A 229,792-nucleotide genomic window follows, 5' to 3' on the forward strand; every position below is an offset into this window, starting at 1 on the left:
CGCGAGGAGAAGGCGGACTTCATCGCTCTCTTCAACCGGCTCATCGACAGCGGAATGCTGGAGCGTCACGACGTCGGCGAGCAGACCTACGAAGTGCTCCAGTATCTGCGCGACAGCACCAACAAGGTGCTCCCGGACAACGCGCGCCGCCCGCTGACCGCGCCCGAGGGGCGCCGGCCACGGCGACAGATCGAGGAGCGCGGACGGGAACCGGAGCCCGATGTGCCGCCGTGGGAGACAGATGAGGACGCCGTCGGCTCCTGGGGTGAGGACGAATCCTGGGACCCGGACGAGGAGTCCAAGCCGAAGGTGCACGAGCCGACCCGGGTCGATCCCGGTTCCGAACGTGCCCACGCCCGCACCAAGTCACGCAACGCCAAACCGAGTTCGGCCTTCGACGACTGGGGGGACGAGTGAACTGCCCGACTCCGGCGATGGGTTCGGCGACTGCCGCCGAACCCGAGCCGGCCGATGCGCGCTTCATGGCGGAACGGCTGCTGACCTCGGTGCGCGAGGACATAGGCAGGGCCGACGCCAAGGCGGCCATGGTGCTGTCCGGCAGCGTCGCCGTCCTCGCGGTCGTGCTTGCCCGGGGCATCCCGGCGACCGGCACTCAGGGGGTCGCGGCGGGGGCCGTCCCGCTGGGCGGGCTGGTGTGCGTGGCCGGGATGCTGATGCTGGTCGGTGTCATCCTGCCCCGCACCCGGATCGGCGCCGACCGTACTTTCCTGCGCGACTTCGCCCTCGGTACGCCCGTGGAGGAGCTGCACGCCCGGCTGTCGGCGACGGCCGGGGACGTCGTCGCCTGGCTGCTGAGCCAGGCCAGCGTGCACGGCGCGGTCCTGGCCGCCAAGTACCGGTGGCTTCGCCGCGGCGTGTGCTGCCTCTTGGCGGGCGGCGCGCTGCTCGCCGTCGGCATGTGGTGGTGAGGGAGCGATGACGTTGAGCAGAACACAGCGGCGTACGGCGGCTCGTACGCCGTTACGTGGCTCATGGGCCTGCGCGGTGACAGGTGCCGTGTGCGCGCTGCTGGCGCTGCCCGGCCCGCCCGTCGCGGCGGCCTCGGGCCCGTACGGCGTGATCGCCCCGCGACAGCATTCCGCGACGGCCGCCCCGGCGCACACCGCGCCGGGCGCCGCGCTCGCGGCGCCCGCTGCCGACGACGGGCCCGACCCGATCGACTTCGCCGTTGTCGTCGACCAGTCCAAGAGCCTCGCCGACAAGGATCTGGCCCGTGAGGTGGAGGCGGCGTCACTGCTCACCCAGGGAGAGATCTCCGAGCGCTCACGGGCCGCCGTCATCGGCTTCGGCAGCTCGGAGAAATCCGGCCAGACGCCCGTGCGCGAAGTGTGCGGCCTGACCACATCGGACGCGTCGGGGCGGCAGAAACTCTCCGACTGCGCCCAGGAGTTGTCCGACCGCGACCCCCGGCGCATGGGCCCTGGTACCGATCACCCGGCCGCGCTGCGCCAGGCGGTGGACCGGCTTGCCGAGGACGGGCGGGCCGATACGCCCAAGGTGGTGTTCCTGCTCACCGACGGCAAGCTCGACGTGCGCGACAGCCCGGAGTACGGCGCCGATCCCAGCAGCCGCCAGGCCAACGCGGCCAAGCAGCTCGACGAGGAACTCCGGCGCGCTCGCCGCGAGAAGATCCAGGTGTGGCCGCTCGGCTTCGGCAGCCACATCGACAGGAAGGCGCTCGCGCGGATGGCCTCGGCCGGCCACCGCAACGGCTGTGCGGACCTGCCCGGCGCCGCCCCGCGGATGCGCGTGGTCAAGAGCGCGGCCGAGATCGACAAGGCCCTGCAAGAGACCTTCGCTGCGGCCCGCTGTGCCCGCGTCGCCCAGGGGACCGTCGGCAAGCCGCCCGCCGATCTGCGGGTGAGCATCCCGCCCATCGCCACCGACGGAGCGATCACGGTCACCAAGCACGACCGCAAGGTGGCCGTCACCTACTACGACCCGCGCGGCCGCAAAGCGCCCACGCGGGGCTCGGCCGACGGTTCCAGCTTTGAACTCAGCGGTCAGGACGGGCCGGTGGAGGCGCTGCGGGTGAAGAACCCGCTGCCAGGCCGCTGGCGGGTGCACCTGGAGGCGCCCGAAGGCCACCGCGACCGCGAGGTGGCCGTTCGTGCCATCTGGCAGGGACGGCTGCGGTCAGCCGTCACCCTGGACCCGGCCTCTCCACGCCCCGGCGAGCGGGCCGTCGTCGAAGTGCGGATGCAGACCCGGCGCGGCGTCGTCATCACCGATCGTTCCGAGGTCGAAGGCCTCAAGGCGTCCGCCCGGATGTCCGGCAACGGTTTCGCCCCGCTGGTCGTCCCGCTCTCCGACGACGGGCGCAAGCCGGACGCAGAGGCAGGGGACGTGCGCTATACGGGCGAGTTCACGCTGCCCTCCGACGCATCCGGCACCCTGGCCCTCACCACACAGTTGGCGGCGCCAGGTGTGACCAGTGACCGGCGTCCGCTGTACGCCCGGGTCGCCTCGGGCACACCGCAGCTCACCGCCGGGATCTCCGTCGACCGCGCCACCGCCCGCCCCGGAGACACCGTTCGCGGCAGCCTGGACCTCACCAACAACGACTCCGCACCGCACACGCTGCGCCTGGGCCTTGCCGACCAGCCGCCGGGCAGCGCGCTGCGGATCAGCCCCGCCACCGTCGAGGCGCAGCCGGGCCGGAGCCGGAGCGTGGAGTTCCGAGTCGAGGTCGGCAAGGACACCCCACTGGGCGAACTCGGCGGCCGTATCACCGTCGTGGACACCGACGACGACGGTGCCGTGCTCGACACGGCCTTCGTCGGCATCCGGGTCGAGGCCGCCCCCACCTGGTGGGACCGCTTCTGGGGCGCCATCCTCGGAGCCGGGCTGCTGGTGCTGCTGCTCGCCGCCTTCGCGCTCGTGCGCCTGAAAGCCCGCCGGGAACGCAAGGACCTGCGCGGGGTGCGGATCGAGCTGCGCGGCGACGGGCTGCGGCCCGACGAGCTGACCGTGCGCTCCGGCCAGAGCACGAAGGGGGAGTTCCACTTCACCGTGGACCGCTCGCGCGGCGGGGCGCCGGCACTGCGCCGAGCGGGCCCGGGCACGGGCGGCGCGCACCGGCTGCGACGCACCGCGGCGGGTGAGTTCATGTTCCGGCCCGACCGGGGGCGCGAGCGCCGACTGCCGTCCGGAGAGGTCTTCGCACTCGGCGAAGGGCTCGAACTCCTCGTGCACGACCGGAAATCGGCCACAGGAGCCCGGCGTCGTCCCGGCAGCGCCGGAGGACGAAGCGGGAGAGAGCGGGGAGACCAGGACGGCACCGGCCGTCGACCGGGGGCCTGGAGGAGCACGCCACGCCGGCGGCCCGGACCCGCATCGCCCCCGGGTGGCGAGCAGCCGGCCGGCAGCAGCCGCCGCTTCGATCCCAACTTCTGACATACGACAGGGCGTTGGCGGTACCACGGTCGCCAGGAGGCGGCCGCACCCGGGTCACATACGGGCGTCGCCGAGACGCCCGGCCCAGCCAGGACACGGCGTCGAGCCGGCGCCCAACGGGAGAGACAGATGAAGATCTACCAGCCCATGCTCTTCGTAGGCCTGGGCGGCACCGGTGGACGCATCGGCGCCGAACTCGAACGGGGTCTGCGCCGGGAGCTGTGCGGCCCCGACGGCACCAAACTGGTCGCCGAGGGGCGGCGCGCACCATTCCAGCTGCCGGACTGCCTGCAGTTCGTGTACGCGGACTTCAGTGAGTCCGAGCTGGACCGGCTGCCGCACCTGAGCGCCAAAGGGGCGGAGGCGGCGGCCTACGCGCGCACCTCGCGGGTCATCCACGACCTGCTGCCGACCAACTACGACAGCTCGCCCGAGGTCACCCGCATGCTGCGGGTCGCCCTGCACGAGGAGACGCACAGCTGGCTGCCGCCCAAGGAACGCCAGCCCCGGGTCGCGCCCCTGCACAACGGCGCCGGCCAGCTGCCGACCGTGGGCAGGGCGGCGCTGTTCGCCACGCTGCGCAGCGGCCTGGAGCCGGTCCTTCGCCAGCTGCGTGCCGCCATCGGCGCCATCAGCAACTCCGCGGGAGATCTGCGGGAGATGGGCGGGCGGCAGATCAGGGGCTGCGATGTGTTCGTGGCGTTCTCCGTGGCCGGCGGCACCGGTGCCGGCATCTACTACGACTTCATCCACCTGATCGCGCACGAGTTCCGCAAGTCCCGGGTGCCGGGCGTGAAGATCTACCCGCTGGTCGTGATGCCCTCGGCGTTCCCGCCGCAGGCCGGCGGCGGCCGTGAGGCCGAACTCAACTCGGCCCGCGCCCTGGTCGACCTGTCCCGCCTCGTGGACAGCCAGAACGTGCCCGACGCCGAGTCGGACTTCGGTGATGTGGAGCAGCGTGACCCGCGCAGTGTGCGGTACCCGGAGGACGGCGTGGTCACCATGCGGCCCTCCACCGTGCAGACGGCGCTGCTGCTCAGTCTGACCGCGGGGATCAGGCCCGAGGACCTGCGCCGCTCCATCACGGCGATGGTGATGTCGCTGATCGCCACGGAGCTCGGCGACGAGAACAAACAGGGCCGGACCGAGGGCGACTACCAGTCGTTCGCGGCGAGCTTTGTCAACAAGAGCGTGGAGCGCTCGAAGCCGGCCCGCTCGGGCATTGGTTTCCGCGGTATGTCCACCTGCCTGGCCGCCTCCCTGACCGTGCCCGTCGACGACCTCGCCGAACTGGTCGCAGGACGGCTTCTGTCACAGGCGGTGGAGGCCATGGAGGAGGACGCGTTACGGGCTGCCGAGAGCGGCACGGAGCAGATCGTGGACATGTTCGAGCGCTCCGGAATCGCCCGCCTCTGGTACCGGGAGGCCCCCGAGGTCCCCGGGCCCGACCCGCTGCCGAAGGGCAGCAAGGCCATCGGCCAGGCCCTGCGCGACCGGATCGGAGACATGGACGACCGGCTCGGCCGCCTCGACCGGGAGCTCGACCGCGAAATACCCTCCCTCGCCGAGGACTTCAAACCCGGTCAGGGCGTTCGTGAACTCCTGGGCCTGATAGGCCCGTTCAAGCTGGAGAAGGTGCTCACGGGACACCCCGGGCATCCCCAGCGTCCCGCCGAGGCCGGCTTCGCCGGAATGCTGGAGAACCGCAAGAACGACCCCGAGCGACCCGAGGGCGTCGACATGTCGGCCCCGCAGGTCCCGCGCATCAAGGGCGGCGTGGGCGGTCTGGTGCCCGCACGCTGGGGTGATCCCGACGTCCAGGAGGCCCTGGGCGTCCAGGACGTCTGGTACCACTGGCGCGCGAACCGGCACTGGCACCACGGCTGGAAGGAGTACGAGAACCGCTGGCGTCCCGCGTTCCTGCGGGCGACCAAGGAGCTGGGCGAGCTCGTCGGCGCCCTGCGCGCCCACCGCAAGGACGAACCCAAGCTGTTCGCGGACCGCCGCAAGGAGCTGTATCGCGAGGACCGCAAGGGCGTGAAGTACCTGCTGCCCCCGCAGAACAATCTGCGCACCTTCTACGACGAGGTGTACCGGCGCCTGGTGCAGCACGAGGGCCTGCCCGAGAACGCGGACGCCGCCGCGCTGATCGCCAAACTGGTACGGCCCGAACACTGGCAGCTGGCGCTCGAGGCCGTCCGCCGTTCGCCCCGAGCCGCGGTCAAAGAGGTCAAGCAGGTCGTCGAGCAGCGGGTGAAAGGGCTGTTCGGCGAGGCGAGCCTGTTCAACGACCGGCCGCTGCTGCCGCCGCTCGGGGTGCTCCTGCGTGCCGTTTCGGGCGACGAGGAGGCCGAGTCCACGGTGGATGCCCGGCTGCTCGACCAATTCAGGTCCCAGCTCGCCGCGCTCCTTCCGGTCGGTTTCGTTCCGGACGGCAGCGGCCCGCTGAAGGTCCTGATCGTCCACCCGCAGAGCGAGGCGGACGGCAGCGCCGCCACTTATCTGAGTCAGCAGCTCAATCTGCCCCGCGAGCCCGAGGCGGTCACCGAATTCCAGGCCGTGGACACGGAGTCCATCACGGTCGTGCTGTTCCGCAGCGGTATGAGCCTCACCGATGTCTCCGAGGTCCGGCATGTGCTGCGGCTCTGGGCACAGGCGCGGGACGCGGACGGCGAGGACGACTTCCTGCACTGGCGTCAGCGCCTCGGCTACCGGGACGACTGGCTCGCCAGCACCGAGGACGACCGGCGGCGAATCCTGCACCGCATCCTGTGCGCGATGTGGAACGGCGCGGTCGAGGTCCTGGGCGACCCCGCCTCGCCCGACATGATCCGGATCAGACTGCAGGAGAGCGACGCGGCGACCATGACGCTGCGCCTGGAACCCTTCGACAAGAGTGTGTCCAGCTGGGCCGGTCTCCTGCGGGCCTACGAGCAGTGGGCGCTGCTCGACGAGGGCGAGATCATCGAGGATGTGTGCGCCCGGCTGATGCGCACCCAGCCCGCGGGCCTCACCACCACCTCCGTACCGCCGTCGGAGCTGTTCCGGACCCTCGTCCACGAGGTCGCCCCGCGTCAGCTCGCCCAACTCCAGGAACTGTCGGGCCGGTTCGACGCCGAGGACGAGGAGTGGCTCGTGCCGCTGCGGCACTTCTGGACGGAGACCTTCCCCGGTGCCCTCGACCTTCGCTTCCCGGGCGCGGCCCGTCCCACCCGCCCCAACCTCCGTGCCCTGGACGCCCGCAGCGCCGAGGCATCCTCCGGTTCCCCGGCGCCTTCGCGCGCCAACGGCCGCACCCCTGAACGCGAAGGGGAGACGGGCGGCCGGGACGCGCGGCGACGGTCCGCGGAGCGCGAGGATCCCTGGGAGCCAGGGGTTTCCCGGGCGGACGGCGACGCCCGGCGGGGCAAGGACTCCGACGCGTCGTGGGAGCCCGGTGCCGCACGGGCGGGTGACGGTGCGCGGCGGCGCGGCGCCGAGGGGCCCTCAGGAGCGGAGACGCCCGGCGGCGCGGGTGACGCCGACCCCTGGGACGAGGACGACTGGGGCGACTGGGGCGACGCCCGGCACGATCACGGTGAGCGAGGGGGCGGCAAGTGAACCAGGAGCACCCTCGTGCCGGGGCCGGCGTCGTCCTCGTCGACCTGCGCCACGCCGATGCCGCCGCCCGGCACGGCGCGGTCCGCGAAGCCCGCGAGCAGACCCAGCTGTCCGGATCGCCGCGGTTCCTCGTCGTCGATGACGCGGTGGAACTGGTGCACCACCAACTCCTTTACGAGCAGCTCTTCGCGTACGGCCCGGCCCGCGTCCTGTGCCTGGCCGTGGGCGCACCGGACGAGCCCTGGCTGCGCCGCCCGCCCGCGCTGCGGCCCCCCAACACGGGAGTGCTGTGGATTCCCGATCCCTGCGCGGGCAGTCGCGACGCCGAGGACGGGCGGCGCGCTGCGGCACTGCGGCCGCTGACCGAACTTCTCGCGGAATCAGCTGTGTTCGACGCCGTACTCACAGCACTCGGCGACGTCGTCCACGGCACCGCCGTACCCGCCGTACGCGTGGTCGAGCACGATCTGACCGAGGAGGCTGCGACCCGCGCCTGGCGGCAGGCCATCGAGGGCCTGGTCGGCCAGGACGTACCGCCGCCGGCGCTGGTCGCCGACGGGGCCGCGGTCGCGGGGGGCGACGCGGTGCCCGCCGAACTGGCGCCGCTTCTCGGTCAGTCGGTGCCGCGCAGTGTGTCGGGCCGCGCCTGGCTCCTGCCGGACGGGCCGGCCGCCCTGCAGCACCAGCGGTGCGACGAGGCACTGCGCGACGCGGTGGACGGGATGGAGCGCATCCGCGGCGCGGCGGGACTGTACACGCCCGCCGTCCGCGAAGTGGACCTGCCGGCCCGTCTGGAGGTGCTCTCGCACACGCTCGCCGAGTACCGCGACACCATTGCCGGAGCGCTGACCGACGGCGGTGGTGACCGCCTGCGCCCCGACCAGCGCAGCCGCCTCCTCAAACGCGGTATCGAACTCCCCGAGACCACGGAAGTCTCCCGGGCCGGCGTCGGACCCGGCCTGCGCCACTACGCCGAACGGCTGCTCGGCCGCAAGCTGCCGCTGCGCTCGGTGGCCGCACGCTTCGCCGCCCTCGCCGACCGCTCGGCCCCGGCGGGCAGCGCCGCCCGGCTCGCCAGGCTGGACGAGATCTGCCCCGCGCGCGCCGTCGCCGAACTGGCGGTGCCCGTGCCGTTCATGGTGTGGGGCGCGCAGTACGCGGAGGCCGCCCTCGCCTTCGTGGTGGCGGCGGTTGCCGGGCTGTGGCCGGGTGTCGGCTGGGTGTCGGGTCCGCTGACCGGCCTGGCAGGAGCGGGACTCGTCCTGCTCATGCTGCGGCACCGGCCCAACCGTTCCTACGACGGCCGCATCGACGGCGGCGGCAGCGCCCGCACCGGACTGCGGGTGCTCGCCGGGCTCCTGGGCGGAGTGGCGGGTGCCGCCGTGGGGCAGCTCGTCGGACTCCCGCTGGTGGCGGGCATCGCGGCTCTGGTGCTCGCCCTCACCGCTCTGGCCGTGTTCTCCGTACACGAGTGGACCGTGTCGGTGGACCGCTGGTGGGCCGAGACGGACGCTCAGTTCGCGGTGGGTGCGCTGTCCGGCCTGGACGAGCTGCTCGCCGAGACGGTGGTGCACGACTGGCTGTTCGCCGACGCCCGCTACCACTGCTCGGACGGCGCCCGAGGCGTCGCCCAACTGGTCCGCTCACTCGCCGACACCGCAGACGAGCGGCTCATCGCGTCTGCGGGCGCGAACGCCGCGCCCCAGGACCTGCCGGCCGCCCAGGCCGTCGCGGACTCCTGGAGCTGGGACAACTGGGGTGACAGCGCTGCCGATGACGACTGGCTGGGCGGCCACGGCCCGCGGGGCGCGCCGGAGCCGGAGCCGGACCTCGAACCGGACGCGGCGAAGGCCGCCACCGTGCCCGACGAGGCGCCACGGGCCCCGGAACCCGGTACCTACTCCGATCCGCCCTGGCTGGAACGGGAACGCGGCGACGGCGGCAGCCGCCTGGTCGACACCCTCGTCGCGGACTTGGCCCACGGTGTCCTCATGATCCTGGGCGGCCGCTGGGCCGCCATCGAACGAGACCCGGCGACCGTGCCGGCCGGGTCGCTGTGCGAATCCATGGACGAGCTTCTGGACGAGGAACACCAGCGGCTTCTTCGCGACGGCGCCGCCGCGCCCCCGCCGTTCGTCCCCGAACCCGAAATGCGCCCGGGCGCAGCCGAGTTGCTGGGAGTCTCGGCCGACCACGCAGGCCGGCTGCTCGGCGCCGACCAGCCGGACCGGGCCATCGCGCTGTGCCGGCCCGAGCACCGGCGGCTGCTGTCCAAGGACCCGCTCGCCGAACGCACCCTGCGCTTCGCGCCGCTGGCGATGCGCCGGGGCGCCGAGCCCGACGCGGCCCGGGACGGCTGGCACAGTCCCGCCGAGGACGTGCTGTGGACACCGGGCGGTCGGCACGCGGGCGTGCTGCGCCTGGTGCCGCTGCGCGCGGACACCGTCAGGAACGTCAGGACGGAGGAGGGGGAGGCGCCATGACCTCGGGAGCGGAGAGGGCGGCCATGGACGGCACCGCCGTGCCGGGCGGCACCGACGAGCTGGAGTTCCGCACGCACAAGGAGGAGCCCGTACGGTTCGCGGCCCGCTTCGGTGCCGACCGCCCGGTACCCGGCCGCGAACCGCTGCTCGCCCGCAAGGTGGTGCTCGCCTCCGGCTGGTCGGTGCTCCAGTACCGGCTGCCGCTGTCGGCCCAGGGGAACGCGTCGGCGTACGCGGCACTGGAACGTGAGGTGAGCGCCGCCGTCGCCGTCGAGCGACGTTTTGAATCCGATCGCTACGTCGAGCTGTTCACCCGTGTCATCGGCTTCGATCTGGAAGCGGCGGAGCCCTTCGTGCTCTACCGCGTCCCCGACGGCGCCCCCGTCGCGGGCCGGCAGGGCGCCCTCACTGTTGAGGAACAGCACCAGGTCCTCACTCAACTCACCCTCGCGGTCCGTCTCCTGGAGGATCTGGGACTCGTCCACCGGGCCATCACCCCGCACAGCGTGCGCTGGGACGGGACGCACATCCGCCTGGCCGAGCCGGGGCACGCGCTGCGCACCGGTGAGCCGAGGGAGGCATTCGGTGCCGCTCCCTGGTCCGCTCCCGAACAGCGCTCGGGCACCGGCGTCGCCGACCCGCGCGACGACCTGTGGAGCGTCGCCCAGCTGATGTACTTCCTGCTCGCCGGGCGGCCGGGCCCCGCCGACGGCCCGCCCCCCGACCTGCCCGAGTTCCGCCGCCTGGCGGCGCTCGAAGGCAGCGGCGCCTTCGCCCCGCTCGCCGCCGCGCGGCCCGCACCGGCCGAACTGATGCGGCTGCTCAACGCCCCCGACCCGCTGCTCTCCGCCCCGCCGGGCGCCGATCCGCTGGCCAGGTCACGCGGCGAGTACGACAGCCAAATCGCGGTGAAGCGCGGCCGGTTGGGACTGGACGGGGTGCGGCAGGGCGAGCCGGAGGAGCCCGTCCGGTCGCGGCGCGGGCTGCGCTCCCTGTTCGGATCGGGAACCGCGGTCGACTCCGCGGGCGCGCCTGCCGACACCACGGCCCGCCCGGCCCCCCGGCCCACGCTCTGCCCGCACTGCCTGCTGCCGATCGCGTACGACGAGTCCCGGCTGTTCACGCCCAACGCAAAGAATGAGCTCAAGCCCCTCGACCTGAGCGGCGAGCGCCGCCCGATGCACCGTCAGGACGCCCTGCGCAAGGCCGTCCAGCAGTGCCCGTACGGGCAGGGCGTGGACGAGCACTATCTGCCGGTGCCCTATCTGACCAACGGAGAGCCGCTCACCATCGCGATGGTGGGCAGCTCCACGGTCGGCAAGACCCATCTGCTCGCCGCGATCCTCGGCGAGATCGAGCAGGGTGGCCTCGAGCCCTACGGCCTCAAGTGCCTGCCGCTCAGCCCGGGTGACCACCGCAGGTTCCTGCGCGACCAGGTGCAGCCGCTGCGCCAGGGGCAGGTCCTCAAACCCACCGTGGAGACCCAGTTCGCCCGCTTCGCCGACGGGCTGCTCGTCAGCGGGCACGGCAGGACCCGCCCGGTGCTCTTCTTCGACCTTGCGGGCGAGGACCTGACCCGCCATGACGACGTCACCACGTTCCTGATGGGCATGGGCGCCTTCATCTTCGTCCTCGACCCGCTGCGCTCGCTCCAACTACCGCGCCTGGCACCGCTGCGCGAGCGCTGGGACGTGACACTGCGTGACCTGGGTGACGAGGCGTTCAACACCGTGCTCGGCCGGATACCGCGCACCGGCCGGTATGTCGATGCCGCCGCCGCCATCGCACTCAACAAGAGCGACCTCGTCCGCTTCGATCCGTCGGTGGACCGCTGGCTCGGCCGGGCCCTGCCGCCCCGGATCGACGCCGGGGCGCTGCGTGCCGAGAGCCGTGACGCCTATGCCTTCGTGCGCCACTACGGCAGCCAGGCGTGGCTGCGCCCCTTCGACGACTGCAGCCGTTGCACCCTGCACTTCGTCGCGGCCACCGGCGGTCAGGCCAAGGGAGATGTCTACCCGCACGGCGTCCGGCCCCGCAGGGTTCTCGCGCCACTGCTGTCGATCTTCGCCATGGCCGGACTGCTGCCCGGCGTGGACCTGGGGGAGGTGGGTCTGTGATGGCCCGGCATGAAGAGGTGGACCAGATCGTCTTCCGCTGGGAGGGCGACAACGACCTCGGCACCACGGGGTTCGGCCCGGTGGCCTGGTCGTGCGGCAAGGAACAGGCCGAGGAACTGTTCCACGGTGTCGCCCCGCTGCTGCGGGCCCGGGGCACCAGCACGGCCCCCGCTCTGGTACGCCTGGCCCGGAAGAACCGTAGTGTGCTCATCCGGCGCATCCCCTGGCGCGGGCCCGGAGGCCGCGCGGGGACCGTGTGCCACGCGCTGCTCGCCCACCGCGGCCTCCTCGACGAGGAGACCTGCCTCGGCTTGCACACCTGGTCCTGGGAGGGCAACGACCTGCCGCTCGGCGAGGTACGCGGCGCCATCCCCCCGGTCCGCGCCGCCGCGCTGCTCGCCGCTGCCGAGGACGGCCAGCGTTTGCTCGCGGACTCTCTCGCCGCTGCCGAACCCGGGCTGACCGGAGTCGCCGCCGAACTTCTGCGCCGTCCCCGGGGAGTGTTCACTGTGCTGGATCAGCCGGGCGGGGTCGGTCCGTGCCCGGTGCTGTGGGGCCTGTACGGGATGTTCGGCGGTGTGCTGCCGGGGGCGTGGACCTTCGCCACCCACGACACGGCCGAGACCCCCGCGATCCGCTTCGCCTTCGTCCACGACTGGTCGGCGCCCGCCGCTCCCGGCGGAGCCCGTGTGCGTATCGACCCCCTGGAGACGCATGGCGACCGCGCATCGGACGTGGCGGCCCGCCTGGCCGAGCACTATCTGCACGGTGTGGGACGCGGTGAGGAACAGGAGTACACGGTCTCCCGTACCCTCGGCGCGGCGGCCCGCGCACGCCCCTGGGAGGACCGGTCCACGGCGCTCGCCTCGGCGGAACACGCCCTGCGCAGTCTTGACGACCGGGCTCGCAACAGCGGCCCCCAGTACGCCGGTTGGAACCCCGATGAGCAGCACGCGCTCGGCGGGCGGTACGACGGGCAGCCGTTGCCGGAGGCCTCGTACGACGGCCGTCCGTTACGCGAAGCGCGGCATGCCTCCGCCACCGACCCCCTCGGCCCGGGCCCGGACGACGAACAGCACGACGAACAGCACGACGAACAGCACGACGAACGGCAGGGCAAGCGGTACGCGCAGCGTCGGGCACCCGATGCACCAGCCGCACCAGCCGCCCCCCATGCTCCAGCCGGCTCTGGCGCACCCCCCGCGCCGGCCGCCCCCGCCGACCGGTCCCTGGCCGCGGAACTCCTGGATCCGGCCACCGCGCCCGCTCCTCACGAACCGGACGCCGGACTCCCGCCGCTGCCGCCCCGCTGGCGGGCGGCACAGGGCCCCCGCCACGGAAGGCGCTTCGCCGGGCGCCGCCGCACCGGGCGCCGCGGGCCCACGACCGGCTACCAGGAACTGAGCGAGCGACTCCACGCCGTGTACGCCCGCGACGACGGCATGGCCGCCGCCGGGGCCGCCGTCCGCGCGGCCCAGGACCGGGCGCTCATCGAAGCGCTGGCCGACGACCTGTCGTACGACGCGGTGACCCTGCTGGTCGATGAGATCGCCCGGCGCCGCCCGGGGTGGCAGGCCTCGCTCCGCCACGACCTGTGCGACACAGTCCTGCGCCTCGACCTCTTCGTGACCCACCACTGCGGCCCGGGGACCGTCGGCTACCCGGGCGACGACCGCTTGCAGGCGGCCAACGCGGCCGAGCTGTACCGCTGGGCGGTCCGTCCGCTGGCCACCGACCCCCGGCACGCCCGCCGTATCGCCGAGGTGCTGCCCCGCCTGGCCCAGGGCGCCCAGCCGATCACCCGTCGGGCCGTGCGGCAGATCCTGGAGGGTGAGGGCGGGCCGGGGTTCGACAGCGTTGTGTGGCTGGCCCTGCTCGACGCCGCCACCCCGGCGGGGCCCACGTCCGCACGGAAGGCCGAGTCGCCGAGGCAGCCACCGGCAGGTCGGCTGCGTGAGGAACCCGGGACCGCCGCACTGTCACCGCCGGTGCCGGTGCCGGTGCCGGTGCCGGTCGCGGAGGCGCAGGCCGAGGGCGGGGACGGCCGGCTGATTGTGGCAGTGCTCCTCGGGCTCGGCGTCCTCTGCGTCATCCTCCTGATCGCCATGTTTGCGCTATGACGGGTGGTGGGCGGCGCGGGCGGAGAGTATGGGGGCATGGGATTCCACGTCGACTCCGAGACCGGCCGACTGCGCCGCGTCATCCTGCACCGGCCGGATCTGGAGCTGAAGCGCCTCACCCCCAGCAACAAGGACGCCCTGCTCTTCGACGACGTGCTGTGGGTGCGCCGGGCGCGGCAGGAGCACGACGGGTTCGCGGATGTGCTGCGGGACCGCGGCGTGCAGGTGCATCTCTTCGGTGATCTGCTGCGCGAGGCCCTGGACGTGCCGGCCGCGAAGTCGCTCGTACTCGGCCGGGTCTTCGACGAGAAGGAGTACGGGCCGCTGGCCACGGACCCGCTGCGGGCCGCCTTCGAGACGATGACCTCCGCCGAACTGGTGGAGGCGCTGGTCGGCGGGATGACCAAGCGGGAGTTCCTGGAGCGCAACCCCGAGCCGACGTCCGTGCGCTTCCACGCCATGGACCTGGACGACTTCCTGCTCGGGCCGCTGCCCAACCATCTGTTCACCCGGGACACCTCGGCGTGGATCTACGACGGAGTGTCGATCAACGCGATGCGCTGGCCCGCGCGGCAGCGCGAGACCGTGCACTTCGAGGCCATCTACAAACACCACCCGCTCTTCACGGGCCCCACGGCCGGCAGCTTCCACCACTGGTCGGAAGGGCAGAGCGACTATCCGTCGACCATCGAGGGCGGCGACGTCCTGGTGATCGGCAAGGGCGCCGTACTGATCGGCATGAGCGAACGCACCACCCCGCAGGCCGTGGAGATGCTGGCGCACAAGCTGTTCGCGGCGGGCAGCGCCACCACGATCGTGGCCCTCGACATGCCCAAGCGCCGTGCCTTCATGCACTTGGACACGGTGATGACGATGGTCGACGGCGATACGTTCACGCAGTACGCCGGGCTCGGCATGCTCCGCTCGTACACCATTGAACGGGGCGACGGCGAGCGGGAGTTGAAGGTCACCGACCATCCGCCGGAGCATATGCACCGGGCCATCGCGGCCGCCCTCGGCCTGAGTGAGATCCGGGTCCTGACCGCCACCCAGGACGTGCACGCGGCGGAGCGCGAGCAGTGGGACGACGGCTGCAACGTGCTGGCGGTCGAGCCCGGCGTCGTGGTGGCGTACGAGCGGAACTCGACCACCAACACCCATCTGCGCAAGCGCGGGATCGAGGTCATAGAGATCCGCGGCAGCGAGCTGGGGCGCGGCCGTGGCGGGCCGCGGTGCATGAGCTGCCCGGTGGAGCGGGAGGCGGTGTGAGGGCGCCGCGGTCCCGCGGTGAGGCGCGGTCCCCGGAACCAAAGGCTGTATAAAAATGCTGGCTATCGTATAGACTTCCAGAGTTCTCGTTCATCGCCGTACGTACGCCCCCTGGAGCGCCCATGGCCACCGACCTCACCGGCCGCCCCTTCCTCAAGGAGCTGGACTTCACCGCCGAGGAGTTCCGCGGCCTGATCGACCTCGCGGCCGAGCTGAAGGCGGCCAAGAAGTCCGGCTCCGAGGTGCCCCGCCTCAAGGGCAGGAACATCGCGCTGATCTTCGAGAAGACCTCCACCCGCACCCGCTGCGCCTTCGAGGTGGCGGCCGCGGACCAGGGCGCCTCGACCACCTATCTCGACCCCTCCGGCTCCCAGATCGGACACAAGGAGTCGGTGAAGGACACCGCGCGGGTGCTCGGCCGGATGTTCGACGGGATCGAGTACCGGGGGGACAGCCAGGCGGCGGTCGAGGACCTGGCGGCGTACTCGGGCGTGCCGGTGTGGAACGGCCTCACCGACGACTGGCACCCCACGCAGATGCTCGCCGACGTGCTGACGATGACCGAGCACAGCGACAAGCCCCTGACGGAGATCTCCTTCGCCTACCTCGGCGACGCCCGCTTCAACATGGGCAACAGCTACCTGGTGACCGGGGCGCTGCTCGGCATGGACGTACGGATCGTCGCGCCGAAGGCCTACTGGCCCGCCGACGCCGTCGTGGCCGAGGCCCGCAAGCTCGCCGAGACCAGCGGTGCCCGGATCACGCTCACCGAGGACGTCACCGAGGGCGTGGCCGGCGCGGACTTCGTCGCCACCGACGTCTGGGTCTCCATGGGCGAGCCCAAGGAGGTCTGGGGCGAGCGGATAGCGGCACTCGGCCCGTACTCCGTGACCATGGACGTGCTGCGCGCCACCGGAAACCCGCAGGTCAAGTTTCTGCACTGCCTGCCCGCCTTCCACGACCTGGGCACGAAGGTGGGGCGTGAGATCTACGAGAGCCACGGCCTGAGCGCCCTGGAGGTGACCGACGAGGTCTTCGAGTCGGAGCACTCGGTCGTCTTCGACGAGGCCGAGAACCGGCTGCACACCATCAAGGCGGTACTCGTCGCGACCCTCGCCTGAGTCGGGTGAGCCGGGTGAGCCGGGTCCCGGCGCCCGGATCGCTTTGGCGCCCGCCCCGCTACGGCGGTGCGCTGCGGCCGTGCGCTACGGACGCGTCGGCAGCGTGAACCAGACCGCCTTGCCCGACTCGGTCGCGCGGTGGCCGCAGGCCTGGCTGAGGGTGCGGATCAGGAGCAGGCCGCGGCCGTGCTCCTGCCATGGGTCGGGCACCTCGGCGGGAGAGGGGCGGGACAGATCGCCGGGAGGCGCCGGGTCGGGGTCGTGCACCTCGACCTGACAGCCGGTCGGAAGCAGCTCGACGACCAGCTCGATGGGGGCGTGCCCCGTGGTGTGCTCCACGGCGTTCGCGACGAGCTCGGCGGTGAGCAGCTCCGCGGTGTCGCAGTCGGGGGACTCCTCGATCTCCTGCAGCGCGGTACGGATCAAGGCGCGGGCCACCGGCACGGCCGCCGCGGTGTGCGGAAGCGCTATGCGCCACGAGGTGGGGGCGGCGGCGTGTTCGTGCAAGGCGGATCCGTTCAGGCTGCAGGCAGGCTGTCCTGCTTTCAACATTACGAATGGTATGTCGCCGCGTGTAGGGGCTGTGTACGGGGCTCCATGGGACCTGCGCCACATCGGCGCGGGACCTTCGGCGGGCATGAACTCCGCTCTGCCGGGGCCCGCATGGCTTATTGCGTACCCGTGACGGTGGTCACGTACGGGTGATAACTTCGGTGCAGGCTCCCGACCGCCGACGGCCGAAGGAGGCCGCAGACGATGAGTCCCTTCACCGGCTCCGCACCCCGCACCCCCGAGTGGCAGCACATCCGGCTGACCACGGACGACAGTGGCGTCGCCACGGTCACTCTGGCCCGCCCCGACAAGCTCAACGCGCTCACCTTCGGCGCCTACGCCGATCTGCGCGACCTGCTCGCCGAGCTGGCCCGCGAGAAATCCGTGCGCGCCCTGGTGCTCGCCGGAGAAGGCCGCGGCTTCTGCTCCGGCGGTGACGTGGACGAGATCATCGGCGCCACGCTCGCCATGGACACCTCCCAGCTCCTCGACTTCAACCGCATGACGGGCCAGGTCGTCCGCGCCATCAGGGAGTGCCCGTTCCCGGTGATCGCCGCTGTGCACGGGGTCGCCGCGGGCGCCGGCGCCGTCCTCGCCCTCGCCGCCGACTTCCGGATCGCCGACCCCTCGGCCCGCTTCGCCTTCCTGTTCACCAGGGTCGGCCTGTCCGGGGGCGACATGGGCGCCGCCTATCTGCTGCCGCGCGTCGTCGGCCTCGGGCATGCCACCCGGCTGCTCATGCTCGGCGATCCGGTGCGCGCCACCGAGGCCGAACGCATCGGCCTGATCAGCGAGTTGACGGACGAAGGCGATGCCGGCCGGCGCGCCCAGGAGCTCGCACGACGGCTCGCCGAAGGCCCCTCGCTCGCCCACGCCCAGACCAAGGCGCTGCTCACCGCGGAGCTCGATATGCCGCTTGCCGCCTCTGTGGAGCTGGACGCGGCCACCCAGGCGCTCCTGATGAACGGCGAGGACTACGCCGAGTTCCACGCCGCCTTCACCGAGAAGCGCCCGCCGAAGTGGCAGGGGCGCTAGCGATGGCCGCGCTGCGGGTGGCCGTCATCGGCGGCGGACCCGGCGGGCTCTACGCCGCCGCTCTGCTCAAGCGCCTCGACCCGGACCGCGAGATCACCGTCTGGGAGCGCAACGCCCCGGACGACACCTTCGGCTTCGGTGTCGTCCTCTCCGACGAGACCCTCGGCGGCATCGAGCACGCCGACCCGGTCGTCTACGCCGCGCTGCAGGCCGAGTTCGTGCGCTGGGACGACATCGACATCGTGCACCGGGGAAACAGACACACCTCGGGCGGCCACGGCTTCGCCGCGCTCGGCCGCCGCAGGCTGCTGCAGATCCTGCACGAGCGCTGCCGCCAGCTGGGAGTCGAGCTGCGCTTTCGTGCCGAGGCTCCGCCGGCGGCGGAGCTCTCGCAGGCGTACGACCTCGTCATCGCCGCCGACGGTGTGCACAGCGGCACCCGGGCCGCGCACGCCGACGCCTTCCGGCCCCGGATCGAGGAACACCACTGCCGCTACATCTGGCTCGCCGCCGACTTCGCCTTCGACGCGTTCCGCTTCGAGATCGCCGAGACCGAGCACGGCGTGATGCAGCTGCACGGCTACCCCTATGCGGCGGGTGCCTCGACAGTCATCGTCGAGATGCACGAACAGGTCTGGCGCGCGGCCGGGTTCGACGAGCTCGACGAGGCCGAGTCCACCGAGCGCTGCGCCAAGATCTTCGCCGATGCGCTCGGCGGCCGCCCCCTGCGCTCCAACAAATCCACCTGGACCACCTTCCGTACGGTCGTCAACGACCGCTGGTCGCACGGCAATTGCGTACTCATCGGCGATGCCGCGCACACCGCGCACTTCTCCATCGGCTCCGGCACCAAGCTCGCCGTCGAGGACGCCCTCGCCCTCGCCGCCTGCGTCGGGGAACAGCCGACCCTGCCCGAGGCCCTGGCCGCGTACGAGAGCGAGCGCCGCCCCGTCGTCGCCTCCACGCAGCGGGCGGCCCGCGCCAGCCTGCAGTGGTTCGAGGAGCTGGCCCGCTATGCCGGCCAGCCGCCACGGCAGTTCGCCTTCAATCTGCTCACCCGCAGCCGCCGCGTCACGCACGACAATCTGCGCCTTCGCGACGGCCGGTTCACCGAGGCGGTGGAGCGGGAGTTCGGCTGCACGCCGGGCACGCCCCCGATGTTCACGCCCTTCCGCCTGCGGGATCTGGAGCTGCGCAACCGCGTCGTCGTCTCGCCCATGGACATGTACTCGGCCGTGGACGGCGTCCCCGGTGACTTCCACCTCGTGCACCTGGGCGCACGGGCCCTCGGCGGCGCCGGTCTCGTCATGACCGAGATGGTGTGCGTGAGCCCGGAAGGCCGGATCACCCCCGGCTGCGCGGGCCTGTGGAACGCCGAACAGGCCGCCGCCTGGGGCCGGATCACCTCGTTCGTACGCGACCAGGCGCCCGGCGCCGCGATCGGCCTGCAACTCGGCCACTCCGGCCGCAAAGGCTCCACGAAACTGATGTGGGAAGGCATCGACGAGCCCCTGCCGGACGGCAACTGGCCGCTGTCCGCCGCATCGCCGCTGCCGTACAAACCCGGCAGCCAGATTCCGCAGGAGCTGTCACGGGCCGGACTCACCGAGATCCGCGAGCAGTTCGCCGCCGCGGCCTGGCGGGCGGCGCGCTGTGGCTTCGATCTGCTCGAACTGCACTGCGCGCACGGCTACTTGCTGTCCGGATTCCTGTCCCCGCTGACCAACCGCCGCACCGACGGCTACGGCGGATCGCTGCAGCGCAGGCTTCGCTTCCCGATCGAGGTCTTCGACGCGGTCCGCGCGATCTGGCCGGCGGAGCGGCCCATGACGGTACGGATCTCGGCCACCGACTGGGCCGAGGGCGGCACCACCGCCGAGGACGCCGTGGAGATCGCCCGCGCGTTCGCCGCGCACGGCGCGGACGCCATCGATGTGTCCACGGGCCAGGTCGTCGCCGACGAGGCACCCGAGTACGGCCGCTCGTACCAGACCCCGTTCGCCGACCGGATCCGCAACGAGACCGGCATCCCGGTGATCTCGGTGGGCGCCATCTCCTCCTGGGACGACGTCAACTCCCTGATCCTGGCGGGCCGTACGGACCTGTGCGCCCTGGCACGGCCGCACCTCTACAACCCGCACTGGACGCTGCACGCGGCCGCCGAGCAGGGCTACGCGGGACCTGGCGCCGGCTGGCCGTTGCCCTACCAGGCGGGCAGCCGCCGCCCGCAGACAGGCCGCACGGACGCCCCGAAACCCCGCCTCACCCTCGGCGACCGTCAGGCGCGGAACCCTCAGGCGGGGATCCAGTGTGGCCACCACGGCGGCACATTGCTCGCCGGGCACAGGCCCGAGTCGCCCGGGTAGCCGTCGAGGGTGCCGAGCCAGGCGAAGATCCACCAGGTGAGGGCGGTCAGGACGAGGGCCACGGCGAGCAGTTGCGCCGTGGCCCTCGCGCCGCGTGATCCCTGCGCGGTGGCGCGGCGCGCACCCATCGCGCCGAGCAGCGCAGCACCCGCGAAGGCGGCCATCACGGGCACCAGCAGCACGTTCAACTCGAGCTTCCCGCCCGCCTCCCAGCCCGCGTCACAGTAGGCACGCGCGCGTGCCGCGAGCAGGATCGCCCCGTAACCGACGGTCGCGCCGGCACCGGCGCCCGCGGTCCAGGCGGTGAGTTGGAGGCGGGATGCGCGAGCCGTCATGACCTTGTACGACGCGACGGGGTGCACGGCGGTTGCGGCGCCGGAGCCCCGGCCCGCGGACGGCGGGCGACGGGGCGCGGGCGGCGGGCGACGGGGCGCGGGCGGCGGTGCGCGTCGCGTTTGCGTGTGCCTCGGGGGAGCTGCGACGGTCTTGGTCCGGGGGCCGGCGCCATGGCTCGGCCCCGGAGGCCAGGAGACCGAGACCGACCAGGGAGGCACCCGCTCTATGGGACCGCGGCAGCAGCTCGTACGCGCCATCAACGAAGGTCAGCGGGCCGGCCGCGAGCGACAGCCCGTCAGAGTGTGCCCCTACGCCGAAGGCGACTTGCGCCGTGCGGCCTGGGTGCGCGGATACACGAGCGCACGCCACTGGAGCACCTACTAGGAGCCGGCCTCGCAGAAGGCCGCTCCCGCCGCCCGCAGTCGTGCGTCCAGTGCCGCGAACACCTCGGCCGAGCGGGTTCCCGGCCAGTCGGCGGGCAGCAGCTCGGCGGGCAGGCCCGGGTCGATGTACGGCAGCCGGCGCCAGGAGTCGAGGGCGAGGAGATAGTCGCGGTAGGCGTCCTCGGGCGGGGTGTCGTCGCGGGTCTCCCAGGCGCGCAGCACCGGCTCGTGCCGGTCGCGGAACTGCTCGTGCCGTGCGGCGACGGCCGCCAGATCCCACCAGCGCGCGACCGCGTCGGCCGTCGCCGCGAACCCCAGGTGCTCGCCGCGGAACAGGTCGACGTACGGGGAGAGCTGGAGGCGGTCGAGGGTGTGGCGGGTCTCCTCGTGAAGGTGGGCCGGCGCGATCCACACCCCGGGGGCCGCCGTGCCGAAGCCGAGGCCGGCAAGCCGGGAGCGCAGCACATGCCGCTTGTGCCGCTCGGACTCCGGGACCGAGAAGACGGCGAGGACCCAGCCCTCACCGGTCTTCGGCTCCTCGTGCGCGTAGATACGCCGGTCGCCGTCGTCCAGGAGCTGGCGGGCGTCGTCCGAAAGGGCGTACCCGGCGGCGCCGTCCCGGGTGCGCTCCGGCACGAGCAGGCCGCGCCGTTTGAGGCGCGAGACCGAGGAGCGCACCGAGGGCGCGTCGACACCGACCGCCGCGAGCAGCCGGATCAGCTCGGCGACCGGCACGGGGCCCGGCGTACGGCGGCCGTACGCGCCGTAGTAGGTGACGATCAGGGACCGCGGAGTGTGCTGCTCTGCCACGTGATCACTCTAGAACGACAGAACAGGTGCGCTAGCGGGGGTCACGCGTGCCCCCGGAGGCCGGGCCCTCCGTGCCCTCGGACGCGTGCTCGCGCGGGCTCCCGGAAGCGCGCAGGCGGAAGCGCTGCAACTTGCCCGTGGGAGTGCGCGGCAGCGCGTCCGGGAAGGCGATCTCGCGCGGGCACTTGTACGGCACCAGCTCGCCCTTGACGAAGTCCCGCAGCACGGCGACCGTCGCCTCGCTGCGCGGCACCCCCTCGCGGAGCACCACGTGGGCGACGACGATCTGGCCGCGCAGCTCGTCCGGCTGCCCGACGACCGCCGCCTCCAGCACGTCCGGGTGGCGCAGCAGAGCGTCCTCGACTTCGGGGCCCGCGATGTTGTAGCCCGCCGAAATGATCATGTCGTCCGCGCGGGCGACATAGCGGAAGTAGCCGTCCGGTTCGCGGACATAGGTGTCACCGGTGATGTTCCAGCCGTCGCGTACGTACGCACGCTGGCGCGGGTCGGCGAGATAGCGGCAGCCGACGGGACCGCGCACGGCCAGCAGACCGGGTTCACCGTCCGGCACCGGGTGGCCCGAGTCGTCCACCACGCGCGCGTGCCACCCGGGCACGGGCAGTCCCGTGGTGCCGGGGCGGATCGCCTCGTCGGCAGCGGAGATGAAGATGTGCAGGAGTTCCGTGGCGCCGATGCCGTTGATGAGGCGCAGGCCGGTGCGCTCGTGCCAGGACTCCCAGGTGGCCGCGGGCAGGTTCTCGCCCGCCGACACACAGCGCCGCAGCGACGAGACGTCGTACGCGTCGAGCTCGTCGAGGATCGCGCGGTACGCGGTCGGAGCGGTGAACAGGACCGACACCCGATGCTCGGCGATGGCGGGCAGCAGCTGCTTGGGACCCGCCTGTTCGAGGAGCAGCGACGAGGCGCCCACGCGCAGCGGGAAGATCACCAGGCCGCCGAGGCCGAAGGTGAAGCCGAGCGGCGGGCTGCCCGCGAACACATCGTCGGCGGTGGGCTTGAGGATGTGCCGCGAGAAGGTGTCGGCGATGGCGAGCACATCGCGGTGGAAGTGCATACAGCCTTTGGGGCGGCCCGTCGTGCCGCTGGTGAAGGCGATCAGCGCCACGTCGTCGGCCGCCGTGGCCACCGGCGGATACCGCTCCGGCTTCTCCTCGGCCCGCCGCAGCAGATCGTCCGGTCCTTCCCCGCCGAAGACGGTGATCCGCAGCCCCGGCACCTCGGCCTTGGCCAGGTCGTCGACGCTGCGCACATCGCACAGCGCGTGCCCGACCCGGGCGATCTCGCACATCGTGGCCAGCTCGGCGGCCCGCTGCTGGGCGAGCACCGTGACCGCGACCGCGCCTGCTTTGAGCACGGCGAGCCAACAGGCCGCGAGCCAGGGCGTGGTGGGCCCGCGCAGCAGCACGCGGTTGCCGGGACGCACTCCCAGATCACTGGTGAGCACGTGCGCGATCCGGTCCACCTGGCTCTGGAGCCGGGCGTACGACCACACCTCGCCGGACGGCGAACGGAACGCGGGACGGCCGGCGCCGAACTGCTCCACGGTGCGGTCGAGGAGTTCCGCGGCGCAGTTGAGCCGGTCCGGGTAGCGCAGTTCGGGCCGGTCGAAGACGAGCTCGGGCCACTGGTCGGCGGGTGGCAGATGGTCGCGGGGGAAGGTGTCGGCGTGGGCCGAGTTCGTCAGCTCCATGGGTCGCCCCTAAGAAGTGCCGTGGACGTGGTGGCGTCGCGCATCGAGCGTATCGTGATGGTGACGGCAGTCAACGGTCCGCGATAACTCCCCGAGAAGGAGGCGTGTCGGTGTCGGCATTCGCGCTCGAACCGAAGGAGCTGCGGTGGTGCGAGGAGCTGCGGTCGCTGGCCGCCGAGCGCCTGCGCCCCCTCGCGGAACGGTCCCTGCCGGGCCGGCTCAACCGCCCGCTGGTGCAGGAACTAGGTGAACTCGGTCTGCTGTCAAGGCTGTTCACCTCCGGCTCCCTGGAGCTCTGCCTGATGCGGGAGTCCCTCGCGTACGGCTGCACGGAGGCCGAGACGGCCCTCGCGCTGCAGGGCCTCGGCGCCCATCCGGTGCACGCGCACGGCACCCCCGCCCAGCGCACGCTGTGGCTGCCGAGGGTCAGCGAGGGGCGGGCCGTCGCCGCGTTCGCGCTGAGCGAGCCGGACGCCGGCTCCGACGCGGCGGCGCTCTCCCTGGCCGCCGAACCGGCGGCCGGCGGCTGGCGTCTCACCGGCGGGAAATGCTGGATCTCCAACGCGCCCGAGGCCGACTTCTACACCGTCTTCGCCCGTACGACACCGGGCGCGGGGGCCCGCGGCGTCTCCGCCTTCCTCGTCCCCGCCGACCGTCCGGGCCTCACCGGCACCCCGCTCGACATGCTCTCGCCCCACCCCATCGGCGCCCTCGCCTTCGACGGTGTGCCGGTGGGCCGCGAGGACCTCATCGGCGAGGAGGACCGCGGCTTCCGGGTCGCGATGGGCACGCTCAACCTGTTCCGGCCCAGCGTCGGCGCGTTCGCCGTCGGCATGGCGCAGGCCGCGCTCGACGCCACCCTGGCCCACACCGCCCGACGCCGGGCGTTCGGCGGGGTGTTGAAGGACCAGCAGTCCGTCGCCCACCGGGTCGCCGAGCTAGCCACCCGCACGGAGGCCGCGCGCCTGCTCGTGTACGCGGCCGCGGCGGCCTACGACCGCGGCGAGGACGACGTGCCCAAACGCGCGGCCATGGCGAAACTGCTCGCCACCGAGACCGCGCAGGAGGTCGTCGACGCCGCGGTACAGCTGCACGGCGCCCGGGCCCTGCAGCGCGGCCATCTCCTGGAGCACCTCTACCGCGAGGTGCGGGCCCCGCGGATCTACGAGGGCGCCACCGAGGTGCAGCGTACGATCATCGCCAAGGAGCTGTACGGGAAGGGGACTTCGGCATGAGCGGCGAGGACTCCGGTGCGAGCGGCGAGAACTCCGGCGCGAGCGCGGCACCGGAACCTGCACGGCAGGCACACCTGGAGCGCATCAACCCCGCCTCGCTCTCGCCCCCGACCGGCTTCTCGCACGCCGTCACCGCCACCGGCTCCCGCCTCGTCTTCCTCGCCGGGCAGACCGCCCTCGACGCCGAGGGCAAGGTCGCCCCCGGCGCCCTGCCCGAGCAGTTCGAGCAGGCCCTGACCAATCTGCTCGCGGCGCTGCGGGCGGCCGGCGGCGGGCCCGAGGACCTGGCACGGGTCACGGTCTACGCCACCGATGTCGCCGACTACCGCGCGCACGCCCGCGAACTCGGCCGGATCTGGCGGGAGTTGGCGGGACGGAACTATCCGGCGATGGCGGTGATCGGCGCCGTACGGCTCTGGGACGATCAGTGCCTGGTGGAGCTGGACGGAGTGGCGGTGCTCGACTGAGCCCCGCCCGCCACTGAGACGGACTGAGACAGACTGAGGCAGGGGGAGCAGCCATGGCGCAGATCGACCTCGGCGTGGGCCCGGTCGAGTACCAGGACACAGGAGGCGGCGGCGTCCCCGTCGTGCTCCTGCACGGACCCGCGCAGGACGGCAGCGTCTGGCGCCATGTCGTCGACGAACTCGGCGCCGGATTCCGCTGCCTCGTACCGACGCTGCCGTACGGGAGCCACCGGGTGCCGCTGCGCCCTGGTGCCGAACTCGCCCCGCACAGCCTGGCGTTGCTCATCGGGGAGTTCGCGGACGCGCTGAAGCTCGGGGACGACACGGTGTTCGTGGAGAACGACGCCGGGCGGCTGCAGCAGCTCGCCGCCGCACGGCCCGAGCGCGTGGGCCGGATGGTGATCGCCGGCTGCGAGGCCTTCGACAACTACCCGCCGCGCGCCGGGGGAAAGATGCTGGACGCCGCCGCCCGTGTCCCCGGCGGTATCGCGCTCCTCGTCAACGGTCTGGCGCTGCGCCCGCTGCGCCGTGTCCCCGGCACCGGCTACGCGGTCATGGCGCACAAGCCCGTCGCCGACGATCTGATCGACCGCTGGATCGGTCCGCTGCGCTCAAGCCCCACCAACCGCGAGCTGTTCGTCCGCTATCTGCGCTCGGTGCGCAGAACGGAAATGCTGGAGGCGGCCGAGGCGCTGCGCGCCTACGACCGCCCCGCCCTGGTCGTCTGGGGCAGGCAGGACCGGATGATGCCGCCCGAACACGGCCGCAGACTCGCCGAGTTGCTGCCCCGGGGGCGGCTCGTGGAGCTGGACGACTGCCGCACCCTCATCCCACTGGACCGCCCCGACGGGCTTGCCGGGGCGGTCCGTGACTTCGTACGGGAGACTTCCTGAGGGATCCGTCAGGAAGTGACCGTCACACCCGCTGCCACAGTGCAGGTGTGTTCGGGGGCTCCCAGCCGGGCTGCGCCTGGTGCCCTTGCAGGCAGCGGTAGGTGGCGCCGCCGTAGGTGACCGTGTCGCCCGCCGAGTAGACCTTGCCCGCGGCCCAGGTGCCGCCCGGGTCCCCGGGGTCGCCCGGGTCGCCGCCGCCCGTGGTCGTCTTCAGGGTGAGGGCGTACTGCTGCAGGATCGGGTTGATCGGCTGGTGGAAGGTCGTGCCGCCGGTGCGGCAGTTGCCCGAACCGCCCGAGGTGACGCCCTGCGCCTGGCTGCCCGATATGTAGGAGCCGCCGGAGTCGCCGGGCTCGGCGCACACCGTGGTGCGGGTGACGCCGTTGATGGTGCCCTCGGGGTAGGTGACGCTGGTGTTGTGCTGCTGGATGGTGCCGCAGTGCCAGCCCGTGGTGGAGCCCGAGCGGCAGATGGAAGCGCCCACCGGCTGCTGGGTCGAGCCGGTCACTCCCACGTTCGCGCCGCCCTGGCCCTTCACGTAGGGCGTCGCGGTCCACTGGGAGTTGGTGCCCACCCAGGCCATGTCGTTGCCGGGGAAGATGGAGGCCTGGAAGCTGCCCTGGGCGACCTGGTTGTAGCCGGTGGTGGTGGTGCCGGGGCGGCCGCAGTGGCCCGCGGTGGCGAAGCCCTGCTGGGCGCCCTTGGTGATGGGGAAGCCCACGGAGCAGCGGCCGCTGCCGCCCATGTAGTACGCGTCGCCGCCCCGCAGGTCGTACAGCGCACGCGGCTGCTGCGAGGTGGTGTCGATCCGGACGAGGGACCGGTCGAGGCCCGCCCCGGTGATGAGCTTCTCCGCCGCCGTGCGCTTGAGGGCCTGCACCACAAGGGAGTTGGCGCGGACGTCCACGTACCAGACCGGTGCGTCCCGGGTGTCCGTGGTGCGCGCCGCCCGGTCGAGGCGGGCCTTCGCCGCGTCGAGGCGGGACAGCGTGTGCCGTACGACCTCGGCGCGTGCGCCCTTCTCCTCGATGGCGCTGACATCGGCCGGGTCGGTGGTGGCCACGGTGAGGCGCCCGGAGTCGGCGCCGTGCACCCAGGCACCGGCGAAGTCGCGGCCGATGGCGAGGCGGAGGCGGCCGGCGACGGCACCCGCCGCGGCCTCGTTGACGAGCCGGTCCTCGGCCTGGGCGCGGGTCAGGCCGAGGTCGCGCCGCATCGCGTCGAGTACTGCGGGGGAGGTGTGTGCGACGCCGAGGGTGTCGGCGGCCGTCGGCGCGGGCGGGGGAGCGGTCTGCGCCGTGGCGGGTCCTGCCAGTGCGAGGGCGCCGACCGCGGCGAGGGCCGCGCACACGGCGGTCGAGCGTCTGTGGAAGAGGGGGATGTGAAGCAGGGGGAGGTGGAGCTTGGGGAGCATGGGGGCTGTCTCCTCGGATTCGGTGCCTCGGTTGCTGTGCCTCGATTTCGATGACCCCGGTGTCTCGATGTCGATGTCTCGATGTCGGTGTCTCGAATTCGTGGGGGAGGTGCCGTCACCGTAGAAGTGGCCGAATGCCGTGCGGGAGCTGTCAGTTGACCCCTTCCCCGACGTTATGGAACGCGGGCGCCGCGGTGGCGCGGGAGGTCAGCCAGGAGGTGTAGCTGTCGCTGCGGGCGGCGGCCGCGGCGTGCGCGGCACAGGTCTGCGTGAAGACGGTGGCGGCGGTGGCCTGGTCCTGCGCGGCCGGATGCCAGCCGAGCAGATGCCGCCAGGTCAGCGGGGTGCCGGTGAGCGGCCGCGTCACCAGGCCCGGCGTCGTGGGGAAGGTCGCCCGGCACAGGCCGACCGCCCGGCCGACCTGCACCAGATGCACACAGGACGCGGTGTCCGTCTCGTACACACCGGCCGGGGTGAAGCCGGCCCGCGCGCACGCCGCCGTGAAGCAGTCGGCGAAGCAGCCGTCACCCGGCACGTCCGTCCAGGCCTCGGCGGCCAGTTCGGCGAGGGCCACCTGCGGGCGTCCGGCCAGCGGATGGTCCGTGGCCAGCATCGCGAAGACCGGGTCGACGCCGACCTCCCGCCACATCAGGTGTCCGGCCCCCGGCGGCGGAGCGCTGCCGCACGCGCCGATCAGCGCGAAGTCGAGCCGCCCTTCCACCACCGACTCGGCGATCTCCCGTTCCGACCAGGACGTCCGGGTGGTGACCCGCAGTCCGGGGGCGGCGTCCGCGATCCGGTCCACCAGGCCGCCGAGCAGCGGCCCGTGGGTACCGCCGAGCCGGAGCACGCCCTGCTGCCGCCAGGCGTGCGCGAACCGCACCGCCTCCTGCTGCAGTTCGCTCACCGCGGGAAGCACGATCCGGGCCCGGGCCAGGACCAGTTCACCGAGCGGAGTGGTCCGCACCCCGTGCCTGCCGCGCTCGAACAGCGGGCCGCCCAGGGCGCGTTCGATGCGCTTCAGCTGGGTGCTGAGTGCCGGCTGTGCGAGGCCGAGCGCGGTGGCGGCCCGGGTGAGGCTGCCCGCGTCGGCGATCGCTCGTACCGTCTTGAGATGCCGCAACTCGAGCTCCATGGGGGGAGCTTCACCGCAGAGCGGCACCGGGGGCAAGAGTCAGGTCCAGACCAAAAGGAGCGGGCGGGTGCGTGTCGCACCCGCCCGCCCCAGGGGACCGTCAGGACTCAGATGTCGCGGAACGTCTCGATCTGCGCGCCCACCGAGTTGAGGCGCTCGGCGAGGTCTTCGTAGCCACGGTTGATGACATACACATTGCGCAGGACCGAGGTGCCCTCGGCCGCCATCATCCCGAGCAGCACGACCACGGCCGGACGCAGCGCCGGCGGGCACATCATCTCGGAGGCCCGCCAGCGGGTCGGGCCCTCGACCAGGACGCGGTGCGGGTCGAGGAGCTGCAGACGCCCGCCGAGGCGGTTGAGGTCGGTCAGATAGATCGCGCGGTTGTCGTAGACCCAGTCATGGATCAGCGTCTTGCCCTGGGCGACGGCCGCGATGGCCGCGAAGAACGGGACGTTGTCGATGTTCAGACCGGGGAACGGCATCGGGTGGATCTTGTCGATCGGCGCCTCCAGCTTGGAGGGGCGCACGGTCAGGTCCACAAGCCGCGTCCGGCCGTTGTCGGCGGCGTACTCCGCGGAGCGGTCCTGGTCGAGGCCCATCTCCTCCAGGACGGCCAGCTCGATCTCCATGAACTCGATCGGCACGCGCCGGATGGTGAGTTCGGACTCGGTGACCACGGCGGCGGCGAGCAGGCTCATCGCCTCCACCGGGTCCTCGGACGGTGAGTAGTCCACGTCCACGTCGATGGTCGGTACGCCGTGCACGGTCAGCGTGGTGGTGCCGATGCCGTCGACCTTGACGCCGAGCGCCTCAAGGAAGAAGCAGAGGTCCTGGACCATGTAGTTGGACGAGGCGTTGCGGATGACCGTGACGCCGTCGTGGCGGGCGGCGGCGAGCAACGCGTTCTCGGTCACCGTGTCGCCGCGCTCGGTCAGGACGATCGGGCGGTCCGGCGAGCTGCGCTCCACCTCCGCGTGGTAGATGCCCTCGGTCGCGGTGATGTCGAGGCCGAAGCGGCGCAGCGCGATCATGTGCGGCTCGATGGTGCGGGTGCCGAGGTCGCAGCCGCCGGCGTAGGGCAGCTTGAAGCGGTCCATGCGGTGCAGCAGCGGACCCAGGAACATGATGATCGAACGGGTGCGGCGCGCGGCCTCCTCGTCGATCGCGTCCATGTCGAGCTCGGCCGGGGGCACGATCTCCAGGTCGACGCCGTCATTGATCCACCGGCTGCGCACCCCGATGGAGTTCAGGACTTCCAGGATCCGGAAGACCTCTTCGATCCGGGCGACCCGGCGAAGGACGGTGCGGCCCTTGTTGAGCAGGGAGCCGCACAGCAGCGCCACGCAGGCGTTCTTGCTCGTCTTTACGTCGATGGACCCGGAGAGCCGGCGCCCGCCGACCACCCGCAGATGCATGGGTCCTGCGTAGCCCAGAGAGACGATCTCGCTGTCGAGAGCTTCACCGATTCGGGCGATCATCTCAAGGCTGATGTTTTGATTCCCGCGTTCAATGCGGTTGACGGCGCTCTGGCTGGTACCGAGCGCCTCGGCGAGCTGTGACTGGGTCCAGCCCCGGTGCTGACGGGCGTCACGGATGAGCTTGCCGATGCGTTCGAGGTAGTCGTCTGCCATGGCGTGACCGTATATCGGATGTGAGATAAAGAAAAACGGAGGGGTCCTTTCGAGTTACCTGGCCCTCAGAGGCTGTGCGCGACCGGATGCAGCGGTTGGTACAGCGGCAGTTCGGAGCCGCTGGGCAGCCGCACCGCGGTGAGCCGCCCCCACCGCGCCTCGGTCACCGGCCGGGTCACCTCGACCCCGCGTTCGGCCATCGTGGCGAGTACGGCGTCGAGGTCGTCGCACATCAGATAGAACTCGTGCTTCGGCTCGTCGTCGGTCGGGTGGACCGCGACCTCGGCGGGCGGCAGCTTGAAGATCAGCCAGCCGTGGCCCGCGTCGACATGGTCGAAGCCGAGGACGTCCTTGATGAACGCCCGGTCGGCGTCGGCGTCCTGTGAGTAGAGGATCATGTGCGCACCGGAGAACATGCCCCGATGGTCACATGCGGATCGGCCTCCCGCCTTCTGCCGCGGATCAGCCCTCCGCCTTCAGCGATCGGGCCTTCGCCTTCTGCGACCGGGCCTTCGCCTTCTGCGACCGGGCCGCTTGGGTCAGGCGCCAGTACTGACGGTCACGCGCCAGTACTGACGGCTCTTCGAGTCCCGTACGTAGACGCCGAGCCTGGCCAGTTCCTCGTGCAGCTCACGGGCGTCGGAGGTGCCGTCGGAGCGTTCGAGCGCCTTTTCGCGGGCCTTGAACAGGGCGTCCGCACCCGCAGGAAGGCCCGGAGTGTCCGGCACCCAGCGCCTGAAGTCGCCGGCGTGCGGATCGGCGGCCGCCCATGCGTAGCCGTGTGTGGTGAAGGCGGCGGCCAGGCGGCGTGCCGTGAAGTCGCACTCCTCGCGGGCCAGCTGCTCGCCGCCGGTTCCGATGAGCACCAGATCCTTGCCGTCGCGAGCGGCCATTGCGACCTGACCGCGTGCGAACTCCCTCGGGCTGTCCGCGCGGGAGAGCACCACGCGGTCGGCGGCGACCCGCACGGCCAGCTCCTCGTGCAGGATGATGAATCCCGCCAGCAGACCCACGACGGCGCCCGCGACGAGCAGGCCGACCGTGAGCCACGGCTCGGGCACCGCGGTGAGGGTCTCGGCCGGGCCCTTGAACGGGGCGCGGGGCAGGGTCACGAGCCACTGCGCCAGGTGCTTCACCGCGAACCCCGCGCCGGTGCCGATCACGGCCAGGGCGAAGGGCACCCACTGTGGCTGCTTGACTTCGGTGACCTTGGCCGGCCGTGCCCCGGCCGGGACGTTCGCCTGTGCTTCGACGCTCATGCGGCCAGGCTAGGAAGACCGGGTCAACCCCCGTATCGGCCAAGGGGATCGAGGTGCGGCGACCAAAGTAGGGGGTGGGTGATCCGAAGGTCGCGGGCGGCATCGTGGCTCAGTGGCGGCGCAGCAGCCCGTGCCGGAAGCCGTGCCGCGATCCGTGCCTGCGCGCGGTGCGGGTGCGGCGCCAGCCGAAGGGGCCCGGCAGATCCATCGACGTGGTGCGCCGCCCCGTGCTGCTGCGGGTGCGGCGGGGGCCGTGCCGTCCCCCGGTGGTGATCGACCAGGAGCGCCGGTTGATGTTGAGCCGGACGCCCGGCAGTATCCGGAAGCTCTTGCGGAACGTGAGGGCCATGCCGAGGTCTCCTTCCGTCTCGTCCGGGTACCCGGGAGGTGCCCGGCGATCGCCGGCCGGGTACCCCGAACCGGCCCGGCCTACCGCGGGCCGGGCCGGTACCCGCGCGGCGCCCGGCGCCGTACCTGCTGAAGGTGACGTACCTAAGGTGACGTACCTGCTGAAGGCGCCGTACCTACTGAAGTCCCGCGAGCCTGCGCACCGCGGCGAGTCCCGTAGGGGTGCCCGGCCAGTGCTCCTCGATGGCCCGGGGTCCGGCGGCCCGTACGACCGAGCGCAGCACGACCGCGGCCACGATCGCGTCGTCGGCGTACCCGAGGACCGGAATGAAGTCGGGTACGAGGTCGACGGGCAGCGCCAGATAGCCGAGCAGCAGCCAGAGCCGGACGCGCACCCCGCGCGGCAGGGTCCGGTCACGGGCCAGGCGCCGGATCAGCCGGAGCAGATCGGGCAGGAGCCGGACGGCCTCGGCGAGCAGCCCGCCGCGGGGCCGGACGAGAACGAGCGCGGCCAGGGCGAGCAGCCACAACAGCACGAGCCCGCCCGCGGCGGAGAGGAGCGCGACGAGCCAGGAGTTCATGGCCGGTTCTCCGGTTGTTGGGCAGGTTCGGCCGGGGCAGGGCATGACCAAGCACCCGGCATGTACTAGAGTTATCTCGACATCGAGATATCTGCCGAGGCACACCGCAGCCGCCCAAGCCGGTAAGGGTTACCTAACTTAGCCCTACCTTAGCGGATCGGCCGGAGAGTGTGGCGGCAGGATTGCGGTGGTACGCGCACATATATGAAGGAGACTGTCGTGTCGGCGAACAGCTTCGACGCCCGCAGCACGCTGCGCGTGGGCGACGAGTCGTACGAGATCTTCAGGCTGGACAAGGTCGAGGGCTCTGCTCGCCTTCCCTACAGCCTCAAGGTCCTGCTGGAGAACCTGCTCCGCACGGAGGACGGCGCCAACATCACCGCCGACCACATCCGTGCCCTGGGCGGCTGGGACTCGCAGGCCCAGCCCAGCCAGGAGATCCAGTTCACGCCGGCCCGCGTGATCATGCAGGACTTCACCGGTGTGCCCTGTGTCGTGGACCTCGCCACCATGCGTGAGGCCGTCAAGGAGCTCGGCGGTGACCCGGCGAAGATCAACCCGCTGGCCCCGGCCGAGCTGGTCATCGACCACTCCGTGATCGCCGACAAGTTCGGCACGGCCGAAGCCTTCGGCCAGAACGTGGAGCTGGAGTACGGCCGCAACAAGGAGCGCTACCAGTTCCTGCGCTGGGGCCAGACCGCCTTCGACGAGTTCAAGGTCGTCCCGCCCGGCACCGGCATCGTGCACCAGGTCAACATCGAGCACCTCGCGCGCACGGTCATGGTCCGTAACGGCCAGGCGTACCCCGACACCCTCGTCGGCACCGACTCGCACACCACGATGGTCAACGGCCTGGGCGTCCTGGGCTGGGGTGTCGGCGGTATCGAGGCCGAGGCCGCGATGCTGGGCCAGCCGGTCTCGATGCTCATCCCGCGCGTCGTCGGCTTCAAGCTGACCGGTGAGCTCAAGCCCGGCACCACCGCCACCGACCTGGTGCTCACGATCACCGAGATGCTGCGCAAGCACGGTGTCGTCGGCAAGTTCGTGGAGTTCTACGGCGAGGGTGTGGCGGCCACGAGCCTCGCCAACCGCGCCACCATCGGCAACATGTCGCCGGAGTTCGGCTCCACCGCCGCGATCTTCCCGATCGACGACGAGACCATCAAGTACCTGAAGCTGACCGGCCGCGACGAGCAGCAGCTCGCGCTCGTCGAGGCGTACGCCAAGGAGCAGGGCCTCTGGCTCGACCCGGCCGCCGAGCCGGACTTCTCCGAGAAGCTGGAACTCGACCTCTCCACGGTCGTCCCCTCCATCGCCGGCCCGAAGCGCCCGCAGGACCGCATCGTCCTCGCGAACGCCGCGCAGCAGTTCGCCGTCGACGTACGCAACTACGTCACCGATGACGAGGAGGCCGGCAAGGAGTCCTTCCCGGCGTCCGACGCCCCGGCGCACACCAACGGCGTGCCGTCGAACCCGACGACCGTCACGGCCCCCGACGGCTCGACGTACGAGATCGACCACGGTGCCGTCACCGTCGCGGCGATCACGTCCTGCACCAACACCTCGAACCCGTACGTGATGGTCGCCGCCGCGCTCGTCGCGAAGAAGGCCGTCGAGAAGGGCCTGACCCGCAAGCCGTGGGTCAAGACCACCCTCGCCCCGGGCTCCAAGGTCGTCACCGACTACTTCGACAAGGCGGGGCTCACCCCCTACCTCGACAAGGTCGGCTTCAACCTCGTCGGCTACGGCTGCACCACCTGCATCGGCAACTCGGGCCCGCTGCCCGAGGAGGTCTCCAAGGCGGTCAACGAGCACGACCTGGCCGTGACTTCGGTGCTCTCCGGCAACCGTAACTTCGAGGGCCGGATCAACCCCGACGTCAAGATGAACTACCTGGCGTCCCCGCCGCTGGTCGTCGCGTACGCCCTCGCCGGCTCGATGAAGGTGAACATCACCAAGGACGCCCTGGGCACCGACCAGGACGGCAAGCCGGTCTACCTCGAGGACATCTGGCCGTCCGAGGCCGAGGTCAACGACGTCGTGGCGAACGCCATCGGCGAGGACATGTTCAACAAGTCCTACTCCGACGTGTTCGCGGGCGACGCCCAGTGGCAGGCGCTCTCCATCCCCACCGGCAACACCTTCGAGTGGGACGCCGAGTCGACCTACGTCCGCAAGCCCCCGTACTTCGAGGGCATGGAGATGGAGCCGGCTCCGGTCGCGGACATCTCGGGTGCCCGCGTCCTGGCCAAGCTGGGCGACTCGGTCACCACCGACCACATCTCGCCCGCCGGTGCCATCAAGGCCGACACCCCGGCCGGCAAGTACCTCACCGAGCACGGTGTGGAGCGTCGTGACTTCAACTCCTACGGCTCGCGCCGTGGTAACCACGAGGTCATGATCCGCGGCACGTTCGCCAACATCCGCCTGCGCAACCAGATCGCGCCGGGCACCGAGGGCGGCTTCACCCGCGACTTCACGAAGGACGACGCCCCGGTGTCGTTCATCTACGACGCCTCGCGCAACTACATCGAGCAGGGCACCCCGCTGGTCGTCCTGGCCGGCAAGGAGTACGGCTCCGGCTCGTCCCGCGACTGGGCCGCCAAGGGCACCGCGCTCCTCGGTGTGAAGGCCGTCATCGCCGAGTCGTACGAGCGCATCCACCGCTCGAACCTCATCGGCATGGGCGTACTGCCGCTGCAGTTCCCGGAGGGCGCCACGGCCGAGTCCCTCGGTCTGACCGGCGAGGAGACCTTCTCCTTCGAGGGCGTCACCGAGCTGAACAACGGCACCACGCCGCGCACGGTCAAGGTCACCACCGACTCCGGTGTGGAGTTCGACGCGGTCGTCCGCATCGACACCCCCGGTGAGGCGGACTACTACCGCAACGGCGGCATCATGCAGTACGTGCTGCGGAGCCTGATCCGCAAGTAGGCACTGCCGCAGGCCTGAGTCGGGCCGTACCCCGGGATGATCCCGGGGTACGGCCCGACTGTCGATTCCGCCCTTTGTGCCCTTTGTGTCCTTTCCTTTGTTTCGTCGTTCCAGCTTCGAGGAGTTGTCGTGGTCCGTGAGCTCTACAACGTGCGCGAAGTGCCGGACGCGGAAGGCGAGTTGGTGCCCTCGCCGATGAGGCCGGACGAGGAGCTGCGCTTCCGTGCCGAGATCGTGCGGTACGTCGGCGACGGGCTCGCCCGCCGTGGCGTGGCGAACTGGCCCGCGTACACCCCCGAGGACCGGATCCGCCTGTACGAGCTCGTGCCCGCGCTGAGCGAGCGCCTCGGCCTCGCGGTGCACGCCGAGGCCGAGGACGTCTGCTCCGTGCGGTTCAGCGCGGGCCCGGGTGTGCTCAGCCGGTCCTGACTTCGCGCTCGCGGGCCAGGGCCCACATGCCCGCGCCCGCGATCACCACCCCGAGCAGCGCCCAGGCGAACGCCGCCCGGAATCCGCTCACTTGGGCCGCGCCCCCGGCGGCCAGGCCCACCAGGACCGCGAGGCCGAGAGAGCCGCCGAGCTGGTCCACCGAGCGCTGCACTCCGGCGGCGGTGCCCGCGTCGTGTTCGGTGACGCCTTGCAGGGCCGCGTTCTGCAGGGCGACCAGACCGATGCCCATGCCGGCCGCGACGCCGATCATGCCGGGCAGTACGTCGGCGGCGTACGAGCCGTGCTCGGGCAGCCGGGCGAGCCAGGCGAGCCCGGCGCCGGTGAGCGCGAGGCCGAGCAGCGCGGTGCGGCGTGTGCCGAGGGTGCCGATCAGCCGGGACACCTGCGAGATCGCCGCGAGCAGCGCCGCGCAGAACGGCAGATACGCCAACCCCGCCTGCAGCGGCTCCAGTCGCATGGCCTGCTGGAGATAGAGCGTGAGCAGGTAGAACGTCGCCGAGAGCGCGGCGCTCAGGAGTACGGTCGCCCCGTTCGCCACCGCGCGGGTGCGGTGCGCGAAGAACGAGAGCGGCACGAGCGGGGACTTGGCGCGCGCCTCGACCGCCACGAAGGCGCCGAGCAGCGCCACGCCCACGACCACCGCCGGTACGTCCCGCTCCAGGACGCCGTAGACCACGGCGAGCGGGCCCGCCGTCAGGAGCGCCGCGCCCGGCAGATCGAGCCTCCCGGTACGGGTGCGCCTGCTGTCGGGCCGTACGAGCACCGGGGTGAGCAGCAGCACGGCGGCCGCGAGCGGCACGTTGATCCCGAAGATCCAGCGCCAGTGCAGGAGTTGGGTGAGGACGCCGGAGAGCAGGACGCCGACGACGAGACCGCCCGCCGAGATCGTGCCCCAGACGCCGAGCGCCTTGGCGCGTTCCTCGGGGCCCGGGTAGAGCAGGGCGATCAGGGAGAGGGCGGCGGGGGAGGCGAGTGCCTCGCCCGCGCCCTGTGCGAACCGGGCGGCGACCAGCGCCTCCAGGCTCGGCGCGAGCCCCGCGACGAGCGAGGCCGCCGCGAACAGGGCGGCGCCGAGCAGGAACATCCGGCGCCGCCCGAGCAGATCGGTGAGCCGCCCGCCGAGCAGCAGCAGGCCACCGCCGACCAGGGTGTAACCGGTGACGACCCAGGACAGGGCGGCCGCGTCGGCACCGAACTGCGCGCCGATGGACGGCAGGGCGACATTCACGACCGTGACGTCGATCGCGATCAGGAACTGCAGGAGGGAGAGGAGGGCGAGGGCTGCCGTGCGGTGCTTGTGCACAGGCCGCGGGGCAGGGCTCGCCTGCGGAAAGGTGTTCATGAAGTGGGTACTCCAAGTGACCCCGCGCCAGGGGGCGGGGTGGACGGAAGTCAGGACGCTTCCGTGCCGTCGCCGGACGGCACACCAGGAGTCACTTGGTTACAGAAATACCCATGCGAGCACCGTAACAAGGCCGGGGCCCGCCCCGCGAACCGTTTTCCGGACCGCGAGGCCGCGAGGCCGCGAGGCCGTCAGGGCGTCGGGCGTTCCAGGAACTCCTCCACGATGCCCGGTGCCGCCTGGGCCGCGAAGGCCGGGGCCGTGGCCGCGCACAGGTCCGCGACGCGGTAGCCGTCCTCGCCAGCCGCGACCGCCGCGGTGAGCGTCACGAGCCCCGCCCGCCGGGTGAACGGCGAGCTGGAGAACGTCCACGCGGCGACCGCCTCGCGCCGCAGCACCACCGTGTCCCGGCTGAACGTGCCCGAGCGGACCACCAGATGGGGGCCGTGCAGCGCGTGCCCCAGACTCCGGTACGCGTCCCTGGCGAGCCACAGCACGACCGGCGTCGCGACCAGCGCGTAGATCCAGGCGCAGTGCAGGAGTGCGGGGGTGAGCAGGGCGCCGAGCACGGTGAGGGCGAGGGTGCCGGGGACCACCACGAACAGCAGGCCCCGCATCCGGCGACGGCGCAGCGCGGCCTTCGGGTGGGGTGCCAGCTCCGGTTCGGGGAAAGGGGACCGGAGCGTGCCGGAGGCCACGCGGACGGCCTCCGCGCGGGGTGCGGGGGGCAGCAGGGCGCTTCGGCGGCGGTTGTCCTCGCGGTTGCCGAGGCCGCCCGCGACCGCTTTGACGAGCGCGCCGCCGCCGGCCCTCAGGAGCAGCGGCTCGCGCAGCGCCGCACCGCGCAGGCGGGCCCGTTCGATGGTCACCGAGCGGGTGGTCAGGAGGCCTCGGCGTACGCTCAGGGTGCGGCTTTCGGTCCACTCCAGGCGGTAGTTCCACCAGTTCTCGACGTACAGGACGAGGGCGCCGAGCGAGCCGAGGGCGAGGATGCCGAGCAGTGCGGCCGGGACGGTGAGCCACAGCATGCTCGCGCCGAACTCACGGAACGCCCGCTGGACGAACGGCAGTTGCCAGACCTCGATGCCGATGCCGTCGAGGACGCGGTAGGCGGCGCCCGCCGCGGTGAGGACACCACCGGCCACCCAGAACGTGAGCGGGGCGTAGCGCAGCCAGCGCCAGTTGAACCGCGAGACCAGCGGGCCGTCCGCCGGCGCCCGGGTGTCGGCGTGTGCGAGCAGCTCCGCGCGCAGCCGCCGCGCTTCGCGCACGGAGAGCGCTTCGAGGGTCAACTCGCTGCGGCCGCCGCCCGATCCGGCCGTTCCGGCCCGCAGCACGGTCACGCCGAGCAGCCGGTGCAGGGGTGTCGCGGTGAGGTCGACGGTGCGGATACGGCGCAGCGGAACGGAGCGCAGGCGCCGCGTGATCAGGCCCGTGTGCACGTCGAGGGAGTCGGCGGTGACGCGGTAGTCGGTGCGCGCCCAGTGCGCGAGGCCGATCACGGTGACCGCCGCGAACGCGACCGCGACACAGGCCAGGGTGATCCAGGCGCCGGTGCCGATCCGGCCGCCGGTGGCGAGCGCGGTCAGGGCGAGGGAGCCGACCGGTGCGCCGAGCCAGCCGCAGTGCACGAGCAGGGCGCGCCGGTCGAGCCGCCGCCAGGGGATGTCCGGGCCCCCGGAGGCGTCCGGGTGCGGGGCGGTGTCCGGGTGCCTGAGGGCGCCGGGGTGCGCGGCGGTCGCCGGGGGCTCGGGGGTGGCCGGATGCGAGGAGGCGCCGGGGCGCGAGGGGGAGTCCGGGTGCCCGGGAGCGTCCGGGTGCGGGGCGGGGGTGTTCATGCGGCATCACCCGGTACGGCCTGGGCGGCGTGCCCGATCAGCCGCGACAGCTCTTCCGCGTCGGCGTCGGACAGGCCCGCGATCCTGATGTCGCCCGCCGTGGACGCGGTGGTGACGGTCACCGTCGCCAGGCCGTATCGCCGCTGCACGGGGCCGCGCACCGTGTCCACGGTCTGCACCCGGGAGAGGGGCGCGATCCGGCGCCGCTGCCAGTACCAGCCGCTCGCCGCGTACACCGCTTCGCTGCCCAACTCCCAGGCGTGCACGGCATGGCGCCGGCGCGGCATCACGAGCAGATAGCCGAGCGCGGGCAGCACGAGCACGACGAGCACCAGTGGGCCGAGCCAGGGCAGCGCACCGGCGAAGAACAGCAGCGCGCACACGAGCAGCGCGACGGCCGTGAGCAGCAGCGGTCCGCTGAAGGAGAGCAGCGCCTGCACGGTCCACCAGCGCCGGGCGCGCGGGTCGACGCGATGGCGCGGCGGGCGGAGCCCGGGCGGCAGGGCGTGGGCGGGCATGGAGGGTCCCCCGTTCTCGTATCTCGTACGTGGCCTCGTACGCGTCCATGTACGTGTGCTCGTACGCGTCCATGTACGTGTGCCCGTACGTGTCCTCGTACGTTCCAAGTCAGTCGTATTGGATAAGTCCAGGTTATACAATACGGGTGACTTGTCAAAGGGGGATCCAGGGAGAGGGAGCGACCGGTGCCCAAGCAGGTGGATCACGAGGCCCGACGCCAGGCCATCGCGGAGGCGCTCTTCCGGATCGCCAGCACCAAGGGCCTGGAGGGCGCGAGTCTGCGCGATGTCGCCGCCGGGGCCGATATCTCCCTCGGCCAGCTGCAGCACTACTTCCGCACCAAGGACGAGATGCTGCTCTTCGCCCTGCAGCGCATCAACGGCCTCGCCGACCAGCGCATCCGGGAGCGGATCGAGGCCCTGGGCGGGACGGCCACGCCCCGGGACATCCTGCGCGAGTGCCTGCGCGGCATGATGCCGCTCGACGACAAGAGCCGTACCGGCTATCTCGTGGGCGTCGCCTACTTCATGCGTGCCGTGCACGACGAGGCGCTGCGCGGCCTGGCCCAGGAAGGCATTCCGCAGCTGCGCGCCTTCTTCGCGGACCAGCTGAGCCGGGCCCGCGCCGACGGCGAGCTGGCCGAGGGTCGTGACCCCGAGGACGAGGCGATGCGGCTCATCTGTCTGGTCGAGGGGCTCAGCACGTACATCGTGCTCGACGTCCACACGAAGCGGCAGGCGCTGCGGATGCTCGACCGGCACCTCGACGAACTCTTCTCCGGACGGCCCCCCGGCTAGTGCGTTCGTGTCGTCCGCTGGGCCTTTCGGGGGCAACACCGGCGCATTGATCATCTTTTCGGCCCGGAACCGGCTTTGATGCTCGGGACCAGGCGGGAACGGTGTGAACGACGGTGGAGGGTGTGCGGTGCGGCCACGGGTGAAGGCGTGCGGGCTCGGGTCCGCGGTGCTGGGAGTGCTCCTGATCACGGCGGCAGCGCCCGGCGCCCACAAGGGAGTTGGGCCCGAGGAGGACGCGGCGCTCGATGTCGTGGTCGGGCGCAGTCTGCTCGGCCGGGGCGCCGCCGGTGTGTGCCCGGTGATCGTGGGCCGTGGTGCGGCCTGCGCGGACTCGGCGGGCGTCCGGCGCGAGGAACGGCTGCGGGCTGCCCGGCCGGCAGCGGCCGGGCAGGGAGTGGCCGGGCAGGGAGCGGCCGGGCCGGGAGTGGCCGGGCCGGGAGCCGCCGTCCAGGAGGCCGCCCCTCAGGGGGCCGCCCGGGGAGCGACGTACGCGACGTCCCGGCAGGGGTCCCCCAAGGCGTCCAGACAGCTCCTTTCGGATCCGACCGGTGCGCTCGACGTCGCCCTGAACTCACCGGGGCTGCTGATCGATGTGTCCGTGACGGACGCGCGGGGCCGCCGGGTCGCGGGGCGGCTGAGCCCCGACGGCCGCCGCTGGGAGCGCACGGGTCCGCTGCGCGCCGACGACCGCTACACCGTCCTCGTCGACGCCGAACTCCCGGACGGCAGCCCCGTGCGCGGCGCCATGGGCTTCGCCACCGCGCCCCCGCGCGCCGCGCACACCCTCACCGCCCACTTCGGTCCCGAGTCCGGTACGTACGGGGTGGGGCAGCCGCTCACCGCTGACCTCAGCCATCCCGTGCCGAAGCGGGACCGGGCGGCGCGGGCCCTCGTCGAGCGCTCGCTGCACGTGACGTCCACACCGCGCGTCGACGGCACCTGGCACTGGGTGGACAGCTCCACGCTGCACTACCGGCCCCGTACGTACTGGCCCGCGCGCGCCCGGATCACCCTGCGCAGCGGGCTCGACGGCGTCAAGGTCAACGACCGTCTGGTGGGCGGCCGTTCGGCGCCGCTGCGGATCAGGACGGGCGACCGGATCGAGGCGGTCACCGACGTGGCGGAGCACGAGATGACCGTCAAGCGCAACGGACGCGTCATCCGCACCATCCCGGTCACCACCGGAAAGCCCGGCTACCGCACCCGCGGCGGCATCAAGGTGGTCCTCGGCAAGGAGCGCTTCGTGCGGATGCGCGGCGAGTCCATCGGCATCGCCCGGGGCAGCGGCGACTACTTCAACCTGCCCGTCCACTACGCGACGCGCGTCACCTGGAGCGGCGAGTACGTGCATGCCGCGCCCTGGTCCGTGGCGTCCCAGGGCTCCGCCGACGTCAGCCACGGCTGCACCGGGATGTCGACCGATGACGCGGCCTGGTTCTACGACACGGTGCGCCCGGGGGACCTCGTCCAGGTCGTGAACGGCTACGGCGAGGACATGACGCCCTTCGACAACGGCTACGGCGACTGGAACGTGGGCTGGAAGCACTGGCGCAAGGGCAGTGTGGCGGTCAACGACCCGGCGGGCGACGGGCAACAGCCGGACTCGGGACGGCTGCTGCCCACCGTGTAGCCCCCGGGGCGGTGTCAGTCGGCCGGTCCCCGGGACGGAGGTAGCCGACCAGCCCGCCGGGGCGGTGTCAGTCGGCCGGTCCCCGGGACGGAGGTAGCCGACCAGTCCGCCGGGGCAGAGTCAGCGGGCCAGTCCCCGGGGCAGAGCAGCGGGCCAGCCCCCCGGGGCGGTGTCAGTCGGTCCGGCCACCGGGATGGGGGTGGCCGACCAGTCCGCCGGGGGAGAGTCAGCTGGCCGGTCCCCGGGACGGAGGTAGCCGACCAGTCCGCCGGGGCAGAGTCAGCGGGCCAGTCCCCGGGGCAGAGCAGCAGGCCAGCCCCCGGGGACGAGTCAGCGGGACGAGCCCCCCGGGTCGAGTCAGTCCGCGAGGCGGCGGGCCGCGAGTTCCGCGTAGAGCGCCGCGCCGTCGGCCAGTACGCTCTCGTCGAACGCGGCCAGCGGGGAGTGGTTGTTCGGGGCGGTCGCCGGGTCGGCGCCCCGTGGGGTGGCGCCGAGCACCAGCATCGCGCCGGGCACCTCGGCGACCACCCGGGAGAAGTCCTCCGCACCGGCCAGCGGCTTGTCCATCGGCGCGTAACGCTCCTCGCCGTGCAGCTCGGCCACGGTGTGCGCGGCGAACTCGGCCTCGGCGGCGTCGTTCACCGTCACCGGGTACAACTCGTCGAACCGCGCGTCGACTTCGAGACCGTGCGCGGCGGCGATGCCCCGGCACACCTGCACCGTGCCGTCCTTGACCAGGGCCTGCGCGGTGGGCGAGAAGGAGCGCACGGTGGCCTTGAAGGTCGCCGTGTCGGGGATGACATTCGTCTGGGTGCCCGCCTGGAAGAGGCCCACGGTCAGGATCACCGGGTCGAACACGTCGAAGGAGCGCGAGATCCAGGCCTGCAGCGCGGTGACCATCTCGCAGGCCGCCGGCACCGGATCCTTGGCGCGGTGCGGCATCGAGCCGTGGCCGCCGGCGCCGCGCACGGTGACCGTCAGGATGTTGGAGGCGGCGAGGGCCGTGCCGCCGCGGGTGGAGAAGCGGCCGGTCTCGAAACCGGCCGACATGACGTGGATGGCGTACGCGTGCGAGGCGCGGGTGCCGGAGGCGTCGAGGACGCCCTCGTCGACCATGTGCCGGGCGCCGTCGTAGCCCTCCTCGCCCGGCTGGAACATGAACACCACGTCCCCGGCGAGCTGTTCACGGTGCGACGCCAGCAGCCGGGCGGCGCCCGTGAGCATCGTGGTGTGCAGATCGTGGCCGCAGGCGTGCATCTTGCCGTTGTCCGCGGCGAAGTCCAGGCCGGTGCGCTCGGCGACGTGCAGCGCGTCCATGTCGCCGCGGAGCAGGACGGTGGGTCCCGGGCGCGCGCCGCGCAGCACGCCCGTGACCGAGGAGACGGACTTCCCGGTGCTCAACTCAAGGCCCAGGCCGTCGAGTTCGGAGAGCACCGTCTCCTGTGTGCGGGGCAGTTCGAGGCCGGTCTCGGGTGCGCTGTGCAGGGTGCGGCGCAGCCGGACCAGATCGCTCTGGAGGGCGCGGGCGTCGTCGAGGAGGTTCATGACCGTCACTTCCTTGTTCGGGGACGTGGTGCGGGGGTCGGCCGACGGTGGCTTCGGCGGCCGCCCCGTCCATGCCGAGGATGATGCCGCCGTAGGAGATCCGGCTGTAGAGGGAGCGGGCCCCGGGCAGCCCCGCAGGGCCGGATGTGAGCGGCCTGAGCAGGACCTTTGGCCCTTTGGTGAGAGTCGTATCCCGGGCAGGGTGTGACCGAAACGGCTCGTACTCTTGATCGAGGTGTGCGCGGGGGAAGGAGCGCGCCCCGGCCCCCATAGTTCTGAGAGATCACCACTGTGAAGAAGACCAAGGCCGCCCTCTGGGAGTTCCTTCAGGGCCTCGGCAAGACCTTCATGCTGCCCGTGGCGCTGCTCGCCTTCTGCGGGATCATGCTCGGTATCGGCTCCTCGCTCTCCAGCGACGCCGTCACCGGCAATCTCACCTTCCTCAAGGGCGAGGGCTTCCATCTGGTCTTCACCTGGATGGCCAACACCGGCCTGGTGGCCTTCAAGTTCCTGCCGGTCCTCTTCGCGATGGCCATCCCGCTCGGCCTCGCCCGCGAGGACAAGGGCGTCGCCGCGTTCTCCGGCTTCGTCGGCTTCGCCGCCATGAACCTCGCGGTGAATTTTCTCCTCACCGCCAAGGGCGTCGACTTCAAGGACGAGAAGGCGATAGCCCACTACGGCATCGCCGATGTCCTGGGCGTCGAGTCCATCGACACCGGGCTTCTCGGCGCCGTCGCCGTCGGCGTCATCGTGGCCGTACTGCACCGCCGCTTCCGCACCCAGAAGATGCCGGACGCGCTCGCCTTCTTCGGCGGTCTGCGCTTCGTGCCGATCATCTCCGCGCTCGTCCTGAGCGCCGTCGGCCTGCTCATCCCGCTGCTCTGGCCGACCTTCAACTCCTGGATCACCGCCGTCGGCCGCGGCATCGGGCACGCCGGGGTCTTCGGCCCGTTCTTCTTCGGCATGGGCGAAGTGCTCCTTCGCCCCATCGGCCTGCACCACATCCTGGTCGCCATGTTCCGCTTCACCGACGTGGGCGGCGCGGGCGCGGTCTGCGGCGAGCAGGTCAGCGGCGCGCTCAACCTCTTCTACGCCCAGCTCAACTGCAAGGCCGCACCCACCGGCGATGTCACCACCGCCACGCACTTCCTCTCCCAGGGCAAGATGGCCGTCTACCTCGGCGGACTGCCGGGCGCAGCGCTCGCCATGTACCACTGCGCCCACAGGAAGATGCGGCCCGAGATCAAGGCGCTGCTCATCTCCGGCGTCGTGGCCTGTGTCGTCGGCGGTATCACCGAGCCGCTCGAGTTCCTGTTCCTCTTCATCGCCCCCTGGCTGTATCTGATCCACGCGGTCCTCGTCGGCCTCGGCTTCCTCACCGCCGCCGTGCTCGGCGTCTTCATCGGCAACACCGACGGCAATGTCATCGACTGGCTGGTCTTCGGCGTTCTGCAGGGCACCACCACCAAGTGGTATCTGGTGCCGGTGATCGCCGCGATCTGGTTCGCGGCGTACTACTTCCTGTTCCGCTGGGCGATCGTGAAGTTCAATCTGAAGACGCCGGGCCGTGATGAGCCGGAGCCGGACGCGCAGGAGCCCGAGGACGAGCCCGCGGACGGGGCAGGGGAAGCCGCCCCGCAGCGTGAGCTGATCGCCGGCAAGTACGACGCCGTCGCGATCCTCGAAGCCATCGGCGGCCCCGGCAACATCACGTCCCTGGACAACTGCATCACCCGCCTGCGGATGACCGTCGAGGACGCCGAGCGGGTCGACGAGGCCCGCCTGAAGAAGCTCGGCGCCGTCGGCGTGGTCAAGCTCGACGCCCACAACGTGCAGGTGATCATCGGCCCGCAGGTGCAGTCCGTGAAGGACGCCCTGGCCACGATGGTCCCGGCGGGCTGAGCCATGACCGCCGCGAACGAGAGCGCCTACGACTTCGACCGCGTCGTCGACCGGCACGGCACCTGGTGCACCCAGTGGGACTACGTCGAGGACCGTTTCGGCGTCCCGGACCTGCTGCCGTTCACCATCTCCGACATGGACTTCGAGACCGCGCCCGAGGTGCTCGACGCCCTGCGCGCCCGCCTCGGCCACGGTGTCCTCGGCTACTCGCGCTGGCGCCACGACGACTTCCTGTCGGCGGTCACCCACTGGTTCGCGACCCGCTACGACACCGTGGTCGACCCCGGATCGATTGTGTACGGGCCCTCGGTGATCTACCAGGTCGCCCAGCTTCTGCGCCTGTGGTCGGCGCCGGGGGACGGCGTGGTCGTGCACACCCCCGCGTACGACGCCTTCCCCAAGACCATCGCCGCCCAGGGCCGCGAGCTGCGCCCCTGCCCCGTCGGGGACTTCACGGAACTGGAGCGGCTGCTCGCGCTGCCCGACACCTCGGTGCTGCTGCTCTGCTCCCCGCACAACCCGACCGGGCATGTGTGGACGGCGGCGGAGCTCGAGCGGACGGCCGAGCTGTGCGCACGCCACGGCGTCGCGGTGATCAGCGACGAGATCCACGCCGATCTCGCCCACCGGCCGCACCTGCCGTGGGCCCGCTTCGGCAGCGGCCGCTGGGCGGTGGTCACCTCGGCCTCCAAGTCCTTCAACATCCCTGCCCTGACCGGGAGTTACGGGATCGTCGGGGACGCGCGGTCACGGGACGCGTATCTGCGGCAGCTGAAGGAGGCCGACGGGCTCTCCTCGCCCGCTGTCCTGTCGGTCGTCGGCCACATCGCCGCGTACCGCGCGGGCGGCGCATGGCTGGACGCGCTGCGTTCGTACGTCGCAGGCAATCTGCGGATGGTCGAGGGCCGCCTCGCCGCCGCCTTCCCCGAGCTGGACTGGCAGCCCCCGCAGGCCGGCTATCTGGCCTGGATCGATCTGCGTCCGCTCGGTGTGGACGATGACGCGCTGCAGCGCGAGCTGATCGAACGCGAGCGGGTCGCGATCATGCCGGGAACGTCGTACGGAGCGCCCGGACATGTGCGGCTGAATGTCGGCTGCCCCCGCTCGAAGGCGGTGGCGGGGACGGAGGCGCTGATCCGGGCCGTGCGGCGTACGGCGAAGGCGCGCTCCTAGGACGCCGCGGTCTGGGTCACCGTGCTCTGCACGAGCACGTACTCCGCCGTCAGCGCGAGCGAACAGGCGAGGAAGGCCCGGCCCCAGGGGATCTCCTGGGTGCGCAGGACATGTCGGGTGAGCTGGACCGCGAGCAGGGCGAGAAAGCCCCAGCGAAGGGTGTGCGCCACCGTGCTGTCCGGCGTCACGAGGAACCCGCCGAGCAGCACGGGGGCCGAGGCGAGCGGGCCGAGGACACCGAGTATCCCGGGGGTGCGGTGCAGCCCGCCGCGGCCGCCGAGCGCGCGGGCAAGCACGACCGTGGTCACGCCGAGCACCAGATGACCCACGATGAGCAGGACCGTCAGCAGGACCAGCCACAGGGCGACAAGGCGGGGGTCGGGCGATGACGAGGTCACAAGGGGGAGTTCCCGGGTGAGCAGCAGCATCAGGGCAAGCTGCCCGCACCCGGCGAGCAGGACGGCGCCCGCCATGGGCCGGCGCCGCAGTGCGCGAAGCCGCTGACCGGCGTCGAGCGTCGCGCGTATGCCACGGCCGAGACGGCCGGGGCCGGGGGCCGCCTCCCTCTCCGCGGGCCGCGGAGAGGGAGGGGCAGGGGCTATGAGCGTGGGCGGGGGAGCGTCGCTCGGTGGGGACTCGGTCCTGCGGTTCATACGTACGGTCCCTTCCGCCCCACGGTCATTCGGAGATCAACTCCACCTCCGCAAGTGTCGCAGCTCCGCTCGGAACGAGCCGATAGTGGCGGTACGCACCGGGATCGGACACCGAGAACACCCGGGTCTGGTGGTCCCAGGCGAAGGACTGGCCGTCCCGTTCGTCCAGAACAGTCCACTTGTCGCCGTCCGCGGAGCCCTCAAGGACCCATCCCTCGGGGGCCTTTGAGCGGTCGGAAGCGGTGAGCGTGTACTGCACTGCCCGGGTGCCGCCCGCCACAGGCAGATTCACCGAGGCGACCTCCGCGTCCGTCTTGGAGGAGTTGTCGAAGAGCGGCCCTTCGCCCTTGACGGCGTCCTCGCGCGGCGCCGGCACCTTGTCGTCCCGGGTGATGGAGACGGGCGCCGCGTCCTTGCCCGTGCCCCAGCGCGACGGCTTCGGGCCCATGTCGAACTCCAGGGTCCCGCCGCGGGCGATCTCCTTGTGCGGAAGGGCCGTTGACGTCCACCGCTTGCCGTTGACCTTCAGGCCCTGGACGTAGATGTTCCCGGCGCTGTTCTTCGGCGCCTTGACCACCAGTTTCCGTCCGCCGTCCAGGTGTACGGTCGCCTTGGTGAACTGCGGCGAGCCGATCGCGTACTCCCCGCTGCCCATCACCAGCGGATAGAAGCCGAGCGCGGAGAAGAGATACCAGGCGCTCTGCTCGCCGTTGTCCTCGTCGCCGTGGTAGCCCTGGCCGATCTCGCTGCCGGTGTAGAGCCGCGAGAGGACCTCGCGCACCTTCTCCTGTGTCTTCCAGGGCTGCGACGCCGCGTTGTACATGTACGTGGCGTGGTGCGCGACCTGGTTGCTGTGCCCGTACATGCCCATGCGAACGTCACGGGCCTCCGTCATCTCGTGGATGACGCCGCCGTAGGAACCGGCGAACTCGGGCGACGCGGTCTCGGGCGTCGAGAAGTACGTGTCGAGCTTCTTGCCCAGACCGTCCCGGCCGCCGTACAGATTCGCCAGGCCCCTGGAGTCCTGGGGGGCGGTGAAGGCGTAGCCCCAGCCATTGGTCTCGGTGTAGTCGTGGCCCCAGATGCGCGGGTCGTACTTCGACGACTCCACGCGCCAGTCGCCCTTCAGATCACGCCCCTGGAAGAAGCCCGGACTGCCCTGTCCCGCACCGGCCTTGGAGTCGAAGAGCTTGACGTAGTTGCGGGCGCGGTCGAGGAAGTACTCCGACTCCTCCTTGTACCGCTTCTCGCCGGTCTTCTCGTAAAGGGCCCGGCCCATCTGCGCGATGCCGTAGTCGTTGAGACAGCCCTCGAGGGACCAGGACAGACCCTCGTGCGTCTCGGTGCTCGCATAGCCGAGGAACGGCGAGGTCTCCATGCCCTTGCGGCCCACGCCCGAACTCGGCGGCACCACCGTGGCGTTCTTCAGGGCCGCGTCGTACGCCGACTTCGCGTCGAAGTCCACGCCCTTCACATACGCGTCGGCGAACGCGACATCCGACGACGTGCCCGTCATCAGGTCCGCGTAGCCGGGCGACGACCAGCGCGAGATCCAGCCGCCGTCCTTGTACTGCTGCACGAACCCGTCGACCAGCTCGCCCGCCTTCTTCGGGGTGAGGAAGGAGTACGCGGGCCAGGTGGTGCGATAGGTGTCCCAGAAGCCGTTGTTGACGTACACCTTCCCGTCGACGATCTTCGCGCCGGTGTGGGTCGGGGTGTCGGGTCCGGTCTGCGGCGAGAACGGGCTGGCGTAGCGGTTCACGAGCCCCTTGTCCGTACGCACCTGCTCGAAGCCGGAGTTGGGGTAGAGATAGAGCCGGTAGAGGCTGGAGTAGAGGGTCGTCAGCTGGTCGGGGGTCGCGCCCTCGACCTCCACCTTGCCCAGCAGCGCGTCCCACTGCTTCTGGGCCGCGCTCCTGACCCGCTCGAAGGACGTCCCCTCGGGGATCTCCCGGTCCAGATTGGCCTTCGCCTGGTCGATGGAGAGCAGCGATGTGGCCAGGCGCAGGGTGACCTGACGGTCCTTGCCGGCATCGAACCGCAGATGTCCCTTCACGCCCTGCGAACCGCCGCCGGAGACGGGCTTGTCGAAGGTGCCGTACACGAAGAGCCGGGTCGCCCCGGTGGACAGACCGCTCTTGACGTCCGAGTAGCCGGTGACGACGCCCTTGTCCTTGTCGAGGGTCAGCCCCGCCTTGTCGGAGACGTTGTCGAACAGGACGCTCGTGTCGTCGCCCGGATAGCTGAAGCGCATCATCGCCGCGTGATCGGTCGGTGTCATCTCGGCCTTGATGCCGTTCTCGAACTCCACGCCGTAGTAGTGCGGGCGCGCCACCTCGTTGTCGTGCTCGAACGGCAGGGCGCGCTTCTTGCGGTCCAGGTCAGGAGTGCCGGACGCGGCCGAAGGGAGCACCTGGAACGTCTGCCGCTCGCCCATCCACGGGCTCGGCTCATGGCTGGCGCTGAACGCCTGGACCGTGGGCAGATTGTCCGCGTTGTTGCCGCGCGCGTAGTCGTAGAGCCAGCTCAGGGAGCCCGCGTTGGTCACCGGCGTCCAGAAGTTGAAGCCGTGCGGCACGGCCGTCGCGGGGAAGGTGTTGCCGCGCGAGAAGCCGCCGCTGGAGTTGGTGCCGCGCGTGGTGGAGGCGTAGTCGGACGGATGCGCCTTGGGCCGCTCCGGCTTCACCTGCTTCAGGGCCACGTCGTCGACCCAGCCGCGGAACTTCGCCGGGCCCTTGGGGGAGTCGTACGCCACCAGGATCCGGTCGACGGTCTTGCCCGCCGCGACCCGGCCGATCCCGGAGGCGACATGGTTCCACTGGTTGGCGTAGAGCCGTTTGGCGGCGGCCTGGCCCTGCGGGGTGAGCGGACCGCCGTGCCGGTCGGTGGCCCCCAGGTCGCTCAGATAGGTGCCGTCCGTGAAGGCCAGATCGACCGAGACATGGGTGGCCGCGTACCCCAGATCGGGCGCCGGCTCCGGCATGGACGGGAAGACGCGGTAGGAGAGTTCGGTGTCACGCGCTATCGCCACATCGACATCGAAGACCTTGTTGTACGAGTAGGCGCGGCCGTCCGGCTTGTGCGTGCCGGCGTAGCGCAGGGCGCGCTTGCCGGTGAACCCGGCGCCCGCCTTCGCGGTCGGCGAGCCGCTCGGGCCGCGGTCGACGAGGGCGAGCATGTCCTCGGGTGCGGGCTGGTCGCTGCGACCGTCGGAGATCTGCAGGTCGGAGAGCTGGGTGGCGTCGTCCGCGCCGTTGTTGGCGGTGATCTCCAGGCGGTAGTGCGCGTACGCGGTGTCGTTCGTGAAGTCGTAGACCTTGGTCTGGAACCGCTTGTCGAAGCTCTCGGCAGGGCGGGAGTCAAGGGTCTTCCACTCCTTGCCGTCGGTGGAGCCCTTCAGGGTCCAGTCCTTGGGGTCGCGCTCGGGGTGGTCATTGGCCGAAGTCAGCGCGTATTTGGTGACTTTGACCGGTTCGGCCAGGTCGTATTCGATCCAGGCGGTCGGCGCGAAGGCCAGCCATTTGCTGGTGGCCTCGCCGTCGGTGAGATTCTCCTTGATCTCCCCGGACCCGGTGTTCTCGTCGCTGGCCCGGACCTCGCTCACCCGGTCGGTCACATTGCCGGGGATTCCGCTGCTGTAGGCGCCGTCGACCCCGGAGGCCTTCTTCTTGCCGTCCGGGGTGGTTTCGGCGGTGCTGTTCCAGTCCGGTGCGGTCTGTCCCGCTTCGAAGGAGGAGGTGAACTCCCGGTCCGCCCGTGGTGCTTGGGGCTCCGCCGTCGCGGCGCCCTGAGCGGCGGCGACGAGGACGAGGGCCGCCACCGGAACGGCGGCCAGAGGTCTTTGCCGGGATCTGCGCCGGGCTTGACTCTTCATGCGGGGGCCTCCAGGAGAGCTGGACAACGTTGTCATCTCGCTGCGCAAGGTCCAGTAAAGGCGTCAAGTGGGGTGTGCGGCAAGGGTGTTGAAGAGTGGTGTCGCGGGCGGGGGGTACGGCGCTCGCCCATGGCCTCGTCCGGGCCGCCCGCGCGCGCCGCACCGTGGACGGAGCGGGCGCCGGGCGAGGGGAAAGCCGCCCCCGCGGCCCGCCCGCACCGCGGGCCGGGCGGAGTGCCGTGCGGGCCGGAACGCCGCCCGGCCGGGACCGGAATTGCCCCTTCACTCCGCCCCGGAATCCCCTCGCGCCGCCGCGGAAAAGTCCAGGTGGTCGCGTACGAAAGTCCACTGATGGCAGGCGGGTTGCCGGGGGAGGCTGCGTGCGGGGTCCGCGCGAGGTCTCAACTCGGGAAAGATGCCCGACCAAACCTGCATTCGATCTTGCTCAGTTGAAGGGGAGTGGACTATACCTGTCGGCGTCTGCGTAGCCGTTCGAACGGCCGCGTGACCCGGGGGCGGGGAAGGGCGGGGGAGCAGTAAAAAGGCTTCAACTGCCATCTATCCGGCCGGTCCCGGAGACATATCGCACGACCCCAGCTTCACCACACCGCGGTGCCGGGGAGGATCCGGTTCACCGCCTGAGTCCTGGAGAAGGCGAGGACTTGAGCATGGGATCCACTTCAGAGCAGCACGGTCAAGAGGGCCTCGGGCGACGCGACTTGATCAAGCGGTCGGCGGCCATCGGCCTGATTTCCGTTCCGACCATGGGCTTTCTCTCCGCCTGTGCCACCGGTGGCGGCGGCGACGAGAAGGACAACAAGAACGGCGGCGGAAAGACCACCGAGAAGAACCCCCTGGGTGTGAAGAAGGGCGCTCCTCTTGAGGCGTTCATCTTCAAGGGCGGCCTCGGCGACCAGTACGCCAAGGACGCGGAGGCGGACTACAAGAAGACCTATGGCGCCGCGGTCAAGCACACCGGCACCCAGCAGGTCGGGCCCAAGCTGACCCCGCGCTTCGCGGGCGGCAACCCGCCGGACGTCATCGACAACTCCGGCGCCGACCACCTGGACATGAACAAGCTGTCCTCGCAGGGCCAGCTGCAGGACCTCAACGTCCTGCTCGACGCCGGCTCGCTCGACGACCCGAAGAAGAAGGTCCGGGAACTGATTCACCCCGCGACCCTCGAAAAGGGCAAGCACGACGACGCCTTCGACGTCCTGTACTACGCCTTCACCATCTACGGCACCTGGTACTCGAAGAAGCTCCTCGACGACAAGGGCTGGGAGTACCCGAAGACCCTCGACGAGATGGTCAAGCTCTGCGGCGACATCAAGAAGGCCGGCATCGCGCCCTGGACGTACCCGGGCAAGTATCCGTACTACGTCCACTTCAACCTCTTCGCCCAGATCGCCAAGATCGGCGGCATGGACAAGTGGATCGCCATCGACAACCTCGAGGACGGCGCCTGGACCGACAACGACGCGGTCAAGCAGGTCGTCGAGTTCTACGAGGAGCTGGCGGCCAAGAAGTACTTCCTCGAGGGCAGCCAGGGCCTGACCCACATCCAGTCGCAGACCAAGTGGAACCAGAACAAGGCGGTGTTCCTGCCGAACGGTTCCTGGGTCGAGAACGAGTCGGCGCCCACCACGCCCGAGGGCTACCAGATGTCCGTCGGCGAGCTCTTCGACGGCGGCTCCGGTGACGCGATGCCGCACGGCTCGCTGCGCGCCGAGCCGAGCGAGCCGTTCATCGTGCCCAAGGGCGGCAAGAACCCGGTCGGCGGCATGGAACTGCTTCGCATCATGCTCTCCAAGAAGCACGCGCAGAACTTCGCCAAGAAGGTGAAGTCGCTGACCTGTGTGCAGGGCGCCACCGAGGGAATGACCCTCTCGCCGGGACTCGACTCCGCCAGCAAGGTCTTCGAGGCCGCGGGCGAGAACCTGATCAGCATCCAGCTGCAGGAGTGGTACCCGGCGCTCACCGACGAGAAGCTCGGCGGTCTCACGGGACAGCTGCTCACCGGTGACATCAAGGCCGCCGAGTGGATCAAAAAGGCACAGGCCGAGTGCGACAAGGTCAAGAAGGACGACTCGATCAAGAAGTTCAAGCGCTCTTCCTGACACAGCTGTACTCACCCCGCGGAAAATGAGGGAAGGGCCGGGAAGCACCATGCAACACGGCAAATACCGATTCATAGTGGGCTTCCTGGCCCTGCCTCTGATCGTCTACGGCATCTTCGTCATCTCGCCGTTCGTCCAGGCCTTCCAGATCTCCATGACCGACTGGTCGGGTCTGGTGGGAACGGCGAGGTTCATCGGCCTGGAGAACTTCGAACGGCTGTGGAACAGCGACGAGTTCTGGAATGCCCTGCGGCACAACGTCTACATGCTGGTCGGCGTCCCGATCGTCACGCTCGGCCTCGGCCTGTTCTTCGCCTTCATGCTCAATGTCGGCGGAAAGCGCCGTAAGAACGAGGTCATCACCGGCGTCACGGGCTCCAAGCTCTACAAGTTCGTCTTCTTCTTCCCGCAGGTCATCTCCGTCACGATCATCGCGGTGATCTGGTTCAACATCTACAACCCCGACCCGCAGGACGGCATGCTCAACAGCCTCCTCGGCACCGTGGGACTCGACGGTCTGCAGAACTCCTGGCTGGGCGAGAAGAGCATCGCCCTGCTGTGCATCAGCGCGGTCATGGTCTGGGGCCATGTGGGCTTCTACGTGGTGCTGTTCTCCGCCGCGATGGCCTCGATCCCACGGGACATCTACGAGGCCGCGCTGCTCGACGGCGCCAGCCGCTTCGACACCTTCTTCAAGATCACCCTCCCGCTGTTGTGGGACACCGTCCAGACCGGCTGGGTGTACATGGGCATCATCGCCCTCGACGCCTTCGCCCTGGTCCAGATCATGTCCGTGAACATGGGCGGTCCGGACGGCGCGACCGACGTCATGCCGCTGCGGCTCTTCCAGACGGCGTTCCGGGACAGCCAGTTCGGCTACGCATCCGCGATGGGCGTCGCGATGCTCATTGTCACGATGACCTTCGCAGTGCTCACCATGCGCTTCGCGCGGCGTGAGCGGATCGAGTTCTAGGGGTACGCGCGGATGACCACCGACATAGACACCGTGGAGAAGCACGACTCCCCTTCTCCGAAGAAAACCAGCGAGAAGCCGGGCCCCAAGGACGCCCGCTCCCGCGAAGGCGGCGTGCTCAACGTCTTCTCGCACGGCTTCCTGGTCCTGTGGGCCCTGATGGTGGGCGTGCCCCTGCTCTGGGTCCTTTGGAGCTCCTTCAAGAACAGCAACGGCATCCTCACCGACCCGTGGGGCCTGCCCACCGTCTTCCACTGGGAGAACTGGGCCAACGCCTGGAACAAGGCGAACATGGGCCAGTACTTCATCAACACCGCTATCGTGGTGGGCGGTTCGGTGATCGGCACCATGGTGCTCGGCTCCATGGCGGCGTACGTCCTGGCCCGCTTCCAGTTCCCCGGCAACCGGCTCATCTACTACCTGTTCGTGGCCGGTATGTCCTTCCCGGTCTTCATGCTGGTGATCCCGCTCTTCTTCGTCCTGCGGGACTTCCCGGGAACCTCGCTCCTCGCGACGTACCAGGGCCTGATCCTGGTCTATATCGCCTACTCGCTGCCGTTCACGGTCTTCTTCATGACGGCCTTCTTCCGAACGCTGCCGCACTCGATCGCGGAAGCGGCGATGATCGACGGCGCCTCGCACACCCGGACGTTCTTCCAGGTGATGCTGCCGATGGCGAAGCCCGGACTGATCAGCATCGGGATCTTCAACTTCCTGGGCCAGTGGAACCAGTATCTGCTGCCGATGGTGCTCAACCAGCAGGAGGACAAGTACGTCCTCACCCAGGGCCTGGCGATGATCGCGCTGCAACAGGGCTACGAGAACGACTGGGGCGCCCTCATGGCGGGCATGATGATCGCCATGCTCCCGGTCCTGATCGTCTACTTCATCTTCCAGCGACAGGTCCAGTCGGGTCTGACGGCGGGTGCGCTGAAGTAGCGCGCCCCGGCCGCGTGGCCCGCGGTCCGTTACTTTGGGACGGGTGAGCATCCGTACGACACCCGCATCCCTCCTGGTCACCGGCGGTGCCGGCTTTATCGGCTCGCACTATGTGCGGGCCCTGGCCGGCGCCGCCGACGCTCCCCGCGTCACGGTCCTCGACGCCCTGACCTACGCGGGCAGCACGGCCGATCTGCCCCTGGACACCGTCGAGTTCGTCCACGGCGACGTCTGTGACGCGCCCCTGGTGGACCGGCTCGTGGCCGCCCACGACCAGGTCGTCCATCTCGCCGCCGAGTCCCATGTCGACCGCTCCATCGAGGACGCGGCCACCTTCGTGCGGACGAACGTCCTCGGCGCGCAGACCGTCCTGGACGCCGCCCTGCGCCACGGCCGCGCTGTCGTCCTGGTCTCCACCGACGAGGTGTACGGATCGATCGCGCACGGCTCCTGGAGCGAGGACGCACCTCTCGCCCCCAACTCCCCCTACAGCGCGAGCAAAGCGTCCGCCGATCTGCTCGCCCTGGCCATGCACCGCACCCACGGCCTGGACGTGCGGATCACCCGCTCCACGAACACCTACGGCGGCCGCCAGTACCCCGAGAAGATCATCCCGCTGTTCGTGACCCGCATCCTGAACGGGCAGGACGTCCCCCTCTACGGTGACGGCCGCCACGTCCGCGACTGGCTGCACGTCGACGACCATGTGCGCGGCATCGAGCTGGTCAGAACCCGTGGCCGGGCCGGCGGGATCTACCACATCGCGGGCGGCACCGAGCGCACCAACCTCGAACTGACCCATGCCCTGCTCGAACTCCTAGGCGCCGATCGCAGCCGTATCACCCACGCTCCCGACCGCCCGGGGCATGATCTTCGCTACTCCCTCGATGACTCCAAGATCCGCACCGAGCTCGGGTATCGCCCGGAAAGGGATTTTTCCGGCGGTCTGAAGGAGGCGGTGGACTGGTATGTACGGAATCAGGGCTGGTGGAGCCCGTTCTCTTCAAGGCCTTGACGGGGAGTAACCCGGGAGGCTCTGCTTAGAGTTCATTAGTTGTATAGGGCGTCGGGGCCCCAGCGAAGCGGCCCCGGCAAGGGAGGTCGTCGTGGAGACTCCGGGGTCGCAGTCGTCGCTGCACCGGGCCAATCTCGAACGGGTCGTGCGGGCCGTGCGGATGGCGGGATCGCTCACTCAGGCGGAGATTGCCAGGACGACGGGCCTGTCAGCGGCCACGGTCTCCAATATCGTCCGGGAGCTGAAGGACAGCGGCACCGTCGAGGTGACGCCGACCTCCGCGGGGGGCCGGCGGGCCCGCAGCGTCTCGCTCAGCGGGGACGCGGGCCTGGTCGTCGGGGTCGACTTCGGGCATACGCATCTGCGCGTCGCCATCGGCAACCTCGCCCACCAGGTCCTCGCCGAAGAGGCCGAGCCGCTCGATGTGGACGCCTCGGCGGCGCAGGGCTTCGACCGGGCCGAGGAGCTGGTCAGCCGGCTGATCGACGCCAGCGGCGTGGACCGGTCCAAGGTCGCCGGGGTCGGGCTCGGCGTACCGGGCCCGATCGATGTGGAGACCGGCACGCTCGGGTCCACCGCCATCCTGCCGGGCTGGCAGGGCACCAACCCGGGCGAGGAGCTCTCCGCCCGGCTCGGAGTGCCGGTGTACGTCGACAACGACGCCAACCTCGGCGCGCTCGGCGAGCTCGTCTGGGGCAGCGGCCGCGGGGTCAAGGACCTGGCGTACATCAAGGTCGCCAGCGGTGTCGGCGCGGGCCTCGTCATCAACGGGCAGATCTACCGCGGGCCCGGCGGCACCGCGGGCGAGATCGGGCACATCACGCTCGACGAGTCCGGGCCCGTGTGCCGCTGCGGCAACCGCGGCTGCCTGGAGACCTTCACCGCCGCGCGCTATGTGCTGCCGCTCCTGGAGTCCAGCCACGGCGCCGGTCTGAGCATGGAGAAGGTGGTCGGGCTCGCCCGCGACGGCGACCCCGGGTGCCGGCGTGTGATCGCCGACGTGGGCCGGCACATCGGCAGCGGTGTCGCCAATCTGTGCAATCTGCTCAACCCCTCGCGGGTGGTGCTCGGCGGGGATCTCGCCGAGTCCGGTGAGCTGGTGCTCGGGCCCATCAGGGAGTCCGTGGGGCGCTACGCCATCCCCAGTGCGGCACGAAAGCTGTCGGTGCTTCCCGGCGCGCTCGGCGGGCGGGCCGAGGTCCTGGGCGCCCTGGCCCTCGCGCTCAGCGAGATGGGCGACTCGACACTTCTTGACGGCACGCTCTCCGCACAGGCACCTGCCTTCACTTAGATAACGAATGGCACCGTTGTCATCTCGTTAAGGATTTACTCCTTGACGCTGCTCGTGCGGCCGAGTTGACTTCCAGCCACCTCGGCCGCAACGACGCGGCCTCGTCAGGGAGGCACCCCGAATGAACGCATTGACGCGCCGCGTCGTCATAGGCACCGCGACGGTTTCCATGGCACTGGCGATGACCGCCTGCGGCAAGGCCGGTGACGGCGAAAAGGGAGGCGGCGGCGACAACAAGACCATCGGTCTGCTGCTGCCGGAGAACAAGACCACGCGTTACGAGACCTTCGACCGCCCGATCATCGAGGGCAAGATCAAGGAGCTGTGCTCCGACTGCAAGGTCAAGTACAACAACGCCGCGCAGGACACCGAGACCCAGAAGAAGCAGTTCGAGGCGCTGCTGACCGAGGGCGTCAAGGTGATCATCCTGGACTCCGTCGACTACAAGGCCACCAAGTCCTGGGTGCAGAAGGCAAAGGACCAGGGTGTCAAGGTCGTCGCGTACGACCGTCTGGCCGAGGGCCCGCTCGACGCGTATGTGTCCTACGACAACGAGAAGATCGGCCGCCTGCAGGGCGAGGGCCTGGTCAAGGCGCTCGGTGACGGCGCCAAGGACAGCAATGTCGTCATGATCAACGGCTCGCCGACCGACCCGAACGCCCCGCTGTTCAAGAAGGGCGCCCACAGCGTCCTCGACAAGCAGGTCAAGAAGGTCGTCTACGAGCAGGACATCCCGGACTGGTCGCCGGACGAGGCCAACAAGAAGATGGCCGCCGCGATCGACTCCCTCGGCAAGGACGGCTTCGACGGCGTCTACTCCGCCAACGACGGCATGGCCGGCGGCATCATCACCGCCCTCGACAAGCGCGGTGTGAAGGTCCCGGTCGGCGGCCAGGACGCCGAACTCGCCGGTCTGCAGCGCATCCTGAGCGGCAAGCAGTCCTTCACGATCTACAAGCAGATCAAGCCGGAGGCCGAGACCACCGCCGAGATCGCCGTCCGCCTGCTGCAGGGCAAGGACTTCAAGGACCTCACGCCCACCAAGGTCGACTCGATCAGCGGTGAGTTCAAGGGCACCCCGGCGCAGCTGTACGACGCCCAGGTCGTGACCAAGGACGACATCGCCGGCACGATCCTCAAGGACAAGGTCTACAAGGCGAGCGAGATCTGCACGGCCGAGTTCAAGAAGGCCTGCGACGCGGCGGGAATCAAGTAGTCCCGGTTCCGGGCAACTCCCGCCTGCGGCAAGGTGGTTGGGCACAGCCCGCCACGGCATCCGTTGCCGCGTCTCCTACCGGTCCGGTGCCCGCGCGCCGCATTCCACCCCGCCAGTGACGGGCGGGCGCCGGACTCCCCTCACAGCTCCCACGGTTCCGGCTGCCTCTCGGGGCCGCCGCAGCCCCCGCACCTCTCGCAAGCCCTCGCGTGTACGCGGGCCTCGCTCGACGAGGCACCCGTACCCGCGCACCATCCCCGCCGGATCAGGCGGCGAAGGAGATGATTCACGTGTCCGCTACGCCCGTGCTGGCGTTGCGCGGAGTCTCCAAGCGGTTCGGCGCCGTCCAGGCGCTCACGGACGTAGACCTGGAGATCCACGCCGGTGAAGTGGTCGCCCTCGTGGGCGACAACGGCGCCGGCAAGTCGACCCTCGTCAAGACCATTTCGGGGGTCCACCCGATCGACGACGGCGACATCGAGTGGGAGGGCAAGCCGGTCCGCATCAACCGGCCGCACGACGCCCAGGACCTCGGAGTGGCCACCGTCTACCAGGACTTGGCGCTCTGCGACAACCTCGACGTCGTCGCCAATCTCTTCCTCGGCAGCGAGGTGCGGCGCGCCTCCGTCCTGGACGAGATCGCCATGGAGAAGCGCGCCAAGGAACTCCTGGACACGCTCTCCATCCGCATCCCGAGCGTCCGGATCCCGGTCGCCGCGCTCTCCGGCGGCCAGCGCCAGGTCGTCGCCATCGCCCGCGCCCTGGTCGGCGACCCCAAGGTCGTCATCCTGGACGAGCCGACCGCGGCCCTCGGCGTCGAGCAGACCGCGCAGGTGCTCGACCTCGTGGAGCGGCTGCGCGAGCGCGGCCACGCCGTCATCCTCATCAGCCACAACATGGCCGACGTCCAGGCCGTCGCGGACCGTGTCGCGGTCCTGCGCCTCGGCCGCAACAACGGGGTCTTCCCGGTCGCGGACACCAGCCACGAAGAGATCATCGCCGCGATCACCGGCGCCACGGACAACGCCGTGACCCGCCGCAAGGCGCGCACCGACGCGAACGGCGCGGGCGCCACGGACGACAGCACGGTCACGAAGGAGGACGCGAAGTGAGCGACCTCAAGAAGAACACCCCCGAGGCGCCGGAAGCCCCCGCGGCACCGGAGGAGCTCTCCGCCTCGAAGGAAGCCGTCGACACCGGCGCCGCCCCCGTGCCCGCCGTCGACCCCCGCCTCCTCGTCCGTGAGGAAGGCCTCAAGGGCTACTGGACCGAGTTCAAGCGGAAGATACGCGGCGGTGAGCTCGGCTCCCTGCCCGTCGTCATCGGCCTGATCATCATCGCGGTCGTCTTCCAGGCGCAGAACGACAGCTTCCTGTCGGCCAGCAGCCTCACCAACATCGCGGTCTTCACCTCCGGCCTCGGCATCATGGCCGTCGGCATCGTCTTCGTCCTGCTGCTCGGCGAGATCGATCTGTCGGTCGGCTCGGTGGCGGGCATGGGCGCCGCGGTGTGGGCGGTCCTGAATGTCACCAACGGCTGGGGCGACTGGCCCTCGGTCCTGGTCGCGGTCCTGTGCGGCACGGTCATCGGCGCCCTGCACGGCTTCTTCTTCGCCAAGATCGGCGTGCCGGCGTTCGTCGTCACCCTCGCCGGCTTCCTCGGCTGGAGCGGTCTGCAGATCTGGCTGATGGGCAAGGAGGGCAGCATCAACGCGCCCACCGGCGGCGTCGTGGAGAACCTCACCGGCTACTTCTTCGAGGACAAGGCCGCGGCCTACGGCCTCGCGGTCGTCGCGATCCTCGCCTACGCGGCCTCGCTGCTCCTCGACAGCAAGCGCCGCAAGGCGGCCGACCTGCCGGCCCGCCCGATGAGCGAGATCGTGCTGCGCACCGGTGTCGTCGCGGTCCTGGTCCTCGCCGCCGCGTACGTCCTGAACGAGCTGGAGGGCTCCCGCGGTCTGCCGCTCGCCCTGGTGCTCTTCCTGGCCGTCCTGCTCGTCGCGGACTTCGTGGCCCGGCGCACCACCTTCGGCCGCCAGGTCTTCGCGGTCGGCGGCAACTCGGAGGCGGCCCGCCGCGCCGGTATCAATGTCGACCGGATCCGGATCACGGTCTTCGCGATCTCCGGCATGCTCGCGGCCTTCGGCGGCCTGTTCATCGCCTCGCTGTCCGGCGGTGCGACCAAGAACCTGGGCTCGGGCAACACCCTGATGCTGGTCATCGCCGCCGCGGTGATCGGCGGCACCAGCCTCTTCGGCGGCCGCGGCAAGGTGTGGTCGGCGCTGCTCGGCATGCTGGTGCTGCAGTCCATTCAGCAGGGGCTGAACCTGCTTGGTATGGCGAGCGAGATCCAGTTCATGATCACCGGCGCGGTGCTGCTCGCCGCGGTGGTCATCGACTCGGTGTCCCGGCGTACGCAGAAGACCGCGGGTCGCGCGTAGCGTCACCCGTCTGTGCCCGGCACCGGGGTTCGTCCCCGGCTGCCGGGCACGGCCGTGTTCTTCCCCACGGGCCGCACGGGATCCCACGGGCCCCACGGGCTGTATTCCCGGCCCGTCCGGCGATCGCCCCCGGCAAGCGCCCCACACGCGGCACCGAGCCGCGGCCGGCGAGCCGTACGGCCCAATGGGTGACCCACCCGACGGCGGTCATCCCGGGCGGAACATTAGACTCGACAGATCCGGCAAAGCTCGAACAGCTCTACCGAACCAAAGCTTGGAGGCACGGGTGGGACTGCTGACCCGTATCAGGGGACCGCGTGATCTGGACCGGCTCAGCCATGAGCAGCTGGACCAGCTCGCGGCCGAGATCAGGACCTTCCTCGTCGACGCCGTCTCCAAGACCGGCGGTCACCTGGGACCGAACCTCGGAGTGGTCGAGCTCACCATCGCCCTGCACCGCGTCTTCGAGTCCCCGCGGGACAAGGTGCTGCTCGACACCGGCCACCAGTCGTACGTCCACAAGCTGCTCACCGGCCGCCAGGACTTCGCGAAGCTGCGGACCAAGGGCGGCCTGTCCGGCTACCCGTCGCGGGCCGAGTCCGAGCACGACGTGATCGAGAACAGCCACGCCTCCACGGTGCTCGGCTGGGCCGACGGTCTCGCCAAGGCCAATGAGGTCCTCAAGAAGGACGACCACGTCGTCGCGGTGATCGGTGACGGCGCGCTCACCGGCGGTATGGCCTGGGAGGCGCTGAACAACATCGCCGCCGCCAAGGACCGCCCCCTGGTGATCGTGGTCAACGACAACGAGCGTTCGTACGCCCCCACCATCGGCGGACTCGCCAACCACCTGGCGACTCTGCGTACCACCGACGGCTACGAGCGGTTCCTGGCCCGTGGGAAGGATCTCCTGGAGCGCACCCCCGTCGTCGGGAAGCCGCTCTACGAGACCCTGCACGGCGCCAAGAAGGGCCTGAAGGACTTCATCGCCCCGCAGGGCATGTTCGAGGACCTCGGCCTGAAGTACGTCGGCCCGATCGACGGGCATGACATCGAGGCCCTGGAGTCCGCGCTGCAGCGCGCCAAGCGCTTCGGCGGCCCGGTCATCGTGCACTGCCTCACCGAGAAGGGCCGCGGCTACCAGCCCGCCGTCCAGGACGAGGCGGACCGCTTCCACGCGGTCGGCGTCATCCACCCCGACACCGGTCTGCCGGTGGCCGCGTCCGGCGCCGACTGGACCTCCGTCTTCGGCGACGAGATGGTCGCGCTCGGCAAGGAGCGCGAGGACATCGTCGCGATCACGGCGGCCATGCTGCAGCCGGTGGGCCTGAAGCGGTTCGCCGAGGAGTTCCCCGACCGCGTCTACGACGTGGGCATCGCCGAGCAGCACGGTGCCGTGAGCGCCGCCGGTCTCGCCACGGGCGGTCTGCACCCGGTCTTCGCGGTGTACGCCACGTTCCTCAACCGCGCCTTCGACCAGCTGCTCATGGATGTCGCCCTGCACAAGTGCGGGGTCACCTTCGTGCTCGACCGCGCGGGTGTCACGGGCACCGACGGCGCCTCGCACAACGGCATGTGGGACATGTCGATCCTGCAGTGCGTGCCGGGGCTCAGGCTCGCCGCGCCGCGCGACTCACAGCAGCTGCGCGCCCAGCTGCGCGAGGCCGTCGAGGTCGACGACGCCCCGACCGTGGTCCGCTACTCCAAGGGCCTGGTCGGCCCGGCCGTGCCCGAGGTCGCCAAGGTCGGCGGCATGGACGTACTGCGCAAGGCCGGCGCGGACCGTCCCGATGTGCTCCTGGTCTCGGTGGGCGCCCTCGCGCCGATGTGCCTGGAGATCGCCAAGCTCCTCGACCAGCAGGGCATCTCCACCACCGTGGTCGACCCGCGCTGGGTCAAGCCGGTCGACGAGGCACTCGCGCCGCTGGCCGAGCAGCACCGTGTCGTCGTCACCGTCGAGGACAACGGCCGTGCGGGCGGCGTCGGTTCGGCCATCGCACAGGCCCTGCGCGACGCCGGTGTGGACGTACCGCTGCGGGACTTCGGTATCCCGCCGCGCTTCCTCGACCATGCCTCGCGCAAGGAGGTCATGGCCGAGATCGGGCTCACCGCGCCGGACATCGCACGCCAGGTCACCGGTCTCGTGGCCAAGCTCGACGGGCGCTACGAGAGCGACGCGGCCGGCGCCGTGGAGCCCGCCCGCGACTGACCCCGCGCCCGCGCCCGCGACTGACCCCGCACGTGCGCACAGGTCCGAATGACCGTGCCCGGCCCCGCGCCGGGGCCCCGGTGTCAGCGAAGGCCCGGTCCGAGCACCCCCTACGGGTGGTCGGGCCGGGCCTTTCGTGTGAAACCCCTTGCTCAGCGGGCATACCGGCTCCGGCACGCCCCCCTACCTCCCGATCATGGCGAGGACCACCATCAAGGGAGTACGTCCGTGAGCAGAAGTCCGAACGGCAGCGGCATGTTCCGCACCAAGACCGTCGAGCAGTCGATCCGGGACACGGAGGAGCCGGAACACGCACTGCGGAAATCGCTCTCCGCCCTGGACCTCACCGTCTTCGGCGTCGGCGTGATCATCGGCACCGGAATCTTCGTCCTCACCGGCAAGATCGCCAAGGAGACGGCGGGCCCGGCCGTCGCCCTGGCCTTTGTCGTGGCTGGCCTGGTCTGTGCGCTCGCGGCGCTCTGCTACGCCGAGTTCGCCTCCACGGTGCCGGTCGCGGGCTCCGCGTACACCTTCTCGTACGCCTCGCTCGGTGAGCTCCCGGCCTGGATCATCGGCTGGGACCTGATCCTCGAACTCGCCCTGGGCTGTGCGGTGGTGGCGGTCGGCTGGTCCGGCTATCTGCGCTCGCTGATGGACTCCGCGGGACTCCATCTGCCGGACGCCCTGAGCGGTACGCACGAGGGCGACTTCGGGTTCGACCTGCTCGCCTGTCTGCTCGTGCTGCTGCTGACCGCGATCCTGGTCGCCGGCATGAAGCTGTCGTCGCGGGTGACGGCCGTCGTCGTCGCCGTCAAGATCACGGTGGTGCTGCTCGTGATCATCGTGGGCGCGTTCTTCATCACCGGCTCCAACTACAAGCCCTTCATCCCGCCGTCGCAGTCCACCGACGCGGCGAGCGGTATCACCGCCCCGCTGATCCAGCTGATGTTCGGCTGGGCGCCGACGAACTTCGGCGTGATGGGCATCTTCACCGCCGCGGCCGTGGTGTTCTTCGCGTTCATCGGCTTCGACATCGTCGCCACGGCGGCGGAGGAGACCCGCAATCCGCAGCGTGACGTGCCCCGTGGCATCCTCGGCTCGCTGTTCATCTGCACGCTCCTGTACGTCGCCGTATCGGTGGTCGTCACCGGTATGCAGCACTACACCGAGCTGTCCACGGACGCCCCGCTCGCCGATGCCTTCAAGGCGGTCGGGCATCCCTTCTGGGCCGGCCTGATCAGCTTCGGCGCCGCGGTCGGCCTGACCACGGTCTGCCTGATCCTGCTGATGGGCCAGACCCGGGTCTTCTTCGCGATGAGCCGCGACGGGCTGCTGCCGCAGACCTTCTCCAAGGTGCACCCGAAGTTCGGCACCCCGTACCGTTCCACGATTCTGCTCGGCGTCGTGGTCGCGGTCGTGGCGGGCTTCACGTCCATCGACGAACTGGCCGAACTGGTCAACATCGGCACGCTGTTCGCCTTCGTCGTCGTCGCCATCGGTGTGGTGATCCTGCGCAAGCAGCGCCCCGACCTGCCCCGCTCCTTCCGTACACCGCTGGTCCCGCTCGTGCCGGCCCTCTCCGTCCTCGCCTCGCTGTGGCTGATGCTCAATCTGCCCGCCGAGACGTGGCTGCGGTTCGGCGTCTGGATGGTCCTCGGCGTGGTGATCTACTTCGTGTACGGACGCGGCCACAGCCGTCTCGGCAAGCAGCTGCCGCCGCGCCCGGCGGAGGAGGACTAGGCGCCCGCGGGACTTCCCGTACGTCAGCTGCGGCTGCGGCTGCGCCTGTGGCGGCGGCTGCGCCTGCGACTGCGATTGCGGCTGTGACTGCGGCTGCGGGTCGTCCGCTGACGGGCGAGAACCGCTCGCGACCGGACGGCAGTTCCTGACCGGCCGAGGGTAACTCACCGTTACTGAGAGGCAGTTTCCGCCCGACGACACGGCCCCGTATGTCCTGCTCCGTCAGGGCTTGCGGGGCCGGATACCTTGACGCTCATGCTCGCCGAGCCCTCCGCCTCACCACGCTCCGTGCCCACGCTGCCGCTGCCGCGCCCCCGCACGGAGCGTTCTGGCACCGCCGCCCCGGGCCGCCGGCGCTACTGGATCCGTCTCACCGCCGCCCTCGCCCTGCTCGCCTGTGTCACCCGGCTGCCCTCCTTCCGGTGGCCGCTGTGGAACCCCGACGAGGGCTATCTCGCCGTCCAGGCACGGATATTGGCCTCCGGCGGCGAGCTGTACGACACGGTCGTCGACCGCAAGCCACCGCTGGTGCCCTGGCTGTACCAGGGGGCTTTCGCGCTGTTCGGCGACGAGTCCCTGATGCCGCTCAAGGTGTGCGCGGTGCTCGCCCAGCTCCTGACGGCCCTGCTGCTCGCCTCCCTCGCCCGCCGCCGCTGGGGCGACCCGGCCGGCCGCACCGCGGGCGCCCTCCATCTCCTCCTCTCCATCGGCCTCAATCCCGAGGACACGCAGGCCGCCACCTTTGAGGTCTTTATGCTCCCGGCGACGGCGGCCGCCATGTGGCTCGCCGACCGGGGCCGCTGGGCGTGGTGCGGCGCGGCGGTCGCGGCGGCCTTCCTGGCCAAGCAGACGGGCGGGGCCGTGCTCGTCCCGGTGCTGTGGCTCCTGTGGCGGTGCGGGGCACCACGGGCGGCCGGATGGCGCCTCGCGGCCGGTGGGGCGCTGCCGGTGATCGCCGTGGCCCTGGCCACCGGCCCCTCCGGCTTCCTCTTCTGGACGGCGACGGGCTCGGGCGCGTACGCCTCCTTCACCGGCTCCGAACTCCACGTACTGTCACGGGCGTTGACCAACTCCCTGCTGCTCAGTGCGGCCTGCGCGGGCATCCTGCCGCCGGTGGCCCGCGTCCTGCGGATCGCCCGCACCGGCGCGGTGGAGCTCTGGCTGTGGCTCGGTTCCGCCGCGCTCGCGGTGACCCTGGGCTTCCACTTCTTCGGCCACTACTACCTGCAACTGGTGCCGGCCCTCGCCCTGTTGGGCACGGCCGCCCTGCAGATCCTGCCGCGCGACCGGCTCCCGACGGCCCTGCTGACCACCGCGTGCGCCGGTGTCCTCTTCCTCGCCTGGGGCCTGCTGGCCCCCCGCCCCGAACTGGCACATGCACAGAAGGTGGCGGCCACGGTCAAGTCCCGCACCGAGCCAGGCGAGCGGGTCCTGGTGTGGGGCATGCACCCGGAGACGTACTGGCTCGCCGACCGCGCCCCCGCCTCCCGCTATCTGACGGCCGGCTTCCTCACGAACTACAGCGGCGGCCGCAACGGCCCGCAGGTGGGGGAGAAGTACGCGGTGGAGGGCGCCTGGCCGGTCTTCCGCGAGGAACTGACCTCCGACCCGCCCGCCCTCATCGTCGACGACTCCCGCGGCAAGCCCTTCGCGCCGGACGAGACGCCGTCGCTGAGGAGGATTCTGGCGGCGGGGTACGAGCGGGCGGGGGTGGTGGACGGGGCGGTCCTGTACGCGCGGATGCGCTGAACGCCCGGCAGCCGCCCCGACTCCCGCTCCCTCCACCGCGGTTCGCCGCCGCCCGGACACTCCAGTCGTGCTCCGGCGAGGCTGTGAGCCCCGCTCCGAGACTGATCCGGCTCCTGAACACCCCTCAGGAGCCGCATCCCGTATCGCTCTCGGAGGAACCCATGAACCGTAGTGTCGTCAGAGGTCTCGGTATCCCGGCCGCCGCCCTGACCGCCACCGTGGCGTTCACCTCGCCCGCCGCCGCGGCCCCCGCGGACAAGCCGCAGGTGCTCGCGTCCTGGACGCAGACCAGCTCCTCCAGCTACAACACCTTCATATCCGCCCGCAACAACCAGGGCGCCTGGTCCGCGTACGGCTTCGACTGGTCCACCGATTACTGCTCGTCCTCGCCCGACAACCCCCTGGGCTTCAAGTTCAACCTCTCCTGCGCCCGCCACGACTTCGGCTACCGCAACTACAAGGCCATGGGCACCTTCGACGCCAACAAGGCGCGCCTCGACAGCGCCTTCTACGAGGACCTGAAGCGGGTCTGCGCTCCCCTCGGCAGCGTGCAGAAGGCCGCCTGCAACTCCCTGGCGTGGACGTACTACCAGGCGGTCAAGGCACTGGGCTGAGTCACGCCCCGTAAACGGTGCGCGGCCCCACACACCGCGCCCCCAACTCCTGGACCCGGCGCCGCAGTTCACGGTCGGACGTGACGACCACACACGGCGCACCGGCGGCCGCGACCAGTTCCACGATCCGGTCGTCCCCACTCCCGCCCGCCGCCTCCACCCGCACCCCGGGCACCCCCTCGACCCCACGGGCCGCCCCCTCCACGACGAGGACGAGGTCCAGGGGCCCGGGGTGCCCGGGAATGCCGTCGGCGGCATACGGAACGAGAAGATCCCGCAGCCGCTCGACCGCCCCGCGCCGGTCACGCCACCAGCCGTCGGGGACGGAGCCGATGGTGTTGGCGGCGTCTACTACGAGGGTGGTGGTCTCCATGGCGCCATTGTCGCCTTCGCCACAGTCGTCGGTGCCGCACCCGTCTGCGCCCTCCCCGTCTGCGCCGTCCTCCCGGGCCATCGTGACCTGCCGTTCCTCGATCAGGCGTGGCCCGTCGTCCACGGTGCGGCCGGGCTCGGATCGAGGCGTCGAAAGCGGCAGGGAACAACAGCATATGATGCGGTAAGCCTGATGTTTTCAGGACATAGACGCTCAGCGAGGAAGGGCCGCGCCAGACCATGCGGACGAGGTCGATGCGCTCCCGGGGAGCCCCCCGACCGGCGGCCGGTGGCGCCGCGGTCATGGAGAAACCGCGCACCGGGACCGGAACGGCCCACGGCACGTGGCTGACGCTCGGCAGGGACGGCAGGCTCAGTCTGTACGCGCCGACCCGGGGCGGAGTGCTGTGCTGGCACGAGTCCGCGGTGGGCGGGCCCCGCTGGGAAGGGCCGCGTTTCGTGGCCGCGCCCGACCTCACCGACCTGACCGTGGCACAGGGCTCCGACGGCTATGTCCACCTCCTCGGCCGCAGGGAGCGGCGTACCCCCGACGGCGCCGCGGCCGTCGACATCGTGCATGCCATCCAGTACCAGACGAACCGAGCCGTCACCGAGTGGCGTTCACTCGGCCGTCCCGACGAGGACCCGGCGCCGGGAGCGTCCGGCGGCGCATCCGTCGGTGTGCCGGTGGGCGTGATCGCCGCCGATGGAACGGTGCATGTCTTCGTGCGCGGCGCCGCCGGCGGGCTGATGCTGCGGCGTGAGTCGCCGAGCGGCAAGTGGCGGGCATGGGAAGACCTGCTGGGCGCCGGCATCGAGGGGATGCCCGCCCCCGCCGCCCTCGCCGACGGCCGCGTCGAGGTCTGCGCCGCGACGTGGACCGGTCTGCTGGTGTGGCAGCAGGCAGAGGCGGGCGGCCGCTTCGCCGCCCCCCGTGGCTTCGACCTGCGGCCGCTGTCCGGTACGGCCGTGGCTCTGCCGGGCGGCTCCGGCCGCGCCACCTACTTCTGGACCGACGCCGCCAACGGCGGGGCCACGGCCTGGCAGTTCGGCTGCAGGCCCAGCGCGCTCGGAGGGTCGCCCGCGGGCCACCCCTATGCGGCGCTGCGCACCCGGCTGGACGGCTACGACTGCGTCGTCCTCGCCTATCGCGGCCAGGACGGCACCGCCGTCGTGGGCGCGGGAGCCGTGGACGCGGCCTCCGGCGGCTTCTGGTGGTACGCCCTGGCCGAGCGATGCGAGGGGGCGCCGGCTCTTGCCCGTGACGGCCACGGCCGGACGGTCATGGCGTTCATCGACCCGGAGGGCGTCGCGCACATCGGCCGCCAGGACGACAGCGCGGGCCTCAGCCTGACCCGCTGGCAACGGCTCTGACCGAGGGGCCGCGCGCCCCGGAGAGGGCCCTCCGGCCGGGGCCGCGCGCCCCGGAGGCGGCCGTGTGCTCCAGCGGGGCCCGCGCGCCCGCGAGTTCTCCCGGCCGGGTCAATTCCCCGTCGCGGGAGACTTCTTGGCCGAGTCGGGCACGGGACGGTCGGCCTTGAGCGCCGCCCACAGTTCCCCGGCCTGAGGCTCCGCGGCGATCACGCGGTTCGGGTCCTGCTTGTCGTATGCGACGGGCAGCATCAACGTGTCCATCCGCTGCGCGTCGAGGCCCTTGAGGCTCTTGGCGAAGTCGGCGAGGTCCGTCAGCGAGGAAAGCCCGGAGTCGGTCGTCAGGGCCTTGGTGGCCGCGTCGGCGATGCCGTACAGCTTGGTGGGGCTGCTCAGCACACCCTGCGTCTTGATCTCGGAGAGCACGGCGAGCAGGAACTTCTGCTGCAGCCCGATACGGCCCAGGTCGCTGCCGTCGCCGATGCCGTGGCGGGTGCGGACGAAGGCGAGGGACTGCGTACCGTCCAGCTTGTGAGTACCGGCCGTGAGGTTCAGGCCGCTCTCCTTGTCGTGGATGGCCTGGTCGACGGTGACGCTCACACCGCCGAGCGCGTCGACGAGTTCCTTGAACCCGGCGAAGTCGACCTCGACGTAGTGATCCATGCGGATGCCCGTCATGCTCTCGACCGTCTTCACCACGCACGACGGACCGCCCGCGGTGTACACCGAGTTGAACATCACGCGCTGCGACTCGGGCAACGACGATCCGCCGGACGTCTTGCACGCGGGCCGGGTCACCAGGGTGTCGCGGGGGATGCTCACCGCGGTCGCCTTGCTGCGCCCGGCGGGTATGTGCACGATCATCGTGGTGTCGGATCGCGCCGTGCCGCCGGTGTCCCCGCCTGCCAGGTCCTTGTTCGCGCCCGCCCTGGAGTCGGAACCGAGGACCAAAATGTCCTTCGATCCGTTGTCGACGTTCTCGGGGCGCTCCTTGCCGAGTGCCGCGTCGATGTCCACGCTCTTCAGGTTGCCGCTCAGGCTGAAGTAGGCCCAGGCGCCGAGTCCCGCGGCACAGACCAGCACCACAGCAAGGACGAGTCCGACCATGCGGAGGGGACGTCTCCGCCGCGTACGCCCGCCACGGTCAGTTGCTGATTCCTGTGCCATCGACTCTCTTCTTCCAGGACTGCTGCTTTCGGCTGCCTGCCGAACTGCGGGCACTGAAAAGACCCCACCGTAGAAATGTACTGGGGAGATAAGAGGGCCGACGCGGCGCCTGAACAGCTTGTTGAGCCGAAAGTCCCGGATCTCGGAGGACTTTGGTCCCCGCGGGCGGCGAGCGCAACTTTCCTCACGGGGCACGCGACTTGACGCCGGTGCGGTTTCAAAGCCGTGCCGTCCGGAGGCTTTTACGGCCGCCTTAAGGGCCTAAGGTCCCCACTTTCGCCGGCCGTGTCCGGATAGCTTGTCAGCCCCGCATAAGTAACGGGTTCGTTGGATGACTGATGTCATCGAACTATGACCGAAAGGAACCTGAACGCCCATGCCGCCGCGCCTCAGTGTCGTCGTCCCGTTCCAGGACGTGGAGGAGTATCTCGAGGAGTGTCTGGAGTCGATCGCGCGGCAGACGTTCACGGACTTCGAGGTCCTCATGGTCGACGACGGCTCGACCGACAGAACGCCGGCCATCGCGATGGAGTACTGCCGCCGTGACCCGCGGTTCAAGCTGATCCGGCAGTCCTCCCACGGCCCCGGCCACGCCCGCAACGTCGGAATCCGGGCAGCCCATCCGCAGGCGGAGTTCCTCGCCTTCGTCGACGGCGACGACGTCATACCCGAGTACTCCTACGAACTCCTGATCCGCACGCTCGAGGAGTCCGGATCGGATTTCGTCTCGGGCAATGTGCAGATGATGAACTCCACGAAGAAGTGGCAGTCGCCCCTGCACAAGAGCCCGATGCAGCGCAACCGGCGCGGCACGCACATCACCAGGTTCGAAGCGCTCATCTACGACAGGACCGTGTGGAACAAGGTGTTCCGCCGTTCCTTCTGGGATTACCACTACATCGAGTTTCCCGAGGGCGTCCTCTATGAGGATTCCTGGGTCAACATGTACGCCCACTTCCGCGCGGCCAAGGTCGATGTCATCACCGACATCGTCTACTTCTGGCGCCGCCGGGAAGGCGGTGCGGCCCCCTCCATCACCCAGCGTCACACCGAGATCGACAACCTCAGGGACCGTGTGGCCGCCGTGCAGTCGGTGAGCCGCTTCCTGGCGGAGCGCCGCTCCCGCAAGTACCTGGAGAGCAAGCGCAAGTACGACCTCGCCTGCCTGAAGTCGGACCTCCTGCTGCATCTGAAGGTGCTGCCGGACGCCGATGAGGAGTACCGGGCCGCCTTCATGGACTGGGCCAACGAGTTCCTCGACGAGGCGGACCCGGACATCATCGACGAGCTCCCGGCCGACGCACGGGTCAAGTGGCTCCTTGTGCGCAACGGCCGTCTCGACGAGCTGCTCGAGGTGATCGAGTTCGAGCGCCGCGGCGGCCCGCTGCCGGTGCGCCGCCGCTTCCGGCGCTATCTGCAGTATCCGTACCTCGGTGACCGCCGTGTCGGCCTGGACAAGAAGGCCTACCGGCTCGACAAGGAGTTCTCGCTGCGCGGCTCCCTCAGCGGCGCGCGCTGGAACTCGGAGTGGCTGACGCTGACCGGAACCGCCTATGTGCCGCTGCTCAACGTGCACAAGAAGCGCATGTCGGTGAAGGCGGTCGCGCTGCGCAACAAGAAGCAGGGCCGGCTCCTGGTGTCGCGCGCCAGGACCACGTACGCACCGCAGGCCACGGAGCACTCCAAGCAGAGCCGCTACTGCTACGACTGGGCCGGCTTCGAGACCCGTATCGACACCACCCGGCTCAAGCGGAAGGGCGAGTGGGTGGAGGGCACGTGGGACGTCGCGGCCGGTGTGCACAGCCGCGGTCTCTTCCGCTACCGGGGCATCGACCGCGGCAGCTCCGGCACGGCCGCCAATCCGCCCAGCCGCTATGTGGACAAGAACACCCGTATCCTCCCGGTCTTCGTGCAGGGGCGGCTCAAACTCCGTGTGGAGGTGGTGCGTTGCCGTATCACCCGCCACCGGGTGGTGGGCGACGACCTGGAGATACGCGGTGTCTACCTCGGCCCGCGGATGCCGGAATGGGGCAAGCTCCGGGTCAGCAGCATGAGCGGCGCCGGGCGGCACGACGCCCGGGTCCGCTTCAAGGAGGGCGGCGAGGGCTGGTACACCTTCGTCACGCGTATCCCGCTGCGCGCTCTCGTGCCCGGCCACCGGGCGGACGCCCAGGACGACGCGGACATCCCGAAGTCCTGGGGCATGGGCAGCAACGGCTGGAAGACCACCTTCCATGTCGAGGGCCGCAAGATGACGATGTACCCCGTCATGGCGGAGGACACCGAGGACGGGCACTACCGCCTGCCCCAGGAGCTGCAGACGCGTGAGGGCGACCGGGAAGTCGTCGTCCACCGCAACGGCTCCGGCTATCTGGTGCTCTTCGAGCGCGCGACCCTGCCCACCGTGACGCACTTCGCGTGGTGGGAGGACGGCTCACTCGAGATCCTCGGCCGCTACGGTGCGACGGACCGGCTCTCCGACGACGACTACCGGGCCGCCCACCTGGTCGTGCGCTCACGGGCGCACGGAGCCGAACGCGTGATCCCGCTGATCTGGGAACGGAACGAGTTCCAGTGCGTGCTGACCCCCGCCGCCATGCAGACGCTCGCCGGTGACATCCCGCTCGCCTCCGGCCGCTGGGACTTCTATCTGCGCCGCCAGGACCTCTCCGTGACCGCCCCCGAGGACCGCCTCGAGGACCTCATGATGAAGATCGAGCAGAACATCATCGGTCTCTTCCCGCAGGAGCACGAGGAGGCGAAGCGACGCTACGAACTGCAGGCCGAGGCCTACGACCGGTGCTCGCTCCTGGTCCACTCCGCCATGCCGGACAACGCTCGCGGGCCGTACCGCCAGAAGCTCCTCCGCACGAAGGCCTACCCGGCGGCGCGCCGCAAGAGCGTGCGCCCGGCCATCCTGTTCGACGCCTTCAAGGGCACCCAGTACTCGGACTCGCCCCGCGCCCTGCACGAGGAGCTGGTGCGCCGCGGTGTCGGCCTCGACCACCTGTGGGTGGTCCGCGACGACCAGGTCGAGGTGCCGCCGACGGCCACCGCGGTGCGCATGTGGTCGCCCGAGTGGTACGAGGCGCTGGCGCGGAGCCGGTATGTCATCGCCAACAACCATCTGCCCGACTGGTTCCAGAAGCGCGAGGGCCAGACCGTCGTGCAGACCTGGCACGGCACCCCGCTCAAGAAGATCGGCCATGACATCGAGGCCGTGCACTTCGCCGACAAGAGCTATCTGCAGCGGGTCGAGAAGGAGGTGCAGAACTGGGACATGCTGGTGTCGCCCAACAGCTTCTCGACCCCCATCCTGCAGCGCGCCTTCCAGTTCCCGGGCGAGATGGTGGAGAGCGGATACCCCCGCAACGACATCCTGCGCCGGCCCGGCACGGAAGCGCGCGAGGAGGAGATCCGCAGGCGCATCGGCCTGCCTCCCGGCAAGCGCGTCATCATGTACGCCCCCACCTGGCGCGACGACCAGTACTACGCGCCCGGCAAGTACAAGCTCGACTTCCGGCTCGACCTGGACGACATGCGGGAGCGGCTCGGCGCCGACCATGTGCTCATGGTGCGCCGCCACCCGAACGTGGTGGACCCGGTGCCCGGAGCCGGGGACGGCTTCGTCTTCGACGTCTCCGACTACCCGGACATGGCCGACCTGTCCCTGGTCACCGACGTGATGGTCACCGACTACTCGTCCCTCATGTTCGACTACGTCAACACCGGCCGCCCGATCCTGTTCTTCACATACGACCTCGATCACTACCGGGACACACTGCGCGGCTTCTACTTCGACTTCGAGCGCAGCGCGCCGGGACCGCTGGTGCAGACGTCACCAGACCTGGTGTCCGCGATCTGCGACATCGACCGTATCCAGACCGTCTACGCCGAGCGCTACCGGTGGTTCCAGAGGGAGTTCTGCGATCTGGACGACGGCTACGCGGCCGCGCGGCTCGTCGACCGGCTGCTGATCGCGGGCGGTGATCTGGCGGCCGCCGACGCCCAGGCTCCGGCGGTCGGGGCCATGGGCGCGATGCGCTGCGCGCGGCCGATGACGCCGATCCGCAGCGCACACGTCACAGCCATGGGCACGGGCGCAGACCCCGTCGCGCCTTGAACCAGGGGATGGCAATTTTGTCCAGGACGACTTCAGACGGACGCCGGATCTTCACGGGGATCGAGGCCTCGGGGACGTATCCGGTGGAGTACCGGTTCATGCCCGCGAGGAACGGGGCCCGGCACCTGGTGGTGGTCTTCGCCAATTACACCGCGCCGGACGACTACGGCTGGTCGAACGGAATTCTCGACAAGCTGCGGGCGAACGTGCTGTGGATCCGTGACCGGTTCCACGGGCAGCACAGCTATTACCTCTGCAAGGACATGGACTTCGGCCTCGAGGACTCCGTGGCGCGACTCATCTCCACTGTCCTCGGAGCCCTTTCGCTCGGCCCGGAGAACTGCACGGCCTTCGGCAGTTCGAAGGGCGGCAGTGCCGCGCTCTATTTCGGGCTCCGTTACGGCCTCGGGAACATCGTTGCCAGCGTTCCGCAGTTCAGGATCGGGACCTATGTGCGGGACGACCGGCAGGAGACCGCCCGGTTCATGATGGGTGAGTCGCCCACCGTGGAGCGGGTGCGCGTTCTCGACGAGGCGATACCCGGACTCGTCCGGGCGGGGGCGAACCGCGGGGCCAACATCTACCTGGTCTCGTCATCGAGGGACGAGCAGCACGGTGAGCAAGTGGAGCCGTTCCTGGGGCTGTTCCGGGCCTACGAGAACTTCAACTACATCTGCAACGAATCCCCGCTCATCTCCGGCCACGGTCAGGTGAGCCTGCGTAATGTCCCTCATCTCATGGGGCTGCTCCACCTGCTGACCGAGGGAATCGCCCCGCGCTTCGGTCTTGTCCGCAGCGGTTACGAGGAGCCGGACCGTCCCACGGCTGACATCGACGCGTATCTGAAGGCCACATCGCTGGTCAAGCGGGACTCCGAATTCCCGCCGCCGACGATCTCGGTACCGGCGGCGGACGAGGAGGTCGGGGGTGCCATGACCATCGCGGGGACCGCCAGGGGAGCCGTGCGGGTGAGTCTGTGGGAGAACGGCAAGTTCCTCGCGACACCGGACGTAGCCGCCGACGGCACCTGGTCCTGGCAGCCGCGCAAGCCCTGGGGCAAGGGCCAGCACATGGTCCGGCTGTTCGCCGTGGACGCGGCCGGGTTCCAGTCTCCGCGCACCGAGGTCTCCTTCTCGGTGGTGGAGGGCGGCCGGACGCCCACGAGAGCGGCCGCGGCGCAGCAGAGCCACCCGGTACCGACGATGGCTCCGGCCCACCCCCCGGCCGCCCCCACGGTCACGGCGCCCGCGCCGCACCAGCAGGTCCAGGGCGCGGCAGTGGCCTTCATGGGGACCGCGCACGGAGCCGCACAGGTGGCCCTGCGTGAGAACGGCGTGCTTCTGGGGGCGTCCGCGGTCGGCCCTGACGGCTCATGGTCCTGGTACTCGGGCTGGGCCTGGGGGCCGGGCGCGCACCTGGTCGAGGTCTGCGCGGTGGACGCGCGCGGCATTGAGTCCACCGTGGTGCCCGTGCCGGTCTCCGTCGTCGACATACTGGCCGGGCAGACGCCGTCCCCGTACGCCGCCGGAGGCAGTACGGCCACCTACTTCCCGCAGGGCCACTGACCACACGGCAAGACGGGCCGCACAGGATCAATTCCTGTGCGGCCCGCCCGTGTTCAGCGATCGACGACCTCAGGTCACGCGGGGACCGACGCCACACCCTGCTCCAGGAACCGCTTCCCGTTCACCCGCTCCGACACACCCTCACGGTCCAGGTACGGCGTGATGCCGCCCAGGTGGAAGGGCCAGCCGGCGCCCGTGATCAGACAGAGGTCGATGTCCTGGGCCTCGGCGACGACGCCCTCGGCGAGCATCAGGCCGATCTCCTGGGCGACGGCGTCGAGTACGCGGTCGCGCACCTGCTCCTCCGTCAGGACGGAGTCGCCCTGCTTCAGGAGCGCCGCGACCTCGGGGTCGAGCTCCGGCTTGCCGCTGTCGTAGACGTAGAAGCCGCGCTTGCCGGCGTCGACGACGGCCTTCAGGTTCGGGGACACCGTGAAGCGCTCGGGGAACGCGCCGTGCAGGGTCTCCGAGACGTGCAGGCCGATGGCCGGGCCCACCAGTTCGAGCAGGACCAGCGGGGACATCGGCAGGCCGAGCGGCTCGACGGCCTTCTCGGCGACGGCGACCGGGGTGCCCTCGTCGATGACGTTCTGGATCTCGCCCATGAAGCGTGTGAGGATCCGGTTCACGACGAACGCCGGGGCGTCCTTGACGAGAACGGCCGTCTTCTTCAGCTTCTTGGCGACCCCGAAGGCCGTGGCCAGGGACGCGTCGTCGGTCTGCTCGCCCCGGACGATCTCCAGGAGCGGAAGCACCGCCACCGGGTTGAAGAAGTGGAAACCGACGACCCGCTCGGGGTGCTTGAGCTTCGACGCCATCTCCGACACGGAGAGCGACGAGGTGTTCGTGGCGAGGATCGCGTGCGCGGGGGCCACGGCCTCCACCTCGGCGAACACCTGCTGCTTGACGCCGATCTCCTCGAAGACGGCCTCGATGATGAAGTCCGCGTCAGCGAAGCCCTCGGCCTTGTCCAGGACACCGGTCACCAGGGCCTTGAGGCGGTTGGCCTTGTCCTGGTTGATACGGCCCTTGCCGAGCAGCTTCTCGATCTCGGCGTGGACATAGCCGACGCCCTTGTCGACGCGCTCCTGGTCGATGTCGGTCAGGACGACCGGGACCTCGAGGCGGCGCAGGAAGAGCAGGGCGAGCTGCGAGGCCATCAGGCCCGCGCCGACCACGCCGACCTTGGTGACCGGACGCGCGAGGTCCTTGCTCGGCGCACCCGCGGGGCGCTTGCCGCGCTTCTGCACCAGGTTGAACGCGTAGATGCCGGAGCGCAGTTCACCGCCCATGATCAGGTCGGCGAGGGCCTGGTCCTCGGCGTCGAAGCCGGCCTGCAGGTCACCGCTCTTGGCGGCCTCGATGATGTCGAGGGCGCGGTAGGCGGCCGGGGCCGCGCCGTGCACCTTGCCGTCGGCGATGAAGCGGCCCTTGGCCACGGCCTGGTCCCAGGCCTCGCCGCGGTCCACCTCGGGGCGCTCGACCTTGACGTCGCCCTTGAGGACGTTCGCCGTCCACAGCAGCGACTGCTCGAGGAAGTCGGCGCCCTCGAAGATCGCGTCGGCGATGCCGAGCTCGAAGACCTGCTTGCCCTTCAACTGGCGGTTCTGGTTGAGGGAGTTCTCGATGATGACCGAGACGGCCTTCTCCGCGCCGATCAGGTTCGGCAGCAGCGCGCAGCCGCCCCAGCCGGGGACGAGACCGAGGAAGACCTCGGGCAGCGAGAACGCCGGGATCGCCTTGGAGACGGTGCGGTACGTGCAGTGCAGACCGACCTCGACACCGCCGCCCATGGCCGCGCCGTTGTAGTACGCGAAGGTCGGCACCGCGAGGCCCGACAGGCGCTTGAAGACGTCGTGGCCGCCCTTGCCGATGGCCAGCGCGTCGTCGTGCGCCTTGAGCAGCTCGACGCCCTTGAGGTCGGCGCCGACGGCGAAGATGAACGGCTTGCCGGTGATGCCGACACCGACGATGCCGCCCTCGGCCGCCTCCTTCTCGACCTGGTCGACCGCGGCGTTCAGATTCGCGAGCGACTGCGGGCCGAAGGTGGTCGGCTTGGTGTGGTCCAGGCCGTTGTCCAGGGTGATCAGCGCGAACGTGCCCGCGTCGTACGGCAGATCGAGGTGACGTACGTGCGCCTGGGTGACGACCTCGTCGGGGAACAGCTCGGCCGCGCCCTTCAGGAGCTCAGCGGTGGTGGTGCTCACTTGTCGCCTCCGGCGTCCTTGTGGTGCGGGTTCTCCCAGATGACCGTGGCGCCCATGCCGAAGCCGACGCACATGGTGGTGAGGCCGTAACGGACCTCCGGCTGCTCCTCGAACTGCCGGGCCAGCTGCGTCATCAGGCGGACACCGGAGGAGGCGAGGGGGTGGCCGAACGCGATGGCGCCGCCGTACTGGTTCACCCGCGCGTCGTCGTCCGCGATGCCGTAGTGCTCAAGGAAGGCGAGCACCTGTACGGCGAAGGCCTCGTTGACCTCGAAGAGACCGATGTCGTCGATCGACAGGCCGGCCTTGGCGAGGGCCTTCTCGGTGGCCGGGATCGGGCCGTAACCCATGACCTCGGGCTCGACGCCGGCGAAGGAGTACGACACGAGCCGCATCTTGACCGGCAGGTTGTTCTCGCGGGCGAAGTCCTCGGACGCGATGAGCGAGGCGGTCGCACCGTCGTTGAGACCGGCCGCGTTACCGGCGGTGACGCGGCCGTGGGTACGGAACGGCGTCTTGAGCCCGGCGAGGTTCTCCAGGGTGGTCCCGGGCCGCATCGGCTCGTCGGCGGTGGCGAGGCCCCAACCGGTCTCACCGGCCTCTTCGTTCGTCCGGCGGACGGAGATCGGCACGAGGTCGGCCTGGATCTTGCCGTTGGCGTACGCCTTGGCGGCCTTCTCCTGCGAGCGCACGGCGTACTCGTCGGCACGCTGCTTGGTGATGCTCGGGTAGCGGTCGTGCAGGTTCTCGGCGGTCATGCCCATGAACAGGGCCGACTCGTCGACGAGCTTCTCGCTCACGAACCGCGGATTGGGGTCGACGCCCTCGCCCATCGGGTGGCGGCCCATGTGCTCGACGCCACCGGCGACGGCGATGTCGTACGCACCGAAGGCGACGCTGCCCGCGACCGAGGTCACGGCGGTCAGGGCGCCGGCGCACATACGGTCGATGGAGTACCCGGGTACGGACTGCGGCAGGCCGGCGAGGATGCCCGCCGTGCGGCCGATGGTCAGGCCCTGGTCGCCGATCTGGGTGGTCGCGGCGATGGCGACTTCGTCGATCTTGGCGGGGTCGAGGTCCGGGTTGCGGCGCAGCAGCTCCCGGATGGCCTTGACGACCAGGTCATCGGCACGGGTCTCGTGGTAGATGCCCTTCGGGCCCGCTTTGCCGAACGGGGTGCGGACGCCGTCGACGAAGACGACGTCCCTGACGGTACGAGGCACGATGGCTCTCCTCCAGGGGTGCGGGATCGCTGCCGCTGGGCGTGCTCCGGCGGCTACCCGAGCCATGCTACTTGTCGGTAACCAAGTGGAACAGGCCCCCCGGCCGGAGCGTCGAACGTCACACTTGATCGCCCCGCCCAATAGCTCCCCGCACCGGCCCCCAGGGCACCCCGAGCCCCTGCCCCAGGGCACCCCGAGCCCCTGCCCCAGGGCGCCTCTGCCTCGGGCGTCCGCCCCGTCCCCCGCGGCATCCCGCACTCGCCCCCAGGGCACCTCTGCCCTGGGCCCCTGCACTCGCTCCCAGGGTGGCTCTGCAAGCGTCCAAGGGTGCGCCCAGCCCCCGCCCCCCCCGGTGCCTGCACCCGCCTGAACGGCACCCTGAATCGCCCTCCGGGCTCGTCCTCAAACGCCGGACGGGCTGGTAGTGCCTCCGCCGGGCCGGCTGGGTGCCTCCGCCGGGCGGGCCGGGAGTTCATCCACCGGGCGCGCTGGAAGGTCGACCGCCAGGCGCGCTGGAAGTTCGACCACCGGGCGCGCTGGGGCGGCCTCCGCCCACGGGCCCCGCCCCCAGGCCTCAAGCCCACGGGCCTTCGCCCAAGGGCCACAGCCCTCCAGCCCACACGGGCCCCGGCCCTCAGCCCAAGGCCGCAGCCCTCAGCCTCAGCCCTGGGCCGTCGCCGTGAGGGCCGCCACCAGTACCGGTGTCACCTGCTCGACCTGCCACGGACGGGCTCCGTGTTCCGTGAGGACCGTGGCGACCGATTCCGCGGACGCCGGTGTCGGCGGCTCCCAGCAGAGGCGTCGCACGGTGTCGGGGGCGATCAGGTTCTCCTGCGGCATGTTCAGCTGCTCCGCGAGCGCCGAGACCGCCGTCCGCGACGCGGACAGACGGGCCGCGGCCGCCGGGTCACGGTCCGCCCAGGAGCGTGGCGGGGGCGGGCCCGTCAACTGCTGGCCCTGCTGCGGGAGTTCCGTGTCCGGCAGTGCCTTGGCCCGGTCCACGGCCGCCTGCCACTGCTCCAGCTGACGCTGGCCCATGCGGTGCCCGAAGCCGTTCAGGGACCGCAGCGCGTGCACGTTGGGCGGCAGCGCGAGGGCCGCCTCCACGATCGCCGCGTCGCCGAGCACCTTGCCGGGGGAGACGTCGCGGCGCTGCGCGACCCGGTCACGGGCGGTCCACAGTTCGCGTACGACCGCCATCTGCCGGCGCCGGCGCACCTTGTGCATACCGGAGGTGCGCCGCCAGGGGTCCTTGCGCGGCGGCGGGGGCGGGGCGGAGGCGATGGCGTCGAACTCCTGGTGCGCCCACTCCAGCTTGCCCTGCCGGTCCAGCTCCTTCTCCAGGCTGTCGCGCAGGTCGACAAGGAGTTCCACGTCGAGTGCGGCATAGCGCAGCCAGGGCTCGGGCAGCGGCCGGGTCGACCAGTCGACGGCGGAGTGCCCCTTCTCCAGGACGTAGCCGAGTACGGACTCGACCATCGCCCCCAGGCCCACCCGCGGGAAACCGGCGAGGCGCCCGGCGAGCTCGGTGTCGAAGATCCGGGCCGGAATCATGCCTATTTCACGCAGGCACGGCAGATCCTGCGTGGCCGCGTGCAGAACCCATTCGGCGTCACCGATCGCGGCGCCGAGGCCCGACAGATCGGGGCAGGCGACCGGGTCGATCAGGGCGCTCCCGGCGCCTTCGCGGCGCAGCTGCACGAGATAGGCGCGCTGTCCGTAGCGATAACCGGAGGCGCGCTCGGCGTCCACGGCGACGGGCCCGGTGCCGGCGGCGAACGCGGCAACCACCCCGGCGAGGGAGTCCTCGTCCGCGATCACGTCCGGAATGCCCTCGCGGGGCTCGAGCAGAGGGGTGGGCTCCCCTTCGGGGGCTGCGACGCCTTCGTCCGGAGGGGCGCCTCCGGTGGTTCGCAGTGGTCTGTCTTCTGCGGTCTCTTGGGCGTCGGTCACCTGTCAAGGGTATCTGTGTATGCACAGCGCCCGTCGACGGAACGTTCCGTCGACGGGCGCGGCAGTGGTGTAAATCGGTCAGTGGATGATTCCGGTGCGCAGCGCGACGGCTACCATCCCGGCGCGGTCACCCGTGCCGAGCTTGCGTGCGATCCGGGCCAGGTGGCTCTTGACGGTCAGTGCGGACAGGCCCATCGAGACGCCGATGGCCTTGTTGGACTGGCCCTCCGCGACCAGTCGCAGGACTTCCACCTCACGGCCCGACAGCTCGCGGTAACCGCCCGGGTGGCTCGGGGCGCCCGGGGGGCGGCGGTGCATACGGGCCGCGGCGGCGCCGATGGGGGCGGCGCCGGGACGGGTGGGCAGGCCCACGTTGGTTCGGGTGCCGGTGACGACATAGCCCTTGACTCCGCCCGCGAGGGCGTTGCGCACGGCGCCGATGTCGTCGGCTGCGGAGAGGGCCAGGCCGTTGGGCCAGCCCGCGGCACGGGTTTCGGACAGGAGGGTCAGGCCCGATCCGTCGGGGAGGTGCACATCGGCGACGCAGATGTCGCGCGGGTTGCCGATGCGGGGACGGGCCTCGGCGATGGAGGATGCTTCGATGACGTCGCGTACGCCGAGCGCCCAGAGGTGGCGGGTGACGGTGGAACGGACGCGCGGGTCGGCCACGACGACCATGGCGGTCGGCTTGTTCGGGCGGTAGGCGACCAGGCTTGCGGGCTGCTCGAGGAGAACGGACACCAGGCCTCCTGGGGGGTGGCGGGACGGGGCCGGCTCGGGGATCTGGCCGGGACGAACCGTGATTTCAAGGTCACAGACGTCTTCGGCAGCAAACCTGTCGGCCTTTAGCGAATGATCACGATTTGGTGACCCATAATTCGGGCAATTCAGACACGTGATCGATCATCCGAAGATCGAACCGAGTCCACCACCGGTCAATACGGGATCGGCCGCCGGTCAACCCCGGTCCCGTATTGCCCCCGAACGAAGCGCCCCGTGCACCGAAAGGTGACGGGGCGCGACGGGGCGGGAGGGGAAAGGCGGGAGTCGCGGGCTCAGGTCGGCTGCGGGCCGCGGCGCTGCGGCAGCGACACCACGGAGGCGTCCGTCGGACCGCTCGGCGGCAGGCCCGCGACCTGGCACAGGAGATCGCACCAGGCGGCGAGATGGGCCGCCGTGTCCGGCACGCCGCCCATGCCCTCGCGCGGGGTCCAGGACGCGCGGATCTCGATCTGCGACGCGGGCGGGCGCTCGCCCAGGCCCCCGAAGTAGTGCGAGCCGGCCCGGGTGACGGTGCCGCTCGGCTCGCCGTACGACAGGCCGCGGCCCTGCAGCGCGCCGGTCAGCCAGGACCAGCACACCTCGGGGAGCAGCGGATCGGCGGCCATCTCGGGCTCGAGTTCCGCGCGCACCAGCGTCACCAGGCGGAACGTGCCCTGCCAGGCGTCGTGGCCCGCCGGATCGTGCAGGAGGACCAGACGGCCGTCCGCGAGATCCTCGTCGCCGTCGACGACCGCGGCCTCCAGGGCGTACGCGTAGGGGGCGAGCCGCTTCGGCGCGCGGGTCGGATCGAGCTCGATCTCCGGCCGCAGGCGGGCCGTCCGCAGTGCCTCCACGGCCGTGCGGAACGGGAGCGGAACATCCTCGGCCGCATTCCCCTCCGTACCGTCCATCCCGTCAATACCCTCCGACAGTCGTCCCTGAGCCGCAGCCATGCGGGGAAGGTTAAGGGGAAGCGGGCGTTCGCGCAGGGAGAGACACCCGGTCCCGGCCGGGCACTTCGCGCCACGTGCGAGACTTTCCGACGTGAGTGCCAACGACAGCCCCGCGGGCCAGCAGCCGACCCAGACCACGACCGTCAATGAAGCGGTCAAGGATTCAGCCTTCCTCAAGGCGTGCAGGCGCGAGCCCGTGCCGCACACCCCGGTCTGGTTCATGCGGCAGGCGGGACGCTCGCTGCCCGAGTACCGCAAGGTGCGCGAGGGCACCACCATGCTCGACTCGTGCATGCGGCCCGACCTGGTCACCGAGATCACGCTGCAGCCGGTGCGCCGGCACAACGTGGACGCGGCGATCTACTTCAGCGACATCGTCGTACCGCTCAAGGCCATCGGTATCGACCTGGACATCAAGCCCGGTGTCGGGCCGGTCGTCGAGCAGCCGATCCGTACGCGCGCCGACCTGGAGCGGCTGCGCAAGCTCACGCCCGAGGACGTCTCGTACGTCACCGAGGCCATCGGCCTGCTGACGCGAGAGCTCGGCCCGACCCCGCTGATCGGCTTCGCGGGCGCGCCCTTCACGCTCGCCAGCTATCTCGTCGAGGGCGGCCCGAGCCGCAACCACGAGCACACCAAGGCGCTCATGTACGGCGACCCGCAGCTGTGGGCCGACCTGCTCGACCGGCTCTCCGACATCACCGCCGCCTTCCTCAAGGTGCAGATCGAGGCCGGTGCCTCCGCGGTGCAGCTCTTCGACTCGTGGGTCGGCGCCCTGTCGCCCGCCGACTACCTGCGCGCCGTCATGCCCGCCTCCAAGAAGGTCTTCGACGCCGTGGCCCCTTACGGCGTGCCGCGGATCCACTTCGGTGTCGGCACCGGTGAACTGCTCGGCCTCCTCGGTGAGGCCGGCGCCGATGTCGTGGGTGTTGACTGGCGCGTCCCGCTCGACGAGGCCGCCCGCCGTGTCGGCCCCGGCAAGGCGCTGCAGGGCAACCTCGACCCGGCCGTCCTCTTCTCCACCCAGGACGCGGTCGAGGCCAAGACGGACGAGGTCCTCGCCGCCGCCAACGGCCTGGAGGGACATATCTTCAACCTCGGCCACGGCGTCCTTCCGACCACCGAACCGGACGCCCTGACCCGGCTCGTGGACTACGTACACACGCGTACTTCGGGCTGAGTGCGCGTCAGCAGCGGAACCTTCCGTGGCCCGTCGGGCGTCGTACGGGCATGATCGTCATCGCTGATGCCCGCGCCGCCGAGCTGTACGAAGCCTGGAGCCGGGTCCGTGCCGATACCGACCCCGCGTCGGCCGAGCCCCTCATACAGGACTGTGTGCGCCGTCTCGCCGCCGATCCCGGCGGAGAGGCGGCGCACGTGTGGGTGGCCGGGCTCGTGGAGATGGCCGGGTATCTCGCCTGGCGGCCGCGGGAGGAGACCCGGCGGGCGGCCGTCGCCGCGCTTCTCGACGCCGCCGCGGCCCTGGACTCGGGCGACTGCGGGCACGAGCGGCATCCGTACGAGGAGGAGCTCGGCACCCTCGACGAGTTCGAGGAGTGCCTTCCCGGCGGTGCGTATCTCCTGGGGGACACCGCCGAACGGCCGCGGCAGGAAGCCGACTTGTGCCCCCGCAACGTCGCCGGGACCGCACGCGTCACCGCCGATGTCGTGGCGCCCTTCTGTGCGCCCGGGATACCCGCGGTGGTGCCGGAGGAGCACACCTCGGAGGTGGACAGCCTCCTGGACTTCCTGCACGACTACCCGAGCATGGAGCCAGGACCCACCATCGAGTCCAACGCCTGGGGCCTGCCCGACCGCCCCAGCCGCGGAGCGCTCGCCGGATTCATCCTCACGCAGCACGTCAGCTGCTGGTACGTGATCTACCGGATCACCGAACGGCCGGTCTTCGACGCCATGATCGAGGGCCTGGAGCAGGCGGCGGCGCTGCTCGGCGACACGCAGTCGTGCCCGCACACGGACGGCGGGCACCCGGGCCCCGAGGGGCGCTCCTACGAGACGGACGCGGAGCTCGCCTTCCAGCTGCGCAGCCCCGGCGGGCGCGCCAGGGCGAGGGAAGGGCTCGGGGACGAGGGGCCGATGGAAGCGTGGGTGTGCCCGCGCTTTCTGCGCGAGCTCGCCGACGAGGCCCTCGGTGAACTGCACACCGCGTACACCTCGTTGTTCGGCGTGCGCGACACCAGTGGGCTCGACGCCCTGTACGTACGGCCCGAAGGGGGCCTGGACATCGGGAAGCTGACGCAGACCGTCGCGGACGGCGACGGTGACGTGGCCGAGCAGAACGCCGGCCTGTGGGCCGCCAGACGGCACGCGGACGCCGTGGATCCGCATGAACGGCTCGTGCTGCTGCACCTCGCGATGTGGTGCGCCGCGTCCCTCGACCTGCCGTACGGCCCCGGGCGCGAGGTCCGTGAGCTGCTGCGGTCCGTCGACCAGGAACCCCTCGACCGGGAGTGCCCGCACGGGACCGACGGACATCCGGACGCCGATCTGCGCGAGAGCTGGAACACCCGGGAGTTCAAGGCGCACCTCGACCACCTGTACGCGCCGGGGGAGTTCACGGCGCCCCGCGGGGCGTATCCCGCCGAGGTGTGGGCCTGTCCCCGGCTGCTCGCGGCGTGGGCGCAGGGCCCCGTCATCGAGATGGACGAGGCGTACCAGGACATGGATCAGGAGGACGGGGACGAGCACTCCACGCTGCTCTGACCGACGCCTCCGAGGTGTTCCCCGCGCCCACGGAACGCCTCAGTAATTGGCCGGAAATGATCGCTGGGAAGCGGCGGTCAGCCCCCCTTGCGTACCGCCGCCACCGCCTTGCGCGCCGCCACGAGGACCGGGTCCCACACCGGGGAGAACGGCGGGGCGTAGCCCAGGTCGAGTGCGGTCATCTGCTCGACCGTCATACGGGTGGTCAGGGCGACCGCGGCGATGTCGACGCGCTTGCCCGCGCCTTCGCGGCCGACGATCTGGACGCCGAGGAGACGGCCCGTGCGGCGCTCGGCGAGCATCTTCACGGTCATCACGGCCGCGCCCGGGTAGTAGCCGGCGCGGCTGGTGGACTCGATGGTGACCGTCTCGTACTGCAGGCCCGCCGCCTGCGCGTCCTTCTCACGCAGACCGGTGCGGGCGATCTCCAGGTCGCAGACCTTGCTGACCGCCGTGCCGACGACACCCGGGAACGTGCCGTAGTCGCCGCCCACGCCCGAACCGATGATCTGGCCGTGCTTGTTGGCGTGCGTGCCGAGCGCGATATGGCGTTCGCGGCCCGACACCAGGTCGAGGACCTCCACGCAGTCGCCGCCCGCCCAGATGTTCTCGTGGCCGCGCACCCGCATCGCCAAGTCCGTGAGCAGGCCGCCGTGTTGGCCGAGCGGGAGGCCCGCCGCCCTCGCCAGCTCCGTCTCCGGCCGGACGCCGACACCGAGGACCACGACGTCCGCCGGGTACTCGGCGTTCTCCGTGGCGACCGCGCGCACCCTGCCGTCCTCGCCTGTGAGGATCTTGGTGACCTCGGCGTCGTTGACCATCTCCATGCCGAGGCCGGTCATCGCGTCGTTCACCATGCGGCCCATGTCGGGGTCGAGCGTCGACATCGGCTGGGCGCCGCGGTTGACGACCGTGACGGTGTAACCGCGCTTGCACAGCGCCTCCGCCATCTCCACGCCGATATAGCCCGCGCCGACCACGACCGCCCGCTCGCCGCGGGTCGCCTCAAGGGTGTCGAGGAGGGCCTGGCCGTCGTCGAGGGTCTGCACGCCGTGCACCCCGGGGGCGTCGATCCCGGGCAGCGGCGGGCGGATCGGGCGGGCGCCGGTGGCGATGACGAGCTTGTCGTACGCCGTCCAGGACTCCTCGCCCGACTCCAGGTCACGGGCCCGGACGCGGCGGCCCTCCACATCGAGTTCCGTGACCTCGGTGCGCATCCGCAGATCGATGTCGCGGGCCCGGTGCTCCTCGGGGGAGCGGGCGATCAGCTCGTCGCGCCCGGCCACGTCGCCGCCCACCCAGTACGGGATGCCGCAGGCCGAGAACGAGGTGAAGTGCCCCCGCTCGAAGGCGACGATCTCCAGCTCGTCCGGGCCCTTCAGCCGGCGTGCCTGGGACGCGGCCGACATGCCCGCCGCGTCACCGCCGATGACCACCAGTCGCTCACTCATACCCACACGCTACGACGGCCGCGCGCCGTCGGCGGTCACTTGCCGGTCACTGCGGCCCGAGCCGTATCCCGAGCGTCCTGTACGCGGCTCATGACGGCCCTTCTCCCGGTCCATGAGGAGACGGTGACAGGGGCCGTTCCAGGGCGGTTCCGGCCGGGACGGCGTGTTTTCTCGAAGGCATGCACATCGACATCAGCACCCCACGTACAGCTTCCTTCTTCTCTTCTCGCCTCTCTTCTTGCAGGCGGCCCGCGCGGACCGTCGCCGTCGTCCTGACCGCGGGCGCCGCCGCGCTCGCCCTCACGGCCTGCGGTGGTCCGGCGGGCAAGGGCGACCAGGCGGGCACGGACGGGGCCGGTGCGGACAAGGGGCTGAAGCTCCTCTGGGTCGGCGACTCGATCGCCGAGAGCGAGGCGCCCGCGCTCGGCGCCGCGCTGAAGGCCGGCGGTGCTCAGTTCAAGTCCATGGCGGCCGCGGGCGGCGGCACCGTCGTCAGCGGGAAGCCGCCCCTCGACGAGCTTTCCAAGTCCACCTGGGACGAACTCCCGGGAAACATACGGTCGTTCAAGCCGGACGTCATCGCGTACCAGATCACCACCTACGACTGGGGCACCCCCGAGGAGCAGAAGAAGTCCTACGAGCGCCTTGCGGACCTCGCCGCACGCGAAGGTGCGCAGCTCGTGATCGTGACCGCCCCGCCCTTCAAGATCGACGAGTTCTACAAGCCGAACGAGGGCGCCATCAAGACCGCCCCGAAGTCCGCCCGGGAAGTCGCGGAGAAGCACCCCGGCAAGGTCCGCTTCCTCGACGCCGCCGCCCTGTGGGGCACCGACGCCACCGCGGACAAGGCGCTGCGCAGCCAGGACGGCATCCACTCCTGCCAGCAGGGCGCGGCCGCCTTCGCCAAGTGGTTCGGCGGCAAGCTGGGCGAGCAGTTCCCGTTCACGCCGGCCGCACCGCAGGAGTGGGCCAAGGGCTCCTGGACCGGGGACAAGAAGTACGCGGAACTGAAGTGCAGTTGACGGCCACGGGGCGGACGGGCGGGGAGGGAGACGCGGCCGCGCGGGGGCGGACAGCAGCGCGAGGTCGGGCGACGGACGCGCACATCGCGCCCCTGGACGGGCTGCGCGGCCTCGCCGTCCTTGCCGTGCTGTTCTTCCACGCGGGGCACTTCGGCGGCGGCTTCCTCGGCGTCGACCTGTTCTTCGTCCTGTCCGGGTTCCTGATCACCGGTCTGCTGCTCAAGGAGGCCGCGGGCCCGCGCGGCCGTATCGATCTCATCGCCTTCTGGGGGCGGCGGGCGCGCCGGCTGCTGCCCGCGTTCGCCGTGCTCGTCGCGGGAACCCTCGGCCTCGTATGGGCCTTCGGCTCACCGGACCTGCTCGCCTTCGCCCTCGACGACACCCCGTGGGTCCTCGGCCAGAGCGTCAACTGGCATTACATCGCCGGGCAGGTGGGCTACTGGAACGACGGCGGCACGCATGTCTTCAGCCATCTGTGGAGCATCGCCGTCGAGTGGCAGTTCTACCTGGTGTGGCCGGTGGCGGTCGCGCTGCTCGCCCGTGGCCGGCGCGCGGGCGGGCGCGTCGCCCTCGTCGCCGGGTGCGGTGCCCTGGTCTCGCTCGGACTGATGGTCGCCCTGGTCCAGGGCGTGGACACGACGCGGGTCTACGAAGGCACCGACACGCGCGCGTTCTCCCTGCTGCTCGGCTCCCTCGCCGCCACCGGTCCTGTACGCCGTCTCGTCGCCCGCACCGGCAGGGGCGCGGCCGACCTGCTCGTCGCGGCACTGGTGTGCGGACTCGCGGTGTCCTGGTTCCTCGTGGACGGGCCGGGGGAGCGATTTCTGTTCCAGGGCGGCCTGTTCGTGCACGCGCTGGCCGCGGCGCTGCTCATCGCGCTGCTCGCGCACGCTCCCGGCGGACGGGCCGGGCGGCTGCTCGGCAGTGCCGCCCCGCGGTGGCTCGGGCTTGTCTCGTACAGCCTCTATCTGTGGCACTGGCCCGTCTATCTGCTGCTTTCCGAGGAGTTCCTGCGCTTCGGCGGGTGGACCCGGACCGCGGTGATCATGACGGTGTCGCTCGCGGCGGCCATTCTCTCGAAGGCGCTCGTGGAGGATCCGGTGCGGTTCCGGGGCGGGCGCTGGACGAGGGGACGCACGGGGCTCGCCGTGCTCGTCGGCGCGGCGGTCGTCCTTGTCGGTGTGTGGGCCCTGATACCCCGTCCCGACCTGGGCGCGGGCTCGGTCGACCTGACCGAACTCATGGGCCTCGCGGGCCCCGTGCAGCTCACCCGGGAAGTCTGATCCGCTGCCCCGGCGTCAGCTTGTCCGGGTCCTTGATCGCCGGGTTCAGCTTGCGCAGCGCGTCCGTCGTGGTGCCGTACGCCTCGGCGATCCAGCCCAGGGTGTCGCCCTCGCGGACGGTGAACTCCGGTGCGGTGTCGGCGGGTTGGGTCGGTGCGGCGGACGCGGGGGACTCCAGGCGGGCCGCGACGGCCGTGCGCACCGCGGCCATCGTGATGCCGGGGCCCTTCGGGTCGATCTTGCCGACCTGCCACTCGGAGTGGCCGATCACCGAAGTGTCGCCGGTCGTGCCCCAGCCGTGTGCCCGGCACAGGGCGGCCGATGCGCGCACGATCGCGTCGACCTGGGCGGCGGGCCAGGGGTCCTTGCCGTCGCCCATGTTCTCGCACTCGAAACCGTAGAAGTGCCGGTTGCCGTCGGTCTTGTTCTCCTGGTTCTTCGGCAGCTTCGCCTCGCCGATCACCGCGACGAGGACCGCCGGGTCGCCGAGGCCCGCGTGGTTGGCGCGGCCGTGGCCGATCAGATGGACCGTGCCGTCCTTGGCGATGACGGCGTGGCACAGCGGGCCCGGCAGATCGCCGTGGCCGTCGGTGCACAGCTTGACGGTGGGCTCGGTGCCACGGGTCACGGTGTGATGGATCATCACGCCGTTCACCGGGCCCCACTTGCCCTTGTGATCGCGGTTGCGGGTGCGCCAGCCGTCGCGTTCGACGACCTTGACGCCCTCGGCCTTGAGCGCGGCGAGGAGGGCGTCGGGGGAGAGGGGATCGGCCACGTCAACCGCCGCTATTTGTTGGGGAGTTTGAGCTTCTGGCCGACCGTGATCAGGTTCGGGTTGGCGATGCCGTTGAGCGCGGCGATCTCCGGGTAGCGGGAGGCGCTGCCGAGCTTGGCCTGGGCGATCCCGCCGAGGGTGTCGCCCGCGCGGACCGTGTAGGTGGCCGGGGCCTTCTTCGGCGCGGTCTTGCGGGGGGCCGCCTTCTTCGCGGTGGACTTCTTGGCCCTGCTCACCCCGTGCCCTGCCAGATAGGCCATGGGATCGGTGTGGCCGTTGTAGTGGTTGGCGTTGCGGGCCTCGAAGTGCAGATGCGGCCCGGTGACATTGCCGGTGGCGCCCGACAGGCCGATGCGCTGGCCGCCCGAGATGTGCTGGCCGACTCCGACCTCGATCTTGCTGAGGTGGGCGTAGAGCGTGAACTTGCCGTCGGTCATCTTGATGATCACGCAGTTCCCGTAGGCGCCCTGGTCCCCGGCGACCACGACGGAGCCGGGCCCCACGGCGGTCACGGCGGTCCCGGTCGGCACCCCGAAGTCGACGCCGGTGTGAAAACCGGCGGCCCAGGATCCGGGCTTCTTGTACGCGGCGGTGACCCTCCCCTTGGCCACCGGCATGCTCCAGGTGTTCATGGCTTCCAGACTTCCGCCGCCGGCGGCCGCTCGCATCCCGGGGCGTCCGGCGCCCCGCTCGCAGCGCACCGTGGCCGCCGAGGCGGGAGGCGGGGATGCCTGCCGGCAACGGCGGCAGGTGCCCCGCCTCTCCCCGTACAGGGCCGAACGGGTGACTCTTCGGTCCTCGCCTCAGGCCTGCCTCAGCCCTCGCCTCAGCCCTGCCTCAGGCCTCTCCGCCCTCCCGGACAGGGGGTGTGACCTGGCCGTCCGGCAGGGCGGGTGTCCGGCGCGGGAAGCGCGGACGAAGGAGGCGCCACAGCAGGGCGAGGACCGCGAGGACCGCGGCGAACGGCAGGACCGCGCCCAGGGCGACGGCGATCCAGCGCAGCACGGTGACGAAGGCGTTCCAGCCGCCCACGACGGCGTCGACGAAGCCCGGTCCTTCGTCGTCCTCGTCCTTCGGCGCCGCGGTCTCGGAGAGCACGAGCGTGATGGTCGCGAGGCTCGTGCGGTCCTTCAGGGACGCCTGCTGGGCGAGCAGCGACTCCAGCTCCGCCTGACGGGTGCTCAACTCCCCTTCCAGGGTGACCACATCGCTCAGTTTCGTGGCCCGGTCCATCAGCTCCCGCACCCGGGCGACGCTGGCCCGCTGCGACTTGACGCGGCTCTCGACGTCCACGACCTGCTCGGTGACGTCCTGCGCCTTGACGTTGCGCTCGATGAGCTTTCCGGTGCCCTCAAGGGCGTTCAGGACCTCCGCGTACTGCGCCTGCGGGACCCGGAGGACGACCCGGGAGCGCTCATGTCCCCTGCCGTCGCTGTCCGTTGTCTCGTTGCCGACGATGCCGCCCGCGTCCTCGGCCGCCGTGCGGGCCGCGTCCAGGGCCTTGGGCACATTCTTGACGCGGACGGTGAGCGAGGCGGTGCGGATGATGTGGGCGCCGGTGAGCTTGGGTGGCTTCTTGGCGGCGGCGCTGCCGGAACCGGAGCCGGAACCGGAGTCCGAGCCCGCGCCCGAGCCCGGGCCCGCGGCGTGGTCCTCCGGTTGCGCGGCGCCCCCGCCCTTCTCCTGCCGTCCCGCCGCGGCCTTGTCGTCGCCGCCGCTCCCCGCGCCGTCGGCGCCGCCCGCGCAGCCCGTCGCGGCGAGGGCCACGGCCAGCAGGCAGGCCGACAGGAACCGGACGGTGCGGTGCGTGGCCGCACCCGTACTGTTTGCGCGCATCGTGAGCTACCCCCGAGTGCCGTGGTGAATGGTGACCCTTCGACGCCCGGGGTGCGCGAAAGGTTTGGTGCCGCCCGGTCCCGAAGCGGTCACGGTCGGGACTCGGAAAGGGGTACGCGAACGCATCTGAGAGGCTGGGGGCATGCGCGAAACGGACACCCCTTCGGGTACTGACCAGGCACATGTCGTCGTCATCGGAGGGGGGATCAGCGGTCTGGCCGCCGCCCACCGGCTGCTCTCCGCCGGCGCGCGCGTCACCCTGACAGAGGCCTCGGACCGGCTCGGCGGCAAGCTGCACGCCGGTGAGATCGAGGGCGTACGCGTGGACCTGGGCGCCGAGTCGATGCTCGCCCGGCGCCCCGAAGCGGTCGCGCTCGCCCGCGAGGCGGGCCTCGCCGACGCACTGCAGCCGCCCGCCACCGCGAGCGCCGCCCTGTGGAACCGCGGTGCGCTGACCCCCATGCCCAAGGGCCACGTCATGGGCGTGCCCGGTGACGCCGCGGTGCTCGCCGGGGTGCTCTCCGCCGAGGGACTGCGCCGGGTCGAGGCCGAGCGCGAGCTGCCGCCCGCCGAGCTCGGCGAGGACATCGCGGTCGGTGCGTACGTGGCGGCCAGGGTCGGCCGCGAGGTCGTCGACCGCCTGGTGGAGCCCCTGCTCGGCGGCGTCTACGCCGGGGACGCGTACCGCCTGTCGATGCGGATGGCGGTGCCCCAGCTCTTCGAGGCCGCCAGGACCCATGCCTCGCTCCTGGAGGGCGTACGCGAGATCCAGGCCCGCGCGGCCCGTAACCAGCAGACCGGGCCGGTGTTCATGGGCATCGAGGGCGGCATCGGCCGGCTGCCGCTCGCGGTCGCCGATTCGGTGCGCTCGCGGGGCGCCGAGATCCTCCTGAACCATCGGGTGCGGGCAGTGCGCAGGACCGGCGACGGCTGGCGGGTGCAGGCCGGGGACCGGGATCTCCGGGCCGACGCCGTGGTCCTCGCCGTCCCGGCGCCGCAGGCCGCCCGCCTCCTCGACACGGACGCACCGGGCGCCGCCGCCGAGCTGCGCACCGTCGAGTACGCCTCGATGGCCCTGATGACACTCGCGTACCGCCGCAGCGACGTGCGGCTGCCCGAGGGCAGCGGCTTTCTCGTGCCGCCCGTGGACGGGCACACCATCAAGGCGTCCACGTTCGCGTCGCAGAAGTGGGGCTGGATCGCCGACGAGGACCCGGAGTTGATCGTCCTTCGCACCTCGGTGGGCCGGTACGGCGAGGAGGCGGTCCTGGAGCGTGCCGACGAGGAGCTCGTCGACGTGTCGAGGAACGATCTGCGCGCGGCCGTCGGGCTGATCGCCGAGCCCGTCGCCACCCGTGTCACGCGCTGGCACGAGGGCCTGCCCCAGTACCCCGTCGGGCACCACGCGCGCGTGGCGCGGATCCGGGAGCACACCGGCAAGCTGCCGGGGCTCGCGGTGTGCGGAGCGGCGTACGACGGCGTCGGCATCCCGGCCTGCATCGCGAGCGCGTACGCGGCCGTGGACCAGCTGGGGGGTGACGGGCGTGGGCAGGGGCGGCCCGAAGGGCCTCGATGAGGGGCGGTGGTCGGGAGACGGGCGGGCGGATCAGCTCAGCGTGAACCCGGTGCAGAGTCTGCACGGCGGCGCGGGAGAATAGCGGCATGAGTGACGACGCCCCCGCCAAGACTCCCAACGCCGGCAAGAAGGCCAAGGACCTCAACGAGGTCATCCGCTACACACTGTGGTCGGTCTTCAAGCTCAAGGACGTGCTCCCCGAGGACCGCGCAGGCTACGCCGACGAGGTCCAGGAGCTGTTCGACCAGCTCGCCGCCAAGGACATCACCGTCCGCGGCACCTACGACGTCTCCGGTCTGCGCGCCGACGCCGACGTCATGATCTGGTGGCACGCGGAGACCTCGGACGAGCTGCAGGAGGCGTACAACCTCTTCCGCCGCACCAAGCTGGGCCGCGCCCTGGAGCCGGTCTGGTCGAACATGGCGCTGCACCGGCCCGCCGAGTTCAACAAGTCGCACATCCCGGCGTTCCTCGCCGACGAGACGCCCCGCAACTACGTCTCGGTGTACCCCTTCGTGCGCTCCTACGACTGGTACCTGCTGCCCGACGAGGACCGCCGCCGCATGCTCAAGGACCACGGCATGATGGCCCGCGGCTTCCCCGACGTGCGCGCCAACACCGTCGCCTCGTTCTCGCTCGGTGACTACGAGTGGCTCCTGGCCTTCGAGGCCGACGAGCTGTACCGCATCGTGGACCTCATGCGGCACCTGCGTGCCTCCGAGGCGCGGATGCACGTGCGCGAAGAGGTGCCGTTCTTCACCGGGCGCCGCAAGAGCGTGGCCGACCTGGTGGCCGGCCTCGCCTGAGCCTGCGTCACGGCCGTCTTCACGGCCGTCGTCCCGGCTGTCTTCACGGCCGTCGTCCCGGCTGTCTTCACGGCCGTCCTGAGCGGTGCGCCTCCATGTGGTTTCTTACGCGGAGGCACACCGCTCACGGCTGTGCGGCTACGGTCAGCCGAGCCCGGGGATCTTGGGGATCGGCAGCTCCGGCATCTTGATGGGCGGCTTGCCCTGGCCGCCGAGCTTGGTCAGGTCGAGCGGCTTGAGCAGGGCGTTGATGGACGCCACCAGGCCGCCGGACGTCAGGACGTTCTGGGCCGAGCCGACGACACCGGAGACCGCGACGGCGATGTCGGCGAGGTCGCCCGCACCGGCGGCCTTGACCAGCGCGTCGACCTGCACCTTGAGGCCGTCGAGGGCCTTGTCGAGCAGCGGGTTGTCGCCGGGCGCCGGGGCCGAGGCGAACGCGTCCGAGAACGCCGCGCGGTAGCCGCGGGTGTCGACGGGGGCGGACTGCTCGGCGGCCACGGCCAGCGAGTCGGCGGTGACGAGAACCGAGCGGAGCAGCTCCTCGTAGGCCTGCCGGTCCTGGGCGGACAGGGCTGCGGCGGCGGACGCTTCGGCCGCCGGGGCCTTGGCGGGGGCGGCCGCGGACGCGGTACCCGCGACACCCAGTGTCACGGCGCCCGCGAGGACGGCGCCGATGAGCGCAGTGGCGGTTCTGTGCTGGAACATGTCGTTCCCTTTCGCGTGGAGTGATGAGGAACGGGCCGGCCCTTGGCCACAGCCTGTAATTGCTCCTCACTGTCCGCAACCGGATGGGGCCGTCTGTGCTGCCCCGCACGGGAGCGGGCACGGCGAAGGGCCGCGGCCACCGGATGGCCGCGGCCCTTCGCCGCACTCCAACTGCCGCCGTATCACCGGCGGTTGGGATCAGGGCGCCGTCGGCATCTTGGCCGCCCGCTGTTCCGCGCCCAGTGGCTTCGGCTGGGGCTCGGGGTGCGGGGCGCAGGCCGCCCGGCGGACCGGCGTGCGGCCCTCCAGGAGGTAGGCCTCCATGTGGCCGTTGATGCAGGGGTTGGCGCCGCCGCCGATCCCGTGGGTGCCCGCCTCACGCTCGGTCACCAGGGCGGAGCCCGGCAGCCTGCGGTGCAGCTCGACGGAGCCCTGGTAGGGGGTCGCCGCGTCCCGCTCGGCCGCCAGGATCAGGGTGGGCGGCAGGGCACCGGGCTCGGTGCGGACGTCGACGGGCTTCTGCCGGGGCGCGGGCCAGTAGGCACACGGCAGGTTCATCCAGGCGTTGTCCCAGGTCTCGAACGGCGCCACGCGCGCGAGGCGGGAGTTGTCGCGGTCCCAGACCTTGAAGTCGCTTGGCCAGGAGTCGGAGTCGTTGCACTCGACCGCCGTGTAGACGGCGTTGCCGTTCTCCTCCTCGACGGCGGCCTCCGGCTTCGGCGCGGCCTGCTCGATCAGCGGCTTGTGGTCGCCCTTCAGATAGGCCGACAGGGCGGCGGCCCGCTGCGGCCAGTAGTCGTCGTAGTACCCGGCCTGCAGATACGCGGCCTGCAGTTGCGCCGGTCCGACCTTGCGGCCCGCGGGCTTGTGCGCCAGCTCGGCCCGTACCTTCTCGTAGCTGTCGAGCACCTCGGCGGGCGTCTTGCCCAGGTGGTACGTCTTGTCGTGCTTGGCGACCCAGGCGCGGAAGTCGGCCCAGCGGCGCTCGAAGGCGAGGGACTGGTCGAGGTTGTTGCGGTACCAGATCTGCTTCGGGTCGGGGTTGACCGCCGAGTCGAAGACCATGCGCCGTACATGCGTCGGGAAGAGCGTCGCGTAGATCGCGCCGAAGTAGGTGCCGTAGGAGGCACCCATGAAGTTCAGCTTCTTCTCGCCGAGCGCGGCGCGCAGGACGTCCAGGTCGCGGGCGTTGTTGAGGCTCGTGTAGTGGCGCAGCGCACCGCGGGCGCCCCGGGCGCAGCCCCGTGCGTAGGCCTTCGCCCGTGCGATGCGCTCCTGCTTGTACGAGGCGTCCGGGTGGCTCGGCGCCAGCGTCGGCGCCTTGGTGAACTGCTCCGGGTCCTGGCAGGACAGCGGCGCCGAACGGCCCACGCCGCGCGGCGCATAGCCGACGAAGTCATAGGCCTGTGCGACGCGCTTCCACTCCGGCAGGGTGGCGGCCATCGGCCAGAACATGCCGGACGCCCCGGGCCCGCCGGGGTTGAAGACGAACGCCCCTTGCCGCTCGGCCGGCTTGCCCTTGGCCTTGACCCGGCTCACGGTCAGCTTGATCTGCTTGCCGTCGGGATGGGCGTAGTCGATCGGTACGAGCACGGAGGCGCACTCGACGGGCGGCGGCAGGGCCTCGTCGCCCGAGCACGGCGCCCAGTCGAGGCCGGCGGCAGCGGCCCGCTTCGCGGCGACGGCGGAGCCCCCCGCCTCGGCCGGCTGCGGCGGGGCGGGAGCGCTGCCCGCCGGTGCGGCGACGAGGGCGGTCAGGACCAGTGATCCGGCGAATCCATGGAGGAGTGGCGCTCTCATCGCGCTTCGGCATCCCTTCGGGCGGCGGCAGTCGGCTGCGGGCGGCCGGGCAGAAATCGGCGGCAGGCGGCTGCAGTAAGTGGCTGCAGAACAAAAGGGATACTTCGGCGGGCAGTTGGCGAAGTAAAGCACCAGTGCCCCGGGTGTCGGGCTATTGACCCTGATGAGCCGTTCCCGTACCGGGCTTGCCGTGTGCGAACGCCGCCCGCAGACCGGCGTCGGGCAGGGCGTGCACCCCGCGTACCGCCACCGCGGTCAGCAGCTCCCGCTCGCTCCTGCCGGTGCCGGGGTCGAGGGCGCCGAGCAGCCGCTGTCCCGCGGGCGAGGCCCAGCGTGTGTAGGGGTGGATCTCGATGCGGGCGATGGCGAGTGAGCCCAGGGTCAGGACGAGGGGCAGTGCGAACCAGGCCACGACCGGTGCCGCACCGCCCTCCTCCTCCGGGTGCAGCAGCAGGGCCGCCACGCCCAGGGCGACGACCGCGAGCGCCGCCGCCTTGACCTGCTGTATCGCCCCGGCGACCCCCGCACGGCCCGCGTCGGGCACGGCCAGGCCCGCCGCGGCGAGGCGCTCGGCGAGGGAGCGCACCGTGCCGGCGGCGGCCGCGGCCGCGCGTACGGGGGCGATCCGCTCCTGGCCGCCGGGGCCGATCGCACCGATCACCGAGCGCTCCATGTCGTCCCGGCCCTCCGGGTCCACCACGGTGGCCCAGCCGGTGTGCGCGAGCAGCAGCCGTCCCGCGCGGGCCATCGACACCAGGGTCAGATCGGCGACCCGGCGCGGCCCGCCGGACAGGAACGCGGCCTCGTACAGCGTCAGCTCGCGCCGCGCCTCGGCCCGCATCTCGGCGGCAGGGCTCGCCGTGGCCCGGACGGCCGCCCGGCACAGGCGGGCGCAGGCGAGGCCGGCGAAGGCCCAGGCCGGCACGAGGAACAGGAGGAAGAGGAGCCAGGACATGGCGGAGTTTGTATGCGAAGGCGAGGAGTTCGCGCCATGGGCTGTTCACGATGCGGACGCGCGGTGGCGGTCGGTCGTGTCCGGACCGGTCGTGTGCGGGTGGGTCGGTGCGGGCCGGTCGTGTGCAGCCGTCCGGTCCTTGCCGGTCCCGTCCGTTCGGTCAGCTCCGGTTCGGTCAGCTCCGGGTCGGTCGTGGGCGGGACACCGGTGGCGGCAGCGGGAACGTGGGGGACGGAGCGACCGTGACGGGCGGGCTCGGGGAGCTCGTCGGGCCGGCTGGTGCGGGGGAGTTCGAGGGCGGGCGCGGCCCGGTCGTCGCCGCGTCGGCGGCCACCGCGTCGAAGTCGACGAGCCCGGTGGCCTCCAGGACGGAGATGTGGTCGAGGACGGTGGTGTTCGCGTCGTCGGCGAGCTGCCGCACCAGGGAGTTGCGGGTGGTGGCGCGGACCTGGGCGACCACCGAGAACACCCGCCCGTGGGCGAGGCGCAGGATGTTCGCGAACTTCTCGTCGTACGCGTCGCCGCGTGCCGCGCTCAACTCATCCAGCCAGCCGCTCTGTTGGGCGTTCGGCTGGTTGGGCAGCTCAAGCGAGAGCTGGGCGCCGACCTCGCGTACCCGGGCGTCGAGGAAGGTGTGGCCCTCGACCAGGTGGTCGCCGGCGGTTCTGACGGCCTCGGCGGTGCCGCGCTCCTGGGCCTGCTGGCCGGCGGGCAGCTCCCAGAGTCCGGCCAGGCGGACCTTGGTGACGAAGTCCCGGTCAAGGGCGGACAGCGGTCCGAATCTGGTCGACACCGTCTGTGCGTCGAGGGTGTCGAGGCCGGTGCCCGAGCGGTCCGCGTAGGACCAGACGGGGAAGAGCAGGGCGGCCAGGGTGGCGGTGAGTCCGAGGACGATCAGTCCGGTGCCGGTGAGGGTTCGCATGGTGCCTCCTGTTGCGGCACCGCACGCTAGTAGGCCCCGGATCCGGCCCTCGGCCCAACGCCGGAGAGTACGCCAACTTGCGTACGCCGAAGCGGCATTGGGCGGGGCGGACGTGCCGCCGTCGGTCTAGGAGCCGCCGCCTCCGCAGCCGCCTCCGCCGCCTCCGCCCCCGCCGCCTCCGCCCCCGCCGCCTCCGCAGCTGGAACCGCCCCCGCCGCCCCCGCCGCAGCTGGAGCCGCCGCCTCCGCCGCCCCCGTCACCGGACGACCCGCCGCCGGAGGAGCCGCAGCTCGACCCGCCGCACGACGACCCGCCGCACGAGGAGCCTCCGCCGCCCGAGCCGCCGCCGCACCAGGTCACCGCCGCGCCGCCGGCGAACAGGATGCCCGGGTCCTGGTACGCGGAGGACGACGACCGCGCCGCCTGGCTGCTCGCCCGGATCCGGCTCGCCGTCGTCAACTGGTCGCGCAGCGACGGGTCGGGGGCCGAACGTGGGCCCTCCGTCGCCACCAGGTATGTGGGGTCCGTCCTGTCGCCCATGACCGTGTAGTGGCGCAGCGCCTCCCGGCCCGCGCGCGTCAGGCGGGTGCCCGCCTTGCCCGCGCAGGCGAAGCCGATGACGGCGCCGCCCACGATGGCCGGGAACACCTGGAAGACGAACGGCACCTGGAAGTCGGAGGAATCCATGAACTGCACCACGGTCAGGACGATGGCCAGCGGGAACGCGATACAGCTGAGCGTGGCCTGCGTCATGGCCCAGGAGCGCAGTGGCCGCAGTTCCCGGGGCCGCACGAGCAGTCGGCGTGCGGCGAGCCCGTCGCCCACCGCCTGCACGGCCGGGGAGCGCATCACGCCGATCCGCAGCCAGTGCAGGGCGCCGCTGGGGGCGGTGGCATGGGTGTCGAAGACGGCCTGTTCCACCGGGTGCCGGGCCATCGCCCCGTCCCGGACGCCGACCACGCCGGGCCAGGCGACGAAGAGCCGGCCGTCGCTGTGCAGGGCGGTGAGGACGGTGTCGGCCACCCGCCCCGGGCCGCCGGAGAGGAAAGCGGCCTCCAGGTGGTCGTGCACGTAGGCGCCCGCGGCCGGGCCGGCGGACCGGGCCCGGCGCACGGCGGTGATGAGGGCCACGGAGGAGCCGGCCAGGACCACGTAGTAGAAGAACGCCACGAAGGTGATCATGGTCGCCTCACTTGCCCGGCTTGAGCTGTGGCTTTTGCGGGGACCTCCCGACGGGATGCCTGCCCGCCTTGGCGGAGCGCCTGCCCACCGCGGAGCGCAGGGCCCGGGCCCAGCGGGCCGGGGTGCTCTGAGGGAGGGGCGACGGGCCCGAGCGGTGCAGCCACCAGTCGCTCAACTCCTGGCGCGCGGCCGGGTCTTCGGGCTCCTCGTTGAGCAGCAGGTGCTCGGCGAAGTTCAGGGCGTCACGGCGGTAGCCGCCGGTCATGGGGTGCTTGCCGGCGTAGGCGAAGAAGCTCTTGCGGTAGCCGTCGCCGAGGATCACGGGGAGTTCGGGGGCCACCTTCGCGATCACATCCGCGCGCTTGCCGGTCAGGGCCCGGCTCTGCACGGCGAGCCGCTGCCGGTCGAAGCCCTCGGGTGCGGGCGTGCCGGCGACCAGGGCGGACAGCAGCGCTGCCTCCGCGAGGGCCAGGCGCTGGCGGGCGGGTGCGGTGTCCGGCTCGGCGGCGGGTGCGGGCCTGGGCGCCAGTGCGGCGTCGGCGCCCAGCGGTGCGCCGGACGGCCGGCCCACGCTGATGTGCCCGGACGCGGCGGCGGTGGTGTCACGCGGGGCGCCCGCGGTGACGAGTTCGGCGGCGCGCAGCAGGGTCGGGGGCAGCAGCTGGCGGGCCTCGCCGCCCGCGACGGTGCGGCGGATGGAGCGGAGCTCCTCCTCCAGCTCCTCGGGCGCGGGGAAGTTCTCGTCCCGCTCCAGGAGCACCCCGGGCGGGCTGACCCGCGAGGCGAGTTCGCCGAGCACATCGAGCACGGGCTGTGCGACCGGGTGCGCGTGGCTGTCGTGCCAGACGCCGTCCCGCTCGAAGCCGCCCGCGACATGGACGTACGCGATCGCCTCTACGGGCAGCTCGTCCAGGGCCGTGCGGGGGTCCTCGCCGCGGTTGACGTGGTTGGTGTGGAGGTTGGCGACATCGATGAGCAGACGTACGCCGGTGCGCTCCACCAGTCCGTACAGGAACTGCCCCTCGGTCATCTCCTCGCCGGGCCAGGCGATCAGGGCGGCGATGTTCTCCAGGGCGAGCGGCACGGGCAGCGCGTCCTGTGCGATCCGTACGTTCTCGCACAGCACGTCGAGGGAGTCCTTGGTGCGCGGCACCGGAAGCAGATGCCCCGCTTCCAGCCGCGGCGAGGCGGTGAGGGCGCCCCCGGCGCGTACGAACGCGATGTGCTCGGTGACGAGCGGGGAGCCGAGGGCCTCGGCGCGCTCGGCGAGGGCGGTGAGCCGGTCCTGGTCGGGACGCTCGGCGCCGCCGATGCCGAGACCGACGCCGTGCGGGACGACGGTGACGCCGCGCTCGCGCAGCCGGAGCAGGGAGTCGGGGAGGTGTCCGGGGCAGACGTTCTCTGCGACGACCTCGACCCAGTCGATCCCGGGCATGCGTTCCACGGCCTCGGCGATCTCCGGCCGCCAGCCGATGCCCGTCCCCAGGTGCACCGACTGCTGCGGCCTCCGCTGCTTCTGCTGCTTCTGCTGCCTCTGCGTCTTCTGCGGCGTCTGTGTCTTCTGCGGCGTCTGTGTCCTCTGCGGGTTCTGCGACTGCTGCATTTCCCCCTCCTTCACCGCACGAACATCCGTCGGCACGACGTTGTGCGTGAAAGTGTCATGACCCCGCCTCGCGGCTCCGAATCCACCGGGGCGGACGTTCAGAGGTTGATTTGAGGTTTCGCCGTGCGGGGTGCCGTCCTGCCGGTCGCCGTCGTGCCGGGTGCTGCCGGGGCCTCGTCGGGGTCATGGCCCGGAGTGCGCCGCGTCCGAGGGCGAGGGGCGGGACGTGAAGGACTGGTCGCCGGTCGGCGAGGCGGGTACGGGCTCGGCTGGGGCGGGGCCCGAGGGCGCCGGGGGACCGGTGGGGCTGGCGGTGGACCGGCCCGCGGCCTCCGCGGCGAGGGCATCGAAGTCGACGAAGCCGGTGCCCTCCAGCATGGTGATGTGATCGAGCACGGTCTGGTTGGCGTCACTGGCGAGCTGCCGCACCAGGGCGTTGCGGGTGGTGTGCCGCACCTGCGCGATCAGCGAGAACACCTTTCCGTGCGCGTTGCGCAGGATGTTCGCGAACTTCCGCTGATAGGTCTCCCCGCGGGCCGCCGTCAGCTCGTCGAGCCACCCCTGCTGCTGGGCGTTGGGCTGGTTCGGCAGCTCGATGCCCAGTTGCGCGGCGACCTCGCGCACCCGGGCGTCGAGGTCGGTGTGCCCGACGACCAGGTGGTCTCCGGCCGCCTTGACGGCCTCGCTGGGGGCGCGCTCGATGGCCTGCTGGCCCGCGGGCAGTTCCCACAGGCCCGCGAGTCTGACCTTCACGATCAGATCCCGGTCGGTCGCGGAGAGCGGGCCCCAGCGGGTGGCGATGGTGGACGCGTCGAGATTGGCCTCGCCGGTGCCGGAGCGGTCGCCGTACGACCAGACCGGGAAGGCGAGCGCGCCGAGGGTCGCCACGAGCGCCGCGATGATCAGGGCAGTGCCGTTGAGCCGTCGGGACAAGTGCCTCGCCTCCTGGGGCGTCGCGTCTGTCCCGGCATACGTAGCGCACCGCCGATGCGTTCAACCAGCCTTGGGATTACGGGAGTTACCTGCACCGCCGCAGGGGTGTGGGCCGCTCACGGCCGCAGCGCCGGATGGTCGGCGACCACCGTGCAGGAGCCGGGGGCGATCTCCGTGAAGCCCGCGTCCCGTACCACCGGGAGTCCGCTCGTGGTGAGCTCGCGCCAGCGGGCCGCCGCCGCGGTGCGCACGGCGAGCGGGTAGCCGGCGTCCCGCCACTGCTCGCGCTGCTCGTCCGACAGTTCCCACCAGGCGAGTTGGGCGCCGTGGCCGGCCTGCGCCATCGCCTTGCCCGCCGACATGTCCAGGTCGGGGCTGAGCCACAGGACGGGCTCGCCGGGCTCCGGGGCCGGGGGCGGTTCCGGGTCGTCCAGGTCCGTGCCCGAGACCTGCAGCCGGGCCAGGTCCTTGGGCCAGCCGTCGAGCGGCACGGGCGGATAGACCCGTACCTCGGCCGTGTTCGCGCCCGGCGTGCCTGGTGCGCCCGGTGCGCCCGTTCCGCCGCTCTCGCCGCCCTCGCCGTTCCGGCCGTTCCAGCCGTTCCGGCCGTTCCCGCTCACCGTGATGCCGGGCAGCGCCTCGGCCCGGCGCCACTCGGCGCCGCGCGCCCGCCGCACCACCTTGCGGATCCGGGCGTCCTGCCAGTCCCGCATCGCCTGTGCCCACTCGCCGTCCCCGGTCGAGCGCGGGTCGCCGAGCATCACCAGGACGGCGCGGGCCGCGGTCTCCAGGGCGTCGGTGCGGGACGGGGGTGCGCTCTTCTCGATGTGCGCGACCAGCGGGAGGACGAACTGCGGTGCCTCGTCGCGTACGGGATTCTCGTGCCGGAAGGGGCTGTTGGGGACGTCCTTCGGCCGGTCGGTGGCGTTCTCCGGGCCGGCGGGGGAGTTCAGGCTGCTCACCCGCCCAGTGTGCCAGCGCCTCCTGCGGTACGCGTACGTCACCTGCCCTCCCCCTGGACCAGGGGCCGCGACTAGAGTCGGTCATCGCGGCCGGGCCCGACCAGGTCCCGCCGGACTGATCAGCACCGGGGGTTCTCGATGAAAAGTGATCTGTTCGCCTCGCAGTACATGGCGCAGCCCGCCACTGTGCCGGGGATGAGCCTGCAGAACTCGAAGTCCATCAAGTACGTGGTGAACGGCGAGATGCACGCCCGCCAGGGCTCGATGATCGCCTACCGCGGCAATCTGCAGTTCGAGCACAAGAGCCAGGGCATCGGCGGCATGCTCAAGCGGGCCGTCACCGGCGAGGGCCTCGCGCTGATGGCGGTGCGCGGCCAGGGGGAGGCGTGGTTCGCGCAGGAGGCGGCCACCTGCTTCATCATCGACATCGAGCAGGGCGACGCCCTCACCATCAACGGCCGCAACGTCCTGTGCTTCGACCCGTCGCTCGCGTACGAGATCAAGACCGTCAAGGGCGCGGGCATGACCGGCGGCGGCCTCTTCAACAGCGTCTTCACCGGCTACGGCAAGCTCGGCGTGATCTGCGAGGGCGAGCCCATCGTCATACCCGTCGGCCAGCAGGCCCCGGTCTATGTCGACACCGACGCCGTCGTCGGCTGGAGCTCCCATCTGCACACCTCGCTGCACCGCTCGCAGAGCGTCGGCTCGATGATCCGCGGCGGCTCCGGCGAGGCCGTCCAACTCATGCTGCAGGGCGACGGGTTCGTGATCGTACGGCCCAGCGAGGCCATGCCGACGAAGCCGACGCAGCATTGAGGCTCAGCAATGTGGGCCGCCGTTACGGTCTCGGCGGCCCCTGGGTCCTGCGCGGAGTCGGCCTGGAGGTGCCCCCGGGCGCGCTCGTGCGGATCAGCGGCACCAATGGCAGCGGCAAGTCGACGTTGCTGCGGCTGCTCGCCGGGATCGACGCACCGACGGAGGGCCGGATCGAGGGGCGAACCGAGGGGCGGGGCGGGGGCCGGAGCAGGAGCCGGGGCGGAGGCCTGCCGCGTACGGCCTATGTGCCCGAACGCTTCCCGGCGTCCCTGCCGTTCACCGCACTCGGCTATCTCACGCACCTGGGCGGCGTCCACGGTCTGCGTCGTCCGGTCGCCGCCGCGCGTGCCACCGCCTGGCTGGAGCGCTTCGGTGCCGAAGGCCATGCCCGGACGCCCCTGACCGAGCTGTCCAAGGGAACCAGCCAGAAGGTCGCCGTCGCTCAAGCGCTGCTCGCCGAGCCGGAGTTGCTGGTCCTGGACGAGGCCTGGACCGGACTCGACACCGCGGCCCGCGCCGAACTCGACCGCGCGGTGGGGGAGTTGACCGACCTCGGGGCTTCGGTGGTGTACGTCGACCACGACCCGCGGCGCCTCGCGGACACCGTCGACTCGGTGTACCGGGTCGAGGGCACGGGCCTCGTCCCCGACCACGGCAGGCCGGCGCCGGAGAGCGGGCCCCGCGTCACGGTCCTGGCCCGCGGCCCGGCCGGTGCCGCCCTGCCCGGGCCGCTGCCGCGGGGCGCCGGGACCGAGGTGGACGCCGCGGGCACGGCCCGTCTGACGGTTCCCGCCCGGCACTCCGACGCCGTCCTGCGCACCCTCCTGAACGCCCGCCCCGCGTGGCACATCCAGGCCGTACGAGAAGCCGCTCCGGTGGCGTCCGTTGAACGAGGGGATGCCGCTCCGGTGGCGTCCGTTGAACGAGGGGATGCCGCTCCGGTGGCGTCCGTTGAACGAGGGGAAGCCGCCCCTGTGGCGGCACAAGAAGGCGCCCCGGCCGGGGCCGAGGAACGATGACCGCACTGCTCCGCTATCAGTCCGCCCTGCTCCTGCGCTCCCAACGCTGGCTGCCGCCCGTGCTGTTGTACGGGATTTTCGTCGCCGTCGGCGCCCAGGCGGGCGACCCGGTGCTCGACTCCCTCGGCTATGCCGCCGCCGCGCTGCTCCCCGTCACCGCCTGGCTGGTCCGGCTGTGCGCCACCCAGGAACCGGCCGCGGCCCGCCATGTCACGGCGGCGGCGAGCAGCCCGGGGCGTACCCATCGGGCCGCGCTGCTCACGGCGTTGGGCGCCGCGGGGGTGCTTGGCGCGGCCGGCACCGTGGTGATCATGGCAATGAGCGACTGGGCGAGCGCGGACCACCGGGTGGAGGTGGCGCCCGTGGCCGCGGCCGCGGCGGGGCTCGCCGGAGCGGTGGTCTGCGCGCTGACCGGTGCGGCCGTCGGCGCCCTGTGCACCTGGCCGCTGCTGCGCAGCCCGGGCTGGTCCCTTGCCCTCACCGCGCTGGCGGCGCTGCTCAGCCTGGTCACCACCGGGTCTCCGGCGCAGGCGGCGGTGACCGGCCTGATCAGCGGCTCCCGTACGGGAACGGTCCACGTACCCCTGCTGCCGCTCGCCGTGGCGGCGCTCGTCGCGTGCGCGGCGGGCGCGGTGGCGTGTGCGGTCAGCTCGCGGCGGGCGTGATCGGCGTGCGGCGGTTCGCGCTCATCCCGAGCAGGCGGTGCGCTGGGCCTCCTGCCACTCGCACACGGGGCACAGGGGCAGACCCTTGGACGCCTCCGCGTACTCCGTGGGCTCGCGGCACAGGACACACTCGGCGTACGGCGGGCCGTCGGCCTTGATGAGCCCGTCGCCGCCGTCGCTCGCGCAGTAGTCCATGGGTGGGAGCCTAGCCGTCGTGTCCCGAAGGGGCGCGGGGCTATGTCGGTATGCGGCTCCGCCGCGCTGGGGGTACCCCCAGCGGTAGCTGGGGGAGCGACAAGGCACGGCGCACCCGCAGGTGTCATGCGTACCGCTATACCGCTTCCCGCGGAGTGCTCAGTTCCGTCCGGCCGATGCGCCGATCAGCTCGGAGACCTGGACGAACCGGTAGCCGCGCTCGCGCAGCTCGGGTACCACGGTGCGGATCGCGCGTTCCGTGGCCGGTGCCGCGCTGCGGGTGCAGTGCAGGACCACCACCGAACCGGGCTTCACCCCGCGCAGCACCTCCTGGGCCACCGCGTCGGCGTCCGTCGCGAAGGCGTCGCCGCTCACCACGTCCCACTGCACGGCGGTGACCCCGGCCGGTGCGACCCGGCGCAGGGCCGCCCGGTCGTAACAGCCGCCCGGGAAGCGGAAGTAAGGCGCCGGGTGCGTGATGCCCGCCTTGCGGAACGCGGTGAACGCGCGCTCCACGTCGGCGCGCATCTTCTCGGGCGCCACGGCGGGCAGGCCGTAGCAGCGGGATGTGAAGGCGTGGTGGCTGTACGAGTGGTTGGCGACCTCGAAGAGCGGGTCCGTGCCGATGGCCTTCGCCTGGTCCGGATACTCCTCGGCCCACCGGCCGGTCATGAAGACGGTGGACGGCACCTTGAGGCGGCGCAGGGTGTCGATCAGCTGCGGGTTGTCGAAGCGCTCGCCGCCCGCCGCGCGCGGTCCCTGGTCGGCGGTCATGTCGGCGTCGAAGGTCAGGGCCACGGTCTTGCCGTGGTCGCGGGGGCCGTTCTTGAAGACGGGGGCGAGACCGGCCGGTCCCGGCGCGAGTGTCGGCGGCCCGGACGGACTGGGCGAGCCGGTGGGCCGCACGGCCGTCGTCGGCTCGGCGGGCGCGCCACGCTCGGCACCGCCGCAGGCGGTCAGGGCGGCGGCGCCCAGGGAGCAGAGGGCGGCGAGGGCGGTGAGTCTTCGTACGTGGGCGATCACCCGGCGACCATAACGCCGCAAATCGGACTAATCGGTTAGCCGGTTGAGTGCGCGCCGAGAGGTGTCAGCCGTTGGCGGTACCGGAACGGCGGCCGACGGGGCGGGCGGCGATGTGGCGGGCGGAGCAGCCTGTGGTGTGGCCGGCGGGGCCCTAGATCCAGCCGTCCAGGGAGGTCATGAACGCCTCGAAGTCGTCCCGGTGGATGGTGTGTCCCGCTCCCGCGACCGTGCGGACCTCGAAGCCGCGCGCCGTCAGCTTCTGCTTCAGCTCGTCGGAGACGAGAGGGCTCAGCTCGGCGGCCTGTACGAGGGACGGCACGGCGGGGGCGTCCGGGGTGCGGTCACCCGGCTCGTACCCGGGCACTCCATAGGCCGTGTCGGGGTCCCACAGGGCCAGGGTCGCCAGCTCGACCTCGACGTCCTCCGCCTCCCAGCGTGGGTTGAGCGCGGCGATCGCGGCCCGGCTCGCGCCCTGGAACTCCACGAACATCTCCGGCCTCGCCCCGGTGAGCGACCACGCCGGATCGGAGTACACGGCCCGCGCCGGGGCGAGGCGCTCGACGGCGAGGGAGAGGGCGAGGCCGCCCAGTGAGTGGCCGATGGCGAGCTCCGCGCCCTTGGGCAGGGTGTCCACCAGGTCGTCGGCGAAGATCTCCGCGCCGTACTCACCGCGGCCGCTGGCGCCGTGGCCGCGCAGGTCGGCGGCTATGACGCGATACCCCTTGTCCGCGAGCGCGGGGCCGACACGGCGCCAGGTTCGGTGGTCGGACATGATCCCGTGCACCAGGAGCGCGATCCGGTCGCCCTGGCCCCACTCCTGTGTGTGCAGCTTCATGCCCGTGCTCGCTTTCGTTCCGGTGATCTTCGTGCCATCCGGTGATCTCTGTGTCATCCGGCCAACGCGCGGGAAGGCCCCGCTCGTTCCCGGACGGGGGAGCGAGCGGGGCCGGACTCGGCCGGACCGGCGGGGGTTCACCACATCACGGGGAACCGCTCCGGAATCCGCTTCATGAACCGGGTCCGCCACACCAGCTGTTCGGCCGGGACGGCGAGCCGGAGATCCGGCATCCGGTCGAGCAGTGTCTCCAGGGCGATCTCGGTGTGCTTCTTGCCGAGCGCGGTGGCCGGGCAGTAGTGCTGACCGCCGCCGAAGGACAGATGGGCGGTGCTGTTCGGGCGGTCGAGGTCCACCGTGTGCGGGTCGGGGAACATCGCCGGATCGAAGTTGGCGCCCTCGACGAGCACCAGGACCAGCTCGCCCTTCCTGACCTCCACATCGCCCAGCGTGATGTCCTCGGTGGCCAGGCGCGGCAGTCCGTCACCGATCGACAGATTGATCCGGAGCAACTCGTCGACGGCCGCCGGGATCCTGCCGGGGTCGGCCCGCAACTCCGCCTGCAGCTCCGGGTGCTGGAGCAGCGAGTAGACGGCCATGGTCAGGAACGACGCCGTGGAGATCACCCCGGCGCCGAACATCGTGACGCCGACCGTGGCCAGCATCTCGTCCGTGAGGTGCGCGTACTCCGGATCGGAGCGCAGCGCGGCGAGCTCCGCCATCAGACCGGTCGTGGCCGGATCGTCCAGGCGCTCCACCATGTACGCCATGTCACGGTCCCAGTTGAGCTGCGCACCGGTGACCGGACAGGCCGAGTTCATGAACGCGATGTCCAGGCTCCGGGCCAGGCGCGGCGCGTCCGCCTGCGGAATGCCGAGGATGCGGCAGTGCATCGCCTCCGCGTACGGATTGGCGAACTGGCCCCGCAGGTCCACAGGCGCGCCCTCGGCCTCCAGGCCGTCGACCAGCTCACCGGCGTACGACCGCATCCACTCCACCAGGCCCGCGGCCTTCGGGTTGATCGCCTTGAGCACGGCCTTGCGCAGGCCCGCGCCCGTGATGTTGCCCATGTTGTTGACGACTTCCGGCGGGATCGTCAGGGCGTACTGCCGTGGCGCACCCGGCGCGGAGGTCTCCTTCAGGCTGAACCGCCGGTCGTCGAGCACCTGCCGGCACAGCTCGTACGACGACACCAGCCACGCCTCGTCGCCCGCGATGGTGCGCACCCGCTTGACGGGCTCCTTCCGCAAGATCTCCATCTCGTACGGGAGTTGGTCGCCGCGCCAGGAGAAGGGGAAGCGGAGAAGGTCTTGGGCGTGGTCTTCGGCGAGGTCCTGGGCGAGATCTTCAGCAGGCAACGGACTCTCCTTCACCGGTCGCCGTCCCGGCCGCGTCCGCGGGCGTCACGATCGCGTGGCCCTGGTTGCGGGAGGCGCGCAGTCCGGAGCCGCGCGAGTAGAGCAGCTCGGCCATCGGCAGGAGCTGGTGGTAGCAGTTGAGCGAGGAGGGCGCACCCAGGATGGCGGGGGTGTCGAGGAACAGCGGTGCCTCGGCGCAGATGTACTCGAGGCACACCGCGCGCTGCTCCTCGGTACTGGCCTGCCCGTTGAGGACCTTGGAGGAGAGAAAGGCGTCGACGAGCCGGTCGCAGGTCCGCCGGAACTCCGCGTCGGTCTCGAGCAGCGTCCACAGATGGTCATGGAGCTTCCGGTACGCCGGGATCGCCGTGAGGTCGGACATGGCGTACGCCCTGAGGCGGCCGCCCACGCCCATGGCCTCGACGGCGCCGGTCACCTTGGCGCGTACGCCGCGCAGATTCTTGACCGCCTTGCGACGGGCGTCCCGGGCGCTGTATCCGAACGTCTCGTACATCTCCGCCACATGGAGATCCGTATAGACGAAGTCGACCCGGTCGAAGTGCTCGACGCCCCAGCGGGCCAGCGCGCCGAGGCGCCGGGCCGAGAAGTAGCTGTTGCCGGGGGAGACGCCGATCACGGCGTGGTCGGCCGCCGCGTAGATCACTTGACAGTGCGGCGTATAGGGCCTGACCGCAAAGAGTTCTGTTGCAGTTGCATCTGAAGTGCAGGACTGAATCTCTAGGATTTCTGTCGCTGTCGTCAACTGGAGAGAGTCCTTCGCGTCGCTAGTCCCTAGGGGCCCCGTGCCCCTGGTGTGGCGACCGCGCGAAATTAACCCCCGTGCACGGAGAGTGTCAATAGGTTCCCGGACGGTAACTAGCCTGCGAATGCAAAGAGTTCATACGCCGTTCAAATGGGGCTCAGACACCCTCGACAAGCCGCTTGCGGCACTCCGCGACGTCGAAGTCCGCCATCGGGTATTGCGGGTCGATGGCCTCCAGGTGTTCCAGGAGGAGCTTGCTGATCGCCCAGTTCCGGTACCACTTGCGGTCCGACGGGATCACGTACCACGGGGACGCCTCCGTCGAGCAGCGCTCCAGGGCGATCTCGTACGCCTCCTGGTACGCGGGCCACAGGGCGCGCTCGTCGATGTCGCCCGGGTTGAACTTCCAGTGCTTGTCCGGGCGGTCGAGGCGCTCCAGGAGGCGTTCGCGCTGCTCTTCGGCGCTGATGTGCAGGAAGCACTTGATGACGGTCACGCCGTCGTGGGCGAGGGACTTCTCGAAGCGGTTGATCTGGCCGTAGCGGCGGCCCAGCTGGCTGCGCGGGACCAGTTCGCGGACGCGGGCGATCAGGACGTCCTCGTAGTGCGAGCGGTCGAAGATGCCGATCTCGCCCGGCTGCGGCAGCGCCTTCATGATCCGCCACAGGAACGGATGGTTCTGCTCCTCCGGCGTGGGCGTCTTGAACGCCTTGATGCGGCAGCCCGACGGGTTGAACAGGCCGATGACGTGCTTGACCGTGCCGCCCTTGCCGCTGGTGTCCATGCCCTGCAGGACCAGCAGGACGCGGCGCCGGTCACCGCCCGTGCTGGCGGCGTACAGGCGCTCCTGCAGGTCGGCGAGGCGTTCACCCATCCGGGCGGTCGCCTCCAGGCCGGCGGCCTTGTCCGCGGGGCCCGCGGGGGTGGCGCGGGCGTCGAAGGACGCCAGGTCGACGCGCTCACCCTCGGGGACGCGCAGAAGCTCGGCGAGAGGGGCCTTGGTGTCCTTGGGCATGGCGCTCTTGGCCTTGGCGCCCTTGGCCTTGGTGTCCTTGGACCGCTTGCTGTCCTTGGGCTTGGGCTTGGGTTTTCCGGCGGCCTCGGCCTTGGCCTGGCTCTTGACCTTGTCCTTGGCCTTTGTTTCGGCCGTGCCCTTGTCCTTGCCCTTGGCGCCGCTCTTCGCGGGCCTGCTCTGCTTCGTCGCATCCTTCTTGGCCACCGCGTGCCCCTTCCGGTCCGTCCTTCGATCCTGCGACGGATCGGCGGGGTGCGCGACCGCTTGCGTGGGCCGCCTCGCACAGCGGCTCTTAAAGAGTTCTTACGCGCGGGCCCTAAGAACGGGGCATGCCACCCACCATTTCTCCTGCCGCCGCGCACCCGCATCGCGCGGCCCGTCGCGGCCCCCGGCTGCTCGCCCTGGGCTCGGCCTTGTTCCTCACGTGCGCAGTGGTCGTCCAGCAGGCCGGGCACGCCGAGCCGCCGGCCGCGGGCGCCGTCGAACTGCCCGTCGACGGCGGCCGGGTGAGCGTCGACCCGGCGACGCTCGCCGTCACCGCGCGGACCGACTCCGGCCGTACGTTCCAGCTCTCCGCACCCTCGCCGACGGACCTGGGCGAGCCGGGCGCCACCGTCCGGGGCCGTGACCAGTACCGCTGGACCTTCCCCGGCAAGGGTCTGACCGTCACCGCACGCGCGGAGCGCGGACGGCTGCGCGTCACCCTGTCCGCCGCCCGCGACCAGAAGGTCAGCTGGCCCGTCACCGGCGCCGACAGGGCCGCCTCGAGCCTGCAGTGGGCGCGCGGCTCCGGCCTCGACATACCGGTCGGCGACCGCTGGTGGAACAGCGCCGACGGCGGCCTCGCGGGCAGCGAGACCGGTATGTCCGAGGGCCTCAGCCTGCCGCTGTGGGGATACCGCTTCGGATCGGGCGCCGGCGTCAGCTACCTCACCCCGACCGACATCGGCACCTCCCTGAAGGTGACCTCGCAGCAGGGCCGGCTGCGCACCACGGCGAGCCACACCTTCGACGCCGGCGAGGGCACGCGTACCTACGACACCACCTTCGCCCTCACCGACGGCGGCGCCGTCGCACCCGCCGCCGACTACCGGTCCTGGCTCAAGGAGCACGGCCGCCTCGGCAGCCTCCGCGAGAAGATCGAGAAGAACCCGGACAGCGCCCGGCTCCTGGGCGCCTTCCACGCCTACGCCTGGGGCGCGGCCCGCACCCCCGAGGCCGTCGGGAAGCTCAAGCGGCTCGGTGTGAACCGTCTGTGGCTCGGCTACGACGCCGACGGGAAGCCGATGAGCCGTGCGGCGGTACGCGCGGCCAAGGACGCCGGATACCTCGTCGGGCCCTACGACACCTTCTCCAACGGCCAGGACCCCAAGGACGCGGACAGCCCGACGGCCGTCTGGCCGGGCCGTGTCCACCCCGACTTCTGCGTACGCGACGCCGACGGCAAGCCGGAAACGGGATTCGGCGGCCGTGGCTGCTACTTGAGCTCGCAGGCCTTCGAACAGGCCGAGCGCGAGCACGGCTATCTCGCCGACCGCACCCGGAAGATGACGGCCAACGGCGCGGACAGCTACTTCCTCGACGTCGACGCCACCGGCGAGCTGTTCCGCGACCACAGCCCCGGCCACCCCATGACCAAGGCCGGGGACCGCGCCAACCGCACCGACCGGATGCGGCGCCTCGCCAAGGACTTCGTACTCGGCTCGGAGACCGCACAGCCCTGGGCGAACCGCGAACTCGCCTTCGACCACGGGGCCGCGACCCCCGTCGACGACCGGCTGTGGAAACTCCAGAAGGACAAGGAGAAGTGGGGCGCCTACTACCCCAAGGACGCGCCGAAGGCCTTCTTCAAGCCGGTCGAACTGCCCGCCGACGTCGCCAAGGCGATGTACGACCCCGCCTACCGCGTACCGCTGTACGAAACGGCCCTGCACGGCTCGCTCGTCAACGCCGAGCGCTGGGAGCTCTCCTACGGCAAACTGCCCCGGCAGAAGACCGACCGGGCGCTGCTCGCCATGCTCTACAACAACCCGCTCAACTACGTACTCGACGGCCCGTCCCTGGACCGCGACGGCCGTGAACTGGCTACCCTGCAGCGCTACTTCGAGCCGCTGCACAAGGCCGCGGGCACCGAGCGGCTCACGTCCTTCGAGCGGCTCACCGACGACCGCAGGGTGCAGCGCACCACCTTCGGTGACGGCACCCTCACGGTGACGGCCAACTTCGGCAGCTCGTCCTACCGCGGCCTGCCGGGCGGCTGCGTGGACGCCGAGCTGCGCGGCGACAGCGCACCGCGCCGCCTGTGCCCGGGGCGTCAGTGACGTGGTGACGCGGCATGAAGCGGCCCGCCCCACGCGGGGGCGGGCCGCTTCACGTAACGGGCGTGATCAGTGGTGCCAGGGACCCGTCACCTGTGCCAGGGACCTGTCACCGCGAAAGTCGTGCCCGGCGTATAGCAGTTCACGAACATCGTGTCCTCGTCGGGCGAGAACGTGACGCCCGCGAACTCGCCCCACTCGGGCTTCTCCGGGGTGCCGATGTTCTGCCGGCCGCGCGCCATCGGGTAGACCTCACCGCGCCGGGTCAGGCCGTACACATGCTGCGCGCCCTCCCCGTCCTCCGCGACCATCAGGCCACCGCTCGGGGCCAGACAGATGTTGTCCGGCTCCTCGCCGGGCAGCTGCAGATCGCTGTCGGGGCCGAAGACGATCACGAGCGTGAGGCGGCGCGACGACGGGTCGTAGCGCCAGATCTGCCCGTAGTGGTCCGCGGCCGAGCCCTCCGCGCTCTTGGCGAAGCTGGACACGAAGTAGACGCTCCTGCCGCCCCAGTAGCAGCCCTCCAGCTTCTGGGCGTGCGTGATGCCCTTCGGCCCGAAGTCCTGGAGACGGATGGGGGTCTGGGCGGCCAGGGGGTCCGGCACGTCGACCCACTCGATGCCGTCGAAGCTCGCGCCGGTCTCCTGGACCGAGGACAGATCCGGCACGCCGGGCACGCGCATCGCCTGCAGCCTTCCGCCCGCGCGCAGCGAACCGAGGCCGCCCTCGGGCTTCTCGGGCAGGAAGCGGTAGAAGAGACCGAAGGGCTTCTGGAAGGCGTCCTCGGTCTCGTAGACGACGCCGCGGCGCGGGTCGACGGCGATCGCCTCGTGCTGGAAGCGGCCCATCGCGGTGAGCGGCACGGCGCCGGAGCGGCGCGGGTCGACCGGGTCGACCTCGAAGATGAAGCCGTGGTCCTTGGTGTAGCCGTTGGTGCCGGCCTTGTCCTCGGTCTCCTCGCAGGTCAGCCAGGTACCCCAAGGGGTGGGCCCGCCCGCGCAGTTGACCGCGGTGCCGGCGATGGCGACCCGCTCGCCGGTGACGTTGTTGCGGGAGTCGAGCGTGAGCGCCGTACAGCCGCCCTTGCCCATCGGGTCGTACGTCAGGCCTGCCACCGTCGGTACGGCGATCTTGGCGGTGACCCGGTTCTCGTGGTTGCGCACCAGGTGCGTGCCGCCGTGCCGGCCCTTGAAGGCGGCCATGCCGTCGTGGTTGCTCGGCACCTTGCCCTCACCGGAGAGCAGTGCGTCGCCCTCGCGGGAGAGCACCTTGTAGCGGAAGCCCTTCGGCAGGTCGAGCAGACCGTCGGGGTCGGGTACGAGGGGTCCGTATCCGGCCTTTCCGTGCGCGGCCGCGGTACCCGCGAACAGCTCGGATATCGCGCCTGTGAAGGCGATCCCGGCGCCCAAAGCGCCGGTGCGGGCGAGGACTTGGCGTCTCGTCGCGGAAGTACCTGAAGAGGGTTGTGTTTCGGACATGCGAGTAACTCCCTGCTGGCGGACAGGAATACGACCCGCTGTGTGTACCACGCAGTTGCGGCCCCGTGAACCACGCGCGTAGAAGCTCTATGAAGCCCGCCCGGAGTTCGGGGACGAGCCCGCAGGGCGATGTGCGGAATCTGCTTCCGGCGCGGCGGGCATGAAATCAGCCCGTCCGGCGCTTGAGGACGAGCCCGCAGGGCGATGTAGCGGCACGCAGGCCGACGGTGCGGATCAGGCTCCGTAAGCCCCGCTCAGCCCACGGGGTAAGCCCTGCTCAGCCCACGAGCCCCTTCGCGTCGCGAGCGAGCGCCGTGAGCCGGGAGATGGCGCGGAAGTACTTCTTCCGGTAGCCGCCCTTGAGCATCTCCTCGCTGAAGAGCCGGTCGAAGGGGAGGCCGGAGGCGAGTACCGGCACCTCACGGTCGTAGAGGCGGTCGGCGAGGACGACTAGACGCAGCGCCGTCGACTGGTCGGGCACCGGGGTGACACCGGTGAGGCAGACCGCCCGCAGGTCGTCCGTGAGCGCGCCATAGCGGCTCGGGTGCACCTTGGCCAGGTGGTCGAGGAGGTGCGGGAAGTCGTCGAGCGAAGCGCCCTGCGTGGCGTACGCGGCCTTCGTGACCTGCTCGTCGGAGTACGGCGGCGGAGCCTCGGGCAGGCCGCGGTGACGATAGTCGTCGCCGTCGATGCGCAGGGCGCGGAAGTGCGCGGACAGGCCCTGGATCTCGCGCAGGAAGTCGGCCGCGGCGAAGCGGCCCTCGCCGAGCTTGCCCGGCAGCGTGTTGGAGGTGGCGGCGAGGGCCACGCCCGCGTCGACCAGCTTGCCGAGCAGGGTGGAGACGAGCACCGTGTCGCCGGGGTCGTCGAGCTCGAACTCGTCGATGCAGAGCAGCCGGTGGCCGCTCAGGGTGCGCACCGTCTGCTGGAAACCGAGGGCGCCGACCAGATTGGTGAGCTCCACGAAGGTGCCGAAGGCCTTGAGGGACGGTTCGGCGGGCGTCGCGTGCCACAGGGAGGCGAGGAGATGGGTCTTGCCCACGCCGTAGCCGCCGTCGAGATAGACACCGCGCGGGCCGGCTGGCTTCTGCTCCGCCTTGCGCGAGAACCAGCGCCGCTTGCCCGTACCGCTCGCGTGCGCCCCGCCCAGCGTCCCCGCGAAGCCGCTGAGCACCCGCACGGCCTCGGCCTGGCTCGACTGCTGCGGGTCGGGCACGTAGGTCTCGAAGCGGGCCGACTGGAAGCGCGGCGGCGGCACCATCTCGGCGACCAGACGGTCGGCGGGTACATGCGGCTCGCGGGCGCACAGGGACAGCGGGGCGGGGTCCGCTATCGGACTCGTACCGGCTGCGGCGGGGGAGGAGGACGACACAGCTCTTAACTCTAAGGGCCGTGCGACACTGCGGGGCATGCGCAGCCTGTTCCCTGTGACCGACCAGACAGCAGACCGGGGCCGGGGGGCCGCAGACCCGGACGGGGAGCCCGAGGTCCTGGACGGCCGGGCCGCCGCCGACCGCGGTGACGCGCGCAGTGCCCCTGGTGGAGGCTTCGGATCCGACCGCGAGTGGAGCCTCGACGAGCTCGCCGACTGGTACGCGTATCCCCCCGGCGGTGAGCCCTGGCTGCGGGCGAACATGGTCTCCACGCTCGACGGCGCCGCCCATCACGAGGGGCGTTCGCAGCCCATCTCCAGCCCCGCCGACATGCGGATCTTCGGCACGCTGCGAGGGCTGGCGGACGCGGTCGTCGTCGGCGCCGAAACGGTACGCCAAGAGGGGTACCGCCCGGCACGCGCGCGTGCGTCCTTCGGCGCCCGCCGTACCGCCGCGGGCCAGGGCGAGGCGCCCGCCATCGCGGTGATCAGCGCCAGTCTCGACCTGGACTTCTCGCTGCCGCTCTTCACCTCGCCGCTGGTGCCGACCCTGCTGCTCACCGGTGCCGCCGCGTCCACCGCGCGCAAGAAGGCGGCGGAGGCGGCCGGCGCCCAGGTGGTGATCGCCGGGGAAGGACCGGGCGTGGACCCCGCGCGGGCGGTGCACGCCCTGGCCGAGCGCGGTCTGACCCGGCTGCTCACCGAGGGCGGGCCGAAGCTGCTCGGGCAGTTCGTGGCGGCCGGGGTCCTGGACGAGCTGTGTCTGACCGTCGCGCCGATGCTCACGGCCGGGGACGCACAGCGGATCGGGGGCGGTCCGGCGATGGCCGTTCCGGAACGGCTCGCCCTCGCCTCGGTCCTGGAGGAGGACGGGTTTCTGTTCACCCGCTACCGTCGAACCTGACAATCAGCGGAATGTGCCGTTCCGTTTCTCTGCCGATGGGCAGACTAGGACTGGTCTCTCCCCGTCGGGATACGGGGAAGGATGGTTTCCGCAGGGCCGTTCGCGGCCCCCGAGGAGAAGGGCGCCCGTCGTGTCGTTCACGAGCGTTTTGATGATCGAGCAGCCGCTGTCGCCGACGGACGTGGAATTCGTCTCCACGCTGCACGGTGACGAGGTGGTCTCCTTTGTCGTCCTGATGCAGCCGCGCGGCGACCAGGACCGCCTGCTCCGTGCCATCGACGACGTCGCGCTCGGCGAGTTCGAGGAAGCCGTACGCGAGGGAGACGAGCCCGAGGGCGCGGATGCCAAGGACCCCGCCCGGCGGGCCCTGGCGCACTCCCTGCAGGCACTGCGGGACGCGGGCAGCGAAGCCGTCGGCCATATCGTCGAGGACCACCCCATCGACTTCCTGAAGTCGATCACCCAGGAGACCGGGGCGGACGAGGTGATCGTCATGACGATGCCGCACTACGTGGAGGAGTTCTTCCACCGCGACTGGGCCTCCAAGGCCCGGCACAAGGTCGACGTCCCGGTGCTCAAGGTCTACGCGCACAGCGAATAGGCTGGGGGCTGCCCCCGCCCGCCGGCCAAGGCGTGTGCGGGGGCCCGCCCGTCGACGTAGAACCGTGCTGCCCAGGAGATGTACATGACCCCCGGCCTGCCCCCCGCCATGGACCGACCGCACTTCATCGGTATCGGCGGCGCCGGAATGTCGGGCATCGCGAAGATCCTCGCCCAGCGCGGCGCGAAGGTCGCGGGCAGTGACGCGCGCGAGTCGGCGACCGCCGACGCGCTGCGCGAGCGCGGTGCGACGGTGCACATCGGCCATGACGCGGCGCACCTGGCCGAGGACGCCTCGGCCGTCGTCGTCTCCTCCGCGATCCGCGAGGACAACCCGGAGCTGACCGCCGCCAAGGAGCGCGGCATCCCGGTCGTGCACCGCTCCGACGCCCTCGCGTCCCTGATGAACGGCCTGCGCCCGATCGCGGTCGCGGGCACGCACGGCAAGACGACCACGACGTCGATGCTCGCGGTCTCCCTCTCCGCCCTCGGCCTCGACCCGTCCTACGCCATCGGCGGCGACCTGGACGCCCCCGGCTCCAACGCCGACCACGGCGAGGGCGAGATCTTCGTCGCCGAGGCCGACGAGTCGGACCGCAGCTTCCACAAGTACGCCCCCGAGGTCGCCATCGTCCTCAACGTCGAGCTCGACCACCACGCCAACTACGCGTCGATGGACGAGATCTACGACTCCTTCGAGACCTTCGCCGGGAAGATCGTCCCCGGCGGCACCCTGGTCATCGCCGCCGACCAGCCGGGCGCGGTCGAACTGACCCGCCGCATCCGCGATCTGTCGTCCCTGAACGTGGTGACGTACGGCGAGGCGCAGGACGCCGACGTACGGATCCACAAGGTCACCGCGCGCGGTCTGACCAGCGAGGTCACGGTCCTCATCGGCGGGAAGCTGCTCACCTTCACCGTCTCGGTCCCCGGCCGCCACTACGCCCACAACGCGGTCGCCGCGCTCGCCGCCGGTGTCGCCCTCGGCATCCCGGCCCACAATCTGGCCTCGGCCCTCGGCAAGTACACCGGCGTCAAGCGCCGCCTCCAGCTCAAGGGCGAGGCGGCGGGCGTCCAGGTCATCGACTCCTACGCGCACCACCCCACGGAGATGACCGCCGACCTGGAGGCCATCCGCGGCGCGGCCGGCGACTCCCGGATCCTGGTCGTCTTCCAGCCCCACCTCTTCTCCCGTACGCAGGAACTCGGCGTCGAGATGGGCCAGTCCCTGGCCCTCGCGGACCGCTCGGTGGTCCTGGACATCTATCCGGCCCGCGAGGACCCGATCCCCGGCATCACCAGCGACCTCATCATCGACGCGGCCCGCGCGGCCGGCGCGGACGTGACCGCCGAGCACTCCAAGGACGCCGTCGCGGACGTGATCGCGGGAATGGCCCGCCCCGGTGATCTCGTTCTCACCATGGGCGCGGGCGACGTGACGGACCTCGGCCCGAAGATCCTGGACCGTCTGTCCAACTGAGCCCGTCTGCCGATCCGAGGGGACCGATCACATGGCGTACGACGTCGAAAAGCCCGACGAGCAGTGGCGCGAGGAACTGACCTCGGCCGAATACGCGGTGCTGCGCCAGGCCGGCACGGAGCCCGCGTTCACCGGTGAGTACACGGACACCAAGACGCAGGGCGTCTACTCCTGCCGCGCCTGCGGAGCCGAACTCTTCACCTCGGGGACGAAGTTCGAGTCCCACTGCGGCTGGCCGTCGTTCTTCGACCCGAAGGACACCGACGCGGTCGAACTCATCGAGGACCGCTCGCACGGGATGGTGCGGACCGAGGTGCGCTGCGCGAAGTGCGGCTCGCACCTTGGGCATGTGTTCGAGGGCGAGGGGTATCCGACGCCGACCGATCAGCGGTACTGCATCAACTCGATCTCGCTGCGGCTGAGGCCTGAGGCCTGACGTCTGGGGCCCGACGTCTGAGGGCGTGCCGTCCCGGCGCCGTGGTGGTGGCGCCGGGGCGGGTGGTCGGTTCGGTCAGAACGTCAGTTTCCAGCTGTTGATGTAGCCCGTGTCCTGCGCCGCCACGTCCTGGACGCGCAGGTTCCAGGTGCCGTTGGCGGATTCCGCCGAGGCGTTGACCGTGTAGGTCGCGATGACGTTGTCCGCCGAGTCGTTGGCGCTTGAGTTCTTCAGGCGGTAGGCCGTGCCGTCGGGTGCGATGAGGTCGACGACCAGGTCGCCGCGCCAGGTGTGGCGGATGTCGACGCCGACCTGGAGGGCGGCGGGGGCGTTGCCGGTGCGGCCGGTGACGGAGACGGGGGAGCTGACCGCGGCGGCGTTGTCGGGGATCGCGACGTCGGCGGTGTTCTCGTAGACGTCGCCCGGCGGGGGCGTGGAGCCCGCTCCCAGGGTCCAGATCGCATGCGCAACGGCGTCGCTGTTGCGGTCGAGGGCCGTGTCGTTGATGTTCGCCGTCGTGTCGCAGGACGAGTGGTAGCAGCGGTCGAAGGCCTGGCCCGCGGTGCCGCCCCACTTCTGGGCCTGGGCACTGGTCTTGGTGCGGCTCGCGCCGGTGAACAGACCGCCCACCGGGATGCCCACGTTCTTGAACGAGGCGTGGTCGGAGCGGCCGTCGCCCTCGGTCTCGATCTCCGTCGGGACGTTCAGGCCGGCGAAGAAGTCCTTGAAGGTCTTCTCGATCGTCGGGTCGTCGTCGTAGACGAAGTAGCCGGGGTTGGGGGAGCCGATCATGTCGAAGTTCAGATAGCCGGTGATCTTCGAACGCTCCGTGGCCGGAAGGGAGTTGACGTAGTTCTTCGAGCCGACCAGACCGAGCTCCTCCGCGCCCCACCAGGCGAAGCGCAGATGCTTCGTGGGCTTGAGCTGCTCGCGGGAGACGGCGAGCGCCGTTTCGAGTACGGCGGCGGAGCCGGAGCCGTTGTCGTTGATGCCGGGCCCCGAGGTCACGCTGTCGAGATGGCCGCCGGCCATGAGCACCTGGTTGGCGTCGCCGCCCGGCCAGTCGGCGATCAGGTTGTAGCCGGTGGCGCCGTTGTACGTGAACTGCTTGACCGATGTGGTGTAGCCCGCGGCGTCCAGCTTCGCCTTCGCGTAGTCGATGGAGGCCTTGTAGCCGGGGCGGCCGTGGGCGCGGCTGCCGCCGTTGGCCGAGGCTATGGACTGGAACTGGGACAGATGCGCCTTGACGTTGGCCAGCGGGATGTCGGGTGCGGCCACGGTCGGGGCGGGGGCGGCGGTCGCCATCGGGGCCACGAGCAGACCGGCGAGGGTGACTGCGGCGGTGGCGCCGACGGCGCTCCGTCTGGAAAGACGGGGGAGGCTGCGGAGTCGTATGGGGTGTCTCATGCGGGGGCTCCCGGTTCCGGAGGAAGGAGTGCTCGAAGGAGTCGTGCTCGAAGAAGTCGTGCGTGAGGAACTCGTGCGTGAGGAACGGAAGCCTGATGCTCGGGGCGGGCTGACTCTCCGTCAAGGGCACAATCGCGTCAGAATGCGGTCAGGGCCGTCCGTAATCCGGACGCCTCTGACGGTGCTCCGGGGAGGGAGTGACGGTGTGGCGGGAGCGGGGGACGAAGGGCCGGAGCCGCCTCGCCGACCGGGCGGCTCCGGCCCCCTGTCCTCGCCGACAGCCCCGAACGGGCCGAACTCCCGCGTGCCCGGTGCCGGGAGGACTCGCGTGAGGGCGGAAGGAGGGGGAAGCCCCCACGCGTGAACATGGTCGCCGGGACCCAACAGCGGGGCTTTGGAGGGGAGTTGGGAGAGCAACCCCGAACAGGCAGAGTCAGACAGGTCTGTCTCTGCCGACCTGGATCTACCATGGCAGCACTACGGGGGCCTGTCCACGCCCCCGAGGCACGACGACTGCAGGGCGCCATGACGAGAGAGCCACCGGAAGCCGCCCCGGGCCTGTCCGGGTCCCGTGGACGCATACCGGATACCGGCGCGGGCCCCGTGGGTTCCGAGGGGCCCGCGGGCCCGGCGAAGCCCCGTGAGCGCATCCTGGAAGTCGCCTACGACCTGTTCTCCCGGCGCGGCATACGCGCGGTGGGGGTGGACGAGGTGATCGCCCGCTCCGGCGTCGCCAAGGCCACCCTCTACCGGCACTTCCCGTCCAAGGACGAGCTGGTCCTGGCCTTCCTGCGGCTGCGCGAGGAGCGCTGGACCCTGGGCATGGTCGCGGCCGAGGCGCGGCGCCGCGGGGCCACGCCGACCGAGCAACTCCTCGCCATCTTCGATGTGTTCGACGACTGGTTCCGCACACCGGGCTTCGACGCGTGCTCGTTCATCAACGTCCTCCTGGAGATGCGGCCCGAGCACCCCCTGGGCCGCGCCAGCATCCACTACCTGGAGAACATCCGGGGACTGGTGCGCGGCCTGGCCGAGGAGGCGGGACTCAGCCGTGCCGAGGAGTTCGCCCGCTCCTGGCACATCCTGATGAAGGGGTCGATCATCTCCGCGACGGAGGGCGACGCGGACGCGGCCCGGCGGGCCAAGGGCATGGCCCGCTATCTGATCGCCGACCATCGGGCACCTGTGTAGCCGCGTCCGCTAAAAGGGGCACTCGTCAGAGCTTCACGCCGACCCCGCCGAACATCGCCACGTCCTCGGCCGCCTCGTCCGCCGCGGCCTCGGGTGTGCCGGGGCGCGGGTGCCAGCGGCTGCAGGAGACCACGCCCGGACCGAGCAGCTCAAGGCCGTCGAAGAAACGGGTGACTTGGGTGGGGGTGCGCTGGGTGAGGCGCGGTGTGCCGTGCTCGTTCCAGAACGCCACGGCCGCGTCCACGTCCGGCATCGCGGGGCTGGTGATCGTATGCGAGAGGACGAGATGGCTGCCGGGCGCGAGGGCGTCCATGAGGCGGCGTACGACCGCGTGGGCCTCGGCGTCCTCCTCGATGAAGATGACGACACCGAGCAGCACCAGGGCCACCGGGCGGCTCAGGTCGAGGGTCCGGGCCGCGTGCTCCAGGATCGTGTCCGCGTCCCGCAGATCGGCGTCCAGGTAGTCGGTGCGGCCCTCCGGGGTGCTGGTCAGCAGGGCGCGGGCGTGCGCGAGCACCAGGGGGTCGTTGTCGACGTACACGACCCGCGACTCCGGGGCCAGGCCCTGGGCGACCTCGTGGGTGTTGTCGGCGGTGGGCAGGCCCGTGCCGACGTCCAGGAACTGGCGGATCCCCGCCTCGCCGACGAGATGGCGGACAGCGGCGCCCAGGAAACGGCGGTCGGCGCGGGCGTACTCGCCGATGCCCGGGTGCAGCTCGCGTATCCGGTCGCCCGCCGCGCGGTCCACCTCGTAGTTGTCCTTGCCGCCCAGCCAGTAGTTCCAGATCCGGGCGGTGTGCGGCTGCGCGGTGTTGATCCGGGCACGCAGTTCGTCGGGGGAGGGGGAGGGGGTGTCGGGCACGGGCTCTCCTGGGGTCCTCGGGTCCTCGTCGTGATCCTCAACGGCCAATCTAGAAGCACTGGTCGGCGCCCTGGCGCGCGGGGCGCCCCGCACCCGTCGGGAACCGCTCTGCCCTGGGCAGATCTGCTGCGGGCCGAGATCGCTGTCGCGGCGGTGCGGGCGGGCCGAAGGTGGAAGCACACAGCCGCAACGGCCAGGAGGAAAGAGATGGCAGCACCGCTCGCCGCCGGATGGAATCCGGCGTTCAGCCCGCGGGCCGAGGAGGGGGACACCGCCCCCACCCGGTTCGACGACCACCTCGCCGCCCAACTGCTCGGGCAGCGGATCATCGTGCTCGGCACCCAGGTCGACGAGGTCTCCGCGAACCGGGTCTGCGCACAGATGCTGCTGCTCTCGGCGGAGGACCCGCGCACCGACATCAGCCTCTACATCAACAGCCCCGGCGGCTCCGTGCACGCCGGGCTCGCGATCCACGACACGATGCAGCTGATCCCGAACGACGTGTCGACGCTCGCCATGGGATTCGCGGCCAGCATGGGGCAGTTCCTGCTCGCGGTGGGCACCCGGGGCAAGCGGTACGCGCTGCCCAACGCGCGGATCATGATGCACCAGCCGTCCGCCGGGATCGGCGGCGCCGTCGCCGACATCGAGATCCAGGCCGAGAACCTGGAGTTCATGAAGCGGTCCATCGAGCGGATCACCGCCGAGCACACCGGGCAGAGCCCGGAGACCATCTCACGTGACGGCGACCGCGACCGCTGGTTCACCGCCGAACAGGCCAAGGACTACGGCATGGTCGACCAGGTCCTCACTTCACTCACCGACGTACGGCCCGCGGCGGCCAGGCAGCGCAGGGGGTTCTGAGATGGGCTCGACACACACGTACGGCCTGACGATGGGCTCGTACACGATCCCGAACGTCGTCGAGCGCACCCCGCAGGGCGAGCGTTCCTACGATGTCTTCAGCCGGCTGCTCTCCGAGCGGATCATCTTCCTCGGCACCGAGATCGACGACGGCGTCGCCAATGTCGTGATCGCGCAGCTGCTCCACCTGGAGGCGTCGAACCCGGGACAGGAGATCGCGATCTACATCAACTCGCCCGGCGGATCGTTCACTTCGCTGATGGCGATCTACGACACGATGACCTTCGTCGGCGCCCCGATCTCCACCTTCTGCGTCGGCCAGGCCGCCTCCACCGCGGCCGTGCTGCTCGCCGGCGGCGACCAGGGACGGCGGTTCGTCCTTGAGCACGCCCGGGTGCTGCTCGGGCAGCCCGCCACCGGCGGACAGCGCGGCACGGTGTCCGATCTCAGCCTGCAGGCCAAGGAGATGCTCCGGATCCGCTCGCAGATCGAGGAGGTACTCGCCCGGCACACCCAGCACGACACGGCGACGCTGCGCGCGGACATGGACCGCGACAAGGTGTTCACCGCGCAGGAGGCGGTGGCGTACGGGATCGCCGACGAAGTGCTCAGCCGCAGGGTCATGGGGGAGCGGTTCGCGGCCTGAGGCTCGAACGTCGCAGCGCGCGGGGCGACTTGGGGGGGTGCCGTGCCCTACGCCGCCAGGCGGATGTCGTACGCGGACATGCCGGCGCCGTACGTGGGCACGCGCGCGTCGCCGCGTGCGATGCTCGCGGTCGGGCCCGCGCGCCGCGCGCCGGTCATCCGGCCCGCTCCCGTGAGCCGGACGACTTCCTCCTGGCCCCGGCCCAGGAGATCGGCCAGGCTCAGGCCGAGCGCGTGCGCGGCGGCCGCGAGAACCTCGGACGAGGCCTCCTTGCGGCCGCGCTCCACCTCGGACAGATACGGCATCGAGATGCGGGCGGCCTCGGCCACCTCCTTCAGGGTGCGCTCCTGCTCCAGGCGTTCGCGGCGCAAGACGTCGCCCACGACATCCCGCCACAGGGGCTCCTTGGCGCCGGGCACCGGAGCGGGCACCGGCGCCACGGCCGGGCGGCGCAGGGGGATGACACGGGCTTCGTCGGCCTTCTGAGGCTCAGGGCTGCTCACCTCTCCAGCCTAGGAGGGCCGGGTGCGGTGCGGGGCGGGAACACGTTCTGCCCTCAGCGAAGGAGCTTCAGCGAAGGGGCCTCGGTGGCGGGTTCTCCTAAGTCCGTCGGCGGTGGCTGAAAAGGGCCGAAACGGGCGTGTAAAAGAGAAGCACTTGAATGGCGGGGCAGCGCGAACCGCGCCCCGCTGGCGTGCATTGCGGATTACTCGGGCGTCCTGCTACCAACAACAACTACATAAATGAGACAGGGGAGTTCACGTGCCCGAGGCCGTAAAGAGATTCCCGCTCAACCCCGTTCAGCGCACCCATCTCGGCCTCTGGCGGGAGCGGACGCCCCAGGAAGTCCTCAAGGTCTGCGAACCGGTTCCCCCGGGCACCACGGAGCACGCCGTGCGCGAGGCCGTGGACACCCTCCTGGCCCGGCACGAGGGGCTGCGCGCCGTACTCGTGCCCGGACCGCGAGCCGACGCCCCTGATCAGGCGATACGCCCGGCCGCCGCGGCCGCGGCCGAGCTGCCCGTGACGCGCGTCGAGGTGCCGCAGGACATCGGCCCGGAGGCGTACGAGGCGTACGAGGCGTACGAGGCGTACGCCGAGACGCTGCCGGCGGTGGCCGTCGACCCCGAGCGCGGCGCGGTCCACTGCGTGATCCACCGGCGTGAGGGGCGGCCGCTCGCCGTCGGCCTGTGGCTCTCGCATCTGTTCGTCGACGGGCTCGGCGCCCAGACCGTCGCGCGCGACCTGGCGCTGCTGCTCGCCGGGGAACCACTGCCCGAAGTGCCCGAACGCGCCCAGGCGGGCGCCCTGTCCTGTGCGGGCGCCAGCGCCGAACGGCGGATCGCCACGAGCACCGAGCACTGGCTTCACCACCTGGCGGCGGCCCCGCGTGCCTGCACCTACTCCGGCGCCGACCGGCGCCCGGAGGAGGAGTTCCGTACGTACAAACGGGTCCTCACGGGGGCGGACGTCGCCGCCGTGTCCGAGGCCTGCCGGGCGCTGCGCGTCACCGCCGAGACGCTGTGGACGACCGCGCTCAGCGTGCTCGTCGGCGCCTGGACCGGCCGGCACGAGCACGTCGTCCGCTGTGTCACCGCCAATCGTTTCCACCCCGACGAGATGGGCGCCGTGGCCCAGTTGGCGAGCGGCGTGTATCTGCATATCCCGGGGAGTTCCGCGGATTCCCTGACCGACCGCCTCGCCCAGGTCTTCAAAGTGCGCGTCGGCTCCTGGACGAAGGGCCTCTACGACCCCGGTGAACTCCTCGAGCGCCTCGACGACCCGGCCGTCAGAGCGGGCGCCGAGTTCCGCCCCGCATTTGAGATCAACTACATTCCCGCGCTTTTCGGCGGCCGCGACACCATGGCCCCCGCCATCCCCGCCGGACGTGAGAGCTCCCGGAACAGGCCCGCGCCGCCGGGCCGTGCCGACCTCGCCGCCCTGATCACCGAGGGCGCCGGCGGTGCGCTGTCGGTGACCCTCAGCGCCGCCCCGCCGGTGTGGCGTGAGCGGCCCGTCGAGGAACTCGTGGACGAACTGGCCGCCGTCCTGCAGCTGTTGTGCACGGGCGCGCAGGGAGCCGTGGCCGAGGTGCCGGTCAAGCCGTTCGACGCGGCGGCCGAACTCGTCGTGGGCCACCACAGCGGGGTCGCCTACGACGCGGCCCTGACCCGGCGGATGATCCTGGACGTCCCGGGCGTGACCGACTGCCGCCTGCGGCTGAGCGCGGACGGCGTTGTCGGCGCTGGTGACCGTGCCGGTGCCCGCGCGGAGAGCGGTGGCGGCCGGATGCGTCTGGTCGCGACCGTCACAGCCGAGAACGCGCTCCTGACCGCGCGCGAACTCGCCGAGCGGTGCGCGCGGCGGCAGCGTGAGCTGTCGGGGGTGATCGTGCCGGACGAGTTCGCGGTGCGGCCCGTGGGCGCGCCTGCGGAGGCGTGAGGGTCGCTCAGGCATGAGGGCCGCGGAGGCGTGAGGGCCGCGTACGCACCGTGCGGCCAGAGGCACTCTTGACGGGCCCGGACGGAATATGACTGGCTGTCAGATACGGCGTAACGCACGGCCGTTCACCCGCCCGGGAGGAGCCACGCCATGAGCACGACGGTGCCGGACAGCGGTACGTACCCGTTCCCGCCCGGAGCGTACGGCGGCTGTCCGATGGCCTACCGGGAGCGGCGCGAGACCGCTCCGGTCAGCACCATCACCCTGCCGAGCGGCGACGAAGTGCTCCTGGCCACCCGCTTCGACGACATCCGCGAGGTGCACACCAGCCAGCATTTCTCCCGCAATCTGCGCTACCCCGGCGCCCCGCGCATGCTCGCCGCCGCGGACTTCGGCGAGGACCCGAACTCCCTGACCAACATGGACCCGCCCGAGCACGCCCGGCTTCGCCGCATCGTGCAGGGCGCGTTCACGCCACGGGCCGCCGAGAAGTGGCGGCCGCAGATCACGGAGATCGCCGAAGGCCTGCTCGACACGATGCTCGACGCCGGCCCGCCCGCCGATCTGCGCTCCGCCTTCGCCTTCCCGCTCCCGGTGGAGGTGATCTGCCGGCTCCTCGGCGTGCCGGCGCAGGACAGCCCGCTGTTCCGCAAGTGGTCGGACCTGCTGCTCTCCCTGACGGCCGCCGACACCGACGAGCGCATGCGCGCGGGCCTCGACTTCTCCGCGTACGTCGACGGACTCATCGCCGATCACCGGCGCCGGCCGCGCGCCGACCTCATCGACGATCTGATCGCGGCCCGTGACGAGGACGCCGAACGCCTCAGCGGCGACGAACTGGCCAATATGGTCCGCGGGTTGATCATCGCCGGGCACGAGACCACCGCCAACGTCATCTCACGCGGGACCCTCGCCCTCCTTCGTCACCCCGGCCGGCTGGCCGCGCTGCGCGCCGCACCCGAGCGCGTCGCGGACACGGTCGAAGAGATCCTGCGGGTCGAGATTCCCGGCCACGGGGCGCTGCTCCGGGTGGCGAAGCAGGAGGTGCGGCTTCCGTCGGGTGCCGTGGTCGGCAAGGGGCAGGGCATCCTCGCGCCGTTCGTCGCGGCCAACCAGGACCCGCGGCGCTTCCCCGAACCGGAGACCTTCGACCCGGACCGCGCCGACAACCGGCATGTGTCCTTCGGCATCGGACCGCACTACTGCCTCGGCGCCAATCTGGCCCGGGTCGAGCTCCAGGTCGCCGTGGCCGCCGTGGCGCGCCGTCTGCCCGGTCTCGAACTCGCCGTACCAGAGAGTGAGTTGACGTGGGCGGCGGGCAGTCGCGTGTGCGGCCTTGAGGCGCTGCCGGTCACGTGGTGAGCCTGCCGGTCACGTGGTGAGCCTGTCGGTCACGTGGTGAGCCGCGCGCGGCGAAGGCGGGCGGAGGCGTTCAGGCGGACTTCTCGTGCGGTCCGGTCTCGTCGCGCGGCACCAGCGTCGGGTTGACGTTGTCGAGCACGGTGTCACGGCTGACCACCACGCGCGCCACGTCGTCGCGGCTCGGCACCTCGTACATCACGTTCAGGAGCACCTCTTCGAGGATCGTGCGGGCCGCCCGCGCGCCGGTGCGGCGCAGCAGGGCCTGCTCGGCGATGGCCTCGATGGCGTCGTCGGTGAACTCGAGCTCCACGCCGTCCATTTCGAACAGCTTCTGGTACTGCTTCAGGAGCGCGTTGCGCGGTTCGGTGAGGATACGGACCAGGGCGGTGCGGTCCAGCGGGTCGACCGCCGTCATCATCGGCAGCCGGCCCACGATCTCCGGGATCAGGCCGAACTTCAGCAGGTCCTGTGGCTGCACTCCGGCGAAGGGTCGCTCGGCGAGGTTCGGCTGACCCGGCTGCTCGGGGCGCGGCGCCATCGTGAAGCCGATGCCCTTGCTGCCCGAGCGCTGCTCGATGATCCGCTCGAGGCCGGAGAAGGCGCCGCCCACGATGAAGAGCACCTGGGACGTGTCGAACTGGATGAACTCCTGCTGCGGATGCTTGCGTCCGCCCTGCGGCGGCACCGACGCGACCGTGCCCTCAAGGATCTTCAGGAGGGCCTGCTGCACGCCCTCGCCCGACACGTCCCGCATGATCGAGGGGTTCTCGCTCTTGCGGGCCACCTTGTCGATCTCGTCGATGTAGATGATGCCGTTCTGGGCCTTCTCCACGTCGTAGTCGGCGGCCTGGAGGAGCTTGAGGAGGATGTTCTCCACGTCCTCGCCCACATAGCCCGCCTCGGTCAGGGCTGTGGCGTCGCCGATCGCGAACGGCACGTCGAGCATCCGCGCAAGCGTCTGCACGAGATACGTCTTGCCGCAGCCGGTCGGCCCGATCAGCAGGATGTTGGACTTGCCGAGCTCCACGGGCTCGGGAGCCCCGACCGTCGAGGGGTGCTGGCGGCCGCCCTGCTCGCCGTCCTGCCGGATGCGCTTGTAGTGGTTGTAGACCGCGACCGACAGCGTCTTCTTGGCGTCCTCCTGCCCGATGACGTACTGCTCGAGGAACGTGAAGATCTCTACAGGCGTGGGCAGTTCACGCGGCTCGCCCTGCGCGGTCTCCTCCGCCTCCTCCGCGATGAGCTCATTGCACAGGCCCACGCACTCGTCACAGATGCAGATGCCGCTGGGGCCCGCGATGAGCTTCCTGACCTGCTTCTGACTCTTGCCGCAGAAGGTGCACTTCAGCAGGGATTCGCTGTCGCCGATACGTGCCACTCGTACCTCAAATGCCTGGATCCTCAAATGCCGGGATCAGATGACGCCACCATGTGAAAGGAACGGTATCTTGACCCGCGACGGACGGCAATGTGTGCCGACTGCCGTGCGGCGCCGAGGCGTTGACGCGGACGGCAATGCATACAGGCATGAACGAGTGAGGGCAATGGGCCGGCTCAGCAGGGCGCAGCTGCAGGAGCGCAATCGCGCCAAAGTGCTCGCCGCCGCCAGGGAGGAGTTCGCCGCACGCGGCTTCCCCGGCGCGAAGGTCGACGGCATCGCCGAGCGCGCGGGCCTGACCCGCGGCGCGGTCTACTCCAACTTCCCCGGCAAACGGGCCCTCTACTTCGCGGTCCTCGCGGAACTCGCCGAACGCACCCCGCGCTCCGCCGCAGCCGCGCAGCCGGGCCGCACCCGCAGGACGGCGCTCGGCGCGTTCGCCCGCGCCTGGGTCGGACGGCTGCCGCTCGCCGACGAGCGCGGCGATGCCAGGCTCGGTGCGTACCTGATGTCCGAAGTGCTGGTCGAGGAGCGGATCCGGATGCCGTTCGCGCAGCTCATGAAGGTCGACGCGGTGCTGCTCGGGCTCGCCGTCGAACAGCTGCGGCCCGCCGAGCGGTTGCGCCCCGGCGGCCGCGAACGCCTCGTGGGTGTGGCCGAATCCGTGCTCACCACTCTGCACGGCGCACGCCAACTCGCCGACGCGGCACCCGGGTTCTCCGAGCCCTTCCATGTCGTCGCGGCCTGTGAACGCCTCGCCGACCTCGACCTGGACGATGTCTGGGACCCGCCGCACCTGCCGTACGTACCCAAGGCCCGCCCTGTCGACGAGGAGTGGGCGCCGCCGGGTCCGGTGACGGACGCCGTGAGCGGCAGGCCGGTGCGGCTCGACGGCGACGGCGTCCTCGCGGTCCTCGGCCTGCACCGCCTGGAGGCCGTCGAGGAGGCGGTGCGCGCCGCACCGGACGGGGCCGCCGTCACGGCGGTCCTCGTCACCGGCGACCCGGACGAACTGGTGCCGCTGGCCCGCCTCGCCGTCGCCGAGGTCGTCGCCTGCCTGCGCCACGCCTTCCCGGCCGCCGCCTGGCCGCGCCTCCGTCTGGTCTACGACGGACAGGGTGTTCTCGCCGATGCGGCGGGCGTACCCGCGGTGAGCGACGGTACGGAGGCGGCGGTACGCATCGAGGGCGGCCGGATCGTCGCACGCGCCGACGGGCGGGGGGCGTGTCACGCGGCGGCCGTGTGGCGGGTCGCGTCCGCGGATCCGGGGTCCGCCGACGCGACGACGATGCAGGGCTCCGCCCAAGTGACGGCGATGACGGCGATGCGGGGCTCCGCCGAAGTGGCGCCCTGAAGGCCCGCTGCTCGCCGACCGGGCCGCCGACCGCTGTGACGTCCCTGTACCGGCCGGTCCGGGCCCGTCCCGGCCCGCTGACGTGACGCCGGCGGGACGCTGAATTCGCCGGTCCGACGCCGTATCGAAGCGGCGGGTCGTTCGTTTCCCTTCGTGTGATCGTCTTTCGCGATCATGACCGGTGGCCGCCCCGCGCGGCCACGTCCAGGACCGGCCGGGGGCCGCACACCGTACGTCCTCGGTGGCGCGGCCCCTGGTCACGGGTGGGCCACAGCCCCTGAAGGCGAGGAGCCGTGTGTGATCGGTTGGCCGTCCCTGACCGGACTCGGCTTCGGAGTCCTCGCGCTGTGTCCCGTCGACGGCGGAGCCGGGCTCGGGGCCACCGTCGACGGAGTCCTTGAGGCCACCGTCGCAGGCCGGGTCGGCTTATGCGCACCCGAGGGCGGTCCGGAGAAGCCGGTCCTGACGGTCGAGGGTGAGGCGCTGGTCTCGGTGCCCCCTACGGACCGCCCCGTTCCGCCGCCTCCTCCTCCACCTGCCCGGCCCGAACCGCCGCCGGTCGAGTCCATGCCGCCGGACGTGCCGCCTGTGCCGCCCGCGCCGGATCCAGAGGATGTGCCGACGCCCACGCCTCCGCCGCGCCCGCCCGCACCGGGCCCCGCGCTCCCCGAGGCCGCCGTGCCGGCCGAGCCCGCACCGGTCGCGCCCCCACCTGTCGTGCCCCGGGCCGAGGACGGGCCGCGCGCGGAGCCCGCCGACCGGGCCTTCGCCGTACGCCCCTACCGCAGCACTGTGCTGCGGCGCCCCGGCCCCGACGGGATGTCCCCGGTCACGATGATGGTCGTCATGACCGTCCCCGCCGTCCTCGCGGCGGCGGCGCTGCGCCCGCACTCGTCGGGCTCCGGAGGCCGCCGCTCGGCCTCATGACCGGCCCCAACTCGGCGTAGGCACATCGGACTTGGCTGATATCGACCCGTACTTGCCTCGCCCCGACCCGCACTTGCCCCGTACAGACCCGTCCGATATCCACTCGCCCGACACCGACTTGGAGCCCTCTCGTGTCCGAATGGCTGGTCCTGACCCTCGCCATGACGCTGGTCTGCGCCCTGGTCCTCACCATCACGCTGATCCGGCACCGCAAGGCGGCGGACGAGGACACCAGTGAGACGCCCGACGTCATCGAGTACATGGTCATGATGGTCGGCGTGGTCTACGCGATCGTCCTCGGTCTGGCCATCGCCGGCGTCTGGGAGGCCCGCAACGCCGCCGAGGACTCCGTGCGCCGCGAGGCCCAGGCGCTGTACGAGGTCACCCAGCGCTCCCAGGTCTATCCGCAGGAGGTGCGCGAGCGCAGGCGCGACGAGGTCGACGCGTATGTCTCGCATGTCGTCACCGCGGAGTGGCCGCAGATGACCCGGCACCAGGCGGTGCCCGAACGGGGCGCGGTGCTGCTCGACCGGCTGCGTACCGACATCACTCAGCAGGCGCCGGGCGATGAGCTCCAGGCCCAGGCGTACCAGCCGCTGCTCGACCAGATCGCCATCGCCGACGATGCCCGGCACGCCCGTACGCAGAGTGCGGAGTCCACGCTTCCCGGAGTCGTCTGGTTCGGGCTCGTCACCGGTGGCGTGGTGACCATCGGCCTGATCTTCACGCTGCAGATCCGCCGCTCCTCGCGGGAGCTCCTGCTCGCCGGGCTCTTCAGCGCCCTCATCGTGTTCCTGCTCTTCCTGGTGTGGAGCTTCGACGCGCCCTTCGGCCGGTCGGGGACCGAAGCGGCGGCGCCCTTCGAGGAGTTGTTCCCGACCGCCGTGGCGGCGGCCGCCGGGCCGTAGCGTGCCGCGGGCCGTACGGGGACGGGCGCGTGCCGCGGGCCGTACGGGGACGGGCGCGTGCCGCGGGCCGTGCGCAGGGGAGCGCGGCCGCCGCCGGGTGCCGGTCAGTTCCCGGCGGCGGCCGCGGGCTCCACGGCCAGGCACGGCCGCGGAGCTGGTCACCCTGGACGGGGTCGGGACGGGGCCGTCGGCGCCGCCCATCGGCCATGACTGGCTCGCGCCGGCGAACCCCCACCCGTCCGGGGTGGCAGGGACGCCGAGTACCCGTGGCATCGGACTCGACACGGGCATGTGACCCTGGGATCCGATCAGTCGGCCCACCGGGTGCTTTGTGTGCTTCTGGGCGCGAACGCCCGTCCGGAACCGTCGAACGTACCCCTGAATTTCTCCTTGAACGCAGTTCCCGAAGAGCCCTGGAGGCCCGCTTGTCCCGCCGTACGCCCCCTGTCGCCGGCACCTCACGGGATGCGCGGGCCGAGCGGCCCGAACGGGCCTTTCCCGCGCCGAACGGCGTCGTCGGGGTCGGGGTCATCGTGGTCGACGCGCGCGGGCGCGTGCTCCTCGGGCTCGGGCACGACGGGCGCTGGGAGCTGCCGGGCGGCAAGGTCGACGCGGGCGAGGGCTTCGAGGAGACGGCCGTACGCGAACTGGCCGAGGAGACAGGCCTGTCGGTGGACCGCGCGGCGGTACGGATCGTCGCCGTACTCGTCGACGGAAAGCAGGGCGTGACCCGGCTGTCCGCGGCGGCGGTGGTCCAGGTGGAGTCGGGCACCCCTGAGGTGACCGAGCCGGACAAGATCGTGCGCTGGTCGTGGACCGAGCCGGGGGCGCTGCCGGACGATCTCTTCGAGCCGTCCGCCGGGGTGCTCGCCGCCTGGCGGCCCGAACTCGCCCTGCCGCCCCATGGCGCCCACCACTACGCCGTGTCCTGAGAGGTACGGCTGCGTACCCGCGGCCGTACCGCCCGCAGACGTACGGTCCGCGGCCGTACCGCCCGCAGACGTACGGTCCGCGGCCGTGTCGCCCGCAGACGTACCGTAAAGCGTGATCGAGAGCTGGAATCCAGAAGACGCCGGTGTGCTGCGACTGCCCTCGGGGCGGCTCGTCCGTGGGCGCGGCCTGCGCCGGCCGCCGCCGCCAGGGCCGTCGCCGACGTACGCCGTTCTGCTGCTCGGCAAGCAACCGCCCGTCACCGACTGGGAGTCGAGGTGGCTGCGCTGGCCCGACTTCCGCCTTCCGAGCGACCGCGCGGACGCCGTCGCCGTGCTGCGCGCCGCCTGGGAGCGGGCCGCGACCGAACGTGTCGAGGTCGCCTGCGGCGGCGGGCGCGGCCGTACGGGCACGGCGCTCGCCTGTCTGGCGGTAATCGACGGGGTGCCCGCCGCGGAGGCGGTGGCGTACGTACGCAGGCACTACGACCGGCACGCGGTGGAAACCCCCTGGCAGAAGCGGTACGTACGCGGCTTCCCGGGGTGAGACGCGGGGCGGGGGCGCGCCTCCGGTCGTGAACGTTCCGCACGGGATGCACGTCTCGAACGCATCGTTTCAGCCGGAATGCCTGATTCACGCAACTGTGCCGGGGTGGACTTCGGTCTTGTGAGGTGAGGGCGGTGCACCCACGCGCCGCCCGGTTCGACCGCGTACGAACGCTCGCTCACGGGGGGAACAGCCTTGACCGACATCATCGAGCGGATCACCGACCAGCTGACCGGCGAGGGCACAGCGGCCCAGGAGAAGGTCAGGGACGGTGAACTGGTGCCTTACACAAGCCGGCTGACCGTGCCGCCGGTGCTCAGGCCGCACACGACGGATGTACGCCACGAGACAGAGATCAATCTGCGGCCCGCCTGGGTGCGGCTGCACCCGCAGCTGCCGCCCACGCTGATGTGGGGCTACAACGGCGTCGTGCCGGGGCCCACCATCGAGGTGCGGCGTGGGCAGCGCGTCCGGATCGCGTGGACCAACCGGATCCCGCACGGCTCCGAATACCCGGTCACCTCCGTCGAGGTGCCGGTGCGCGACCCGAAGCTGCCGCCCGCCAGCACCGAGCCGGGGCGCGGCGGCGCGGAGCCCAATAAGGACGTGGCGGCGCTGCCCGCCTGGACCGTGACGCATCTGCACGGTGCGCAGACCGGGGGCGGCAACGACGGCTGGGCCGACAACGCCGTCGGCTACGGGGACGCCCAGCTCTCGGAGTACCCGAACGACCATCAGGCGGTGCAGTGGTGGTACCACGATCACGCCATGAACGTGACCCGCTGGAACGTGTTCACGGGCCTGTACGGCACGTACCTGGTGCGTGACGACGAGGAGGACGCGCTCCATCTGCCGTCGGGGAAGCGGGAGATACCGCTGCTGCTCGCCGACCGCAACCTCGACACCGACGAGGACGGCACCCTCAACGGGCGGCTGCTGCACAAGACCGTCATCGTGCAGCCGCGGAACCCGGAGACCGGAAAACCAGTGTCGCTGCCCTTCACCGGGCCCTACACGACGGTCAACGGCCGGATCTGGCCGTACGCCGACGTGGACGACGCCTGGTACCGCTTCCGGCTCGTGAACGCCTCCAACGCCCGGACGTACAACCTCGTCCTCATCGACGAGGACGACAACCCGGTGCCCGGAGTGCTCCACCAGATCGGTAGCGACGGCGGTCTGCTGCCGCGTCCCGTGCCGGTCGACTTCGACGACGCGCTGCCCGCGCTGACCGCCGCTCCGGCCGAGCGCTTCGACCTCCTCATCGACTTCCGGGCCCTCGCGGGACGGCGCCTCCGCCTCGTCGACAAGGGGCGCGGCAAGCCGGCCGGGGTGCCGGACCCGGTGAACGACGTGCGGTACCCGCAGGTCATGGAGTTCCGGGTGCGGGAGAGCGGCAGGTGCGACACCTTCGAGCTGCCCGAGGTGCTCTCCGGGTCCTTCCGGCGGATCACGCACGACATCGAGCACGGCCACCGTCTGGTCGTGCTCACCCCGCCGCCCACCAAGGGCGGCGGCGGGCACCCCGAGATCTGGGAGATGGCCGAACTCACCGCGCACGAGGCGGCGGACGTGCAGATCCCGACCGAGGGGATCATCCAAGTGCGCGGTGCGGACGGCAAGGTGAAGACCTACCGCCGGATCGCGCGCACCTTCAACGACGGGCTCGGCTTCACCATCGCCGAGGGCTCCTACGAGCAGTGGAGCTTCCTGAACCTGTCGCAGATCACGCACCCGATGCACATCCACCTCGCGGACTTCCAGATGCTCGGCCGGGACGCCTATGACGTGTCCGGCTTCGATCCGGCCATCGGCGGCAGCCGCGCGCCGATCGCGTACACCCCGACCCCCCAACTGCCCCTGGCGCCCAACGAACGCGGCTGGAAGGACGTGTTCCGGGTGCCGGGCCCCCAGATGCTGCGCGTGATGGGCCGCTTCGACGGTGCCTACGGGCGGTTCATGTACCACTGCCATCTGCTGGAGCACGAGGACATGGGGATGATGCGGCCGTTCGTGGTCATGCCGAAGGAGGCCCTGAAGTTCGACCACGGGGCGGGACACGGGCCGCACGAGGGAGGTCATGGCGGCGGCTGAGTCCGGGCCTGGAGGCTTGAGGGGTTGGTGGTTTGAGAGGTCGGCTACTTGGCGCTTCGGTCGTATGTGCCACTGTCTGTGACGGCCCGTCACCCTTTCGTGAATCGTTCCGCGCCGAGCCGTGGGGTAGAGCATCACGCGGAGGCGAGCCATGGAACAGACAGCGTTGCGGCCGAAGCCGATGCCGGGCAGCACGGCCCCCACGACCGGGGCGGGGCACCGCCCGCACGCCGCCCGGCGGCGCGGCAGGCGGCTGATGACCGCACTCTTCAGCTTGTTGGTGGCCGTGGTGCTCGTACTCGCCGGGGTGGGCCTCGGCACGGTCGGCGCCACGGTCATCGGCATGAGCAAGCTGGCCGACTTGAAGCAGCAGGCTGCGGCGGCGCAGGGGGGTGTCGCGGCGCAGGAGGGAGCGGCGGCGGGGCCGGGCAGTGGTGCGGCCGATCCCAAGAGGCCGGCGCAGCCGTCCCAGCAGAAGCCGCAGGGCGGCAAGGGACGTGAGAAGGGTGGTGCGGACGGTACGAGTGGTGGTGCGGCCCGTACGAGTGGCGGTGCGGTCGGTACGAGTGGCGGTGCGGCCCGTACGAGTGGCGGTGCGGTCGGTACGAGTGGCGGTGCGGTCGGCGGGGCCGTGCGGGCGACGCTGGGGGTCGAGGCCGTCGACGCCCCGAAGGCCGACGGCGCGCTGCTCGTCGGCGTGCACAGCCCCGGGCCGGGACACCTGGCGGGTCTGGTGCGGGGCGATGTCCTGCTCACCTTCGGCAAGAGCCGGGTGCGTTCGGCGGCGGACCTCGCGGCCGCGGTCGGGGACGCACGGCCGGGCGCCGCGGTGAACCTGACGGTGCGGCACGAGAACGGGGGCCGTCAGATCCTGTCCGTGACGCCGGGGGTGGTGACCTGAGCCAGGGGCGGGCTGTTGGGCTGTGGGGTCAGCCGTCGGCCCGTACCGACCGGAAGTGCGTGGTCAACCGGCCCTCGTCGTCGAGGACATGGAAGGCGAGCCCGGGGTCGGCGGCACGGTCCGCCACCTCGGGCGACTCCCACGGCAGCTGCAGCGTCCACGTCACGCCGGGGCCCACGACGAGCGGGCGCCCGGCGAAGACGGTCGCGGCGGGGGAGTGGGCGTGCCCGGTGATGAGTGCCTTGATCTGCGGACGGCGCTCCAACAGCGCGGCCAGTTCCCGGGGTTGGCGAAGGCCGTAGGAGTCCGGCAGCGGATGGTGCAGGGCCACCGGCGGATGGTGGAAGGCGAGCAGCGCGGGCACGCCGTCGCCGAGGCCGTCGAGCGTCGCCTCGATCCAGGCGTACGTCTCCGGGGCGAGCAGTCCCTCGTCGCTGCCGGGGATGCTCGAATCGCACATCAGGACCGCGGTGTCGCCGACGCGGTGGACGCTGTTGACCGGTGCGTCGGGGGCGCTGCCGGCGGTGTCCCCGAGGAGTGCCTTGCGGTAGGGCGCGCGGTGGTCGTGATTGCCGGGGCAGGTGAGTACGGGGAACGGGGCGTCGAGGATGCGCGCCGCCTCCTCGTACTCCGCCTCCGTGCCGTGATCGGCGATGTCGCCGGTGACGAGAAGCGCGTCCACGCGCGCGTGCAGACCGCGCAGCCGGTTCATGACGCGCTCGGCGCGCTCGGTCGCCCGGGGTGTCCCGTCGAGATGCAGATCGCTGATCTGGGCCAGTACGAGCACGGTGGCAGATCCCCCTCGCCAGTCTTGCGTCTCATGTCATCGCTCTAATGTTTGCTGCCCCATCCAAGCATTAGTTCACCTGGTCGGAAACCCCTGAGGTCCCGCTGCCCGGCAACAGGGCACGGGTGCCCGCCTCCTGGGAGCCCGGCTCGCCCTGGAGGACTGAGCCCCACTCGTCCTGGAGGACTGAGCCCCACTCGTCCTGGAGGGCGGAGCCCCACTCGTCCTGGAGGACTGAGCCCCGCTCGTCCTGGAGGGCGGAGCCGCGTTCGCACCCGGCCCGGTGCGGGGGTGATGATGCTGGACGGGAACCGACTCAGGAGGCAGCCATGACCACCGCGCCCGCGCCGTTCACCGCCGACGACTACAAGGCCCGTATGGAACGCGCCGCCCGGTCCGCTGCCGACGCCGGGCTCGCCGGGATCGTCGTCGCGCCGGGGCCCGACCTCGTCTGGCTCACCGGCTACCAGCCCACCGCGGTCACCGAGCGGCTCACCCTGCTCGTCCTCGCCGCCGGCCAGGACCCCGTCCTCGTCGTGCCCACCCTGGAGGCGCCGGACGCCGAACGCGCCCCTGGAGCGCCCGCGCTGACCCTGCGGGACTGGACCGACGGCAAGGACCCGTACGCGGTCACGGCGCCGCTGCTGGACGTCGACGGGCGCTTCGGTATCAGCGACAACGCCTGGGCGATGCATCTGCTAGGCCTCCAGAAGGAGCTCCCCGGCACGTCGTACGCCTCCCTGACCGAAGCGCTGCCGATGCTGCGCGCCGTCAAGGACGTCCACGAACTGGAGCGGCTCGCCGCGGCCGGAGCCGCCGCGGACGCCACGTACGAGGAGATCCTCAAGGTCCGTTTCTCCGGCCGCAGGGAGACGGACGTGGCCGGTGACCTGGCCGATCTGCTGCGGCAGTTCGGGCACTCCCAGGTGGACTTCACCGTGGTCGGCTCGGGGCCCAACGGCGCCAATCCGCACCATGAGGCGGGCGAGCGCGTCATCGAGCACGGCGACATGGTCGTCCTGGACTTCGGCGGCCTCAAGCACGGCTACGGCTCGGACACCTCCCGCACCGTCCACGTCGGCGAGCCGGGCGCCGAAGAGCAGAAGGTGCACGAACTCGTACGGGAGGCGCAGAACGCGGGCTGCGCGGCCGTACAGCCCGGCATCGCCTGCCAGGAGGTCGACCGGGCCGCCCGCGCCATGATCGACGAGGCCGGATACGGCGAGTACTTCATCCACCGCACCGGCCACGGCATCGGTGTCACCACCCACGAACCGCCGTACATGATCGAGGGCGAGGAGCAGCTCCTCGTGCCCGGCATGTGCTTCTCCGTGGAGCCCGGCATCTACCTTCCCGGCCGCTTCGGCGTCCGCATCGAGGACATCGTGACCGTCACCGAAGAGGGCGGCCACCGGCTGAACAACACCGCGCGGGAGCTGGCTGTCGTCGAATGAGGTCCGGGGCGGTGTCGTGCGGTGCTGTTCAGGCGGCGGCCGGGCACCGGGGCGGTGCGCGCCACTGACGGCCGGGCCGTTTCACTCGCGGGGGCCGAGCACCACGCAGGACTCGGCCGGCAGGTGCAGGGTTCCGTCCGGGCCCGGTACCTCGACCGGCTCCCAGGAGGCGAGCACCCGCGCCCTGTTGCCGAGCAGCGGGATCTCCGCGGCCTCCTTGGCGAGGTTCACGGCGATCCGCAGATCACCGCGCCGGAACGCCAGCCAGCGCGCCGCCTCGTCGTAGGCGACCCGCACCGAGGCCAAGTCCGGGTCGCGCAGGTCGGGCTGGCGGCGGCGCAGTGCGATCAGGGTGCGGTACCAGTCGAGCACGCGCGCGTGCGGCTCGTTCTCCCGCTCGTCCCAGTCCAGGCAGGACCGCTCCCTCGTGGCCGGGTCCTGGGGGTCGGGTATGTCGTCCTCGGCCCAGCCGTGCTGCGCGAACTCCCGCCTGCGGCCCCGGCGCACCGCGTCCGCGAGCTCCGGGTCCGTGTGGTCGGTGAAGAACTGCCAGGGCGTACCCGCGGCCCACTCCTCGCCCATGAACAGCATCGGCGTGAAGGGCGAGGTGAGCGCGAGAGCGGCGGCACAGGCGAGCTGCCCGGGGGAGAGCGCCGCCGAAAGCCGGTCTCCTAGTGCACGGTTTCCGATCTGGTCATGGGTCTGGCTGTAGCCCACGAAGCGATGCGCGGGGGTGCGCACCCGGTCCACGGGCCGGCCGTGGCGGCGCCCGCGGAAGCTCGAATAGCCGCCGTCGTGGAAGAACGCGCCCGTGAGCGTCTTGGCGAGCGCCCGCAGCGGCGCCTCGGCGAAGTCGGCGTAGTAGCCCTGCGATTCACCGGTCAGGGCGGTGTGCAGGGCGTGGTGGAAGTCGTCGTTCCACTGGGCGTGCACCCCCAGGCCGCCCTCGCGGCGCGGGGTGATGATCCCCGGGTCGCACAGGTCGGACTCGGCGACCAGGAACAGCGGGCGTCCGGACTCCGCGGCCAGACCGTCCACGGCCGTCGACAGCTCCTCCAGGAAGTGGCACGCGCGCGTGTCGCGCAGCGCGTGCACCGCATCCAGGCGGAGGCCGTCGATCCGGTAGTCCCGCAGCCAGGACAGGGCGCTGCCGATCAGATAGGCCCGCACCTCGTCGGAGCCGGGCGCGTCCAGGTTGACGGCGGCGCCCCAAGGGGTGTGATGGGTGTCCGTGAAGTACGGCCCGAACTTGGGCAGATGGTTGCCGGAAGGGCCGAGGTGGTTGTGGACCACGTCCAGGACCACGCCGAGCCCCAGCTCGTGCGCGGTGTCGACAAAGCGCTTCAGCGCCTCCGGTCCGCCGTAGGGCTCGTGCACGGCCCACAACGAGACGCCCTCGTACCCCCAGCCATGGGTCCCGGGGAACGGACACAGAGGCATCAGTTCCACATGGGTGACGCCCAACTCGGCCAGGTGGCCGAGGCGTTCGGCGGCGGCGTCCAGAGTGCCCTCGCGGGTGTACGTACCGATGTGCAGCTCGTACAGGACCGACGCCCCCGACAGCGCCCGCCCCGGCCACGGGGCCCGCCAGGTGTACGCGTCGTGGTCCACGACCGCGCTCAGCCCGTCGGGGCCGTCAGGCTGCCGCGCGGAACGCGGATCGGGGTGCACCGGCCCGTCGTCGAGGGCGAAGCCGTAGCGTGCGCCGTGGACCGCCTCCGCCTCGCCCGCCCACCAGCCCGCACGGGCCGGATCGCGCTCCAACGCGCGCGTGCTGCCCTCCAGTTGGAGCGTGACCCGATCCTGCGCCTGCGGCGCCCACACCTCGAACCGCACGGACGGCCCCCCGTCTGCTGTCGCCGACCGGTGTCCGGCCGGACGCTGCCAGTGACTTCGCCCGTCCATGGTGCGGTACAAGAGATCGATTCGCCGGGGAATCGGCGCAGTTGGCGCGAGCTGTTCACCCGGCGTACGAGGCCGTCGCGGGCCCTACACGAGGTCGATCCGCCGCTGCGCCACCGGATATCCCGCCTTGGCGAAATTCGCCGCCATCGGGAAGTTGTCCACGTCCGTCGCCGCCACGATCCGCTCGGCGCCCCGCTCGACCAGGAAGTGCGTCGACTCCACCAGGAGGTCGTACGCGTAGCCGTGGCCGCGCTGCTCGGGTACGACCCCGATGAAACCGGCCGCGAAGCCCGACGGGATCCGGCACGGCAGATGCAGACCGACCCGCTCGCCCTCGGGCGTGAAGGCCACCTGGGGCCAGGCCTCCGGGCACCAGTGGATGTACTCCAGCTCCTCTTGTGCCGCCTTTTCCAGACCGTGCTCCTTGGTGGCGCGCAGTGCATGCGCGTCAAGGGTGACGGAGTGAATCGCGCGCAGTACGTCCAGGAGTACGTCGTCGTCGTGCTCCTCGCGGAACACCAGACGGCCGGGGCGCTCCGGGAGGCCGTGTTCCGGCGTCCAGGCGTAGCGAAGCCGCTCCACCAGGAGCCGCTTTCCGGCCGCCTCGGCGGCGGCGATCCGGGCGTCGGCGGCGGCCCTGGCCTCGGCGCGCTCCCGCCAGTCGGCGGGCAGGATCAGCTCGTACTCGACGTCGAAGGGCGCCCTGAGCAGCAGTTCGGTGCCCGCCTGCTGCTCGCCTTCGGCGAAGTCGAACCAGTTGATGTTGAGTGGCGCGGTGTCCTCGGGCCCGCCCCACCAGGCGCCACGTGCCACGACACGGTCGCCGCGCAGTGCCACGTAGGTCCAGTCGGGCCGGTAGTCGCCGCCCTGCGCGACAGTGCGGTACTCGACACCCGTGAGCACCCGGCCGACCAGGCCGGGATCGTCGAGGGAGTGGAACAGGTGCGCGTCCTCGTCGGTGAGCGCGCGGATGACCAGATCGGTCATGGAGAAGTCCTCCGGAACGAAGTGATGCGCTCCCGGTCAGACCTGGGACGCCGCACGGACGGGGCGGGAGCGCTGTGACAGGGGTGTGAACCGCATGACTCTCGCCTCCTTTCCGTAGTTCCGGGCGTCGCGAGGACCCTACGTGTGCCGCGGCCCTCCCGTCCAGGGCATTACCGGCCCGGCTCCCCCGGGCCCACTCCCGGGCCGCCTCCGGTTCACGCAGGTCAGCGAGGGGGCGGACAGAGGGCAACTTCCCTGTTTCCTGGACACTCCGGCCGCCCTGGCCGACAATCGCGAACGTGACGTCCTCCTTCGAGTTCCCCACGTATCCCGCGCGGCTCTCGGACGCCGAACGCGACAAGGCGCTGCGCGCGCTGCGTGAGGGCGCGGCTCAGGGCAGGCTCTCGCACGACACCTTCGTACGCCGCATGGAACTCGCGCTCGCCGCCCGCAGGGCCGATCAACTGGCCGCCCTCACCGCCGATCTGCCCGCCGAGAACGGCCGCTGGAGCGAGTTCGTGACCGATGCGGTCGGCGCCGTCTCCGCGTTCACCGTCCGGGTGCGCAGGGCCTGGCAGGCGGAGCGGCTGCCCAAGCTGCTGCTGCCCGCACCGAGCCCGTTCGCCCTGCGGATCGGCCGTGACCCGGCCAACGGCCTGCGGCTCAGCCACGACACCGTCTCGCGCGTCCACGCCGAACTGCGTATGCAGGGCGGCCTGTGGGTACTGCGCGACCTCGGCTCGACCAACGGCACGAGTGTCAACGGCCGCCGTGTGGTGGGCGCCGCCGTCGTCCAGGAGGGCGACCACGTGAGCTTCGGCTCGATGAGCTTCAGGCTCGCCGTGCAGTGACGGTGCGGGGGCCGGGTTGCGGTGACCGCGCGGTGTCGCGTGAGGCCAACCGGCGCACACCGAACCCTTTCTGCACGTCCCGTTCGAGTGAGAACAGGTGAGCACGCGCGTCCGTCGTGTCGATGGATGCAGCGGCGCCGACATTCGTCCGCGCGCACGGTGAACTCAAGGAACGGTGACGTTCGTATGGCCAGAACGGTACGGAACGGGCTCCTCGCCACCGCCTCGGCGGCCCTGCTGCTCGCGGCGGGGGCAGGTACGGCACAGGCGGACACGCGCCAGGAGTCGTTCCCGGGCAACTGGATGATGGTGGCGGTCATGGAGGGTGACGACGCCTTCGGCCCCATCGACATCGAGTCCCTGCACTGTCCCTTCCTCAAGGGCGGTCACCCGGACGCCTCGAAGGCGTGCCGCGAACTGCGCAAGGCCGGCGGCGACATCAACAAGATCCCGCACAAGGACGTCGCCTGCCCCATGATCTACAAGCCCGTGACGGCGGCGGCGTACGGCATGTGGGACGACCACAGGAAGGTGTACGCCAAGCAGTTCTCCAACGCGTGCGCCATGCACGCCGAGACGGGGTCCGTCTTCAAGCTCAAGTAGGGCTCTCGCTTCTGACTGAAGCAGTGGTGTTCCTGGGCCGGTCCTTTGCGGGCCGGCCCGGTTGTGCGGGGGGCTAATCGTGGTCCACGCACGCGTGCCGTGCGGCCGCGATGACCGTGCGGGCCTGGTGCTCGACCTGGTGCTCCAGCGGTACCCAACGGGCCCTGAAGCGCATCTCGAAGGCGCCCGACCAGTGCGCGACCAGGCGCTCCAGGCGCGGCGCCATCCGGTCCTCCGCCTCTTCCAGGATCCGCAGCAGCATCGCCGCGGCCCGCAACGGCAGCCGCCGTCCGAAGGCGTCGATGCTGCTGACGTACGTCATCGTCGCGTCCTGCGGCGGCGGCCGCAGCCAGTCGTCCGCGAGCCCGGGCACAAGCCGCAGGGCCCAGAGGGAGGCCCGCAGGAGGGGCGCGCAGCCCTCGGGCAGTGCCTGCTCCTCGGCGTCCGCGAACTCCGTTTCCCCGAGCACCGCCTCGACCCGCAGTGCCTCCGAGCGCAGCCGCCGCGAGATCTGACGCAGGGCCTCGCGCGGTGCCGGATGCCGCGCGGGGTCGTCGACCAGGTCGCTGGCCCACATCGGCACCTCGATGATCGCGGTGCGGCCGCCGTAGCGGTGGGCGTGGTGCCATGTGGACAGCGTGATGTCCTCGGGCAGGCTGGGGAAAAGGGCGTCGGTGCCGTGCTCCGGCATGACGTGTACGCCGGGCCCCGACACCGGCCAGCCCGCGGCGTCCGATGTGCTGGTCTCGATCGGGATGTGCAGCTCGGCGGCCGACTTGGCGAAGGGCTCCGCGAGCCCGGGGATGTCCTTCGTCAACTGCACCCAGCTGCCGCCCAGATCGGTGCCGTGCAGCGACACCTGGAGGTAGGGCCGCACCTCGTCGATGAGGGCGAGAAGCGCCCGCGTCTCGGGCGGCAGCTGGTCGGGCGGCAGCACCGACGGCGCCCACTCCGGCTGCTCGGGGCCCGCGGGCCGGAAGAAGTGCCGGTGGTAGTCGAGCAGCGAGCGGGGCGCGAACGAACGGTGCAGGCTTGCCCCGTCCGGGTCGGCACAGAGCAGGAAGTGCCAGGACGTGTCGGCCCTCAATGCCCGTACGTCCAGGACCTGCCGGGCGAGGTGGAGTGCCGTGGGGCCACCCACCGGTTCGTTGGAATGCGCCCCGGCCACGACAAGGACGCCTCGTGCGGCCCGCCCTACGGAGAGCACATACAGGGGACGTCCCGCACGTGACGCACCGATCTGGCGCAACCGGCACAGACCGGGCCGCTCAGCGGCCAACGCCCGTGCGGAAAGGACGAGTTCCGTCACGCTGGGGTAGTGCTGCTCCGTCAGGTGACTCACCCCCGTATCGCCCTCCCGGCGTTGCGCAACCGCAGTACCCCACGCGCAGCCGTCACTGTCAAGCGGCCAGTACCACTGCGCGCTTACGGACGGGAGCGCTCCGAAGTCCGCGCGCCGGGCGGCTCGTTCGGCGTCCGCGGGGGTACTCCGGTGCCTCTGGACGGCGCTCCCGGCAGGGGCTCGCGCCGAAGGTGCGACGTCGCCCATCCCGCTACTGCTGGTGAGCCCTTCCCGCTACTGCTGGTGAAGGCCGCGTCCGGCCAGGGTCAGGAAGGCCTCGCCGACCGCTTCCGACAGGGTCGGGTGGGCGTGGATGTGCCGGGCCACGTCGCCGGGTTCCGCGTCCCAGCCCACGATCAGCTGGCTCTCCGCGATCATCTCGGAGACATGCGGGCCCACCAGGTGGACGCCGAGCACCCGGCCGCCGCCCTGCTCCGCCACCACCTTCACCATGCCGCCCTGGCCGTGCACCATGCCCTTGGCCACCGCCGTCAGGGGCATGGTGTTCGTCTCGACCTCGTGTCCACGCGCGCGTGCCTCGCTTTCGCTCAGTCCCACGGATGCGGTCTGCGGTGCCGAGTAGGTGACTCGCGGAACCGCCGCGTAGTCGACCGCGGGTGAGGCGAGCCCGGCCAGGGTCTCGGCGACCAACAGGCCTTCGGCGAACGACGCGTGGGCCAGGCCGAGCGACGGCGGGGGCAGCAGATCGCCGACCACATGGATACCCGGTACGGCGGTCTCGAGCCGCGCCCAGTCGGCGGGCGGCACGAATCCGCGCTCGTCGGTGGCGAGCCCCGCGGCGGCCAGGCCGAGGCCGTCCGTGACGGGCGCCCGGCCCACTGCGACGAGGAGCCGGTCGGCCACCAGGGAGCGGGTCTCGCCGCGTGCGGTCCGCACGGTGACCCGGACGCCGTCGGCGAGCAGTTCGGTGCCGGTCAGCCTGGCGCCGGCCTGGACATCGATACCGCGCTTCTTGAGGCCGCGCGTCAAGTGGCGGCCGACATCGGCGTCTTCGAGCGGAACGATCCGGTCCGCGGCCTCGACGAGGGTGACCTCGGCGCCCATGGAGCGGTGGAAGGAGGCGTACTCGACCCCGATGGCGCCGCCGCCCAGTACCACCACGGAGGCCGGCAGGCCCGGCGCGAACAGGGCGTCGTCGCTGGTGACGACGCGGCGCCCGTCGGGCTCGAGGCCCGGCAGCGTACGCGGCCGTGAACCGGTGGCGAGGACGATGCCGCGACGCGCGGTGAACTCGCCCTGCCCCTCGATCAGGACCGAGCGCGGTCCGGTCAGCCGGGCGCTGCCGTTGACCACCCGCACGCGCGCGTGCGACAGATGTGCTTCAACTCCCTTGTGGTTGCGGGCCACGATGTCGTCGCGCGTCGCCACCAGCGCCGGCCAGTCCACCGAGTCGAGCGTGGCCTTCACGCCCCACCGCTCGCGCGCCTCCGCTATGCCGTCGACCAGCTCGGCGGCGTGCAGCATCGCCTTGCTGGGGATGCAGCCGCGGTGCAGGCAGGTGCCGCCCACCTTGTCACGCTCGGCGAGGACGACGGTCAGGCCGAGGTGGGCCGCGCGCAGAGCCGTGGAGTAGCCGCCGGTGCCGCCGCCGATCACGATCACGTCGGCTTCGTTCGCCCCGGTACGCTGCTGGTTTGCCTGGTTCTCCTGGGTCGTGTTCATGATCCCCAGCCTCCCTCCCGGCCTTGTCATGAGTCCAAGGCAATGTTTTTGTGGATCCGATGCACATCGCTTATGGCAGGGCGGCATCGGGGAACGGGGAGCGCGAACGGGAACGGGGAGCGGGGAACGCGTGAGTCTGCGACAGATGGAGTACTTCCTCACGGTCGTCGAGGAGTCGTCCTTCACGCGCGCGGCGGAGGCCCTGCATGTCACGCAGCCCGCGCTGTCCCACCAGATCAAGGCCCTGGAGAAGTCCGTCGGCGGCGAGCTCCTGGAGCGCATGGCCCGTGGCGTACGCCTGACTCCCATGGGGCGGGCCTTTCTTCCGCACGCCGAACTCACCGTCCGCAGCGCACAGCAGGCCCAGCGCGCCGCCCGCGCGGCAGCCGGGGCCGAAGGCGGTGAGCTGCATATCGCCGCCCTGCACGCGGTCGCGGTCGGCGTCCTGCCCGAGGTCTTCGCCCGCTGGCACCGCACCCACCCCGGTGTCCAGCTCCTGCTGCACGAATACGGCACCACCGAGGTGCTGGAAGAACAGGTGGAGCGGGGGGTGGCCGATCTCGCCGTGGGCCCGCCCCCGCAGTACTGGACCGGTTCCGTCACCCCTGTCGGCGAGGAGGAGATCGTTCTCGCCGTGCCGTTCGACGACCACCTCGCGGGCCGTACGACGGTCGAGCTCGCCGAACTCGCCGACCGGCCCTGGGTGCGCTGTGCGATGGAGCCCGTCGTCCAAGGGCAGCGTTTTCTCGACTGGGCCTGCGGCCAGGCCGGGTTCGCACCGCGCACGGCGGTGTGGACCGAGCACACGTCGACGGCGGTACGCATGGCCGCGTCCGGCGTCGGCATCGCCACCGCGCCCTCGCACGTGATCCGCGGCGCCGTCGGCGAGGACTGCGTGGTGCTCTCGGTCGAGCCCGCGTGGAAGCGTGCCCTGACGGTTTTCTCGCGCGTCGAGCCGACCGGGGTGGCCGCGGCCTTCGTGGCGCTCCTCCAGGACGTCCTGCCGGCCTTCACGGCGCCGCAGGGCCCATTGAAGGTGTACGAGGACTGCTGACGAGCGGGGCCCGGGGCCCGGGGGAGGGGGTTCGGGAGTCCGGCCGCCGCCCGAGCCCCCGGTGGCCCGGAGGCTTGGGAAGGCGCCCCCCCTACTGCGGCCTTGCCACCAGCAGGGCCACCGGCCGGTGCTCGAAAACCTCCGCCACGCGCGTGTGTCCGCTGAACTCCCGCCCAGGGGTGAGCACATCGACGTACCGTCCCGGCGGCAGCGCAAGCTCCGTGTCGCGCCAGCCGCCGGCTTCGGACAGCCGCAGCGAGAGCCGGGTCACGGCCGTGACAAGGCGTCCCGACGGGCCCGACCGCGCGAAGGCCACACAGTGCGCGGCGCCCGGCCCCCGGGTTTCGAGCGGCTGGTACGCCGCCGACTCGCCGAAGACATCGGGGCGCTCGCGGCGCAGCCGCAGCGCTGCCGTGGTGAGCGCCAACTTCTCGTCGTCCAGGCCTTGCTGGCGGGGAGGCGGCTGGAGGTGCTCGGGGTGCTCGGGGTGCACGGGGAATCCGGGGTGCTGCTGCGGGAAGTGGACGGGGCGCCGGTTGTCCGGGTCGACCAGGGCGCGGAAGACCCGTTCCGTGCCCTGATAGACGTCGGGTACGCCGGGCATCGTCAGATGCAGCAGCGCCGCACCGAGCACATTGGCCCGCACATAGGGGCGCAGTGTTTCGGTGAACTCGGCCACCGCGCGGGCGGGTGTGCCGCACGGTCCTGCCGTGACGAAGGCGCGGAGCGTCTCCTCGTAGACCGGATCGGGTTCGGTCCAGCTCGTGTAGAGGCCCGCCTCGCGTGCGTGCTTGAGCATGGCCTCCCTCAGCCGCTCCGCGTCGGGGCGGCCGAAGCCGACCGCGGTCTGCCACACGGCCCAGGCCGTCTGCGGGTCGGGCGCCCGGCCCGCCTCGGTCCGCCCCGCCTCTTCGGTGACGCGCGCGAGGAAGTCGCCCCACCTTTCGGGACATTCGGTCAGGACGGCGATGCCCGCGCGTACGTCGGCGCTGCGCTTGGTGTCGTGGGTGGACAGGACCGTGGCGGTGGTCGGCCAGTCGCGCTGCACGCGCGTGCAGTAGGCGTGGAACGCGGAGGCGGGCACCGAAGGGCTGCCGGGCTCACCGCCGACCTCGGCGGCCGACAGGAGCGGCACATAGCGGTAGAAGGCGGTGTCCTCGTAGGCCTTGGCGCGCAGCGCGGACGCGGTCTGCGCGAACCGGGCCCGCAGCTCGGCCAGTTCGGGGCCCTCGCCGCCGCGGCCGATGAGCAGCTCACGGACCAGATCCACCGTCTCGGCCTCCTCGGGCACCGTGAAGGCGGCTCGCGCCGGTTCGGCGGCGGTGTCCGTGAGGACCGCCCTGACGGCCTCCCCGGTGCCGTAGGGGCGGTAGACCGGCAGCCGTACGAGAAGTTCGCGCAGCGCGACGCTCAGAGCCCAGGGCGCGTGGTCCCGCAGCGCGGGCACGGTGGCGGCGCAGCGGGCCGCGGCGCGGGTGAGGCGCTCGGTCTCGGCGGCCAGTTCATGCGTGACCACCTTGTACGCCGCGCGGCGCACCGTCGTCTCCCAGTGGCTGCCCCGGTCACTGTCGACGGCGGCGAAGTCGCGGTAACGGCTCAGGAGTTCGGCCGCGCCCGCCGGGTCGGTGAACAGGCCGTCGATGTGGCGCAGCGCGTCATAGCCGGTCGTCCCGGCGACGGGCCAGGCGGCGGGCAGCCGCTCGCCGTCGGCGAGTATCTTCTCGACGACCGTCCAGCGGCCGCCGGCCGCCTCGTGCAGCCGCTGCAGATAGGTCCCGGGGTCGGCGAGCCCGTCGGGGTGGTCGACGCGCAGCCCTTCGATCACGCCCTCGCGCAGCAGCCGCAGCACGGTGGCATGGGTGGCGGCGAAGACGTCCGGGTCCTCCACGCGCACCGCGATCAGGTCCGAAATGGTGAAGAAGCGCCGGTAGTTGAGCTCGGTGCGGGCGAGCCGCCACCAGGTGAGGCGGTACCACTGGGCGTCCAGGAGCTCGGGCAGCGGCAGGTGCGCGGTGCCTTCGCGCACCGGGAACTCATGCTCGTAGTAGCGCAGGACGTCGCCGTCCGCGCGTATCAGGCCCTGGTCCAGTTCGGTGCCGACGCGGTGGCCGAGCACGGGGAGCAGCACACGCCCGCCGCCCGCCTGCCAGTCGATGTCGAACCAGGGCGCATAGGGGGAGTGCGGCCCTTCGCGCAGGACTTCCCAGAGCGCCCGGTTGTAGCGCGGCAGCGCGGCCATGTGGTTGGGCACGATGTCGACGACGAGTCCGAGACCGTGCTCCCGCGCGGTGGCGGACAGGGCGCGCAGCCCTTCCTCGCCGCCGAGTTCGCCCCGCACGCGCGCGTGGTCGACGATGTCGTACCCGTGCGCCGAGCCGGGGGCGGCTTCGAGCACGGGCGACAGATGAAGGTGCGAGATGCCGAGGGCGGCCAGGTAGGGCACAGCGGCCCGGGCGGCGGCGAAGGGGAAGCCGGTATGCAGCTGCAGCCGGTAAGTGGCGGTCGGGGGCGGGAGGGCTCCGGCGGATGCGGGGGTGCCGGCCGTGGCTGTGGGCTCAGGCGTCATGCGAACCTACGTACCCCCTCACCGGCTTTCGTGTCATCAACGCATGCATGTGCCGCGGGCCACGCCAATAGCGTCGAACGATGCAGCAGGGGACCGCGGAAACGACGCAACAGGTAACCGCAGATCAGCATCGGCCGCAGGGGATGTTCGCCGCCTACCGCGAGGTGATCGGGCTTTCCGGGGCGCTGTTGCCGGTGATCTCCTTCCTGGGGCGGCTGCCCACGGCGGTCATCCAGATGGGCAGCGTTCTGCTGGTCACCGAGACCAGCGGGTCGCTCGCCACGGGTGGTGTGGTCGCTTGTGCGCTGGCACTCGGGCAGGTGGCGACGGGGCCGCTCGTCGGCCGTCTCGCGGACCGCCGCGGACAGCGCAATGTCGTGCTCGTGTTCTCGCTCCTGAATGCCGTGGCCATCGCCGTGTTCACCTGGGCGGCGCTCCTGGACGTGGCCACGCCGCTCCTCGTCCTCTTCGGGGCGCTCGCGGGCGCCACGGTGCCGGGGATCGGCCCGCTGGCCCGCGCCCGCCTCGTGGCGCTCGCCCACCGCAAGGGCGCGAAGGACCGTCTCGTCAACGCGGTGATGTCCCTGGAGAGCACGATGGACGAGGTGTCGTTCGTGCTCGGTCCCGCGGCGGTGGGGCTCGCCGCCGTCGCCGGTCATCCGGCTTATGCGGTCGGCCTCGCGGCACTTCTGGCGGGCGTCTGCGGCACCGGTTTTGCCCTGCACCCGACCGCCGCACTGGTGGGGGCGGTCGCAGGGCGTGTCGAGCAGCCACGCGCGCGAGCGGCGGGGGAACGCGCACGCGCGCGTGGCGAACGTTCCGGGATGCCGCGCCAGGTGTACGTGGTCCGTGTCGGCCTCGTACTCGTCGGTGTGCTCCTGGGCGGCTGCGGCGCCGGGATCACCGCGCTCGCCGACGAACTCGGCCGGCCGGACCAGGCAGGCCTCGTGTACGCCGCGATGGGCGTCACGGGCGCGGTGGTCGGCCTGTCCATGGCGGCGGTGCCCGAGCGCATCGGCCTTCACCTCCGGTGGCGGGTGACCACGGCCGCCGCGGCGCTCCTGGTGCTGCCGATGGCATGGACGGACTCCCTGTGGGGCCTGTACATCGCGGTGACGGTGTTCGGCATCGTCTTCGCCCCGAACCTGATCACCGGCTTCGGGCTCACCGAACAGGCCGTGCCGCGCCGGCGCCTGTCCGAAGGCATGACGTTCGCCGTCAGTGCCTTCGTCGCCGGCCAGGCGGTGACGCTCGCCGTGGCCGGCCGGCTCGCCGAGTCCTACGGCCCGGTCGCGGCCTTCGCCGTCGCCAGTGCCGCGGCGGGCCTTGCCTTCGTCGTGGCCCTGCTCGCGCGCCCGTCACGGGACGCGGCCAGGGGCGAGGGCGGGCTCGTCGGCGTGGCCGAGCAACCGGCGCAGCAATCGGCGTGAGGCCTGGCGGCACGGTCGGCGTGTGGGCCGCTGCGGCGCCATGAGGCTCCGTCCCGTACTCCGTTCAGGCGAGTTGCCGCAGCACCGTGAGGCGCCGTCCCGGGCTCCTATCAGGCGGGCCGCTGCAGCACCGTGAGGCTGCGGTCCGGCAGGGTCAGTCGCTCGCCCGCCTTCAGCTTCGGCCCCGTACCCGGCGGCACACCCTCCGCCCGCGCGGTGTCGACCACCACCTGCCACTGCCGTCCGTGGTTGACCGGGACGGTGAACTCGATGGGATCCGGTGATGCGTTGAACATCATCAAGAACGAGTCGTCCTGGATCCGCTCGCCGCGCGGCCCCGGCTCGGAGATCGCATTGCCGTTGAGGAAAACCGTCAGTGCGCGCGCGTGCGAGCGGTTCCAGTCCCGCTGGCGCATCTCCCCGCCGCGCGGAGTGAACCAGGCGATGTCGGACAGCTCGTCGTGGGTGCCTTCGACCGGCCGGCCGTGGAAGAAGCGGCGCCTGCGGAACACCGGATGGTCCCGCCTGAGCCAGGCCATCGCGCGCGTGAAGGCGAGCAGCGGGTCCGGCTCCTCGTCCTGCTCCGGCCAGCGCACCCAGGCCAGTTCGTTGTCCTGGCAGTAGGCGTTGTTGTTGCCGCCCTGGGTGCGGGCGAGCTCGTCGCCGTGGCTGAGCATCGGCACGCCCTGCGACAGCATCAGGGTGGCGATGAAGTTCCGTGCCTGCCGCGCGCGCAGACCAAGGATCTCCGGGTCGTCGCTCTCGCCCTCGGCGCCGCAGTTCCACGACCTGTTGTGACTCTCGCCGTCGTGGTTGTCCTCGCCGTTGGCGTCGTTGTGCTTCTCGTTGTACGACACCAGGTCGCGCAGGGTGAAACCGTCGTGGCAGGTGACGAAGTTGATGGACGCCAGGGGACGCCGTCCGTCGTCCTGATAGAGGTCGGACGAACCGGTCAGGCGGGAGGCGAACTCCGCCAGAGTGCGTGGTTCACCCCGCCACAGATCCCGCACCGTGTCGCGGTACTTGCCGTTCCATTCCGTCCACAGGGGAGGGAAGTTGCCCACTTGGTAGCCGCCCTCGCCGACGTCCCAGGGCTCGGCGATCAGCTTCACCTGGCTGACCACCGGGTCCTGCTGCACCAGGTCGAAGAACGACGAAAGCCGGTCCACTTCGTGGAACTGCCGGGCCAGGGTCGCCGCCAGATCGAAGCGGAAGCCGTCCACATGCATCTCGGTGACCCAGTAGCGCAGCGAGTCCATGATCAGCTGCAGGACGTGCGGCGAGCGCATGAGCAGGGAATTGCCGGTGCCCGTGGTGTCCATGTAGTAGCGGGGGTCGTCCATCAGCCGGTAGTAGGAGGCGTTGTCCAGGCCCCGGAAGGAGAGCGTCGGCCCCAGGTGGTTGCCCTCGGCCGTGTGGTTGTAGACCACGTCGAGGATGACCTCGATGCCCGCTTCGTGCAGGGCCCGCACCGCCTGCTTGAACTCCAGGACCTGCTCGCCCCGGTCGCCCCAGGAGGCATAGGAGTTGTGGGGTGCGAAGAAGCCGATCGTGTTGTAGCCCCAGTAGTTGTTGAGGCCCTGGTCGACCAGTCTGTGATCGTTCACGAACTGGTGCACCGGCATCAACTCCAGGGCGGTGACGCCCAGTTCCGTGAGGTGCTCGATGATCGCCGGATGCGCGAGCGCCGCGTAGGAGCCGCGCAGGTCGTCCGGGAGCGCCGGGTGCAGCATGGTGAGGCCCTTGACGTGCGCCTCATAGATGACGGTTTCGTGGTACGGAGTGCGCGGCGGGCGGTCGTCGGCCCAGTCGAAGAACGGGTTGACCACCACCGACGTCATCATGTGCGGCGCCGAGTCCAGATCGTTGCGCTTGTCGGGCTGCTTGAAGTGGTAGCCGTACACCTCCTCGCCCCAGTCCATGGAGCCGCTCACCGCGCGCGCGTACGGATCGAGCAGCAGCTTCGCCGAGTTGCAGCGCAGCCCGCTCTCGGGTGCGTAAGGGCCGTGCGCCCGGTAGCCGTACCGCTGGCCCGGCATGACGCCGGGCAGGTAGGCATGCCGTACGAACGCGTCGGTCTCTCGCAGCTCCACCGCGGTCTCCGAGCCGTCGTCGTGCAACAGGCACAGCTCGATCCGGTCGGCGGCCTCCGAGTAGACCGCGAAGTTGGTGCCGGCGCCGTCGTACGTCGCGCCGAGTGGGTACGCCTGTCCAGGCCAGACCTGCATGGATAAGACTCTTCCACTTCCGGCCCCATGACTTGGTGCCAGTTGGGGCAGATCTCCTCGAAAGTACGGGAACCTCCCCGGACTTGCGATCGTCTAGCTGGGTGTACAGAAGCTTCGTATACCCACGGATGTGACACCGGATTCGACTTGCACTCATAGGGGGAGTAGGGGGGGAATGTGCGCACAATCCTGCGCAGGCACCTGGGGAAGCTGGTGGCAGGCACGGCGGTGGCACTGACCGGCTCGGCCGTCGCGGTGGCGGTCACGCTGCCCGGCGCCGCGGGGGCCGGTGAGCGTGATGTGAAGACGGCGGCCCGCCAGGCACCGTTGCCCGGCGTCGTGGAAGCGGCGCCCAGTGAAGGGGACAAGGGAGTCGGCACCGACCCGCTGACCACCGCCGAGACCGAGCGCGCCGAGAAGGCCGCGCTGAGCGGTGAGGCCCGTCTGGCCGCCAGGGACGTGGAAGGGGACCGCGGCCCACAGCATCTGTCCACCGACCTGAGCGAACCCGACCCGGCCGACGGCGACGACACGGCACGCCGCGCCGAAATCCTGTACTACGACTACAAGACGGACGAGTTGATCGCCAAGACCGTCAACCTCACCACCGGCAAGGTGGAGACCACCGAGGCCGAGCGCGGCATCCAGCCACCCGCAGTCGCGGCCGAACGCGCCGAGGCGGCCGAGCTGTTGATGGCCGACCCGCTGGGCGCCGACCTCAAGCGGGACTACGAAGACGCGACGGGCAATGCCCTGACCTCGGCAGGACAGCTGCACCTCAATGCCTTCGTCTTCCGCAAGGAGACCGTCGAGCAGGTGCCGCCCGCACTCTCCAAGTGCGGCGAGCACCGGTGCATCCGACTGGTCGCCAAGGTCGTCAACGGCCCCTGGATAGACATCCGGAACCTGGTCATAGACCTGAGCGACCGCAAGGTCACCCGCCTCCCCTGACCGGCCCGAGCGCCTGAGGGCCTGAGACGTCACCGCGCGAGCGCCCGACAGTCGCGCTGCGCCGCGCCGCGTCCAGGCCGTATCCACCATCCCGTGCACTTCTGATACGCCACGTGCGTCCCGTACGAGGGAGTCATCTCGCATGCACGTCAACAGAGTCCGGCGCGCTCACAAGCGCGCCGCGGCGGGTCTCGCGGCCTGTGTGCTGCTCGGCGCCGCCATGACCGCCGCCGGGCCGGCCACGGCCGCACCACAGCAGCAGCCACAGACCGCCCAGCGGGCACCGGGCGCCGCCGCCCCGGACTGCAGCCCCGCCTACCGCATCGAGCAGACCCTCGACGGCGGCACCACCTGGCGCATGTGCTGGCACTACGACAAGTACGCCGGCGTCACCCTCGACAAGATCACCTACCAGCCGAAGGGCGAGCCCAAGCCCATCCCCGTCCTGAACAGCGCCCGTCTCGGCCAGATCCATGTGCCTTACGACGACGGCGAGTTCGAGTACGACGACCTCACCGGCTACGGCTTCGCCGAGGATCTGCAGACGCTGAAGCCCGGCGAGTGCCCCGGCGGGACCATCAAGACCGTCAAGGTCCCGCGCCGGGGCAACGTGAAGGGGCTGTGCACCACCACACGCGCGCGTGGCCATGCCTATCGCATGTCGCCCGAGGGCCGGCCGAGCAAGGTCTGGCAGGCCCAGGGCAAGGACCTGCTCATCTACGCCGTGAACAAGACGTCCTGGTACGAGTACATCACCGAGTGGCGCTTCTCCTCGGACGGCACCATCGCGTCCAACGTCGGCGCCACCGGCAGCCTCTCGCCCGACGACTACGACGGCACGGACGGCCGCGGCTGGCCCATCGGCAAGGGCGCGAGCGACTACGCCGAGAGCCACAGCCACAACGTCTTCTGGCGTCTGGACTTCGGCCTCGACGGCTCCACGCAGTCCAAGGTCGAGCAGTACGACTCCCAGGTGACGCGGGGCAGCGGCGCCCCCAAGACCAAGACCACCCGCACCCCCGTCACCCAGGAGCTCGCCGGTGACGCCAAGGGCATGCGCTGGTGGCGCGTGGTCTCCGGGGCCGGCACGAACAAGGACGGCCACCCGCGCTCGTACGAGATCGCCCCAGGCCACACCGACAAGCACCCCGGCCGTGAGTACACCAACCACGACGTGTACTTCACGCAGTACAAGAAGTGCGAGAAATACGCCACCCACAACAACGTTCCCGGCTGCGGCCCCAAGAGCGTCGACAAGTGGGTGAACGGCCAGACCCTCAAGCACCCGATCACCTGGGTCAACATCGGGTTCCATCACATCGCCCGGGACGAGGACCAGCAGCCGATGCCGGTCCACTGGCAGGGCTTCACACTCGCCCCACGGGATGTGACCGCTATGAATCCGCTCACTCCCGACGACCTCGCCGACGAGAACGGCCGCCCATAGCAAGGGGGTTGAGAAAGGACCCTGTGCATCCGGCTGCACCGCCCGCCGCTCCCGGAGTACCCTTCCTTGATCGTTGAACCGGGGCCCGACCACGCCCCGGACCACAACCCCGGAAGGGGCCCAGGGGGGAGCGGAAGGCGGTGCGCGGGTGAGCTCGGGCGGTCTTGAGCTGCCCCCTGGCGACGAGGGTCGCGAGGGAGGCTCCACCGACGTCCCGCCCTCAGCCGTCTCCCTGGCGCGCCCCATGGAGTCCGCGCAGATCGGCCCCGAACTGGACTGGGGCGCCGACGCCTGGAACGAAGTGCGCACCCGCGCCCAGCGGGCCGGACGCGCCTATATCTGGCTGAACCTGGTGGAGCAGCGGCTGCGCGCGGTCGTCTCCGCGGTGGTGCGCCCCGTCTACGAACCCGTCCACGGCGAGGACTGGGTGGTCGCCGCCGCGGGCCCGGCCGGCCAGGAGTGGGTGCAGCGCGCCGTCGCCGTACGCGAAGTCAGCCGCCGCAAGGGGTACTTGCTCGACCCCGCCGACGACAATGTGCTCAGCTTCCTCACCCTCCCGCAGCTGCGGGAGCTGATGGTGCAGCACTGGCCGTGCTTCGAGCCGTACTTCGACGACCGCCGTGACGTCGAGCTCGCCCTCGACGAGCTGGAGGTCGCCCGCAATGTCGTCTCCCGCAACCGCGCCCTGTCCGAAACCGTCCTGGCCCAGGCCGAACGCGCCTCCGCCCGGCTGCTCGACATGCTCGGCGCCGACTCCGATGTGCCCTCCGCGCGCCGTCTGCCCGTCGACGCCGTCGAGGACCTGGTCGGCGACCGGTACGCGGACGTGGTCGGGGTCCACCCCGACCGGGTGCGGCTGCTCAGACAGTTCCCCGCCGAGGACCTCTTCGGCGGGGCACGCCGCCTGGACGCCGTCGGCATAGGCCTGAACCTCCTCGTCCAGAGCTTCTCCGGACGCCGCCTGGTGCGGCTCGCGGAGACCGGCAGCCGGGTGCGGCTGCTCTTCCTCAACCCGGCGAGCAGCGCGGTCAAGCGCCGCGAACGCGAACTCGGCCTCAAGCGAGGAGAGTTGAGCCGTTCGGTGGAGATGAACATCCTGCATATGCGCCGTGTCCGCTCCCGGCTGCGGGACCCGGGCGCCTTCCAGATCCATGTATTCGACGAGACGCCTCGGTTCACCGCGTACCTCGTCGACGGCGACGGCGCGGACGGCATCGCCGTCGTCCAGTCGTATCTGCGCAGAACCCGCGGCATGGAGGCGCCGGTGCTCGTCCTGCGCGGCGGCGGCCGGGTCGTGAAGGCGGGCGAAAGCGGCGAACAGGGACTCTTCGAGATCTACCGTGAAGAGTTCGAGTCGGTATGGGCCGACTCGCGGCCGGTGTCCTGAGGGCCCGCCCGAGGCCGGCACGGACTCCGCGCGGTGCCCCGTCCGGACTCCGCGCGGTGCCCCGTCCGGACTCCGCACGGCGCCCCGTCCGGACTCCGCACGGCGCCCGCACGGCGGTCAACCGGAACGCGCCCGTCGGATTGTCAGTGGCGCATGGGATCGTGAAGCACACATGGGGGAGAGCACCACGAAGGAGGGCCACGATGGGCTGGCACCAGGAGCTGCTGATCGGCTTCGACCTGGAGACCACCGGCACGGACCCGCGCGAGGCGCGGATCGTCACGGGCGCGCTGGTCGAGGTCAAGGGCGGGGAGCCGATAGGGCGCCGAGAGTGGCTGGCCGACCCGGGCGTGCCCATCCCGCAGGAGGCCGTGGACGTGCACGGCATCAGCAATGAACGCGCACGGGCGGAAGGCCGCCCGGCGGACCAGGTGGCCGACGAACTGGCCCGCGCGCTGACGGGTTACTGGCTGGCGGGCGTCCCGGTCGTGGCGTACAACGCCGCCTTCGACCTGACCCTCCTCACCGCCGAACTCCACCGTTACTCCCTGCCGTCCCTGCGCGAGCGCCTCGGCGGAATCGACCCCGCCCCGGTCATCGACCCCTACACCATCGACCGCGCGGTCGACCGCTTCCGCAAGGGCAAGCGGAATCTGGAGGCGGTCTGCACGGAGTACGGCGTGCCGCTGGACGCCGCTCATGACGCGATGGCCGATGCCCTCGCCGCGGCCCGGGTCGCCTGCGCGATAGCGGTGCGCCACCCCAAGGCCGCCGCCCTCGGCCCCGCGGCCCTGCACCGCCGCCAGATCGAGTGGTACGCGGAGTGGGCGGCCGACTTCCAGAACTTCCTGCGCGCCAAGGGCGATACGACAGCCGTGATCGACGGCACCTGGCCCCTGCGCGCCATATCCGGCTAGGCGCGAGCCCTCACGGGATCGGACCTTCACGGGATCGGACCCTGAGGGGATCGGACCCTCAAGGGGTCGGAAAGGGCATCGCGGGAGCAGGAGGGGCCAGAAGGGGCGGGGCGCCGCAGGGTCCGAAGAGGGCCGCGCGAGGTCAGAAGGGATACCACCGCACCGCGCTGTCCCCGTCCCGCAGTGACGCCACCCGGCGGCGGAACTCGGCCAGCGCCTTGGGATTGGTGGGTGCATGCTGCGCCACCCAGGCGCAGCTGGCCGTCTCCCGCGCCCCGCGCAGCACCGCGCACCCGTCCCACTCACGCACATCCCAGCCGTACGTCGCGATGAAGGACTCGTACGCCTCGGGCGCCAGGCCGTAGCGGTCCCTGGACAGGGCCATGACCACCAGATCGTGCTCACGCAGATCCGAGGAGAACGTCTCGAGGTCCACCAGGACCGGTCCGTCCGGCCCGACATGGATGTTGCGGGGCAGGGCGTCGCCGTGGATCGGGCCCGGCGGCAGGTGCGGTGTGAGCGCCGCGGCCGCCGCGGCGAAGCCGTCCCTGCGCTCGCGCAGATAGTCGGCGTCGCTCTGCTCGATCGCGTCGCCCGCGAGCCGCAGCCAGCGCTCGACGCCGCCGAGCAGTTCCCGGCGCGGAAGACCGAAGGAAGGAGCAGGCAGTGCATGCACCAGACGGATCAGGCCGGCCAGATCCGCGGGCCCGGCCGGCCGCAGCGGAGCGCCGAGGCGATGCCAGAGCGTCACCGGATGGCCGTCGACCAGGCGGGGTTCCGGCTCCGCGGCCCGCACCGCGGGGACCTCGCTGTCCCGCAGCCAGTCCGCGATACGCAGTTCGCGCCGGGCGCGGTCGAGCAGTTCGGCGGCCGGGCGGCCGACCTTGACCACGAGATCGCCGTCGGCGAACACCGCGTTCTCGCCGAGCGCGAGGAGCTCCGCATCATCGGCCAGGCCTGCCCCGGCCAGCACTTCGCGCGCCCGTGCCTCGTCCATTTCCTGCCTCCCACACCACTGCACACGCCCTGTCGGCACCGCCCAGTCTCGCAGCTCGTGCGATCGCATTCGCACAGGCCACAAGGCATGCGCGGGCGCTTGACGTATCAAGGTCACATCAGCACGATGACGGGGGCCGCCTGGGCGGCTATTCCCCACTGAGCCGCCCAAAGGAGCCGATCCCGTGACATTGGCGACCGCAACGAAGCGGTCAGCGAAGCAACCGCCCCCGCGCAGACCGGTGGACCACGGTGCCTGGTTCCTGGTGCTGCCCGCGCTGATCCCCATCCTGGTCCTGAGCGTCGGCCCGCTGCTCTACGGCATCGGGCTCTCCTTCACCGACGCGCAGTCGGGCCGCACCGCCGCGACCCAGTGGATCGGGCTCCTGAACTTCCAGGACCTGCTCCACGACACGCTGTTCTGGGACTCGTTCCGCATCGGCCTGCTGTGGGCCGTCGGGGTCACTGTGCCGCAGTTCTTCCTCGCGCTCGGCCTCGCCCTGCTGCTCAACCAGAACCTCCGGTTCCGCTGGCTGGCACGAGCCCTTGCGATCATCCCGTGGGCGATGCCCGAGGTGGTCGTCGGCATCATGTGGCGGCTCGTCTACCACCCGGACGCGGGCGTGCTCAATGAAACGCTCTCCAACCTGGGCCTGGGAGCAGGCCGTGACTGGCTGACCGGCACCGCCACCGCGCTGTTCGCCGTGATCGTCGTCGGAATCTGGGCCGGTATGCCACAGACGACGGTCGCCCTGCTCGCGGGCCTGCAGAACACCCCGCGCGAACTGCACGAGGCCGCGGCGATGGACGGCGCGGGCGCCTGGCGCCGCTTCCGCACCGTCACCTGGCCGGCCATCAAGCCGGTCGCACTCGCCATCTCGGCGCTCAACTTCATCTGGAACTTCAACTCCTTCGCCCTGGTGTACGTCCTCACCCAGGGCGGCCCCGGCGGCCGCACCCGGCTTCCGATGCTCTTCGCCTACGAAGAGGCGTTCCGCTACGGCCAGTTCGGCTATGCCGCGGCGATGGGCTGCGTGATGGTCGCGGTGATCTCGGTGATCCTCGCGTTCTATCTCGTGGGCCGCCTGAAGGGAGGCGACGAGAGCTGATGCGTACCAGGAAATCCACCCGAGCCGCGCAGTACGTGGCGCTTGCGGCGTATCTCGTCTTCCTCGCCTTCCCATTCGCATGGCTGATCTCCACGGCCTTCAAGCCGGCCAAGGAACTGGGCAGCCTGCACCCCACCTGGATCCCCGAGAACCCCACCCTGCAGAACTTCCGGCAGGCCTTCGACGAGCAGCCGCTGCTCCAGGCCGCGGCCAACTCGCTGATCGTGGCCGTCGGCGCGGCCCTGATCGCGGTGGTGATCGCGACGCCCATGGCCTACGTCATGGCGCGCCACCGCAACCGCCTCGCGAAGGCGGCCACCGGCTGGGTCGTGATCAGCCAGGCCTTCCCCTTCGTTCTGATCATCATCCCCCTCTTCCTGATCCTGAAGAACCTCCACCTGATCAACTCGCTGCTCGGTCTGATCCTGGTGTACGTGGTGTGGGCACTGCCCTTCGCGCTGTGGATGCTGGTGGGCTATGTGCGCGCCGTGCCACCGGAGTTGGAGGAGGCGGCCGCCGTGGACGGGGCGGGCAAGCTGCGCACCCTGGTCTCGGTCACCGCGCCGTTGCTCGCGCCCGGCATCGTGGCGACCTCGATGTTCGCCTTCATCACCGCATGGAACGAGTTCTTCTTCGCGCTCGTCCTGCTGAAGACCCCGGAGAAGCAGACGTTGCCCGTCATCCTGAACCGCTTCATCGGCACCGAGGGCGTGGCCGACCTCGGCCCGCTGGCCGCGGCGGCGTTCCTCGCGACCATCCCCTCGCTCGTGATCTTCGCGCTCATCCAGAAGCGGATCACGGGCGGCATGCTGGCCGGGGCGGTGAAGCACTGATGCGTCTACGCCTTCTCGCCTCGGCCGCCGCCGCACTCGCCCTGCTCCTCACCACGGGCTGCTCCGGCGGCAGCAAGGACGACGACGGCCGGATCACGCTCCAGTTCCAGTCCCTGGCCTGGCAGAAGGAGTCCATCGACGCCAACAAGGAACTGGTGAAGGAGTGGAACGCCGCCCACCCCGACATCCAGGTGAAGTACGTCCAGGGCAGCTGGGACAGCGTGCACGACCAGCTGCTCACCTCCTTCGAGGGCGGTGAGGCGCCGGACATCATCCACGACGCCTCCGACGACCTCGCCGACTTCGCGTACGGCGGCTATCTCGCGGATCTGCGGGAGCTGCTGCCCGCGCGCCTGAAGTCGGACATCGCGCAGCGCAGTTGGGAGACCGCCACCTTCGGCGAGGGGATCTACGGCGTGCCGTTCCTGCAGGAGCCGCGCGTCCTGATCGCCAACGCGAAGTGGCTCAAGGAGTCGGGGGTACGCATTCCCACGCCCGACAAGCCATGGAGCTGGCCCGAGTTCCGGAAGATCACCAAGGAGCTGAGCGGGGACGGAAAGTACGGTGTGGCCTGGCCCTTGAAGGAGCCGGTTTCGGCCACCTTGAACCTGTCGCTGTCCGCGGGCGGCCAGATCTTCCACCGCGGTGCGGACGGCAAGGTGCGGATCCGCTTCGACGAGGGCGACCAGGTGGTGCCGGGCACCATCCATGACCAGGTCAACACCGACAAGAGCGCGTCGAGTTCGACCCTCGGCATGGGAGGCTCGGACACCCTGCCGGGCTTCTTCGGCGGCAAGTACGCGATGGTGCCGCTCGGCTTCTCGTACCGGCAGCAGATCGCCCAGCAGGCGCCGGACGGCTTCGACTGGCAGGTCCTGCCCGCCCCCGCCGGCGCCGACGGCCTCAAGCAGGGGGTCAGTCCCCAGACCCTGTCCGTCGCGGAGGACAGCCCGCACAAGAAGGAGGCGATGGCGTTCATCGACTTCCTGCTGCGGCCGCCGAACATGGTGCGTCTGGCCCAGGGCGACTGGATGCTGCCGACCGGCACCGAGGCCCTGAAGGCCCCGGCTCTGCACAGCGAGAAGAACGACTGGGCCACGGGCACGGCACTGGCCGGACAGCTGAGATCGGCGCCCGCCCAGTCGGTGCGCGGCTATCCGGAGTGGAAGGACAAGGTGGCGACCCCGGCACTGCAGGAGTACTACAGCGGCGCGATCGACGCCGACGAGCTGAAGAAGCGGCTGGTGGAGGACGGGAATCTGGTGCTTGCGCGGTATCAGCGCTGAGGCGTTCATGATCAGCGCTGAGGCGTTCATGAACCGGTGGGCTCCCGTCGGCCGGTGAGTTCGAGCGGGTCTGGCGGGCGGTGACTTCCGGCGGGTCGGGCGGGCCCGCCGGGACGGTTCGTCTCGTCATTGGTTGCACGATACGTATCGTCTCGCTTAGGGTCGCGTCATGACATCCGCCGAGCGTGCCCATATCGCCATGTTCTCCATCGCCGCCCACGGGCATGTGAACCCGAGCCTTGAGGTGATCCGCGAGCTCGTCGCCCGGGGGCACCGTGTCACGTACGCGATTCCCCACCTCTTCGAGGAGAAGGTCGCCGAGACCGGTGCGGAGCCGGTGCTCTACACCACCACGCTGCCCTCGCCCGACGACGATCCGGCGGCCTGGGGCACGACGCTGCTCGACAACGTCGAGCCGTTCCTCAACGACGCCATCAACGCGCTGCCGCAGCTGGCCAAGGCGTACGAGGGCGACGAACCGGACCTCGTCCTGCACGACATCACCTCCTATCCGGCCCGGGTCCTGGCCCGTCGCTGGGGTGTTCCCGAGATCTCGCTCTCGCCCAACCTGGTGGCCTGGGACGGGTACGAGGAGGAGGTGGCCGAGCCGATGTGGGAGGAGCCGAGGAAGACCGAGCGCGGACAGGCGTACTACGCACGCTTCCAGGCCTGGCTGGAGGAGAACGGGATCACTCAGCACCCCGACCCGTTCGTGGGCCGTCCGCCGCGCTCGCTCGTACTGATCCCCAAGGCGCTGCAGCCGAACGCCGACCGGGTCGACGAGAAGGTGCACACCTTCGTCGGGGCCTGTCAGGGTGACCGCGCCGCGCAGGGCGACTGGGAGCGGCCCGCCGGGGCCGAGAAGGTGGCGCTCGTCTCGCTCGGCTCGTCCTTCACCAAGCAGCCCGGCTTCTACCGCGAGTGCATCAAGGCCTTCCGTGACCTGCCGGGCTGGCATCTGGTCCTCCAAGTGGGCAAGCACGTCGACGCGAGCGAGCTCGGCGAGATCCCGGGCAATGTCGAAGTCCGCAACTGGGTACCGCAGTTGGCGGTCCTGAAGAAGGCCGACGTGTTCATCACGCATGCCGGTGCGGGCGGCAGCCAGGAAGGGCTCGCCACCGGGACCCCGATGGTGGCCGTGCCGCAGGCCGTCGACCAGTTCGGCAACGCCGACATGCTGCAGGCGCTCGGGGTCGCCCGGCAGGTTCCGACGGAGGAGGCGACCGCGGAGGTGCTGCGCGAGGCCGTGCTCGCACTCGTCGGTGACCCCCAGGTGGCGCGCCGGCTGGAGGAGATCAAGGTGCAGATGGCGGGCGAGGGCGGTACGCGGCGTGCCGCCGATCTGATCGAGGCCGAACTGCCGGGGCGGTAGGCGCGGGCCGCACTGGCGAGGCGGTAGGCGGGGGCCGCTCGATAACGGTCAGGGGCTCGTGGCGATAACGCTCAGGTAACAACCCTTTGGCCTGTTGGGGCCATTGACTCGTCGTCCCCGTACGACCCTTACCCCCGGGTAAAGGTTGTACGGGGCACTTCTTGTTCGTTGGTCAACGACCTTCTTAGCGTGAGATGAACTCCAGTCGAACGTCAGGAAGTTGACCATGCGCCGAGACATACCGCCTCTCGCCGAGGTGCGCCGCATCACGCAGAAGAAGCGCGACGCGTGGTGGACCGTGCTGCTCGTCGACCCGATTGCCACCCCGCTGGTACGGCAGACCGCGATGCGGACCGGCGTCACTCCGAACCAGATCACCTGGGGTGCCTTCCTGCTCGGGCTCGGCTCCGCCGCGTGTTTCGCGCTCGGTGACTGGCACTGGCTGATCGCCGGTGCCGTCGTCTATCACCTGAGCTTCATCCTGGACTGCATGGACGGCAAGGTCGCCCGCCTGACCGGCACGGGCTCGGTCTTCGGTGCCTGGCTGGACTTCGTCTTCGACCGGATCCGCGTCATGGTGTGCGCGGTGGCCCTGATGGCCGGGCAGTACCACCGCACCGGCGAGACCCTCTATATCTGGCTGGCTCTCGCCGTCGTCGGGCTCGACACCCTGCGGTACATCAACTCCCTTGAGATCTTCAAGATCCGCCACTCGATGCGCAAGCAGATCAAGGCGCGTGTGCGTGAGGCGCGCCGGGCCCAGAACGAGGCGGAGCTCGCATTCATGGAAGACCTCCTGCGCGACAATCCGGAGGCGGATATCGAGCAGGACCTGCAGGCGGCGCGGGGTGGGCTCGCGGGTGCGGGCGCCGACGGCGCGGTCGTTCAAGGTGCCGTCGCCGAGGGTGCGGTCGCCGAAGGGCCGGGCGCCGATGGCGTGGGTGCGCAGGCCGGTGCCGCCGGGGTCCTTCTGAAGGCCCAAGTCATCGATCTGCACCAGGAGTTCCGGCACCGCTTCCCCTGGTATCTGCGCTGCCGCTCGTTCCTCCTGGGCAAGCGCATCCGTACGCACCTGGTCAGCGGCATCGAATTCCAGATGGGCGTCTTCATCATCGGCCCGCTCTTCGACGTGGTGGTTCCCGCGACGATCGTGGCAGGCGTCCTGCTGCTCGTCTTCGAACTCGCCATCATCTACAAACTGTTGCTTTCCACGCGTGACTTCACGCGCACGATCGACGGTTTCGAGCAGCGGAAGCTGGCCGCGGTGGCCTGAGTCTTCCGGGGCCCATGGGTGCCGCCTCCTCCCCGGCGCCCCGTTTTGTCCCCTGGTGACCTGACCCGTTGTCACCCGTTCCGTCCGGATTCCGGATCGGCCTCAAGGGCGCTCTGCGATATGCGCAGAGCGCCCCTTTTGTTATTACGGAACCTTGTTGAACAAGTCACAGGTGTATGTAGGTATTGAACTGAGCGCGTCAATCCGACAGGGTTTCGACTCAACGCCCGGAGATCTTCCGGGTCTACGGGCGTTGAGGCAGTAACGCTTATGAACCCCCCACATCCCCCCACAAACCACGAGGAGACCCCTCTTCATGGCAACTCACAAGCGTGCGCGCACCCTTAAGCTCACCGCGGCGATAGCCACCGCCGCCACCGCGGTGGGCGTGACCGTCCTGGCAAGCCCCTTCGCGGGAGCGGCCCCGGCCGCCGAAGGCAAGATCTACGGCGCCGACGCCAAGGGCGCCGTCTCCGGCAGCTACATCGTCATGCTCGACGAAGAGTCCACCAAGGGTGGCAAGCAGGACCTCGCCAAGGAGTACGGCGGCGACCTGAAGCGGAACTACTCCTCGGCCGTCAACGGCTTCTCCGCCTCCGGCCTTTCGGAGACCGAGGCCAAGCGCCTGGCCGCCGACCCTGCGGTCGACAAGGTCGTCCAGAACAAGAAGTTCACGATCGACGCCACCCAGGACAACCCGCCGTCGTGGGGCCTGGACCGTATCGACCAGGCCGACACGGAGGGCGACAAGAAGTACACGTACCCCGACGCCGCCGGTGAGGGCGTCACCGCGTACGTCATCGACACCGGTGTCCGCGTCAGCCACAAGGACTTCGACGGCCGCGCGGCCCACGGCTTCGACGCCGTCGACAACGACGAGAGCGCCGACGACGGCAACGGCCACGGCACCCACGTGGCCGGCACCATCGCGGGCGCCGAGCACGGTGTCGCCAAGAAGGCGAAGATCGTCGCCGTCCGCGTCCTCGACGACCAGGGCTCCGGCACCACCGAGCAGGTCGTCGCCGGCATCGACTGGGTCACCAAGAACCACGAGGGCCCGTCGGTCGCCAACATGAGCCTCGGCGGCGGCGCCGACGAGGCCCTCGACGAGGCCGTCCGCAAGTCCATCGCCTCCGGTGTCACCTTCGGTGTCGCCGCCGGCAACGAGTCCTCCGACGCCGCCCAGGTCTCCCCGGCGCGCGTGAAGGAGGCCATCACGGTCGCCTCCTCCACCAACAAGGACGAGCAGTCGGACTTCTCCAACTTCGGCTCGATCGTGGACATCTACGCCCCGGGCTCGGACATCACCTCGGCCTGGAACACCGGTGACGACGCCACCAACACCATCTCCGGTACGTCGATGGCGACCCCGCACGTCGTGGGTGCCGCCGCCGTCTACCTCGGTGGCCACAAGGATGCCACGCCCGAGCAGGTCGCCAAGGGCCTGACCGACGGCGCCACCCCGGACAAGATCTCCAACCCGAGCGAGGGCACGCCCAACAAGCTGCTCAAGGTCGTCGAGTAGCAGTTCCCGGAAGGGCGCCCCGCCGTGCGGCGGCTCCAGTGGCTGCGGCGGCTGTGGCGTCCGGTGGCTCTTCGAGCAGCACCTTTTCGAGAGGGCGGGGGATCACCCTCCTCCGCCCTCTCGAGCAGTCTCCCGGGGCCCGCTTCCCCGGGTCCCGGGAGACCTTCGACCGGCGGTCGCCGTGCCAACCCCCACGGGGCACGGCGGCCGTCTTCGTCATGCGCGGGCCCCGGTGCGCGGATGTCTAGGGTGTGCCCATGACGACGTATGCGGCCCTGCTACGGGGCATCAACGTGGGCGGTCACAAGAAGCTCCCGATGGCCGAACTCCGCACCCTCCTCACGGGCCTCGGCCACGGCGACGTACGTACGCATCTGCAGAGCGGCAACGCCGTCTTCACCAGCGCGTCAGGCGACGAGGACACCCTCGCCGCGGAGCTCGGCAAGGCCATCGAACGGCACTTCGGCTTCCAGGTCGACTGCCTGGTGCGCAGCGGTGCCTATCTGCGGGCCGTCGCCGACGCCTGCCCCTATCCCGCCGCCACCCTTGAGGGAAAGCAGCTCCACGTCACGTATTTCTCCGAGCCTGTCGGGCCCGAACGGTTCGCCGCCGTCGACCCGTCGGCGTATGCGCCCGAGGGCTTCGCACTCGGCGACCGCGCGCTCTATCTCTACGCTCCCGAAGGGCTCGGCCGCTCCAAGCTCGCCGAGGCGCTCGCCCGGCCCGGCCTGCTCAAGGGAGTCGTGGCCACCAGCCGCAACTGGAACACCGTCACCAAACTCGTGGAGCTCACCCGTGCCTGAGAAGTCGCCCGCCGTGGAGGCCGCCATCGAGAGCGAACTGCGCCTGCTCGCCCCGGAAGTGCGCCGCTCGCCCGAACTGCTCGGATCGCTGCTCCACCCCGAATACACCGAGATCGGGGCCTCGGGCCGCCGCTGGGACCGGGAAACCATCATCGCCGCCCTGACCGGGCAGCAGGAACCGGGGAAACGACCCATCACCACCTCCCGGATGCGCGGCGTCCAGCTCGCCGACGACCTCGTCCATCTCACCTTCGACACAGACAACAACGGACGGCTGTCGCACCGGAGTTCCCTGTGGCGGAGCACAGATCGCGGCTGGCTGCTCTGGTTCCACCAGGGCACGCCGTTCGCGAGGGACACGGCGGTGGTGGACACCGCTGTGGCGGCGGATTAGGGCGAGTTGAGGAAGGGCGCCCGAGGCGGAAGTCCTGGGCGGAGGCCATGGGCGGAGGTTATGGCCGGGCGCCCTGGGAGTCGGTCCTAGGCGAGGGCGTCGAGGCGGGCGACTTCCTCAGGAGAGAGGCGGATCGCGGCGGCGGCCAGGTTCTCCTCCAGGTGCCCGAGCGAACCCGTGCCCGGGCTCGGGCAGAGCACCGGGGAGTGCTGCAGCAGCCAGGCCAGGGCGATCTGTCCGGGCGTCGCGTCGTGGGCGCGGGCGATCTCGGCGCACACCGGGTCCTCCGTGAGCGCGCCGTGGCCCAGCGGGAACCACGGCAGGAACGCGATGCCGCGTTCCTCGCACTGCTTGAGCAGCGGTTCGGCGGCGCGGTCCAGGAGGTTGTAGCGGTTCTGCACGGAGGCGATGTCCGTGATCTTCAGGGCCGCATCGAGGTCGTCGGACGTGATCGTGGTGAGCCCGATATGCCGGATCTTGCCCTGCTCCTTGAGCTCGGCGAGTGCTCCCAGCTGCTCGGCCATCGGGACCTCGGGGTCGAACCGGTGCAACTGATACAGGTCGATCGTGTCCACGCGCAGTCGCCGCAGGCTCGCCTCGCACATCTCCCGCAGCCGCCGCGGACTGCCCTCGATGTGCCAGACGTTCGGGCCCGTACGGACCACACCGCCCTTGGTGGCGACCACGACATCGGCCGCAGAATCAGCCGCATAAGGGTGCAGTGCTTGAGCGACGAGTTCTTCCGCGATGGCCGGGCCGTAGTTGTCGGCGGTGTCGACGAGCGTCACACCGAGCTCGACGGCCCTGCGCAACACCGCCACCGCGGCCGCGGGCTCCCCGCGCGGGCCCCAGTATCCGGTGCCGGTCAACTGCCCGGTGCCGAAGCCGAGACGGCGCACGGGCAGGTCGCCGCCGAGGGGGAGGGGGCGCATCGAGTTCATCGCGCGCGTGGTGCGGGTTTCGGTCGCGGCGTGTGGGGGGTTCTGGCAGTCGCCCGTGGTGCTCATGGGCGGACGCTATCTGATGACTGCTGGCTGGTGGACGGGTGCCTGGGTGCTCGGGAGCGTGGGTGCAGGAGTGCCACCCCGCGGCGGCCTGTCGCGTCTGTTCAAGCCCCGGCCTCGCACGGGCTGGAGTACCGGGCCCTGCGTGAGCAGCTCCTCGACGACCTCACCCCCCGACCGAGACTTCACTGCCGAGTTATCCACAGGAATCTGCCGTTCCGGATGGGATCCGGGATCCGGGCTAACGTCATCGATGTCTGGACCGCGACAGAAGCGACCGAGGCGGTCCAGACACATCGCACGGGGGAGGAGAGATGCACGGAGGCCTGCCGTTCATCGGCATCAGCACGCTCGTCTACGGCTTGGTGGGTCTTGCCGTACTGACGAGGAGCGCGATCCGGGCCGGGGCCCGGAGTACCGGGGGAGCACGGCATGAATCACGTACGACATAGCGGAAGCGGGCGACACCGCCCGGACCGGCACGAGGTCACGGTCATCGTGCCCGCGCACAACGAAGAGGCGGGGCTGCCGGCCACGCTCGACTCACTGGCACGCCAGACGGCGCCGCCCCGGCAGATCATCGTGGTCGACGACGCCTCGGACGACCACACGGCAGAGGTCGCCGCGGCGCACGGCGCGACGGTCCTGAGGCCACCGCGGAACCAGGGCAGCAAGGCGAAGGCGCAGAACTACGCGTTGCCTCACTGCTCGACGGAGCTGGTGCTCGCCGTCGACGCCGACACGGTCCTCGCGCCGGACTACATCGAGCGCACCGCCGCGGTCTTCGACGACCCCGAGGTGACCATCGCCGCCGGCGCCGTCCAGACGAGATTCACCCGCACCTTGTGGGAGCGCGGCCGGTCGGTCGAGTATCTCTTCGGCTTCCACTGGCACCGCCCCATCCAGCACGCCGCGGCCAGCCCCATGGTGTGCTCGGGCTGCTGCTCGGTGTTCCGCCGGGCGGATCTGGTGGCCTTCGGCGGATTCCCCGAGCGGACCATCGTGGAGGACATGGACTACACCTGGTCCCAGATGATCGCCGGGCGCCGCGCTGTGTACGTGAGCGACGCGGTCGCCCGGGCCGCCGACCCCGAGACCCTCATGTATCTGCGCAAGCAGGTCTGGCGCTGGATGGCGGGGTTCTGTCAGAACGTCCGGCTGCATCTGCCGAAGCTGTTCACGGCGAAGCCGATACTCGCCCTGTGGGTACTGCTCGCCCTCTTCGAGATCGTCACGGCGCCGCTGTGGTGGGCGACACCGTTCCTGGTCGCGGCGGCCTCGTCCTGGTCGCTGGGCGAGGCCCTAGCCTGGTGGGCCGGAGCCGAACTGCTCCTGACCGCACCGCCGTTGGTGTACGCGGCCCACAGACGCGAGCTGCCGGTGCTCGGCGTGCTCCTGAACATCCCCTGTGTGTACGCCACCAAGGTGGTCAACGCCGTCTACGCATGGAAGGCCCTGGCGGTCGAACTGGTCCTGGTGCCCTTGAAGCTGGCGAAGGGACTCACCGTCTACGAGAAGGGACGCCCCGCGATACCCGCACTGCCGTGACAGCCCGGACCGGTGACGGATCCTGAGCTGACCGAGCTGACCGAGCTGACCGAGCTGACCGAGCTGACCGAGCTGACCGAGCTGACCGAGCTGACCGAGCTGACCGAGCTGACCGAGCTGACCGAGCTGACCGAGCCGACGGGCGGAGCAGCGCGGGCGGCGCCCCTCTCAAGCCGTGAGTGCTGCGGTCACCGGGGCCTCCGCAGCGGCCGTGTCGTACCGCGCGAGGAGCAGGCGCCCCAACTCCGGGGCGGGGCCGAGGACATCGGCCAGGACATCGGCTCCGGCCGCACGTGCGCCGCGGGCGATCCGGTCGGGCAGGAAGCCGGGCGCGATGACGTAGGGAGCCACAGCCACCCGGCGCACCCCCTCGGCCCGAAGTTGCCGCACGGCGTCCTCCGTGCGGGGCAGAGATGCGGAGGCGAACGCAGGCCGCACGGCACACCAACCGGTGCGCCGCCACTCCCGCGCGATTTCTGCGATCACTGCGATCGCCTCCGGGTCTGAGGAGCCCGCCGAGGCCAGGACGACCCCGGTCGAGCGCTTGTCGCCGGCCGTGAGCCCGGCGCCTTCGAGCCGTCGCTCCAAGGCGTCGATGAGCAGCGGCGAGGGGCCGAGGACGTCGGCCTGGCGTATCCGCAGCTGCGGCAGGCGGGCACTCGCCTCGCGCAGGACGGCGGGGATATCGGCCTTGGCGTGGAAGGCACGGGTGAGCAGCAGCGGCAGGGCCACCACGTCGCGCACACCGTCGGCGGCCAGTCCTTCGAACACGCGCGGTACGGAGGGCGCGTTGAAGTCCAGGAAGCCGGTCTCCACGCGCAGGCCGGGCCGCAGCGCCCGCACCCGGCGCACCAGGGCGTGCACGGTCGCGGCATGGCGCGGATCGCGGCTGCCGTGGGCGACGACGAGGAGGGTGGGTGTGTGCCCTTGCCAGGCAAGGGCCTTGGGTGACGGGAGGACCGGACGGTGCATGGCGTGCTCAGCTCCTGGCGAGGAGACCGCGGCTGCGCAGGACGCGGCGCTCCAGTGGACTGAAGATGAGGAGGTCGATGGCGATTCCGACGACGAGGATCAGTGTGATCGCGAGGAAGACCATGGACATGCTGCTGTTGGTGCGGCCGTTCTCCAGCAACTGGCCGAGCCCCACGCCGAGATCGGGCGAGGAGGCGATGATCTCCGCGGCCATCAGGGACCGCCAGGAGAACGCCCAGCCCTGCTTCAGGCCGGCCAGGTATCCGGGCAGCGCGGCGGGCATCACGATGTGCCAGGTGCCGCGTACGCCGGTCGCGCCGAGGGTGCGTCCCGCCCGCAGGAAGAGCGGGGGCACCTGGTCGACGCCGGAGACCAGACCGTTGGCGATGGACGGCACGGCGCCGAGGAGGATCACCGCGTACATCATCGAGTCGTTCAGGCCGAGCCAGAGCACGGCGGGCGGCACCCAGGCGACGGAGGGCAGGGACTGCAGGCCGGAGAGGATCGGGCCGATGGCGGCGCGCACGAAGCGGACCCGGGCCACGAGGAGGCCGAGGGGGGTGCCGATGGCCAGGGCGAGCAGGAAGCCGGACATACCGCGCCAGAGGCTGGTCCAGACGTAGTCGAGCAGCGTGCCCTGCAGCCAGGCGTCGGTCACTTCGGCCCACACGTCGGAGGGCGACGGGAGCTTGTAGGGGTCGACGACCTGTGCCCAGCTCAGGGCCTGCCAGGTCACCAGGACGAGGACAACGGCGAGGAAGGGGGGCAGGACCTTGTTGCGGAGTACCTCACTGCGCGGGGTGTACGAGGTGGCCGAGGCCTCCAGGGCGTCGAGGCCGGCCTCGAGCCCGGCGAGGCCCGACAGACCCGAGTCCTTGGGCGCGGGGCCCTTGGCGGAGGTGTCAGTGCTGGCCATGACGGCGGATCTCCCCACGGAGTTGTTCGGTGATCTCGAGGGACAGTTCCGCGACGGCGGAGTCCTCGATTCGGCGCGGCTGCGGGATGTCCACGGTCCATTCGCGGGCGATGCGGCCGGGGCGGGAGGACAGCAGGACGACGCGCTGGGCGAGGCGTACCGCTTCACGCACGTTGTGTGTGACGAAGAGGACGGAGATGCCGGTCTCGTGCCACAGGTGGGTCAGTTCGTCGTGCAGGACGTCGCGTGTGATGGCGTCGAGGGCCGCGAACGGCTCGTCCATCAGGAGCAGTTGGCTGTCCTGGGCGAGTGCCCTGGCCAGGGCGACGCGCTGGCGCATGCCGCCGGAGAGCTCGTGCACCCGCTTGCCGTGCGCGTCGTTCAGGCGGACCAGGCCGAGCAGCCGCTCGGCCTCGTCGCGCCGCTCGCTCTTGGGCATGCCGCGCAGCCGCAGGGCGAGTTCGATGTTCTTGCCCGCGGTGAGCCAGGGGAACAGGGCGTGTTCCTGGAACATCAGGGCGGGCCGCCCGCCGGGGGTCTCGATGGTCCCTGTGGTGGGTGCGTCGAGGCCGGCGACCAGGTTGAGCAGGGTGGATTTGCCGCACCCCGAGGCCCCCAGGAGGGTGACGAATTCGCCCGGTGCGACATCGAGGCTGATGTCGTCGAGCACGAGCTGCTGTGCGCCGGGCCGGCCGAAGGACTTGGACACATGCTCGATACGGGCGGCGTGCGCCACCGCGGTACGGTCCTCGGCCTTGGTGAGCGTGCTGGCCATGATCGTCACCTCCTGGGAACGGTCAGGTTGCGGTGGTTACTTGACGCCGAGACCGGAGTCGTCGACCCCGGGCTGGCCCTGGTCCCGCAGCACCTTGTTGAGGAGCTCCAGGTCGTAGATGCCGTCCAGGCCGGGCTCTTGGAGGAGGCCCGCCTTGACCGCGTGCTTGGCCTGGGTGTCGAGGGTGGCGGCCAGCGGGTCGTCGGTGAACTCGATGGACTTCCACGCCGGGTCGAGGATCTTGGCGGGGAGCGCCTTGCCGGACTCGGCCTTGATACTGGCGTTGGCGGCGGCCTTCGCCTCTTCGGGGTTGGCGGAGATCCACTTGTTGGTCTTCACCGAACCGCGCAGGACCGCCTCGACGACCTTCGGGTGCTCCTTGAGGAAGTCCTGCGACACGATGAGGTTGGTGATCACGAACTTCTTGTCCGGCCACAGGTCCTTCTCGTCGAGCAGGACCTTGGCGCCTTCGGAGACCAGCTTGGAGGCGGTCGGCTCGGGGACCCAGGCGCCGTCGACGGAGCCCGACTTGTAGGCGTCGGGTGTGATCTTGTTGTCCGTGCGGACGACGGAGACATCGCCCTCGCCGCTCTGCGCGTTGACCTTCCAGCCGCGTTCGGCGATCCAGTTGAGGAAGGCGACGTCCTGGGTGTTGCCGAGCTGCGGGGTGGCGATCTTCTTGCCCTTGACATCGTCCAGGGACCGGATCTTGTCCGGGTTGACGACGAGCTTCACGCCGCCGGAGGCCGCTCCGGCGATGATCCGCAGGTTCTTGCCGGCCGACTTGGTGTAGCCGTTGATCGCGGGGGAGGGGCCGATCCAGCCGATGTCGATGGAGCCGGAGTTGAGTGCCTCGATCGCGGAGGGCCCGGCGTTGAAGGTGGACGGCTTGATCTGGGTGCCGCCCAGTTCCTTCTGGAGTATGCCCTTCTCCAGACCCACCAGGGCCGTGCCGTGGGTGAGGTTCGGGAAGTACCCGATCTTCACCTCGGAGAGGTCATCGATCTTCTTGCCCTTGGCGGCGTTCTGCTGGTCGTCCTTGGCCTGGGAGCCGTAGCCGCAGGCGGTGGCCGTCAGGGCGAGCAGCGGCAGGGCGGCGGCCGCGACAAGAGCGCGGCGCGTGCTGCGGCGGGAACTCGTGGCGCCGGTGTCGGTGGGATGGTCGGCAGGCACGGGAGGTGGTCCTCTCGTTGGCCCGGTTCCTACGTCCGTCCGGGATCCGGGGACGCGGCCGGGCAGTCGGCACGGTCGTCGGGTCTTCGCCTGTGCTGCGGCGAAGGGCGGTGCTTCTGGGCGCGCATGCGGTGCGCGTACGTCTTCACGCACATCGCACGACGCCCCCAGAGCCCGCGCCGAGGGTGCCGCTGCCGACGCGGCCGCCCTCCTTCGCGAATGTCGCGAACGCATCGAAGGCCATCAGAAGTCCCAGGCCGCGTCTTCGTCGTCGGCGGCACCGGAGGCCTCGGCGACCGGCGCGGTCGCGGAGGCGAAGGCGTCGCCCGCCATGCCGGCCGCGAGGGTGGTGCCGTCGGCCGGGTCGATCAGGAGGAAGGAGCCGGTGCGCCGGGAGTGGGCGTAGGAGTCGATGGCCAGCGGCTCGGCGGTGCGGACGCGGACCCGTCCGATGTCGTTGGCGACCAGCTGCCCGGGTGCCGGGTGCTGGGAGAGGTCGTCGAGGGTCAGCCGCGAGGGGATCTCCTTGACGATGGCCTTGACGGTACGGGTGGTGTGCTTGAGCAGCACCCGCTGGCCCACCGTGAGCGGGGTGTCGGCGACATGGCAGACGGTCGCCTCGACGTCCTGGCTGGTCGCGGGCGCGTCCCCGGAGGGCACGAGGAGGTCGCCGCGGGAGATGTCGATGTCGTCCTCGAGCAGCAGCGTCACCGACTGCGGGGTCCAGGCCACATCGACGCTGGTGCCGAGCAGATCGATCCCCGCGATCTTGGAGGTGCGGCCGGAGGGCAGCACGGTCACGGACTCGCCGACCCGGAAGGTGCCGGCCGCGATCTGGCCCGCGTAGCCGCGGTAGTCGGGGTGTTCGGCGGTCTGGGGGCGGATCACGTACTGCACGGGGAAGCGGGCGTGGCAGGACGCCAGGTCGTGGCTGACCGGCACCGTCTCCAGGTGTTCGAGGACGGTGGGGCCGCCGTACCAGTCCATGTGGGCGGACGGCTCGACCACGTTGTCCCCGGCGAGCGCGGAGATCGGGATCGCGGTGATCTCAGGCACGCCCAACTCGCCGGCGTAGGTGGTGAATTCCTCGGCGATCTGCGCGAAGACGGGCTCGGCGTAGTCGACGAGGTCCATCTTGTTGACGGCCAGGACCACATGCGGCACCCGCAGGAGGGCGGCGATGGCGGCGTGGCGGCGGGTCTGCTCGACCACGCCGTTGCGGGCGTCGACCAGGATGACGGTGAGTTCGGCGGTGGAGGCGCCGGTGACCATGTTGCGGGTGTACTGCACATGGCCGGGGGTGTCGGCCAGGATGAACCGGCGCCGGGCGGTGGCGAAGTAGCGGTAGGCCACGTCGATGGTGATGCCCTGCTCGCGCTCGGCGCGCAGCCCGTCGGTGAGCAGCGCCAGGTCCGGGGCGCCCGCGCCGCGGCTGAGCGAGGCCCGCTCGACGGCTTCGAGCTGGTCGGTCAGGACCGACTTGGAGTCGTGCAGCAGACGCCCGACCAGGGTGGACTTGCCGTCGTCCACGGATCCGGCGGTGGCGAAGCGCAGCAGGGTGGTGGCCGACAGGTCGCCCAGATCGGCCAACTGCTCGGTGTTGGTGCTCATTTAGAAGTACCCCTCGCGCTTGCGGTCTTCCATGGCGGCCTCGGAGAGCTTGTCGTCGGCGCGGGTGGCGCCGCGCTCGGTGAGCCGCGATGCGGCGATCTCGGCGATCACGGACGGGAGTGTGGTGGCGTCGGAGTCGACGGCGCCGGTGCAGGACATGTCGCCGACCGTGCGGTAGCGCACCAGGCGCTTTTCGACACTCTCGTCCTCGCGCGGGCCGCCCCAGTCGCCGGCGGTCAGCCACATGCCGGAGCGCTGGAACACCTCGCGCTCGTGGGCGAAGTAGATCTCCGGGAGCTCGATGTGTTCGCGGGCGATGTACTGCCACACGTCCAGCTCGGTCCAGTTGGACAGCGGGAAGACGCGGACGTGCTCGCCGGGGGCGTGGCGGCCGTTGTAGAGCTGCCACAGCTCGGGGCGCTGGCGCCGAGGGTCCCACTGGGAGAACTCGTCACGCAGGGAGAAGACGCGCTCCTTGGCGCGGGCCTTCTCCTCGTCACGCCGCCCGCCGCCGAACACGGCGTCGAAGCGGTGTTCCTGGATGGCCTCGGTCAGCGGCACCGTCTGCAGCGGGTTGCGGGTGCCGTCGGGGCGCTCGCGGAGCTTGCCGGCGTCGATGTAGTCCTGCACGGAGGCGACATGCAGGCGCAGCCCGTGTTCGGCCACGACGCGGTCGCGGTAGTCCAGGACCTCGGGGAAGTTGTGCCCGGTGTCCACATGCAGGAGCGAGAAGGGGACCGCGGCGGGGGCGAAGGCCTTCAGGGCGAGATGCAGCATGACGATGGAGTCCTTGCCGCCGGAGAAAAGGATCACCGGCCGCTCGAACTCGCCCGCCACCTCGCGGAAGATATGCACACCCTCGGACTCCAGAGCGTCCAAGTGGCTGAGCGCGTAAGGGCTGTCGGTCTCCTCCGACAGCGACGCGGTGGTCGTCATGCCAGACCCCTTTCAGTGAGCAGCGCGTGCAGCGCGGCTGCGGACTCCTGCACGGTCTGCCGCTGCGACTCGATCCGCAGATCGGGCGACTCGGGCTCCTCGTACGGGTCGTCGACGCCGGTGAGCCCGGAGATCTCGCCCGCGGCCTGCTTGGCGTACAGACCCTTCACATCGCGCTCGGAGCAGACCTCCACCGGAGTGGCGATATGCACCTCGACATACGCGGTGCCTTCGTTCTGGTGGCGCTTGCGCACCGCCTCACGGCTGTCCGTGTACGGGGCGATGACCGGGACGAGGGCCTTCACACCGTTGGAGGCGAGCAGTTCGGCGACGAAGCCGATGCGCTGCACGTTGGTGTGCCGGTCCTCGCGGCTGAAGCCGAGGCCCGCGGAGAGGAACTCACGGATCTCGTCCCCGTCGAGCACCTCGACGCGATGGCCCTCGGTGCGCAGCCGTCCCGCCAGCTCGTGGGCGATGGTGGTCTTTCCGGCGCTCGGCAGGCCGGTGAGCCAGATGGTGGCCCCGGCGGTGACGCCGCCTCGGGCCGAGGCGGCGCCGGCCCCGGCCGTGTCGGTGGCTCCGGCCGTAGCGGCACCCGGAGCCGTGGCAGCTCCGGCCGCGGCGGCCCCGGGAGCCGTGGCAGCTCCGGCCGCGGCGGCCCCGGGAGCCGTGGCAGCTCCGGTCACGTGTGTCTCCTGATGGTTCGTCATCCGTGCAGCCCGCATTCCGTCTTGGAGCGGCCCGCCCAGCGTCCGGCGCGGGCGTCCTCGCCCTCGGCGACCCGGCGGGTGCAGGGCGCGCAGCCGATGGACGGATAGCCGTCCATGAGCAGGGGGTTGGTGAGGACGCCGTGCTCGGCGACATAGGCGTCGACGTCGTCCTGCGTCCAGCGGGCGATCGGCGAGATCTTGACCTTCTGGCGCTTGGCGTCCCAGCCGACGACCGGGGTGTTCGCGCGGGTCGGCGACTCGTCCCGGCGCAGGCCGGTGGCCCAGGCGTCGTAGGAGGCCAGGCCCTCTTCGAGGGGCTTGACCTTGCGCAGGGCGCAGCACAGGTCGGGGTCGCGGTCGTGCAGCTTCGGCCCGTGCTCGGCGTCCTGCTCGGCGACGGTCTGGCGCGGGGTGAGCGTGATGAGGTTGACGTCCATCACGGCGTCCACCGCGTCCGCGGTGCCGATGGTCTCGGGGAAGTGGTAGCCGGTGTCCAGGAAGACGACATCGACGCCGGGCATGGCGCGGGAGGCCAGATGGGCGACGACCGCGTCCTCCATCGAGGAGGTCACGCAGAAGCGCTTGCCGAAGGTGTCGGCGGCCCACCTCAGGATCTCCAGGGGCGAGGCGTCCTCGAGTTCGCGGCCGGCCCGCTCGGCGAGCTCCTGGAGTTCTCCGGCACCGCGTTCGGTCTGAGTTGTCGTCATATCTGGTCCCCTCCACCGTCGTTGTGCTGCAGGCCCCGGGTCAGCAGCCCGAGGAACTTCAGCTGGAAGGCTCGATTGCAGGACGCGCATTCCCAGGCGCCGTGCCCCGTCTCGTTCGGACGCAGGTCCTCGTCGCCGCAGTAGGGGCAGTAGAAGGGGGCGGCACGCTCGCTCACTTGAGGGCCTCCTCGGCGGCGCGTCCGGCCCAGGTGGCGAACCGCTCGCCGTCCTCGCGCTCCTCCTGGAAGCGCTTGAGGACCCGCTCGATGTAGTCGGGCAGTTCGTCGGCGGTGACCTTCAGGCCGCGCACCTTGCGGCCGAAGCCCGCCTCCAGGCCGAGGGCGCCGCCCAGGTGCACCTGGTAGCCCTCGACCTGCTCGCCCCGGTCGTCGAGGACCAGCTGGCCCTTGAGACCGATGTCCGCGACCTGGATACGGGCGCAGGCGTTGGGGCAGCCGTTGATGTTGATGGTGATCGGCTCGTCGAACTCGGGGATACGGCGCTCGAGTTCATCGATGAGCGAGGCGCCGCGGGCCTTGGTCTCGACGATCGCCAGCTTGCAGAACTCGATGCCGGTGCAGGCCATCGTGCCGCGCCGGAACGGCGACGGGCGCACGGTCAGATCGAGTGCTTCGAGCGCCTCGCTCAGCGGCTCGATCTGCGACTCCTCCACATCGAGCACGATCATCTTCTGCTCGACGGTGGTGCGCAGCCGGCCCGAGCCATGGGCCTCGGCGATTTCGGCGATCTTGGTGAGCGTCGCCCCGTCGACGCGTCCGACGCGCGGCGCGAAGCCGACGTAGAACTTGCCGTCCTGCTGCCGGTGCACGCCGACGTGGTCGCGCCAGCGGGCCACGGGCTGGGCGGGGGCGGGGCCGTCGATCAGCTTGCGCTCGAGGTACTCGTCCTCGAGGACCTGGCGGAACTTCTCCGTGCCCCAGTCGGCGAGCAGGAACTTCAGGCGGGCGCGGGTGCGCAGCCGGCGGTAGCCGTAGTCGCGGAAGATCGAGATGACGCCCTCGAAGACGTCGGGCACCTCGTCGAGCGGCACCCATGCGCCGAGCCGCTGGCCGATCTTGGGGTTGGTGGACAGGCCGCCGCCGACCCAGAGGTCGAACCCGGGCCCGTGGTCGGGGTGTTGGACGCCGACGAAGGCGATGTCGTTGATCTCGTGCGCCACGTCGAGCAGCGGCGAACCGGAGATCGCGGACTTGAACTTGCGCGGCAGGTTGGAGAAGGCCGGGTTGCCGATGACACGGCGGTGGATCTCCTCGACGGCCGGCGTGCCGTCGATGATCTCGTCCTCGGCGATACCGGCGACCGGTGAGCCGAGGATGACGCGCGGGGTGTCGCCGCAGGCCTCGGTGGTGGACAGGCCGACCTCTTCGAGCCGCCGCCAGATCTCCGGCACGTCCTCGATACGGATCCAGTGGTACTGGATGTTCTGCCGGTCCGTGATGTCGGCGGTGCCGCGGGCGAACTCCTCCGAGATCTGACCGATCACGCGCAGCTGCTGGGTGGTGAGACGGCCGCCGTCGATCCGCACCCGCAGCATGAAGTACTCGTCGTCCAGCTCCTCCGGCTCCAGGATCGCGGTCTTGCCGCCGTCGATGCCGGGCTTGCGCTGGGTGTAGAGGCCCCACCAACGCATGCGGCCGCGCAGGTCGTTGGGGTCGATCGAGTCGAATCCGGACTTCGAGTAGATCGTCTCAATGCGTGTCCGCACATTGAGACCGTCGTCGTCCTTCTTGAACTGCTCGTTGCCGTTGAGCGGCGTGAAGTGGCCCACTGCCCACTGGCCCTCACCACGGTGACGGCTCGCCTTGCGGCGGGGCGCGGCGGCAGCAGGCTTCTCAGGGGTTGCGGCCATGGTTGATACGTCCTTCGGGACAGCAGGAAAGCGGCTCTGACCTGCGCATACGGGCAGGGGCCAGGGGCATGCGCGGATCGTCGCGCGCCCTTGCGCAGGGAGTGTCAGGAAAGAAAGAGTGCGGCGTGGTGCTGAGAGTTCAGCAGGCCGGACAGATCGCGCTGGACATGCGGCCGAGGTCGACGTGCCGCCGACTCACCAAGGCAATTCCAGCTCGAGACATGACGGAAGCGTGGCACGCGGATCTCCGGGCAGTCCACCGTCATCCAAGATTTGGACAACACTGTCCCGCATCGCGAGACAGTGTGTCCTGGGTCACGCAGTAATCCGAAACAGTGATCCGAAACAGTGATCCGAAACAGTGATCCGAAGCGGCGCTCCGAAGCAGCGCTCCGAAGGAGCCCTCAGGCCTCGGTGGCCGCGCCGGGCCAGGGCCCGGGGGCGGCCACCTCCGGCTCCTCCTCGACCTTGGTGTCGAAGAGCCGGAAGCCGCGCCGCTGGTAGTTGGCCATGGCGTGCTCGCCGTCCTTGCTGCAGGTGTGCAGCCAGACCCGCTTCGTCGGCGCCCGCCCCGGCCAGCGCTCGGCCAGGTCCCAGGCCCGCGCCGTGGCGTACGACAGCAGATGGCCGCCGATCCGGCGCCCGCGGAACGCCGGGATCAGACCGAAGTAGACGATCTCCACGGCCCCCTCGTCCTGGGCCTGTAGCTCGACATAGCCCGCCGGAGTGCCCCTGTCGTATGCGACCCAGGTCTCCGTGCCGGGGCGCTCCAGCTGCTCCTGCCACTCGGCGTAGGTCAGCGAGAGCCGGTCCGTCCAGCGGATGTCCCCGCCCACCGCGGTGTAGAGGAAGCGGCTGAACTCGGGTGACGGCACCTCGGCGCGCACGATCCGCAGATCGCCGGAGGGCGCGGCCGCCGTAACGAGGTCCGCGGGTGAGGTCTGCTCCAGAGACCACGTGGTCACAGTGATGCTGCTCATGCGGCACAGGGAACCACGGCCGCCGCAGCCCCGCGCACGCACCCCCTCCGGGACGCCCGCGGCAGGGCCCGTCCGCCCTCTACCCAAAGCCTCCGCCCTACGGGAAGATCGCGCAGCGCCACCCCCCCTGAGCATCCGACAAGGGAGGACTCCATGGTCCGCCGCACACCCCGCGGCCTGCTCGCTGCCGCCATCGCCACGGTCGCGCTCGCCACCCTCGCCGCACCCGCATCAGCCGGCACATCCGCGCCAGCTGCCGATGCCTCCGGTGCCTCCGCTGCTTCCGCCCCCTCCGCCGGCCCTCAGGCCCGGCTGTTCATGGTCAACCCGGTGCAGTCCTCGGGCGACCAGTCACTCGTCGACGCCAAGGACGCGGCGAGTGCCGTGCCCGCCTCCGCGTACGCCACCGCGCCGCTGCGCAACCTCGACGCGAGCGGCGGCCTCAACGGCAAGTGGGCGTATGTCAGATCCGACACCGGGGCCTCAGCGAAGACCGCGGACGCCACCGGCTTCACTCGCGAGGACGACCAGTTCGAGCAGGTCATGGCGTACTTCTGGGTCAATGAGGCACAGGAGTATCTGCAGGCGCTCGGCTTCGGCAGCGAGCTTCCGGGCGCCAATGACCGGGCGCAGCCCGTGCGGATCAACCAGTGGGGCGCCGACAACTCCTACTTCACGGACAGGAAGGCGGAGATCCGGTTCGGCAAGGGCGGGGTGGACGACGCCGAGGACGCCGAGGTGATCGTGCACGAGTACGGCCACGCCGTGCACCACGACCAGGTGCCGGGCTTCGGCACCTCCCTGGAGGCCGGGGCGATCGGTGAGGCCTTCGGTGACTATCTGGCGGTGAGCGTCGGCGCGTACGCGGACGCCAAGTACGGCTGGCCCGCCAAGGCCGACCTCGCCTGCGTCGCGGACTGGGACTCCGTCTCATACAGCGAGACACCGCACTGTCTGCGCCGGATCGACGGGAACAAGGTGTACGCGGACAAGGTGGGCCAGGTGCACGCGGACGGCGAGATCTGGTCGCGGGCCCTCTACGACATCCGGCGCGGCCTCGGCGCCCGCACCGCGGACCGGATCATCGTCAGCGCACAGTTCGGCTTCGCACCCGGCACCAGCTTCGAGGACGCGGCCCTGAAGACGATCGCGACCGCGCAGTCCATGTACGGCAAGGCGGCGGCGGACACCGTGCGCGCGGCCTTCCGCGCCAGGGAGATACCCGGCGTCTAGCGGGGGCCGAGGGCCCGGCGCGCGCACCGTGTAATTCGGTTGCGTACGCCGGGCCCTTTGGCTGTACTCGCCGCATCGGCCGGCTCGGCGGCCGGTCCGGCCAAGGAGAGCGGTTATGCGCGCAGCGTCCATGTCCCACCAGAAGGGAATGCCCATCCACCCGAAGGACATGACGCTCTGTGCCCGTAACCACCCGCGTGTCCACCACGGACCGCACCTCGCACCCCACCCTGAACCTGGGAATCCTGGCGCATGTTGACGCCGGCAAGACGAGTCTGACCGAGCGGCTGCTGCACGACGCGGGCGTGACCGACGAGATCGGCAGCGTCGACGACGGCAGTACGCAGACCGATTCGCTCGCGCTCGAGCGCCGGCGCGGTATCACCATCAAGTCCGCCGTCGTGTCCTTCGCGCTCGACGGCACCACGGTCAATCTGATCGACACCCCCGGCCACCCGGACTTCATCGCCGAGGTGGAGCGGGTGCTCAGTGTGCTCGACGGCGCGGTGCTCGTCGTCTCCGCCGTGGAGGGCGTACAGGCCCAGACCCGCATCCTGATGCGGACGCTGCGGCGCCTGCGCATCCCCACGCTGATCTTCGTGAACAAGATCGACCGGGCCGGTGCGCGCTGCGACCGGGTGCTGGGCGCGCTCGCCGGGAAGCTGACCTCCGCGGTCGTGCCCATGGGGCAGGTACGGGAGGCGGGCACCCGCCGTGCCGAGGCCGTCCCGTACTCCGCCGAGGATCCCGAATTCACCGCGAACCTGGCCGAGTTGCTCGCGGAGAGCGACGATGAGCTGCTCGCCGCGTATGTCGACGCTGCCGACGGCGAGATGCCGCTGTCGTACGAGCGGCTGAGCGCCGAGCTCGCGGCGCAGAGCCGGCGGGCCCTGGTGCACCCGGTGTACTTCGGCTCGGCGATCACCGGTGCCGGTGTGGCCGCGCTGACCGCAGGCATCAGGGAGCTGCTGCCCGCGCCCGAAGGCGACCCGGACGCCCCGGTGTCCGGCACGGTGTTCAAGGTCGAACGCGGCCCGGCCGGCGAGAAGATCGCGTATGCCCGGCTGTTCTCGGGCACGGTCGCGGTCCGCGATGTCCTGCCCTTCGGCCCCGCGGGAGAGACCTCGGAGCGTGCCGACGCCTCGGGGGGTGCCGAAGGCCCGCAGCGTGCCGAAGACCCGGCGCGTGCCGAAAGCAAGGTCACCGCGATCAGTGTCTTCGAGCAGGGCGGCGAAGAGCGGCTCACGGCGGTGAGCGCGGGCCGGATCGGCAAGCTGTGGGGCCTCGGCGGTATCCGGGTCGGCGACGCCATCGGCGTACCGCGCGCGGGAGTCGCGGACCGTCACTTCGCGCCGCCGACCCTCGAAACGGTCGTCGTGCCGCGGCGCCCCGCCGACAGGAGCGCGCTGCATGTCGCGCTCAGCCAGCTCGCCGAGCAGGACCCGCTGATCGATCTGCGCCAGGACGACGTACGCGGCGAGGTGTCCGTATCGCTCTACGGCGAAGTGCAGAAGGAGGTCATCCAGGCCACGCTCGCCGAGGAGTTCGGGGTGGACGTCACCTTCCGTGAGACGACCACGATCTGTATCGAGCGCCCGGCCGGCCGCGGGTCGGCGTACGAGAAGGACCTCGACCCGTTCCTCGGCACGGTGGGCCTGCGGATCGATCCGGCGCCGGTCGGTGCGGGCATCGGCTTCCGCCTCGAAGTGGAGCTGGGCTCGATGCCGTACGCGTTCTTCAAGGCCGTCGAGGAGACCGTGACGGAGACGCTGCGCGAGGGGATCCACGGCTGGCAGGTCACCGACTGCACGGTCACCATGACGCACTCCGGCTACTGGCCGCGGCAGAGCCATTCCCATGCGGTGTTCGACAAGAGCATGTCCAGTACCGCGGGGGACTTCCGCAATCTGACGCCGCTGGTCGTGATGAGCGCGCTCGAAGAGGCGGGCACCACGGTGTACGAGCCGATGCACCGCTTCCGTGTCGAGGCACCGGCGGACACCTTCGGGCCGCTCATGTCGGCCCTGTCCCGCCTCGGCGCCGTCCCGCACACCCAGGAACTGCACACGGCGGTCTGCCTCCTGGAGGGCGACATCGCGGCCGCCCGCGTGCACGCCCTGGAACAGCAACTGCCGGGACTGACCAGGGGAGAGGGAGTCCTGGAGAGCGCCTACGACCACTACGCGCCGGTCCGGGGCCGCCCGCCGAGCAGGCCGCGCACCGACCTGGACCCGCTGAACCGGAAGGAGTACCTGCTGCGGGTCGCCCGTCGGGTGTGACAGCGTTCCGGCGAGGTTCCCGACAGCGATCCGACAGTGATCCGAAAGGCGGTGCGGGCACCTTGGCGGCACGGCGGCCCACCCAAGGGCCGCCCCGCCGTAGGGAGTTGAGATGTCGCAGATCGCCGTGCTCGGCCTCGGACAGATGGGCAGCGCCCTCACCCGCGCCTTTCTCGCCGCGGGGCACCGCACCACCGTCTGGAACCGCACGCCGGAGAAGGCGGAGCCCCTGGTCGCGGCGGGCGCCGAGCAGGCCGGAACGGTCGCTGACGCCGTCGGCGCGAGCGACCTCGTCGTGGTCGTCGTACCGGACTACGCGACCGTACGCGCCCTGCTCGCGCCGGCAGCGGCCCGGCTGCGCGGCAAGACGGTGCTCAACCTGACGTCAGGGACGCCCGAGCAGGCCCGTGAGGAAGCGGCCTGGTTCGAGGCCCAGGGCGCCGCCTATATGGACGGGGCGGCCATGAGCGGGACACGGCTCGTGGGCCGGCCCGAGGCGCTGTTCGTCCTCAGCGGCGCCCCGGAGGTGGTCGCCGCCCACCGTGCGACGCTCGTGGCGCTCGGCAACCCGGTGTCCGTGGGTGCCGACCCCGGGGCCGCGGCCCTGTACGACACGGCGCTGTTCGGCCTGGCGTGGGGCGCGCTCGCGGGCTTCTACCACGCGGTGGCGCTCACGGGCGCCGCCGGTGTGGACCCGGTGGCGTTCGCCGAGGTGGCCGCGGGGCACATGCCGTTCGTGACCGGCCTGATGACCGACCACGCACGGCAGCTCGGCACCGGCCGCCTCACCGACGACGACGGCACGGTCGATGTGCACGCCGCCGCCATGGACCATCTCGTCGAGACCAGCAGGAGCGCCGGTGTCGGCACACAACTGCCGTTGGCTGTCCGAGAGTTGCTGGCCAGGGCGAGTGCCGACGGGCATGGCGGCGACGGTATCGCGAGCGTCGTCGAGGCGGTCGCCGCGAGCGCGGGGGAGGCCGGCCGTGTCTGAGCAAGCCGCCGACACCACCACTACCACCACCGCCTCCTCCGCGGCCTCCGCCGCCGTCACCGTCCTCGGCCTGGGCCGCATGGGTGGGCCCATCGCCGCCGCCCTGCTCGGCGCGGGCCGTGTCACCACCGTGTGGAACCGCAGCCCCGAGCGCGCCGTACCCCTGCTGAAGCAGGGTGCGCGGACCGCCGCCACGGTGGCGGACGCGGTCGCCGCGAGCGAGCTGGTGCTCGTCTCGCTCCTGGACCAGCGGGCGGTACGCGACACGCTGGCCGCCGCTGCCGCGCACCTGCGGGGCCGGGTGGTCGTCAACCTCACCAACAACACCCCGGAAGAGGCGCGGGAGTTGGCGGCATGGGTGCAGGAGCGCGGCGCACGGTATCTGGACGGGGCGATGATGGCGCTGCCCGAGACCGTGGCGACCCCGGAGGCGTTCTTCCTCTACAGCGGCTCGCCGGAGGCCTTCGCGGAACACCGCGAGAGCCTGGAACTGCTCGCCACGGCCCACTTCCTCGGCGCGGACCCCGGCCTCGCGGAGTTCGAGGACCTGGCGCTGCTCGGCAGTGGATACGCGGCGCTCGCGGGCTTTCTGCACTCCGCCGCGCTGCTCGCCTCGGTGGGGCGGCCGGCGGCGGAGTTCGTGCCCCTGGTGACCCGGTGGCTCTCCGGGCTCCTCGACTTTCTGCCGGAGCTGGCGCGCGAGGTCGACGCACGGTCGTACGACGACGCCGCGTCCACCGTGGGCATGAACCACACGGCGCTCACCACTCTCGTCGACACGGCGCGGTCCCAGGGCGTCGACACCGCGCTGCACGAGCCGTTGCGGGAACTGCTGGGGCGGCGCCTGGCGGAGGGGCGGGGCGCGGACAGCTTCTCGAGCGTGTTCGAGCTGCTCGGACGGCAGGGCGGTTCGGGCGGCTCGGTTGGTTCGGGCGGTTCGGGCGGTTCGGTTGGCTCGGACAGGGGGGCCGGGTAGGGGCGGCCGGGCAAGGCGGCCGGTCAGTGGCCCGTGCCGCGTGGAGTCAGGCGCACGAAGGGGAGTTCGCGGCCGACGGCGCGGTAGTCGGCCTCGGAGCCGTCGACGGCGAAGCCCATGAAGCGGCAGAGTCTGCGGGCCGCGCGGGGGTGGCGTGGCGCGTATCGGGCCATGAACTCGGCGCCCTCGTCGGCGCCCAGCGGGTGTGCCGTGACGGGCAGGACGCGGGCGCCGACCTGGATCGTGACGTCGGGGGCGGCGAGCAGATTGCGGTACCAGTCGGCCCGCGGACCGAAGCCGGAGCAGACGATGTACGCGCCGGTCACGCGGTCGTGCTCGACCACCTCGACGACGACCTGACGCAGCTTGCCCGAGACCCGGCCGATGTGGTGGAGCAGCAGGAAGCGGCCGCCGAGCAGCCGTCCGAGGCGCAGCCGGTAGAGGTGAACGGGGGCCCGGAAGAGCAGACGGCGCAGACCTGTCGGGGGCGCGGGGCGTCCGGTGATGTGCATGGTGGGCGGCTTTCCGTCGCGGTCGCCTGGCACGACGCCCTGGCGGGGGGCGTCACGCTCACTCTAAGCGCGCAGCCCCCCGCCCCTTCGGGCACGATCAGTTCACGCGGCGTGGCCGACCAGGAGGCCGGCGAGCTTGTTGAGGCGCTTGACGGTGCGGTCCTCGGTGGCGGTGGGCGCGGGGTCGACGAGCTGGTCGCGGTCGTAGTAGGCACCGTTGACGACCTCGGTGGCCGGGTCGCAGAGGCGTACGACATGGGCGGCGCCCTCCGCGGCGCTCGCGCCCCTCTGCCCGTACAGCGGCAGAAGACCGGTTTCGCAGATGCCGGGGTGCAGGGACACGGCGGTGACACGGGGGTCGGCGGCGAAGACGGTGAGGGCGAGCTGTGACTGGGCGTAGGCGGCGAGGCGCGAGTAGCGGCGGGCGCGCTGGGGGTCGCTCCACTGGATGGCGGCGGAGCGGTGCAGCGAGGAGGAGACATTGACGACACGGCCGCCCGGGTCGCCGGTGAGCGCCGCTTCGAGGAGATGGGTGAGCAGGTAGTGGGCGAGGAAGTTCACCTGGAAGGCGATCTCGTTGCCGTCGGCGGTCAGGGTGTGGCGCTCGGGTGCGGCCGTGGCGGCGTTGTTGACCAGGACGTCGAGGCGGGGGTGCTCGGCGAGCACGCGGGCCGCCATCGCGTCGACCTCTTCGAGGCGGGTGAAGTCGGCGGCGAGCGGGCACAGTTGCGCGGCCCGGATGCCCGCCGTGGCGACCAGGCGGTCCGTGGCGGCCCGGGCCTCCTCGGCGGTGCGGCCGTGCACGAGGACGGTGGCGCCGCGCTCGGCGAGCAGGCGGGCGGTCTCGTGACCGATACCGGAGGTGGCGCCGGTCACCAGGACCGTACGGGCGGCGAAGCTGGACTCAGACATGATCCGTTCCGGAAGGTGTGCGGGCACGCCCGCGTGCCCTTGCGGGGCCGCGGAGGTGCGGGTGCGGATGTATGGGTGCGTACTGCGTGCTGCGTAGATGTGCGTTTACGCGCTGCGCGCAGAGGTGCGTGTACATGAGAGGGGGCGCCGCGCAGTGCACGGCGCCCCACCGGGGAGCGGAGATTCCCCTTGGTTCAGCGGGAGGCGGAGAACTCCGGACAGCGTGGCGCGCGACACGTCATCGCCGGATGAGGCGGACGGTCGAGCAGGAGCCAGGCGCTGTTCACGTACCCCATGCAACTCGCCTCCGGCGTACGGCTCAAGAGACGCACGGACTCCTTGACGCCCCTCTGACGAGTCAGGTTTGCCGTGCCCTCAGCACCGCGGGTGCCGTCGAGTGCGGCAGCAGCTCCCGGGGGTCGTCCGGCAGCAGCACCTCGACGTCGGCGTCCTCGCGGAAGCGGTACGGGCGGTGGTCGAGGAGCCCCGCCAAGTAGCGCCGTACGCGGGAGAGTTCCGCCCGCACCGTCACCGTGCGCGCCGGGTCGCCGAACATGTCCTCCGCGAGGCCCGAGGCCGTGCGGCCCGACGGATGCGTGGCGAGCAGGTAGAGCAGTTCGGCGTGCCGGGGCGACAGGTCGTGGGCCCAGCTGCCCGCGCCGCCGGACAAGGTCACCGACGAGTGCCGGCCGCTCCTCAGGTCGAGCACGACGCTCGTGGTGGCCTGCGGGTCCGGGGCGTCGGGGTCGGCGGGGGCCGGGCGGAGCAGCCAGCCGCCGCCCGGCAGCTCCTCGGCCGCGCACTCGCCCAGGGAGGCCAGCCAAGTGCGGCCGGAGGAGAGGGATTTGGGCAGGGCGATCCGGTCCACCGGCGGCATCCCGGTGACCGCTGCCGTCCAGCCGTTCTCGTCCACGACCAGGGCCCGGCCCGGCAGACGTGAGAGCACCGGCAGGGCCATCGTCCGCAGCCGGTCGAGGGCCGCGAGGTGCCGGGTGCGCAACTCGGCCTCGGCGAGCCGGGTCACCGAGTGCACCAGGGCGAGGGTCGCCGGGTGCATGGTGTCGATCGGGCCGCTGATGTCGACGACGCCGATCAGCTTGCCGTCGCGCGGATCGGTCACGGGGGAGCCCGCGCATGTCCACGAGTGGTGCGTCCGCACGAAGTGCTCGGCGGAGAACACCTGCACCGGCCTGCGCACCACCAGGGGCGTGCCCACGCCGTTCGTGCCGACCGTCGACTCCCGCCAGTCCGCGCCGGGTTCGAAGCCGTGGCCGTCCGCTTTGCGGAGCACCGTGCTGTGGCCCTCGCGCCACAGCACCCGGCCGTCGGCGTCGGCCACCACCATGATGTGCTGCGCGGCGTCCGCGATCGAGACGAGTCCCTCGCGCAGCACCGGCATGATCTCGTGCAGCTGCGAGGTGCGGCGGCGCTCCTCCAGGTCCTCAAGGGCGAGCAGACCGGCCCGGAAGTCGTGGTCGGGGTCCACGCCGCTGCGCAGCATCCGGTCCCACGACTGCTCGATGACGGGACGCGGTTCGACCGGCGGCTCCTGGCCCGACAGGGCGGCGGCGCGCACACCTTGCAGCAGCCGGGCGGCGCGGACCGAGTCCATCGCCGCGAGCCGTACCAGATCGATGGTCGAGTTCGTCGTCACCGGTGCCTCCCCGAAACCCCAGTGCGTAGGGTGCTCCACCCATCGTCACCCCGCTGCCCCCGAAAAGGGGGGAGGTTGGAAGGAACCGCTGCAACCCCCTGCAACCCTCGCGAACAACCGAGCGGTTGACCGAAACTATTCACAACGCCGCTTCTGCGGCGTTCATGCTCCTCTCAACGGGGCCATGAAAGCAGGGGTGGTGCCGTGTCGGCGCAGCACCACCCCTGCGACATTTCTTCTTTTACGGGTTGTTATGGGCACCGCCCTTGTGTGGTGCCGCTACGCCGCCCTCCGGGCTTGTCCTCAAACTCCCCCAGCTACCGCTGGGAGGTGCCCCCAGACGGGCTGACGGGGCCGGCTACGACGGGCTGAAGAGTGGCCGGGCGCGGTCCACCACAGACCCCAGGTCCAGACTGTGCGGCAGCGTTCCGAACGCCGTGCCCCAGTCGCCGCCGAGCCGTGAGGCGCAGAACGCGTCCGAGACCTCCGGCGGTGCGAACCGTACGAGCAGCGCGCCCTGGAGGACCAGGGCCATCCGCTCCACGAGGCGCCGGGCCCTGGCCTCGATGCCGTCCAGGTCGGCCAGTTCGGTCAGCAGCTCCTTGATGGCGTTGTCGAGGCGGTGGTCGGCGCCGCGCGCCCGGCCCACCTCCTGCAGGAACGCGTCCAGGGCCCCCGGCTCGCGCTGCAGCGCCCGCAGCACGTCGAGTGCCTGTACGTTGCCCGCGCCCTCCCAGATCGAGTTCAGCGGCGACTCGCGCAGCAGGCGCGGCATCCCCGACTCCTCGACATAGCCGTTGCCCCCCAGGCACTCCAGGGCCTCCACCGCGACCGGCGTACAGCGCTTCGTCACCCAGTACTTGGCGGCCGGCACCGCGAGGCGCAGAAACGCCCGCTCCTGCTCGCCGCCGTCGTCGTAGGCCGCCGCGAGGCGCAGCGCCAGGGCCGTCGCCGCCTCCGATTCCAGGGCCAGGTCCGCGAGCACGTTGCGCATCAGCGGCTTGTCGATCAGCAGGCCGCCGAAGGCGCTGCGGTACGTCGTGTGGTGCACGGCCTGTGCGACGGCCTGCCGCATCAGGGCCGCGGAGCCGATCACACAGTCGAGGCGGGTAGCCGCCACCATCTCGATGATGGTGCGCACCCCGCGCCCCTCGTCACCGACCCGGCGTGCCCACGTGCCGTCGAACTCCACCTCGCTCGACGCGTTCGACTTGTTGCCCAGCTTGTCCTTGAGGCGCTGGATCGCGAAGGCGTTGCGCGCACCGTCCTCCAGGATCCGCGGCACGAGGAAGCAGGTCAGGCCGCCCGGGGCCTGCGCCAGGACCAGGAACCCGTCCGACATCGGCGCCGAACAGAACCACTTGTGCCCCGTGAGGCCGTACTGCCCGTCGCCGGACAGGGGCTTCGCCTCCGTCGTGTTGGCGCGGACGTCGCTGCCGCCCTGCTTCTCCGTCATGCCCATCCCGAAGAGCACACCGGCCTTCTGCGCGGCCGGCCGCAGACCCTGCTCGTAGACGGCGGAGGTCAGGCGTGGCTCCCACTCGGCGGCGAGCGCCGGATCGGTGCGCAGCGCGGGCACGGCGGCGTGCGTCATGGAGATCGGACACCCGTGCCCGCCCTCGGCCTGTGTCCATACGAGGAAACCCGCCGCCCGGCGCACATGCCCGCCCTCGCGGGTCCAGGCCCCGGTCAGGCCCGCCGACACCGCCCGGTCGAGCAGCTGGTGCCAGGCCGGATGGAAGTCGACTTCGTCGACACGGTGGCCGTAGCGGTCGTGGGTGCGCAGCTTCGGCGGGTTCTCGTTGGCGAGTACCCCCCACTCCTGTACCTGAGCGGAACCCGCGGCCGTGCCGAGCGCGGTCAGCTCCCCGCGGGCGGTGTCGAGCAGTTCCGGGTCCAGATGCCGCTCCACGGCTTCGGACAGGGCGCGGTCCGACGTATAGACGTCGTACCCCACCAGGGGAGGTGCCTGGTTGGTCACTGTGTGGGTGCTGGCTGCCATGCGGATACGGTAAGGAGGTGCACCAGGCAAAAGAAACACCTGAGACGACCTCAGGGCGGCTCCACCGCGTGCGGGTCCTTTACCGGAATGTGTCGAAGCGCAAGACCGCCTGGCTGCTGTTGAAGGACACCGTCGACTCCTGTGTCGAGTACCGCATCCTGGGCCTCGCCGCCGAGGCCGCCTTCTTCACGCTCCTTTCCGTGCCGCCGCTGCTCCTGAGCCTGATCGGACTGCTCGGATACGTCGACGCCTGGACGGGTGCGGAAACCATTCAGTCCGTGCGGGACAACATCCTGGAGGCCTCCAGGACGGTGCTGTCCGACCGGGGAGTCAGCGAGATCGCGCAGCCGATCCTGGACGACGTGATGAAGGGCGGGCGTCCCGATGTCATCTCCATCGGCTTCGTGCTCGCCCTGTGGTCCGGCTCCCGCGCGGTGACGGTTTTCATCGACACGATCACCGTGATGTACGGCCTCGACGGCGTGCGCGGCATCGTCAGGACCCGGCTGCTCGCGTTTCTGCTGTTCATCGTGGCGCTGCTGATCGGCTCCGTCGCGCTGCCCTTGATGGTGGCCGGCCCCGACGCGGTGGTGAACATAGTGTCGTGGTCCACGTCCGTGGTGCAGGTCCTGTACTGGCCGATCGTGATCCTGCTCGGCATCGTGTTCCTGACGACGCTCTACCACGTGTCCGTGCCGGTGCGCTCGCCATGGGTGGAGGATGTGCCGGGAGCCCTGGTGGCGCTCGGGATGTGGGTACTCGGCAGCGTTCTGCTCCGGATCTACCTCACCAACACCATCGAGGGCCCCAGCGGCCGACCCACGATCTACGGCTCGCTCGCCGCGCCCATCGCCGTCCTCCTGTGGATCGGTGTCGCGGCCTTCGCCGTGCTCGTGGGCGCCGCCGTGAACGCCGCCATCGACCGGGTGTGGCCGTCCGTCGCCACGGCCGCGGCGCGCGCCGCCAACGAGCGGGTGCGGGAGGCGCAGGCCGCCGAGGTCGTCGCCAAGGCCGCGGCGGCGCGGGCCGTTCAGGAGGATCCCGACAATCCGGATATGCCCTCCGAATTCCCCGAGCGGTGGGCGCAGTTCCTGCCGCCGGACGATGTCACGGCGCGGCTGCGGACGCATTCGAAGCGGAACGGGGAGTCGTCGCAGCCGCAGCCGCCGCCCTCGTCGCCTTCCGCTTCCCCGTCGTCTTCGTCGCCTTCGTCGCCGTCTTCGTCTTCGTCTTCGTCGGAAGATCGCTCTCCGCGCGACTGACGGCCGTCCCGGTCAGGACTTCCATGTGCCCGCGGCCGCCTCTTCGCGGGCGAACCCGGTGAAGTCGCGCGGCTCGCGGCCGAGTATCCGCCGGACGCCGTCGGAGAGACGGGCGTTGCGGCCGTCGAGGAGCGTGGCGAACAGCTCGGTGACGAACTCCGCCTCCGGGCGCTCGATGCCGAGTCCGGTGAGGGCGTGCGTGTACTCCTGCGGGGAGAGCTCGACGTAGCGGATGTCCTGGCCGGTGGCCGCGGTGATCTCCGCGGCGGCCTCGCGGAAGGACAGCAGCCGGGGGCCGCTGACCTCGATGATCTGCCCGCTGTACGCGGGGTCGCGTATGGCCGCCACGACGACGTCGGCGATGTCCCGTACGTCGATGAACGGCTCCTTCGTCTCGCCCACGGGCAGGACGAGCTCGCCGCCGCGGAGGCCGTCGAGGAGCGGGCCCTCGCTGAAGTTCTGCTGGAACCAGCTCGCCCGTACGACGGTCCAGTCCGCGCCCGATTCGCGCAGTGCGCGCTCGGCGGGAAGGGCCAGGTCCTCGCCGCGGGCCGAGAGCAGTACGAGACGGCGGACCCCGGCCGCGACGGCCCGCCGGGCGAAGGCGCCGATGGTCGCGGCGGCGTCCGGGGCACCGATGTCCGAGGGGTAGGCGAGATAGGCGCCGGCCGCGCCGTGGAGGGCGGCTTCCCAGGTGTCCTGGTCCTGCCAGTCGAAGCGGGGTTCGGTGGAGCGGGCGGCGGGGCGTGCGTGCAGGCCTGCGGCGGTGGCCGCTTCGGCGACGGTGCGGCCCGTGCGGCCGGTGCCGTTGGTGACCAACAGGGTGGCGCCGGGGGCGAGTTGCGTGGTGTGTGCGGTGGTTTCTGCCATGGGTTCAGTGAACCGGGCGGGGAAGGGGCGAGCCATGGGCGAGGCGCTCGGTGCCATACGCGGGCGTCTCATTCCCCGCCCCGCCCCTTCCCGCAAGTCCCCGGCGGACGGCTCCGGGAGCTGGGCCCCCGGCCCTTGCCTCGGGGCTCCGCCCCGGGCCCCGTATCGCCCTTCGGCCGTTTCGCCTTTCGGCCGTTTCGCCTTTCGGCCGTTTCGTTCTTCGGACGTATCGCCCGTCTGGCTCGTCCTCGACCTCCCCCAGCTACCGCTGGGAGGTGCCCCCGGGACGGGCCGGTGAATGTCCGCGCGGCGCGCTTAGTCTGTGGCCATGGACGTACTGGCCGGGCTGCTCGAAGGGCCCCGTGCCCGGGGGGCCTTCATGATCCGGGCTTGTTTCGAACCGCCGTGGGCCGTGCGGATCGAGGACCGGGCGCCGCTGTCCGTGATGGTGATGGCGCGCGGTGAGGCGTGGATCGTGCCCGACGAGGGCGAGGCCGTGCGGATCGGTCCCGGTGATCTCGCCATCGCCCGCGGGCCCGGCGCCTACACCTGCGGTGACGACCCGGCGACTGCCCCGCACGCGGTCATCCACGAGGGCGGCCGCTGCGCCACCCCCGCCGGGCAGGAGATGAAGGACTACGTCGATCTGGACACCCGCACCTGGGGTGCGCGTACCGACGGCTCCGCCGTCATGCTCGTCGGCACCTACCAGATGCGGGGCGAGGTCAGCGCCCGGCTCCTCGACGCGCTGCCGCCGCTGCTCACGCTCGGCTCCGACGTGTGGAACTGCCCGCTCACGCCGCTTCTCGAAGAGGAGATGGTCCGGGAGGAGCCCGGTCAGGAGGTCGTGCTCGACCGGCTGCTCGACCTGCTCCTCATCGCGGCGCTGCGGGCCTGGTTCGCCCGGCCCGAGGCGCAGCCCCCGGCCTGGTACCGGGCCATGGGGGACCCGGTCGTCGGCCGGGCGCTGCGGCTGCTCCAGGACGATCCGGCGCACCCGTGGACCGTCACGGAGCTCGCCGCGAAGGCGGGGGTGTCACGGGCCGCGCTCGCCCGGCGCTTCAGCGATCTGGTGGGGGAGCCGCCCATGGGCTATCTGACGGGCTGGCGTCTCGCCCTCGCCGCCGATCTGCTGCGCGACAGCGCCCTGACGGTCGGCGCCATCGCCCGCAAGGTCGGCTACGGCAGTGCTTTCGCGCTGTCCGGCGCCTTCAAGCGGGTCTACGGAGTCAGTCCGCAGGAGCATCGCACCGGGGCGGCGTAGCCTCGGGAGTGTGTACGAGGAGCGGGCCGCACGCGTGGACGGTGCGGTGGTGTGGACGAAGAGCGTGGCACCCACCGCCGCCGACGTGTATCCGGTGCTGCCCGACGGGTGCATGGACCTCCTGTGGGCCGAGGGCCGGCTGTACGTCGCCGGGCCCGACACCCGCGCGTACCACCCCGGAGGCCTCGGCGGCGCCCGGATCGTGGGCATCCGGTTCGCCCCGGGCACCGCGCCCGCGCTGCTCGGCGTACCGGCCCATGAACTGCGCGACCAGCGCGCTGAGTTGGCCGATCTGTGGCCCGCCGCTCAGGTGCGCCGACTTACGGCGCGGATCGACGCGGCGGCCGACCCGGCGGCCGCCCTTGAAGCCGTCGCCGTGGAGCGCGCCGCCGATGCCGCCGTGCCCGATCCCGCCCTGCGCCGGGTCGCCGAGGCGCTGCGCGCGGGGCGTACCGTCGGCGAGACGGCGGACGAACTCGGCCTCGGCGCCCGGTGGTTGCACCGCCGTTCCCTGGCCGCGTTCGGGTACGGGCCCAAGACCCTCGCGAAGGTGCTGCGGCTGCAGCATGCCCTCGTCCTGGCCCGCGACGGGCTCGCGCTCGCCGACACGGCCGCCGTCGCGGGCTTCGCGGACCAGGCTCATCTGGCAAGGGACGTACGGGAATTGACGGGGATGCGGCTCACGGAGCTGCTGGCCAGGCGGCCGTAGCGAACCCGTCGCGTGCGGATCAGGGGGCGAGCGGCGCGAACAGGTCGACGCTCTGGCCGTCCGGGTCGAGGACGGTGGCGTACCGCTGTCCCCACGCGGCGTCGAAGGGCTTGAGCTCGCTCTCGAAACCGGCCGCCACGAGCTCTTCGTGGGTCGCGTCCACCTCCGCGGGCCCGGCGCACAGGAACGCGAGCCCGGCGCGGCCCGCGCTGGCGGGCGGCTGCCAGCCGGGGCTGAAGGAACGGACGGTGGCCTCGGTGTCGAGGGCGAAGCGCAGGCCGCCGGGCAGCTCGGCCTCGACATGCGGCTGGTGCTCGGCGCCCTCGGGGAAGTCCAGGCCCAGACGGCGGTAGAAGGCGACGGAAGCGGCCATGTCGGAGACGACGAGGCCGATGAGGTCGAAGCGGGGTGTGCGGGTGGTGGGAGGGGTTTGCTCAGTCATACGGCGAGATTAGGACGGGTCCCGGGCCGGGGTCTTGAACGAATCGGACAGAGGAAGCGGACAGAGGAAGCGGACAGAGGAAGCGGACAAAGGAACCGGACAGAGGAAGCGGACCGGGGAAGTCCGGTCGGGCCCGTCCTGGGGCACCTCCCGTAAGAGCCGGGGGCGAAGCTCAGCGTGCCGTGGGCACGATCACCGGTGCCCCGTCTCCCGGCGCCGACAGGACATCGACCTCAAGGCCGTACAACTCCTTGACCAGGGCCGCGTCCACCACTTCACGGGCCGGTCCCTGGGCGACGACCTCGCCCGCGTTCATGGCGACGACCGTGTCGGCGTAGCGGGCGGCGCCGCCCAGGTCGTGCAGGACCATGACGACGGTGCGGCCGGCGGCGGCCACTTCCCGTACCAGTTCGAGGACTTCGACCGCATGGCCGAGGTCGAGGGCGCTGGTGGGTTCGTCGAGCAGCACGATCGGGGTGTCCTGGGCGAGGACCATCGCCAGCCAGCAGCGCTGGCGCTGGCCGCCGGAGAGCCGGTCGAGGCGGCGGCCAGCGAGTTCGGTGGTGCCGGTGGCGGCGAGGGCCTCGCGTACCGCCTGCTCGTCCTCGCGCGACCACTGCCGGAACAGGCCCTGGTGCGGATGGCGGCCGTAGCGTACGAGCCCGGCGACCGTGACGGCCTCCGGGGCCTGCGGTGACTGCGGAAGGAGCGCGATGCGATGGGCGGCGGCGCGCTGCTTGAGCTGCCATACGTCGGCGTCGCCGGCCCGCACCGTGCCCGAATCCGGCCGGTGCAGACGGGCGATGGCACGCAACAGCGTGGATTTGCCGCAGCCGTTGGGGCCGACGATCGCCACGACCTGGCCTGCGGGGATGGACAGGTCGACACCGCGTACGGCGGTGTGGCCCGGGTAGCCCGCGGTGAGGGCCTCCACGGCGAGGTGCATGTCTGTCAGGCCTTTCCGGATGCGGAGACGGAAGTCGAGTCGTTCTTGCCGAAGAGGACCCACAGGAGGAAGGGGCCGCCGAGGACACTGGTGATCACGCCGACGGGGATCTCCACGGGGGCGACGACCCGGCCGAGCGCGTCGGCGGCGGCGATCAGCGCGGCGCCGGTCAGGGCGGAGCCGATCACCGGGACGCGGGTGGGCCCGGCGAGGCGGCCCGCGACGACGGGTGCGGCGAGCGCCACGAACGCGATCGGGCCGCCGATGCCGACGGCGACACCGGCGAGGGCCACCGCGAGGGCCAGGGTCAGGGCCCGTACGAGGGTGATGTTGACGCCGAGGCTGCTCGCCATGTCGTCGTCGAAGCGCAGGAGTTGCAGCCGCCCGCCCGCCACCAGGGCGAGCGGTACGAGGACGAGCAGGATCAGGAGCAGCGGGGTGCCCGCCGACCAGTCGCGGCCGGAGAGGCTGCCGACCGTCCAGAGGAAGACGCCGCCCGCGGTGTTGTCGTTCTCGCGGGACATCACCAGGTCGGTGACGGCGCCGATGACGGTGGACACCCCGATGCCGACGACCAGGACGCGGTAGCCGCGGCTGCCCGCACCGCCCGCGCACAGCACGACGAGTACCGCGGCGGCGACCGCGCCGAGCGGGCCGAGCCACCAGTCGCCGATCAGGCCGGTGCTGGAGCCGACGACGGAGGCGACGACGGCCGCGGTGGCGCCCTCGTTGACACCGATGACGTCGGGGGTGGCGAGCCGGTTGCCCGCCAGGGTCTGGGTGAGGCAGCCGGAGATGCCGAGGGCCGCGCCGACCATCAGGCCCACCGCGATCCGTGGCAGCCGGAAGTCCTGTACGAGCATCACGGTGGCCGGATCGCCGGTGCCGAACAGGCCTTGGACGGTCTCGGTGAAGCTCATGCCGGTGGAGCTGGCGAACGACGCGAGTGCCGTGATCACCGCGATCACCAGGCTCAGGGCGACGGCCACCAGGGCACTGCGGCGCGGGAAGAGCCAGGAGAACGCGCCGGTGCGGATGACGGTGGAGTCGGGCGGGGTGACCTCGACGTTCCCTGTGGCGGTGGCGGTGGCGGTCGTCCCGGTGCCTGTACCCATGCGTACGTCCTCACTCACGCCGAAGCTCCCGCCGTGGACAGCCGGTTGGACCGCGCGATCCAGATGAGCAGCGGTCCGCCGATGAAGGCGAGCAGCACGCTGACCGGGGTCTCCCAGGGCCGGATGACGACCCGGGCGAGGAGATCGGCGGCGATCATGACATTGGCCGCGACCAGGCCGGAGAGCGCCAACTGGGCGGCGATGCGCGGACCGCAGACGAGGCGGGCGGCGTACGGGGCGAGCAGTCCGAGGAAGGCGATCGGCCCGGCGATGGCGACCGCGGAGCCGGCCAGGAGTGTCACCGCCGCGGCGACGACGACCCGGATCCGGCCCGGGAGGTGGCCGAGGGAACGGGCGCTGTCGTCGCCGAGGGCGAGCGCGGCCAGCGGGCGGGCGCAGCCGAAGGCGATGAGCAGACCGGCGGCGATCAGCGGCACCAGCGGATAGGTGTCGGATGTCTCGATGCCCGCCAGCGAACCGATGGTCCAGTAGCGGAAGGTGTCGAAGGTCGACTGGGTGCTCAACAGGACGTACGAGGTGAGTCCGTGGAAGGTCGCACCGAGCGCGGAACCGGCCAGGATCAGGCGCAGCGGTGAGCCGGCGGCGCGGCCCGATGCGGCGAGCAGCAGCACCACGGCGCTTGCGGTCATGCCCCCGGCCAGGGCCCAGAGCAGCACGGCGTAGGACGACTTGACGCCGAAGTAGGTGAGCCCGATCACCACGCCGAGTGCGGCGCCCGAGTTGACGCCGAGCAGTCCGGTCTCGGCGATCGGGTTGCGGGTGACGGCCTGGAGCAGACAGCCGGCGACCCCGAGGGCCACGCCGACGAGGACGGCGGCGAGGGTGCGCGGCAGGCGTACATCCAGGACGGCCAGGCGGACTTGGGCGTCGGCGCGGGCGGCCGGATCGCCGAGCAGGAAGTCCCAGGCGCGGGCGATCGGGCTGGAACCGGTCCCGATGAGCAGGGAGAACAGCGCGAGGGCGAGCAGCAGCACGGTGAGCGCCAAGGCGGCCCACAGCGTGGGGCGGTGGGCCTTCGGTGTGGCCGGCGGCTGCGGTTTCTCCGGTATCTCCGGTTCGCTTCCGGGCTTCGGCCCCCGGCCCTCTTGCGCGATCAACATGAAGTTAGCCTAACCTAAGTAGCGCATCGGGCTCGGTGCAGGGGGGTGTTGATGCCCCCTGCCCGAAATCCGTCCGTTATGCGCCGAATGACCTCAGTGGTGTCCGAAGTGCCGCACTCGGCACGGGCCGTAGCACCCGTAGAACCCCTGGAGATTGAGACATGTCCGCCTCGACCGAATCCCCGCAGACCGTGCAGCGCCACGCCAGGCGTGCCCGGCTGACCGCGGCGGCCGCCGTCACGCTGGCCTCCGCCCTCGCCCTGACCGCCTGCGGATCGGACAAGGCCGACAGCACCGAGAACGCCGCCGAGAAGAGCGACGCGAAGAACGTCTCCGTCACGGACGCCGCCGGAAAGAAGGTCTCCGTACCCGCGAACCCCAAGAAGGTCATCGCGCTCAGCGAGATGGACCTCGACTCCTCGCTCGCCCTCGGCGTCGAGCCCGTCGGCCTGACCGCGGGCCGCGGCCAGAAGGGCGCCCCCGAGTACCTGGCGAAGCAGGCCAAGGACATCCCCGTCGTCGGCGCCGTCACCGGACCCGACATCGAGAAGGTCCTGCAGGCCAAGCCCGATGTGATCCTCGCAGGACAGCTCGCCGACCCGCAGGTGCTCAAGCAGCTGGGCGAGATAGCCCCGACCGTCGTCACCATCGGCAAGGACAAGGACTGGAAGAAGGCCCTGTCCCTCACCGGCCAGGTGCTCGGCAAGAAGAACGAGGCCGACACCTTCCTCGCCGACTACGACAAGAAGGCCGCCGAGGTGAAGAAGGGTCTCGGCGACAAGGCCGGCGCCACCGTCTCCGTCGCCCGCTACTCCGCCAAGGGCACCGCCGTCATGCAGCAGGGCGTGTTCATCTCCGACGTCCTCAAGGACCTCGGCTTCAAGCGGCCCGGCATCCAGAACGAGAAGGGCCAGGGCCACTCCACGCCGCTCAGCGACGAGGACCTCAAGCAGATCGACGCGGACTGGCTGTTCATCGGCACCCTCGCCTCCACCGGCAAGGACGCCGACCTGTTCGGCGAGCTGAAGCAGAAGGCCGCCTACAAGGAGCTCGGCGCCGTCAAGGACGGGCACGTCACCGAGATCGACGGCTCCAAGTGGACCAGCCTCGGCGGCGCCAACGCGGCCCTCTCCGTCCTGGACGACATCAAGAAGGCGATGGGCAAGTGACCTCGCCCACCTCGCCCACCTCGCCCGCCCCGGCCCTCGCGGCTGCCTCGTCCGGCCCCGAACTCCAGGGACGCACAGCCCTGGTGACCGGAGCCGGACAGGGCATCGGCGCGGCGGTGACCCGTGCGCTCGCCGAGCGCGGCGCACGGGTCGTGGCCGTCGACCGGGAGCCCGCCGGCATCAAGGAACTCGAAGGGGACCACACGGACGGCCAGGTGGTCGCCCGCCCCCTGGACGTCACGGACGCCACCGCCGTCGACACCCTGATCGACGAGGTCGAGCGCACCGTCGGCGCGCTCGACATCCTGGTCAACGTCGCCGGCGTGCTGCGCCCCGCGCCCGTCGTCGAACTCACCGACGCCGACTGGGCGGAGACCTTCGCGGTCAACACCAACGGCGTCTTCCACACCGCCCGCGCCGCCGCCCGCCGGATGAGCGAGCGCCGCTCGGGCTGCATCGTGACCGTCGGCTCCAACGCTGCCGGTGTGCCGCGCACCTCCATGGCCGCCTACGCCGCGTCCAAGGCGGCGGCCACCATGTTCACCAAGTGCCTCGGCCTCGAACTGGCCCGCAGCCAGGTGCGCTGCAACGTCGTCTCGCCCGGCTCCACGGACACCGCGATGCAGCGCCAGCTGTGGAGCGACGATCACGAGGCCGCGGCGCAGCGCGTCATCGACGGCGACCCCGACACGTACCGCGTCGGCATTCCGCTCGGCCGGATCGCCGAGCCCGCCGACATCGCGGAGGCCGTCACCTTCCTGGTCTCCGACCGGGCGCGGCACATCACGATGCACGACCTCTACGTGGACGGCGGCGCGACGCTGCGGGTCTGATGTGAGTCCGGCTCATGCCACCCGACCCGCACCGTCGCCCCGCGCGCCGCTGCTTCGCCCTCCGGGCTCGTCCTCGAACTCCCCGGCCATCGCCGGGGATACCGGCAGGACGGCCGAATCGCCACCCCCCTCACTCAGGAGACTCCTGTGACATCCGCCCCTGACGTGGTGCCCGCAGAGCCCGCGATACCGAGTCTGCGTGCCGCCCAGGAGCACAGCGTCGGTGCCGCCACCGCACTCCTCGACGCCTACCGCCCCGGCGACACCCGGTTCTTCGCCTCGCCCACGCGGACGCTCCTCGCGCACGGTGTGCGGGCCGAAGTGCCGCATGACGCGCGGCCGTTGGCCGAGCGGGTCGCCGAGACCCTGCGGGACCAGGCGCGGGCCGGTAACGGTGCGCCCGTCGTCGTCGGTGCCGTGCCCTTCGACCACGGTGCCCCGGCCGCGCTCGCCGTGCCCGAGGCCGCACGCTGGGCGCCCGCCCTGAAGGAGGACCCGCTCGTCGGTATCCCCGCGCCCGCGCCCGCCGCCGCCGACTGGGACGTACGCCAGGTGCCCGCCCCGGAGGCGTATGCCGCGTCCGTCGCCGAGGCCGTACGCAGGATGAAGGCGGGGGAGTTCAGCAAGGTCGTCCTCGCCAGGACCCTGGAACTCAGCTCCCCGCAGGCCCTGGACATCCCCGCGATGCTGCAGCGCCTCGCCCGCCGCGACCCCGGCGGCTACACCTTCGCCGTGCCCTCGGGGCCCGGCCGCACGCTGCTCGGTGCCAGCCCCGAACTGCTCGTGTCGCGGCGCGGCGGGCGGCTCGTCGCCAATCCGCTCGCCGGGTCCACGCCGCGCAGCGCCGACCTCGCCGAGGACGTACGGCGGGCCGCCGCCCTCCTGGAGTCCGCCAAGGACCTGCACGAGCACGCCGTCGTCGTGGCCGCGGTCCGCGAGGCGCTCGCCCCGTACTGCACCGACCTCGACGTGCCCGAGCGCCCCACCCTGGTGCGCACAGCCGCCATGTGGCATCTGTCGACCACCGTGACCGGGACCCTGCGCGAACCGGCCGTCTCCGCCCTGGAATTGGCCTGCGCCCTGCACCCCACCCCGGCCGTCTGCGGTACGCCCACGCCGCTGGCCCGCGAGGTCATCGGTGAGCTCGAGCCGTTCGACCGCGGCCTGTACACCGGCATGGTCGGCTGGGGCGACGCGCACGGGGACGGCGAGTGGGTCGTCACCATCCGCTGCGCCGAGGCCGAGCAGGACCGGCTGCGCCTCTACGCGGGAGCCGGGGTCGTCGCCGACTCGTCGCCGCAGGCCGAGACCGATGAGACCGGCGCCAAGTTCCGTACCTTCCTGCACGCCGTGGGAGCCGAGCTGTGAGCACCGTGACGAACCCGTCGAGCCCCGACGCGCCCCTGTGGCCCGCCGAATTCGCCGCCCGCTACCGCGAGTTGGGCTACTGGCGCGGTGAGACCTTCGGCGGCATGCTGCGCGAGCGCGCCACCGCGCACCCCGACCGGGTCGCGGTCGTCGACGGCGAGCGGCGCTGGACCTACGGCGAACTCGACCGGCGCGCCGACCGCCTCGCCCACGGCTTCGCCGCCCGCGGCATCGGCAAGGGCGACCGCGTGGTGGTGCAGCTCCCGAACGTCGCCGAGTTCTTCGAGGTGATCTTCGCGCTGTTCCGGATCGGCGCCCTGCCGGTGTTCGCGCTGCCCGCGCACCGCGAGACGGAGATCCGCTACTTCTGCGAGTTCACCGAGGCCGCCGCCTATGTGGTCCCGGACGTCGCCGGGGGCTTCGACCACCGCGCGCTCGCCGACCGGGTCAAGGCCCAGGTGCCGACGCTGCGCGAGGTGTTCGTGGCCGGTGAGCCCGGCGAGCACACCGCGCTCGCCGATGTCGCGCGCGACGACTTCGTCGCGTACGACGAGCCCGAACCCCACGACCTTGCGTTTCTGCAGCTGTCCGGCGGCTCCACCGGAGTGCCCAAGCTGATCCCGCGCACCCACGACGACTACATGTACTCGCTGTGGGGCTCCAACGAGATCTGCGGTGTCGACGAGAACTCCGTCTACCTGGTCGCGCTGCCCGCCGCCCACAACTTCCCGCTCAGCTCGCCCGGTTCGCTCGGTGTCCTCTACGCGGGCGGGCGCGTCGTGATGTGCCCGAACCCCTCGCCCGAGGTCGCCTTCCCGCTGATCGAGCGCGAACGCGTCACGATCACCGGCCTCGTGCCGCCGCTCGCCCTGGTGTGGACCGAGGCCGGGCCGCACAGCCGTCATGACCTCGCCAGCCTCGACGTCCTCCTCGTCGGCGGCGCCAAGTTCAGCGAAGAGGCCGCCCGGCGGGTGCGCCCGGCCCTCGACTGCACGCTGCAGCAGGTCTTCGGCATGGCCGAGGGCCTGGTCAACTACACGCGTCTGGACGACCCGGTGGAGACCATCGTCACCACCCAGGGCCGGCCGATCTCCGAGCACGACGAGATCCGGATCGTCGACGACCTGGACCAGGACGTCGCCCCCGGCGGGACCGGGCATCTGCTGACCCGCGGCCCGTACACCATCCGCGGCTACTGGCGCGCCCCCGAGCACAACAAGCGCTCCTTCACCGCCGACGGCTTCTACCGCACCGGAGACGTGGTGCGGATGACGGACACCGGGCATCTCGTCGTCGAGGGCCGTGCCAAGGACCAGATCAACCGCGGCGGCGAGAAGATCGCCCCCGAGGAGGTCGAGAACGTCGTCCTCGCGCACCCCGCCGTGCATGACGTCTCCGTCGTCGCCGTACCCGATGAGTACCTGGGCGAGCGGACCTGCGCCTACGTCATCCTGCGCGCCGGCGCCGAACCCCTGAAGCCCGTGGCGGTCAAGAAGTTCGTACGGGAGCGCGGTCTCGCCGCCTACAAGGTCCCCGACCGGGTCGAGTTCGTCACCGCATTCCCCCAGACCGGCGTCGGCAAGGTCTCCAAGAAGGACCTCCGCACCGCCGCCGACCAGTAACACCGAAAGGCCCGCACACCATGGCCCTGCCCGCCATCGCCCCGTACCCCATGCCCACCGCGGACGAGCTGCCCGCGAACCGCGTGGAGTGGACCGTCGACCCGTCGCGCGCGGTGCTCCTCGTCCACGACCTGCAGAAATACTTCCTGCGCGCGTTCCAGCAGGACTCCTCGCCGGTGACCGAACTCCTCGGCAACGTCGGCCGGTTGGCCAAGCAGGCCCGCGCCCTCGGAGTGCCCGTCGTGTACTCGGCGCAGCCCGGCGGGCAGTCCCCGGCCGAGCGCGGACTGCAGCAGGACTTCTGGGGCCCGGGACTGCCGGACGAGGAGTCCGCGAAGGCCATCGCCGCGCCGGTCGCACCCGAGGACGGCGACACCGTCCTCACCAAGTGGAAGTACAGCGCCTTCGTGCGCACCGACCTCGCCGAGCGGATGCGCGCACAGGGCCGCGACCAACTCGTGATCGTCGGCGTCTATGCCCATATCGGCGTCATGATGAGCGCCTGCGACGCCTGGATGCAGGACATCCAGGCGTTCCTCGTCGCCGACGCCGTGGCCGACTTCTCGCGCGCCGACCACGACATGGCGCTGCGCTGGGCGGCCGCGAAGTGCGCCGTCGTCACCACCGCCGACTCGACCTTCCAGGGGGCCTGAGCACCATGGCACTGACGATCGACCAGATACGCGCGGACGTCGCCGACGTACTCGGCGAGGACACCGCCGACATCCCCGTGGACGAGAACCTCGTCGACTACGGCCTCGACTCGGTCCGCATCATGTCGCTCCTCGAACGCTGGCGCCGCGACCACGGCGTCGAGGCCACCTTCGTCGACCTCGCGGAGCAGCCCGCCGTCGAGGCCTGGGCGCCGCTGCTCGGAGTGACGGCATGACCGCGGTGCTCGAACCCGCCGCCGAGCCTGAGGTGCGCCAACTGCCGCTCACCGCCGCCCAGTCGGGCATGTGGTACGCCCAGGCCCTCGACCCCACAAGCCCCGCCCAGAACACCGCGGAGTGCATCGAGATCCACGGCCCGGTCGAGCCGCGCCTCTTCGCCGCAGCCCTGCACCGGGTGGCGGGCGAGGCGGACGCGCTGCGGGTACGCCTGGTGGAGGGCGCCGACGGGCCGCGGCAGATACCGCTCACCCTCGGCCCCGTGGACCGCCCCGCCGCCGTATCCGAGGTCCCCTTCCCCTTCCAGGTCTTCGACTTCAGCGGAGCGGACGATCCGGACGCCGCCGCCCGCGCCTGGATGCGCGACGACCTGGCCGTGCCCTTCGACCTCGCCGCGGGCCCGCTGTTCAGCCACGCCCTGTTCCGCGTCGGCGACGAGCGATGGCTGTGGTTCCAGCGCGTGCACCACGCCGTGATGGACGGCTTCGGCTACTCGCTGCTCGCCCGCCGCACCGCCGAGGTCTACACCGCGCTCGCCGAGGACCGCACCGTCGAGCCCAGCCCCTTCGGACGGCTCACCGACCTGGTCGCCGAGGACACCGCGTACCGCTCGTCCGAGGCGTACGACAAGGACCGCGCCCACTGGGGCGAGGCCTTCGCCGACCGCCCCGAAGCCGTCACCCTCGCCGGGCGCACCGCCCTGCCCGCGCGCACCTTCCACCGCCGCACCGCGCACATCGGCACCGAAGTCACCGACCGCGTCAAGGAGTTGGCCGCCTCGGTGCGCGCCACCTGGCCCGATGTGCTGATCGCCGCGCAGGCCCTGTATCTGTCGCGCGCCACCCACAGCTCCGAGGTGGTCATCGGCCTGCCCATGATGGGCCGTATGGGCTCCGCGGCCCTGCGGATCCCCGGCATGGTCATGAACGTGCTGCCCCTGCGGCTCACCGTCTCCCCGCAGGCCACCTTCGCCGAGCTCACCCGGCAGGTCGTCCTCGGTATCCGCGCCGCCCGCAAGCACCAGCGCTACCGCTACGAGGACATCCGCCGCGACCTCGGCCTGCTGGGCGAGGGCCGCGCCCTGGTCGGCCCGCTCGTCAACGTCATGCCCTTCGACTACGGGCTGACCTTCGCCGGCGCACCCTCCGACGCGCACAACCTCTCCGCGGGGCCCGTCGAAGACCTCACCGTCAACATCTACGACCGCGCCGACGGCACCGGCCTGCGGATCGACTACGACGGCAACCCCGCCCTGTACGAGGAGCCCGCACTCGGCGTCCACCAGCGGCGCTTCCTCGAACTCCTCGGCCGGATCGCCGAGAGCGACCCGCACGCCCCGTTGAGCCGCCACGGCATCTGCACCACCGTCGAACACGCCCTGGTACTCGACGAGTTCAACGCCACCGCGCAGGACGTCCCGCCCACGACCCTGGTCGGCCCCATCGAGGCCCAGGCCGTGCGCACCCCCGACGCCCCGGCCCTGGTCTTCGGCGACGAGACCCTCACGTACGCCGAACTCAACGTCCGCGCCAACCGCCTCGCCCGGCATCTCGCCGATCTCGGCGTACGTCCGGGCGCGCTCGCCGCCGTCGCCGTACCGCGCTCCGTCGACCTGGTGGTGGCGCTGCTCGCCGTCGCCAAGGCCGGCGGCGCGTATCTGCCGCTCGACCCGGACTACCCGGCGGAGCGGCTCGCCTACATGGTCGACGACGCACGGCCCGCCGTCGTCATCGCCGACAAGGCTGAGCGCGTCCCGGAGTGCGACGGTGTCACCGCCGTGATCCTCGAAGGGATCGACACCAGCGGCCAGTTGGGCATCAACCCGGCGCGCGCGCTCACGCCACAGCATCCGGCGTATGTCATCTACACCTCGGGATCCACCGGCCGCCCCAAGGGTGTCGTCGTACCGCACCAGGCGATCGACAACCGGCTGCGCTGGATGCAGGCGGAGTATCCGCTCGGCCCCGGCGACCGGGTGCTGCAGAAGACGCCCTCCGGATTCGACGTGTCCGTATGGGAGTTCTTCTGGGCCCTGCGCGTCGGCGCGACCCTCGTCGTCGCCGAACCCGGCGGCCACAAGGACCCCGCCTACCTGGCCCGCACCATCCGCGAACAGGCCGTCACCACCTGCCACTTCGTGCCGTCCATGCTGCAGGTCTTCCTCGCCGAACCCGGCGCCGCGCACTGCACGGGACTGCGCCGGGTCTTCTGCAGCGGCGAGGCACTGCCGCGCGAGACGGTGCAGGACTTCGGCCGCGCCCTGCCGGACGTCGAACTGCACAACCTGTACGGCCCCACCGAGGCCGCCGTCGACGTCACCTACCACGCCTGCGACACCTCACCCGGTACGAGCGGGCCGGTCCCGATCGGACGTCCCGTCTGGAACACCCGGCTCTACGTCCTCGACGCCGCCCTCAAGCCCTGCCCGCCCGGCGTACCCGGCGAGCTGTATCTCGCGGGCGTCCAGCTGGCCTCCGCCTACCTGGGCCGCCCCGCCCTCACCGCGGCCCGCTTCGTCGCCGACCCCTACGGGCCCGAGGGCACCCGCATGTACCGCACCGGCGACCTCGCCCGCTGGACCGAGCACGGCGAGATCGAATACCTCGGCCGCACCGACCACCAGGTCAAGCTGCGCGGTCTGCGGATCGAACTCGGCGAGATCGAGGCCGAGCTGGCGGCGGACGAGAGCGTCGGCGCCGCATGCGTCCTGGTCCGCGAGGACCGGCCCGGCGACCAGCGCCTCGTCGGCTACGTGACGGGGACGGGCACGGGCGCGGGTACCGGTACCGGGGAAGGCCCCGACACCGACGCGCTGCGCGAACGCCTCGCCCGCACCCTGCCCGACTACATGGTTCCCGGCGCCCTGATCGTCCTCGACGACTTCCCGCTCAGCCCCAACGGCAAGCTGGACCGTAAGGCCCTGCCCGCTCCCGCACAGAGCGGCGCGGGCGGCGGCCGGGCACCGCGCGACCACCGCGAGGAGACCCTCACCCGGCTCTTCGGTGAGATCCTCGGGCTCGACCACGTCGGCGTCGACGACGCCTTCTTCGACCTCGGCGGCACCTCGCTGCTCGCCGCCCGGCTGATCCGCCGGGTACGCGACACCCTCGGCACCGACCTCGCCATCGGGGCCCTCTTCCAGGCGCAGACCCCGGCCGCGCTCGCCGCCAAGCTCGACGCCGGCCTCGGCAACGAAGCCGCCCTGCGCGTGCTGCTCCCGCTGCGTCCCGGCGGCCGCCGCACCCCGCTGTTCGTCTTCCACCCCGCGGGCGGCATCAGCTGGTGCTACTCGGGGCTCCTGTCCGGCCTCGACCCCGAGCAGCCGCTGTACGGACTGCAGGCGCGCGGACTCCTCGGCGACGAGCAACTGCCCGCCTCCATGGAGGAGATGGCCGCCGACTACATCGACCAGCTGCGCACCGTCCAGCCGCACGGCCCCTACCGGCTGCTCGGCTGGTCCGTCGGCGGCGTACTCGCCCACACCGTCGCCGTACGCCTCCAGGAAGCCGGCGAAGAGGTCGAACTGCTCGCGCTCCTCGACGCCTACCCCTCCGACCAGTGGCAGGACCAGGCCGTGCCCGCCGAGGCCGACGCACTCAACGCCCTGCTCCGGATGGCGGGTTACGAGCGCGACGGCGAACTCACCCGCGAGGACGTACTCGCCACCCTGCACCGCGAGGGCAGCGCCCTGGCGGGACTGAGCGACGCCACCCTGACCGCCGTCGTCGACATCGTCGTCAACAACGCCCGCCTCATGCGCCGCCACCAGCACCGGCCCTACGAAGGCGACATGCTGTTCTTCACGGCCGCCGCGCCGCGCCCCGAGGACTGGCTGACCCGCGACGCCTGGCTGCCGTATGTGCGTGGCACCCTGGACAACCACGACATCGACTGTCTGCACCCCCAGCTCACCCAGGGGCCGCAGCTGGCCGAAGTCATGGCCGTGCTCACCACCCGCCTCAAGGAGCTCGACGGATGACCACCGCAGCCGGGCCCGCCCCCGGCCCCTTCGACCCGCCCGCCGCCACGGACGCCGGGACCGCCGGGCACGACAGGGCCGCCACGCACCTGGTCCTGCGCAACGACCGCGCCGAGCACTCGCTGTGGCCGGCCCACCTGGAGACACCCGGCGGCTGGCGGCAGGTGCGCGGACCGTCGTCCTACGAGGAGTGCGCGGCCCACATCGAGCGCGCGGCGGCCACGCCTTGACGCTCCCGCGCGACCCCCTGCCGCACGACCCCTTGCCGAACGATCCCGGAGCCCGGCGGATCGCACCCCCGCCGGGCCAGGACCCCGACGCCTGGCCGCAGTTGTGGATCTGCGGGGCCACGGACGTGGCGGCCGCGGACCTGGCGCTGCTCGACGCGGACGAGCGGGCCCGCGCCGACCGGCTGCGCCGCGCACGCGACCGGCGCCTCTACACCACCGCGCATGTGCTGCTCCGCCGTCTCATCGGGCGGCACCTGGACCGCGACCCGGCCGCGCTGCGCTACGTACGCGAACCCTGCCCCGGCTGCGGCGCGGCGCACGGCAGGCCCGCGCTGCCCGGCGCCCCGGTGCACTTCTCGCTCTCCCACTCCGGCGACCACGCCCTGATCGCCCTCGCGCAGCGCCCGGTCGGTGTCGACCTCGAAGTCCTCGCCGACGACACGCTCGTGGACGACGTGATGTCCACGCTGCATCCCCAAGAGCACGCGGAACTCCAGGAGTTGGGGCCGGGGCCGGGGCGGGGCGCGGCGTTCACGCGCTGCTGGACCCGCAAGGAGGCCTGCCTCAAGGGCACCGGTGAAGGGCTCACCGAGAACGCCATCAGGACGACCCTGGTCGGCACGGGGCCGAGCCCCCTGCCGGTGCCCGGCTGGACCCTGCTCGACGTTCCGGTGCCCGGCGGGTACGCGGCGGCCTGCGCCGTGCGCGCCCGGCCTCAGGACTGACCGAGCAACTCCACGAGACCGTCGGCGAGTTCGGTGCGCCAGCACAGATAGTCGTGGCCGCCGTTGAACTCGCGGTACGTGGCGTCCGCGTACCCCCGCTCCCGCAGCGTGTCGCGCAGGCGCCGGGTGGCCGGAAGCAGCACCCACTCCTGCTCGCCCGCAGAAAGCCGCAACCGCACCGGCAGCCGCGGTGATTCGGCGGCGAGGCGGGTCACGAGTTCCGCCCCGGGACGGCCGTCCGGCCACCAGAAGGAGCCCGACTGGGACAGGGCGTTGCCGAACCGGTGCGGGGCGCGCAGGGCCGCGTAGACGGCGGTGAGACCGCCCAGGCTCTGGCCCGCGAGCACGGTGCGCGCCGGATCGTCCGTCACCGGCAGCCATCCCTTCGCCCAGGGCAGCAGCTCATCCGTGAGGAAGCCGACGAACCGGTCCTCACAGCCGAGTTCACGCCAGCGCGTGCCCACGTCGAGCGCCTCGGGGAGCAGCGCCACCAGCGGCGGGATACGGCCGTCCGCGATCAGGTTGTCGAGCAGCGTCGCCAGACCGAGCGCGGGCTGCCAGGCCTCACCGTCGAAGAGCACCAGAACCGGCAGGTCCGCCGTCTGCGCGGCGCCGCCGGGCGGCTCGTACACCCACACCCGGCGCTCGTTGCCCAGGTGCTCGCTGCGCACCGTGTGCACCGACACCGCGCCGCAGCGCACATCGGAGCGCACCCGCCAGTCGTCGCCGCGCGGCGCGTCGGGGAGCTCGACGCAGGCGGCCGGGGCCTCGGACCAACGGCGTTGCAGGGTATGCGGGTTGAAGGGGTCGGGGCGTTGCTGTGCGCGCAGCCACCGCCAGTACTCCGGGGAGCCGGACGCGGGCCCGCCGCCTTCGTCGACGCCGATCGTGTAGGTGGCCCGCCAGTCCCGGCGCATCCGTACCGACCAGTGCCACACGCCGGTGCCGGGCACACGGGCCATCAGGTTGCCCGCCGGATCGGCCGGGTCGACGATCTTGTTGGGCAGGGCGAGCACCGCGCGGGTGGCGTCCGTGCCGCGCCACACGAAGGTGACGACCATCCGGCCGGTGTCCTGCGGATCGGGTTCGAGCAGCGGGCTCCCGTCGGCCTCCACGGCCCGCCAGAACTCCGCCTCCGTCACCTCGCCGGCGGCGAGCCTCCCGACCCGCGCGCTCACCGCCCGCGCCACCGGTTCCGGTCGCGGCAGGCGCGGCGGTCGGCTGGGCGCAGTCGACTCGGGCATATGGGGCGGCCTCCGGGTGTACGGGGAGAAGCGACAGGTGAAAGGCGACTGGTAAGGCAAACCTTACCTTGTCCGGGACCGCGCTCCGTGACCTCCCTCCGTGACCTCCTCCTGGCCTCCATCCCAGGCCTCCCTCCTCGGCGCCCAGGAGGAGAAGCGCGCCTAGAATGGGTCCAGGCGCTCCGTCGCGCGCCAACCGGCCATGGCCGAAAGTGAGTTGTTCTCCACTGCCACTGTGGGCGGGACGCGATACGGTGGAGACTTTCACGGGTACTTCACGATTACGCGGTACTCACACGGCACCCCACGACGAACGGCAGCGGCGAGGAATCATGGGAATCCCCGGCGAGAACCGGCTGGCGGCAGCCGTCGTGATGCGTGAGAACCATGTGCTGCTCGTGCGCCGAAGTCACACCGAGCGCTTTCTGCCCGGCGTGTGGGGCGTGCCCTGCGGCAAGCTCGAAGCGGGCGAGCGCCCCCAGGACGGCGTCCTGCGCGAGCTCAAGGAGGAGACCGGCCTCCTGGGCGAAGTGCTCCACAAGGTCGGCGAATCCTCCTTCGTGAGTGACTATCTCGGCCGCGAGATCAAGAACTACCAGGACAACTTCCTGGTCAGACCCCTCACCACCAAGGTCGTCCTACCCAAGCCCGACCAGGCCTACGACTGGTTCGACCCCCGCCACCTCGGCGACGTCGAGATCGACGAGTACAACCGCGACATCGTGGCCCAGGCGCTGCCGTATCTGCGCGGCTGACCGCTGACCCTGACCGCTGCCCTGCCCGGCCTGACCGCTGTCGCCGACCGCCGAGGGCCGAGTGCTAACCGTCCACGAGATCCCGCAGTGCCGCCAGCTCCGCCAGGTAGTCGCCCACCGCGAGGGGTGACTTCGCGACCGTGGGAGCGTGGCGCGGGGACCGGGCGAAGACATCGGTGTGGGCGCGGCGGGTCTCGCCGGTCTCCAGGAACAGCGTGACCGTGGGCTGCTCCGTCGTGCACCAGGCCCGGTGCAGGACATTGCGGTGCAGCGCGTAGGAACTGCCGGGGCCGTACTCCGCGTGCTGGATGAGCCGCAGGCGGGCCGGGCCACGGGGTTCGAGCAGCCAGTCGCCCTCCCGCGCGAGGGACTCCTCGTAGCGCTGGGCCGCGACGCCCTCGCCGCCCGCCTGCTCGTACAGCTCCATGCCCAGGTGCCCGCTCACCACGTAAGAGGCAAGCGGGGAGCGGTGGTTGTGGATGTCCTCCTGGGCCGCCGAGCGTTTGCCCGGATGCCACAGGTGGGCGCGCAGCATATGGCGCGGGCCGCCGTCGATGAGCAGCAGCTTGTCGAAGCCGAGCACATGGCGGTACGAGAGCCTGGCGCAGCCCTCCGGGTCGCCGTCGCCCGCCGCCAGCTCCCGCAGCAGGGCGCGGAGGCGGACCGGGGCGCCCAGTTCGGCGACGACCGCGCAGGCCGCCCGTGGCAGCTCGTGCTCGGGCAGTCCGTCCAGGGACTCGGCGAGCAACTGCCGTGCCCCCAGGACCTGCTGACCGCCCATGCACCGACCTCCACTGTGCCGCCCCTCCGCTGCTCCGGCCGTCCCGAACGGCCTCACCTGTGCGGCTGGTACATCCATAGGGCATGGCAGCGCAGCGCCGAAAGACCTTGATAGGTCATCCACAGCGGGTGGCCGAGATCATCCCCCTCGCCGTCCCAGCGCCAGATCCCGTCCGTCTGCCGCCGCCACACCGCGGCCGCCGCCCCCGTGACCAGCTCACGCCACTGCCCGTCGAGGCCCTCGTCGGCCGCGAGCTGCCGCGCACCCGGGGTGAGCAGCGCCCGCAGCACCCACGCTGGCGTGAAGTGACGTACGGAAAGCACCTCGTGGCGAGCCGCGTCCTGCGGATGCGGCCGGCGTACCGACTCATGGGAATTGGCCAGATCGGGGCAGCCGTCGTGCAGCGGCCCCGGGCAGGAGAGCAGCCAGCGGATACCGTCCTCGCGTGCGGCCCGCGCCGCCCGTGCGTCCCGGTCCTCCTCGCCGAGCACCCGCGCCGCCCGGTCCAGAGCGACCACGGCCTGCGCGGTGTGCACCGGCGACGGCACCACGCGCCGGCCCTGCAGCGGTGTGAACCGGGCACCCCAGCAACGCCGGTGCTGGCGCAGCGGATCCGTGATCGCCCCTTCGACGAGCGAGTCCCGAAGCCGCGGCAGCGCCGCCGATTCCGGTGCCGCGCGCAGCAGTCCGCGCAGCACCGTCGTCACCACATGGGTCAACTCCAGCCCGGCGGGCTCGCGTTCGGGCGTGAAGCGGGACTCGCACAGCGCGGCCTCGGCGCGCAGCTGCTCCGGGTCCGCGCCCGCCCGCGCGAGCGCCCCGAGCACCAGGGCCGTTATCTCGGGCCGTGGCACGGTGCCCTGCGAGCGGGCCGCCCAGCCGCCGTCCGCGAGCCGCAGCCGCCACAGCGTCTGCACCAGCTCACCGGCGCGGATCCGACCGTCCGGCACCCCCAGGTCGAGCACGATGTGCAGGCCGTACGCCGTGCCGAGCGCCGTCGGCCGCACCGGGAACGGCTGTTCGTCCAGGGCGTGCGGCCAGCCCGTGAGCGGGCCGCGGTCCGGGTCGTCGAGACGCGCGAGCTGCGCGGCCAGGTGTGTGTACGCGGCGGCCGCGACCTCCGGGAACGCCCCGGGCACCGCCACCTGCGGCGCACCGTCGCGCGGCGCCCGCTCGGCGGCCCGGGCCCGGAGCAGCGATGCCGCGAGCCAGACGGCGACCGCGGTGCCCACGCCACAGGACCCGGCGACCGCATAGCGCGCGGTGTCCCCGGACAGGTCGTCGGGCAGCACGCCCACCAGGGACTGGAACACGACATAGCCCGCGGCCAGACTGCTGAACCGGCCGAGCCAGCCGACGAACCGGCCCGCCCGGCCGCCCGGAGTGCCGTCCGGGTCCGGCACGGGGCCGGGGGCGGGGCCGGGACCCGTGGGCTGCGGGTCGGTCCTCAAGGGCCCCTGGCCGAGACGCTGTTGAGACACTGTCTGCTCCCTCCCCCCAGGGCGGCACGCGGGCCGTGGACCTCTCCAGTCTACGGAGGGAGCTCCGCTTCCACTTCTCAGTAATACGGAGCGGCACCGCTCACTGAACGGAGCGGCACCGCTCACTGAACGGAGCGGCACCGCTCACTGAACGGAGCGGCACCGCTCACTGAACGGAGCGGCACCGCCCGCCGGCTCCGGGCCGCCGGACGCACCGTCAGCCGAGAGAGGCGGCCATCCGCCGTACCGCCTCCTTGATCACCTCCGGAGACGTGGCCAGATTGATCCGCACATGGCCCGCGCCGCCCGTCCCGAAGGCGGTGCCGCTGTTGAGGGCGACCCGGCCGCGGTCGAGGAAGCGCGCCGCGGGATCGTCGCCCAGGCCCAGGTCACGGCAGTCCAGCCAGGCCAAGTAGGTGGCCTGCGGGGCGATATGGCGCACCTGCGGCAGCTCGTCGGCGAGCAGGTCCGCGAGCAGGGTCCGGTTCTCGTCGAGCCCGGCGAGCAGCGCGTCCAGCCAGGCGCCGCCCTCGCGCAGGCCCGCCGTGTGCGCGATCACCCCGAGATGGCTGGGGCCGTGGCTCACCTCCTCCGGCATCCGCGCCAGATCGGCGGCCGCCCCGGGCCCGGCGACGGCGAGGGCCGCCTTGAGGCCCGCCAGGTTCCATGCCTTGGAGGCCGACATCAGCGAGAAGCCGCTCTCGGCGCCCGGCACCGACAGATACGGCACGAACCGTGCGCCCCTCAGCACCAGCGGGGCATGGATCTCGTCGGCGACCACGCGGATGCCGTACTCGTCCGCGAGCTGTGCCACGGCGGCCAGTTCGGCCCGGCTGTGCACGGTGCCGGTCGGGTTGTGCGGGCTGCACAGCAGATACGCGGCCCGCCGACCGCCCGCCGCGGCCTCCTGGAAGGTGATCTCCAGGGCGGCGAAGTCGATCCGCCCGTACGGATCGAGGGGCGCCTCGGCCACCTTGCGGTCCATGTGCTCGACGAAGGCGTAGAACGGCGGATACACGGGGGAGTTGACGACCACCGTGGCCCCCGGGTCCGTGACCAGCTTGAGCACCTCGACGATGCCGAGCATCACATCCGGGACGATCGCCGTCCGCTCCGCCACCACCCCGTCCCAGTCCCAGCGCTCGCGTGCGAACGCGTCCAGGGCCTCGGCGTAGACCGTGCCCGCCGGATAGCCGGTGTCGCCGAGTGCCAGCGCGTCGGTGATCGCCCGCGCCACCGGCGGCGGCACCGGCACGTCCATCTCCGCGACCCACAGCGGCAGTACGTCCGGCGGGTACGTACGCCACTTCATGCTCGTGCGGCGGCGCAGCTCGTCGAGGGGGAGACGGGTGAGGGGGTTGGCGGGGGCATCGGGGCCTTCGGGGCCGCGGGTGCGCGCGGGTTCTCCGGTGGGTGACGTCATGGGCTCTGTATTTCCCCGGCAGGGCGCACCAACCGGACGCGCCGGGTCCTGGGGAGTGGCGGCGTACGCTCGGACCGTAGGCAGTCGGCCCCACGAAGGAGGCCCGCACACGATGGGTACCGCGCATACCGCGGAAGCGCTCCTGCAGGCCACCGCCGCCGAACTCGCCCCGCACGCGGGCGACAACCCGTTCGTGCCGAAGGTCGAGCAGGGCACCGCGAGCCGCGCGGCGCTCGCCGCGCTCGCTCTGGAGCAGCACCATGTCATCGCGAGCGACCAGCGGGCCTTCGCCCATCTCGCGGAGCGGTCCACGGCCCGGGGCGAGAGCGCGTGCGCGGCGTTCTTCGGGAGCCTCGCCGACGGCGAGGAGATCGCCGCCGGGCATCTGGACGCACTGTCCGCGGCCCTCGGCCTGGACGCCGCCGCGATCGGGGCCTATGAAACAGAGCCCGGCTGCCAGGCCTATCCCTCCTACGTGGCGCGGCTCGCCCTCACCGCGCGGCCGCCCGAGGCCGTGCTCGCCCTGAGCGCCAACTTCGCGGCCTGGGGCGGCTATTGCGCCCGTATCTCCGGCGGTCTGCGGGCCCACTACGGCCTCGGTGAAGAGGCCCGCGCGTTCTTCGACTTCTTCGCCGCGCCCGCCCCTGACCTGGACGAGCAGGCGGTGGCCGCCGTGCGGGCCGGTCTTGACAGTGGGCTCGACGTGGCGATGGCATACCGGTCCGGGCGTCTGCTGCAGAGCTACGAGTCGATGTTCTGGAGCACGCTCGCCGAACGTCCATGACCAGGGAAGAGGTCCCGCGCATGACCGCACTCGGCGCCGTGTTCCGCCCCCAGCTGCCGCCCGAGCGGCTGAAGTCCGTGGCCCGCGCGGCCGAGGAGGCGGGACTCGAAGAGCTGTGGCTGTGGGAGGACTGCTTCTTCGAGGGCGGTATCGCCGCCCAGGCCGCCGCGCTCGCCTGGACCGAGCGGCTGCGCGTGGGTGTCGGGCTGCTCCCGGTGCCGCTGCGCAATGTCGCGCTCACCGCGATGGAGGCGGCCACCCTGTACCGGCTCTTCCCCGGCCGGGCCGAACTGGCCGTGGGGCACGGCGTGCAGAGCTGGATGGCGCAGACCGGCAGCCGGGTCGAGTCGCCGGTGACGCTGCTGCGGGAACACCTGGACGCGCTGCGGGCCCTGCTGCGCGGCGAGCGGGTCACTTGCACCGGCCGCTATGTGCGCCTCGACGACGTGGCCCTCGACTGGCCCCCGGCCACCGCGCCGGTGATCAGCGCGGGCGGCCGCGGCCCCCGCACCCTGCGGCTCTCCGGTGAGGCCGCGGACGGCACGGTCCTCGACGCCGACACCCCGCTGGAGGAGGTGCGCCGCGCCCGCGTACTCGTCGACGAGGGCCGGGCCGCGGCCGACCGTACCGACCCCCACAAGCTGACCGTGTATCTCGCCGTCGACGGACACGCCGCGATCCTCGACCCGGCCACGGTCGCCAAGTCCGTGCGGGAGACGGCCGACGCGGGCGCGCACACGGTGGTGCTGCAGCCCGACGCCGACGAGCCGGACCCCGAGGGCTTCGTACGCCGAGTCGCCCAGGAGGTCCGGCCGCTGGTGCCGTAGGGAAGGCGGTTACAGGCGCAGCACGAGGTGGAGGGTGGACTCCCGCTGGATGTTGTAGTCGCTCAGGGTGCGCCCGTCCTCCAGCTGCTTGCCCGCGAAGATCAGCCGCTGCTGGTCCACCGGGATGCCCTCCTTGTCCTGGACATGTGACTTGACGCACTCGATCGTGTCGTCGGGGTCGACGCCGAGCGTGATCGTCTTCCCGGTCAGCGTCTTGAGGAAGATCTCCATGGAGCCCTCGGACACGTTGCTTCCGACACCGATGCCGACGCTGACCCCGGAGCAGGTGTTCTTGAGGGCGACGGATGAGGATACGGACGCGGGTGCGGACGCGGACGCCGGTGCGGCCGTCGCGAGGCCGAGTACGGCGAGCCCCACGACGGTGGCGGCGGTGACCGAGGTACGGGTGACGACACTTCTACGGATCATGAAGCGGCCCTTTCGTGGACGAGTCTCCACCTTGGGCCGGGGTTGGGCGCCCCGCATCCGGGGCGCCGCCGATCGTGCGCAGCCGCAGGTCAAAGGCGTGTGACGGGCATCAAGTGGCGCCCCGGCACCCGGGGTTGAGACCGGCGGGAGCCGGGTGCGCGTCAGCGTTCGACGCCGAGGCGCACCCGGTCCACCAGGTCGCCCGCAGCGTCCGCCCACCGCGGCTCCTCGAAGGAGAAGCCCGCCGCGCGCAGCCGGCCGGGCACGACGCGGCGGCTCTTCAGGAGCAGTTCCGTGTCCGAGCGCAGCGCGAACGCCCCCAGCTCGGCCATCCACTTCGTCGCCGGCAGGCCCACCGGCACACCCCAGGCCGAACGCAGCGCCCGCATGAACTGCCGCTGCGGCAGCGGCTCGGGGGCGGCGAGGTTCACAGGGCCCGAGATGTCGTCACGGTCGGTAAGGAACTCCACCGCACGGACGAAGTCACGGTCGTGGATCCACGACACGTACTGCCCGCCGCCCGCCACGGGGCCGCCGAGGCCGAGCCGGGCCATGCGCAGCAGCATGTCGAAGACACCGCCACGGCCCGGGCTCATCACCATCGCCGAACGCAGCGCGACCTTACGGGTGTGCGGGGTGCCGGCCTCCTCCTGGGCGCGCTCCCAGTTCCTGGCGATCTCGACGCTGTACGCCCAGTAGTCGGGTACGCCGGGCTCCGTGCCGCCGATCAGGCCGGTCGCCTCGTCGTTGGCGGCGTCGTGGCGATGGGCGTAGACGGTGGCGGTGCTCATCTGCAGCCAGACGCGCGGAGGTTGCCGCGCGGCGGCGATGGCCTCGCCGACGGCCCGCGCGGAGTCGACCCGCGAGTCCATCATCGCCTGGAGGTTGGCCGGGGTGTAGCGGCAGCTGACGCTGCGCCCGGCGAGGTTGATCACGACGTCGCTGCCGTCGATCACCCGCGTCCAGGGCCCCGGGCGCACCCCGTCCCAGCGGACCTCGTCCGCTCGTTCCGGGCTTCTGGTCAGGACCACGACCTGGTGCCCCGCGGCGGTCAGGGCCCGCTTCAGGACCGTGCCCACCTGTCCGGTCCCCCCGGGCAGCACGAACTTCATGGCTCTCCCCCTTCGGTCTGGGGGAGACCCTAGCGAGTTTCTTGAACGTGTTCAAAACTGGGGTGGGTCGAGTGATCCCGGAGCGGTCCCGGAGCGGTCCCGGAGGTGTCAGGCCCGCGGCTCGCCGCGGTAGGTGCCGAAGGACCACCGGTTGCCCTCCGGGTCGGCGATGCTGAACTCCCGGCTGCCGTAGGGCTGGTCCGCGATCTCGCGCAGCACCTTCGCGCCCGAGCCGGGCGCGGAGAGCCTGGCGTACAGCTCGTCGACGCGGTCGGTGACGATGTACGCGCCGAGGGTGCCGGGCCGCACATGCCACTCGCTGCCGTCGGGGCCGTCGGGGGTGCCCGGGGCGTACGAGCCGAGCATGATGCCGCCGCCCTCGGGCCAGTCGAGCTGGGCGTGGGCCACCTTGCCGCCGTCCTCGTAGACGGCCGTGCGCAGGAAGCCGACTTCGTTCACCAGGAAGTCGATCAGGGCGGGTGCGTCATGGGCCATCGTCGTGGGCCAGACGGTAGGGGCGGGAGCCGTCGTCGGTGTGCTGGTCGGCGCGGGAGCCGTCGTCGGTGTGCTGGTCGGCGCGGTGCTCTGTGCGGTGCTCTGTGTGGTGTTCATGCCTCCTACTCTTCGCCGTTCATATGGCCTCCGGCTTGGATATTCCGGCACTCTTCGGCCAGCCACCCGGTGGGGCTCAGACCGGTGTAGCGGCGGAAGTCGCGTACCAGGTGGGAGTGGTCGTAGTAGCCGCAGTCCACCGCGACCCGGGCCAGCTCGGGCACGGCGCCCCGTGCCACGCCGCGTACGACCGTGGTCTTGGCGTGCTCGAAGCGCATCAGGCCGGCCGCCTGCTTGGGGCTCAGGCCGGTCTCGGCGCGGAACAGCGTCGTCAGGCGGCGCGGGCTGAGCGCCACATGAGCCGCCAGGCCAGAGAGGGTGCCCGCGCCACGGTGCCGGACCAGCCAGGCCCAGGCCTCGGCGATCTCGGGGCGTACCCCCGCGGCGTCCTCGGCGGCGGCCGCGCGGGCCCGCAGATAGCCGGAGAGCGTGGCGAACCGCTCCTCCCAGCCGTCCTGCTCCAGCATCCGTTCGCGCACCTCGGCGCCCGCCGCGCCCAGGACGTCCGTGCCGGAGACCACGATCTCGCCGGTGAGCTCGGCGGCGGGCAGACCGAGCAGGGCGCGCGCGGCCAGGGGGTGCACGGCCAGCTGGATGCCCGCCTGGTGCTCGGGCTGCTCGACGTACGCCGGACTCTGGTGCAGGCCGCCCACGACGATGTCGGTGCGCACGGCGTCGTCGCCGAGCGCCTGCCGCGGTGTGACGCCGGTGCACACGGGGCCGTCGAGGGAGAAGACCAGAGTGAGGAAGGGTGAGGGCAGTCCCAGGTGTACGCCGGGACGCTGACCGGCGACGCGATAGCCGACCGCCGACACGACGCCGCCGTTCGCGGCGGCACCGCCGGCCGGCCCGGCCCCGCTGGTCAGCGAGGTCCCACTGGTCAGGGCGGACGCGCGGACGAACTCCAGCGACTCCTCGTCCGTGACGGGAGTCGGCTCGTGCGCGCGCTCGTGCGCGCGCTCGCCTGCGCGGCCGTGCTCGTGCTCGCGATCCGTGGTCCGGATGGCCATGCGCCCAGTATGGAACGGGGTCGCGCGCGCTGTCGTGGGCTCTCGCGGGGCGCCCGATGTACCCAGGTCCGCACCCGGCAATGCGGGCGTTGTACCCTTCACCGGCGTGTCCGCTGCGGCGGGCGCGGAGCAGTCGGCTGTGGGAAACGGAGGTGGTGTCGCGATGCGCGGCGAACCCCCCAGTCACCCACCGCGCGGTACCGCCGCCATTCCCCGGGACCGGACGTACAGCGCCCGCTGAAGCCGGCCCTGGTGGGAGAGCGCGTGTGCCCGTGGTGCGCCCGCTGACGAACTCCCGCTTCCTGCCAAGGACTTGCCATGCCGCAGACCCACCTGCCCGACGAGCCGCGCGCCGAGCTCGACGAGCGCTCGCTGCAGGACATCGTGCAGAACCACGAGCTGCACACGGCCCTCGAATGGCTCGAGACCAACCCGCCGCACGTCATAGCCGACGAGCTCGCGCGGATGGACAACGTCACCGCGGGCATGGCCTTCCGGCTGCTCGACAAGGACCGCGCCCTCACCGTCTTCGAGGAGCTGGAGCCGGTCGACCAGCAGCAGATCCTGAAGGGCCTGCGCGACCACTCCTTCCTGGAGCTCGTCGAGGCGATGGACCCCGACGACCGGGCCCGGATGCTGCGCGAGGCCCCGGCGAAGGTCGCCAAGCGGGTGCTCGCCGGGCTCAGCCCGCACCAGCGCCGGATGACGGCCGCGCTGCTCGGCTACCCCGAGGGTTCCGTCGGCCGCTATATGACCCCCGAGGTCGTCGCTCTCGCCCAGGACCTCACCGTGGGCCAGGCCCTCGGCGTCGTCCTCGCCGAGGGAAACGAGGCCGAGACGGTCTACACGCTGCCCGTCGTCGACCACGGGCGCCGCCTCACCGGCATCGTCGAACTGCGCGAGCTGGTGCTCAACCCGCCCGAGACGCTGGTCTCCGCCCTCGTCGTCACCGAGCCGGCCTACGCGTACGCCACCGAGTCCGCCGAGCAGGCCGCCCGCCTGATGCGCGAGACCAACGACCTCAACCTGCCCGTCGTCGACAGCGAGCAGCGCCTCGTCGGGCTGCTCACCATCGACGACGCCCTCGAAGTGATCGAGGCCGCCGACTCCGAGGACGTGGCCAGGCAGGCCGGTGCCGCGCCCTGGGCCGGGCACTACATGGCCGCGTCCGTATGGCAGTTGGCCCGCTACCGCGCCCTGTGGCTGAGCCTGCTGCTCGTCGCCGCGACCCTGACGGTCAGCGTGACGCAGGCCTTCGAGGGCACCCTCGAACGCGTCGCCCAACTCGCCATGTTCATTCCGATGCTGATCGGCGCGGGCGGCAACGCGGGCGCCCAGGCCGCCACCTCCTGCGTACGCGCCCTCGCGGTCGGCGAGGTGCGCGGCTCCGATCTGCTGAAGGTGATCTGGCGCGAATGCCGGGTCGGCCTGGTGCTCGGCGGGCTGCTCGCCGTGCTCGGCATGGTCGTCGGGACGTTGTTCGTGAGCGCGCACGTCGCGGTCGTCGTGGGTATCACGCTCATCCTGATCTGCGGCTGGGCGGCGACCATCGGCGGCACCATGCCCCTGCTCGCCAAGCGCCTGAAGATCGACCCGGCGGTGGTGTCCGCGCCGATGGTGACGACCCTTGTGGATGCGACGGGCCTGATCATCTACTTCCTCACGGCGAAGGCGGTTCTCGGGGTCTGAGCCCGCCGCGGTCGTGGCGGCGGGCTCACCGCGGGCGCCGTACCTGACCTGACCGCGGGCGCCGTACCGGACTGACCGTGGGCTCACTGCGGCCGCCGTAGCGGAAAGCCGTGCCGACGCGCGCCCAGGACCAGCGCCAGTACCGGCACCAGCAGCGCCAGGAGCGTCCAGGGGAAGGACTCCGCGCCCACCAGGCCGAGCAGGACGCCGCCGATGACGCCGCCCGCGGCCATCGCCGCGTTCCACAGGGTGACGAGCATGGCCTGTGCCGCATCCGCCGACGGTCCGCCCGCGTTGCCCGCCGCCGTCTGCAGAAGTGTCGGTACGCCGCCCCAGCCCAGGCCCCACAGGGCCGCCGCGACATAGACCGGGGCAGGGCTCGCACCGGCCACGGCGAGGGTCGCCGCCGCCACCGCGACCAGGACGGTCGCCGCGAGGGTCAGGGCGCGGAGCCTGCGGTGGATCAGGGCGCCCACGATCCAGATGCTCAGGAGCGAGGCGGCGCCGAAGACCAGCAGGACCAGGTCGGTCGAGCCGCCCATGCCGAGGCGGCCGAGGAACGTGGCGATGTACGTGTACAGGATCGTGTGGGCCAGGACGAAGACCAGCGTGACCGTCAGGACCGGAGCGACGCCGGGCACGCGCAGGGTGCGCAGCACCGGGGTGCGGGCCGTGCGCTCCCGGCCCGGGTGGTCCGGCACCGCCGCGGCGATCCAGGCGAGCAGCACGACCGTGAGCACCGTCATGACGAGAAAGGCCACGCGCCAGCCGAGCGCCTTGCCGAGGAACGTACCCGCGGGCACACCGAGCGAGAGCGCGACCGGGATACCGGCCATGGCGACGGCGATGGCCCTGCCCTGCAGCGCGACCGGCGCGAGGCGCCGTGCGTAGCCCGCGAGCAGCGCCCAGGCCAGGCCCGCGGCCACACCGGCGACGAACCGTGCGGCCATCGTCAGGGTGTAGTCGGCGGACACCGCGGTGACCGTGTTGGCCACGGCGAATCCGGCCATGGACGTCAGGAGCAGTATCTTGCGCCGCCACCCGGCCGTGGCCGCGGTGAGAGGGAGCGCGGTGAGCGCGGTCCCGATGGCGTAGACGGTCACCGTCTGGCCCGCGGCGGACTCGCTCACCCCCAGGTCGGCGCTCATCGCGGGCAGCAGCCCCGCGGGCAGCGTCTCGGTCAGGCTGGTGAGGAACACGGCGGTGGAGAGGGCGAGCAGCGCGAGGAGCGGGAGGCGTTGCTTTCCGGTTTGCTTTCCGGCGGGGTGCGCGCTCGCCGGGGAGACGCGGGCGGCGGGCCGTGGTGGTGCGGTGCGCATGGTGGTGCTCGGTCCAATCGGTCGGTGCTGTACGGGAGTTGATGGGGTGGTGGAGCTTTGGTTGATGGGGCGGTGGAGCTGTTGTTGTGCGGTGGTGGCGCTGTAGTTGGTGCGGTGGTGGTGCTGTCGCGGTGTGGTCAGTTGAGCGACGGGACGAACGGGGCCGGGCCGCCGTCCACGGCCAGCTGCAGTCCGCTGGTGAACCTCGCGTCCACGGCCAGGGACAGGGCGGCGCGGGCCACGTCCTCGGCGGAGCCGCGTGGACACAGGCGCGGGGTGAGGGTGTTGACGCGGATCCGGCGCTCGGCGAGTTCGGCGGAAAGCACCTGGGCGAAGGCCGCGAGGGCCGCCTGTGTCATGCCGGCGACACCGGTGCCGGGAGCGCCCTGGGTGCGGGGAGCGGCGGCGGCGTCGCCGGGGGCGGAGGTGCTGAAGACGATCGCGCCGTCGTCCGCCATGAGCGGCAGCAGCGCCTGCACGGTGAAGTAGGTCTGTTTGGTGTGCGCGGCGAACTCCTTGTCGTAGTGCGCCTCGGTGACGTCCTCGGTCGGCGCGAGGCGTGCGATGTCGGTGGTGACGAAGAGGAAGTCGACGGCCCCGAGCCGGTGCGCGACGGCGGCCGGGAGCTTGCCGCCGGTGTCCGGGGCGCCGGCGTCGAGGGCCACGACAGAGGCGGATGAGCCGAGTTGGGCGACGGCGACCGCGCGGTCGGCCTCGGCGGGGACGGCGAGCAGGACCTTGGCGCCGCCCTCGACGAGCCGTGTGGCGATCACCAGGCCCGTGCCCGTCGCGCCCCCGACGACCACGGCTTCCTTTCCCGCGTACCTGGTCATGTGCGCTCCCTGACGTATCGGTGCCGGTCGCTGCCGGCTGCTGCAGGTTGTCGTTGTCCGCTGGCGGCCGCTGTCGGTCGTTGATGTCCGCTGTCTGTGGCCGTCGGTCGCTGTCGTACCGACTCTGCTCGGGGGTGCTTCGGGAGGCCTGATGGTTGGCTGATGGTGGCTGACGGATCGCTGAGGGCACGGCCGGAGCGGGGCGCGCCCGGGAGCGGCGTGGGCCCGAAACGCCGCTGTGTGTACGGTGGATCACATGCGGTTCGGTGTGCTTGGTCCCCTGATGGTGTGGGACGGCGAGGGGGAGCCGGTCACGGTGCCCGAGGTGAAGGTCCGTGCGCTGCTCGCCGACCTTCTGCTCCATGAAGGGCGGCCGGTCTCCGCCGACCGGCTCATCGATGACCTGTGGGGCGACGCGGTACCGGGCAACCCCGCCAACGCGCTTCAGGCCAAGGTCTCCCAGCTGCGCCGCGTGCTCGGCCGCGACCGCGTGGTGCGCCAAGTGCCGGGCTACCGCCTGCGCCTCGACGGCCCGCGCCCGGGCGCCGACCCCTGCGAGGTGGACGCGGACCGCTTCCGTGCCCTCGTCGCCGAGGCCCGCACGGTGGCAGACCCGCGCGCCCGCGCGGCACTTCTGACCGACGCCCTCGACCTGTGGCGCGGCCCCGCGTACGCGGACTTCGCCGACGAGGAGTTCGCCCGTACGACGGCGCAGCGCCTCGACGAACAGCGCCTCGCCGTGGTGGAGGAACAGGCCGAGGCGCGCCTGGAGTCCGGCGAGCACACGCTGCTCGTGGGGGAGCTCACGGACCTGGTGGCCCGCCATCCGCTGCGGGAGCGACTGCGGGCGGCGCAGCTGCGCGCCCTCTACCTGGCCGGCCGCCAGAGCGAGGCGCTCGCCTCCTACGCGGAGCTGCGCGAGCGGCTCGCGGACGAGCTCGGCCTCGACCCGGGCCCCGAACTGGCCGCGCTGCACGGGGCGATCCTGCGGCAGGACGCCTCGCTGTCCCCGGCCCCCGCCCCGGCATCGGCTCCGGCATCGGTCCCGGCCCCGTCCTCTGCTGCGTCCCCGGCGCCCGCGCAGGACGCGCCCCCGGCCCCGGTCCCGGCCGATGCCCCCCGCCCCGGGCCCCGGCTGCCCGCCGCGCTCACTCCGCTCGTCGGACGCGAGCGGCACCTGGCCGACATCCGCCAACTCCTGGACGCGGGCCGCCTGGTGACCCTCACCGGGCCCGGCGGCGTGGGCAAGACCCGGCTCGCCGTGGCGGCCGCCGGGCAGCCGGGCGACGGCGCCCCGGACGGGGTGTGGTTCGTCGAACTCGCCGGAGTACGCGGGGGAGTGGACGATCTGGCGCAGGTGATCGCCGCGGCGCTCGGTATCCGCGATGACGTACCCACCGGGCAGCCGTCCGGCGCGGGCGGTGCCTCGACGCCCGTCGAGCGCCTCCTGGCTGCGCTCCGGGACCGCCGGGCGCTGCTCGTCCTCGACAACTGCGAGCAGATCGTGGAATCCGCCGCCGGCCTCACCGACTCGCTGCTGCGGGCCGCACCGGGACTCCGGGTCCTGACCACCAGTCAGGAGCCGCTGGGGGTGGGCGGTGAGGCGGTGTTCCTGGTCGAGCCGCTCCAACCGGAGGACGCGATAAGGCTGTTCGCCGAGCGCGCCGCGGCCTCCGCGCCCGGGTTCGTGCTCGACCCGGCCGCCCCCGACGACGCGGACCACGCCGCCGTCGCGGAGATCTGCCGCCGCCTCGACGGGATTCCGCTCGCCATCGAGCTCGCCGCGACCCGGGTCCGCGGTCTGGGTGTGCAGGAGCTGGCGGCGCGCCTGAGCGACCGGTTCCATGTGCTCACGGCGGGACAGCGGGGCGCGCCCGCGCGTCAGCGGACCCTGCGGGCGATGATCGACTGGAGCTGGGAACTTCTCTCCGCGCCCGAGCGGATCGTGCTGCGCCGGCTCGCCGTGCACCGCGACGGCTGCACCCTGGACGCGGCCGAGGCGGTGTGCGCGGGTGACGGCGTGACCCGCGAGGAAGTACTCGACCTGGTGACCCGCCTGGTCGACCGGTCCCTGGTCGTCCTGGTGCGAGGTCCGGCGGGCGCCCGCTACCGGCTGTTCGAGTCCGTGGCCGCGTATGCGCTGGAGCGGCTGCGTGAGATGGACGATCTGCCCGACGTACGAGGGCGGCATCTGCACTACTACGTGGAGCTCGCCGAGCGCGCCGAACCCCGGCTGCGGGACGGTGCCCAGCGGGAGTGGCTGAACCGGCTCGACGCCGAAGCGGGCAATCTGCGGGCGGCACTTGAGGAGGCGCTGCGGCGCGCGGAGCGGACCGGGGCGGCCCCGGAGGGCGCCCGGCTCGTCCGGGCGCTGTGCTGGTGGTGGCTGCTTCGCGGCCGCCTCCGCGAGGCCCACCGCGCCCTGTCGGCAGTGCTGGCCGCCACCCCCGCACCCGGCGTCTCCGGACCCGGCACCTCCGGACCCGTCACCTCCGCACCCGCCACCTCCGCACCCGGCGTCTCCGGACCCGTCACCTCCGCACCCGGCGTCTCCGGACCCGTCACCTCCGCACCCGGCGTCTCCGGACCCGTCACCTCCGCACCCGGCGTCTCCGGACCCGGCGTCTCCGGACCCGTCACCTCCGCACCCGGCGTCTCCGCACCCGGCGTCTCCGCACCCGGCGTCTCCGCACCCGGCGTCTCCGCACCCGGCGTCTCCGGACCCGCCACCTCCGGACCCGGCGTCTCCGGACCCGTCACCTCCGCACCCGCCACCTCCGCACCCGGCGTCTCCGCACCCGCCACCTCCGCACCCGCCGACGACCTCGAACTCCCGGTCCTGCAGGGCGCCTTCGCCCTCCTCACCGGCGGCCGCCCCGAGCTGCTGCCACCACCGGACCAGTCCGAGACGGCGTACGTGGAGGCGTATCTCGCGCCGGTGGCCGAGGAGTTGACGGGGTGCGGCGAGGGGGCACCCGGAGGCGGCGGCCCCGGTCCTGTGTCCGACGGCGCGGTGGGTTCCGGGCCTGCCCCCGCCGTGGCGGTGGCCCGCGCCGCCCCGAGCCCCGATGCGCTGCACGTCGACGCCGGGCGCCGTGGCCGTACCGCCTGGCTGTACGCGTTCGGGCTCTTCAACGGAGACTCACTCGCCGCAGGAGAGGCCCTCAACGCCCGGGTCCTCGATCTCTGCACAGCCGCCGGCGACCGCTGGGGCAGCGCCGCGGCGCTCGGGCTCCGGGCCATGCACGCCCTGGTCAGAGGCGACCTCGACGGCATCGAGCGGGCGGGCGGACGCAGCGCCCGGATCTTCCGTGAACTGGGCGACCGCTGGGGCGAGTTGCAGACCGTGCAGCCGCTTGCCGCGCTCGCCGAGATCAAGGGGCGGTACGAAGAGGCCACGCGCCGCCACACCGAAGGCCTGCGGCTCGCCCAGGAACTCGGCCTGGAGACCGAGGTCTCCGCACGCCTTTCCGGACTCGGCCGGCTCGCCCTGCTCGACCACGACTGGGACCGGGCCCGCGAACTGCACGAGCGGGCCCGCCGCAGCGCCGCCGAACAGGGCTACATCTACGGCGAGGTGCACTCCGAGATGGGCCTCGCGCTCGGCGCCCGCCGCTCCGGCGACCTCGACGCGGCCGAGGCGCACCTGCGGCGCATCGAGGCGGCGTACGCGGAAGTGTCCTCGACCATCGGCGATCACCTGATGCACGCGGAACTCGGCTTCACGGCCGAGCTGCGCGGCGACGCCGAGACGGCCGCCACCCACCAGTTCCTCGGCCTCGACCTGGCCGTCGCCGTCGCGGAGCCACGTGCCCTTGCCCTGTCCCTCGAGGGCCTCGCGGGTGTGGCCGCGCTGTCCGGCGCCGGGGAGCTCGCCGCCCTGCTGCTCGGCGCGGCGGACGCGGCCCGGCGCACTGTGGACGCCCCGCTGCCGCCGGCCGAACGGGGCGACGTGGACCGTGTCACCGCCGCGGCCACCGCCTCCCTCGGCGAGGAGGCCTTCGCCGAGGCGTTCCGGCGCGGCACGGACCTGGCTCCGGGAAAGGCCGCCGAGCTCGCCCGGCAGGGGCTCCGCGGGGACACCTGAGCCATGCCCCGGCGCGGCGGGGACGGCTGCCGTCACCCTCGGCCGCGAGCCGGGCATGGCGGAAGTCCGGGAATTGTTCCGGGAGTTGCGGCGCTGAGAGGGGAGCGGAGAAAAGGGTTGGCGCCCCGCGCGGGGACCCGCCTATCCTTGGGGCCGTACCGCAGGGGCCGTTCCGGACGGCTCCGCACCAGCTGAGAGAACCGGGAGGTGTGACTGATGACTGTCGTCGCGACGGGCGCTGCCCGCATCCAGAAGATCATCAATCCCGCCCCTGTGGTCTCCGGCTGATCCGACCGACACCGCACCCTTGGTGCGCAGCTGGGGCCACCCTGTGAAGGGTTC

Annotated in this window: 188 protein-coding genes and 1 pseudogene (1 of these 189 running past the window's edge); 101 read left to right on the plus strand and 88 right to left on the minus strand. The window is 71.4% G+C overall.

Annotated features, from left to right (window positions below; all coding sequences use genetic code 11):
• The 9 genes from ACFQVC_RS00945 to argF all read left to right on the plus strand — a co-directional run.
• A protein-coding gene (locus ACFQVC_RS00945) for a hypothetical protein (protein ID WP_381825330.1) crosses the window boundary here: on the plus strand, positions 1 to 417 show its end. The gene continues 774 nt to the left of window position 1, outside the view; the window shows 417 of its 1,191 coding nt (coding positions 775–1,191); its start codon lies off the left edge, out of view; its stop codon occupies positions 415 to 417.
• Positions 418 to 434: 17 nt separating this feature from the next.
• On the plus strand, positions 435 to 929 hold the full coding sequence (locus tag ACFQVC_RS00950) for a Pycsar system effector family protein (protein ID WP_381825332.1): 495 nt from the start codon (positions 435 to 437) through the stop codon (positions 927 to 929).
• A 13-nt stretch (positions 930 to 942) separates the two neighbouring features.
• Complete coding sequence (locus ACFQVC_RS00955) at positions 943 to 3,417, plus strand: VWA domain-containing protein (RefSeq protein WP_381825334.1); 2,475 nt, start codon at positions 943 to 945, stop codon at positions 3,415 to 3,417.
• Positions 3,418 to 3,546: 129 nt separating this feature from the next.
• A complete protein-coding gene (locus tag ACFQVC_RS00960; RefSeq protein ID WP_381825336.1) occupies positions 3,547 to 7,017 on the plus strand; it encodes a tubulin-like doman-containing protein in 3,471 nt (1,156 codons plus the stop codon).
• The gene (locus ACFQVC_RS00965; RefSeq protein WP_381825338.1) at positions 7,014 to 9,500 is read left to right on the plus strand and encodes a hypothetical protein; all 2,487 of its coding nucleotides are present in this window, start codon (positions 7,014 to 7,016) and stop codon (positions 9,498 to 9,500) included. The genes ACFQVC_RS00960 and ACFQVC_RS00965 overlap by 4 nt, the downstream gene beginning before the upstream one ends.
• Entirely contained in the window at positions 9,497 to 11,617 is a 2,121-nt protein-coding gene (locus tag ACFQVC_RS00970; protein ID WP_381825340.1) for a protein kinase family protein, read from the plus strand. The genes ACFQVC_RS00965 and ACFQVC_RS00970 overlap by 4 nt, the downstream gene beginning before the upstream one ends.
• Entirely contained in the window at positions 11,617 to 13,737 is a 2,121-nt protein-coding gene (locus ACFQVC_RS00975; RefSeq protein WP_381825342.1) for a hypothetical protein, read from the plus strand. The genes ACFQVC_RS00970 and ACFQVC_RS00975 overlap by 1 nt, the downstream gene beginning before the upstream one ends.
• Positions 13,738 to 13,773: 36 nt before the next feature.
• Positions 13,774 to 15,006, plus strand: coding sequence for an arginine deiminase (locus ACFQVC_RS00980; protein WP_381825344.1), 1,233 nt, complete (start codon positions 13,774 to 13,776; stop codon positions 15,004 to 15,006).
• Between the two features lie 122 nt (positions 15,007 to 15,128).
• Positions 15,129 to 16,127, plus strand: a complete 999-nt coding sequence (gene argF, locus ACFQVC_RS00985; protein WP_381825346.1) for an ornithine carbamoyltransferase — start codon at positions 15,129 to 15,131, stop codon at positions 16,125 to 16,127.
• An 84-nt stretch (positions 16,128 to 16,211) separates the two neighbouring features.
• Here argF and ACFQVC_RS00990 read toward each other — a convergent pair whose 3' ends face one another.
• The gene (locus tag ACFQVC_RS00990; RefSeq protein WP_381825348.1) at positions 16,212 to 16,679 is read right to left on the minus strand and encodes an ATP-binding protein; all 468 of its coding nucleotides are present in this window, start codon (positions 16,677 to 16,679) and stop codon (positions 16,212 to 16,214) included.
• Between the two features lie 204 nt (positions 16,680 to 16,883).
• On the opposite strand from ACFQVC_RS00990, the gene ACFQVC_RS00995 reads away from it, so the two are divergent.
• Both ACFQVC_RS00995 and ACFQVC_RS01000 read left to right on the plus strand, forming a co-directional pair.
• Positions 16,884 to 17,714: an enoyl-CoA hydratase family protein gene (locus tag ACFQVC_RS00995; RefSeq protein ID WP_381825350.1), complete on the plus strand. Its 831-nt coding sequence runs from the start codon at positions 16,884 to 16,886 to the stop codon at positions 17,712 to 17,714.
• Positions 17,715 to 17,716: 2 nt separating this feature from the next.
• Complete coding sequence (locus ACFQVC_RS01000; RefSeq protein ID WP_381827022.1) at positions 17,717 to 20,080, plus strand: bifunctional salicylyl-CoA 5-hydroxylase/oxidoreductase; 2,364 nt, start codon at positions 17,717 to 17,719, stop codon at positions 20,078 to 20,080.
• Here ACFQVC_RS01000 and ACFQVC_RS01005 read toward each other — a convergent pair.
• A complete protein-coding gene (locus ACFQVC_RS01005) occupies positions 20,008 to 20,415 on the minus strand; it encodes a hypothetical protein (protein ID WP_381825352.1) in 408 nt (135 codons plus the stop codon). The two genes, ACFQVC_RS01000 and ACFQVC_RS01005, sit on opposite strands and share 73 nt — an antisense overlap.
• Before the next feature lie 226 nt (positions 20,416 to 20,641).
• Between ACFQVC_RS01005 and ACFQVC_RS01010 the strand changes: the two genes are divergently transcribed.
• Positions 20,642 to 20,800, plus strand: a complete 159-nt coding sequence (locus ACFQVC_RS01010) for an Rmf/CrpP fold protein (RefSeq protein WP_381825354.1) — start codon at positions 20,642 to 20,644, stop codon at positions 20,798 to 20,800.
• On the opposite strand, the gene ACFQVC_RS01015 is transcribed toward ACFQVC_RS01010, so the two are convergent.
• Both ACFQVC_RS01015 and ACFQVC_RS01020 read right to left on the minus strand, forming a co-directional pair.
• Entirely contained in the window at positions 20,797 to 21,609 is an 813-nt protein-coding gene (locus tag ACFQVC_RS01015; RefSeq protein ID WP_381825356.1) for a PaaX family transcriptional regulator, read from the minus strand. The two genes, ACFQVC_RS01010 and ACFQVC_RS01015, sit on opposite strands and share 4 nt — an antisense overlap.
• A 31-nt stretch (positions 21,610 to 21,640) precedes the next feature.
• Positions 21,641 to 23,320: an AMP-binding protein gene (locus ACFQVC_RS01020; RefSeq protein ID WP_381825358.1), complete on the minus strand. Its 1,680-nt coding sequence runs from the start codon at positions 23,318 to 23,320 to the stop codon at positions 21,641 to 21,643.
• Positions 23,321 to 23,430: 110 nt separating this feature from the next.
• On the opposite strand from ACFQVC_RS01020, the gene ACFQVC_RS01025 reads away from it, so the two are divergent.
• From ACFQVC_RS01025 to ACFQVC_RS01035, 3 genes are read left to right on the plus strand one after another with little or no spacing between them, the layout of a single operon-like run.
• Entirely contained in the window at positions 23,431 to 24,555 is a 1,125-nt protein-coding gene (locus tag ACFQVC_RS01025; protein ID WP_381825360.1) for an acyl-CoA dehydrogenase family protein, read from the plus strand.
• Entirely contained in the window at positions 24,552 to 25,022 is a 471-nt protein-coding gene (locus tag ACFQVC_RS01030; RefSeq protein ID WP_381825362.1) for a RidA family protein, read from the plus strand. Before ACFQVC_RS01025 ends, ACFQVC_RS01030 begins: the two co-directional genes overlap by 4 nt.
• A 53-nt stretch (positions 25,023 to 25,075) precedes the next feature.
• Positions 25,076 to 25,915 carry an alpha/beta fold hydrolase gene (locus tag ACFQVC_RS01035; RefSeq protein ID WP_381825364.1) on the plus strand — a complete coding sequence of 280 codons (840 nt, stop codon included), beginning with the start codon at positions 25,076 to 25,078 and terminating at the stop codon, positions 25,913 to 25,915.
• 22 nt (positions 25,916 to 25,937) lie between these two features.
• Here ACFQVC_RS01035 and ACFQVC_RS01040 read toward each other — a convergent pair whose 3' ends face one another.
• The 7 genes from ACFQVC_RS01040 to ACFQVC_RS01070 form a co-directional block, all read right to left on the minus strand.
• Complete coding sequence (locus ACFQVC_RS01040; RefSeq protein ID WP_381825366.1) at positions 25,938 to 27,329, minus strand: carbohydrate-binding protein; 1,392 nt, start codon at positions 27,327 to 27,329, stop codon at positions 25,938 to 25,940.
• Positions 27,330 to 27,480: 151 nt separating this feature from the next.
• Entirely contained in the window at positions 27,481 to 28,464 is a 984-nt protein-coding gene (locus ACFQVC_RS01045; RefSeq protein ID WP_381825368.1) for a LysR family transcriptional regulator, read from the minus strand.
• Between the two features lie 107 nt (positions 28,465 to 28,571).
• Positions 28,572 to 30,098, minus strand: a complete 1,527-nt coding sequence (locus ACFQVC_RS01050) for a helix-turn-helix domain-containing protein (RefSeq protein ID WP_381825370.1) — start codon at positions 30,096 to 30,098, stop codon at positions 28,572 to 28,574.
• Positions 30,099 to 30,163: 65 nt separating this feature from the next.
• The gene (locus ACFQVC_RS01055) at positions 30,164 to 30,514 is read right to left on the minus strand and encodes a VOC family protein (RefSeq protein ID WP_381825372.1); all 351 of its coding nucleotides are present in this window, start codon (positions 30,512 to 30,514) and stop codon (positions 30,164 to 30,166) included.
• Positions 30,515 to 30,637: 123 nt separating this feature from the next.
• Positions 30,638 to 31,357 carry a YqeB family protein gene (locus tag ACFQVC_RS01060; RefSeq protein ID WP_381825374.1) on the minus strand — a complete coding sequence of 240 codons (720 nt, stop codon included), beginning with the start codon at positions 31,355 to 31,357 and terminating at the stop codon, positions 30,638 to 30,640.
• A 109-nt stretch (positions 31,358 to 31,466) separates the two neighbouring features.
• A complete protein-coding gene (locus ACFQVC_RS01065) occupies positions 31,467 to 31,706 on the minus strand; it encodes a DUF4236 domain-containing protein (protein ID WP_381825376.1) in 240 nt (79 codons plus the stop codon).
• A 175-nt stretch (positions 31,707 to 31,881) separates the two neighbouring features.
• A complete protein-coding gene (locus ACFQVC_RS01070) occupies positions 31,882 to 32,286 on the minus strand; it encodes a YkvA family protein (RefSeq protein WP_381825378.1) in 405 nt (134 codons plus the stop codon).
• A gap of 219 nt (positions 32,287 to 32,505) precedes the next feature.
• Between ACFQVC_RS01070 and acnA the strand changes: the two genes are divergently transcribed.
• Together acnA and ACFQVC_RS01080 are read left to right on the plus strand one after the other, a co-directional pair.
• The gene (acnA, locus tag ACFQVC_RS01075) at positions 32,506 to 35,220 is read left to right on the plus strand and encodes an aconitate hydratase AcnA (protein ID WP_381825380.1); all 2,715 of its coding nucleotides are present in this window, start codon (positions 32,506 to 32,508) and stop codon (positions 35,218 to 35,220) included.
• A 129-nt stretch (positions 35,221 to 35,349) separates the two neighbouring features.
• Positions 35,350 to 35,649 (plus strand): hypothetical protein, encoded by a 300-nt coding sequence (locus ACFQVC_RS01080; protein WP_381825382.1) that lies wholly within the window; start codon positions 35,350 to 35,352, stop codon positions 35,647 to 35,649.
• Here the strand turns inward: ACFQVC_RS01080 and ACFQVC_RS01085 are convergent.
• The 3 genes from ACFQVC_RS01085 to ACFQVC_RS01095 form a co-directional block, all read right to left on the minus strand.
• On the minus strand, positions 35,636 to 37,012 hold the full coding sequence (locus ACFQVC_RS01085) for an MFS transporter (protein ID WP_381825384.1): 1,377 nt from the start codon (positions 37,010 to 37,012) through the stop codon (positions 35,636 to 35,638). The genes ACFQVC_RS01080 and ACFQVC_RS01085 overlap by 14 nt on opposite strands.
• Positions 37,013 to 37,203: 191 nt before the next feature.
• Positions 37,204 to 38,850, minus strand: a complete 1,647-nt coding sequence (locus ACFQVC_RS01090) for a PH domain-containing protein (protein ID WP_381825386.1) — start codon at positions 38,848 to 38,850, stop codon at positions 37,204 to 37,206.
• The gene (locus ACFQVC_RS01095; RefSeq protein WP_381825388.1) at positions 38,847 to 39,368 is read right to left on the minus strand and encodes a PH domain-containing protein; all 522 of its coding nucleotides are present in this window, start codon (positions 39,366 to 39,368) and stop codon (positions 38,847 to 38,849) included. Before ACFQVC_RS01095 ends, ACFQVC_RS01090 begins: the two co-directional genes overlap by 4 nt.
• A gap of 186 nt (positions 39,369 to 39,554) precedes the next feature.
• On the opposite strand from ACFQVC_RS01095, the gene ACFQVC_RS01100 reads away from it, so the two are divergent.
• Entirely contained in the window at positions 39,555 to 40,166 is a 612-nt protein-coding gene (locus ACFQVC_RS01100) for a TetR/AcrR family transcriptional regulator (RefSeq protein WP_381825390.1), read from the plus strand.
• Between the two features lie 394 nt (positions 40,167 to 40,560).
• Complete coding sequence (locus ACFQVC_RS01105; RefSeq protein ID WP_381827024.1) at positions 40,561 to 41,796, plus strand: L,D-transpeptidase; 1,236 nt, start codon at positions 40,561 to 40,563, stop codon at positions 41,794 to 41,796.
• Positions 41,797 to 42,153: 357 nt separating this feature from the next.
• Here the strand turns inward: ACFQVC_RS01105 and ACFQVC_RS01110 are convergent, their stop codons facing one another.
• Positions 42,154 to 43,341 (minus strand): M20 metallopeptidase family protein, encoded by a 1,188-nt coding sequence (locus ACFQVC_RS01110; protein WP_381825392.1) that lies wholly within the window; start codon positions 43,339 to 43,341, stop codon positions 42,154 to 42,156.
• Between the two features lie 291 nt (positions 43,342 to 43,632).
• Here ACFQVC_RS01110 and malX point away from each other — a divergent pair, with 291 nt between their 5' ends.
• Both malX and ACFQVC_RS01120 read left to right on the plus strand, forming a co-directional pair.
• Complete coding sequence (malX, locus tag ACFQVC_RS01115; RefSeq protein ID WP_381825394.1) at positions 43,633 to 45,243, plus strand: maltose/glucose-specific PTS transporter subunit IIBC; 1,611 nt, start codon at positions 43,633 to 43,635, stop codon at positions 45,241 to 45,243.
• Between the two features lie 3 nt (positions 45,244 to 45,246).
• Positions 45,247 to 46,416 carry a MalY/PatB family protein gene (locus tag ACFQVC_RS01120; protein ID WP_381825396.1) on the plus strand — a complete coding sequence of 390 codons (1,170 nt, stop codon included), beginning with the start codon at positions 45,247 to 45,249 and terminating at the stop codon, positions 46,414 to 46,416.
• Here the strand turns inward: ACFQVC_RS01120 and ACFQVC_RS01125 are convergent.
• Both ACFQVC_RS01125 and ACFQVC_RS01130 read right to left on the minus strand, forming a co-directional pair.
• Positions 46,413 to 47,069, minus strand: a complete 657-nt coding sequence (locus tag ACFQVC_RS01125) for a hypothetical protein (protein WP_381825398.1) — start codon at positions 47,067 to 47,069, stop codon at positions 46,413 to 46,415. The genes ACFQVC_RS01120 and ACFQVC_RS01125 overlap by 4 nt on opposite strands.
• Before the next feature lie 25 nt (positions 47,070 to 47,094).
• On the minus strand, positions 47,095 to 50,943 hold the full coding sequence (locus tag ACFQVC_RS01130; protein WP_381825400.1) for a GH92 family glycosyl hydrolase: 3,849 nt from the start codon (positions 50,941 to 50,943) through the stop codon (positions 47,095 to 47,097).
• Between the two features lie 668 nt (positions 50,944 to 51,611).
• On the opposite strand from ACFQVC_RS01130, the gene ngcE reads away from it, so the two are divergent.
• From ngcE to ACFQVC_RS01190, 12 genes are all read left to right on the plus strand, one after another.
• Positions 51,612 to 53,063: an N-acetylglucosamine/diacetylchitobiose ABC transporter substrate-binding protein gene (gene ngcE / locus ACFQVC_RS01135; protein WP_381825402.1), complete on the plus strand. Its 1,452-nt coding sequence runs from the start codon at positions 51,612 to 51,614 to the stop codon at positions 53,061 to 53,063.
• 49 nt (positions 53,064 to 53,112) lie between these two features.
• A complete protein-coding gene (locus tag ACFQVC_RS01140) occupies positions 53,113 to 54,036 on the plus strand; it encodes a carbohydrate ABC transporter permease (protein WP_381825404.1) in 924 nt (307 codons plus the stop codon).
• Between the two features lie 12 nt (positions 54,037 to 54,048).
• Positions 54,049 to 54,975, plus strand: a complete 927-nt coding sequence (locus ACFQVC_RS01145; protein WP_381825406.1) for a carbohydrate ABC transporter permease — start codon at positions 54,049 to 54,051, stop codon at positions 54,973 to 54,975.
• Positions 54,976 to 55,018: 43 nt separating this feature from the next.
• On the plus strand, positions 55,019 to 55,990 hold the full coding sequence (gene rfbB / locus ACFQVC_RS01150) for a dTDP-glucose 4,6-dehydratase (protein WP_381825408.1): 972 nt from the start codon (positions 55,019 to 55,021) through the stop codon (positions 55,988 to 55,990).
• Between the two features lie 91 nt (positions 55,991 to 56,081).
• On the plus strand, positions 56,082 to 57,281 hold the full coding sequence (locus tag ACFQVC_RS01155) for an ROK family transcriptional regulator (RefSeq protein ID WP_381825410.1): 1,200 nt from the start codon (positions 56,082 to 56,084) through the stop codon (positions 57,279 to 57,281).
• Positions 57,282 to 57,402: 121 nt separating this feature from the next.
• A complete protein-coding gene (locus ACFQVC_RS01160; RefSeq protein WP_381825412.1) occupies positions 57,403 to 58,497 on the plus strand; it encodes a substrate-binding domain-containing protein in 1,095 nt (364 codons plus the stop codon).
• Between the two features lie 281 nt (positions 58,498 to 58,778).
• Entirely contained in the window at positions 58,779 to 59,609 is an 831-nt protein-coding gene (locus ACFQVC_RS01165) for an ATP-binding cassette domain-containing protein (protein ID WP_381825414.1), read from the plus strand.
• Positions 59,606 to 60,937 carry a sugar ABC transporter permease gene (locus ACFQVC_RS01170; RefSeq protein ID WP_381825416.1) on the plus strand — a complete coding sequence of 444 codons (1,332 nt, stop codon included), beginning with the start codon at positions 59,606 to 59,608 and terminating at the stop codon, positions 60,935 to 60,937. Before ACFQVC_RS01165 ends, ACFQVC_RS01170 begins: the two co-directional genes overlap by 4 nt.
• A gap of 286 nt (positions 60,938 to 61,223) precedes the next feature.
• The gene (gene dxs, locus ACFQVC_RS01175; RefSeq protein ID WP_381825418.1) at positions 61,224 to 63,146 is read left to right on the plus strand and encodes a 1-deoxy-D-xylulose-5-phosphate synthase; all 1,923 of its coding nucleotides are present in this window, start codon (positions 61,224 to 61,226) and stop codon (positions 63,144 to 63,146) included.
• 255 nt (positions 63,147 to 63,401) lie between these two features.
• Entirely contained in the window at positions 63,402 to 64,886 is a 1,485-nt protein-coding gene (locus ACFQVC_RS01180; protein ID WP_381827026.1) for an amino acid permease, read from the plus strand.
• A gap of 255 nt (positions 64,887 to 65,141) precedes the next feature.
• On the plus strand, positions 65,142 to 66,635 hold the full coding sequence (locus ACFQVC_RS01185; protein ID WP_381825420.1) for a glycosyltransferase family 39 protein: 1,494 nt from the start codon (positions 65,142 to 65,144) through the stop codon (positions 66,633 to 66,635).
• A gap of 161 nt (positions 66,636 to 66,796) precedes the next feature.
• Positions 66,797 to 67,249: a phospholipase gene (locus ACFQVC_RS01190; protein WP_381825422.1), complete on the plus strand. Its 453-nt coding sequence runs from the start codon at positions 66,797 to 66,799 to the stop codon at positions 67,247 to 67,249.
• Position 67,250: 1 nt separating this feature from the next.
• On the opposite strand, the gene ACFQVC_RS01195 is transcribed toward ACFQVC_RS01190, so the two are convergent.
• Positions 67,251 to 67,622: a PIN domain-containing protein gene (locus ACFQVC_RS01195; protein ID WP_381825424.1), complete on the minus strand. Its 372-nt coding sequence runs from the start codon at positions 67,620 to 67,622 to the stop codon at positions 67,251 to 67,253.
• A gap of 302 nt (positions 67,623 to 67,924) precedes the next feature.
• Here ACFQVC_RS01195 and ACFQVC_RS01200 point away from each other — a divergent pair, with 302 nt between their 5' ends.
• Complete coding sequence (locus ACFQVC_RS01200) at positions 67,925 to 68,995, plus strand: DUF8189 domain-containing protein (RefSeq protein WP_381825426.1); 1,071 nt, start codon at positions 67,925 to 67,927, stop codon at positions 68,993 to 68,995.
• A 108-nt stretch (positions 68,996 to 69,103) separates the two neighbouring features.
• On the opposite strand, the gene ACFQVC_RS01205 is transcribed toward ACFQVC_RS01200, so the two are convergent.
• Entirely contained in the window at positions 69,104 to 70,159 is a 1,056-nt protein-coding gene (locus tag ACFQVC_RS01205; RefSeq protein ID WP_381825428.1) for an LCP family protein, read from the minus strand.
• 376 nt (positions 70,160 to 70,535) lie between these two features.
• Here ACFQVC_RS01205 and ACFQVC_RS01210 point away from each other — a divergent pair, with 376 nt between their 5' ends.
• Together ACFQVC_RS01210 and ACFQVC_RS01215 are read left to right on the plus strand one after the other, a co-directional pair.
• Positions 70,536 to 74,282 (plus strand): bifunctional glycosyltransferase/CDP-glycerol:glycerophosphate glycerophosphotransferase, encoded by a 3,747-nt coding sequence (locus ACFQVC_RS01210; RefSeq protein ID WP_381825430.1) that lies wholly within the window; start codon positions 70,536 to 70,538, stop codon positions 74,280 to 74,282.
• A 98-nt stretch (positions 74,283 to 74,380) separates the two neighbouring features.
• Positions 74,381 to 75,847 (plus strand): hypothetical protein, encoded by a 1,467-nt coding sequence (locus ACFQVC_RS01215; RefSeq protein ID WP_381825432.1) that lies wholly within the window; start codon positions 74,381 to 74,383, stop codon positions 75,845 to 75,847.
• 74 nt (positions 75,848 to 75,921) lie between these two features.
• On the opposite strand, the gene ACFQVC_RS01220 is transcribed toward ACFQVC_RS01215, so the two are convergent.
• From ACFQVC_RS01220 to ACFQVC_RS01240, 5 genes are all read right to left on the minus strand, one after another.
• Positions 75,922 to 78,054, minus strand: coding sequence for a 3-hydroxyacyl-CoA dehydrogenase NAD-binding domain-containing protein (locus ACFQVC_RS01220; protein WP_381825434.1), 2,133 nt, complete (start codon positions 78,052 to 78,054; stop codon positions 75,922 to 75,924).
• Positions 78,051 to 79,277, minus strand: a complete 1,227-nt coding sequence (locus ACFQVC_RS01225) for a thiolase family protein (RefSeq protein WP_381825436.1) — start codon at positions 79,275 to 79,277, stop codon at positions 78,051 to 78,053. The genes ACFQVC_RS01220 and ACFQVC_RS01225 overlap by 4 nt, the downstream gene beginning before the upstream one ends.
• Before the next feature lie 660 nt (positions 79,278 to 79,937).
• Positions 79,938 to 81,230 (minus strand): HRDC domain-containing protein, encoded by a 1,293-nt coding sequence (locus ACFQVC_RS01230; protein WP_381825437.1) that lies wholly within the window; start codon positions 81,228 to 81,230, stop codon positions 79,938 to 79,940.
• Between the two features lie 78 nt (positions 81,231 to 81,308).
• Entirely contained in the window at positions 81,309 to 81,971 is a 663-nt protein-coding gene (locus ACFQVC_RS01235; protein WP_128374800.1) for a response regulator transcription factor, read from the minus strand.
• A gap of 314 nt (positions 81,972 to 82,285) precedes the next feature.
• Positions 82,286 to 82,945, minus strand: a complete 660-nt coding sequence (locus tag ACFQVC_RS01240; RefSeq protein WP_381825438.1) for a DUF3000 domain-containing protein — start codon at positions 82,943 to 82,945, stop codon at positions 82,286 to 82,288.
• 91 nt (positions 82,946 to 83,036) lie between these two features.
• On the opposite strand from ACFQVC_RS01240, the gene hemE reads away from it, so the two are divergent.
• A complete protein-coding gene (gene hemE, locus ACFQVC_RS01245; protein ID WP_381825439.1) occupies positions 83,037 to 84,125 on the plus strand; it encodes a uroporphyrinogen decarboxylase in 1,089 nt (362 codons plus the stop codon).
• Between the two features lie 50 nt (positions 84,126 to 84,175).
• Positions 84,176 to 85,669 carry a hypothetical protein gene (locus ACFQVC_RS01250; protein WP_381825441.1) on the plus strand — a complete coding sequence of 498 codons (1,494 nt, stop codon included), beginning with the start codon at positions 84,176 to 84,178 and terminating at the stop codon, positions 85,667 to 85,669.
• 77 nt (positions 85,670 to 85,746) lie between these two features.
• Here ACFQVC_RS01250 and ACFQVC_RS01255 read toward each other — a convergent pair whose 3' ends face one another.
• Positions 85,747 to 87,120: an FAD-dependent oxidoreductase gene (locus ACFQVC_RS01255; protein ID WP_381825443.1), complete on the minus strand. Its 1,374-nt coding sequence runs from the start codon at positions 87,118 to 87,120 to the stop codon at positions 85,747 to 85,749.
• A gap of 179 nt (positions 87,121 to 87,299) precedes the next feature.
• Between ACFQVC_RS01255 and ACFQVC_RS01260 the strand changes: the two genes are divergently transcribed.
• The gene (locus tag ACFQVC_RS01260; RefSeq protein WP_381825445.1) at positions 87,300 to 88,142 is read left to right on the plus strand and encodes an SGNH/GDSL hydrolase family protein; all 843 of its coding nucleotides are present in this window, start codon (positions 87,300 to 87,302) and stop codon (positions 88,140 to 88,142) included.
• The gene (locus tag ACFQVC_RS01265; protein ID WP_381825447.1) at positions 88,133 to 89,425 is read left to right on the plus strand and encodes an acyltransferase family protein; all 1,293 of its coding nucleotides are present in this window, start codon (positions 88,133 to 88,135) and stop codon (positions 89,423 to 89,425) included. The genes ACFQVC_RS01260 and ACFQVC_RS01265 overlap by 10 nt, the downstream gene beginning before the upstream one ends.
• On the opposite strand, the gene ACFQVC_RS01270 is transcribed toward ACFQVC_RS01265, so the two are convergent.
• From ACFQVC_RS01270 to ACFQVC_RS01280, 3 genes are all read right to left on the minus strand, one after another.
• Positions 89,409 to 90,200, minus strand: a complete 792-nt coding sequence (locus tag ACFQVC_RS01270) for a LysM peptidoglycan-binding domain-containing protein (protein WP_381825449.1) — start codon at positions 90,198 to 90,200, stop codon at positions 89,409 to 89,411. The two genes, ACFQVC_RS01265 and ACFQVC_RS01270, sit on opposite strands and share 17 nt — an antisense overlap.
• Before the next feature lie 11 nt (positions 90,201 to 90,211).
• Complete coding sequence (locus ACFQVC_RS01275; protein ID WP_381825451.1) at positions 90,212 to 90,832, minus strand: peptidoglycan DD-metalloendopeptidase family protein; 621 nt, start codon at positions 90,830 to 90,832, stop codon at positions 90,212 to 90,214.
• Between the two features lie 205 nt (positions 90,833 to 91,037).
• Positions 91,038 to 92,036, minus strand: coding sequence for a DUF4349 domain-containing protein (locus ACFQVC_RS01280; protein WP_381825453.1), 999 nt, complete (start codon positions 92,034 to 92,036; stop codon positions 91,038 to 91,040).
• A gap of 142 nt (positions 92,037 to 92,178) precedes the next feature.
• Here ACFQVC_RS01280 and hemG point away from each other — a divergent pair.
• Together hemG and hemQ are read left to right on the plus strand one after the other, a co-directional pair.
• A pseudogene (hemG, locus tag ACFQVC_RS01285) lies at positions 92,179 to 93,694 on the plus strand (protoporphyrinogen oxidase).
• 4 nt (positions 93,695 to 93,698) lie between these two features.
• Positions 93,699 to 94,418 (plus strand): hydrogen peroxide-dependent heme synthase, encoded by a 720-nt coding sequence (gene hemQ, locus ACFQVC_RS01290; RefSeq protein ID WP_381825455.1) that lies wholly within the window; start codon positions 93,699 to 93,701, stop codon positions 94,416 to 94,418.
• A 144-nt stretch (positions 94,419 to 94,562) separates the two neighbouring features.
• On the opposite strand, the gene ACFQVC_RS01295 is transcribed toward hemQ, so the two are convergent.
• The 8 genes from ACFQVC_RS01295 to ACFQVC_RS01330 all read right to left on the minus strand — a co-directional run bounded on the left by ACFQVC_RS01295 (position 94,563) and on the right by ACFQVC_RS01330 (position 103,474).
• Positions 94,563 to 95,126: a hypothetical protein gene (locus tag ACFQVC_RS01295; RefSeq protein WP_381825457.1), complete on the minus strand. Its 564-nt coding sequence runs from the start codon at positions 95,124 to 95,126 to the stop codon at positions 94,563 to 94,565.
• A 198-nt stretch (positions 95,127 to 95,324) separates the two neighbouring features.
• Positions 95,325 to 96,926, minus strand: coding sequence for an alpha/beta hydrolase (locus ACFQVC_RS01300; protein ID WP_381825459.1), 1,602 nt, complete (start codon positions 96,924 to 96,926; stop codon positions 95,325 to 95,327).
• 151 nt (positions 96,927 to 97,077) lie between these two features.
• On the minus strand, positions 97,078 to 97,881 hold the full coding sequence (locus ACFQVC_RS01305; protein WP_381825461.1) for a TIGR04222 domain-containing membrane protein: 804 nt from the start codon (positions 97,879 to 97,881) through the stop codon (positions 97,078 to 97,080).
• A 175-nt stretch (positions 97,882 to 98,056) separates the two neighbouring features.
• Complete coding sequence (locus tag ACFQVC_RS01310; RefSeq protein ID WP_381825463.1) at positions 98,057 to 98,803, minus strand: DUF4142 domain-containing protein; 747 nt, start codon at positions 98,801 to 98,803, stop codon at positions 98,057 to 98,059.
• A gap of 126 nt (positions 98,804 to 98,929) precedes the next feature.
• On the minus strand, positions 98,930 to 99,985 hold the full coding sequence (locus ACFQVC_RS01315; RefSeq protein WP_381825465.1) for a TIGR04222 domain-containing membrane protein: 1,056 nt from the start codon (positions 99,983 to 99,985) through the stop codon (positions 98,930 to 98,932).
• A 7-nt stretch (positions 99,986 to 99,992) separates the two neighbouring features.
• Positions 99,993 to 101,420: an MbnB/TglH/ChrH family RiPP precursor modification enzyme gene (locus ACFQVC_RS01320; RefSeq protein ID WP_381827028.1), complete on the minus strand. Its 1,428-nt coding sequence runs from the start codon at positions 101,418 to 101,420 to the stop codon at positions 99,993 to 99,995.
• 351 nt (positions 101,421 to 101,771) lie between these two features.
• The gene (locus ACFQVC_RS01325; RefSeq protein ID WP_381825467.1) at positions 101,772 to 102,521 is read right to left on the minus strand and encodes a DUF4142 domain-containing protein; all 750 of its coding nucleotides are present in this window, start codon (positions 102,519 to 102,521) and stop codon (positions 101,772 to 101,774) included.
• Between the two features lie 116 nt (positions 102,522 to 102,637).
• Positions 102,638 to 103,474: a peptidyl-tRNA hydrolase gene (locus tag ACFQVC_RS01330; RefSeq protein WP_381827030.1), complete on the minus strand. Its 837-nt coding sequence runs from the start codon at positions 103,472 to 103,474 to the stop codon at positions 102,638 to 102,640.
• 147 nt (positions 103,475 to 103,621) lie between these two features.
• Between ACFQVC_RS01330 and ACFQVC_RS01335 the strand changes: the two genes are divergently transcribed.
• The 3 genes from ACFQVC_RS01335 to ACFQVC_RS01345 are packed head-to-tail and all read left to right on the plus strand — an operon-like array spanning position 103,622 to position 105,983.
• Positions 103,622 to 104,299, plus strand: coding sequence for an AIM24 family protein (locus ACFQVC_RS01335; protein ID WP_381825469.1), 678 nt, complete (start codon positions 103,622 to 103,624; stop codon positions 104,297 to 104,299).
• Between the two features lie 11 nt (positions 104,300 to 104,310).
• Entirely contained in the window at positions 104,311 to 105,318 is a 1,008-nt protein-coding gene (locus ACFQVC_RS01340; RefSeq protein ID WP_381825471.1) for an ATP-binding cassette domain-containing protein, read from the plus strand.
• Entirely contained in the window at positions 105,315 to 105,983 is a 669-nt protein-coding gene (locus ACFQVC_RS01345) for an ABC transporter (protein ID WP_381825473.1), read from the plus strand. The genes ACFQVC_RS01340 and ACFQVC_RS01345 overlap by 4 nt, the downstream gene beginning before the upstream one ends.
• Before the next feature lie 21 nt (positions 105,984 to 106,004).
• Here the strand turns inward: ACFQVC_RS01345 and ACFQVC_RS01350 are convergent, their stop codons facing one another.
• The 6 genes from ACFQVC_RS01350 to ACFQVC_RS01375 form a co-directional block, all read right to left on the minus strand.
• The gene (locus tag ACFQVC_RS01350) at positions 106,005 to 106,178 is read right to left on the minus strand and encodes a hypothetical protein (protein WP_381825475.1); all 174 of its coding nucleotides are present in this window, start codon (positions 106,176 to 106,178) and stop codon (positions 106,005 to 106,007) included.
• Between the two features lie 159 nt (positions 106,179 to 106,337).
• Complete coding sequence (locus ACFQVC_RS01355; protein WP_381825477.1) at positions 106,338 to 107,201, minus strand: polysaccharide deacetylase family protein; 864 nt, start codon at positions 107,199 to 107,201, stop codon at positions 106,338 to 106,340.
• Between the two features lie 151 nt (positions 107,202 to 107,352).
• A complete protein-coding gene (locus tag ACFQVC_RS01360; protein ID WP_381825479.1) occupies positions 107,353 to 108,036 on the minus strand; it encodes an alpha/beta fold hydrolase in 684 nt (227 codons plus the stop codon).
• Positions 108,037 to 108,173: 137 nt separating this feature from the next.
• Positions 108,174 to 109,394: a cytochrome P450 gene (locus ACFQVC_RS01365; RefSeq protein WP_381825481.1), complete on the minus strand. Its 1,221-nt coding sequence runs from the start codon at positions 109,392 to 109,394 to the stop codon at positions 108,174 to 108,176.
• Positions 109,384 to 110,157: a cyclodityrosine synthase gene (locus tag ACFQVC_RS01370; protein WP_381825483.1), complete on the minus strand. Its 774-nt coding sequence runs from the start codon at positions 110,155 to 110,157 to the stop codon at positions 109,384 to 109,386. The genes ACFQVC_RS01365 and ACFQVC_RS01370 overlap by 11 nt, the downstream gene beginning before the upstream one ends.
• A gap of 157 nt (positions 110,158 to 110,314) precedes the next feature.
• Positions 110,315 to 111,172: a PPK2 family polyphosphate kinase gene (locus ACFQVC_RS01375; protein ID WP_381827032.1), complete on the minus strand. Its 858-nt coding sequence runs from the start codon at positions 111,170 to 111,172 to the stop codon at positions 110,315 to 110,317.
• A 329-nt stretch (positions 111,173 to 111,501) separates the two neighbouring features.
• Between ACFQVC_RS01375 and ACFQVC_RS01380 the strand changes: the two genes are divergently transcribed.
• Positions 111,502 to 113,493: a glycoside hydrolase gene (locus ACFQVC_RS01380; RefSeq protein WP_381825485.1), complete on the plus strand. Its 1,992-nt coding sequence runs from the start codon at positions 111,502 to 111,504 to the stop codon at positions 113,491 to 113,493.
• Between the two features lie 86 nt (positions 113,494 to 113,579).
• On the opposite strand, the gene ACFQVC_RS01385 is transcribed toward ACFQVC_RS01380, so the two are convergent.
• Both ACFQVC_RS01385 and zapE read right to left on the minus strand, forming a co-directional pair.
• Positions 113,580 to 114,968: a PhoX family protein gene (locus ACFQVC_RS01385; protein WP_381825487.1), complete on the minus strand. Its 1,389-nt coding sequence runs from the start codon at positions 114,966 to 114,968 to the stop codon at positions 113,580 to 113,582.
• A 277-nt stretch (positions 114,969 to 115,245) separates the two neighbouring features.
• Positions 115,246 to 116,379 (minus strand): cell division protein ZapE, encoded by a 1,134-nt coding sequence (zapE, locus tag ACFQVC_RS01390; protein ID WP_381825489.1) that lies wholly within the window; start codon positions 116,377 to 116,379, stop codon positions 115,246 to 115,248.
• Between zapE and ACFQVC_RS01395 the strand changes: the two genes are divergently transcribed.
• The 4 genes from ACFQVC_RS01395 (at position 116,378) to msrB (ending at position 119,760) form a co-directional block, all read left to right on the plus strand.
• Positions 116,378 to 117,244: a pyrimidine reductase family protein gene (locus ACFQVC_RS01395; RefSeq protein ID WP_381825491.1), complete on the plus strand. Its 867-nt coding sequence runs from the start codon at positions 116,378 to 116,380 to the stop codon at positions 117,242 to 117,244. The genes zapE and ACFQVC_RS01395 overlap by 2 nt on opposite strands.
• 151 nt (positions 117,245 to 117,395) lie before the next feature.
• Positions 117,396 to 117,845, plus strand: coding sequence for an indole-3-glycerol phosphate synthase (locus ACFQVC_RS01400; RefSeq protein WP_381827034.1), 450 nt, complete (start codon positions 117,396 to 117,398; stop codon positions 117,843 to 117,845).
• A gap of 84 nt (positions 117,846 to 117,929) precedes the next feature.
• On the plus strand, positions 117,930 to 119,324 hold the full coding sequence (gene murC, locus ACFQVC_RS01405; RefSeq protein WP_381825493.1) for a UDP-N-acetylmuramate--L-alanine ligase: 1,395 nt from the start codon (positions 117,930 to 117,932) through the stop codon (positions 119,322 to 119,324).
• 31 nt (positions 119,325 to 119,355) lie between these two features.
• Complete coding sequence (gene msrB / locus ACFQVC_RS01410; protein ID WP_381825495.1) at positions 119,356 to 119,760, plus strand: peptide-methionine (R)-S-oxide reductase MsrB; 405 nt, start codon at positions 119,356 to 119,358, stop codon at positions 119,758 to 119,760.
• A gap of 75 nt (positions 119,761 to 119,835) precedes the next feature.
• On the opposite strand, the gene ACFQVC_RS01415 is transcribed toward msrB, so the two are convergent.
• Positions 119,836 to 121,167 (minus strand): M28 family metallopeptidase, encoded by a 1,332-nt coding sequence (locus ACFQVC_RS01415; protein WP_381825497.1) that lies wholly within the window; start codon positions 121,165 to 121,167, stop codon positions 119,836 to 119,838.
• Between the two features lie 603 nt (positions 121,168 to 121,770).
• Between ACFQVC_RS01415 and ACFQVC_RS01420 the strand changes: the two genes are divergently transcribed.
• Positions 121,771 to 122,358: a TetR/AcrR family transcriptional regulator gene (locus ACFQVC_RS01420; RefSeq protein WP_381825499.1), complete on the plus strand. Its 588-nt coding sequence runs from the start codon at positions 121,771 to 121,773 to the stop codon at positions 122,356 to 122,358.
• Positions 122,359 to 122,383: 25 nt separating this feature from the next.
• On the opposite strand, the gene ACFQVC_RS01425 is transcribed toward ACFQVC_RS01420, so the two are convergent.
• On the minus strand, positions 122,384 to 123,220 hold the full coding sequence (locus ACFQVC_RS01425; protein ID WP_381825501.1) for an SAM-dependent methyltransferase: 837 nt from the start codon (positions 123,218 to 123,220) through the stop codon (positions 122,384 to 122,386).
• Between the two features lie 207 nt (positions 123,221 to 123,427).
• Here ACFQVC_RS01425 and ACFQVC_RS01430 point away from each other — a divergent pair, with 207 nt between their 5' ends.
• On the plus strand, positions 123,428 to 124,084 hold the full coding sequence (locus ACFQVC_RS01430) for an ATP-dependent Clp protease proteolytic subunit (RefSeq protein ID WP_381825503.1): 657 nt from the start codon (positions 123,428 to 123,430) through the stop codon (positions 124,082 to 124,084).
• A gap of 31 nt (positions 124,085 to 124,115) precedes the next feature.
• On the plus strand, positions 124,116 to 124,730 hold the full coding sequence (locus ACFQVC_RS01435; protein ID WP_381827036.1) for a ClpP family protease: 615 nt from the start codon (positions 124,116 to 124,118) through the stop codon (positions 124,728 to 124,730).
• 47 nt (positions 124,731 to 124,777) lie between these two features.
• On the opposite strand, the gene ACFQVC_RS01440 is transcribed toward ACFQVC_RS01435, so the two are convergent.
• Positions 124,778 to 125,233, minus strand: a complete 456-nt coding sequence (locus ACFQVC_RS01440) for a helix-turn-helix domain-containing protein (protein ID WP_381825505.1) — start codon at positions 125,231 to 125,233, stop codon at positions 124,778 to 124,780.
• 259 nt (positions 125,234 to 125,492) lie between these two features.
• Here ACFQVC_RS01440 and ACFQVC_RS01445 point away from each other — a divergent pair, with 259 nt between their 5' ends.
• Complete coding sequence (locus ACFQVC_RS01445) at positions 125,493 to 127,172, plus strand: condensation domain-containing protein (protein WP_381825507.1); 1,680 nt, start codon at positions 125,493 to 125,495, stop codon at positions 127,170 to 127,172.
• A 150-nt stretch (positions 127,173 to 127,322) separates the two neighbouring features.
• Entirely contained in the window at positions 127,323 to 128,534 is a 1,212-nt protein-coding gene (locus ACFQVC_RS01450) for a cytochrome P450 (protein WP_381825509.1), read from the plus strand.
• Between the two features lie 70 nt (positions 128,535 to 128,604).
• Here the strand turns inward: ACFQVC_RS01450 and clpX are convergent, their stop codons facing one another.
• Entirely contained in the window at positions 128,605 to 129,912 is a 1,308-nt protein-coding gene (gene clpX / locus ACFQVC_RS01455) for an ATP-dependent Clp protease ATP-binding subunit ClpX (protein ID WP_381825511.1), read from the minus strand.
• A gap of 166 nt (positions 129,913 to 130,078) precedes the next feature.
• On the opposite strand from clpX, the gene ACFQVC_RS01460 reads away from it, so the two are divergent.
• The 7 genes from ACFQVC_RS01460 to ACFQVC_RS01490 all read left to right on the plus strand — a co-directional run bounded on the left by ACFQVC_RS01460 (position 130,079) and on the right by ACFQVC_RS01490 (position 137,572).
• A complete protein-coding gene (locus ACFQVC_RS01460; protein WP_381825513.1) occupies positions 130,079 to 131,266 on the plus strand; it encodes a TetR/AcrR family transcriptional regulator in 1,188 nt (395 codons plus the stop codon).
• Positions 131,267 to 131,563: 297 nt separating this feature from the next.
• Positions 131,564 to 132,193: a hypothetical protein gene (locus ACFQVC_RS01465; RefSeq protein ID WP_381825515.1), complete on the plus strand. Its 630-nt coding sequence runs from the start codon at positions 131,564 to 131,566 to the stop codon at positions 132,191 to 132,193.
• A gap of 131 nt (positions 132,194 to 132,324) precedes the next feature.
• Complete coding sequence (locus tag ACFQVC_RS01470) at positions 132,325 to 133,101, plus strand: bestrophin-like domain (RefSeq protein WP_381825517.1); 777 nt, start codon at positions 132,325 to 132,327, stop codon at positions 133,099 to 133,101.
• Positions 133,102 to 133,526: 425 nt separating this feature from the next.
• Complete coding sequence (locus ACFQVC_RS01475) at positions 133,527 to 134,033, plus strand: nucleotide triphosphate diphosphatase NUDT15 (RefSeq protein ID WP_381825519.1); 507 nt, start codon at positions 133,527 to 133,529, stop codon at positions 134,031 to 134,033.
• Between the two features lie 112 nt (positions 134,034 to 134,145).
• Entirely contained in the window at positions 134,146 to 134,577 is a 432-nt protein-coding gene (locus ACFQVC_RS01480) for a protein-tyrosine phosphatase family protein (protein ID WP_381825521.1), read from the plus strand.
• 195 nt (positions 134,578 to 134,772) lie between these two features.
• Entirely contained in the window at positions 134,773 to 136,671 is a 1,899-nt protein-coding gene (phsA, locus tag ACFQVC_RS01485) for an O-aminophenol oxidase PhsA (RefSeq protein WP_381825523.1), read from the plus strand.
• 151 nt (positions 136,672 to 136,822) lie between these two features.
• Positions 136,823 to 137,572, plus strand: coding sequence for a PDZ domain-containing protein (locus ACFQVC_RS01490; protein WP_381825525.1), 750 nt, complete (start codon positions 136,823 to 136,825; stop codon positions 137,570 to 137,572).
• Positions 137,573 to 137,600: 28 nt separating this feature from the next.
• Here the strand turns inward: ACFQVC_RS01490 and ACFQVC_RS01495 are convergent, their stop codons facing one another.
• Positions 137,601 to 138,359: a phosphodiesterase gene (locus tag ACFQVC_RS01495; RefSeq protein ID WP_381825527.1), complete on the minus strand. Its 759-nt coding sequence runs from the start codon at positions 138,357 to 138,359 to the stop codon at positions 137,601 to 137,603.
• A 329-nt stretch (positions 138,360 to 138,688) separates the two neighbouring features.
• Between ACFQVC_RS01495 and ACFQVC_RS01500 the strand changes: the two genes are divergently transcribed.
• Positions 138,689 to 139,813 carry an aminopeptidase P family protein gene (locus ACFQVC_RS01500; RefSeq protein ID WP_381825529.1) on the plus strand — a complete coding sequence of 375 codons (1,125 nt, stop codon included), beginning with the start codon at positions 138,689 to 138,691 and terminating at the stop codon, positions 139,811 to 139,813.
• Positions 139,814 to 139,894: 81 nt separating this feature from the next.
• On the opposite strand, the gene treZ is transcribed toward ACFQVC_RS01500, so the two are convergent.
• Both treZ and ACFQVC_RS01510 read right to left on the minus strand, forming a co-directional pair.
• The gene (gene treZ, locus ACFQVC_RS01505) at positions 139,895 to 141,649 is read right to left on the minus strand and encodes a malto-oligosyltrehalose trehalohydrolase (RefSeq protein ID WP_381825531.1); all 1,755 of its coding nucleotides are present in this window, start codon (positions 141,647 to 141,649) and stop codon (positions 139,895 to 139,897) included.
• Positions 141,650 to 141,802: 153 nt separating this feature from the next.
• On the minus strand, positions 141,803 to 142,705 hold the full coding sequence (locus ACFQVC_RS01510; protein ID WP_381825533.1) for a GNAT family N-acetyltransferase: 903 nt from the start codon (positions 142,703 to 142,705) through the stop codon (positions 141,803 to 141,805).
• Between the two features lie 299 nt (positions 142,706 to 143,004).
• Between ACFQVC_RS01510 and ACFQVC_RS01515 the strand changes: the two genes are divergently transcribed.
• Together ACFQVC_RS01515 and ACFQVC_RS01520 are read left to right on the plus strand one after the other, a co-directional pair.
• On the plus strand, positions 143,005 to 143,556 hold the full coding sequence (locus ACFQVC_RS01515; RefSeq protein WP_381825535.1) for a DUF1707 and FHA domain-containing protein: 552 nt from the start codon (positions 143,005 to 143,007) through the stop codon (positions 143,554 to 143,556).
• A 186-nt stretch (positions 143,557 to 143,742) separates the two neighbouring features.
• Positions 143,743 to 144,159 carry an SSI family serine proteinase inhibitor gene (locus ACFQVC_RS01520; RefSeq protein ID WP_381825537.1) on the plus strand — a complete coding sequence of 139 codons (417 nt, stop codon included), beginning with the start codon at positions 143,743 to 143,745 and terminating at the stop codon, positions 144,157 to 144,159.
• A gap of 73 nt (positions 144,160 to 144,232) precedes the next feature.
• Here the strand turns inward: ACFQVC_RS01520 and ACFQVC_RS01525 are convergent, their stop codons facing one another.
• Positions 144,233 to 145,501, minus strand: a complete 1,269-nt coding sequence (locus ACFQVC_RS01525; RefSeq protein ID WP_381825539.1) for a M14 family zinc carboxypeptidase — start codon at positions 145,499 to 145,501, stop codon at positions 144,233 to 144,235.
• A gap of 234 nt (positions 145,502 to 145,735) precedes the next feature.
• Positions 145,736 to 147,184 (minus strand): dihydrolipoyl dehydrogenase, encoded by a 1,449-nt coding sequence (gene lpdA / locus ACFQVC_RS01530; protein ID WP_381825541.1) that lies wholly within the window; start codon positions 147,182 to 147,184, stop codon positions 145,736 to 145,738.
• Positions 147,185 to 147,314: 130 nt separating this feature from the next.
• Here lpdA and ACFQVC_RS01535 point away from each other — a divergent pair, with 130 nt between their 5' ends.
• Positions 147,315 to 148,238 carry a LysR family transcriptional regulator gene (locus ACFQVC_RS01535; RefSeq protein WP_381825543.1) on the plus strand — a complete coding sequence of 308 codons (924 nt, stop codon included), beginning with the start codon at positions 147,315 to 147,317 and terminating at the stop codon, positions 148,236 to 148,238.
• A gap of 91 nt (positions 148,239 to 148,329) precedes the next feature.
• Here ACFQVC_RS01535 and treY read toward each other — a convergent pair whose 3' ends face one another.
• Positions 148,330 to 150,804: a malto-oligosyltrehalose synthase gene (gene treY, locus ACFQVC_RS01540; RefSeq protein WP_381825545.1), complete on the minus strand. Its 2,475-nt coding sequence runs from the start codon at positions 150,802 to 150,804 to the stop codon at positions 148,330 to 148,332.
• An 80-nt stretch (positions 150,805 to 150,884) separates the two neighbouring features.
• Between treY and ACFQVC_RS01545 the strand changes: the two genes are divergently transcribed.
• A complete protein-coding gene (locus ACFQVC_RS01545) occupies positions 150,885 to 152,234 on the plus strand; it encodes an MFS transporter (protein WP_381825547.1) in 1,350 nt (449 codons plus the stop codon).
• A 110-nt stretch (positions 152,235 to 152,344) separates the two neighbouring features.
• On the opposite strand, the gene glgX is transcribed toward ACFQVC_RS01545, so the two are convergent.
• Positions 152,345 to 154,462 (minus strand): glycogen debranching protein GlgX, encoded by a 2,118-nt coding sequence (gene glgX / locus ACFQVC_RS01550; protein ID WP_381825549.1) that lies wholly within the window; start codon positions 154,460 to 154,462, stop codon positions 152,345 to 152,347.
• Between the two features lie 177 nt (positions 154,463 to 154,639).
• Here glgX and ACFQVC_RS01555 point away from each other — a divergent pair, with 177 nt between their 5' ends.
• From ACFQVC_RS01555 to ACFQVC_RS01570, 4 genes are all read left to right on the plus strand, one after another.
• A complete protein-coding gene (locus tag ACFQVC_RS01555) occupies positions 154,640 to 155,413 on the plus strand; it encodes a Tat pathway signal sequence domain protein (protein ID WP_381825551.1) in 774 nt (257 codons plus the stop codon).
• 142 nt (positions 155,414 to 155,555) lie between these two features.
• Complete coding sequence (locus ACFQVC_RS01560; RefSeq protein ID WP_381825553.1) at positions 155,556 to 156,860, plus strand: copper amine oxidase; 1,305 nt, start codon at positions 155,556 to 155,558, stop codon at positions 156,858 to 156,860.
• A gap of 148 nt (positions 156,861 to 157,008) precedes the next feature.
• Entirely contained in the window at positions 157,009 to 158,247 is a 1,239-nt protein-coding gene (locus tag ACFQVC_RS01565; RefSeq protein WP_381825555.1) for an SAV2148 family HEPN domain-containing protein, read from the plus strand.
• 203 nt (positions 158,248 to 158,450) lie between these two features.
• Entirely contained in the window at positions 158,451 to 159,164 is a 714-nt protein-coding gene (locus ACFQVC_RS01570; protein WP_381825557.1) for a 3'-5' exonuclease, read from the plus strand.
• Positions 159,165 to 159,306: 142 nt separating this feature from the next.
• On the opposite strand, the gene ACFQVC_RS01575 is transcribed toward ACFQVC_RS01570, so the two are convergent.
• Positions 159,307 to 160,161 carry a phosphotransferase enzyme family protein gene (locus ACFQVC_RS01575; protein ID WP_381825559.1) on the minus strand — a complete coding sequence of 285 codons (855 nt, stop codon included), beginning with the start codon at positions 160,159 to 160,161 and terminating at the stop codon, positions 159,307 to 159,309.
• 184 nt (positions 160,162 to 160,345) lie between these two features.
• On the opposite strand from ACFQVC_RS01575, the gene ACFQVC_RS01580 reads away from it, so the two are divergent.
• The 8 genes from ACFQVC_RS01580 (at position 160,346) to ACFQVC_RS01615 (ending at position 168,755) form a co-directional block, all read left to right on the plus strand.
• Entirely contained in the window at positions 160,346 to 161,269 is a 924-nt protein-coding gene (locus ACFQVC_RS01580; protein WP_381825561.1) for a carbohydrate ABC transporter permease, read from the plus strand.
• Positions 161,269 to 162,102 (plus strand): carbohydrate ABC transporter permease, encoded by an 834-nt coding sequence (locus ACFQVC_RS01585; protein ID WP_381825563.1) that lies wholly within the window; start codon positions 161,269 to 161,271, stop codon positions 162,100 to 162,102. Before ACFQVC_RS01580 ends, ACFQVC_RS01585 begins: the two co-directional genes overlap by 1 nt.
• A complete protein-coding gene (locus ACFQVC_RS01590; RefSeq protein WP_381825565.1) occupies positions 162,102 to 163,388 on the plus strand; it encodes an ABC transporter substrate-binding protein in 1,287 nt (428 codons plus the stop codon). The genes ACFQVC_RS01585 and ACFQVC_RS01590 overlap by 1 nt, the downstream gene beginning before the upstream one ends.
• A gap of 169 nt (positions 163,389 to 163,557) precedes the next feature.
• On the plus strand, positions 163,558 to 164,760 hold the full coding sequence (gene mgt / locus ACFQVC_RS01595) for a macrolide-inactivating glycosyltransferase (protein WP_381825567.1): 1,203 nt from the start codon (positions 163,558 to 163,560) through the stop codon (positions 164,758 to 164,760).
• 226 nt (positions 164,761 to 164,986) lie between these two features.
• The gene (locus ACFQVC_RS01600; RefSeq protein ID WP_381825569.1) at positions 164,987 to 166,033 is read left to right on the plus strand and encodes a CDP-alcohol phosphatidyltransferase family protein; all 1,047 of its coding nucleotides are present in this window, start codon (positions 164,987 to 164,989) and stop codon (positions 166,031 to 166,033) included.
• A 316-nt stretch (positions 166,034 to 166,349) separates the two neighbouring features.
• Positions 166,350 to 167,558, plus strand: a complete 1,209-nt coding sequence (locus tag ACFQVC_RS01605) for a S8 family peptidase (RefSeq protein WP_381825571.1) — start codon at positions 166,350 to 166,352, stop codon at positions 167,556 to 167,558.
• A 257-nt stretch (positions 167,559 to 167,815) separates the two neighbouring features.
• Positions 167,816 to 168,361, plus strand: a complete 546-nt coding sequence (locus ACFQVC_RS01610; protein ID WP_381825573.1) for a DUF1697 domain-containing protein — start codon at positions 167,816 to 167,818, stop codon at positions 168,359 to 168,361.
• Positions 168,354 to 168,755, plus strand: a complete 402-nt coding sequence (locus ACFQVC_RS01615) for a nuclear transport factor 2 family protein (protein WP_381825575.1) — start codon at positions 168,354 to 168,356, stop codon at positions 168,753 to 168,755. Before ACFQVC_RS01610 ends, ACFQVC_RS01615 begins: the two co-directional genes overlap by 8 nt.
• 86 nt (positions 168,756 to 168,841) lie before the next feature.
• On the opposite strand, the gene ACFQVC_RS01620 is transcribed toward ACFQVC_RS01615, so the two are convergent.
• The gene (locus ACFQVC_RS01620) at positions 168,842 to 169,696 is read right to left on the minus strand and encodes an aldo/keto reductase (protein WP_381827038.1); all 855 of its coding nucleotides are present in this window, start codon (positions 169,694 to 169,696) and stop codon (positions 168,842 to 168,844) included.
• Positions 169,697 to 170,191: 495 nt separating this feature from the next.
• Between ACFQVC_RS01620 and ACFQVC_RS01625 the strand changes: the two genes are divergently transcribed.
• Positions 170,192 to 171,307: a glycosyltransferase family 2 protein gene (locus tag ACFQVC_RS01625; protein WP_381825577.1), complete on the plus strand. Its 1,116-nt coding sequence runs from the start codon at positions 170,192 to 170,194 to the stop codon at positions 171,305 to 171,307.
• Positions 171,308 to 171,475: 168 nt separating this feature from the next.
• Here ACFQVC_RS01625 and ACFQVC_RS01630 read toward each other — a convergent pair whose 3' ends face one another.
• The 12 genes from ACFQVC_RS01630 to ACFQVC_RS01685 all read right to left on the minus strand — a co-directional run bounded on the left by ACFQVC_RS01630 (position 171,476) and on the right by ACFQVC_RS01685 (position 181,957).
• On the minus strand, positions 171,476 to 172,279 hold the full coding sequence (locus tag ACFQVC_RS01630) for a sirohydrochlorin chelatase (protein WP_381825579.1): 804 nt from the start codon (positions 172,277 to 172,279) through the stop codon (positions 171,476 to 171,478).
• A 7-nt stretch (positions 172,280 to 172,286) separates the two neighbouring features.
• Positions 172,287 to 173,195, minus strand: a complete 909-nt coding sequence (locus ACFQVC_RS01635; RefSeq protein WP_381825581.1) for an ABC transporter permease — start codon at positions 173,193 to 173,195, stop codon at positions 172,287 to 172,289.
• Complete coding sequence (locus tag ACFQVC_RS01640) at positions 173,182 to 173,973, minus strand: ABC transporter ATP-binding protein (RefSeq protein WP_381827040.1); 792 nt, start codon at positions 173,971 to 173,973, stop codon at positions 173,182 to 173,184. The genes ACFQVC_RS01635 and ACFQVC_RS01640 overlap by 14 nt, the downstream gene beginning before the upstream one ends.
• Before the next feature lie 33 nt (positions 173,974 to 174,006).
• On the minus strand, positions 174,007 to 175,143 hold the full coding sequence (locus ACFQVC_RS01645; RefSeq protein WP_381825583.1) for an ABC transporter substrate-binding protein: 1,137 nt from the start codon (positions 175,141 to 175,143) through the stop codon (positions 174,007 to 174,009).
• Between the two features lie 243 nt (positions 175,144 to 175,386).
• Complete coding sequence (locus ACFQVC_RS01650; protein ID WP_381825585.1) at positions 175,387 to 176,754, minus strand: sulfate adenylyltransferase subunit 1; 1,368 nt, start codon at positions 176,752 to 176,754, stop codon at positions 175,387 to 175,389.
• On the minus strand, positions 176,755 to 177,690 hold the full coding sequence (gene cysD / locus ACFQVC_RS01655; protein WP_381825587.1) for a sulfate adenylyltransferase subunit CysD: 936 nt from the start codon (positions 177,688 to 177,690) through the stop codon (positions 176,755 to 176,757).
• Entirely contained in the window at positions 177,687 to 178,205 is a 519-nt protein-coding gene (cysC, locus tag ACFQVC_RS01660; protein ID WP_381827042.1) for an adenylyl-sulfate kinase, read from the minus strand. Before cysC ends, cysD begins: the two co-directional genes overlap by 4 nt.
• Positions 178,206 to 178,396: 191 nt before the next feature.
• On the minus strand, positions 178,397 to 179,107 hold the full coding sequence (locus ACFQVC_RS01665; RefSeq protein WP_381825589.1) for a phosphoadenylyl-sulfate reductase: 711 nt from the start codon (positions 179,105 to 179,107) through the stop codon (positions 178,397 to 178,399).
• Positions 179,104 to 179,283 carry a hypothetical protein gene (locus ACFQVC_RS01670; protein ID WP_381825591.1) on the minus strand — a complete coding sequence of 60 codons (180 nt, stop codon included), beginning with the start codon at positions 179,281 to 179,283 and terminating at the stop codon, positions 179,104 to 179,106. Before ACFQVC_RS01670 ends, ACFQVC_RS01665 begins: the two co-directional genes overlap by 4 nt.
• Positions 179,280 to 180,977 carry a nitrite/sulfite reductase gene (locus ACFQVC_RS01675; protein WP_381825593.1) on the minus strand — a complete coding sequence of 566 codons (1,698 nt, stop codon included), beginning with the start codon at positions 180,975 to 180,977 and terminating at the stop codon, positions 179,280 to 179,282. Before ACFQVC_RS01675 ends, ACFQVC_RS01670 begins: the two co-directional genes overlap by 4 nt.
• Before the next feature lie 139 nt (positions 180,978 to 181,116).
• The gene (locus ACFQVC_RS01680) at positions 181,117 to 181,200 is read right to left on the minus strand and encodes a putative leader peptide (protein WP_323180923.1); all 84 of its coding nucleotides are present in this window, start codon (positions 181,198 to 181,200) and stop codon (positions 181,117 to 181,119) included.
• 181 nt (positions 181,201 to 181,381) lie between these two features.
• Complete coding sequence (locus tag ACFQVC_RS01685) at positions 181,382 to 181,957, minus strand: GNAT family N-acetyltransferase (protein ID WP_381825595.1); 576 nt, start codon at positions 181,955 to 181,957, stop codon at positions 181,382 to 181,384.
• 153 nt (positions 181,958 to 182,110) lie between these two features.
• Here ACFQVC_RS01685 and ACFQVC_RS01690 point away from each other — a divergent pair, with 153 nt between their 5' ends.
• The 4 genes from ACFQVC_RS01690 to ACFQVC_RS01705 all read left to right on the plus strand — a co-directional run bounded on the left by ACFQVC_RS01690 (position 182,111) and on the right by ACFQVC_RS01705 (position 187,439).
• On the plus strand, positions 182,111 to 183,190 hold the full coding sequence (locus tag ACFQVC_RS01690) for a M4 family metallopeptidase (RefSeq protein WP_381825597.1): 1,080 nt from the start codon (positions 182,111 to 182,113) through the stop codon (positions 183,188 to 183,190).
• Positions 183,191 to 183,420: 230 nt separating this feature from the next.
• Complete coding sequence (locus ACFQVC_RS01695; protein ID WP_417851970.1) at positions 183,421 to 185,469, plus strand: GTP-binding protein; 2,049 nt, start codon at positions 183,421 to 183,423, stop codon at positions 185,467 to 185,469.
• 112 nt (positions 185,470 to 185,581) lie between these two features.
• Positions 185,582 to 186,463, plus strand: coding sequence for an NAD(P)-dependent oxidoreductase (locus ACFQVC_RS01700; protein WP_381825601.1), 882 nt, complete (start codon positions 185,582 to 185,584; stop codon positions 186,461 to 186,463).
• Positions 186,456 to 187,439, plus strand: coding sequence for an NAD(P)-dependent oxidoreductase (locus ACFQVC_RS01705; RefSeq protein ID WP_381825603.1), 984 nt, complete (start codon positions 186,456 to 186,458; stop codon positions 187,437 to 187,439). The genes ACFQVC_RS01700 and ACFQVC_RS01705 overlap by 8 nt, the downstream gene beginning before the upstream one ends.
• Before the next feature lie 23 nt (positions 187,440 to 187,462).
• Here ACFQVC_RS01705 and ACFQVC_RS01710 read toward each other — a convergent pair whose 3' ends face one another.
• From ACFQVC_RS01710 to ACFQVC_RS01725, 4 genes are all read right to left on the minus strand, one after another.
• Positions 187,463 to 187,951, minus strand: coding sequence for a nitroreductase family deazaflavin-dependent oxidoreductase (locus ACFQVC_RS01710; protein WP_381825605.1), 489 nt, complete (start codon positions 187,949 to 187,951; stop codon positions 187,463 to 187,465).
• Between the two features lie 102 nt (positions 187,952 to 188,053).
• Positions 188,054 to 188,863 carry an SDR family NAD(P)-dependent oxidoreductase gene (locus ACFQVC_RS01715; RefSeq protein ID WP_381825607.1) on the minus strand — a complete coding sequence of 270 codons (810 nt, stop codon included), beginning with the start codon at positions 188,861 to 188,863 and terminating at the stop codon, positions 188,054 to 188,056.
• Positions 188,864 to 189,221: 358 nt separating this feature from the next.
• Complete coding sequence (locus ACFQVC_RS01720) at positions 189,222 to 190,475, minus strand: GAF domain-containing protein (protein ID WP_381827044.1); 1,254 nt, start codon at positions 190,473 to 190,475, stop codon at positions 189,222 to 189,224.
• Positions 190,476 to 190,875: 400 nt separating this feature from the next.
• Positions 190,876 to 192,519 carry an acyl-CoA dehydrogenase family protein gene (locus ACFQVC_RS01725; protein WP_381825609.1) on the minus strand — a complete coding sequence of 548 codons (1,644 nt, stop codon included), beginning with the start codon at positions 192,517 to 192,519 and terminating at the stop codon, positions 190,876 to 190,878.
• Positions 192,520 to 192,536: 17 nt separating this feature from the next.
• On the opposite strand from ACFQVC_RS01725, the gene ACFQVC_RS01730 reads away from it, so the two are divergent.
• Entirely contained in the window at positions 192,537 to 193,781 is a 1,245-nt protein-coding gene (locus tag ACFQVC_RS01730) for a YihY/virulence factor BrkB family protein (protein WP_381825611.1), read from the plus strand.
• Between the two features lie 12 nt (positions 193,782 to 193,793).
• Here ACFQVC_RS01730 and ACFQVC_RS01735 read toward each other — a convergent pair whose 3' ends face one another.
• Positions 193,794 to 194,651 (minus strand): NmrA family NAD(P)-binding protein, encoded by an 858-nt coding sequence (locus ACFQVC_RS01735; RefSeq protein ID WP_381825613.1) that lies wholly within the window; start codon positions 194,649 to 194,651, stop codon positions 193,794 to 193,796.
• A gap of 328 nt (positions 194,652 to 194,979) precedes the next feature.
• Between ACFQVC_RS01735 and ACFQVC_RS01740 the strand changes: the two genes are divergently transcribed.
• Together ACFQVC_RS01740 and ACFQVC_RS01745 are read left to right on the plus strand one after the other, a co-directional pair.
• A complete protein-coding gene (locus tag ACFQVC_RS01740; protein WP_381825615.1) occupies positions 194,980 to 195,915 on the plus strand; it encodes an AraC family transcriptional regulator in 936 nt (311 codons plus the stop codon).
• 10 nt (positions 195,916 to 195,925) lie between these two features.
• Positions 195,926 to 196,624 (plus strand): DUF6597 domain-containing transcriptional factor, encoded by a 699-nt coding sequence (locus tag ACFQVC_RS01745; RefSeq protein WP_381825617.1) that lies wholly within the window; start codon positions 195,926 to 195,928, stop codon positions 196,622 to 196,624.
• 19 nt (positions 196,625 to 196,643) lie between these two features.
• Here the strand turns inward: ACFQVC_RS01745 and ACFQVC_RS01750 are convergent, their stop codons facing one another.
• From ACFQVC_RS01750 to ACFQVC_RS01765, 4 genes are all read right to left on the minus strand, one after another.
• Complete coding sequence (locus ACFQVC_RS01750; RefSeq protein WP_381825619.1) at positions 196,644 to 197,066, minus strand: VOC family protein; 423 nt, start codon at positions 197,064 to 197,066, stop codon at positions 196,644 to 196,646.
• Between the two features lie 172 nt (positions 197,067 to 197,238).
• Positions 197,239 to 198,012 carry an ABC transporter ATP-binding protein gene (locus ACFQVC_RS01755; RefSeq protein WP_381825621.1) on the minus strand — a complete coding sequence of 258 codons (774 nt, stop codon included), beginning with the start codon at positions 198,010 to 198,012 and terminating at the stop codon, positions 197,239 to 197,241.
• Positions 198,013 to 198,017: 5 nt separating this feature from the next.
• Positions 198,018 to 199,127, minus strand: a complete 1,110-nt coding sequence (locus tag ACFQVC_RS01760) for a FecCD family ABC transporter permease (protein WP_381825623.1) — start codon at positions 199,125 to 199,127, stop codon at positions 198,018 to 198,020.
• A 14-nt stretch (positions 199,128 to 199,141) separates the two neighbouring features.
• Positions 199,142 to 200,248 (minus strand): FecCD family ABC transporter permease, encoded by a 1,107-nt coding sequence (locus ACFQVC_RS01765; RefSeq protein ID WP_381825625.1) that lies wholly within the window; start codon positions 200,246 to 200,248, stop codon positions 199,142 to 199,144.
• A gap of 161 nt (positions 200,249 to 200,409) precedes the next feature.
• Here ACFQVC_RS01765 and ACFQVC_RS01770 point away from each other — a divergent pair, with 161 nt between their 5' ends.
• The 9 genes from ACFQVC_RS01770 to ACFQVC_RS01810 all read left to right on the plus strand — a co-directional run bounded on the left by ACFQVC_RS01770 (position 200,410) and on the right by ACFQVC_RS01810 (position 211,064).
• Entirely contained in the window at positions 200,410 to 201,417 is a 1,008-nt protein-coding gene (locus ACFQVC_RS01770; RefSeq protein ID WP_381825627.1) for an ABC transporter substrate-binding protein, read from the plus strand.
• On the plus strand, positions 201,414 to 202,250 hold the full coding sequence (locus tag ACFQVC_RS01775; protein WP_381825629.1) for a 2,3-dihydro-2,3-dihydroxybenzoate dehydrogenase: 837 nt from the start codon (positions 201,414 to 201,416) through the stop codon (positions 202,248 to 202,250). Before ACFQVC_RS01770 ends, ACFQVC_RS01775 begins: the two co-directional genes overlap by 4 nt.
• A 165-nt stretch (positions 202,251 to 202,415) precedes the next feature.
• Positions 202,416 to 203,618, plus strand: coding sequence for an isochorismate synthase DhbC (gene dhbC / locus ACFQVC_RS01780; RefSeq protein ID WP_381827046.1), 1,203 nt, complete (start codon positions 202,416 to 202,418; stop codon positions 203,616 to 203,618).
• Between the two features lie 5 nt (positions 203,619 to 203,623).
• A complete protein-coding gene (locus ACFQVC_RS01785; RefSeq protein ID WP_381827048.1) occupies positions 203,624 to 205,240 on the plus strand; it encodes a (2,3-dihydroxybenzoyl)adenylate synthase in 1,617 nt (538 codons plus the stop codon).
• A 20-nt stretch (positions 205,241 to 205,260) separates the two neighbouring features.
• On the plus strand, positions 205,261 to 205,893 hold the full coding sequence (locus ACFQVC_RS01790) for an isochorismatase family protein (protein WP_381825631.1): 633 nt from the start codon (positions 205,261 to 205,263) through the stop codon (positions 205,891 to 205,893).
• Between the two features lie 5 nt (positions 205,894 to 205,898).
• The gene (locus ACFQVC_RS01795; RefSeq protein ID WP_381825633.1) at positions 205,899 to 206,129 is read left to right on the plus strand and encodes a phosphopantetheine-binding protein; all 231 of its coding nucleotides are present in this window, start codon (positions 205,899 to 205,901) and stop codon (positions 206,127 to 206,129) included.
• On the plus strand, positions 206,126 to 210,109 hold the full coding sequence (locus ACFQVC_RS01800; RefSeq protein ID WP_381825635.1) for an amino acid adenylation domain-containing protein: 3,984 nt from the start codon (positions 206,126 to 206,128) through the stop codon (positions 210,107 to 210,109). Before ACFQVC_RS01795 ends, ACFQVC_RS01800 begins: the two co-directional genes overlap by 4 nt.
• Positions 210,106 to 210,339 carry an MbtH family NRPS accessory protein gene (locus ACFQVC_RS01805; RefSeq protein ID WP_381825637.1) on the plus strand — a complete coding sequence of 78 codons (234 nt, stop codon included), beginning with the start codon at positions 210,106 to 210,108 and terminating at the stop codon, positions 210,337 to 210,339. Before ACFQVC_RS01800 ends, ACFQVC_RS01805 begins: the two co-directional genes overlap by 4 nt.
• Positions 210,336 to 211,064 carry a 4'-phosphopantetheinyl transferase family protein gene (locus ACFQVC_RS01810; protein ID WP_381825639.1) on the plus strand — a complete coding sequence of 243 codons (729 nt, stop codon included), beginning with the start codon at positions 210,336 to 210,338 and terminating at the stop codon, positions 211,062 to 211,064. The genes ACFQVC_RS01805 and ACFQVC_RS01810 overlap by 4 nt, the downstream gene beginning before the upstream one ends.
• Here ACFQVC_RS01810 and fes read toward each other — a convergent pair.
• Complete coding sequence (fes, locus tag ACFQVC_RS01815) at positions 211,055 to 212,308, minus strand: enterochelin esterase (protein WP_381825641.1); 1,254 nt, start codon at positions 212,306 to 212,308, stop codon at positions 211,055 to 211,057. The two genes, ACFQVC_RS01810 and fes, sit on opposite strands and share 10 nt — an antisense overlap.
• Positions 212,309 to 212,640: 332 nt before the next feature.
• On the opposite strand from fes, the gene ACFQVC_RS01820 reads away from it, so the two are divergent.
• Positions 212,641 to 213,063: an NUDIX hydrolase gene (locus ACFQVC_RS01820; protein WP_381825643.1), complete on the plus strand. Its 423-nt coding sequence runs from the start codon at positions 212,641 to 212,643 to the stop codon at positions 213,061 to 213,063.
• 64 nt (positions 213,064 to 213,127) lie between these two features.
• Here ACFQVC_RS01820 and ACFQVC_RS01825 read toward each other — a convergent pair whose 3' ends face one another.
• The 3 genes from ACFQVC_RS01825 to ACFQVC_RS01835 form a co-directional block, all read right to left on the minus strand.
• Positions 213,128 to 213,844, minus strand: coding sequence for a hypothetical protein (locus tag ACFQVC_RS01825; RefSeq protein ID WP_381825645.1), 717 nt, complete (start codon positions 213,842 to 213,844; stop codon positions 213,128 to 213,130).
• Positions 213,845 to 213,897: 53 nt separating this feature from the next.
• A complete protein-coding gene (locus ACFQVC_RS01830) occupies positions 213,898 to 215,325 on the minus strand; it encodes a prenyltransferase/squalene oxidase repeat-containing protein (protein WP_381825647.1) in 1,428 nt (475 codons plus the stop codon).
• 217 nt (positions 215,326 to 215,542) lie between these two features.
• Entirely contained in the window at positions 215,543 to 216,748 is a 1,206-nt protein-coding gene (locus ACFQVC_RS01835; RefSeq protein ID WP_381825649.1) for a MalY/PatB family protein, read from the minus strand.
• A 112-nt stretch (positions 216,749 to 216,860) separates the two neighbouring features.
• On the opposite strand from ACFQVC_RS01835, the gene ACFQVC_RS01840 reads away from it, so the two are divergent.
• Entirely contained in the window at positions 216,861 to 217,532 is a 672-nt protein-coding gene (locus tag ACFQVC_RS01840) for a thiaminase II/PqqC family protein (RefSeq protein WP_381825651.1), read from the plus strand.
• 20 nt (positions 217,533 to 217,552) lie between these two features.
• Positions 217,553 to 218,359, plus strand: a complete 807-nt coding sequence (locus tag ACFQVC_RS01845) for an LLM class flavin-dependent oxidoreductase (protein ID WP_381827050.1) — start codon at positions 217,553 to 217,555, stop codon at positions 218,357 to 218,359.
• 9 nt (positions 218,360 to 218,368) lie between these two features.
• Here ACFQVC_RS01845 and ACFQVC_RS01850 read toward each other — a convergent pair whose 3' ends face one another.
• From ACFQVC_RS01850 to ACFQVC_RS01865, 4 genes are all read right to left on the minus strand, one after another.
• Positions 218,369 to 218,788 (minus strand): ubiquitin-like protein, encoded by a 420-nt coding sequence (locus ACFQVC_RS01850; protein ID WP_381825653.1) that lies wholly within the window; start codon positions 218,786 to 218,788, stop codon positions 218,369 to 218,371.
• 161 nt (positions 218,789 to 218,949) lie between these two features.
• Positions 218,950 to 219,900 carry a TIGR01777 family oxidoreductase gene (locus tag ACFQVC_RS01855; RefSeq protein ID WP_381825655.1) on the minus strand — a complete coding sequence of 317 codons (951 nt, stop codon included), beginning with the start codon at positions 219,898 to 219,900 and terminating at the stop codon, positions 218,950 to 218,952.
• Positions 219,901 to 220,008: 108 nt separating this feature from the next.
• Positions 220,009 to 220,512 carry a VOC family protein gene (locus tag ACFQVC_RS01860; RefSeq protein WP_381825657.1) on the minus strand — a complete coding sequence of 168 codons (504 nt, stop codon included), beginning with the start codon at positions 220,510 to 220,512 and terminating at the stop codon, positions 220,009 to 220,011.
• Positions 220,513 to 220,517: 5 nt separating this feature from the next.
• Entirely contained in the window at positions 220,518 to 221,522 is a 1,005-nt protein-coding gene (locus ACFQVC_RS01865; RefSeq protein WP_381825659.1) for a helix-turn-helix domain-containing protein, read from the minus strand.
• Between the two features lie 318 nt (positions 221,523 to 221,840).
• On the opposite strand from ACFQVC_RS01865, the gene mgtE reads away from it, so the two are divergent.
• A complete protein-coding gene (mgtE, locus tag ACFQVC_RS01870) occupies positions 221,841 to 223,211 on the plus strand; it encodes a magnesium transporter (protein ID WP_381825661.1) in 1,371 nt (456 codons plus the stop codon).
• Between the two features lie 83 nt (positions 223,212 to 223,294).
• Here the strand turns inward: mgtE and ACFQVC_RS01875 are convergent, their stop codons facing one another.
• Together ACFQVC_RS01875 and ACFQVC_RS01880 are read right to left on the minus strand one after the other, a co-directional pair.
• Positions 223,295 to 224,530 carry an MFS transporter gene (locus ACFQVC_RS01875; RefSeq protein WP_381825663.1) on the minus strand — a complete coding sequence of 412 codons (1,236 nt, stop codon included), beginning with the start codon at positions 224,528 to 224,530 and terminating at the stop codon, positions 223,295 to 223,297.
• Between the two features lie 137 nt (positions 224,531 to 224,667).
• Complete coding sequence (locus ACFQVC_RS01880) at positions 224,668 to 225,363, minus strand: SDR family oxidoreductase (RefSeq protein ID WP_381825665.1); 696 nt, start codon at positions 225,361 to 225,363, stop codon at positions 224,668 to 224,670.
• Between the two features lie 256 nt (positions 225,364 to 225,619).
• Between ACFQVC_RS01880 and ACFQVC_RS01885 the strand changes: the two genes are divergently transcribed.
• Positions 225,620 to 229,450, plus strand: coding sequence for a BTAD domain-containing putative transcriptional regulator (locus ACFQVC_RS01885; protein WP_381825667.1), 3,831 nt, complete (start codon positions 225,620 to 225,622; stop codon positions 229,448 to 229,450).
• Positions 229,451 to 229,792 lie beyond the last annotated feature (342 nt).

Origin of the sequence: Streptomyces monticola, from assembly GCF_042665355.1 — a bacterium.
GTDB classification, from domain to species: Bacteria; Actinomycetota; Actinomycetes; order Streptomycetales; family Streptomycetaceae; genus Streptomyces; species Streptomyces monticola.

What these genes read in the sequence shown, in the direction of transcription:
- ACFQVC_RS01395 (WP_381825491.1), top strand. Translation starts at nt 116,378, where the DNA reads ATGCGCAGCCTGTTCCCTGTGACCGACCAGACAGCAGACCGGGGCCGG.
- ACFQVC_RS01585 (WP_381825563.1), top strand. Translation starts at nt 161,269, where the DNA reads ATGCGTACCAGGAAATCCACCCGAGCCGCGCAGTACGTGGCGCTTGCG.
- ACFQVC_RS01195 (WP_381825424.1), bottom strand. Translation starts at nt 67,622, where the DNA reads ATGGAGACCACCACCCTCGTAGTAGACGCCGCCAACACCATCGGCTCC.
- ACFQVC_RS00950 (WP_381825332.1), top strand. Translation starts at nt 435, where the DNA reads ATGGGTTCGGCGACTGCCGCCGAACCCGAGCCGGCCGATGCGCGCTTC.
- ACFQVC_RS01415 (WP_381825497.1), bottom strand. Translation starts at nt 121,167, where the DNA reads ATGAGACACCCCATACGACTCCGCAGCCTCCCCCGTCTTTCCAGACGG.
- ACFQVC_RS01380 (WP_381825485.1), top strand. Translation starts at nt 111,502, where the DNA reads ATGCCACCCACCATTTCTCCTGCCGCCGCGCACCCGCATCGCGCGGCC.
- ACFQVC_RS01760 (WP_381825623.1), bottom strand. Translation starts at nt 199,127, where the DNA reads ATGGGTACAGGCACCGGGACGACCGCCACCGCCACCGCCACAGGGAAC.
- ACFQVC_RS01000 (WP_381827022.1), top strand. Translation starts at nt 17,717, where the DNA reads ATGGCCGCGCTGCGGGTGGCCGTCATCGGCGGCGGACCCGGCGGGCTC.
- ACFQVC_RS01770 (WP_381825627.1), top strand. Translation starts at nt 200,410, where the DNA reads ATGTCCGCCTCGACCGAATCCCCGCAGACCGTGCAGCGCCACGCCAGG.
- msrB (WP_381825495.1), top strand. Translation starts at nt 119,356, where the DNA reads ATGGCGTACGACGTCGAAAAGCCCGACGAGCAGTGGCGCGAGGAACTG.
- cysD (WP_381825587.1), bottom strand. Translation starts at nt 177,690, where the DNA reads ATGACGACCACCGCGTCGCTGTCGGAGGAGACCGACAGCCCTTACGCG.
- ACFQVC_RS01145 (WP_381825406.1), top strand. Translation starts at nt 54,049, where the DNA reads ATGACCACCGACATAGACACCGTGGAGAAGCACGACTCCCCTTCTCCG.
- ACFQVC_RS01460 (WP_381825513.1), top strand. Translation starts at nt 130,079, where the DNA reads ATGGGCCGGCTCAGCAGGGCGCAGCTGCAGGAGCGCAATCGCGCCAAA.
- ACFQVC_RS01045 (WP_381825368.1), bottom strand. Translation starts at nt 28,464, where the DNA reads ATGGAGCTCGAGTTGCGGCATCTCAAGACGGTACGAGCGATCGCCGAC.
- ACFQVC_RS01845 (WP_381827050.1), top strand. Translation starts at nt 217,553, where the DNA reads ATGACCGCACTCGGCGCCGTGTTCCGCCCCCAGCTGCCGCCCGAGCGG.
- ACFQVC_RS01720 (WP_381827044.1), bottom strand. Translation starts at nt 190,475, where the DNA reads ATGGACTCGGTCCGCGCCGCCCGGCTGCTGCAAGGTGTGCGCGCCGCC.
- treY (WP_381825545.1), bottom strand. Translation starts at nt 150,804, where the DNA reads ATGACGCCTGAGCCCACAGCCACGGCCGGCACCCCCGCATCCGCCGGA.
- hemQ (WP_381825455.1), top strand. Translation starts at nt 93,699, where the DNA reads ATGAGTGACGACGCCCCCGCCAAGACTCCCAACGCCGGCAAGAAGGCC.
- ACFQVC_RS01095 (WP_381825388.1), bottom strand. Translation starts at nt 39,368, where the DNA reads ATGCCCGCCCACGCCCTGCCGCCCGGGCTCCGCCCGCCGCGCCATCGC.
- ACFQVC_RS01190 (WP_381825422.1), top strand. Translation starts at nt 66,797, where the DNA reads ATGAACCGTAGTGTCGTCAGAGGTCTCGGTATCCCGGCCGCCGCCCTG.
- ACFQVC_RS01795 (WP_381825633.1), top strand. Translation starts at nt 205,899, where the DNA reads ATGGCACTGACGATCGACCAGATACGCGCGGACGTCGCCGACGTACTC.
- ACFQVC_RS01610 (WP_381825573.1), top strand. Translation starts at nt 167,816, where the DNA reads ATGACGACGTATGCGGCCCTGCTACGGGGCATCAACGTGGGCGGTCAC.
- ACFQVC_RS01250 (WP_381825441.1), top strand. Translation starts at nt 84,176, where the DNA reads ATGATCGTCATCGCTGATGCCCGCGCCGCCGAGCTGTACGAAGCCTGG.
- ACFQVC_RS01710 (WP_381825605.1), bottom strand. Translation starts at nt 187,951, where the DNA reads ATGCACATCACCGGACGCCCCGCGCCCCCGACAGGTCTGCGCCGTCTG.
- ACFQVC_RS01690 (WP_381825597.1), top strand. Translation starts at nt 182,111, where the DNA reads ATGGTCCGCCGCACACCCCGCGGCCTGCTCGCTGCCGCCATCGCCACG.
- ACFQVC_RS01865 (WP_381825659.1), bottom strand. Translation starts at nt 221,522, where the DNA reads ATGGCCATCCGGACCACGGATCGCGAGCACGAGCACGGCCGCGCAGGC.
- mgt (WP_381825567.1), top strand. Translation starts at nt 163,558, where the DNA reads ATGACATCCGCCGAGCGTGCCCATATCGCCATGTTCTCCATCGCCGCC.
- ACFQVC_RS01625 (WP_381825577.1), top strand. Translation starts at nt 170,192, where the DNA reads ATGAATCACGTACGACATAGCGGAAGCGGGCGACACCGCCCGGACCGG.
- ACFQVC_RS01850 (WP_381825653.1), bottom strand. Translation starts at nt 218,788, where the DNA reads ATGATCCGTAGAAGTGTCGTCACCCGTACCTCGGTCACCGCCGCCACC.
- ACFQVC_RS00990 (WP_381825348.1), bottom strand. Translation starts at nt 16,679, where the DNA reads ATGTTGAAAGCAGGACAGCCTGCCTGCAGCCTGAACGGATCCGCCTTG.
- ACFQVC_RS01880 (WP_381825665.1), bottom strand. Translation starts at nt 225,363, where the DNA reads ATGACCAGGTACGCGGGAAAGGAAGCCGTGGTCGTCGGGGGCGCGACG.
- ACFQVC_RS01700 (WP_381825601.1), top strand. Translation starts at nt 185,582, where the DNA reads ATGTCGCAGATCGCCGTGCTCGGCCTCGGACAGATGGGCAGCGCCCTC.
- ACFQVC_RS01055 (WP_381825372.1), bottom strand. Translation starts at nt 30,514, where the DNA reads ATGTTCTCCGGTGCGCACATGATCCTCTACTCACAGGACGCCGACGCC.
- argF (WP_381825346.1), top strand. Translation starts at nt 15,129, where the DNA reads ATGGCCACCGACCTCACCGGCCGCCCCTTCCTCAAGGAGCTGGACTTC.
- ACFQVC_RS01650 (WP_381825585.1), bottom strand. Translation starts at nt 176,754, where the DNA reads ATGAGCACCAACACCGAGCAGTTGGCCGATCTGGGCGACCTGTCGGCC.
- ACFQVC_RS01385 (WP_381825487.1), bottom strand. Translation starts at nt 114,968, where the DNA reads ATGTCCGAAACACAACCCTCTTCAGGTACTTCCGCGACGAGACGCCAA.
- ACFQVC_RS01450 (WP_381825509.1), top strand. Translation starts at nt 127,323, where the DNA reads ATGAGCACGACGGTGCCGGACAGCGGTACGTACCCGTTCCCGCCCGGA.
- murC (WP_381825493.1), top strand. Translation starts at nt 117,930, where the DNA reads ATGACCCCCGGCCTGCCCCCCGCCATGGACCGACCGCACTTCATCGGT.
- ACFQVC_RS01185 (WP_381825420.1), top strand. Translation starts at nt 65,142, where the DNA reads ATGCTCGCCGAGCCCTCCGCCTCACCACGCTCCGTGCCCACGCTGCCG.
- ACFQVC_RS01260 (WP_381825445.1), top strand. Translation starts at nt 87,300, where the DNA reads ATGCACATCGACATCAGCACCCCACGTACAGCTTCCTTCTTCTCTTCT.
- ACFQVC_RS01855 (WP_381825655.1), bottom strand. Translation starts at nt 219,900, where the DNA reads ATGAAGTTCGTGCTGCCCGGGGGGACCGGACAGGTGGGCACGGTCCTG.
- zapE (WP_381825489.1), bottom strand. Translation starts at nt 116,379, where the DNA reads ATGCCCCGCAGTGTCGCACGGCCCTTAGAGTTAAGAGCTGTGTCGTCC.
- ACFQVC_RS01125 (WP_381825398.1), bottom strand. Translation starts at nt 47,069, where the DNA reads ATGAACCGCAGGACCGAGTCCCCACCGAGCGACGCTCCCCCGCCCACG.
- ACFQVC_RS01675 (WP_381825593.1), bottom strand. Translation starts at nt 180,977, where the DNA reads ATGGCCGCAACCCCTGAGAAGCCTGCTGCCGCCGCGCCCCGCCGCAAG.
- ACFQVC_RS01800 (WP_381825635.1), top strand. Translation starts at nt 206,126, where the DNA reads ATGACCGCGGTGCTCGAACCCGCCGCCGAGCCTGAGGTGCGCCAACTG.
- ACFQVC_RS01715 (WP_381825607.1), bottom strand. Translation starts at nt 188,863, where the DNA reads ATGTCTGAGTCCAGCTTCGCCGCCCGTACGGTCCTGGTGACCGGCGCC.
- ACFQVC_RS01805 (WP_381825637.1), top strand. Translation starts at nt 210,106, where the DNA reads ATGACCACCGCAGCCGGGCCCGCCCCCGGCCCCTTCGACCCGCCCGCC.
- ACFQVC_RS01180 (WP_381827026.1), top strand. Translation starts at nt 63,402, where the DNA reads ATGTTCCGCACCAAGACCGTCGAGCAGTCGATCCGGGACACGGAGGAG.
- ACFQVC_RS01205 (WP_381825428.1), bottom strand. Translation starts at nt 70,159, where the DNA reads ATGGCACAGGAATCAGCAACTGACCGTGGCGGGCGTACGCGGCGGAGA.
- ACFQVC_RS01035 (WP_381825364.1), top strand. Translation starts at nt 25,076, where the DNA reads ATGGCGCAGATCGACCTCGGCGTGGGCCCGGTCGAGTACCAGGACACA.
- ACFQVC_RS01255 (WP_381825443.1), bottom strand. Translation starts at nt 87,120, where the DNA reads ATGAGTGAGCGACTGGTGGTCATCGGCGGTGACGCGGCGGGCATGTCG.
- ACFQVC_RS01740 (WP_381825615.1), top strand. Translation starts at nt 194,980, where the DNA reads ATGGACGTACTGGCCGGGCTGCTCGAAGGGCCCCGTGCCCGGGGGGCC.
- ACFQVC_RS01275 (WP_381825451.1), bottom strand. Translation starts at nt 90,832, where the DNA reads ATGAACACCTGGAGCATGCCGGTGGCCAAGGGGAGGGTCACCGCCGCG.
- ACFQVC_RS01085 (WP_381825384.1), bottom strand. Translation starts at nt 37,012, where the DNA reads ATGAACACCTTTCCGCAGGCGAGCCCTGCCCCGCGGCCTGTGCACAAG.
- ACFQVC_RS01630 (WP_381825579.1), bottom strand. Translation starts at nt 172,279, where the DNA reads ATGCACCGTCCGGTCCTCCCGTCACCCAAGGCCCTTGCCTGGCAAGGG.
- ACFQVC_RS01835 (WP_381825649.1), bottom strand. Translation starts at nt 216,748, where the DNA reads ATGACGTCACCCACCGGAGAACCCGCGCGCACCCGCGGCCCCGAAGGC.
- ACFQVC_RS01375 (WP_381827032.1), bottom strand. Translation starts at nt 111,172, where the DNA reads ATGCCCAAGGACACCAAGGCCCCTCTCGCCGAGCTTCTGCGCGTCCCC.
- ACFQVC_RS01820 (WP_381825643.1), top strand. Translation starts at nt 212,641, where the DNA reads ATGGGAATCCCCGGCGAGAACCGGCTGGCGGCAGCCGTCGTGATGCGT.
- ACFQVC_RS01435 (WP_381827036.1), top strand. Translation starts at nt 124,116, where the DNA reads ATGGGCTCGTACACGATCCCGAACGTCGTCGAGCGCACCCCGCAGGGC.
- ACFQVC_RS01305 (WP_381825461.1), bottom strand. Translation starts at nt 97,881, where the DNA reads ATGTCCTGGCTCCTCTTCCTCCTGTTCCTCGTGCCGGCCTGGGCCTTC.
- ACFQVC_RS01360 (WP_381825479.1), bottom strand. Translation starts at nt 108,036, where the DNA reads ATGAAGCTGCACACACAGGAGTGGGGCCAGGGCGACCGGATCGCGCTC.
- ACFQVC_RS00975 (WP_381825342.1), top strand. Translation starts at nt 11,617, where the DNA reads ATGGCCCGGCATGAAGAGGTGGACCAGATCGTCTTCCGCTGGGAGGGC.
- ACFQVC_RS01590 (WP_381825565.1), top strand. Translation starts at nt 162,102, where the DNA reads ATGCGTCTACGCCTTCTCGCCTCGGCCGCCGCCGCACTCGCCCTGCTC.
- ACFQVC_RS01605 (WP_381825571.1), top strand. Translation starts at nt 166,350, where the DNA reads ATGGCAACTCACAAGCGTGCGCGCACCCTTAAGCTCACCGCGGCGATA.
- ACFQVC_RS01070 (WP_381825378.1), bottom strand. Translation starts at nt 32,286, where the DNA reads ATGAACTCCTGGCTCGTCGCGCTCCTCTCCGCCGCGGGCGGGCTCGTG.
- ACFQVC_RS01570 (WP_381825557.1), top strand. Translation starts at nt 158,451, where the DNA reads ATGGGCTGGCACCAGGAGCTGCTGATCGGCTTCGACCTGGAGACCACC.
- ACFQVC_RS01735 (WP_381825613.1), bottom strand. Translation starts at nt 194,651, where the DNA reads ATGGCAGAAACCACCGCACACACCACGCAACTCGCCCCCGGCGCCACC.
- ACFQVC_RS01750 (WP_381825619.1), bottom strand. Translation starts at nt 197,066, where the DNA reads ATGACTGAGCAAACCCCTCCCACCACCCGCACACCCCGCTTCGACCTC.
- ACFQVC_RS00980 (WP_381825344.1), top strand. Translation starts at nt 13,774, where the DNA reads ATGGGATTCCACGTCGACTCCGAGACCGGCCGACTGCGCCGCGTCATC.
- ACFQVC_RS01790 (WP_381825631.1), top strand. Translation starts at nt 205,261, where the DNA reads ATGGCCCTGCCCGCCATCGCCCCGTACCCCATGCCCACCGCGGACGAG.
- ACFQVC_RS01635 (WP_381825581.1), bottom strand. Translation starts at nt 173,195, where the DNA reads ATGGCCAGCACTGACACCTCCGCCAAGGGCCCCGCGCCCAAGGACTCG.
- ACFQVC_RS01090 (WP_381825386.1), bottom strand. Translation starts at nt 38,850, where the DNA reads ATGAACACCCCCGCCCCGCACCCGGACGCTCCCGGGCACCCGGACTCC.
- ACFQVC_RS01010 (WP_381825354.1), top strand. Translation starts at nt 20,642, where the DNA reads ATGGGACCGCGGCAGCAGCTCGTACGCGCCATCAACGAAGGTCAGCGG.
- ACFQVC_RS01545 (WP_381825547.1), top strand. Translation starts at nt 150,885, where the DNA reads ATGCAGCAGGGGACCGCGGAAACGACGCAACAGGTAACCGCAGATCAG.
- fes (WP_381825641.1), bottom strand. Translation starts at nt 212,308, where the DNA reads ATGCCCGAGTCGACTGCGCCCAGCCGACCGCCGCGCCTGCCGCGACCG.
- ACFQVC_RS01725 (WP_381825609.1), bottom strand. Translation starts at nt 192,519, where the DNA reads ATGGCAGCCAGCACCCACACAGTGACCAACCAGGCACCTCCCCTGGTG.
- ACFQVC_RS01130 (WP_381825400.1), bottom strand. Translation starts at nt 50,943, where the DNA reads ATGAAGAGTCAAGCCCGGCGCAGATCCCGGCAAAGACCTCTGGCCGCC.
- ACFQVC_RS01685 (WP_381825595.1), bottom strand. Translation starts at nt 181,957, where the DNA reads ATGAGCAGCATCACTGTGACCACGTGGTCTCTGGAGCAGACCTCACCC.
- ngcE (WP_381825402.1), top strand. Translation starts at nt 51,612, where the DNA reads ATGGGATCCACTTCAGAGCAGCACGGTCAAGAGGGCCTCGGGCGACGC.
- mgtE (WP_381825661.1), top strand. Translation starts at nt 221,841, where the DNA reads ATGCCGCAGACCCACCTGCCCGACGAGCCGCGCGCCGAGCTCGACGAG.
- ACFQVC_RS01500 (WP_381825529.1), top strand. Translation starts at nt 138,689, where the DNA reads ATGACCACCGCGCCCGCGCCGTTCACCGCCGACGACTACAAGGCCCGT.
- ACFQVC_RS01560 (WP_381825553.1), top strand. Translation starts at nt 155,556, where the DNA reads ATGCACGTCAACAGAGTCCGGCGCGCTCACAAGCGCGCCGCGGCGGGT.
- ACFQVC_RS01110 (WP_381825392.1), bottom strand. Translation starts at nt 43,341, where the DNA reads ATGAACCTCCTCGACGACGCCCGCGCCCTCCAGAGCGATCTGGTCCGG.
- ACFQVC_RS01005 (WP_381825352.1), bottom strand. Translation starts at nt 20,415, where the DNA reads ATGACGGCTCGCGCATCCCGCCTCCAACTCACCGCCTGGACCGCGGGC.
- ACFQVC_RS01310 (WP_381825463.1), bottom strand. Translation starts at nt 98,803, where the DNA reads ATGCGAACCCTCACCGGCACCGGACTGATCGTCCTCGGACTCACCGCC.
- ACFQVC_RS01755 (WP_381825621.1), bottom strand. Translation starts at nt 198,012, where the DNA reads ATGCACCTCGCCGTGGAGGCCCTCACCGCGGGCTACCCGGGCCACACC.
- lpdA (WP_381825541.1), bottom strand. Translation starts at nt 147,184, where the DNA reads ATGAACACGACCCAGGAGAACCAGGCAAACCAGCAGCGTACCGGGGCG.
- ACFQVC_RS01020 (WP_381825358.1), bottom strand. Translation starts at nt 23,320, where the DNA reads ATGGAGCTGACGAACTCGGCCCACGCCGACACCTTCCCCCGCGACCAT.
- ACFQVC_RS01520 (WP_381825537.1), top strand. Translation starts at nt 143,743, where the DNA reads ATGGCCAGAACGGTACGGAACGGGCTCCTCGCCACCGCCTCGGCGGCC.
- ACFQVC_RS01350 (WP_381825475.1), bottom strand. Translation starts at nt 106,178, where the DNA reads ATGGACTACTGCGCGAGCGACGGCGGCGACGGGCTCATCAAGGCCGAC.
- ACFQVC_RS00995 (WP_381825350.1), top strand. Translation starts at nt 16,884, where the DNA reads ATGAGTCCCTTCACCGGCTCCGCACCCCGCACCCCCGAGTGGCAGCAC.
- ACFQVC_RS01765 (WP_381825625.1), bottom strand. Translation starts at nt 200,248, where the DNA reads ATGTTGATCGCGCAAGAGGGCCGGGGGCCGAAGCCCGGAAGCGAACCG.
- ACFQVC_RS01575 (WP_381825559.1), bottom strand. Translation starts at nt 160,161, where the DNA reads ATGGACGAGGCACGGGCGCGCGAAGTGCTGGCCGGGGCAGGCCTGGCC.
- ACFQVC_RS01165 (WP_381825414.1), top strand. Translation starts at nt 58,779, where the DNA reads ATGATTCACGTGTCCGCTACGCCCGTGCTGGCGTTGCGCGGAGTCTCC.
- ACFQVC_RS01430 (WP_381825503.1), top strand. Translation starts at nt 123,428, where the DNA reads ATGGCAGCACCGCTCGCCGCCGGATGGAATCCGGCGTTCAGCCCGCGG.
- ACFQVC_RS01065 (WP_381825376.1), bottom strand. Translation starts at nt 31,706, where the DNA reads ATGGCCCTCACGTTCCGCAAGAGCTTCCGGATACTGCCGGGCGTCCGG.
- ACFQVC_RS01335 (WP_381825469.1), top strand. Translation starts at nt 103,622, where the DNA reads ATGAAAAGTGATCTGTTCGCCTCGCAGTACATGGCGCAGCCCGCCACT.
- ACFQVC_RS01295 (WP_381825457.1), bottom strand. Translation starts at nt 95,126, where the DNA reads ATGTTCCAGCACAGAACCGCCACTGCGCTCATCGGCGCCGTCCTCGCG.
- ACFQVC_RS01315 (WP_381825465.1), bottom strand. Translation starts at nt 99,985, where the DNA reads ATGATCACCTTCGTGGCGTTCTTCTACTACGTGGTCCTGGCCGGCTCC.
- ACFQVC_RS01320 (WP_381827028.1), bottom strand. Translation starts at nt 101,420, where the DNA reads ATGCCCGGGATCGACTGGGTCGAGGTCGTCGCAGAGAACGTCTGCCCC.
- ACFQVC_RS01200 (WP_381825426.1), top strand. Translation starts at nt 67,925, where the DNA reads ATGGAGAAACCGCGCACCGGGACCGGAACGGCCCACGGCACGTGGCTG.
- ACFQVC_RS01665 (WP_381825589.1), bottom strand. Translation starts at nt 179,107, where the DNA reads ATGACGACAACTCAGACCGAACGCGGTGCCGGAGAACTCCAGGAGCTC.
- ACFQVC_RS01860 (WP_381825657.1), bottom strand. Translation starts at nt 220,512, where the DNA reads ATGAACACCACACAGAGCACCGCACAGAGCACCGCGCCGACCAGCACA.
- ACFQVC_RS01040 (WP_381825366.1), bottom strand. Translation starts at nt 27,329, where the DNA reads ATGCTCCCCAAGCTCCACCTCCCCCTGCTTCACATCCCCCTCTTCCAC.
- ACFQVC_RS01300 (WP_381825459.1), bottom strand. Translation starts at nt 96,926, where the DNA reads ATGAGAGCGCCACTCCTCCATGGATTCGCCGGATCACTGGTCCTGACC.
- ACFQVC_RS01875 (WP_381825663.1), bottom strand. Translation starts at nt 224,530, where the DNA reads ATGCGCACCGCACCACCACGGCCCGCCGCCCGCGTCTCCCCGGCGAGC.
- ACFQVC_RS01400 (WP_381827034.1), top strand. Translation starts at nt 117,396, where the DNA reads ATGATCGAGCAGCCGCTGTCGCCGACGGACGTGGAATTCGTCTCCACG.
- glgX (WP_381825549.1), bottom strand. Translation starts at nt 154,462, where the DNA reads ATGCAGGTCTGGCCTGGACAGGCGTACCCACTCGGCGCGACGTACGAC.
- ACFQVC_RS00960 (WP_381825336.1), top strand. Translation starts at nt 3,547, where the DNA reads ATGAAGATCTACCAGCCCATGCTCTTCGTAGGCCTGGGCGGCACCGGT.
- ACFQVC_RS01600 (WP_381825569.1), top strand. Translation starts at nt 164,987, where the DNA reads ATGCGCCGAGACATACCGCCTCTCGCCGAGGTGCGCCGCATCACGCAG.
- ACFQVC_RS01510 (WP_381825533.1), bottom strand. Translation starts at nt 142,705, where the DNA reads ATGACCGATCTGGTCATCCGCGCGCTCACCGACGAGGACGCGCACCTG.
- ACFQVC_RS01140 (WP_381825404.1), top strand. Translation starts at nt 53,113, where the DNA reads ATGCAACACGGCAAATACCGATTCATAGTGGGCTTCCTGGCCCTGCCT.
- ACFQVC_RS01050 (WP_381825370.1), bottom strand. Translation starts at nt 30,098, where the DNA reads ATGGCAGACGACTACCTCGAACGCATCGGCAAGCTCATCCGTGACGCC.
- ACFQVC_RS01345 (WP_381825473.1), top strand. Translation starts at nt 105,315, where the DNA reads ATGACCGCACTGCTCCGCTATCAGTCCGCCCTGCTCCTGCGCTCCCAA.
- ACFQVC_RS01240 (WP_381825438.1), bottom strand. Translation starts at nt 82,945, where the DNA reads ATGGCTGCGGCTCAGGGACGACTGTCGGAGGGTATTGACGGGATGGAC.
- ACFQVC_RS01680 (WP_323180923.1), bottom strand. Translation starts at nt 181,200, where the DNA reads ATGTCTCGAGCTGGAATTGCCTTGGTGAGTCGGCGGCACGTCGACCTC.
- ACFQVC_RS01120 (WP_381825396.1), top strand. Translation starts at nt 45,247, where the DNA reads ATGACCGCCGCGAACGAGAGCGCCTACGACTTCGACCGCGTCGTCGAC.
- ACFQVC_RS01825 (WP_381825645.1), bottom strand. Translation starts at nt 213,844, where the DNA reads ATGGGCGGTCAGCAGGTCCTGGGGGCACGGCAGTTGCTCGCCGAGTCC.
- ACFQVC_RS01160 (WP_381825412.1), top strand. Translation starts at nt 57,403, where the DNA reads ATGAACGCATTGACGCGCCGCGTCGTCATAGGCACCGCGACGGTTTCC.
- ACFQVC_RS00970 (WP_381825340.1), top strand. Translation starts at nt 9,497, where the DNA reads ATGACCTCGGGAGCGGAGAGGGCGGCCATGGACGGCACCGCCGTGCCG.
- ACFQVC_RS01210 (WP_381825430.1), top strand. Translation starts at nt 70,536, where the DNA reads ATGCCGCCGCGCCTCAGTGTCGTCGTCCCGTTCCAGGACGTGGAGGAG.
- ACFQVC_RS01030 (WP_381825362.1), top strand. Translation starts at nt 24,552, where the DNA reads ATGAGCGGCGAGGACTCCGGTGCGAGCGGCGAGAACTCCGGCGCGAGC.
- ACFQVC_RS01885 (WP_381825667.1), top strand. Translation starts at nt 225,620, where the DNA reads ATGCGGTTCGGTGTGCTTGGTCCCCTGATGGTGTGGGACGGCGAGGGG.
- ACFQVC_RS01620 (WP_381827038.1), bottom strand. Translation starts at nt 169,696, where the DNA reads ATGAACTCGATGCGCCCCCTCCCCCTCGGCGGCGACCTGCCCGTGCGC.
- ACFQVC_RS01060 (WP_381825374.1), bottom strand. Translation starts at nt 31,357, where the DNA reads ATGAGCGTCGAAGCACAGGCGAACGTCCCGGCCGGGGCACGGCCGGCC.
- ACFQVC_RS01280 (WP_381825453.1), bottom strand. Translation starts at nt 92,036, where the DNA reads ATGCGCGCAAACAGTACGGGTGCGGCCACGCACCGCACCGTCCGGTTC.
- ACFQVC_RS01490 (WP_381825525.1), top strand. Translation starts at nt 136,823, where the DNA reads ATGGAACAGACAGCGTTGCGGCCGAAGCCGATGCCGGGCAGCACGGCC.
- ACFQVC_RS01840 (WP_381825651.1), top strand. Translation starts at nt 216,861, where the DNA reads ATGGGTACCGCGCATACCGCGGAAGCGCTCCTGCAGGCCACCGCCGCC.
- ACFQVC_RS01215 (WP_381825432.1), top strand. Translation starts at nt 74,381, where the DNA reads ATGCCCGCGAGGAACGGGGCCCGGCACCTGGTGGTGGTCTTCGCCAAT.